This window comes from Streptomyces sp. JH34, from assembly GCF_029428875.1.
Classification (GTDB): domain Bacteria; phylum Actinomycetota; class Actinomycetes; order Streptomycetales; family Streptomycetaceae; genus Streptomyces.
In genome coordinates this window covers 4,047,647-4,272,562 of sequence record NZ_JAJSOO010000001.1, presented here as the reverse complement: position 1 = coordinate 4,272,562, position 224,916 = coordinate 4,047,647, and the positions used below count along the sequence as shown (strand labels likewise).

212 protein-coding genes, 2 tRNA genes, 3 rRNA genes and 7 pseudogenes (2 of these 224 only partly in view) are annotated in these 224,916 nt (G+C 70.6%); 96 read left to right on the top strand and 128 right to left on the bottom strand.

Annotated elements, in window-relative coordinates; translation table 11 throughout:
- From LWJ43_RS19130 to LWJ43_RS19115, 4 genes are all read left to right on the top strand, one after another.
- On the top strand, window positions 1-293 hold the final stretch of the coding sequence (locus LWJ43_RS19130) for a ribose-phosphate diphosphokinase (RefSeq protein WP_014155809.1). Its footprint begins 685 nt before the window's first position; only the last 293 of its 978 coding nucleotides appear in the window; the start codon falls outside the window, past its left edge; its stop codon occupies window positions 291-293.
- A gap of 232 nt (window positions 294-525) precedes the next feature.
- The gene (locus LWJ43_RS19125; RefSeq protein WP_277333451.1) at window positions 526-1,113 is read left to right on the top strand and encodes a 50S ribosomal protein L25/general stress protein Ctc; all 588 of its coding nucleotides are present in this window, start codon (window positions 526-528) and stop codon (window positions 1,111-1,113) included.
- A 124-nt stretch (window positions 1,114-1,237) separates the two neighbouring features.
- Window positions 1,238-1,831, top strand: a complete 594-nt coding sequence (gene pth / locus LWJ43_RS19120) for an aminoacyl-tRNA hydrolase (protein WP_277333450.1) — start codon at window positions 1,238-1,240, stop codon at window positions 1,829-1,831.
- 74 nt (window positions 1,832-1,905) lie between these two features.
- Entirely contained in the window at window positions 1,906-2,376 is a 471-nt protein-coding gene (locus tag LWJ43_RS19115; RefSeq protein WP_277333449.1) for a hypothetical protein, read from the top strand.
- Window positions 2,377-2,410: 34 nt separating this feature from the next.
- Here LWJ43_RS19115 and ppc read toward each other — a convergent pair whose 3' ends face one another.
- A complete protein-coding gene (ppc, locus tag LWJ43_RS19110; protein WP_277333448.1) occupies window positions 2,411-5,140 on the bottom strand; it encodes a phosphoenolpyruvate carboxylase in 2,730 nt (909 codons plus the stop codon).
- A gap of 328 nt (window positions 5,141-5,468) precedes the next feature.
- On the opposite strand from ppc, the gene LWJ43_RS19105 reads away from it, so the two are divergent.
- The 3 genes from LWJ43_RS19105 to LWJ43_RS19095 all read left to right on the top strand — a co-directional run bounded on the left by LWJ43_RS19105 (window position 5,469) and on the right by LWJ43_RS19095 (window position 7,844).
- Window positions 5,469-6,455, top strand: coding sequence for an acyl-CoA desaturase (locus tag LWJ43_RS19105; protein ID WP_277333447.1), 987 nt, complete (start codon window positions 5,469-5,471; stop codon window positions 6,453-6,455).
- On the top strand, window positions 6,452-7,138 hold the full coding sequence (locus tag LWJ43_RS19100) for a TetR/AcrR family transcriptional regulator (RefSeq protein WP_277333446.1): 687 nt from the start codon (window positions 6,452-6,454) through the stop codon (window positions 7,136-7,138). The genes LWJ43_RS19105 and LWJ43_RS19100 overlap by 4 nt, the downstream gene beginning before the upstream one ends.
- Window positions 7,139-7,241: 103 nt before the next feature.
- Window positions 7,242-7,844 (top strand): Uma2 family endonuclease, encoded by a 603-nt coding sequence (locus LWJ43_RS19095; protein ID WP_277335932.1) that lies wholly within the window; start codon window positions 7,242-7,244, stop codon window positions 7,842-7,844.
- A 17-nt stretch (window positions 7,845-7,861) separates the two neighbouring features.
- Here the strand turns inward: LWJ43_RS19095 and LWJ43_RS19090 are convergent, their stop codons facing one another.
- Window positions 7,862-8,659 (bottom strand): trans-aconitate 2-methyltransferase, encoded by a 798-nt coding sequence (locus LWJ43_RS19090; RefSeq protein ID WP_277333445.1) that lies wholly within the window; start codon window positions 8,657-8,659, stop codon window positions 7,862-7,864.
- An 87-nt stretch (window positions 8,660-8,746) separates the two neighbouring features.
- Here LWJ43_RS19090 and LWJ43_RS19085 point away from each other — a divergent pair, with 87 nt between their 5' ends.
- On the top strand, window positions 8,747-9,244 hold the full coding sequence (locus tag LWJ43_RS19085) for a MarR family winged helix-turn-helix transcriptional regulator (protein WP_014155800.1): 498 nt from the start codon (window positions 8,747-8,749) through the stop codon (window positions 9,242-9,244).
- Here LWJ43_RS19085 and LWJ43_RS19080 read toward each other — a convergent pair.
- Complete coding sequence (locus LWJ43_RS19080; protein WP_277333444.1) at window positions 9,203-10,009, bottom strand: response regulator transcription factor; 807 nt, start codon at window positions 10,007-10,009, stop codon at window positions 9,203-9,205. The genes LWJ43_RS19085 and LWJ43_RS19080 overlap by 42 nt on opposite strands.
- Window positions 10,010-10,279: 270 nt before the next feature.
- On the opposite strand from LWJ43_RS19080, the pseudogene LWJ43_RS19075 reads away from it, so the two are divergent.
- A pseudogene (locus LWJ43_RS19075) lies at window positions 10,280-10,717 on the top strand (GNAT family N-acetyltransferase); the annotation flags it as partial.
- On the opposite strand, the gene galK reads toward LWJ43_RS19075, so the two are convergent.
- From galK to galT, 3 genes are read right to left on the bottom strand one after another with little or no spacing between them, the layout of a single operon-like run.
- Window positions 10,707-11,882: a galactokinase gene (galK, locus tag LWJ43_RS19070; RefSeq protein ID WP_277333443.1), complete on the bottom strand. Its 1,176-nt coding sequence runs from the start codon at window positions 11,880-11,882 to the stop codon at window positions 10,707-10,709. The pseudogene LWJ43_RS19075 and the gene galK overlap by 11 nt on opposite strands.
- Complete coding sequence (gene galE, locus LWJ43_RS19065) at window positions 11,879-12,859, bottom strand: UDP-glucose 4-epimerase GalE (protein ID WP_277333442.1); 981 nt, start codon at window positions 12,857-12,859, stop codon at window positions 11,879-11,881. Before galE ends, galK begins: the two co-directional genes overlap by 4 nt.
- Complete coding sequence (gene galT, locus LWJ43_RS19060; protein WP_277333441.1) at window positions 12,856-13,899, bottom strand: galactose-1-phosphate uridylyltransferase; 1,044 nt, start codon at window positions 13,897-13,899, stop codon at window positions 12,856-12,858. The genes galE and galT overlap by 4 nt, the downstream gene beginning before the upstream one ends.
- Before the next feature lie 238 nt (window positions 13,900-14,137).
- On the opposite strand from galT, the gene LWJ43_RS19055 reads away from it, so the two are divergent.
- Entirely contained in the window at window positions 14,138-15,808 is a 1,671-nt protein-coding gene (locus LWJ43_RS19055) for a sodium:solute symporter family protein (RefSeq protein WP_277333440.1), read from the top strand.
- A 15-nt stretch (window positions 15,809-15,823) separates the two neighbouring features.
- Window positions 15,824-16,111 carry a hypothetical protein gene (locus LWJ43_RS19050; protein ID WP_277333439.1) on the top strand — a complete coding sequence of 96 codons (288 nt, stop codon included), beginning with the start codon at window positions 15,824-15,826 and terminating at the stop codon, window positions 16,109-16,111.
- Between the two features lie 36 nt (window positions 16,112-16,147).
- Here LWJ43_RS19050 and LWJ43_RS19045 read toward each other — a convergent pair whose 3' ends face one another.
- The 5 genes from LWJ43_RS19045 to LWJ43_RS19025 all read right to left on the bottom strand — a co-directional run bounded on the left by LWJ43_RS19045 (window position 16,148) and on the right by LWJ43_RS19025 (window position 24,881).
- A complete protein-coding gene (locus tag LWJ43_RS19045; protein ID WP_277333438.1) occupies window positions 16,148-16,843 on the bottom strand; it encodes a helix-turn-helix transcriptional regulator in 696 nt (231 codons plus the stop codon).
- Between the two features lie 245 nt (window positions 16,844-17,088).
- The gene (locus LWJ43_RS19040) at window positions 17,089-19,011 is read right to left on the bottom strand and encodes an outer membrane protein assembly factor BamB family protein (RefSeq protein WP_277333437.1); all 1,923 of its coding nucleotides are present in this window, start codon (window positions 19,009-19,011) and stop codon (window positions 17,089-17,091) included.
- A gap of 58 nt (window positions 19,012-19,069) precedes the next feature.
- Window positions 19,070-20,917, bottom strand: coding sequence for an outer membrane protein assembly factor BamB family protein (locus LWJ43_RS19035; RefSeq protein WP_277333436.1), 1,848 nt, complete (start codon window positions 20,915-20,917; stop codon window positions 19,070-19,072).
- 336 nt (window positions 20,918-21,253) lie between these two features.
- Window positions 21,254-22,963, bottom strand: a complete 1,710-nt coding sequence (locus tag LWJ43_RS19030; RefSeq protein ID WP_277333435.1) for an outer membrane protein assembly factor BamB family protein — start codon at window positions 22,961-22,963, stop codon at window positions 21,254-21,256.
- A 100-nt stretch (window positions 22,964-23,063) separates the two neighbouring features.
- Window positions 23,064-24,881: an ABC-F family ATP-binding cassette domain-containing protein gene (locus LWJ43_RS19025; protein ID WP_277333434.1), complete on the bottom strand. Its 1,818-nt coding sequence runs from the start codon at window positions 24,879-24,881 to the stop codon at window positions 23,064-23,066.
- Between the two features lie 147 nt (window positions 24,882-25,028).
- On the opposite strand from LWJ43_RS19025, the gene LWJ43_RS19020 reads away from it, so the two are divergent.
- The 3 genes from LWJ43_RS19020 to LWJ43_RS19010 all read left to right on the top strand — a co-directional run bounded on the left by LWJ43_RS19020 (window position 25,029) and on the right by LWJ43_RS19010 (window position 26,287).
- Window positions 25,029-25,679 (top strand): lipoprotein, encoded by a 651-nt coding sequence (locus LWJ43_RS19020; RefSeq protein WP_277333433.1) that lies wholly within the window; start codon window positions 25,029-25,031, stop codon window positions 25,677-25,679.
- Between the two features lie 99 nt (window positions 25,680-25,778).
- On the top strand, window positions 25,779-26,030 hold the full coding sequence (locus LWJ43_RS19015; protein ID WP_277333432.1) for a type II toxin-antitoxin system Phd/YefM family antitoxin: 252 nt from the start codon (window positions 25,779-25,781) through the stop codon (window positions 26,028-26,030).
- A complete protein-coding gene (locus LWJ43_RS19010) occupies window positions 26,027-26,287 on the top strand; it encodes a Txe/YoeB family addiction module toxin (protein ID WP_277333431.1) in 261 nt (86 codons plus the stop codon). Before LWJ43_RS19015 ends, LWJ43_RS19010 begins: the two co-directional genes overlap by 4 nt.
- A 162-nt stretch (window positions 26,288-26,449) precedes the next feature.
- On the opposite strand, the gene LWJ43_RS19005 is transcribed toward LWJ43_RS19010, so the two are convergent.
- From LWJ43_RS19005 to rsmI, 6 genes are all read right to left on the bottom strand, one after another.
- A complete protein-coding gene (locus tag LWJ43_RS19005) occupies window positions 26,450-27,349 on the bottom strand; it encodes a 4-(cytidine 5'-diphospho)-2-C-methyl-D-erythritol kinase (RefSeq protein WP_277333430.1) in 900 nt (299 codons plus the stop codon).
- Window positions 27,346-28,218 carry a 16S rRNA (adenine(1518)-N(6)/adenine(1519)-N(6))-dimethyltransferase RsmA gene (gene rsmA / locus LWJ43_RS19000; RefSeq protein ID WP_277333429.1) on the bottom strand — a complete coding sequence of 291 codons (873 nt, stop codon included), beginning with the start codon at window positions 28,216-28,218 and terminating at the stop codon, window positions 27,346-27,348. The genes LWJ43_RS19005 and rsmA overlap by 4 nt, the downstream gene beginning before the upstream one ends.
- 9 nt (window positions 28,219-28,227) lie before the next feature.
- Window positions 28,228-28,734 (bottom strand): ubiquitin-like domain-containing protein, encoded by a 507-nt coding sequence (locus LWJ43_RS33095; RefSeq protein WP_462100893.1) that lies wholly within the window; start codon window positions 28,732-28,734, stop codon window positions 28,228-28,230.
- Window positions 28,735-28,920: 186 nt separating this feature from the next.
- Window positions 28,921-29,787: a TatD family hydrolase gene (locus LWJ43_RS18990; RefSeq protein ID WP_277333428.1), complete on the bottom strand. Its 867-nt coding sequence runs from the start codon at window positions 29,785-29,787 to the stop codon at window positions 28,921-28,923.
- 32 nt (window positions 29,788-29,819) lie between these two features.
- A complete protein-coding gene (locus LWJ43_RS18985) occupies window positions 29,820-30,212 on the bottom strand; it encodes a hypothetical protein (RefSeq protein WP_277333427.1) in 393 nt (130 codons plus the stop codon).
- A 172-nt stretch (window positions 30,213-30,384) separates the two neighbouring features.
- Window positions 30,385-31,281, bottom strand: coding sequence for a 16S rRNA (cytidine(1402)-2'-O)-methyltransferase (rsmI, locus tag LWJ43_RS18980; RefSeq protein ID WP_277333426.1), 897 nt, complete (start codon window positions 31,279-31,281; stop codon window positions 30,385-30,387).
- A 53-nt stretch (window positions 31,282-31,334) separates the two neighbouring features.
- On the opposite strand from rsmI, the gene LWJ43_RS18975 reads away from it, so the two are divergent.
- The 4 genes from LWJ43_RS18975 to LWJ43_RS18960 all read left to right on the top strand — a co-directional run bounded on the left by LWJ43_RS18975 (window position 31,335) and on the right by LWJ43_RS18960 (window position 36,506).
- Window positions 31,335-33,104: a dolichyl-phosphate-mannose--protein mannosyltransferase gene (locus LWJ43_RS18975; protein ID WP_277333425.1), complete on the top strand. Its 1,770-nt coding sequence runs from the start codon at window positions 31,335-31,337 to the stop codon at window positions 33,102-33,104.
- A gap of 285 nt (window positions 33,105-33,389) precedes the next feature.
- Window positions 33,390-35,024, top strand: a complete 1,635-nt coding sequence (locus tag LWJ43_RS18970) for a penicillin-binding transpeptidase domain-containing protein (protein ID WP_277333424.1) — start codon at window positions 33,390-33,392, stop codon at window positions 35,022-35,024.
- 124 nt (window positions 35,025-35,148) lie between these two features.
- Window positions 35,149-35,658, top strand: a complete 510-nt coding sequence (locus tag LWJ43_RS18965; RefSeq protein WP_277333423.1) for a YbaK/EbsC family protein — start codon at window positions 35,149-35,151, stop codon at window positions 35,656-35,658.
- Entirely contained in the window at window positions 35,655-36,506 is an 852-nt protein-coding gene (locus LWJ43_RS18960; protein ID WP_277333422.1) for a DMT family transporter, read from the top strand. Before LWJ43_RS18965 ends, LWJ43_RS18960 begins: the two co-directional genes overlap by 4 nt.
- 85 nt (window positions 36,507-36,591) lie before the next feature.
- Here LWJ43_RS18960 and LWJ43_RS18955 read toward each other — a convergent pair whose 3' ends face one another.
- The 6 genes from LWJ43_RS18955 to LWJ43_RS18930 form a co-directional block, all read right to left on the bottom strand.
- Window positions 36,592-37,080: a GNAT family N-acetyltransferase gene (locus LWJ43_RS18955; RefSeq protein WP_277333421.1), complete on the bottom strand. Its 489-nt coding sequence runs from the start codon at window positions 37,078-37,080 to the stop codon at window positions 36,592-36,594.
- A gap of 33 nt (window positions 37,081-37,113) precedes the next feature.
- Window positions 37,114-37,911, bottom strand: a complete 798-nt coding sequence (locus tag LWJ43_RS18950) for an SDR family NAD(P)-dependent oxidoreductase (protein ID WP_277333420.1) — start codon at window positions 37,909-37,911, stop codon at window positions 37,114-37,116.
- Entirely contained in the window at window positions 37,908-39,068 is a 1,161-nt protein-coding gene (locus tag LWJ43_RS18945) for a serine hydrolase domain-containing protein (RefSeq protein ID WP_277335931.1), read from the bottom strand. The genes LWJ43_RS18950 and LWJ43_RS18945 overlap by 4 nt, the downstream gene beginning before the upstream one ends.
- Window positions 39,069-39,145: 77 nt before the next feature.
- On the bottom strand, window positions 39,146-39,916 hold the full coding sequence (locus LWJ43_RS18940; protein ID WP_277333419.1) for an energy-coupling factor ABC transporter ATP-binding protein: 771 nt from the start codon (window positions 39,914-39,916) through the stop codon (window positions 39,146-39,148).
- Window positions 39,913-40,674, bottom strand: coding sequence for a cobalt ECF transporter T component CbiQ (cbiQ, locus tag LWJ43_RS18935; RefSeq protein ID WP_277333418.1), 762 nt, complete (start codon window positions 40,672-40,674; stop codon window positions 39,913-39,915). The genes LWJ43_RS18940 and cbiQ overlap by 4 nt, the downstream gene beginning before the upstream one ends.
- 1 nt (window position 40,675) lies before the next feature.
- On the bottom strand, window positions 40,676-41,731 hold the full coding sequence (locus tag LWJ43_RS18930; protein ID WP_277333417.1) for an energy-coupling factor ABC transporter permease: 1,056 nt from the start codon (window positions 41,729-41,731) through the stop codon (window positions 40,676-40,678).
- A 178-nt stretch (window positions 41,732-41,909) separates the two neighbouring features.
- Here LWJ43_RS18930 and LWJ43_RS18925 point away from each other — a divergent pair, with 178 nt between their 5' ends.
- A complete protein-coding gene (locus tag LWJ43_RS18925) occupies window positions 41,910-42,287 on the top strand; it encodes an SsgA family sporulation/cell division regulator (RefSeq protein WP_277333416.1) in 378 nt (125 codons plus the stop codon).
- A 151-nt stretch (window positions 42,288-42,438) separates the two neighbouring features.
- Here the strand turns inward: LWJ43_RS18925 and LWJ43_RS18920 are convergent, their stop codons facing one another.
- Together LWJ43_RS18920 and LWJ43_RS18915 are read right to left on the bottom strand one after the other, a co-directional pair.
- Window positions 42,439-44,652, bottom strand: coding sequence for an MMPL family transporter (locus LWJ43_RS18920; protein WP_277333415.1), 2,214 nt, complete (start codon window positions 44,650-44,652; stop codon window positions 42,439-42,441).
- A 189-nt stretch (window positions 44,653-44,841) separates the two neighbouring features.
- On the bottom strand, window positions 44,842-45,414 hold the full coding sequence (locus LWJ43_RS18915; RefSeq protein WP_277333414.1) for a TetR/AcrR family transcriptional regulator: 573 nt from the start codon (window positions 45,412-45,414) through the stop codon (window positions 44,842-44,844).
- Between the two features lie 178 nt (window positions 45,415-45,592).
- Here LWJ43_RS18915 and LWJ43_RS18910 point away from each other — a divergent pair, with 178 nt between their 5' ends.
- A complete protein-coding gene (locus LWJ43_RS18910; RefSeq protein WP_277333413.1) occupies window positions 45,593-49,078 on the top strand; it encodes a S41 family peptidase in 3,486 nt (1,161 codons plus the stop codon).
- Window positions 49,079-49,190: 112 nt separating this feature from the next.
- On the opposite strand, the gene LWJ43_RS18905 is transcribed toward LWJ43_RS18910, so the two are convergent.
- The 4 genes from LWJ43_RS18905 to LWJ43_RS18890 all read right to left on the bottom strand — a co-directional run bounded on the left by LWJ43_RS18905 (window position 49,191) and on the right by LWJ43_RS18890 (window position 52,844).
- Complete coding sequence (locus tag LWJ43_RS18905; protein WP_277333412.1) at window positions 49,191-49,400, bottom strand: hypothetical protein; 210 nt, start codon at window positions 49,398-49,400, stop codon at window positions 49,191-49,193.
- An 86-nt stretch (window positions 49,401-49,486) separates the two neighbouring features.
- The gene (locus LWJ43_RS18900) at window positions 49,487-50,371 is read right to left on the bottom strand and encodes an SDR family oxidoreductase (protein ID WP_277333411.1); all 885 of its coding nucleotides are present in this window, start codon (window positions 50,369-50,371) and stop codon (window positions 49,487-49,489) included.
- Window positions 50,368-51,324: an alpha/beta fold hydrolase gene (locus tag LWJ43_RS18895; protein ID WP_277333410.1), complete on the bottom strand. Its 957-nt coding sequence runs from the start codon at window positions 51,322-51,324 to the stop codon at window positions 50,368-50,370. The genes LWJ43_RS18900 and LWJ43_RS18895 overlap by 4 nt, the downstream gene beginning before the upstream one ends.
- The gene (locus LWJ43_RS18890) at window positions 51,321-52,844 is read right to left on the bottom strand and encodes a flavin-containing monooxygenase (protein ID WP_277333409.1); all 1,524 of its coding nucleotides are present in this window, start codon (window positions 52,842-52,844) and stop codon (window positions 51,321-51,323) included. The genes LWJ43_RS18895 and LWJ43_RS18890 overlap by 4 nt, the downstream gene beginning before the upstream one ends.
- A 166-nt stretch (window positions 52,845-53,010) precedes the next feature.
- Between LWJ43_RS18890 and LWJ43_RS18885 the strand changes: the two genes are divergently transcribed.
- Window positions 53,011-53,652: a MerR family transcriptional regulator gene (locus LWJ43_RS18885; RefSeq protein WP_277335930.1), complete on the top strand. Its 642-nt coding sequence runs from the start codon at window positions 53,011-53,013 to the stop codon at window positions 53,650-53,652.
- Between the two features lie 29 nt (window positions 53,653-53,681).
- Here LWJ43_RS18885 and LWJ43_RS18880 read toward each other — a convergent pair whose 3' ends face one another.
- Both LWJ43_RS18880 and LWJ43_RS18875 read right to left on the bottom strand, forming a co-directional pair.
- Complete coding sequence (locus LWJ43_RS18880) at window positions 53,682-54,062, bottom strand: antibiotic biosynthesis monooxygenase family protein (RefSeq protein WP_277333408.1); 381 nt, start codon at window positions 54,060-54,062, stop codon at window positions 53,682-53,684.
- Between the two features lie 91 nt (window positions 54,063-54,153).
- Window positions 54,154-54,972: an exodeoxyribonuclease III gene (locus LWJ43_RS18875; RefSeq protein WP_277333407.1), complete on the bottom strand. Its 819-nt coding sequence runs from the start codon at window positions 54,970-54,972 to the stop codon at window positions 54,154-54,156.
- A 50-nt stretch (window positions 54,973-55,022) separates the two neighbouring features.
- Between LWJ43_RS18875 and LWJ43_RS18870 the strand changes: the two are divergent.
- Window positions 55,023-55,509 (top strand): annotated as a pseudogene (locus LWJ43_RS18870) (GNAT family N-acetyltransferase).
- A gap of 19 nt (window positions 55,510-55,528) precedes the next feature.
- Here LWJ43_RS18870 and LWJ43_RS18865 read toward each other — a convergent pair.
- The 3 genes from LWJ43_RS18865 to LWJ43_RS18855 all read right to left on the bottom strand — a co-directional run bounded on the left by LWJ43_RS18865 (window position 55,529) and on the right by LWJ43_RS18855 (window position 58,551).
- A complete protein-coding gene (locus LWJ43_RS18865) occupies window positions 55,529-56,314 on the bottom strand; it encodes an SAM-dependent methyltransferase (protein WP_277333406.1) in 786 nt (261 codons plus the stop codon).
- Between the two features lie 270 nt (window positions 56,315-56,584).
- Window positions 56,585-57,565, bottom strand: coding sequence for a MarR family transcriptional regulator (locus LWJ43_RS18860; RefSeq protein ID WP_277333405.1), 981 nt, complete (start codon window positions 57,563-57,565; stop codon window positions 56,585-56,587).
- Between the two features lie 407 nt (window positions 57,566-57,972).
- A complete protein-coding gene (locus tag LWJ43_RS18855; RefSeq protein WP_277333404.1) occupies window positions 57,973-58,551 on the bottom strand; it encodes a TetR/AcrR family transcriptional regulator in 579 nt (192 codons plus the stop codon).
- A 90-nt stretch (window positions 58,552-58,641) separates the two neighbouring features.
- Between LWJ43_RS18855 and LWJ43_RS18850 the strand changes: the two genes are divergently transcribed.
- Window positions 58,642-59,088: a DUF1772 domain-containing protein gene (locus LWJ43_RS18850; protein WP_277333403.1), complete on the top strand. Its 447-nt coding sequence runs from the start codon at window positions 58,642-58,644 to the stop codon at window positions 59,086-59,088.
- Between the two features lie 106 nt (window positions 59,089-59,194).
- On the opposite strand, the gene LWJ43_RS18845 is transcribed toward LWJ43_RS18850, so the two are convergent.
- Both LWJ43_RS18845 and LWJ43_RS18840 read right to left on the bottom strand, forming a co-directional pair.
- Window positions 59,195-60,058 carry an alpha/beta fold hydrolase gene (locus LWJ43_RS18845; RefSeq protein WP_277333402.1) on the bottom strand — a complete coding sequence of 288 codons (864 nt, stop codon included), beginning with the start codon at window positions 60,056-60,058 and terminating at the stop codon, window positions 59,195-59,197.
- A gap of 405 nt (window positions 60,059-60,463) precedes the next feature.
- Window positions 60,464-61,093 carry a hypothetical protein gene (locus LWJ43_RS18840; RefSeq protein WP_277333401.1) on the bottom strand — a complete coding sequence of 210 codons (630 nt, stop codon included), beginning with the start codon at window positions 61,091-61,093 and terminating at the stop codon, window positions 60,464-60,466.
- Window positions 61,094-61,278: 185 nt separating this feature from the next.
- On the opposite strand from LWJ43_RS18840, the gene LWJ43_RS18835 reads away from it, so the two are divergent.
- Window positions 61,279-61,647: a hypothetical protein gene (locus LWJ43_RS18835; protein WP_277333400.1), complete on the top strand. Its 369-nt coding sequence runs from the start codon at window positions 61,279-61,281 to the stop codon at window positions 61,645-61,647.
- A 217-nt stretch (window positions 61,648-61,864) separates the two neighbouring features.
- Here LWJ43_RS18835 and LWJ43_RS18830 read toward each other — a convergent pair.
- From LWJ43_RS18830 to galU, 7 genes are all read right to left on the bottom strand, one after another.
- Window positions 61,865-61,938 (bottom strand) — tRNA-Ala (locus LWJ43_RS18830).
- A gap of 255 nt (window positions 61,939-62,193) precedes the next feature.
- Window positions 62,194-63,300, bottom strand: coding sequence for a divisome protein SepX/GlpR (gene sepX / locus LWJ43_RS18825; RefSeq protein ID WP_462100892.1), 1,107 nt, complete (start codon window positions 63,298-63,300; stop codon window positions 62,194-62,196).
- A 157-nt stretch (window positions 63,301-63,457) separates the two neighbouring features.
- Entirely contained in the window at window positions 63,458-64,087 is a 630-nt protein-coding gene (locus tag LWJ43_RS18820; RefSeq protein ID WP_277333398.1) for a GNAT family N-acetyltransferase, read from the bottom strand.
- Window positions 64,088-64,104: 17 nt separating this feature from the next.
- Window positions 64,105-64,629: a MogA/MoaB family molybdenum cofactor biosynthesis protein gene (locus tag LWJ43_RS18815; RefSeq protein WP_277333397.1), complete on the bottom strand. Its 525-nt coding sequence runs from the start codon at window positions 64,627-64,629 to the stop codon at window positions 64,105-64,107.
- Window positions 64,626-65,126 (bottom strand): cyclic pyranopterin monophosphate synthase MoaC, encoded by a 501-nt coding sequence (gene moaC / locus LWJ43_RS18810; protein ID WP_277333396.1) that lies wholly within the window; start codon window positions 65,124-65,126, stop codon window positions 64,626-64,628. The genes LWJ43_RS18815 and moaC overlap by 4 nt, the downstream gene beginning before the upstream one ends.
- Before the next feature lie 126 nt (window positions 65,127-65,252).
- Window positions 65,253-66,563 carry a molybdotransferase-like divisome protein Glp gene (gene glp / locus LWJ43_RS18805; protein ID WP_277333395.1) on the bottom strand — a complete coding sequence of 437 codons (1,311 nt, stop codon included), beginning with the start codon at window positions 66,561-66,563 and terminating at the stop codon, window positions 65,253-65,255.
- Window positions 66,564-66,567: 4 nt separating this feature from the next.
- A complete protein-coding gene (galU, locus tag LWJ43_RS18800; RefSeq protein ID WP_277333394.1) occupies window positions 66,568-67,470 on the bottom strand; it encodes a UTP--glucose-1-phosphate uridylyltransferase GalU in 903 nt (300 codons plus the stop codon).
- A 124-nt stretch (window positions 67,471-67,594) separates the two neighbouring features.
- Between galU and LWJ43_RS18795 the strand changes: the two genes are divergently transcribed.
- Window positions 67,595-68,185, top strand: a complete 591-nt coding sequence (locus LWJ43_RS18795) for a 5-formyltetrahydrofolate cyclo-ligase (protein WP_277333393.1) — start codon at window positions 67,595-67,597, stop codon at window positions 68,183-68,185.
- On the opposite strand, the gene LWJ43_RS18790 is transcribed toward LWJ43_RS18795, so the two are convergent.
- Window positions 68,172-70,916 (bottom strand): penicillin acylase family protein, encoded by a 2,745-nt coding sequence (locus LWJ43_RS18790; protein WP_277333392.1) that lies wholly within the window; start codon window positions 70,914-70,916, stop codon window positions 68,172-68,174. The genes LWJ43_RS18795 and LWJ43_RS18790 overlap by 14 nt on opposite strands.
- A 278-nt stretch (window positions 70,917-71,194) precedes the next feature.
- Between LWJ43_RS18790 and LWJ43_RS18785 the strand changes: the two genes are divergently transcribed.
- The 6 genes and pseudogenes from LWJ43_RS18785 to LWJ43_RS18760 all read left to right on the top strand — a co-directional run.
- Window positions 71,195-72,748 carry a potassium/proton antiporter gene (locus tag LWJ43_RS18785; protein ID WP_277333391.1) on the top strand — a complete coding sequence of 518 codons (1,554 nt, stop codon included), beginning with the start codon at window positions 71,195-71,197 and terminating at the stop codon, window positions 72,746-72,748.
- Window positions 72,749-73,100: 352 nt separating this feature from the next.
- Window positions 73,101-74,381, top strand: a complete 1,281-nt coding sequence (locus LWJ43_RS18780) for an MFS transporter (protein ID WP_277333390.1) — start codon at window positions 73,101-73,103, stop codon at window positions 74,379-74,381.
- Between the two features lie 66 nt (window positions 74,382-74,447).
- Window positions 74,448-74,789 (top strand): FmdB family zinc ribbon protein, encoded by a 342-nt coding sequence (locus LWJ43_RS18775; protein ID WP_277333389.1) that lies wholly within the window; start codon window positions 74,448-74,450, stop codon window positions 74,787-74,789.
- A gap of 89 nt (window positions 74,790-74,878) precedes the next feature.
- Window positions 74,879-75,727 carry an S-methyl-5'-thioadenosine phosphorylase gene (locus LWJ43_RS18770; protein WP_277333388.1) on the top strand — a complete coding sequence of 283 codons (849 nt, stop codon included), beginning with the start codon at window positions 74,879-74,881 and terminating at the stop codon, window positions 75,725-75,727.
- A 400-nt stretch (window positions 75,728-76,127) separates the two neighbouring features.
- Window positions 76,128-76,685: an RcpC/CpaB family pilus assembly protein gene (locus LWJ43_RS18765; protein ID WP_277333387.1), complete on the top strand. Its 558-nt coding sequence runs from the start codon at window positions 76,128-76,130 to the stop codon at window positions 76,683-76,685.
- Window positions 76,686-76,839: 154 nt separating this feature from the next.
- Window positions 76,840-76,989: pseudogene (locus LWJ43_RS18760) on the top strand (large conductance mechanosensitive channel protein MscL); the annotation flags it as partial.
- A 14-nt stretch (window positions 76,990-77,003) separates the two neighbouring features.
- Here the strand turns inward: LWJ43_RS18760 and LWJ43_RS18755 are convergent.
- Genes LWJ43_RS18755 through LWJ43_RS18730 form a run of 6 tightly spaced genes read right to left on the bottom strand, consistent with a single transcriptional unit; the run spans window position 77,004 to window position 82,419 of the window.
- Complete coding sequence (locus tag LWJ43_RS18755; RefSeq protein ID WP_277333386.1) at window positions 77,004-77,231, bottom strand: hypothetical protein; 228 nt, start codon at window positions 77,229-77,231, stop codon at window positions 77,004-77,006.
- 21 nt (window positions 77,232-77,252) lie between these two features.
- Entirely contained in the window at window positions 77,253-77,657 is a 405-nt protein-coding gene (locus LWJ43_RS18750) for a hypothetical protein (protein WP_277333385.1), read from the bottom strand.
- The gene (locus LWJ43_RS18745; protein WP_277333384.1) at window positions 77,654-78,343 is read right to left on the bottom strand and encodes a QcrA and Rieske domain-containing protein; all 690 of its coding nucleotides are present in this window, start codon (window positions 78,341-78,343) and stop codon (window positions 77,654-77,656) included. The genes LWJ43_RS18750 and LWJ43_RS18745 overlap by 4 nt, the downstream gene beginning before the upstream one ends.
- Window positions 78,340-78,942, bottom strand: coding sequence for a 4Fe-4S dicluster domain-containing protein (locus LWJ43_RS18740; RefSeq protein WP_277333383.1), 603 nt, complete (start codon window positions 78,940-78,942; stop codon window positions 78,340-78,342). The genes LWJ43_RS18745 and LWJ43_RS18740 overlap by 4 nt, the downstream gene beginning before the upstream one ends.
- 7 nt (window positions 78,943-78,949) lie before the next feature.
- Complete coding sequence (locus LWJ43_RS18735) at window positions 78,950-81,274, bottom strand: molybdopterin oxidoreductase family protein (protein ID WP_277333382.1); 2,325 nt, start codon at window positions 81,272-81,274, stop codon at window positions 78,950-78,952.
- On the bottom strand, window positions 81,271-82,419 hold the full coding sequence (locus tag LWJ43_RS18730; RefSeq protein WP_277333381.1) for an MFS transporter: 1,149 nt from the start codon (window positions 82,417-82,419) through the stop codon (window positions 81,271-81,273). Before LWJ43_RS18730 ends, LWJ43_RS18735 begins: the two co-directional genes overlap by 4 nt.
- A gap of 179 nt (window positions 82,420-82,598) precedes the next feature.
- Here LWJ43_RS18730 and LWJ43_RS18725 point away from each other — a divergent pair, with 179 nt between their 5' ends.
- From LWJ43_RS18725 to LWJ43_RS18715, 3 genes are all read left to right on the top strand, one after another.
- Window positions 82,599-83,696: a P1 family peptidase gene (locus tag LWJ43_RS18725; RefSeq protein WP_277333380.1), complete on the top strand. Its 1,098-nt coding sequence runs from the start codon at window positions 82,599-82,601 to the stop codon at window positions 83,694-83,696.
- Between the two features lie 187 nt (window positions 83,697-83,883).
- Window positions 83,884-84,630, top strand: a complete 747-nt coding sequence (locus LWJ43_RS18720; protein ID WP_277333379.1) for a DUF6227 family protein — start codon at window positions 83,884-83,886, stop codon at window positions 84,628-84,630.
- Between the two features lie 87 nt (window positions 84,631-84,717).
- Window positions 84,718-85,707 carry a helix-turn-helix transcriptional regulator gene (locus tag LWJ43_RS18715; RefSeq protein WP_277333378.1) on the top strand — a complete coding sequence of 330 codons (990 nt, stop codon included), beginning with the start codon at window positions 84,718-84,720 and terminating at the stop codon, window positions 85,705-85,707.
- Between the two features lie 114 nt (window positions 85,708-85,821).
- On the opposite strand, the gene LWJ43_RS18710 is transcribed toward LWJ43_RS18715, so the two are convergent.
- Window positions 85,822-86,823, bottom strand: a complete 1,002-nt coding sequence (locus LWJ43_RS18710) for a sigma-70 family RNA polymerase sigma factor (protein ID WP_277333377.1) — start codon at window positions 86,821-86,823, stop codon at window positions 85,822-85,824.
- Between the two features lie 147 nt (window positions 86,824-86,970).
- Here LWJ43_RS18710 and LWJ43_RS18705 point away from each other — a divergent pair, with 147 nt between their 5' ends.
- Window positions 86,971-87,552 carry a GNAT family N-acetyltransferase gene (locus tag LWJ43_RS18705; RefSeq protein WP_277333376.1) on the top strand — a complete coding sequence of 194 codons (582 nt, stop codon included), beginning with the start codon at window positions 86,971-86,973 and terminating at the stop codon, window positions 87,550-87,552.
- Here the strand turns inward: LWJ43_RS18705 and LWJ43_RS18700 are convergent.
- Window positions 87,500-88,282, bottom strand: a complete 783-nt coding sequence (locus LWJ43_RS18700) for a dioxygenase family protein (RefSeq protein ID WP_277333375.1) — start codon at window positions 88,280-88,282, stop codon at window positions 87,500-87,502. The two genes, LWJ43_RS18705 and LWJ43_RS18700, sit on opposite strands and share 53 nt — an antisense overlap.
- Window positions 88,283-88,465: 183 nt before the next feature.
- Between LWJ43_RS18700 and LWJ43_RS18695 the strand changes: the two genes are divergently transcribed.
- Window positions 88,466-88,978 carry a MarR family winged helix-turn-helix transcriptional regulator gene (locus tag LWJ43_RS18695; protein WP_277333374.1) on the top strand — a complete coding sequence of 171 codons (513 nt, stop codon included), beginning with the start codon at window positions 88,466-88,468 and terminating at the stop codon, window positions 88,976-88,978.
- Window positions 88,979-89,077: 99 nt separating this feature from the next.
- On the opposite strand, the gene LWJ43_RS18690 is transcribed toward LWJ43_RS18695, so the two are convergent.
- A complete protein-coding gene (locus LWJ43_RS18690; protein WP_277333373.1) occupies window positions 89,078-90,598 on the bottom strand; it encodes an MFS transporter in 1,521 nt (506 codons plus the stop codon).
- Between the two features lie 194 nt (window positions 90,599-90,792).
- Window positions 90,793-91,455, bottom strand: coding sequence for a TetR/AcrR family transcriptional regulator (locus tag LWJ43_RS18685; protein WP_277335929.1), 663 nt, complete (start codon window positions 91,453-91,455; stop codon window positions 90,793-90,795).
- A gap of 262 nt (window positions 91,456-91,717) precedes the next feature.
- Between LWJ43_RS18685 and LWJ43_RS18680 the strand changes: the two genes are divergently transcribed.
- Complete coding sequence (locus tag LWJ43_RS18680; RefSeq protein ID WP_277333372.1) at window positions 91,718-92,995, top strand: M6 family metalloprotease domain-containing protein; 1,278 nt, start codon at window positions 91,718-91,720, stop codon at window positions 92,993-92,995.
- On the opposite strand, the gene LWJ43_RS18675 is transcribed toward LWJ43_RS18680, so the two are convergent.
- On the bottom strand, window positions 92,982-94,859 hold the full coding sequence (locus LWJ43_RS18675; RefSeq protein WP_277333371.1) for a class I adenylate-forming enzyme family protein: 1,878 nt from the start codon (window positions 94,857-94,859) through the stop codon (window positions 92,982-92,984). The two genes, LWJ43_RS18680 and LWJ43_RS18675, sit on opposite strands and share 14 nt — an antisense overlap.
- Before the next feature lie 330 nt (window positions 94,860-95,189).
- On the opposite strand from LWJ43_RS18675, the gene LWJ43_RS18670 reads away from it, so the two are divergent.
- Window positions 95,190-95,262 (top strand) — tRNA-Arg (locus tag LWJ43_RS18670).
- Window positions 95,263-95,817: 555 nt separating this feature from the next.
- Window positions 95,818-96,384, top strand: coding sequence for a Uma2 family endonuclease (locus LWJ43_RS18665; RefSeq protein ID WP_277333370.1), 567 nt, complete (start codon window positions 95,818-95,820; stop codon window positions 96,382-96,384).
- Between the two features lie 214 nt (window positions 96,385-96,598).
- Here the strand turns inward: LWJ43_RS18665 and LWJ43_RS18660 are convergent, their stop codons facing one another.
- Together LWJ43_RS18660 and LWJ43_RS18655 are read right to left on the bottom strand one after the other, a co-directional pair.
- The gene (locus LWJ43_RS18660) at window positions 96,599-97,033 is read right to left on the bottom strand and encodes a hypothetical protein (RefSeq protein WP_277333369.1); all 435 of its coding nucleotides are present in this window, start codon (window positions 97,031-97,033) and stop codon (window positions 96,599-96,601) included.
- A 268-nt stretch (window positions 97,034-97,301) separates the two neighbouring features.
- Window positions 97,302-98,414: a helix-turn-helix transcriptional regulator gene (locus tag LWJ43_RS18655; RefSeq protein ID WP_277333368.1), complete on the bottom strand. Its 1,113-nt coding sequence runs from the start codon at window positions 98,412-98,414 to the stop codon at window positions 97,302-97,304.
- Between the two features lie 186 nt (window positions 98,415-98,600).
- On the opposite strand from LWJ43_RS18655, the gene LWJ43_RS18650 reads away from it, so the two are divergent.
- Together LWJ43_RS18650 and LWJ43_RS18645 are read left to right on the top strand one after the other, a co-directional pair.
- Entirely contained in the window at window positions 98,601-99,023 is a 423-nt protein-coding gene (locus tag LWJ43_RS18650) for a VOC family protein (RefSeq protein WP_277333367.1), read from the top strand.
- A gap of 266 nt (window positions 99,024-99,289) precedes the next feature.
- The gene (locus LWJ43_RS18645; protein ID WP_277333366.1) at window positions 99,290-100,420 is read left to right on the top strand and encodes a winged helix DNA-binding domain-containing protein; all 1,131 of its coding nucleotides are present in this window, start codon (window positions 99,290-99,292) and stop codon (window positions 100,418-100,420) included.
- Window positions 100,421-100,439: 19 nt separating this feature from the next.
- On the opposite strand, the gene LWJ43_RS18640 is transcribed toward LWJ43_RS18645, so the two are convergent.
- Window positions 100,440-101,399 (bottom strand): aminoglycoside phosphotransferase family protein, encoded by a 960-nt coding sequence (locus tag LWJ43_RS18640; RefSeq protein WP_277333365.1) that lies wholly within the window; start codon window positions 101,397-101,399, stop codon window positions 100,440-100,442.
- Window positions 101,400-101,484: 85 nt separating this feature from the next.
- Between LWJ43_RS18640 and LWJ43_RS18635 the strand changes: the two genes are divergently transcribed.
- The gene (locus LWJ43_RS18635; protein ID WP_277335928.1) at window positions 101,485-102,234 is read left to right on the top strand and encodes an ATP-grasp domain-containing protein; all 750 of its coding nucleotides are present in this window, start codon (window positions 101,485-101,487) and stop codon (window positions 102,232-102,234) included.
- Window positions 102,235-102,258: 24 nt separating this feature from the next.
- Here LWJ43_RS18635 and LWJ43_RS18630 read toward each other — a convergent pair.
- The 3 genes and pseudogenes from LWJ43_RS18630 to LWJ43_RS18620 form a co-directional block, all read right to left on the bottom strand.
- A pseudogene (locus LWJ43_RS18630) lies at window positions 102,259-102,447 on the bottom strand (adhesin); the annotation flags it as partial.
- A 57-nt stretch (window positions 102,448-102,504) separates the two neighbouring features.
- Complete coding sequence (locus LWJ43_RS18625) at window positions 102,505-104,337, bottom strand: DUF2339 domain-containing protein (protein ID WP_277333364.1); 1,833 nt, start codon at window positions 104,335-104,337, stop codon at window positions 102,505-102,507.
- A 216-nt stretch (window positions 104,338-104,553) separates the two neighbouring features.
- Window positions 104,554-107,199: a D-alanyl-D-alanine carboxypeptidase gene (locus LWJ43_RS18620; RefSeq protein WP_277333363.1), complete on the bottom strand. Its 2,646-nt coding sequence runs from the start codon at window positions 107,197-107,199 to the stop codon at window positions 104,554-104,556.
- A 195-nt stretch (window positions 107,200-107,394) separates the two neighbouring features.
- On the opposite strand from LWJ43_RS18620, the gene LWJ43_RS18615 reads away from it, so the two are divergent.
- From LWJ43_RS18615 to LWJ43_RS18600, 4 genes are all read left to right on the top strand, one after another.
- A complete protein-coding gene (locus tag LWJ43_RS18615; RefSeq protein WP_277333362.1) occupies window positions 107,395-108,114 on the top strand; it encodes a GOLPH3/VPS74 family protein in 720 nt (239 codons plus the stop codon).
- A 237-nt stretch (window positions 108,115-108,351) separates the two neighbouring features.
- Window positions 108,352-109,209, top strand: coding sequence for a helix-turn-helix domain-containing protein (locus LWJ43_RS18610; protein WP_277333361.1), 858 nt, complete (start codon window positions 108,352-108,354; stop codon window positions 109,207-109,209).
- 290 nt (window positions 109,210-109,499) lie between these two features.
- Window positions 109,500-109,706: a DUF397 domain-containing protein gene (locus LWJ43_RS18605; protein ID WP_014155679.1), complete on the top strand. Its 207-nt coding sequence runs from the start codon at window positions 109,500-109,502 to the stop codon at window positions 109,704-109,706.
- Between the two features lie 548 nt (window positions 109,707-110,254).
- Window positions 110,255-111,838 carry a sodium:solute symporter family protein gene (locus tag LWJ43_RS18600; RefSeq protein WP_277333360.1) on the top strand — a complete coding sequence of 528 codons (1,584 nt, stop codon included), beginning with the start codon at window positions 110,255-110,257 and terminating at the stop codon, window positions 111,836-111,838.
- 82 nt (window positions 111,839-111,920) lie between these two features.
- On the opposite strand, the gene LWJ43_RS18595 is transcribed toward LWJ43_RS18600, so the two are convergent.
- The 3 genes from LWJ43_RS18595 to LWJ43_RS18585 form a co-directional block, all read right to left on the bottom strand.
- Window positions 111,921-113,036, bottom strand: a complete 1,116-nt coding sequence (locus LWJ43_RS18595; RefSeq protein WP_277333359.1) for an ADP-ribosylglycohydrolase family protein — start codon at window positions 113,034-113,036, stop codon at window positions 111,921-111,923.
- A 254-nt stretch (window positions 113,037-113,290) separates the two neighbouring features.
- Complete coding sequence (locus LWJ43_RS18590) at window positions 113,291-113,764, bottom strand: carboxymuconolactone decarboxylase family protein (protein WP_277335927.1); 474 nt, start codon at window positions 113,762-113,764, stop codon at window positions 113,291-113,293.
- Window positions 113,765-113,856: 92 nt separating this feature from the next.
- Window positions 113,857-114,138: a hypothetical protein gene (locus tag LWJ43_RS18585; protein ID WP_277333358.1), complete on the bottom strand. Its 282-nt coding sequence runs from the start codon at window positions 114,136-114,138 to the stop codon at window positions 113,857-113,859.
- Window positions 114,139-114,159: 21 nt separating this feature from the next.
- Here LWJ43_RS18585 and LWJ43_RS18580 point away from each other — a divergent pair, with 21 nt between their 5' ends.
- Together LWJ43_RS18580 and LWJ43_RS18575 are read left to right on the top strand one after the other, a co-directional pair.
- The gene (locus tag LWJ43_RS18580; RefSeq protein ID WP_277333357.1) at window positions 114,160-114,420 is read left to right on the top strand and encodes a Scr1 family TA system antitoxin-like transcriptional regulator; all 261 of its coding nucleotides are present in this window, start codon (window positions 114,160-114,162) and stop codon (window positions 114,418-114,420) included.
- Window positions 114,417-114,635 (top strand): DUF397 domain-containing protein, encoded by a 219-nt coding sequence (locus LWJ43_RS18575; RefSeq protein ID WP_277333356.1) that lies wholly within the window; start codon window positions 114,417-114,419, stop codon window positions 114,633-114,635. Before LWJ43_RS18580 ends, LWJ43_RS18575 begins: the two co-directional genes overlap by 4 nt.
- Here LWJ43_RS18575 and LWJ43_RS18570 read toward each other — a convergent pair.
- Entirely contained in the window at window positions 114,608-115,714 is a 1,107-nt protein-coding gene (locus LWJ43_RS18570; protein ID WP_277333355.1) for an alkene reductase, read from the bottom strand. The two genes, LWJ43_RS18575 and LWJ43_RS18570, sit on opposite strands and share 28 nt — an antisense overlap.
- Before the next feature lie 58 nt (window positions 115,715-115,772).
- On the opposite strand from LWJ43_RS18570, the gene LWJ43_RS18565 reads away from it, so the two are divergent.
- Window positions 115,773-116,147 carry a MerR family transcriptional regulator gene (locus tag LWJ43_RS18565; RefSeq protein WP_277333354.1) on the top strand — a complete coding sequence of 125 codons (375 nt, stop codon included), beginning with the start codon at window positions 115,773-115,775 and terminating at the stop codon, window positions 116,145-116,147.
- 20 nt (window positions 116,148-116,167) lie between these two features.
- Here the strand turns inward: LWJ43_RS18565 and LWJ43_RS18560 are convergent, their stop codons facing one another.
- A complete protein-coding gene (locus LWJ43_RS18560; RefSeq protein WP_277333353.1) occupies window positions 116,168-118,744 on the bottom strand; it encodes a bifunctional FO biosynthesis protein CofGH in 2,577 nt (858 codons plus the stop codon).
- A 120-nt stretch (window positions 118,745-118,864) separates the two neighbouring features.
- Here LWJ43_RS18560 and LWJ43_RS18555 point away from each other — a divergent pair, with 120 nt between their 5' ends.
- On the top strand, window positions 118,865-119,635 hold the full coding sequence (locus LWJ43_RS18555) for an HAD family hydrolase (RefSeq protein WP_277335926.1): 771 nt from the start codon (window positions 118,865-118,867) through the stop codon (window positions 119,633-119,635).
- Window positions 119,636-119,638: 3 nt separating this feature from the next.
- Here the strand turns inward: LWJ43_RS18555 and LWJ43_RS18550 are convergent, their stop codons facing one another.
- Window positions 119,639-120,397, bottom strand: coding sequence for a FadR/GntR family transcriptional regulator (locus LWJ43_RS18550; protein WP_277333352.1), 759 nt, complete (start codon window positions 120,395-120,397; stop codon window positions 119,639-119,641).
- 243 nt (window positions 120,398-120,640) lie between these two features.
- Between LWJ43_RS18550 and LWJ43_RS18545 the strand changes: the two genes are divergently transcribed.
- Genes LWJ43_RS18545 through LWJ43_RS18520 form a run of 6 tightly spaced genes read left to right on the top strand, consistent with a single transcriptional unit; the run spans window position 120,641 to window position 126,728 of the window.
- A complete protein-coding gene (locus LWJ43_RS18545; protein WP_277333351.1) occupies window positions 120,641-122,002 on the top strand; it encodes an MFS transporter in 1,362 nt (453 codons plus the stop codon).
- On the top strand, window positions 122,002-123,738 hold the full coding sequence (locus LWJ43_RS18540; protein WP_277333350.1) for a dihydroxyacetone kinase family protein: 1,737 nt from the start codon (window positions 122,002-122,004) through the stop codon (window positions 123,736-123,738). Before LWJ43_RS18545 ends, LWJ43_RS18540 begins: the two co-directional genes overlap by 1 nt.
- The gene (locus LWJ43_RS18535; RefSeq protein WP_277333349.1) at window positions 123,738-124,256 is read left to right on the top strand and encodes a ribose-5-phosphate isomerase; all 519 of its coding nucleotides are present in this window, start codon (window positions 123,738-123,740) and stop codon (window positions 124,254-124,256) included. The genes LWJ43_RS18540 and LWJ43_RS18535 overlap by 1 nt, the downstream gene beginning before the upstream one ends.
- Window positions 124,256-125,077, top strand: a complete 822-nt coding sequence (locus LWJ43_RS18530) for a triose-phosphate isomerase family protein (protein ID WP_277333348.1) — start codon at window positions 124,256-124,258, stop codon at window positions 125,075-125,077. Before LWJ43_RS18535 ends, LWJ43_RS18530 begins: the two co-directional genes overlap by 1 nt.
- Window positions 125,062-125,859, top strand: coding sequence for a sugar phosphate isomerase/epimerase family protein (locus LWJ43_RS18525; RefSeq protein WP_277333347.1), 798 nt, complete (start codon window positions 125,062-125,064; stop codon window positions 125,857-125,859). Before LWJ43_RS18530 ends, LWJ43_RS18525 begins: the two co-directional genes overlap by 16 nt.
- Window positions 125,859-126,728, top strand: a complete 870-nt coding sequence (locus tag LWJ43_RS18520) for a phosphogluconate dehydrogenase C-terminal domain-containing protein (protein ID WP_277333346.1) — start codon at window positions 125,859-125,861, stop codon at window positions 126,726-126,728. The genes LWJ43_RS18525 and LWJ43_RS18520 overlap by 1 nt, the downstream gene beginning before the upstream one ends.
- Window positions 126,729-126,828: 100 nt before the next feature.
- Here the strand turns inward: LWJ43_RS18520 and LWJ43_RS18515 are convergent, their stop codons facing one another.
- The gene (locus tag LWJ43_RS18515; RefSeq protein WP_277333345.1) at window positions 126,829-127,215 is read right to left on the bottom strand and encodes a TetR/AcrR family transcriptional regulator C-terminal domain-containing protein; all 387 of its coding nucleotides are present in this window, start codon (window positions 127,213-127,215) and stop codon (window positions 126,829-126,831) included.
- Between LWJ43_RS18515 and LWJ43_RS18510 the strand changes: the two genes are divergently transcribed.
- Together LWJ43_RS18510 and LWJ43_RS18505 are read left to right on the top strand one after the other, a co-directional pair.
- The gene (locus LWJ43_RS18510; protein ID WP_277336073.1) at window positions 127,147-127,479 is read left to right on the top strand and encodes an aromatic-ring hydroxylase C-terminal domain-containing protein; all 333 of its coding nucleotides are present in this window, start codon (window positions 127,147-127,149) and stop codon (window positions 127,477-127,479) included. The two genes, LWJ43_RS18515 and LWJ43_RS18510, sit on opposite strands and share 69 nt — an antisense overlap.
- 52 nt (window positions 127,480-127,531) lie before the next feature.
- Complete coding sequence (locus LWJ43_RS18505; protein ID WP_277333344.1) at window positions 127,532-128,692, top strand: hypothetical protein; 1,161 nt, start codon at window positions 127,532-127,534, stop codon at window positions 128,690-128,692.
- Window positions 128,693-128,750: 58 nt separating this feature from the next.
- On the opposite strand, the gene LWJ43_RS18500 is transcribed toward LWJ43_RS18505, so the two are convergent.
- The 4 genes from LWJ43_RS18500 to LWJ43_RS18485 form a co-directional block, all read right to left on the bottom strand.
- Entirely contained in the window at window positions 128,751-130,235 is a 1,485-nt protein-coding gene (locus LWJ43_RS18500) for a peptidoglycan D,D-transpeptidase FtsI family protein (protein ID WP_277333343.1), read from the bottom strand.
- Between the two features lie 135 nt (window positions 130,236-130,370).
- Window positions 130,371-131,216, bottom strand: coding sequence for an LLM class F420-dependent oxidoreductase (locus LWJ43_RS18495; RefSeq protein ID WP_277333342.1), 846 nt, complete (start codon window positions 131,214-131,216; stop codon window positions 130,371-130,373).
- Between the two features lie 125 nt (window positions 131,217-131,341).
- The gene (locus LWJ43_RS18490; protein ID WP_277333341.1) at window positions 131,342-133,282 is read right to left on the bottom strand and encodes an AMP-dependent synthetase/ligase; all 1,941 of its coding nucleotides are present in this window, start codon (window positions 133,280-133,282) and stop codon (window positions 131,342-131,344) included.
- 116 nt (window positions 133,283-133,398) lie between these two features.
- Complete coding sequence (locus LWJ43_RS18485) at window positions 133,399-134,676, bottom strand: acetyl-CoA C-acetyltransferase (protein WP_277333340.1); 1,278 nt, start codon at window positions 134,674-134,676, stop codon at window positions 133,399-133,401.
- 74 nt (window positions 134,677-134,750) lie between these two features.
- Between LWJ43_RS18485 and LWJ43_RS18480 the strand changes: the two genes are divergently transcribed.
- Window positions 134,751-136,073, top strand: a complete 1,323-nt coding sequence (locus LWJ43_RS18480) for a 3-oxoacyl-ACP reductase (protein WP_277333339.1) — start codon at window positions 134,751-134,753, stop codon at window positions 136,071-136,073.
- Between the two features lie 2 nt (window positions 136,074-136,075).
- Window positions 136,076-136,927 carry a MaoC family dehydratase gene (locus LWJ43_RS18475; protein ID WP_277333338.1) on the top strand — a complete coding sequence of 284 codons (852 nt, stop codon included), beginning with the start codon at window positions 136,076-136,078 and terminating at the stop codon, window positions 136,925-136,927.
- A 33-nt stretch (window positions 136,928-136,960) separates the two neighbouring features.
- Here the strand turns inward: LWJ43_RS18475 and LWJ43_RS18470 are convergent, their stop codons facing one another.
- Window positions 136,961-137,581 (bottom strand): TetR/AcrR family transcriptional regulator, encoded by a 621-nt coding sequence (locus LWJ43_RS18470; protein ID WP_277335925.1) that lies wholly within the window; start codon window positions 137,579-137,581, stop codon window positions 136,961-136,963.
- Between the two features lie 238 nt (window positions 137,582-137,819).
- Here LWJ43_RS18470 and LWJ43_RS18465 point away from each other — a divergent pair, with 238 nt between their 5' ends.
- Window positions 137,820-139,028, top strand: a complete 1,209-nt coding sequence (locus LWJ43_RS18465) for an alpha/beta hydrolase family protein (protein ID WP_277333337.1) — start codon at window positions 137,820-137,822, stop codon at window positions 139,026-139,028.
- On the opposite strand, the gene LWJ43_RS18460 is transcribed toward LWJ43_RS18465, so the two are convergent.
- The 3 genes from LWJ43_RS18460 to LWJ43_RS18450 form a co-directional block, all read right to left on the bottom strand.
- A complete protein-coding gene (locus LWJ43_RS18460) occupies window positions 139,015-140,169 on the bottom strand; it encodes a methyltransferase domain-containing protein (protein WP_277333336.1) in 1,155 nt (384 codons plus the stop codon). The genes LWJ43_RS18465 and LWJ43_RS18460 overlap by 14 nt on opposite strands.
- Window positions 140,166-140,291 carry a hypothetical protein gene (locus LWJ43_RS18455; RefSeq protein ID WP_277333335.1) on the bottom strand — a complete coding sequence of 42 codons (126 nt, stop codon included), beginning with the start codon at window positions 140,289-140,291 and terminating at the stop codon, window positions 140,166-140,168. Before LWJ43_RS18455 ends, LWJ43_RS18460 begins: the two co-directional genes overlap by 4 nt.
- Before the next feature lie 176 nt (window positions 140,292-140,467).
- Complete coding sequence (locus tag LWJ43_RS18450) at window positions 140,468-140,638, bottom strand: hypothetical protein (protein WP_277336072.1); 171 nt, start codon at window positions 140,636-140,638, stop codon at window positions 140,468-140,470.
- Window positions 140,639-140,762: 124 nt separating this feature from the next.
- On the opposite strand from LWJ43_RS18450, the gene LWJ43_RS18445 reads away from it, so the two are divergent.
- Both LWJ43_RS18445 and LWJ43_RS18440 read left to right on the top strand, forming a co-directional pair.
- Complete coding sequence (locus tag LWJ43_RS18445; protein WP_277333334.1) at window positions 140,763-141,881, top strand: helix-turn-helix domain-containing protein; 1,119 nt, start codon at window positions 140,763-140,765, stop codon at window positions 141,879-141,881.
- A gap of 12 nt (window positions 141,882-141,893) precedes the next feature.
- Window positions 141,894-142,475 carry an HD domain-containing protein gene (locus LWJ43_RS18440; RefSeq protein WP_277333333.1) on the top strand — a complete coding sequence of 194 codons (582 nt, stop codon included), beginning with the start codon at window positions 141,894-141,896 and terminating at the stop codon, window positions 142,473-142,475.
- A gap of 76 nt (window positions 142,476-142,551) precedes the next feature.
- Here the strand turns inward: LWJ43_RS18440 and LWJ43_RS18435 are convergent, their stop codons facing one another.
- From LWJ43_RS18435 to LWJ43_RS18415, 5 genes are all read right to left on the bottom strand, one after another.
- On the bottom strand, window positions 142,552-143,901 hold the full coding sequence (locus LWJ43_RS18435; RefSeq protein WP_277333332.1) for a dicarboxylate/amino acid:cation symporter: 1,350 nt from the start codon (window positions 143,899-143,901) through the stop codon (window positions 142,552-142,554).
- A 393-nt stretch (window positions 143,902-144,294) separates the two neighbouring features.
- Window positions 144,295-144,591 (bottom strand): DUF4229 domain-containing protein, encoded by a 297-nt coding sequence (locus LWJ43_RS18430; RefSeq protein ID WP_277333331.1) that lies wholly within the window; start codon window positions 144,589-144,591, stop codon window positions 144,295-144,297.
- Between the two features lie 113 nt (window positions 144,592-144,704).
- The gene (locus LWJ43_RS18425; RefSeq protein WP_277333330.1) at window positions 144,705-145,232 is read right to left on the bottom strand and encodes a GNAT family N-acetyltransferase; all 528 of its coding nucleotides are present in this window, start codon (window positions 145,230-145,232) and stop codon (window positions 144,705-144,707) included.
- A 153-nt stretch (window positions 145,233-145,385) separates the two neighbouring features.
- Complete coding sequence (gene mqnE, locus LWJ43_RS18420; protein ID WP_277333329.1) at window positions 145,386-146,549, bottom strand: aminofutalosine synthase MqnE; 1,164 nt, start codon at window positions 146,547-146,549, stop codon at window positions 145,386-145,388.
- Window positions 146,550-146,639: 90 nt separating this feature from the next.
- Entirely contained in the window at window positions 146,640-147,095 is a 456-nt protein-coding gene (locus LWJ43_RS18415) for an Lrp/AsnC family transcriptional regulator (RefSeq protein ID WP_277333328.1), read from the bottom strand.
- A 132-nt stretch (window positions 147,096-147,227) separates the two neighbouring features.
- On the opposite strand from LWJ43_RS18415, the gene LWJ43_RS18410 reads away from it, so the two are divergent.
- On the top strand, window positions 147,228-147,365 hold the full coding sequence (locus LWJ43_RS18410) for a hypothetical protein (RefSeq protein ID WP_277333327.1): 138 nt from the start codon (window positions 147,228-147,230) through the stop codon (window positions 147,363-147,365).
- A 10-nt stretch (window positions 147,366-147,375) separates the two neighbouring features.
- Here the strand turns inward: LWJ43_RS18410 and LWJ43_RS18405 are convergent, their stop codons facing one another.
- Window positions 147,376-148,041: a UbiX family flavin prenyltransferase gene (locus LWJ43_RS18405; protein WP_277335924.1), complete on the bottom strand. Its 666-nt coding sequence runs from the start codon at window positions 148,039-148,041 to the stop codon at window positions 147,376-147,378.
- Between the two features lie 112 nt (window positions 148,042-148,153).
- Between LWJ43_RS18405 and LWJ43_RS18400 the strand changes: the two genes are divergently transcribed.
- Entirely contained in the window at window positions 148,154-148,759 is a 606-nt protein-coding gene (locus tag LWJ43_RS18400; RefSeq protein WP_277333326.1) for a rhomboid family intramembrane serine protease, read from the top strand.
- Here the strand turns inward: LWJ43_RS18400 and mqnP are convergent.
- Together mqnP and LWJ43_RS18390 are read right to left on the bottom strand one after the other, a co-directional pair.
- Entirely contained in the window at window positions 148,749-149,660 is a 912-nt protein-coding gene (mqnP, locus tag LWJ43_RS18395; RefSeq protein ID WP_277333325.1) for a menaquinone biosynthesis prenyltransferase MqnP, read from the bottom strand. The two genes, LWJ43_RS18400 and mqnP, sit on opposite strands and share 11 nt — an antisense overlap.
- A complete protein-coding gene (locus LWJ43_RS18390) occupies window positions 149,657-151,114 on the bottom strand; it encodes a menaquinone biosynthesis decarboxylase (protein WP_277333324.1) in 1,458 nt (485 codons plus the stop codon). The genes mqnP and LWJ43_RS18390 overlap by 4 nt, the downstream gene beginning before the upstream one ends.
- Before the next feature lie 89 nt (window positions 151,115-151,203).
- On the opposite strand from LWJ43_RS18390, the gene LWJ43_RS18385 reads away from it, so the two are divergent.
- Complete coding sequence (locus tag LWJ43_RS18385) at window positions 151,204-151,611, top strand: PLD nuclease N-terminal domain-containing protein (protein ID WP_277333323.1); 408 nt, start codon at window positions 151,204-151,206, stop codon at window positions 151,609-151,611.
- Window positions 151,612-151,648: 37 nt separating this feature from the next.
- On the opposite strand, the gene LWJ43_RS18380 is transcribed toward LWJ43_RS18385, so the two are convergent.
- Complete coding sequence (locus tag LWJ43_RS18380) at window positions 151,649-152,089, bottom strand: MarR family winged helix-turn-helix transcriptional regulator (protein ID WP_277333322.1); 441 nt, start codon at window positions 152,087-152,089, stop codon at window positions 151,649-151,651.
- Between the two features lie 176 nt (window positions 152,090-152,265).
- On the opposite strand from LWJ43_RS18380, the gene LWJ43_RS18375 reads away from it, so the two are divergent.
- Both LWJ43_RS18375 and LWJ43_RS18370 read left to right on the top strand, forming a co-directional pair.
- Window positions 152,266-152,961, top strand: coding sequence for a type 1 glutamine amidotransferase domain-containing protein (locus tag LWJ43_RS18375; protein ID WP_277333321.1), 696 nt, complete (start codon window positions 152,266-152,268; stop codon window positions 152,959-152,961).
- Window positions 152,958-154,283, top strand: a complete 1,326-nt coding sequence (locus tag LWJ43_RS18370; RefSeq protein ID WP_277333320.1) for an aldehyde dehydrogenase family protein — start codon at window positions 152,958-152,960, stop codon at window positions 154,281-154,283. The genes LWJ43_RS18375 and LWJ43_RS18370 overlap by 4 nt, the downstream gene beginning before the upstream one ends.
- A gap of 67 nt (window positions 154,284-154,350) precedes the next feature.
- Here the strand turns inward: LWJ43_RS18370 and ccsB are convergent, their stop codons facing one another.
- From ccsB to hemL, 7 genes are all read right to left on the bottom strand, one after another.
- Window positions 154,351-155,430 carry a c-type cytochrome biogenesis protein CcsB gene (gene ccsB / locus LWJ43_RS18365; RefSeq protein WP_277333319.1) on the bottom strand — a complete coding sequence of 360 codons (1,080 nt, stop codon included), beginning with the start codon at window positions 155,428-155,430 and terminating at the stop codon, window positions 154,351-154,353.
- Window positions 155,427-157,127: a cytochrome c biogenesis protein ResB gene (gene resB, locus LWJ43_RS18360; RefSeq protein ID WP_277333318.1), complete on the bottom strand. Its 1,701-nt coding sequence runs from the start codon at window positions 157,125-157,127 to the stop codon at window positions 155,427-155,429. The genes ccsB and resB overlap by 4 nt, the downstream gene beginning before the upstream one ends.
- Before the next feature lie 4 nt (window positions 157,128-157,131).
- Window positions 157,132-157,905: a cytochrome c biogenesis CcdA family protein gene (locus LWJ43_RS18355; RefSeq protein WP_277333317.1), complete on the bottom strand. Its 774-nt coding sequence runs from the start codon at window positions 157,903-157,905 to the stop codon at window positions 157,132-157,134.
- Window positions 157,902-158,507, bottom strand: a complete 606-nt coding sequence (locus LWJ43_RS18350; RefSeq protein WP_277333316.1) for a TlpA family protein disulfide reductase — start codon at window positions 158,505-158,507, stop codon at window positions 157,902-157,904. Before LWJ43_RS18350 ends, LWJ43_RS18355 begins: the two co-directional genes overlap by 4 nt.
- A 67-nt stretch (window positions 158,508-158,574) precedes the next feature.
- Window positions 158,575-159,831, bottom strand: a complete 1,257-nt coding sequence (locus LWJ43_RS18345; protein ID WP_277333315.1) for a polysaccharide deacetylase family protein — start codon at window positions 159,829-159,831, stop codon at window positions 158,575-158,577.
- Window positions 159,832-160,050: 219 nt separating this feature from the next.
- Window positions 160,051-160,758 carry a histidine phosphatase family protein gene (locus LWJ43_RS18340; protein WP_277333314.1) on the bottom strand — a complete coding sequence of 236 codons (708 nt, stop codon included), beginning with the start codon at window positions 160,756-160,758 and terminating at the stop codon, window positions 160,051-160,053.
- Window positions 160,755-161,978, bottom strand: a complete 1,224-nt coding sequence (gene hemL, locus LWJ43_RS18335; RefSeq protein ID WP_277335923.1) for a glutamate-1-semialdehyde 2,1-aminomutase — start codon at window positions 161,976-161,978, stop codon at window positions 160,755-160,757. Before hemL ends, LWJ43_RS18340 begins: the two co-directional genes overlap by 4 nt.
- A 377-nt stretch (window positions 161,979-162,355) precedes the next feature.
- Between hemL and LWJ43_RS18330 the strand changes: the two genes are divergently transcribed.
- The 3 genes from LWJ43_RS18330 (at window position 162,356) to LWJ43_RS18320 (ending at window position 163,969) form a co-directional block, all read left to right on the top strand.
- Entirely contained in the window at window positions 162,356-162,952 is a 597-nt protein-coding gene (locus LWJ43_RS18330; protein ID WP_277333313.1) for a hypothetical protein, read from the top strand.
- A 95-nt stretch (window positions 162,953-163,047) separates the two neighbouring features.
- A complete protein-coding gene (locus tag LWJ43_RS18325; RefSeq protein WP_277333312.1) occupies window positions 163,048-163,401 on the top strand; it encodes an STAS domain-containing protein in 354 nt (117 codons plus the stop codon).
- Between the two features lie 172 nt (window positions 163,402-163,573).
- Window positions 163,574-163,969 (top strand): ATP-binding protein, encoded by a 396-nt coding sequence (locus LWJ43_RS18320; RefSeq protein ID WP_277333311.1) that lies wholly within the window; start codon window positions 163,574-163,576, stop codon window positions 163,967-163,969.
- 91 nt (window positions 163,970-164,060) lie between these two features.
- Here LWJ43_RS18320 and LWJ43_RS33090 read toward each other — a convergent pair.
- Window positions 164,061-164,240: pseudogene (locus LWJ43_RS33090) on the bottom strand (hypothetical protein); the annotation flags it as partial.
- A gap of 68 nt (window positions 164,241-164,308) precedes the next feature.
- Here LWJ43_RS33090 and LWJ43_RS18315 point away from each other — a divergent pair.
- Window positions 164,309-164,704, top strand: coding sequence for an STAS domain-containing protein (locus tag LWJ43_RS18315; RefSeq protein WP_277333310.1), 396 nt, complete (start codon window positions 164,309-164,311; stop codon window positions 164,702-164,704).
- Window positions 164,705-164,716: 12 nt separating this feature from the next.
- Here LWJ43_RS18315 and LWJ43_RS18310 read toward each other — a convergent pair whose 3' ends face one another.
- The 4 genes from LWJ43_RS18310 to LWJ43_RS18295 form a co-directional block, all read right to left on the bottom strand.
- Window positions 164,717-165,151 (bottom strand): STAS domain-containing protein, encoded by a 435-nt coding sequence (locus LWJ43_RS18310; protein ID WP_277333309.1) that lies wholly within the window; start codon window positions 165,149-165,151, stop codon window positions 164,717-164,719.
- Window positions 165,111-166,241, bottom strand: coding sequence for a cobalamin B12-binding domain-containing protein (locus LWJ43_RS18305; protein WP_277333308.1), 1,131 nt, complete (start codon window positions 166,239-166,241; stop codon window positions 165,111-165,113). Before LWJ43_RS18305 ends, LWJ43_RS18310 begins: the two co-directional genes overlap by 41 nt.
- Entirely contained in the window at window positions 166,238-167,905 is a 1,668-nt protein-coding gene (locus tag LWJ43_RS18300; RefSeq protein WP_277333307.1) for a SpoIIE family protein phosphatase, read from the bottom strand. The genes LWJ43_RS18305 and LWJ43_RS18300 overlap by 4 nt, the downstream gene beginning before the upstream one ends.
- A gap of 294 nt (window positions 167,906-168,199) precedes the next feature.
- The gene (locus tag LWJ43_RS18295) at window positions 168,200-169,702 is read right to left on the bottom strand and encodes a SulP family inorganic anion transporter (protein ID WP_277333306.1); all 1,503 of its coding nucleotides are present in this window, start codon (window positions 169,700-169,702) and stop codon (window positions 168,200-168,202) included.
- Between the two features lie 329 nt (window positions 169,703-170,031).
- On the opposite strand from LWJ43_RS18295, the gene LWJ43_RS18290 reads away from it, so the two are divergent.
- The 3 genes and pseudogenes from LWJ43_RS18290 to LWJ43_RS18280 all read left to right on the top strand — a co-directional run.
- Window positions 170,032-170,451: a MerR family transcriptional regulator gene (locus LWJ43_RS18290; RefSeq protein ID WP_277333305.1), complete on the top strand. Its 420-nt coding sequence runs from the start codon at window positions 170,032-170,034 to the stop codon at window positions 170,449-170,451.
- A gap of 150 nt (window positions 170,452-170,601) precedes the next feature.
- Window positions 170,602-171,438, top strand: coding sequence for a helix-turn-helix domain-containing protein (locus LWJ43_RS18285; protein ID WP_277333304.1), 837 nt, complete (start codon window positions 170,602-170,604; stop codon window positions 171,436-171,438).
- 149 nt (window positions 171,439-171,587) lie between these two features.
- Window positions 171,588-172,316: pseudogene (locus tag LWJ43_RS18280) on the top strand (Mut7-C RNAse domain-containing protein); the annotation flags it as partial.
- 67 nt (window positions 172,317-172,383) lie between these two features.
- On the opposite strand, the gene LWJ43_RS18275 reads toward LWJ43_RS18280, so the two are convergent.
- Entirely contained in the window at window positions 172,384-172,881 is a 498-nt protein-coding gene (locus LWJ43_RS18275; RefSeq protein WP_277333303.1) for a hypothetical protein, read from the bottom strand.
- Between the two features lie 206 nt (window positions 172,882-173,087).
- Here LWJ43_RS18275 and LWJ43_RS18270 point away from each other — a divergent pair, with 206 nt between their 5' ends.
- Together LWJ43_RS18270 and LWJ43_RS18265 are read left to right on the top strand one after the other, a co-directional pair.
- Entirely contained in the window at window positions 173,088-173,423 is a 336-nt protein-coding gene (locus LWJ43_RS18270; RefSeq protein ID WP_147958930.1) for a YnfA family protein, read from the top strand.
- Between the two features lie 62 nt (window positions 173,424-173,485).
- Window positions 173,486-174,244: an SDR family NAD(P)-dependent oxidoreductase gene (locus LWJ43_RS18265; protein ID WP_277333302.1), complete on the top strand. Its 759-nt coding sequence runs from the start codon at window positions 173,486-173,488 to the stop codon at window positions 174,242-174,244.
- A 93-nt stretch (window positions 174,245-174,337) separates the two neighbouring features.
- On the opposite strand, the gene LWJ43_RS18260 is transcribed toward LWJ43_RS18265, so the two are convergent.
- Window positions 174,338-175,531 (bottom strand): RtcB family protein, encoded by a 1,194-nt coding sequence (locus LWJ43_RS18260; RefSeq protein ID WP_277333301.1) that lies wholly within the window; start codon window positions 175,529-175,531, stop codon window positions 174,338-174,340.
- Between the two features lie 172 nt (window positions 175,532-175,703).
- Between LWJ43_RS18260 and LWJ43_RS18255 the strand changes: the two genes are divergently transcribed.
- From LWJ43_RS18255 to LWJ43_RS18245, 3 genes are all read left to right on the top strand, one after another.
- Window positions 175,704-176,522, top strand: coding sequence for a DUF3558 domain-containing protein (locus LWJ43_RS18255; protein WP_277333300.1), 819 nt, complete (start codon window positions 175,704-175,706; stop codon window positions 176,520-176,522).
- 175 nt (window positions 176,523-176,697) lie between these two features.
- Window positions 176,698-177,507 (top strand): DUF3558 domain-containing protein, encoded by an 810-nt coding sequence (locus tag LWJ43_RS18250; RefSeq protein WP_277333299.1) that lies wholly within the window; start codon window positions 176,698-176,700, stop codon window positions 177,505-177,507.
- A 181-nt stretch (window positions 177,508-177,688) separates the two neighbouring features.
- Entirely contained in the window at window positions 177,689-179,080 is a 1,392-nt protein-coding gene (locus LWJ43_RS18245; protein WP_277333298.1) for a DUF2637 domain-containing protein, read from the top strand.
- A 66-nt stretch (window positions 179,081-179,146) separates the two neighbouring features.
- Here LWJ43_RS18245 and lysS read toward each other — a convergent pair whose 3' ends face one another.
- Window positions 179,147-180,904 carry a lysine--tRNA ligase gene (lysS, locus tag LWJ43_RS18240; RefSeq protein WP_277333297.1) on the bottom strand — a complete coding sequence of 586 codons (1,758 nt, stop codon included), beginning with the start codon at window positions 180,902-180,904 and terminating at the stop codon, window positions 179,147-179,149.
- 144 nt (window positions 180,905-181,048) lie between these two features.
- Between lysS and argS the strand changes: the two genes are divergently transcribed.
- The gene (gene argS / locus LWJ43_RS18235) at window positions 181,049-182,818 is read left to right on the top strand and encodes an arginine--tRNA ligase (protein WP_277333296.1); all 1,770 of its coding nucleotides are present in this window, start codon (window positions 181,049-181,051) and stop codon (window positions 182,816-182,818) included.
- A gap of 82 nt (window positions 182,819-182,900) precedes the next feature.
- Here the strand turns inward: argS and LWJ43_RS18230 are convergent, their stop codons facing one another.
- Window positions 182,901-183,386 (bottom strand): carboxymuconolactone decarboxylase family protein, encoded by a 486-nt coding sequence (locus LWJ43_RS18230; RefSeq protein ID WP_277333295.1) that lies wholly within the window; start codon window positions 183,384-183,386, stop codon window positions 182,901-182,903.
- 141 nt (window positions 183,387-183,527) lie between these two features.
- Window positions 183,528-185,018: a transcriptional regulator gene (locus tag LWJ43_RS18225; protein ID WP_277333294.1), complete on the bottom strand. Its 1,491-nt coding sequence runs from the start codon at window positions 185,016-185,018 to the stop codon at window positions 183,528-183,530.
- A 394-nt stretch (window positions 185,019-185,412) separates the two neighbouring features.
- Between LWJ43_RS18225 and LWJ43_RS18220 the strand changes: the two genes are divergently transcribed.
- The 7 genes from LWJ43_RS18220 (at window position 185,413) to LWJ43_RS18190 (ending at window position 191,803) form a co-directional block, all read left to right on the top strand.
- On the top strand, window positions 185,413-186,141 hold the full coding sequence (locus tag LWJ43_RS18220; protein ID WP_277333293.1) for a DUF4232 domain-containing protein: 729 nt from the start codon (window positions 185,413-185,415) through the stop codon (window positions 186,139-186,141).
- Window positions 186,142-186,457: 316 nt separating this feature from the next.
- On the top strand, window positions 186,458-187,126 hold the full coding sequence (locus tag LWJ43_RS18215) for a DUF4097 family beta strand repeat-containing protein (protein WP_277333292.1): 669 nt from the start codon (window positions 186,458-186,460) through the stop codon (window positions 187,124-187,126).
- A gap of 26 nt (window positions 187,127-187,152) precedes the next feature.
- A complete protein-coding gene (locus LWJ43_RS18210; protein WP_277333291.1) occupies window positions 187,153-188,115 on the top strand; it encodes an ATP-binding cassette domain-containing protein in 963 nt (320 codons plus the stop codon).
- Window positions 188,112-188,888, top strand: coding sequence for an ABC transporter permease (locus tag LWJ43_RS18205; protein WP_277333290.1), 777 nt, complete (start codon window positions 188,112-188,114; stop codon window positions 188,886-188,888). The genes LWJ43_RS18210 and LWJ43_RS18205 overlap by 4 nt, the downstream gene beginning before the upstream one ends.
- A 268-nt stretch (window positions 188,889-189,156) precedes the next feature.
- Complete coding sequence (locus LWJ43_RS18200) at window positions 189,157-189,996, top strand: CPBP family intramembrane glutamic endopeptidase (protein WP_277333289.1); 840 nt, start codon at window positions 189,157-189,159, stop codon at window positions 189,994-189,996.
- Window positions 189,993-191,147, top strand: coding sequence for a sensor histidine kinase (locus LWJ43_RS18195; RefSeq protein ID WP_277333288.1), 1,155 nt, complete (start codon window positions 189,993-189,995; stop codon window positions 191,145-191,147). Before LWJ43_RS18200 ends, LWJ43_RS18195 begins: the two co-directional genes overlap by 4 nt.
- On the top strand, window positions 191,144-191,803 hold the full coding sequence (locus tag LWJ43_RS18190; protein ID WP_277333287.1) for a response regulator: 660 nt from the start codon (window positions 191,144-191,146) through the stop codon (window positions 191,801-191,803). Before LWJ43_RS18195 ends, LWJ43_RS18190 begins: the two co-directional genes overlap by 4 nt.
- Before the next feature lie 4 nt (window positions 191,804-191,807).
- Here LWJ43_RS18190 and LWJ43_RS18185 read toward each other — a convergent pair whose 3' ends face one another.
- Window positions 191,808-192,209: an ATP-binding protein gene (locus LWJ43_RS18185; protein ID WP_277333286.1), complete on the bottom strand. Its 402-nt coding sequence runs from the start codon at window positions 192,207-192,209 to the stop codon at window positions 191,808-191,810.
- A gap of 113 nt (window positions 192,210-192,322) precedes the next feature.
- Here LWJ43_RS18185 and LWJ43_RS18180 point away from each other — a divergent pair, with 113 nt between their 5' ends.
- Together LWJ43_RS18180 and LWJ43_RS18175 are read left to right on the top strand one after the other, a co-directional pair.
- Window positions 192,323-193,147 carry a helix-turn-helix domain-containing protein gene (locus LWJ43_RS18180; RefSeq protein WP_277333285.1) on the top strand — a complete coding sequence of 275 codons (825 nt, stop codon included), beginning with the start codon at window positions 192,323-192,325 and terminating at the stop codon, window positions 193,145-193,147.
- Window positions 193,144-193,326 carry a DUF397 domain-containing protein gene (locus LWJ43_RS18175; RefSeq protein ID WP_277333284.1) on the top strand — a complete coding sequence of 61 codons (183 nt, stop codon included), beginning with the start codon at window positions 193,144-193,146 and terminating at the stop codon, window positions 193,324-193,326. The genes LWJ43_RS18180 and LWJ43_RS18175 overlap by 4 nt, the downstream gene beginning before the upstream one ends.
- A 16-nt stretch (window positions 193,327-193,342) precedes the next feature.
- Here the strand turns inward: LWJ43_RS18175 and LWJ43_RS18170 are convergent, their stop codons facing one another.
- The gene (locus LWJ43_RS18170) at window positions 193,343-194,311 is read right to left on the bottom strand and encodes a MarR family transcriptional regulator (protein ID WP_277333283.1); all 969 of its coding nucleotides are present in this window, start codon (window positions 194,309-194,311) and stop codon (window positions 193,343-193,345) included.
- Window positions 194,312-194,755: 444 nt separating this feature from the next.
- On the bottom strand, window positions 194,756-195,751 hold the full coding sequence (gene hemB / locus LWJ43_RS18165; protein ID WP_277333282.1) for a porphobilinogen synthase: 996 nt from the start codon (window positions 195,749-195,751) through the stop codon (window positions 194,756-194,758).
- Window positions 195,752-195,893: 142 nt separating this feature from the next.
- Between hemB and LWJ43_RS18160 the strand changes: the two genes are divergently transcribed.
- Window positions 195,894-196,631: a class I SAM-dependent DNA methyltransferase gene (locus LWJ43_RS18160; protein ID WP_277333281.1), complete on the top strand. Its 738-nt coding sequence runs from the start codon at window positions 195,894-195,896 to the stop codon at window positions 196,629-196,631.
- 99 nt (window positions 196,632-196,730) lie between these two features.
- Here the strand turns inward: LWJ43_RS18160 and LWJ43_RS18155 are convergent, their stop codons facing one another.
- The 5 genes from LWJ43_RS18155 to LWJ43_RS18135 form a co-directional block, all read right to left on the bottom strand.
- Window positions 196,731-198,398, bottom strand: a complete 1,668-nt coding sequence (locus tag LWJ43_RS18155; RefSeq protein WP_277333280.1) for a bifunctional uroporphyrinogen-III C-methyltransferase/uroporphyrinogen-III synthase — start codon at window positions 198,396-198,398, stop codon at window positions 196,731-196,733.
- Window positions 198,395-199,381, bottom strand: a complete 987-nt coding sequence (gene hemC, locus LWJ43_RS18150; protein WP_277333279.1) for a hydroxymethylbilane synthase — start codon at window positions 199,379-199,381, stop codon at window positions 198,395-198,397. Before hemC ends, LWJ43_RS18155 begins: the two co-directional genes overlap by 4 nt.
- Window positions 199,378-200,877 (bottom strand): glutamyl-tRNA reductase, encoded by a 1,500-nt coding sequence (locus LWJ43_RS18145; protein ID WP_277333278.1) that lies wholly within the window; start codon window positions 200,875-200,877, stop codon window positions 199,378-199,380. Before LWJ43_RS18145 ends, hemC begins: the two co-directional genes overlap by 4 nt.
- Complete coding sequence (locus LWJ43_RS18140) at window positions 200,874-201,659, bottom strand: redox-sensing transcriptional repressor Rex (RefSeq protein WP_277333277.1); 786 nt, start codon at window positions 201,657-201,659, stop codon at window positions 200,874-200,876. The genes LWJ43_RS18145 and LWJ43_RS18140 overlap by 4 nt, the downstream gene beginning before the upstream one ends.
- A 285-nt stretch (window positions 201,660-201,944) precedes the next feature.
- On the bottom strand, window positions 201,945-202,220 hold the full coding sequence (locus LWJ43_RS18135) for a glutaredoxin family protein (protein ID WP_277333276.1): 276 nt from the start codon (window positions 202,218-202,220) through the stop codon (window positions 201,945-201,947).
- 144 nt (window positions 202,221-202,364) lie between these two features.
- Here LWJ43_RS18135 and LWJ43_RS18130 point away from each other — a divergent pair, with 144 nt between their 5' ends.
- The 3 genes from LWJ43_RS18130 to LWJ43_RS18120 all read left to right on the top strand — a co-directional run bounded on the left by LWJ43_RS18130 (window position 202,365) and on the right by LWJ43_RS18120 (window position 205,906).
- Entirely contained in the window at window positions 202,365-203,306 is a 942-nt protein-coding gene (locus LWJ43_RS18130; protein ID WP_277333275.1) for an HAD family hydrolase, read from the top strand.
- Between the two features lie 408 nt (window positions 203,307-203,714).
- Window positions 203,715-204,500: an ECF subfamily RNA polymerase sigma factor, BldN family gene (locus LWJ43_RS18125; protein WP_277333274.1), complete on the top strand. Its 786-nt coding sequence runs from the start codon at window positions 203,715-203,717 to the stop codon at window positions 204,498-204,500.
- Between the two features lie 209 nt (window positions 204,501-204,709).
- Window positions 204,710-205,906: a DUF5667 domain-containing protein gene (locus LWJ43_RS18120; protein WP_277333273.1), complete on the top strand. Its 1,197-nt coding sequence runs from the start codon at window positions 204,710-204,712 to the stop codon at window positions 205,904-205,906.
- Window positions 205,907-206,008: 102 nt separating this feature from the next.
- Here the strand turns inward: LWJ43_RS18120 and LWJ43_RS18115 are convergent, their stop codons facing one another.
- From LWJ43_RS18115 to LWJ43_RS18060, 12 genes and pseudogenes are all read right to left on the bottom strand, one after another.
- The gene (locus LWJ43_RS18115) at window positions 206,009-207,058 is read right to left on the bottom strand and encodes a lysophospholipid acyltransferase family protein (protein WP_277333272.1); all 1,050 of its coding nucleotides are present in this window, start codon (window positions 207,056-207,058) and stop codon (window positions 206,009-206,011) included.
- 16 nt (window positions 207,059-207,074) lie between these two features.
- Complete coding sequence (locus tag LWJ43_RS18110; protein WP_277335922.1) at window positions 207,075-208,145, bottom strand: NAD-dependent epimerase/dehydratase family protein; 1,071 nt, start codon at window positions 208,143-208,145, stop codon at window positions 207,075-207,077.
- Window positions 208,146-208,370: 225 nt separating this feature from the next.
- Window positions 208,371-208,469 (bottom strand): 30S ribosomal protein bS22, encoded by a 99-nt coding sequence (locus tag LWJ43_RS18105; protein WP_003948845.1) that lies wholly within the window; start codon window positions 208,467-208,469, stop codon window positions 208,371-208,373.
- A gap of 110 nt (window positions 208,470-208,579) precedes the next feature.
- Complete coding sequence (locus LWJ43_RS18100) at window positions 208,580-208,792, bottom strand: helix-turn-helix domain-containing protein (protein WP_277333271.1); 213 nt, start codon at window positions 208,790-208,792, stop codon at window positions 208,580-208,582.
- Between the two features lie 128 nt (window positions 208,793-208,920).
- Window positions 208,921-209,737: pseudogene (locus LWJ43_RS18095) on the bottom strand (phosphatase).
- A 77-nt stretch (window positions 209,738-209,814) separates the two neighbouring features.
- Window positions 209,815-210,987 (bottom strand): acetoin utilization protein AcuC, encoded by a 1,173-nt coding sequence (locus tag LWJ43_RS18090; RefSeq protein ID WP_277333270.1) that lies wholly within the window; start codon window positions 210,985-210,987, stop codon window positions 209,815-209,817.
- Window positions 210,956-212,158 carry an MFS transporter gene (locus LWJ43_RS18085; RefSeq protein WP_277333269.1) on the bottom strand — a complete coding sequence of 401 codons (1,203 nt, stop codon included), beginning with the start codon at window positions 212,156-212,158 and terminating at the stop codon, window positions 210,956-210,958. The genes LWJ43_RS18090 and LWJ43_RS18085 overlap by 32 nt, the downstream gene beginning before the upstream one ends.
- Window positions 212,159-212,200: 42 nt before the next feature.
- Window positions 212,201-212,848: an HAD family hydrolase gene (locus tag LWJ43_RS18080; protein WP_277333268.1), complete on the bottom strand. Its 648-nt coding sequence runs from the start codon at window positions 212,846-212,848 to the stop codon at window positions 212,201-212,203.
- A gap of 72 nt (window positions 212,849-212,920) precedes the next feature.
- A 5S ribosomal RNA gene (rrf, locus tag LWJ43_RS18075) occupies window positions 212,921-213,037 on the bottom strand.
- A gap of 79 nt (window positions 213,038-213,116) precedes the next feature.
- A 23S ribosomal RNA gene (locus tag LWJ43_RS18070) occupies window positions 213,117-216,241 on the bottom strand.
- Window positions 216,242-216,541: 300 nt separating this feature from the next.
- Window positions 216,542-218,067: ribosomal RNA gene (locus LWJ43_RS18065) — 16S ribosomal RNA — on the bottom strand.
- The 16S, 23S and 5S rRNA genes sit together here, the layout of an rRNA operon.
- Window positions 218,068-218,738: 671 nt before the next feature.
- Window positions 218,739-219,734 carry a GlxA family transcriptional regulator gene (locus LWJ43_RS18060; protein WP_277333267.1) on the bottom strand — a complete coding sequence of 332 codons (996 nt, stop codon included), beginning with the start codon at window positions 219,732-219,734 and terminating at the stop codon, window positions 218,739-218,741.
- Window positions 219,735-219,808: 74 nt separating this feature from the next.
- Here LWJ43_RS18060 and LWJ43_RS18055 point away from each other — a divergent pair, with 74 nt between their 5' ends.
- The gene (locus LWJ43_RS18055; RefSeq protein ID WP_277333266.1) at window positions 219,809-220,393 is read left to right on the top strand and encodes a cysteine hydrolase family protein; all 585 of its coding nucleotides are present in this window, start codon (window positions 219,809-219,811) and stop codon (window positions 220,391-220,393) included.
- Between the two features lie 4 nt (window positions 220,394-220,397).
- Here the strand turns inward: LWJ43_RS18055 and proC are convergent, their stop codons facing one another.
- From proC to LWJ43_RS18025, 6 genes are all read right to left on the bottom strand, one after another.
- Complete coding sequence (gene proC, locus LWJ43_RS18050) at window positions 220,398-221,207, bottom strand: pyrroline-5-carboxylate reductase (RefSeq protein WP_277333265.1); 810 nt, start codon at window positions 221,205-221,207, stop codon at window positions 220,398-220,400.
- Between the two features lie 59 nt (window positions 221,208-221,266).
- Window positions 221,267-222,025 carry an ABC transporter permease gene (locus LWJ43_RS18045; RefSeq protein ID WP_277333264.1) on the bottom strand — a complete coding sequence of 253 codons (759 nt, stop codon included), beginning with the start codon at window positions 222,023-222,025 and terminating at the stop codon, window positions 221,267-221,269.
- On the bottom strand, window positions 222,022-222,846 hold the full coding sequence (locus LWJ43_RS18040) for an ABC transporter ATP-binding protein (protein ID WP_277333263.1): 825 nt from the start codon (window positions 222,844-222,846) through the stop codon (window positions 222,022-222,024). Before LWJ43_RS18040 ends, LWJ43_RS18045 begins: the two co-directional genes overlap by 4 nt.
- Before the next feature lie 63 nt (window positions 222,847-222,909).
- Entirely contained in the window at window positions 222,910-223,680 is a 771-nt protein-coding gene (locus LWJ43_RS18035; protein ID WP_277333262.1) for a class I SAM-dependent methyltransferase, read from the bottom strand.
- A 53-nt stretch (window positions 223,681-223,733) separates the two neighbouring features.
- Window positions 223,734-224,282 (bottom strand): hypothetical protein, encoded by a 549-nt coding sequence (locus LWJ43_RS18030; protein ID WP_277333261.1) that lies wholly within the window; start codon window positions 224,280-224,282, stop codon window positions 223,734-223,736.
- A gap of 34 nt (window positions 224,283-224,316) precedes the next feature.
- Window positions 224,317-224,652 carry an SH3 domain-containing protein gene (locus LWJ43_RS18025; protein ID WP_277333260.1) on the bottom strand — a complete coding sequence of 112 codons (336 nt, stop codon included), beginning with the start codon at window positions 224,650-224,652 and terminating at the stop codon, window positions 224,317-224,319.
- A 123-nt stretch (window positions 224,653-224,775) separates the two neighbouring features.
- On the opposite strand from LWJ43_RS18025, the gene LWJ43_RS18020 reads away from it, so the two are divergent.
- Window positions 224,776-224,916 carry the start of a protein kinase domain-containing protein gene (locus LWJ43_RS18020; RefSeq protein ID WP_277335921.1) on the top strand. 2,031 nt of this gene lie beyond the right edge of the window, so 141 of the gene's 2,172 nt are visible here — the first part of the coding sequence; its start codon is at window positions 224,776-224,778; its stop codon lies off the right edge, out of view.

The following is a 224,916-nucleotide window of genomic DNA, read 5'->3' as shown; positions in this document are numbered from 1 at the left end:
ACGACATGATCGACACGGGTGGCACGATCTGCGCCGCCGCGGACGCCCTGTTCGCGCACGGTGCCGAGGACGTCATAGTGACGGCGACGCACGGGGTGCTATCCGGCCCGGCCGCGGACCGGCTGAAGAACTCGAAGGTGAGCGAGTTCGTGTTCACGGACACGCTGCCGACGCCGGGTGAGCTGGAGATCGACAAGATCACGGTGCTCTCGATCGCTCCGACGATCGCGCGTGCGGTGCGTGAGGTGTTCGAGGACGGTTCGGTGACGAGCCTCTTCGAGGAGCAGGGCTGATCACCTTCGGGTGACCTCTTTCCGGAGCGTGGCCTCCGGACGACCGCCTGCGGGTGATCGACTTTGGGTGCGGCCTCCCCGCCGGGTAGACTCAGTGAGTTGCTCGGCGAGGGAGGCCGTTCTCATGCGTGGTCATGGGAATCGGTGGTCCGTTATCGACGCGCTCTTCGTAGCAGGCCTGTCGTGGGCCGGGTGACCATCGGTTTTTTCGTCACCTTACGAGGAGTGCAGCATGGCTGAGATCAAGCTCGACGCAACGGTCCGTACGGAGTTCGGCAAGGGCGCTGCCCGTCGTACCCGTCGCGCCAACCTGGTTCCCGGGGTCGTCTACGGCCACGGTGCTGAGCCGGTCCACATCAACCTGCCGGGCCACGAGCTGCTTCTCGCTCTGCGTACCGCCAACGTCCTGATCGGTCTGGAGATCGACGGCAAGGACGCCCTGGTGATCCCGAAGGCCGTGCAGCGCAACGCCATCAAGGGCAACATCGAGCACGTCGACCTGCTGACCGTGAAGCGCGGCGAGAAGGTCAACGTCGAGATCGCGGTGCACGCCGAGGGCGACCTGGCGCCGGGTGCCAACCTGCTGGAGTACGTGCAGAACACCCTGCTCGTCGAGGCCGAGGCCACCCACATCCCCGAGTCGGTCACGGTCTCCGTCGCCGGTCTGGACGCGGGTGACTCGATCGTCGCCAAGGACATCACGCTGCCCAAGGGCGCCGTGCTGGCCGGTGACGAGGACGCCATCGTGCTGCAGGTCGTCGCCGCGCAGGCCGAGGAGTCCGCGGGCGAGGGCACCGAGACCGAAGGTGCCGAGGCCTGAGCCTCGCCCCACCTGCTTGACTGACGGGGTGGCGGTTCCCTTCCGGGGGTTCCGCCGCCCCGTTTCCCTGTATCGACCGGTATGTACGCACGGTATGTACGCACTGCGAGGAGACCGAGTTCTGATGTCCGACGCCACCGACCCCTGGCTGATCGTGGGCCTCGGCAATCCGGGTCCCGACTACGCGGCGAACCGTCACAACGTGGGCTTCATGGTGGCCGATCTGCTGGCGGAGCGGATGGGCGGGAAGTTCAAGCGGGCGCAGAAGGCGCAGGCGCAGGTGCTGGAGGGGCGGATCGGTCCGCCCGGGCCGCTGAGCCGTCGTGTGGTGCTGGCGAAGCCGATGTCGTACATGAATCTGTCGGGTGGTCCGGTGACGGCTCTGCGGGACTTCTACAAGGTGCCGACGGACCATGTGGTGGCGGTGCACGACGAGCTGGACGTCGATTTCGGGATGCTGCGGCTGAAGCTCGGCGGCGGTGACAACGGGCACAACGGGCTGAAGTCGATGACGAAGGCGATGGGTCCGGACTATCACCGGGTGCGGTTCGGGATCGGCCGGCCGCCGGGACGGATGCAGGTCGCGGACTTCGTGCTGAAGGATTTCTCGTCCGGGGAGCGCAAGGAGCTCGCGTATCTGGTGGACCGGTCGGCGGATGCGGTGGAGTCGTTGCTGGCGGAGGGCCTGGAGCGGGCTCAGTCCGCGTACAACTCCTGACATTCCCGTTGCTTCCCGGGTGTTTTCCGGCCGCAGGTTGACGACGGCAGGGCTCTGCCCAAGGATCTGCCCCCATGAAGCGGAGTTCCTCGCACCGGCTGCTGGCCCATGGCCGTACGTTCGCCGCGGGCTGTGTCGTCCTGTTGTTGCTCGCCGCGGGCGTGTGGTCGTCGTGGGACACCGCGCACCACATCGTTCTGGCGAAGGGCCGTGAGCACGGGACGATGGTGGTGACGTCGTGCGGTGAGGACACCTGCACGGGGTCGTTCTCGCCGAACGCCGATTCGCCGGACCGGACCTCGGTGACCGTGGAGCGGTCGGTCGCGGCGAGGAAGGGGGATCGATTCCCCGTCGTGGTGAAGCCCGGAACCGGGGACGTGGTGCGTACGGGGACGCCGGGGTTCCTGCATTCCTGGGTGCCGTTGGGCGGTGCGCTGGTGCTGGCCGCCCTGGTGATCGGCGGCGGTATGCGGCTGACGCGGACGGCGTGGTGGGCGGGGATCGCGGGTGCGGTCCTGCTGACGGCGACGTTCGTCGCCCTCTGACAGGACCGCACCCGCGCGGTCGTCCCGAGTGGGGTCAGCCGGTGTTGCGGAGGCCGGCGGCGACGCCGTTGACGGTGAGCAGCAGGGCGCGGGCGAGGAGCGGGTCCGCTTCCTCGCCGCGTTCGGCGGCCTGGCGCTGGCGGGCGAGCAGGGACACCTGGAGGTAGGAGATCGGGTCCAGGTAGGCGTCGCGGATGGCGAAGGTCTGCTGGAGCACCGGGTTGCTGTCGAGGAGTTCCTTGCCGCCGGTGACCTTGAGGACTTCCTGCACGGTGAGTGCGTGTTCGGCCTGGATGACGTCGAAGACGTGCTTGAGCTCGTCGGGGACGAGTGTGTCGACGTAGTGGCCGGCGATGCGCAGATCGGTCTTGGCGAGGGTCATCTCGACGTTGGAGAGGAAGTTCTGGAAGAAGTGCCACTGTTCGTGCATTTCGTCCAGGACGGTGTCGAGTCCGGCTTCGCGCAGTGCCTTGAGTCCGGAGCCGACGCCGAACCAGCCGGGGACGATCTGCCGTGACTGGGTCCAGCCGAAGACCCACGGGATGGCGCGGAGGCCGTCGAGCGAGACACCCGAGCCGGGGCGGCGGGAGGGCCGGGAGCCCAGGTGCAGGTCGGCGAGCTGGTCGACCGGGGTGGAGGCGAGGAAGTACGCGGGCAGGTCCGGGTCCTCGACGAGCTTGCGGTAGGCGTCGTGGGCGGCGTCGGAGACGGTGTCCATGGCCGCGTCCCAGCGGGCCAGTGCTTCGTCGGACTGGCGGGGTGCGGTGTGGAGCGCCGAGGCCTGGAGGGTGGCCGCGACGGTCAGCTCCAGGTTCTCCCGGGCGAGGGCGGGGATGAGGTACTTGTCGGAGATGACCTCGCCCTGCTCGGTCACCTTGATCTCGCCCTCGAGGGTGCCCCAGGGCTGCGCGAGGATCGCGTCGTGCGAGGGGCCGCCGCCTCGGCCGACGGTGCCGCCGCGGCCGTGGAAGAGGCGCAGGCGTACGCCGTAGCGGTGGGCCACGTCGCGGAGCCGGCGCTGGGCGCGGTGGATCTCCCACTGGGAGGTGGTGATGCCGCCGAACTTGGAGGAGTCGGAGTAGCCGAGCATGACCTCCTGGACGTCGCCGCGGAGCGATACGAGACGTCGGTAGGAGGGGTCGGCGAGCATCTCGTCGAGGATGACGTCGGCGGCCTTGAGCTCGTCGGTGGTCTCCAGGAGCGGCACGATGCCGATCTTGGCCCAGCCGCCGTGGAGGTCGATGAGTCCGGCCTCGCGGGCGAGGACGGCGGCGGCGAAGACGTCGTCGGCGCCCTGGCACATCGAGATGATGTAGGACTCGATGACTTCGGGGCCGAAGCGCTCGAAGGCCTGGCTGATGGTGTGGAAGACGCCGAGGGTCTTCTCGCCCGCGGCGTCCAGCGGGGCCGGGGTGGGGGCGAGGGGGCGGCGGGAGCGGAGTTCCTTGGCGAGGAGCTTCTGCCGGTAGTCGCGGGGCATGTCGGTGTAGCGCCAGGACTCCTCGCCGAGGCGGTCGAAGAGCTGGCCGAGCGCGTGGTGGTGGGCGTCGGCGTGTTCGCGGACGTCCATGGTGGCGAGCTGGAGGCCGAACGCGGTGAGCGTGCGGATGGTGCGGTCCATGCGGCCGTCGGCGAAGAGTCCGCCGCGGTGTGCGCGCAGGGAGGTCTGGATGAGCGCGAGGTCGGCGATGAGTTCGGCGGTGCCGAGGTAGTCGCAGCCGGGGCGGTGGGGGGTGCCGGAGGCGAGGCGTTCGCGGGTGTTGACGAGCTTCTGGCGGACGCAGGTGGCCTTGAGCCGGTAGGGCTCCTCGGCGTTCAGCCGCTTGTAGCGGGGGCTGATCTCGGGGAGGCGTTCCAGGTCGGTCTGGAGCGAGGTGAGGAGCTCGTCGGTGGCTCCGGTGTAGCGGATGGAGTTGGAGAGCAGTCCGCGCAGCTGGTCGACGAGTTCGAGGGCGTCGGTGATGCCGTGCTCGTGCTGGAGGATGAGCACGTCCCAGGTGACGGTGGGCGTGACGTTGGGGTTGCCGTCGCGGTCGCCTCCGATCCAGGTGCCGAAGGTCAGCGGGCGGGTGCCGGCGGGCAGTTCGACGCCGACGCGCTCCAGCTCTGCGGCCAGGTCCTCCAGGACGTCGCCCACGGCGTTGGCGTGGAGTTCGTCGAGGTAGTAGATGGCGTTGCGCGCCTCGTCGGCGGGCTCCGGGCGGACGACGCGGAGTTCGTCGGTCTGCCAGATGAGGTCGATGTTCTCGGCCAGCCGGATGTCCTGGCGTCGGCGGTCGGCCTCGATGACCGGGGTTTCGAGGAGTTCGGCGATGCGGCGGAGCTTGTTGAGTACGGAGCGCCGTGCGGCCTCGGTGGGGTGTGCGGTGAAGACGGGCCGGACGTTGAGGTTCTTGACCGTCTCGCGCAGGTGGTCGGGGTCGGCGTCCTTGAGGCGGTCGGCGGTGCGGGCGAGGAGCCCGCCCTCGGCGGACCGGCGGTCGCGCATCTCGTGGGCGCGGTGGACCTGCTCGGTGACGTTGGCGAGGTGGAAGTAGGTGGAGAAGGCGCGCACGAGCTGTGCGGCGGTCTCCAGGTCCGTGTCGCCGAGGAGCTCGGCCGCTGCCTCGCCGTCCTCGCGGGTCAGGGCGCGGACGCGTTCGACGAGGTCGAGGAGTTCCTGGCCCTCCTGGCGTACGAGGGTCTCGCCCAGCAGGTCTCCGAGGCGGCGGATGTCGGCCCGCAGTTCGGTGTTGGCGGCAGGGGTCTGGTCGGCACTGCTCACAGTGTGCGGCTCCTTGCAGTGGTTGAGCACGTCTGTCAGGGGAGGCCGGGGCGCTCGCGGTGCTGACGGGGCACCCCGGGTGTGCAGAGTGCGGACCGCGCTGTCCGACGCACCCAGGATAGGTGTCCGGCCGTCCGGCGTGCTCGCTGCCCTGCGGGGTGGCCCGGATCGGGGCGCCCGAAGGGTGGGGTGCCTCGCCGCACAAGGGTGGTCGCGGCGGTGGTCTCGTGTCGTGAGCCTCTTCGCTGCCATACTTACGTTTCCGTAGGTTACGGAAGCGTAGCCCACTCATACCGTCATATTTCCTCACCTCACAGGGGACTCCCCAATGCCCACCAGCCCCGAAGTGATCGACGACGGCCTGCCCGCGGCGGCAGGCGGCCCAGCAGCCCCCTCGGCCACGCTGGGCGGCGACAAGAAGCGTTCGGTCGAGCAGATCGCGCTGCTGCTGTTCATCGTGGTGCCGTTCGCGGCCCTGGTCGCGGCGGTGCCGCTGGCCTGGGGCCGCGGTGTCAGCTGGCTCGACCTGGGTCTTCTGGTGGTCATGTACTACTGGGGCTGCCACGGCGTGACGATCGGGTTCCACCGCTACTTCACGCACGGCTCGTTCAAGGCGAACCGTGCGCTGCGCGTCACCCTGGCCGTCGCGGGTTCGATGGCGGTGGAGGGCCCGCTGGTGCGCTGGGTGGCCGACCACCGCAAGCACCACCGCTTCTCCGACGCCGAGGGCGACCCGCACTCGCCGTGGCGGTTCGGCGAGAACCTCCCGGCGCTGATGAAGGGCCTGTGGTGGGCCCACATCGGCTGGATGTTCAACGAGGAGCAGACGCCGCAGCAGAAGTACGCCCCCGACCTGGTCAGGGACCCGGCGATCCGCGCGATCTCGCGTCACTTCCTCAGCTTCACGGTCCTCTCACTGGCGATCCCTCCCCTGGTCGGCGGCCTGGTCACCATGTCGTGGTGGGGTGCGTTCACCGCCTTCTTCTGGGGTTCCCTGGTCCGTGTCGCGCTGCTGCACCACGTGACGTGGTCGATCAACTCGATCTGTCACGCGGTCGGCAAGCGGCCCTTCAAGTCACGTGACCGCTCCGGGAACGTGTGGTGGCTGGCCGTGCTCTCGTGCGGCGAGTCCTGGCACAACCTGCACCACGCGGACCCGACGAGCGCGCGTCATGGAGTGATGAGGGGGCAGATCGATTCCAGCGCCCGGCTGATCCGCTGGTTCGAGAAGCTGGGCTGGGCGCACGACGTCCGGTGGCCCGACGCCTCACGTATCGCCTCCCGGCGCAAGCCCGCGGCCGCCGACCCGGCATGATTGACGACGTGGCGACCGACGGAAGCACAAGCGGCGAGAAGAGCGTGCCTGCCCCCACCCGACGGGTCCGGCGGGTCCGCATGACGGGCAAGGAGCGCCGCGAGCAACTCCTGGACATCGGGCGCGCCCTGTTCGCCGACAAGGGCTTCGAGGGCACCTCGGTGGAGGAGATCGCGGCGCGCGCCGGAGTCTCCAAGCCGGTGGTGTACGAGCACTTCGGCGGCAAGGAGGGCCTGTACGCCGTCGTGGTCGACCGCGAGATGCGCCAGCTGCTGGACCTGGTGACGGGCGCGCTCACCGCGGGGCATCCGCGTGAGCTGCTGGAGCAGGCCGCGTTCGCGCTGCTCGACTACATCGACACGTACACCGACGGTTTCCGGATCCTCGTCCGCGACTCCCCGGTCGCACAGTCCACGGGCACCTTCGCGTCGCTGATCAGCGACATCGCCACGCAGGTCGAGGACATCCTGGGCCTGGAGTTCAAGGCCCGGGGCTTCGACCCGAAGCTGGCCCCGCTGTACGCCCAGGCCCTGGTCGGGATGGTGGCGCTGACCGGCCAGTGGTGGCTGGACGTACGGAAGCCGAAGAAGGCCGAGGTCGCCGCCCATCTCGTGAATCTGGCGTGGCACGGGCTGGAGAACCTGGAGTCGAAGCCTCGGCTGATAGGCCACCGTAAGAACTGAGCCCGGTCGCGGTGCGCACGCGATCACTCGTTGTGATGACGCGGCCGCGGACCGGACCCTACTGTGGTGGAGCAGGACCAGAATCCCGTCCATGGGAGGAATCATGACCGCCGAGCCGATCGCCGGGCACAGCAGCCGCTGGCCGGTGCCCCCGCAGGACGGATACACCGTGGACGACCTGTTCACGCTGCCCGATCTCCCGCCGCACACGGAATTGCTCGACGGGAGCCTGGTTTTTGTGAGTCCGCAGCGCATCTTTCACAGCCGGATGATCGACCTGCTGACGTACGGGTTGCGCAGCAGTGCGCCACGCGACTTGAAGATCGTCAGGGAGATGACCGTCGTCCTCGACCGGCGCAACGCCCCCGAGCCGGATGTCTGCGTCGTGCGGGCCGAGGCGGTCACGGGGCGGGAGCTGACCCGTTTCGAGGCGGCCGACGTGCTCCTCGCCGTCGAGGTGGTCTCCCCCGACTCCGAGGCCCGTGACCGTGACACCAAGCCGCAGAAGTACGCCGCGGCGGGCATCTTGAACTTCTGGCTGGTCGAGATGGCCGGGAGCGACCGGCATCCGGTGGTGCGGGTCTACGAGCTGGACCCCGTGAACAAGGCGTACGCCCTGACGGGCATCCACCACGACCGGCTGAAGACCGGGGTCCCGTTCCCCGTCGACCTCGACATCTCGCCGGAGGCGCTCGACGCGCTCTGAGCGCGCGGCGGCCGAGGTCACCCGGCGGTGCGGGTGACGGCGAAGATCCGGCGGAACGGGAACACCGTGCCGTGCGGGCCCGCCGGGTAGGCGGTGCGCAGCAGGTCGCGGTACTCGGCGAGGAAGGCGTCGCGGGCCTCGGGGTCGTCGGCGAGGGCGTCGAGGAGGGGGCGCAGGCCGGTGCCCTTGACCCAGTCGAGGACGGGGTCCTCGCCCTTCAGGAGGTGCAGGTAGGTGGTCTCCCAGACGTCGGCGGTGCGTCCGGGCGCGGTGAGCTGCTCCAGGTAGTGCGCCGGGGTGTGTACGGCGTCTGCGTGGCGCAGGAGGCCGGCGAGGCGGTCGTGCCAGCGGGGGGATTCGGCGAGTTCCCGCATGAGGGTGTGGCTGGGGGCGTCGAAGTTGCCGGGGACCTGGAAGGCGAGGGTGCCGCCGGGGGTGAGCGCGTCCAGCCAGTGGGGGAAGCGGGCGGTGTGGCCGGGGACCCACTGGAGGAGGGCGTTGGAGACGATGAGGTCGTAGGTCTCGGTGGGCGTCCAGGTGCCGGCGTCGGCCTCGGCGAAGTCGAGGAGGGGGCCTGCGTGGGTGCGGGCCCGTTCGAGCATGTGGGGTGAGCTGTCGTATCCCGTGATGCGGGCGGCGGGCCAGCGGTCACCGAGGAGCGTGGTGACGTTCCCGGCGCCGCAGCCGAGGTCGGCGATGCGGGGGGCCGGTTCGTGGGGCAGGGGCCCGATGTGGGCCAGGAGGTCGCGGAAGGGCCGGGTGCGGTGGTCGGCGTGGCGGAGGTACTGCTGGGGGTCCCAGGTCGGTGCGGTCATGGGCCAGAATCATCACGAGTATCTCTTGATGTCAAGACACTTGAATTCAAGAGACTTCATGTCGAGGGACCCTCTACACTGATCGACATGGAGGACGAGGTCGACCGACTGGTCGCTGCATGGCGCCGCGAGCGCCCTGACCTCGACGTGGAACCACTCGAGGTCCTGAGCCGCGTCTCCCGCCTGGCCCGGCACCTGGACAGGGCCCGCAGGATCGCCTTCGCCGAGCACCAGCTGGAGCCCTGGGAATTCGACGTCCTGACGTCGCTGCGCCGCGCCGGAGCGCCGTACCAGCTCTCCCCCGGCCAGTTGCTCACGCAGACGCTGGTCACCTCGGGCACGATGACCAACCGCATCGACCGTCTGACGAAGAAGAACCTGGTTGAACGGCTGCCCGACCCGAACGACCGCCGCGGCGTCCTGGTCCGGCTGACCGACCTGGGCCGCGACAAGGCCGACCAGTCGCTGGCCGGGCTGCTCGACCAGGAGCGCGCCATCCTGGGCGAGCTCTCCCGCCGGCAGCGGGCCGAACTCGCCGGACTGCTACGCCAGCTGACCGCCCCGTTCGACAACGTCCCCGGTTAGCGAGGCGGGGCCCACCCCGGCCCGACGGGCCAGCGCCACGGCGGCCAGGGTCGAGTGCACGCCCAGCTTCCCCAGCACGTTCTGCATGTGCGTGCGCACCGTGTGCGGCGACAGGAACAGCCGCTCCGCGACCGCCTTGCGGCCCAGACCCGCCACCATGCAGCGCAGGACCTCACGCTCGCGGGGCGTCAGCGACTCGACGAGCTGCTCGCTCTCGGTGCGGTGCTTGCGCGCCGCCGTCAGCTCCCGCAGGACACCCGTCAGCAGGGCGGCCGGCAGATGCGTCTCGTCGCGCAGCACACCCCGTATGACGGTCAGCAGACGCTGCAGCGAACAGTCCTTGGCCACCCAGCCCGACGCCCCGGCCTGCAGGGCGGCCGCGGCCCTGCGCGGATCGTCCCTCTCGGCGAGCACCACCGTCCGGATGTGCGGCTGCCCCGAACGCACCCCGGCCACCAGCGAGATGCCGTCGACGAGGCCGGCCACGGGGCCGACGGCCGGTGCGCCGTCCGGAGCGCCGCGCGGCGCGGGAACGGTACGGGCGCCGGAAGGGGCGAGGACACCCAGATCGGCGTCGACCAGCATCACGTCGTAGCGGCGTCCCTCCGCGGCCGCACGCTCCAGACACCGCAGCGCGGCCGGGCCGCTGCCCGCGGCGGACACGTCGACGTCCGGTTCGGCCGCGAGCGCGGCGGCGAGGGACTCGGCAAAGATGCGGTGGTCGTCGACCACCAGAACCCGGATACGCGCCACAGACACCCCCATGCTGTGTGAACTCCTGGGGCACCCCGTGCGTGACCGGCCCCGGCGGGGACGGACCGCGGCGGACACGACCCCCGGAGCGCTCCGGTGAACCGCCGGCGCACGGCCGCCGCCGTGTGCCGGCCGCCACCCGCCCCGGGCGTCGTGTCCGACTGTCTCGTCCCCTGAAACGGCACCGGCCCCCACCGGTGCTGAGCATCAGCGTACGGCGGGCGGTGGGCGCCGGAAGGGGATTCGCGGAACTGACCACCCATCGTGTTTAGGGTGTTGTTCATGTTCCGTCTTGAGACCGAAGTGGACAAGGAACGTCGTATTCTGCTGGGCCGTCGACTGCACGCCGACAACTGGGACGGTTCACCGGAGCTGCGCGCCCTGCACTCCACCTCCGCCGGGCACGAAGTCCCGCTGGACGTCTGGCTCCTGGACGACGCGGGCGGGCTGGCCGGCGGCCTGAGCGGACGGACCTGGGCGTACTGGCTCCATGTGGACCTGCTCTGGGTCGACGGCCGCCACCGCGGGCTCGGCCTCGGCGCGCGGCTGCTCGCCGAGGCGGAGCGCCTCGCCCGCGAGGACCGGGCCTGTACCCGCTCCCGGCTGGAGACCTGGGGGTTCCAGGCCCCGGACTTCTACCGGAAGCAGGGGTACGAGGTGGTCGGCGAGGTGGAGGACTACCCGCCCGGCGTCGCGGAGTTCATCCTGGTCAAGCAGCTGGAGCGACCCGCCGGGCCCCGGCGGAGGGAACCGCGGGGAAGACTCCTGGGGCGGCGTGACCGGCCGCGCCGAAGGCCTCCGTGACGGCCTTGGCGACGGTGTCGGCCATGGCCTCCTCCACGAGTACGACCGCCGAGCCGCCGAAGCCGCCCCCGGTCATCCGTGCCCCGAGCGCCCCGGCCGCGTTCGCCGCGGAGACCACGAGGTCCAGTTCCGGGCAGGAGACCCGCAGGTCGTCGCGCAGCGATGCGTGCCCCTCGTTGAGGACCGGGCCCGCCGCGCGCACGTCGCCCCCGTCGAGCAGGGCGATGACCTGCTCCACCCGGTGGTTGTCGCTCACCACGTGGCGGACGTAACGCACGACCGACTCGTCCTCGCCGGCCGCCACGAGTGTCTCCAGGGCCGTTCCCAGGTCCTCGTACGGAAGGTCGCGCAGCATGTCGATGCCGAGTGCCCGGGCCCCCGCCTCGCAGCCGGCCCGGCGCTCCGCGTACGCGCCGTCGCCGAGGGCGTGCTTGACCCGGGTGTCGACGACGAGCAGCCGCAGCCCGTGCGCGGCGAGGTCGAAGGGGACCTGGCGCTGGGTGAGGTCGCGGGTGTCGAGGTACAGGGCGTGGCCCTCGGTGCAGCACGCCGAGGCCATCTGGTCCATGACGCCGCAGGGAACGCCGACGAAGTCGTTCTCGGCGCGCTGGCCGAGCACGGCGACCTCCGGGGCGCTGAGCCCCAGCTCGAAGAGGTCGTTCAAAGCGAGCGCGGTGACGACCTCCAGGGCGGCCGAGGAGGAGAGGCCGGCGCCGACGGGCACGGTGGAGGTGAGCTGGATGTCCGCGCCGGTGACCTGGTGGCCGGCCTCGCGGAGCGCCCAGACGACACCCGCGGGGTAGGCGGCCCAGCCGTGGCCGGAGTGCGGGGCGAGCTCGTCCACGCGCAGGGAGACGACCCCGCCCGGTACGTCGGTGGAGTGCAGGCGCAGCTGTCCGTCCGTGCGGCGGGCGACGGCCGCGCGGGCGTGGTGCGGGAGGGCGAGCGGCATGACGAAGCCGCCGTTGAAGTCGGTGTACTCACCGATCAGGTTCACCCGCCCGGGTGCCGCCCATATCCCCTCGGGGGCGGCCCCGTACAGCTCGGTGAAGGAGGCGGTCAGCTCGGCGTTGTCGGTCATGGTGCGGTGGGTTCCTCTCGGCGGGCGAACGTCCACGCGTCGGCGACGATGGCGGCCAGGTCGGCGCGCGACGGCTGCCAGCCGAGCCGCTTCCTGGCGGAGGCGGCGGAGGCGACGAGGACGGCCGGGTCGCCCCCGCGCCGGGGTGCGGCGGTCTCGGGGACAGGGTGGCCGGTGACCTGGCGGACGGTCTCGATGACCTCGCGCACGGAGAAGCCGTTGCCGTTGCCGAGGTTGCAGATGAGGTGCTCGCCGGCGGTGGCCGCCTCCAGGGCGAGCAGGTGGGCCTCGGCGAGGTCGGCGACGTGGATGTAGTCGCGTACGCAGGTGCCGTCCGGGGTCGGGTAGTCGTCGCCGTAGACGGAGATCGACTCGCGCTGCCCGAGGGCGACCTGGAGGACCAGGGGGATGAGGTGCGACTCGGGGCTGTGGCGCTCGCCGCAGCTGCCGTAGGCGCCGGCGACGTTGAAGTACCGCAGGGAGACGGCGGCCAGTCCGTGGGCGGTCGCCTCGCCGCTGATCATGTGGTCGACGGCGAGCTTGGAGGCGCCGTAGGGGCTGGTGGGGGCGGTGGGGTCGGTCTCCGTGATGGGGCTGGAGACCGGCTCGCCGTAGGTCGCGGCGGTGGAGGAGAACACCAGGGTCCGCACGCCCGCGTCGCGCATGGCGGCGAGCAGGGCGGTGGTGCCGCCGACGTTGTTGACCCAGTACTTCTCGGGGTCGGCGACGGACTCTCCGACCTGGGAGAACGCGGCGAAGTGCAGCACGCCGTCGTAGGACGCGTCCAGCCACTCGGCGGCGTCCTGGATACGGCCCTCGATGAACTCGGCGCCCTCGGGGACGCCCTCACGGAAGCCGGTCGACAGGTCGTCGAGGACGGTCACGCGGTGACCGGCCTCCAGCAGGTGTGCGGCGACGACGCTGCCGACGTATCCCGCGCCACCCGTCACCAGGTACTTCTTGGCGGTGTTGCTCACTCGCTCGCTACCTCTCGCAGTCGCTGGGCCGCGGCCTCCGGCGGCACGTCGTTGATGAACACTCCCATGCCGGACTCGGAGCCCGCGAGGAACTTCAGCTTGCCGGTGGTCCGCCTGATGGTGAACAACTCGAGGTGCAGCGCGAACTCCTCACGGCCGGGCACCCTGAAGGGGGCCTGGTGCCACGCGGAGATGTACGGGGTCGGCGGCTGGCCGGGGCCGAAGATCCGGTCGAATCGCCTCAAGAGTTCCAGATAGACCTGTGGAAACTCCGTGCGCGCGGCCTCGTCGAGTTCCCGCAGGTCGGGGACGCGGCGGCGCGGGTGGAGGTGGACCTCGTAGGGCCAGTGCGCGGCGTACGGCACGAAGGCGACCCAGTGCTCGGTCTCCAGGACCACGCGTTCCCCGTCGGCCAGTTCCCGGGCGACGACGTCGTCGAAGAGGTTCCGGCCGGTCCCGGCGCGGTGGGTCTCCATCGAGCGGAGCATCTGCTCGGTTCGCGGGGTGACGAAGGGGTAGCCGTAGATCTGTCCGTGCGGGTGGCCGAGGGTGACGCCGATCTCGGCGCCCCGGTTCTCGAAGCAGAACACCTGGGCGACCTGCGGGAGCTCGGCGAGGTCGGCCGTCCGGTCGGTCCAGGCCTCCAGGACCAGGGCCGCCTGGTCCTCGGTGAGGCCGGCGAAAGACACGTCGTGGTCGGAGGTGAAGCAGACGACCTCGCAGCGGCCGGAGTCACCGGCGAGGGAGGGGAAGCGGTTCTCGAAGACGGCGACGTCGTAGTCCGTGTCGGGGATCTCGCTCTGACGGCCCTCGCGTGAGGGGCAGAGCGGGCACTCGTCGGCCGGCGGGTGGTAGGTGCGTCCCTGCCGGTGCGAGGCGATGGCCACCGAGTCGCCGAGCAGGGGGTCGCGGCGGATCTCCGAGGACGTCGAGACGGCATCCAGCGGCCGGGGGTCGACGGCGTCGCGGACGGTGTCGTCCGCGGAGTCGTAGTAGATCAGCTCGCGGCCGTCGGCGAGGGTCGTAACCGTCTTCTTCACCAGGCTCCTCCATGTGAGGCCCTCTAAACAGAACCGCACATAACAAATCACAAGTAAACACAGCGCGTCAATGCCACTGAGTCCTGTGGGGAGCTCGCACCCACAGTCGGCCAGATCAGGACATTTCAACTCGCCCGATCACGATCAAACAAAGAACGCCACTGGAACTGTTCAGTTTCTGAACACAAAGGCGTAGGTTCCCTCGGGTTCAGTTCGCGCAACGAAGCGAGTACCCCCCATGCAATATCTGGCCGAAGGGCTCCGGCTCCCCACGAACGGGCTCGATTACACAATTCTGGCGATCTACTTCGTCGTGGTGCTCGGCATCGGCTTCGCCGCCCGGGCCAGCGTGAAGACGAGCCTCGACTTCTTCCTCTCCGGACGTTCGCTGCCCGCCTGGGTGACCGGCCTGGCCTTCGTCGCGGCGAATCTCGGTGCCACCGAGATCCTCGGCATGGCAGCCACGGGCGCGCAGTACGGCGTCGCGGTCGTGCACTGGTACTGGATCGGCGCCATCCCCGCCATGGTCTTCCTCGGCCTGGTGATGATGCCCTTCTACTACCGGTCGAAGGTCCGCTCCGTGCCGGAGTTCCTGCTCCAGCGCTTCGACAGGTCGGCGCACCTGCTGAGTTCCATACTCTTCGCCTTCGCGGCGATCCTGATCGCGGGCGTGAACCTCTACGCCCTGTCGATCGTCGTGGAGGCGCTGCTGGGCTGGGAGCGCTGGGTCGCGATCGTCGTCGCCGGCGTGTTCGTCCTGCTCTACATCACGATCGGCGGACTCTCCTCCGCGATCTACAACGAGGTGCTGCAGTTCTTCGTCATCCTCGCCGCGCTGATCCCCCTCACCATCCTGGGCCTCAAGCGCGTCGGCGGCTGGGACGGCCTCAGCGGCTCGCTGGAGAAGCAGCACGGCGCGGACTTCATGTCCGCCTGGGGCGGTACCGGCATCGGTGACGCCAACCCGCTCGGGGCGAACTGGCTGACGATCATCCTCGGCCTCGGCTTCGTGCTCTCCTTCGGCTACTGGACCACCAACTTCGCCGAGGTGCAGCGCGCCCTGTCCGCGAAGAACCTCTCGGCCGCCAAGCGCACCCCGCTGATCGCCGCCTTCCCGAAGATCTTCATCGTCTTCGCGGTGATGATCCCGGGCCTGGTCGCCGCCGTCGTCGTCCCGAACATCGGGTCGAAGGAATCCGGCCTCACGTACAACGACGCCATCCCGCTGCTGATGCGGGAACTGCTCCCCAACGGCGTGCTCGGTATCGCGGTGACCGGTCTGCTGGCCGCGTTCATGGCCGGTATGGCGGCCAACGTGTCGTCGTTCAACACGGTGTTCACCACGGACATCTGGCAGCGGTACGTGAAGAAGGACCAGTCCGACGAGTACTACCTGCGCTTCGGCCGGTTGATCACCGCGGTGGGTGTGCTGGCCTCGATCGGCACGGCGTTCATCGCCGCCAGCTTCTCCAACATCATGACGTACCTGCAGACGCTGTTCTCGTTCTTCAACGTCCCGATGTTCGTCGTCTTCATCATCGGCATGTTCTGGAAGCGCGCCTCGATGAAGTCGGGTGTCTGGGGCCTCGTCGCGGGTACCACGGCCGCGATGGTGAACTACTTCGTCTTCTACGAGCAGGGCATCATCGACATCCCGTCCGACCAGGGCGCCAACTTCGTCTCCGCCATCGTCGGATTCGTGGCCGGCGCGGTCGTCATGGTCGCCGTCACCCTGTTCACCGCGCCCAAGCCCGACGCCGAACTGGCCGGTCTGGTCTACGGGACGGAGTCCCCGGACGCCGACGAGGCTCCGGAGGAGGGCGACAGCGCCTGGTACCGCAAGCCCGCACTGCTCGGCTGGGGCGCCATCGTCCTCGCCGCCCTCTGCTACCTGCCCTACTCGCTCTGATCGGAGGCACTCACCATGTCCGACCTGCACAAGGAAGTCTCCGAACTGGAGCGCACGTCCGCGACCGCGGCCAGGCTCTTCGACATCCGGCGGATCATCGGCGGTCTCTTCGTGGTCTACGGAGTGATCGTCACCATCGCCGGCATCGACCCGTCCGAAGCCGACCTGAAGAAGGCCGAGGGCGTCCACATCAACCTGTGGACCGGCCTGGCCATGCTGGCGCTCGGGCTCTTCTTCCTGATCTGGATGAAGCTGCGCCCGGTCCAGGTACCCCAGGAGACCCCCGGCACGCCGGAGAGCTGACCGGCACCGCCCCGCGGGGGCCGGACGATCACGCGTTCACGCGAGGCCGTCCGGCCCCCGCGGTGTTCCCGCCGCCGCCCGGTCGAGCAGCCCCGTACGCGCGGCGAGTGCGGCGGCCTCCAGCCGGGAGCCGACGCCCAGCTTCATCAGCACCCGCTGCACATGCGTGCGCGCGGTGCTCGGCGCGATTCCCATGCGGGCCGCGATCAGCCGCGTGTCATCCCCTTCGGCGACCCTGACCAGCACCTCGACCTCACGCGGGGTCAGCATCCGCAGCAGCCGCTGCCCTTCGTCGTCCGGCTGGACCGCCGGATGCAGCAACTCGGCGAACGCGCCCCGCAACAGCTGCGGGGCGACCGCGACATCTCCCGCGCGGGCCTTGATCATGGCCCGCTCCACGCCCTCTATGCGTTCGTCGTGGCGGACGTACCCGGCCGCTCCCGCGGCGAAGGCGGCGGCGATCCCGCGCGGGCTCGGAACCGGGCCGAGCACCACCACGGCCACCTGGGGACGCTCCCGTCCGATCCTCGTGATCGGGTCGAACGCCCCGGGTTCGGCGGGCGCGGCCGTGCCGAACAGGCAGACCTCCGGCGCCCTGCTGACGACCAGTTCCGCGGCCCCGGACGTCGGCGCGGCCGCCGCGAGCACCCGGTGTCCGCGCAATTTCAGTGCCGAGGCGAGTGCCTCGGCGAGCAGACGGTGGTCATCGACCACCATGAGCCGCACGCCCATCGGAAAAGCCCCCATGTGTACAGCGCTGTACCGCTGCGTAACCCTGAACAGGCCCCCCGGCCCCTCTGACCCGGCAAGCTACACGCTTGTTCGACGCCACGCGCCCATTACCGGGCAGGAGCCCCCCGGAATGCCGAATTCTGCGTCGTTCAGGACCGGATGCGCGTCGGAAAACGACCGGCCCTGCCGGTCGGTGATCAACCGGCAGGGCCGTTGCGGAAGGCCCGGGAGGCGGGCCGGGCGGGTCAGCCGGTCCTGAAGGAGACGACGAGGTACTGCTTGTCGTCCAGCGAACTGGACTTGCTGGGCTCACTGACCATCTTCTCGGAGATGAACAGCCGCCCCTTCTCGTAGATGAACTCGGCGTAGTCCACGGAGAAGCTGGTCTCCGCGTCGCGCACCGTCTCGTCGTCCGGGTTGACCATCAGCACGGTCTCCTTGAACGTGGAGCCGTCGATGGACACGATCTGGCCGCCCTTGTCGTACGGCGGCCGCTTGTACGCGATGACGTTGGAACCGTCCATGCGCAGCGGGGTCAGCGTGTAGCGGTCACCCGCGTCCGCCCTGCCGCCGACGAGCTTGCCGGTGGTGAGGTCGAAGGCGACGATCTCGTTGGTGTCGCCGTACTCGCCGCCGCCCTCGTGCTCCTCGGTCGGCACGTAGATCCGGTTGTTGCCGACGGCCACGGAGCCGCACTGCTCGACCTCGGTGGAGCCGCACTCCGCGGCGTACTTGTCCGCGTCGGCCGAGATCCGGACAATGAGCTTGCCGGTGGCCGCGTCGATGGAGAAGAAGTCCGAGATGCTGCTGCCGTCACCGGCGGTGTCACCGACATCGGCCGCCACGACGAGCGGCTTGGTGGAGACGATGCTCGCGTACTCGACGCCGGGCGGCATGGCGTAGGAGAAGAGCGGCGCGCCGGTGGACGGGTCGAGCGCCTGGATGGTCAGCTGCGGGTCGTCGTAGCTGCCGCACTTGCGGACCACGGCGAGGGCCTCGCCACCGCCGTAACCCATGTCGTAGCAGTTGTTGGTGTCGGTCTTGGGCTTCCAGAGCTCGGCGCCGTCGGCGAGGTTGAACGCGGCGCCGCCGCTGGTGCCGCCCGCGGCGACGGTGGTGCCGCTGAGCGTGACCTCGCCGAACCTGACGGGCTCGTCACCGCTGGACGGCGACGTGACGGACTTGCTCCACATGAGCTTGCCGGTGGCGAGGTCGAGTGCTCCGACCTGGTTGCAGGAGGGGTACTTGTCCGCGGCGCTCGGCTTGCCCTCCTGGAACGCGATGGCCGTCTTGTAGTCCTTGCTCATGTGCCGAGACGCGGCGCAGACCTGACCCTTGAGCGGGATGGACCAGATCTTGGTGCCCTTGTCGAGGTCGTAACCGACGACCTCGTAGACGCCGGTCTTCACGTAGACCTTGTCCGTGGCCCAGGACCCGTCGACGGCCGTGGTGTCGGTGACCTTCGGGTGGGGCAGCTTGAAGCCGACCTCGGCCTTGGTGTCGGACGGGGCCTTCTCCGTGCCGCCGGCCAGGCCGTCGCCCTCGCCGCCCTTGCCCTCGCCGCCGTTCGTGCCGGCCGAGGTCACGTCGTCCTGCTTGCCGCCTTCGTCACCGCTGCTGGATGCGTAGAAGACTCCGCCGCCGACGATCAGTACGACGGCGACGGCCGCGGCGACGATGATCTGCATCTGGGTGGTGAACTTCTTGCCGCCGCCGGGCTGCTGGGGTGCGCCGTACTGCGGCTGCATCGGTGCGGTCGGGTAGCCGTGCACCTGCTGCGGGGACATGCCGGGCTGTCCGGGCGGCGGCCCCTGCGGGAAGCCGTAGCCGGGCTGGGTCGGCGGCTGGCCTGGGGGCGGCCCCTGCGGGAAGCCGTAGCCGGGCTGGGTCGGCGGCTGGCCTGGGGGCGGGGCCTGGGGGTACCCGTACGCCGGGGTCTGCGGGGTCCCGTAACCACCTGCCGGCGGGGGCGGCGGAGAGCCGTATCCACCGGCGGGCGGGGGCGGCGGGCTGCCGTAGCCGCCTGCGGGCGGGGTGGGCGGCGCGGCCGGGGGCTGCTTGGCGAGCGGGTCGGCGGGCGGCGGGGTGGGTGCGCCGAATCCGCCGGGCGGCGGGTCCTGCGGGGGGCCGAATCCGCCCTGGGGCGGTTCGTTGGGCGGCTGGGTCATGGCGTACGTACCTCTGCGGAGTCGGAGGAGGAAGGGCTGCGGTTGCCGTGGTCGGCCGTCACTTGCCGAAAGCCATCATGGTCGTCTGCTCCTTCTCCTCCTCGTCGTTGCTCGCGCTGACGCGGTCGCTGACGATGAAGGAACGGCCGCCCGCGTAGGTGATCTTCGACGAGAAGAAGTTCTCGATCCGGGTCGTCGAGTCCGGGTGCTGCAGGAGCACCTTGGGCGCGCCTCCGGTGGGCGCGATCGTCGCGATCGCCCCGCCCTTGTCGTACGAGGGCTCCACGTAGACCAGGACGTTGCCGCCCTCCATGCGCAGCGGCTTCATGGTGCGCTCGGCGGGGGCCGCGGACTTCCACTTGGTCTTGCCGGTGTTCAGGTCGAACGCGATGACCTTGTTGGTGCGGCCGGTGCCGCTGGTGTCGTCCTCGGTCATCATGTAGAAGGTGTTGGCGTCGGCGGCCACCCCGCTGCAGCCTTCGAGCTTCTCCCCGAAGACCGCGAAGTCGTGTCCGCACTCGACGGAGAGTTTGTCCCCCTTGTCACTGATCAGCTGGGACCTGAGCGTCCCGTTCTCCTTGAGCGCGAGGATGCCCCACTTCTTCTTCTCCCGCTGGGTCAGCGAGACGACGAGAGGGTTCACCGAGTAGACCTTGTCGATCTCCCAGCCCCGCTCGGGCTGGTACGACCACTTGGCCTTCCCCGTGGCCGGGTCGATCTCCTGGACCTGGTGCTGGGGGTTGTTCACGTCGTCGGTGCGGCAGCTGGCGGCGGCGATGAGCTTGGGACCACCGGCGAAGGCGAACGGCTTGCAGTTGCCCGACGGGTTGCCGAAGAGCTCCTTGCCGTCGCTGACCCGGTAGGCGTTGGAGTTGCTCGTGCGGCCCACGGTCACGGTGTCACCGCTGATCGCCAGACCGATGTCGGTCAGCAGGTCCCAGGTGCCGTTCTTCTTGACCGACGTCTTCCAGCCGGCCTTGCCGGTGTTGAGGTCGATCATCTGCAGATCGGCGCAGTCGGCCCTGTCCGTGGTGCCGTTCATCACGCCGATGACGATCTTGCCGTCGGCCGTGGGGTTCCCGGGCGCCGCGCACATGTCGGCGGGCAGCGGCAGGCTCCACTTCTGCTTGCCGTCAGCCATCGAGTAGCCGTTGACGGAGCGGTACATGCCCTTGACGATCGTGTCACCGACGATCCACGGGCCGAACACCTCCTTGCCGTTGCGCGGCAGGTCGACGTCGTTCTTCGCCAGCCAGAGGACCTTCGCCTCGCCCTCCTTGCGCCCGGCGTTGAGGTCGTCGTCCGTCTCACGGCCGTCACCCTTGCCGTCGCCCTGGTCGACCTCGGCCGACCCGCTCGGGTCCACGGGGGCGCTGCTGGACTTGGAGACGGGGTCCTTCTTGTCGTCGTCGCCGCTCGTGACGAGGAAGACGCCGCCGCCGACGACGAGGAGCGCGGCGAGCGCCGCACCGATGATGACGGCGGGCTTGCCCTTGAAGGGGCCGCCGCCGGAGCCACCGGGCGCGGGAGCGCCGGGGTACTGCTGCTGCGGGTAGCCGTAGCCGGGCTGCTGGCCGTACGCGCCGGGCTGCTGGCCGTAGGGTCCGGGCTGCTGGGCGTACGGACCGGGCTGCTGGGCGTACGGCCCGGACGGGGCGCCGTACGGACCGGGCTGCTGGGCGTACGGACCGGGGGCCGCCTGGCCGGGCGCCTGGGGGTAGCCGTAACCCGGCTGCGCCCCGGGCGCCTGCGGTGCCCCGGCGGGCGGTGTCTGCGGAGGGGTGGGCGGCGCCTGCGGCGGAACCGGCGGCGGTGACTGCGGCTGGGACGGCTGGGGAGTGCCCTGCGGTTCCTGCGGAGCCCCGAAGCCCCCCTGCGGCGGTTGCTGGCTGGGCGGCTGGGTCATCAGCACGTCCCCCTTCGTGCGGTTCCGGTGCCCGTTCCGGTCTCCCCCGCGATTCCGCTGGGCTCAGAGGATCAGGTGCAAGAAATCTCTGAATTCCCCCCGGAAAGGAGCGAATCGGGCATGGCTTCCGCGGCGTTACGACAGTCGAGCGGGGCTTCTTTGTACCACCCGCACCACACCCGGAACGGTTCGGTCCACCCCCTGTTCCCAAGGGAGAACCGGGCTGTGATGCCGTCGTTACGCGCCTGTCGTGAGCAGGAGGAGGCGCCTGCCCCCCATGCTCCGTCAACTGCACGCGCACGAGGCGGGTTTCGCGGGAACCGCGCAGTCACACGCTCACTCGCCGAAGACCAGCACGGCGGTGGCCGCCTTCTCCTCCTCGTCCTCGTCCAGACTGATACGCCGAGGAAGCAGGTAGGAACGGCCGTCGCGGTAGACGACTTTCGGCGCGAAGAGCGAACTCTCCGTCCCGGCCGCCGAGGCCGGGTGCTTCAACAGCGTGGCGTACGTTCCGGTCGACGGCTCCAGCGTGCCGATCTCACCGCCCTCGCGGTACAGGGCCTCCAGGTGGACCAGCACCTTCCCGTCCTCCGTACGCAGCGGGAAGAGGAGGCGGCCGGCCGGTGCGGGCGACCTCCACACCGACTTGCCGGTGGCCAGGTCGAACGCGACGACCGCGTTCGTCCGGGCTCCCGAGCCCGTCGCGGGGAGGGCCGAGAGGTAGAACCTCTCGGCGTCCGCCGCGACCCCGGCGCAGCCGTCCAGGTTGCCGCCCGTCCCCACGGATTCCCCACCGCAACGAACGCCGTATCCCCCGGCGCCGCCCACCATCTGCGAGCGGTAGGTCCCGTCGTCGTTCAGGACGACGACGGTCGACTTCTCCGGCTGCTGGACCGAGATGACGAGCGGGCTCACGGAGTAGACGTGCGCGACCGACCAGCCGGGCTGCAGCTCGTACGTCCACTTCGGCGCTCCGGTGACCGGATCGACCTCCTGGACCTGCTGACGGACGGGATCGGACGGCTCCGCCTGACAGGTCACGGCCGCGATCATCCGGTCGCCGCCGGTGAAGGCGAAGGGCTGACAGGCACCTTCACGCCTGCCGAACAGTTCCTCTCCGTCGCTGACCCTGAAGGCGTTCGAGGCGGTGTTGCGCCCGAAGGTCACCGTGTCCCCGCTGATCGACATGGCGACGTTCGACAGGCCGTCCTGTATCGCCGCCCTGTCGACCGTCTTCCTCCAGCCCGCCTTGCCGGTGCGCAGGTCGATCATCTGCAGGACGGAACAGGACGCCTCCTTCTCCGAGACGTTGTCCTCGATGCCGACGACGACCTTGCCGTCGGCGGTGGCGGCGGAGGGCGAGGCGCACAGGTCCGTGGGCAGCCGCAGGCTCCACTTCTCGGCCCCGCCGGTGATCGCGTAACCGGTCACCTTGCGGTACATGCCCTTGGCGACGATGCCGCCGGCGAACCAGGGGCCGTGCGTCTCCTCCCCGTATTCGGGGAGGTCGACGCCGTTCTCCGCCAGCCACGCGACCTTCGCCTCGCCCGGCTTGCGCCCGGCGTCGAGTTCGGCGGCGGTCGGTCCGGCGACGCCCTTGTCGTCGTCCTTGCCGTCTTCCGTGTCCTCGGTGGGCGAGGCGCCCCGCTCACCGCCGTCGCCGCTCGGCCCGGCGACGGGCTTCTTCCCGTCTCCGCCGTCCCCCGTGGCCAGCCAGACGCCGCCACCGGCCAGCAGCAGCACGGCGAGTACGGCGCCGACGACCATGCCGGTCCTGCCCGTGAGGCGTCCACCACCGCCACCCGTGCCGGCCGGGCCGCCCGGCATCGGCACGGTCGGCGGCTGTGCCGGGTACCCCTGTCCGGGCTGTGCCGGGTATCCGTATCCGGGCTGTGCCGGATACGGGTGACCGGACTGCGGACCGAACGGCTGCGTGTACGGGCCCGGCTGCGTGTACGGGCCCGGCTGCCGGGGCGGGTAGCCGTACCCCGGCGCCGGCGGGGGATCGTACGGTGCCCCGAAGCCCTCCGGTGGCGGCTGGGTCATCGTCGTGTCCCCCTTGGCATGCTCCGCAGGGCCACGCCGACCCGGGCGGTCCTGCTTTCCACCACCCGTCCTGGCCCCTCCGGCCGGGCCGGGCCGCCCGTCAGGCGTCCTCGGCAAGCTCCAGCCAGCGCATCTCCAACACGTCCCGCTCCGTGACCAGTTCACGCAGCTCGGCGTCGAGCTTGGCGACCTTCTCGAAGTCGGTGGCGTTGTCGGCGATCTGCGCGTGCAGCGAGGTCTCCTTCGTCGACATCTTCTCGAGCTGCCGCTCGACCTTCTGCAGCTCCTTCTTCGCGGCGCGCGCCGCCTGCGGCGAGACGGTCTCGACCGGTGCCGCCTTGGGCGCGGAGGAGCCGGCGAAGGACGCGGGCGTCGCCGTCGCCTCCATGCGCTGCCGGCGTTCGATGTACTCGTCGATGCCGCGCGGCAGCATCCGCAGCGCGCGGTCGCCGAGGAGCGCCATCACCTTGTCCGTGGTCCGCTCGATGAAGAACCGGTCGTGGGAGATCACGATCATCGACCCGGGCCAGCCGTCGAGGAGGTCCTCGAGCTGGGTCAGCGTCTCGATGTCCAGGTCGTTGGTGGGCTCGTCGAGGAAGAGGACGTTGGGCTCGTCCATCAGCAGACGCAGGATCTGCAGACGGCGCCGCTCACCACCGGACAGGTCGCCGACCGGGGTCCACTGCTTCTCCTTGGCGAAGCCGAACTGCTCGCAGAGCTGTCCGGCCGTCATCTCCCGGCCCTTGCCGAGATCGACGCGGTCGCGCACCTGCTGGACGGCTTCGAGCACCCGAAGGTTCGGGTTGAGTTCCGCGACCTCCTGGGAGAGGTAGGCGAGCTTGACCGTCTTGCCGACGACGACCTTCCCGTCGGCGGGCTGCACGTCGCCCTGGCTGCGGGACGCCTCGGCGAGCGCGCGCAGCAGCGAGGTCTTGCCCGCGCCGTTCACGCCGACCAGGCCGATGCGGTCACCGGGGCCGAGCTGCCAGGTGAGGTGGGTGAGCAGGGTCTTGGGACCGGCCTGGACGGTCACGTCCTCCAGGTCGAAGACGGTCTTGCCGAGCCGCGCGTTGGCGAACTTCATCAGCTCGCTCGTGTCGCGCGGGGGCGGCACGTCGGCGATCAGTTCGTTGGCGGCCTCGATGCGGTAGCGCGGCTTGGACGTACGGGCGGGAGCGCCGCGCCGCAGCCAGGCCAGCTCCTTGCGCATCAGGTTCTGCCGCTTGGACTCCTCGGTCGCGGCGATCCGCTCCCGCTCGGCCCGGGCGAACACGTAGTCGCTGTAGCCGCCCTCGTACTCGTGGACCGAGCCGCGCTGGACGTCCCACATACGGGTGCAGACCTGGTCCAGGAACCACCGGTCGTGGGTGACGCAGACGAGCGCGGAGCGCCGGGCCCGCAGGTGTCCGGCGAGCCAGGAGATGCCCTCGACGTCGAGGTGGTTGGTGGGCTCGTCGAGCACGATCAGGTCCGGCTCGCCGATCAGCAGCTTCGCGAGGGCGATCCGGCGCCGCTCACCACCGGAGAGCGGGGCGATGACGGTGTCCAGGCCGTGCTCGAAGCCGGGGAGGGCGAGGCCGCCGAAGAGCCCGGTCAGCACGTCGCGGATCTTGGCGCTGCCCGCCCACTCGTGGTCCGCGAGGTCGCCGATCACCTCGTGCCGGATGGTGGCCTCCGGGTCCAGCGAGTCGTGCTGGGTGAGGACGCCGAGGCGCAGCCCGCCGTTGTGGGTGACCCGGCCGGTGTCCGCCTCCTCCAGCTTGGCGAGCATCCGGATGAGCGTCGTCTTGCCGTCGCCGTTACGGCCGACGACGCCGATCCGGTCGCCCTCGGACACCCCGAGGGATACACCGTCGAGCAGGGCACGGGTGCCGTACACCTTGCTGACCTGCTCGACATTGACCAGATTGACGGCCATTTCACTCCTGCCTCGGGGATCCCTGCGTCGGGGACCGCTCGACGTCCCAGAGTAGTCGCCGCGCGGGGTGCGATAGCGTGCGGCGATCGATCATGGGACGTAACCCCAGGTCGGAGCGGTTCGGATCATCTCTGGGGTGGGGACTTCATGATGCGCGGGACGGTACGGGCACTGATTCCGGCGGTCGCGGCGGCCTTGGCGCTCGCCGGCTGTTCGTCGTCCGACGGCGGCACGGACACGGGCGTGGACCCCGGTGGGAACGCGGCCGGCTCCCCTGCGGCGGCCGCGACGGGCGCCGCCCCGGAGAAGGGCGCCACCATCGGCGGGAAGGGCTCGGCCTGCGAACTGCCGGTGACGTTCGACCTCGCGGTGGACTGGAAGCCGGAAGCCGTGGAGGTGGAGCCCGGGTCCGAGTTCGCGGAACTGGGGCAGCAGGGCTCGGCCACGATGGTCTGCGAGATCGACGCCAAGCCGGCCGGGAACATCGGCTACATCCGTGTGTGGCAGGGCGAGGGTTCCGGCACCGCCCCGCGCGCCGCACTGGAGGACTTCCTGGCCGGCGCCCCGAACGCGGCCGAGGCCTCCTACGAGGAGACCGAGGCCGGGCTGGTGCCGGCCTCGGAGGTCACCTACACGGTGCGCTCCGAGCTGATGGACGAGGACAAGCCTGAGCGTGCCTTCGCGGTCGCCACCCCGGACGGCCCGATCGTGGTGCACCTGGGCGGGCTGGACTCCACGGAGCACGAGGAGATGCTCCCGGCGTACGAGCTGGCGAGGAAGACACTGAAGCTGGGCTGAGGATCTGCGGGTGTCGGCCGGACATCTGGCCCCTCACCGGGGACCACAAGTACACTTTCCTGTACGTACAGATTTCCGTACGTTCCGAGGAGGCCTGCTGTGCGCACGATGACCTACACCGAATCACGGGCCAAGTACGCCGAGACGCTGAACGCTGTCGTCAACGACCGCGAAGAAGTGATAGTGACGCGCGCCGGTCACGAACCCGTGGTGATCGTGGCACTCGACGAGTACGAGTCCATGAAGGAAACTGCTTACCTCTATCGCAGCCCCGAGAACGCGCGCCGCGTCCTTGCTGCCATCGATGACCTCGAGAACGGTGGCGGGACTGTTCAGGAGCTTCTCGAATGAAGCTTGTCTGGCACGAAAGCGCGTGGGCGGACTACGTGTGGTGGCAGACCCAGGACCGGAAGGTTCTCAAGCGGATCAACGCCCTGGTCCAAAACATCGTCCGGAACGGAAACGAAGGCATCGGCAAACCGGAGCCTCTGCGGCACGGTTTCCACGGTTACTGGTCGCGCCGGATCAGTGACGAACACCGGCTCGTCTACCGCGTGGCCGAGGACGAGGTACGTCTCGTCTCGTGCCGTTACCACTACGGCCGCTGAGCGGTATCCCACCGGTCCCCGCCTCCGCGCCGCTCGACCGGAACCCGGCCGCGGAGTGCCATGGCGACGGCGGTCGGGGTCGCTCCCCAGCGCGTACGGTCGCGCCGCGCCCCGGAAGGGCGTCAGCGCGACCGTACTCAGTTTCCGGATGAGTACCGGCGGTCAGACGACGGTGGCCCCCGGGGCGGGCGACGGCGCGACCCGCGCGCTGCGGCACGTGCCCGACGCCAGCAGGGCGTCGGCGACCCTGCGCGCCGACTCCTCGTCGGCGGTCAGGAACGCCGTGGTCGGCCCGGAACCCGAGACCAGTGCGGCCAGGGCGCCCGCGGCGGTGCCCGCCGCGAGGGTGTCGGCGAGCGAGGGGCGCAGGGAGAGGGCGGCGGCCTGGAGGTCGTTGCCGAGGGCGTCCGCGAGCGCGGTGGCGTCCCCCTTGCGCAGGGCGGTCAGGAGCGCGGGCGACGCGGCCGGCTCGGGGACGTCGGTGCCGGCGGTCAGGCGGTCGAACTCGCCGTACACGGCCGGGGTGGAGAGTCCGCCGTCGGCGACGGCGAAGACCCAGTGGAAGGTGCCGCCGACCTCGACGGCGGTCAGCCGCTCGCCCCGGCCGACACCGAGCGCCGCCCCGCCGACCAGGCTGAACGGCACGTCGCTGCCCAGTTCGGCGCAGATCTCCAGGAGTTCCTCCCGGCTCGCGCCGGTGCCCCACAGGGTGTCGCAGGCCAGCAGGGCGGCGGCGCCGTCGGCGCTGCCGCCGGCCATGCCACCGGCGACGGGAATGTCCTTGGTGATGTGGATGTGCACATCGGGGGCGACGCCGTGCCGGGCGGCCAGGGCGATCGCGGCGCGGGCCGCCAGGTTCGTGGCGTCCAGCGGCACCTGATCGGCGTCCGGTCCGGAGCAGGTGACGCGCAGGGCGTCGGCCGGGGTGACGGTGACCTCGTCGTAGAGGCCGACGGCGAGGAAGACGTTGGCCAGGTCGTGGAAGCCGTCGGGGCGGGGGGCGCCCACCGCGAGCTGCGCGTTGACCTTGGCGGGTACGCGGACGGTGACGCTGCGGGTCATGCGGACGGCTCCGGCTTGTTCTCGGCGATGGCGGCGAACTCCTCGACGGTGAGCGCCTCACCACGCGCCTGCGGCGAGATCCCGGCGGCGGTGAGGGCGGCCTCGGCGGCGGGCGCGGAGCCCGCCCAGCCCGACAGTGCCGCGCGCAGCGTCTTGCGGCGCTGGGCGAAGGCGGCGTCCACGACGGCGAAGACCTCGGTCCTGCTCGCGGTCGTGCGGATGGGTTCCGTACGCCGGACCAGGGACACCAGCCCGGAGTCGACGTTGGGCGCGGGCCAGAACACCGTGCGGCCGATCGATCCGGCGCGCTTGACGTCGGCGTACCAGTTGGCCTTGACCGACGGGACGCCGTAGACCTTGTTGCCGGGGCGTGCGGCCAGCCGGTCGGCGACCTCGGCCTGCACCATCACGAGCGTCCGCTCGATGCTGGGGAACCGCTCCAGCATGGTGAGCAGCACCGGCACGGCGACGTTGTACGGCAGGTTGGCGACGAGTGCGGTCGGCGCCGGGCCCGGCAGCTCGGTGACGAGCATCGCGTCCGAGTGGACCAGGGCGAAGCGCTCGGCGCGCCCCGGCAGCCGGGCGGCGACCGTGGCCGGCAGGGCGCCGGCGAGCACGTCGTCGATCTCCACGGCGACGACCCGGTCGGCGGCCTCCAGCAGGGCCAGGGTCAGCGAGCCCAGGCCGGGCCCGACCTCGACCACCACGTCGTCGGGCCGCACCTCTGCGGTCCGTACGATCCTGCGGACCGTGTTGGCGTCGATGACGAAGTTCTGGCCGCGCTGCTTGGTGGGGCGTACGCCCAGCGCTGCGGCCAGCTCGCGGATGTCTGCGGGGCCCAGGAGGGCGTCGGGCTCAGTGGTGCTCACCCGTTAAGCCTACGGCCGCCGCGGGACCCAGGGGGCACGGCCCGGTACGGGTCCGAAGCCGCGTGTCTCACGCCGGACGACGATCTCGTCGCCGTCGTCGAGCCCCGTGGCGGGGGCGGGGGCGACGGTGTCCCGGGCGCCGACCGTGACGCCCTCCGCGTCGAGGAGCTCCCCGACGTCGTCGGCGAAGGTGTGCAGGGTGTGCGAGGTCCCGTCGACGCTGACGCGGACGGCCTTGTCCTGGGCGAGGAACGCGACGGTCCCGCCGGCCAGGACGGCGACGACCAGGGCGCGCGGGACGATCCGCCGCAGGCTCTCCGGGGCACCGCGGTGCCGCGCGGCCGCCCGGTGCCCGGCGGGTTCCCGGCGCGGGGCGGGGAGCCGGGCCGGCAGCGGGGTGTCCACGACGGTGGGGTCGTGGACCTGCGGCGGGCCCGGCCGCAGCCGCGCGACGATCGTCCGCTCCTCGTGGAGGGAGCGCGGCGGAGCCGCGGGCGGGGCGGGAATCCGCGCCACGGCCCGCGTCGTGCGCCGACTGCCGCGCGGCGCGCGGTGACTGCCCTGCGAATGGCCCACGACGCTCCAGACGTTCCGGCCCTGCCCACCCCGTTGCGCGGGCACGATAGCCGAGGCTCCGTCACCGTCCAAAGTCGTACGATTACCGCATGTGTCGGACGGACCGCACACGGGCCGGCGAGGGCGTCAGAAGTCGAACGCCCGCGCGGTGTTGTCGTAGACGGCGGCGGCCAGGGTGTCCTCGTCGGTGTTCCGCACCTCGGCCATGGCGCGGAGCGTGACCGGGATCAGGTAGGGCGCGTTGGGCCGGCCGCGGTACGGCGCGGGGGTGAGGAAGGGGGCGTCCGTCTCGACGAGCACGAGCTCGGCGGGGACGACGGCCAGCGCGTCGCGCAGCGGCTGCGCGTTCTTGAAGGTGACGTTGCCGGCGAAGGACATGAAGTAGCCCGCCGCCGCGCAGGTCCGGGCCATCTCGGCGTCTCCCGAGTAGCAGTGGAAGACGGTCCGCTCCGGGGCGCCCGCGTCGGCGAGGACGCGCAGCACGTCCGCGTGGGCCTCCCGGTCGTGAATGACCAGGGCCTTGCCGTGCCGCTTGGCGATCTCGATGTGCGCCCGGAAGGACTCCTCCTGGGCGGCGACGCCCTCGGGGCCCGTACGGAAGAAGTCCAGGCCGGTCTCGCCGACCGCGCGTACGTGGGCGAGGGCGGCCAGGGCGTCGATCTCGGCGAGCGCCTCGTCGAGTGCCGCCTTCCCGCCGGGCTCGCGCGCGCCCTGGCGGGCGGTGCCCTCGGGGTCGCCGTGCACGATGCGGGGCGCCTCGTTGGGGTGCAGGGCGACGGAGGCGTGGACGGACGGGTGGGCGGCGGCGGTCTCGGCGGCCCAGTGCGAGCCCTTCACGTCGCAGCCCACCTGGACGACGGTGGTGACGTTGACCGCCGCGGCGCGGGCCAGGCCCTCCTCGACGGTTCCGTCCTGCATGTCCAGGTGGGTGTGCGAATCGGCGACCGGAACCCTGAGGGGTTCGGGGAGCGGCGGGGCTTCGGTACGGCTCATGCCCCCGACTCTACGAGGGCATGAGCTTCCTCTCACCGCCGGTGGAAGGGACGCAGCAGGTCGGACAGGTGCCAGTGGTGCGCCTCGGGCCCGGGGGCGCGCACCGCCGCGACGGCCATCTCCTCCGCCGCCGGCTCCTCGACGGGCTTCTTCCCGGGTACGGTCTGCGGGGGCCGGAGCAACTGCTGGACCGTGGACACCCGACCGGCCCGCATGATCCGGACGACATGGCCGCCGCACCTCGCGCAGGTGGGGGTGGACAGCGGTGAGGGCACGGGCTGCCCGTCCGCCTTGTAGACCACGAAGGCGTTGCCCGAGCCGTCGACGTGGTGCTCTATCTCGTAGGCCTGTTCCCAGCCGTAACCGCACCGCATGCAGGCGAAGGCGTACGCCTCGTGCACGGTGGGTGCTGCGATCTCACTCATGCCCGCTCCTCTTGTCCGATGGAGAAGCACTCCGGACAAGCACTCCGGATGGTGCGTTCCACCCTCAAGTGGACGCCCTCACCGGCGACGGAGCACCAGGTCTGCCGAGTGTTGGAACGCTTTTGGCCTATCCGTGGCCGAAGGGCCCGGTTCGCGGCTCGGGCTTTACATTTCAGGCTAGTCCCTTGCCCTGATCCTGGCCGGTCCGAGCCGCGTTCTTTGCCGCGACCACCGCATCGAAGACCTCCCGCTTGGGCAGCCCCGCCTCGGCGGCGACCGCCGCGATGGCCTCCTTGCGCCGCTCCCCCGCCTCCTCGCGCACCTGCACCCTGCGTACCAGCTCGGCGGCGTCGAGTCCTTCGTTCCCGGAGTCCGTGGCGCCCTCGACGACGACGGTGATCTCGCCGCGAACGCCCTCGGCCGCCCAGACGGCCAGATCGCCCAGGGGGCCGCGCTTGACCTCCTCGTACGTCTTGGTCAGTTCCCGGCACACGGCGGCCCTGCGGTCGGCGCCGAACACCTCGGCCATGGCGGCCAGGGTGTCGTCCAGCCGGTGCGGGGCCTCGAAGAACACCATCGTGCGGCGCTCGTCGGCGACCTCGCGCAGCTTCCCGAGCCGTTCGCCCGCCTTGCGCGGCAGGAAGCCCTCGAAGCAGAAGCGGTCCACGGGCAGGGCGGACAGCGCGAGCGCGGTCAGCACGGCCGAGGGGCCCGGCACGGCGGTCACCTTGATGTCCTGCTCCACGGCGGCGGCGACGAGCCGGTAGCCGGGGTCGGAGACCGACGGCATGCCCGCGTCGGTGACGAGCAGGACGCGCGCCCCGCCGGCCAGCGCCTCCACGAGCTCGGGCGTGCGCGCGGACTCGTTGCCCTCGAAGTAGGACACGACACGCCCCGTCGTGTGGATGCCCAGCGCCTGGGTGAGCCTGCGCAGCCGCCGGGTGTCCTCGGCGGCCACGACGTCGGCCGTCTCCAGCTCGGCGGCGAGCCGTGGCGGGGCGTCCGCCACGTCGCCGATGGGGGTCCCTGCGAGTACGAGCGTTCCAGTCGTTCCAGTCACATCGGCCATCCTCCCAGCACGGGCGGCACCACTCGCACAGATGCGTTCCCTACGATGGCGCGGTGACGAGTACTGCGCCCGAAGCCCAGCAGGGCAACGACGCCGGGGACCACGCCGGCGACCAGCCGCCTTCCTGGCAGCAGCGGCTGCGCCGCTTCGGCCATTCCCCACGGCCGGAGACGGGGCTGCGCGAGCGCCTGGACCCGCCCTACACGCGCCCGGGCGGCCAGTTCTGGAACGTGCTCGCGGTGCCCCCGACCCTCGCCGGACACCTGGTGCGCTGGTCCGCCTGGGGCGGTCCGCTGCTGGTGGCGCTGGTGGCCGGGGTGCTGCGGTTCTGGAACCTGGGCAGTCCGAAGGCGGTGATATTCGACGAGACGTACTACGCCAAGGACGCCTGGGCCCTGGTCAACCAGGGGTACGAGGGTTCCTGGCCCAAGGACGTCGACAAGCTGATCCTGAAGGACCCGTCCTCGGTGGACATCCCGGTGGACCCGGGCTACGTCGTCCATCCGCCGGTCGGCAAGTGGATCATCGGGTTCGGTGAGCAGCTGTTCGGCTTCACGCCGTTCGGCTGGCGCTTCATGGTGGCGCTGCTCGGGACGCTCTCGGTTCTGATGCTGTGCCGCATCGGCCGCCGGCTGTTCCGCTCGACCTTCCTGGGCTGCCTGGCGGGGACCCTGCTGGCCGTGGACGGGCTGCACTTCGTGATGAGCCGCACCGCGCTGCTCGACCTGGTGCTGATGTTCTTCGTCCTCGCGGCCTTCGGCTGCCTCCTCGTCGACCGTGACCGGTCCCGCCGGAAGCTGGCCGCGGCGCTCCCGGTCGACGAGGACGGGATCCTGCGCCCGGACGCCCATATCGCCGAAACGCTCCGGCTGGGGTGGCGCCCGTGGCGGATCACGGCCGGCCTGATGCTCGGTCTGGCCTTCGCCACGAAGTGGAACGGGCTCTACATCCTGGCCGCGTTCGGCGTGATGGCGGTGCTCTGGGACGTCGGCGCGAGGCGCACGGCGGGCGCGGTGCAGCCGTACCGGGCCGTGGCCCTCAAGGACCTGCTGCCCGCGTTCGTCTCCACCGTGCCGGTCGCCATCGGCACGTACCTGGTCTCGTGGACCGGCTGGATCGTCACGGACAAGGGGTACTACCGCAACTGGGCGGCCACCGGGGGCAAGGGCGGCAGCTGGACCTGGCTGCCGGACTGGCTGCGCAGCCTGTGGCACTACGAGTACCAGGTCTACGAGTTCCACGTCGGCCTCACCTCCGGCCACACCTACCAGTCCAATCCGTGGAGCTGGATCGTGCTGGGCCGCCCCGTCTCGTACTTCTACGAGGAGCAGACGGGCTGTCTCACGTCCGGGACCGGCAAGTGCGCCCGCGAGGTCCTGGCACTCGGGACGCCGATGCTGTGGTGGGCGGCCTGCGTGGCGCTGCTGTACGTCCTGTGGCGCTGGTTCTTCCGCCGCGACTGGCGGGCGGGCGCGATCGCCTGCGGGGTGGCGGCGGGCTGGGTGCCCTGGTTCTTCTACCAGGAGCGGACGATCTTCCTCTTCTACGCGGTCGTGTTCGTGCCGTTCCTGTGCCTGGCGGTCACGATGATGATCGGCGCCCTCATCGGCCCGGCGGTCGGCACGGGCACCCGGCACGGCCCGGGGACGGGCAGGAGCGCCGACCCGACGGGTGAGCGCAGACGCACTCTGGGCACGATCGCGGCGGGTGTCCTGGTGCTGCTGATCGTCTGGAACTTCGTCTACTTCTGGCCCTTGTACACGGGCACGTCGATCCCGGACGGCTCCTGGCGCGACCGGATGTGGCTGGACACCTGGGTGTAGGACGGCGGTCGCGGAGACACGCGGAACAGCCCACTGCCCGTTCGCGGACCACTGCCGAGTGGTCCGTGGACGGGCAGTGGGCTGTGGTCGTGGAGGGGTCCGGCACCCCGCCGGCTCACCCGCCCGGCGTGGCCGGAACCTGACGCAGTGAACGGAAAGCGCTCTCTCGGGGGTGCGTCGCGGTCCGGTAACAACCGTCACAGGGCCCACCCGTGTCCCGTACAGTGCCGAAGAAATGCTCCCTTGAACACGTTCAAGAGAGCTCACGGGGAGGGGATCGCGCACATGCGCAGTGGAGTCAAGGTCGCGATGGTCGGCGGGGTGTTCGTGCTGGTGGCCGGGGGGCTCGGCTACGGCGTGTACGAGGTGGTGCTGGGGGGTGGCGGGACGGGGGACACGCAGACCGCCTCCGCGTCCTCGGAGGTGAGGACCGGGCCGCCGGGCAAGGAGGAGATCCAGGAGACCGCCAAGGGCTTCCTCGAGGCCTGGGCGTCCGGCGACGCCACGGCCGCGGCACTCCTCACGAACAACGAGGCAGTCGCCGAGCCGCTGCTGGCCGGCTACGCCTCGGACGCCCACGTCACGAAGGCGGTGATCACACCGGGTCCCGCCGTCGGCACGAAGGTGCCGTACACGGTGAAGGCCACGGTGTCGTACGAGGGGAGGACCAAGCCCTGGTCGTACTCCTCGGAGCTGACCGTGGTGCGCGGCCTGACCAGCGGCAAGGCGCTCGTCGACTGGCAGCCCACGGTGATCCATCCGCAGCTGACCGAAGGCGCGGTGCTGAGGACCGGCGAGTCGTCGACGGCCGCGATCGAGGCCGTCGACCACGACGGCAAGGTGCTCGACAAGGAGAAGTACCCGTCGCTGGGGCCGATCCTGGACAGCCTGCGCGAGAAGTACGGGGACAGCACCGGCGGTTCCCCGGGCGTCGAGACCTGGATCGAGCCCGCGGGCGGCTCCGCGGCGAACACCACGCTGCTGACGCTCGCCGAAGGGAAGCCCGGAAAGCTGCAGACCACGCTCGACGCGGACGCCCAGGCGGCGGCCGAGAAGGCGGTCAAACAGTTCAGCGGGGCCTCCGTGGTGGCCGTGAGGCCGTCCACCGGATCCATCCGCGCCGTCGCGAACAACCCGGCGACCGGGTTCAACGCGGCGATGCAGGGCAAGCAGGCGCCCGGCTCCACGCTGAAGATCGTCACCGCCGCGATGCTCCTGGAGAAGGGCCTGGTCACGGCGAACGGACCGACGGAGTGCCCCAAGGAAGTCCTGTACCAGGGCCGTACGTTCCACAACCTGGACCACTTCGAGCTTCCGCCCACCGACCCGTTCGTCACCAGCTTCGCCCGCTCCTGCAACACCGCCCTCATCAAGCTGATCGACGACACCGAGGACGACTCCGCGCTGCCCGCGGAGGCCCGCGACGTCTTCGGGATCGGGCTCGACTGGAAGACCGGCATCACGTCCTTCGACGGCAGCGTGCCCGAAGAGACCGGCGGTGAGGCGGCGGCCCAGTACATAGGTCAGGGCACCGTCCAGATGAACGCGCTCAACATCGCGTCGATCACCGCGACCGCCCGGACCGGCACGTTCCACCAGCCGGTGATCGTCCCCCAGGACCTGGACGACCGGCAGCTCGCGACCGCGTCCCGCTCCCTGTCGCCGAACGTCACCCGACAGCTGAACGACATGATGCGGGCCACCGCCTCCTGGGGCACCGGCAAGACGGCCATGGCCTCGGTCGGCGGTGACAAGGGCGCCAAGACGGGCTCGGCCGAGGTCGACGGACAGGGCACGTCCAACAGCTGGTTCACCGGCTTCAGCGACGACCTCGCGGCGGCGGCGGTCGTCCAGTCCGGCGGCCACGGCGGGGACGCGGCGGGCCCGGTGGTGGCGGCGGTGCTGCGCGCGGGGTCGTGACCCACGGACGCGGGGTCGGGCGGACGCGAGAGCACCGGGCGGGCGGGGCGGTCCGGGTGACGATCGACGCGACCGCCGAAAACGCTGTGGTCCGCCGCGGATCCGGTTCAGTAGCGTGCGGGACATGAGCACTTCCGACACCACCCCCGCCACGACCACCTCCGAAGCCCACCCCCGGTTCGCCGAAGCGCTGCGGGAACTGGGCCTCGACGTCGAGGTGCGCCGCTTCCCCGACGCCACCCGCACCGCCGTCGAGGCCGCCGCGGCGATCGGTTGCGGACTCGGCCAGATCGTCAAGTCCCTGATCTTCGAGGCGGACGGCGTGCCCGTCCTGGTCCTGATGGACGGCTCCTCACGGGTGGACCTCGAACTCGTACGCGACGAGCTGGGTGCCGTGAAGGTCGAGCGGGCCCGGGCCGGCCTGGTCCGCGAGACCACCGGTTACGCGATCGGCGGCGTGCCGCCCTTCGGCCACCGCACGAAGACCCGGGTGCTGGCCGACCGGGGGCTGCTCGGCCACGCCGAGGTGTGGGCGGCGGCCGGCCATCCGCACGCCGTCTTCCGGATGTCTCCCACCGCCCTGGTCGATCTCGCGGGCGGCACCCTCGTGGACGTGCGTGAGCGGACCGCGTGACCCCGCTGGTGGCGGCGGCCGTCCTGGCCGCCGCGATCACACACGCGAGCTGGAACGCCATCGCGCACGCCATACGTGACCAGTTGCTCTCCTTCACCCTGATCTCGGGCGGCGGGGCGCTGATCGGAGCGGTACTGGTCTGCCTCGCGCCGCTCCCCGCGGCCGGCGCCTGGCCGTATCTGTTCGCGTCGGCGGTCCTGCACGTGGCGTACATGCTGCTGCTGATGCGCTCGTTCACCCTGGGCGACTTCGGTCAGATGTACCCGATCGCCCGGGGCACGGCCCCGCTCGTCGTGACGGTGCTGGCGGCCGCCTTCGTCGGTGAGGTCCCGGACGGCTGGGCGACTGCGGGCGTGGCCGTGGCCTCGGCCGGACTCGTCGGGCTCGCGCTGTGGGGCATCCGCGGCTCCGGCAGCCGGCCTCACCGGACGGCGGTCCTGGCGGCCCTCGCGACGGGGCTGGCCATCGCCGGGTACACCACGGTCGACGGGGTCGGGGTACGTGCCGCGGGGACACCGGTCGGCTACATCGGCTGGCTGATGACGGTGCAGGGCCTCGCCGTCCCCGCGTACGCCTACGCGCGCAGGCGGGGCGAACTCCTGTCTCGGCTACGCCCGTTCGTCGCACGGGGGCTGCTGGGTGCCGCCCTGTCGGTCGCGGCCTACGGTCTCGTCCTGTGGGCCCAGACGAAGGCCCCGCTCGCCCCGGTCGCCGCGCTGCGGGAGTCCTCGATCATCGTGGGTGCCGCGATAGGGACGCTGTTCTTCAAGGAGCGCTTCGGGGCTCCGCGGATCGCGGCTGCCGGACTGATGGTGGTGGGTATCGGACTGATGCTGCACACGAGTTGAGCGGGAGGTCTCCGGACGTGCCCGGCCGTTCCTCGGAACGGTGCGGTCCGCGAACAGCTCGGCCGTCCCCTGATCCCTCGCTCCGTCATCCGCGCACGACGGCGGAGGCGGGCGCCTCCGCGACCACCTCGTCGTCCTCGGCCTCACCCGTCGGCCGGAACCCCAGCGAGGTCCAGAGCGCCGCCGCGGCCGTGTTGCCCGGGGCGTACGACAGCCGGATCACCTCGCAGCCGTCGCGGCCCGCCAGCCACTGGGCGAGCGTGCGCGCGGCGGCCCGCCCGATTCCCGTGCCCTGCTCGGGCCCGTCGATCAGCATCCCGCCGATCCAGTACGAACCGTCCTCGTCCCGGGCCCACATCACGTGGCCGCGCGGGACGTCCCCGGCGTGGACGGCGAGTGAGTGCCAGGTGTCCTCGCGCGAGGTGAGGAGGAGATAGCGGGCCGCGAGCGCGGGAGCGAAGTCACGCTGGTCGTCGAGCGGCGCGACGTCCGCGACCGCACGCCAGGTGTCGTCGGTGACCTCGCGCAGGGTGACGGGGCGGCCGGTCCGGTCGGTGTAGCCGTGGTCGATCACCGAGGGAGGGTAGAGCGCGGGCCGGCGCCCCCGCTACCGGGTTTCGGAGTCGCCCGTCATCGCCCTGCGGAAGCCCGTGTTGACGGCGAGGAGGCCGCCGTCGACCCGCAGAGTGGTGCCGGTGATCCACTGCGCGTCCCGGGAGGCGAGGAAGGCGACGGCGGACGCGATGTCGTCCGGTTCGCCGATCCGGCCGAGGGGGTAGAGGGCGCTCGCCCGTTCCAGTTCCGCGTCGCGGCCCGCCCACGCGTCCGTACGGATCGTGCCGGGGGCGACGAGGTTGACGCGGACGCCGCGCGGCCCCGCGTGGCCGGCGAGTGTGCGGGTCAGGCTGGCCAGGCCCGCCTTCGCGGCGCTGTAGGCGTGCCCGCCGAAGTCCTGTTCGCCGTTGACCGAGCCGATGTTGACGACGGCGCCCCGGCCGGAGGCGACCAGGTGCGGCAGCGCCGCACGGGAGCAGCGGTAGGGGCCGTTCAGGGTGATGTCGAGGGTGCGGGCCCAGGGTTCGTCGGCCTCGTCCTCGAAGAGCGGGGCGTCGTCGTGGTTGGCGTAGGCGTTGTTGACCAGGACGTCGAGCCGGCCGAAGGCGGCGACCGCGTGGGCCACCGCCGCGTCCACCGCCGCCCGGTCGCCCACGTCGCAGGCCAGGGATTCGGCGGTGCCACCCGTTTCGCGTATCGCGGCCGCCGTGCGCCCGGCGCGTCCGGCGTCCAGGTCGGTGACCAGGACGGCCGCGCCCTCGGAGGCCAGCCGGCGGGCGGTGGCCGCCCCGATGCCCTGGCCCGCGCCGGTGAGGAGCGCGGCGTACCCGTCGAAGCGAGGAGGAGTCATAGCGCCGACCGTACTGCCCTGACCAGGGCCTGGGCGCGGGGATCCGCGGTGACCCCCTTCTGCAGACCGTTCGTCACGTAGCCGAGCGCGATGCCCGATTCGGGGTCGGCGAAGCCCAGCGAACCCCCGCGGCCCGGATGCCCGAACGAGCCCGGGCCCAGCAGCGGTGCGGACGGACCGTGCAGCATGTAGCCCAGCCCGAAACGGGTGTTGACGACGAGGACGCGGTCCGGCCCCGCGGACTCCTCGGTGCGGGCCAGGGTGAGGGTGGCGGGGGCGAACAGCCGCTGCCCGTCGACCACGCCGATCATCGCGGCGTAGCAGCGGGCGAGCCCGCGCGCGGTGGCGACGCCGTTGGACGCGGGGAGTTCGGCCGCGCGGTAGCCCGGGTCGTTCTCGTCCGGGAAGGGGTCGATCGCCCCGAAGGCGCGCCGGGTGAGCGAGGCCGGGTCCCGGTAGGCGTCGACGACGGACCGCTTGGGGCGCATCCGCAGGGCGCCGCTGCCCTCGGCGGGCGGGGGCTCGACGGGGCCGATCCGCCCGATCCGGTGCGCCTCGTCCTCGGGGAGCCCGAACCAGAAGTCCAGGCCGAGCGGGCGCGCGATCTCCTCGGCGATCCAGCGGCCGATGGTCCGCCCGGTGACCCGGCGGACCAGTTCACCGATGAGCCAGCTGTAGGTCTGGGCGTGGTACCCGTGGTCGGTGCCGGGCTCCCACTGGGGCCGCTGGGCGGCGACCGCCCGTGGCCCCGACACCTGGTCGGCGGCCTCCTCGGGCGTCAGCGTCGTGTCGAGGGCGGCCACTCCGGACCGGTGGGCGAGGAGGTGGCGCACGAGGACGCGCTCCTTGCCGTTCGCCTTGAACTCCGGCCAGTACGTGCCGACGGGGGCGTCGAGGTCCACCTGCCCGCGCTGGTGCAGCAGCAGCGGCACGGCGGCGGCGACGCCCTTGCCGGCCGAGCGGACGATCTGCACGGTGTCCACGGCCCAGGGTTCGACGCCGTCGACGTCTCGCGTCCCGGCCCACAGGTCCACGACTTTCCGGCCGTGGCGGTAGAGCGCGACGGCGGCCCCCCGTTCGCCGCGCTGTTCGAAGTTACGGACGAAAGCGTCCCGTACCGCCTCGAATCCCGGCGCCACCGTGCCTCGTACGTCCACGCCTGCTCCCGCGCTCCCGCTCATCCCCCCATGGTGCATCGCGTCCCAGGTGGAACGGGTGGCGGGTCACCATCTGTTCACGGACGCGGAACCGACACGGAACGCGGGTCGAAGCCGAAGGGCAGCTCCAGCCGGTGCTCGCGCATGAGCGCGTCGTCGCACAGCAGGTCCTGCGTCCGGTCGTCGGCGGCGATCACCCCGTCGCTGAGGATGACGGCGCGCGGGCACAGTTCGAGGGCGTACGGCAGGTCGTGGGTGACCATCAGCACGGTGACGTCCAGGGACCGCAGGATGTCGGCGAGTTCACGCCGGGAGGCCGGGTCCAGGTTGGAGGAGGGCTCGTCCAGGACGAGGATCTCCGGCTCCATGGCCAGGACGGTGGCGACGGCGACGCGGCGGCGCTGGCCGAAGGAGAGGTGGTGCGGGGGGCGCGCCGCGTACTCCGCCATGCCGACCCGCTCCAGGGCGGTCATGACCCGCTGTTCCAGTTCGGGTCCGCGCAGTCCGGCCGAGGCCGGGCCGAAGGCGACGTCCTCGCGGACGCTCGGCATGAAGAGCTGGTCGTCGGGGTCCTGGAAGACGATGCCGACGCGGCGCCTGATCTCCGCCAGGTTCCTCTTCTCCACGGGGAGCCCGGCGACCCGGACGGTTCCGGCGCCCGCGTCGAGGATGCCGTTGAGGTGGAGGACGAGGGTGGTCTTGCCCGCGCCGTTCGGACCGAGGAGCGCCACGCGTTCACCGCGGGCCACGGTCAGGTCGACGCCGAAGAGGGCCTGGTGGCCGTCGGGGTAGGCGTAGGCGAGGCCGCTGACCTCGAGGGACGGCGCGGGGGCGGTGGGCAGGCTCATACGGTCCATCCCAGCAGACGGATGACGAGGGCGAGCACGGGGAGTGCCGCGGCGTGCGCCCACTGGGTCCGGGTGGCGGTGACCTCGTCGATCACCGGCATGGTGCCGGTGTAGCCGCGGCTGACCATCGCGAGGTGGACGCGTTCGCCCCGCTCGTAGGACCGGATGAACAGGGCGCCCGCCGTCTTGGCGAGGACGCCCCAGTGGCGTACGCCTCTCGCCTCGAAGCCGCGGGAGCGCCGGGCGATCGACATCCGGCGCAGTTCGTCGCTGATCACGTCGCCGTAGCGGATCATGAAGGACGCGATCTGGACGAGCAGGGGCGGCATCCGCAGCCGCTGCAGGCCGAGCAGCAGGGAGCGCAGCTCGGTGGTGGAGGCCAGGACGACCGACGCGGCGACGCCGAGGGTCCCCTTGGCGAGGACGTTCCAGGCGCCCCAGAGCCCGGGGACGCTGACGGACACGCCGAGGAGTTCGGTCTGCTCACCGGGGACGACGAACGGCATGAGCAGCGCGAACGCGACGAACGGCACCTCGATCAGCAGGCGCTTCAGCAGGAACCCGAGCGGGATCCGGGCGACGGCGGCGACTGCGGCGAGGAGCGCCGCGTACAGCGCGAAGGCCCACACGGCCTCGCGCGGGGTGGAGACGACCACCACGACGAAGCAGAGGACGGCGGCGAGCTTGCAGTGCGGGGGGAGGTCGTGGACCGGCGAGTGTCCGTGCCGGTAGAGCTTGTGTGCGTGGCCGGCGCCCATGTCAGACGGACTCGGTGGTGCGGGTGGTGGGCTCCTCGGGCGTACGGCGACGGCGTACCGCCCAGAAGACGCCACTGCCGACGACGACGGTGACGCCCACGCCGATCACTCCGGCGAGGCCCCCGGAGAGGCGGGCGTCGGTGACGTCCTTGACGCCGTAGTCGGCGAGCGGGGAGTCGGCGGCGCCGTGTTCCTGGACCTTCTCGTCGATGCCCTTGTCGGCGGCGACCTTCTCCAGGCCGTCGGGGTTCGCGGAGGCGTAGTAGGAGACGAAGCCCGCGAGGACGAGCGCGGCGGCCAGACCGGTGAGCCAGACCTTGCGCGTGGAGCGGGCCGCGGCGGGCGCGGGCGTGGGGGCGGTGGCCGGCGCGTCGACGAGTTCGCCGTCGATCCGGAGCTTGAGCGGGGTGCCGATACCGCGGGCACCGTGCACCAGGTCGGGACGCACCGCGATCACGGCGCCGACGGTCAGGGCGGTGATCGCCGCCTCCCCGACACCGATCAGGACGTGGACGCCGGTCATCGCGGTGAGGACCTTGCCGATGGGGACGTCGGTGGTACCGCCGACGGCGTAGATCGCCGTGAACGCGACGGCGGCGGCCGGCACGGAGACCAGCGCGGCCACGAAGGCCGCGGCTGTCGTCGAGCGGCGGGTACGGGGCAGCACACGCGTCAGCCCGCGGAAGACGGCGTAGGCGACGACGGTGGTGACGACTCCCATGACCGTGATGTTCACGCCCAGCGCGGTCAGGCCGCCGTCGGCGAAGAGGAGGCCCTGCATCAGCAGGACGACGGCTATGCAGAGCACCCCGGTGTACGGGCCGACCAGGATCGCCGCCAGCGCCCCGCCCAGGAGGTGGCCGCTGGTACCCGCCGCGACGGGGAAGTTCAGCATCTGCACGGCGAAGATGAACGCGGCGACGAGCCCGGCCAGCGGTGCGGTCCGCTGGTCCAGTTCACGTCGGGCCCCGCGGAGCCCGACGGCGACCGCGCCGGCTGCGACGACACCCGCCACGGCGGAGACGGGTGCGTTGATGAAACCGTCGGGTACATGCATGGAGTGGCTCCGCTTTCGGGCGTTACTGCTGGCGGGGTCGGAAAACGCTCCATGATAGTGCCTTCTTGCAAATGGTTCGCAAGAACGCAGTACTCACAACTGACCTCGCACCCGAAATGCCCAAACGGGAATATATGGGACATTAGGGAGAGAGATTTTCACACAGGAGGAGCCGGCCATGTCCCTCGTGATCCAAGAGCACGCCCGAGCCCGGCTCGTCACCGACGGCCCCGATCCCCGCCTGGTCCCCGTCGAACTGCGACACGACCCCGAGGATCCGGGGACCGTCCGGGTCCGGCTCCCCGGAGGTGTCGACCGGACCTTCGCCCTCGACCTCCTGGAACGCGGCCTGCGCTCCCCCGCCACCCGCGGCGACATAGACATATGGCCGTGCGGCCGGGCCCAGCTGGTCCTCGAACTGCACTCGGCCGACGGAGTCGCCGTCTTCCAGTTCGACAAGGCGCCCTTCATCCGCTTCCTGTCGCGGATCCGTGCGGGGACGGCGAAGCGCCCGGCGGCCGTCGAGGCCACCAAGGCCCCCGCCACCCGCGTCTGAGCGTGCCGGAGCCCCCGTGCCGTGCGCACGGGGGCTCTCTGCAGCCCCGGTCCCCCGTCCCCACAGGTAACCGGTGCTCCGGGGCCGCGTCCTGCTCGGCCGCTCATCCGCCCGGAAGCGGCCCCGGGGTTCGTGCGGCGCGCGCCGCGGATCAGACGCGGGCCGGCTCCCGCTTCCCGCCGCCCTCGGACGGGCCGTCGGAGAGCTCCTTGCGCAGGCCCTCACCCTCGACGTCCACGTTGGGCAGGACGCGGTCCAGCCGGCGCGGCAGCCACCAGGCGCGCCTGCCGAGCAGGGCGAGCACCGCCGGGACGACGGCCATCCGCACGACGAAGGCGTCGAAGAAGACGGCGATGGCCAGCGAGAAACCGATCATCTTGATCATCTGCTCGGAGGAGCCGATGAAGCCGGCGAAGACGGCCATCATGATCACGGCGGCCGCCGTGACCACCCGCGCCCCGTGCTTGAAGCCGGTGACGATCGCCTGGCCGGGAGTCTCCCCGTGGACATACGCCTCACGCATCCGCGTGACCAGGAAGACCTCGTAGTCCATCGCGAGACCGAAGACCACGCCGACCATGAAGATCGGCATCATGCTCATGATCGGCCCCGTCTGCTCGACCCCGAAGAGCGACCCGAGCCAGCCCCACTGGAATACCGCGACGACGGCGCCCAGCGCGGCGACCACCGAGAGCAGGAAGCCGAGGGCCGCCTTCAGCGGGACGAGGACCGAGCGGAAGACCACCATCAGCAGCAGGAACGCCAGACCGACGACGAGCGCCAGGTAGGGCAGCAGGGCGCTGTTCATCTTCTCGGAGAAGTCGATGTTCATCGCCGTGGCACCGGTGACCAGCACTTCGGCGCCGGTGTCGTCCTTGATCTGCGGACCCGCGTCACGGATCGCGTGGACGACGTCCTCGGTCTGGGTGGAGCTCGGCCGGTCCTGCGGGATGACCGTGATGGTCGCCGCGTCGCCGGCCTTGTTGAAGGCGGCCGGGGTGACGGCGGCGACGTGGCCGATGCCCTCGATCTCCTGCGAGACGCGGTCGGCCGCGGCCTTGCCGTCCGAAGCGCCCTTCGTGTCGACGACGACGAGCAGCGGACCGTTGAACCCGGGGCCGAAGCCGTCGGACAGCATGTCGTACGCCTGGCGCTGCGTGGTCGACTTCGGCTGGGCACCGTCGTCCGGCAGACCCATCTCCAGCGAGGCGGCCGGTACGGCGATGGCGCCGAGACCGAGGACGCCGACCAGCAGCACCCACACCGGCCTGCGCAGCACGAACCGCGCCCAGCGGGTGCCCATGTTCGGCTTCGCCTCGGGCTTGTTCTCCGCCTCTGCGGCCTTGCGCGCCTTGCGCCCCATGACCCGCTTGCCCGCGAAGCCCAGCATCGCCGGGACGAGGGTGAGCGCGATGAGGACGGCGATCGCGACCGTACCGGCTGCGGCGAAGCCCATCTTCGACAGCATCGGGATGTTGACGACGGCGAGGCCCACCAGGGCGATGACGACGGTCAGGCCGGCGAAGACGACGGCGGAGCCGGCCGTGCCGACGGCCCGGCCCGCGGCCTCCTCACGCTCCCTGCCCTCGGCCAGCTCGGCGCGGTAGCGGGAGACGATGAAGAGCGCGTAGTCGATACCGACCGCGAGGCCGATCATCATCGCGAGCGTGGACGTCGTGGATCCGAGGTCCAGCACGTTCGCCAGGGCGGTGATCGTGGACACACCGATCCCGACCCCGATCAGGGCGGTCAGCAGCGGCAGCCCGGCCGCGATCAGCGACCCGAAGGTGACCACCAGCACCACGGCGGCGACGGCGACGCCGATGATCTCGGTGGCTCCGGTCTCCGGCATCGCCTGGAGCGCGTCGCCGCCGATCTCCACCTTCATGCCGCTGCTCCGCGCGTCATGACCGGCGTCCTCCAGCGCCTCCCGCGTCCCGTCGGTCAGCTCCATCGAGCTGACCTTGTAGGAGACGGAGATGTAGGCGGTGGAACCGTCCTTGCTGACCGCGTTCGCCGCGAAGGGGTCGGCGACCGAGGCGATCTGGTCCGAGCCGGACTTCAGGTCGCCGACGATGTCCTGGATCTCGGCCTTGTTGGCCGCCGAGGTCACCTTCCCGCCCTCGGGCGCCTCGAAGACGACCCGGGCTGTCGCACCGTCGGCGCTGCCCCCCGGGAAGCGCTCGTCGAGCAGGTCGAAGGCCCGCTGGGCCTCCGTACCGGGGATCGAGAAGGAGCTGGAGGTGGGGGTGGACGCGGAGACCGCGCCGAATCCGGCGAGCGCCAGCAGCGCGACCCAGATGAGGGCGACGTAACGGCGGCGCCGGAAGGCGATCCGCCCCAGTTTGTACAGGAATGTGGCCACGGAGGGTGTACTCCCGGTCAGGTCGTGGAGTGGAAGAGGGCGTGAGGAACCAGCCCGACGACGAGAGCGGCGTGTCAGGTGGAGCGTCGGGGAGTCAGGTCGTACGGGACGTCGTACGGAGGGTCGTACGAAAGGTCGTACGGAGGGTCGTGCGAACGGTCGTGCGGACGGGAACGGAGAGCGAGGACGTCAGACGCCGAGGGCGGGGAACACCACGGCTTCCGCATAGTCGAGGAGGAACGTCTGGTCGACGGCGCGGCCGTCGACCAGCTCACGAGCGGCGAAGGCACCGATCATCATGTGCGGGACGTAGGACAGCGCCGGATTGTCCGGACGCACCTCGCCCCGGTCCACGGCGCGCCCGATCATCAGCCCGAGACCGGTGAGTTCCGGCTCGATCATCAGCTCACGCAGCGCCTGCAGGAGGTCGGGATTGCTGTGGACCGCCTGACCGAGCCCCCGCATCAGCGCGGAGTTCTTCTCCATCTGGCAGTCGTCGGTCTGCCGGAGCGCGGCATGGAAGTCACCACGCAGCGAACCGGTGTCGATCTCGCCGAGCTGCATCGGCTTGTTGTGCCGCAGCGCCTTCACGACGAGTTCGGCCTTGCCCCCCCACTGGCGGTAGAGAGTGGCCTTGCTGGAACGGGTACGGGCGGCAACGGCGTCCATGGTCAGGGCTTCGTAGCCGACCTCGCCGAGCAGATCGAGCACGGCGGCGTACAGCTCACCCTCGCGCTCGGGTGTGAGCCGGCTGCGTGCCATGTGTCGACCTCCTCTTGAGTTGCGCCTGGTGGATGGTACGTCAGCCGAAGATCAACTAACGGAACGAAACTGTTTCGTACACTTTGAAGGTACTCCCTCCGCGAGCGAAACGAGACAGTTTCGCTTGTGTCCTGCACCACAAGTTGCCGCGGGCCCTTCGCGCGGAAAGCATTGGAGGGTGAGTGACGACGTCGCGTATCTCCGTTTCCCGCACCTCCACAAGGACTTGCTCTGCTTCGCGGCGGAGGACGACCTATGGGTCTCCCCTCTCGCCCCGGCAGGACAGCGGCCCGGCCGGGCGTGGCGGCTGACCGTCGACCGGACCCGGGTCGGCCATCCGCGCTTCTCGCCCGACGGCAGCCGCATCGCCTACACGACCTGGCGCACCCTCGATCCAGAGATCCACCTCGTCCCCGTCGAGGGCGGGCCCGCCCGCAGACTCACCTACTGGGGATCGACCGACGCGCGGGTCTGCGGCTGGAGCCCCGACCCGGGGGACTCCTCGCAGATCCTCGCCGTCTCCTCGCACAACCAGCCGTTCTCCTACTTCTCGTGGGCGTACAGCGTCCCCACCGACGGCAGCCCGGGCGGCAAGCTCCCCTGGGGGCCCGTCTCCGACATCGCGGTGGCCGACATCGACGGCGAGCGGCGCACCCTGCTGCTGACCGGGAAGCCGCCGCACGAGCCGGCGGCCTGGAAGCGGTACCGGGGCGGCGCCATGGGCCGGCTGTGGCTGCACGGCGAACGGCTGCTGCCGGACATCGGCGGCCACCTGGACGCGCCCATGTTCGTCGGGCGCCGGATCGCCTTCCTCTCCGACCACGAGGGCGTCGGCAACCTGTACTCCTGCCGGATGGACGGCAGCGACCTGCGCCGGCACACGGACCACGACGCGTTCTACGCCCGGCACGCCTCCAGCGACGGCCGCCGGGTCGTCTACCAGTGCGGTGGCGACCTGTGGCTGGTCGAGGACCTGGAGTCGCCGGACGCGGTCCCGCGGAAGCTGGAGGTGCGGCTCGGCGGCCCGCGGACCGGCCGGCGCACGTACCAGGTGCCGGCGTCCAACCACGTCGACTCCCTGTCCGTCGACGAGACGGGCCGGGCGAGCGCCGTCTCCGTGCGCGGCAGCCTGTACTGGCTCACCCACCGCGACGGCCCGGCCCGCACCATCGCCGACACCCCGGGGGTGCGGGTCCGGCTGCCGGAGATGCTGGGCAGCAGCGGACGGGTCGCGTACGTCACCGACGCCGAGGGCGACGACGCGGTCGAGATCGCCTACCTGCCCCGGGCCAGCGGCGACCGCCCGCCCCGACGGCTGGCCGCCGGACGGCTGGGCCGGGTCCACGAGATCGTCTCCGACCCGGAGGGCGAGCGGCTGGCGATCGCGTCGAACGACGGCCGGCTGCTCCTGCTGGACACCACCGAGGACGAGGTCGAGCCGGCCGTGGACCTCCTGGGCCCCGACGGGGACGCCGCCGAAGCGTCCTCCGCGCCGCCGGAAGGACCGGACGAGGGTGTGGCCCCGCCGAGGACCGTCGCCCCGCTGGAGGCCCTCACCCGGGCGGACAACTCCGACGACGGGTCTCCCGACGACGGCGCCCCGGACGGCGTGACATCCGACGACGGGCCTCCGGACGACGGTCTCACCGAGCTCATCCGCTCCGTGAACGGCCCGGTCCGCGACCTGGCGTTCTCCCCGGACGGCCACTGGCTGACCTGGTCGCACCCAGGCGTCGGCCGCTCGTTGCGGCAGATCAAACTCGCCCGGATCACCGGCCCCGGCGCCCCGGTGACAGTGGACGTCACCAACGGCCGCTTCGAGGACGAGAACCCCGTCTTCACGGGCGACGGCCGCTATCTCGCGTTCCTGTCCTGGCGCGGCTTCGACCCGGTGTACGACGTCCACACCGGCGACCTCTCCTTCCCGCTGGGCTGCCGCCCGTACCTGGTCCCCCTCTCCTCGGCCACCCCCTCCCCCTTCGCCCTGCTCCCGGACGGGCGGCCCGCGGCGGGCGGCCTGGACCCGGTGGACGTCCCCGAGGGCCCGGTCGAAGGACCGACGGTCATCGTGGAGTTCGAAGGGCTGGAGAGCAGGGTGACCCCGTTCCCGGTGTCCGCGTCGAAGTACTCGGCGCTCCAGCCGGTCAGCGGCGGCGGTCTCGTCTGGCTGCGATGGCCGATCTCCGGCGCCCTCGGCGAGACGTTCGCGAACCCGGCGGACATGTCGGGCCGCCCCACACTGGAGCACTTCAACATCGCCAAGGCCCGCAGGACCGAACTGGTGGCCCACCTCGACTGGTTCGCGGTCAGCGGGGACTCCACCCGGCTGGTCGTCATGGACGACGGCGAACTGCGCGCGGTGCCGTCCAACGAGACCGGCGACAACGACACGACGGTCTTCCTCGATCTGCGCCGCGTCCTGCACGACGTCGACCCGGCTGCCGAGTGGCGCCAGGCGTACGGGGAGGCGGGACGGATCATCCGGTCCTACTTCTGGGAACCGGACATGTGCGGCATCGACTGGGACGGCGTGCTGGACCAGTACCGGCCCCTGGTCGAACGGGTCTCCTCCCCCGAGGAGTTCGCCGACCTGCTGCGTGAGGTGCTCGGGGAACTCGGCACCTCCCACGCGTACGTCTCCCCCTCCCGCCGCAACGAGGGTCCGCCGCACTACCAGCGGGCGATCGGGCTGCTCGGCGCCAACCTCGTGTGCAGGGAGGGCGAGTGGATGGTGCGGCGCATCCTGCCCGGCGACTCCTCGGACTCCAAGGCACGTTCGCCGCTCGCCGGTGCGGGCGTCCGTGAGGGGGCCGTCCTCACCCATGTCGACGGCCGGCCGGTCGACCCGGTCGCGGGGCCGTACCCGCTGCTGACGGCGGCGGGCGGCACCACGGTGGAGCTGACGTTCCGCCCGGCCGGAAGCGAGCACGGCGGCCGGTCACGCCGTATCGCGATCGTCCCCCTGGTCGACGAGCGCCCGCTGCGCTACCAGGACTGGGTGGCCAAACGGCGAGAGGTCGTACGGGAGTTGAGCCAAGGCAAGTGCGGCTACCTGCACATCCCCGACATGGGGGGCTCCGGCTGGGCGCAGTTCAACCGCGACCTGCGGCTGGAGGTGTCGCGCCCGGCCCTGATCGTGGACGTGCGGGGCAACGCGGGAGGTCACATCAGCGAGCTGGTCGTCGAGAAGCTGACCCGCACCATCCTCGGCTGGGACCTGACCCGCAACGCCCAGGCGGTCTCGTACGCCTCCAACGCGCCCCGGGGGCCGGTCGTCGCCCTCGCGGACGAGGCGACGTCCTCCGACGGGGACATGATCACGGCCGCGTTCCGGCTGCTGGAGCTGGGCCCGGTGGTGGGCCAGCGCACCTGGGGCGGGGTGGTCGGGATGACCGGACGGCACCGGCTCGGCGACGGCACGGTGATCACCGTGCCGATGAACGCGGCCTGGTTCGACACGTACGGCTGGTCCGTCGAGAACCACGGTGTCGAGCCCGACCTTGAGGCGCTGCGCACCCCGCTCGACTGGGCCGAGGGCCGCCACGCCGTGCTGGACGACGCCGTCAGGGTGGCCCTGGACCTCCTGGCCGCCCACCCGGCCGCCACCCCGCCCACGTACGACACCGCCCCGGACCTGCGCAGGCCCCCGCTCCCCCCGAGGTGACCTGCCGGGCCTGCCCTCCGGGGCAGGCCCGGCCGGCCCGGGGCACGCGGAAGGGGCGTACCCGGCAACCGGGTACGCCCCAACAGACCGCGACAGCTAGGCGCGTCGGCCGTCAGCGCTCGGAGCGCTCACGAGCCTGCTCACCGGCGTCGCGCGCCCGGTCCCGCGCCTCGGGCCGACGGCCCTGCGCCTGGTCCTGGGCACGGTCCGGGCGGCCGGCGGAGCGCTCGCGCGCCTCGGGCCGCTTGCCGCCGGCCTTCTGCTGCTTGGCCTGGTCGGCGAGCTCCTGCGCCTTGTCCTTGAACTGGTCTGCGATACCCATGCTGTTCACTCCTATGTGGGTGCGTGGGGTCGGCCCCGGTGGGACCTCGCTCAGACTTACACACCAGGACATTCACCGCATTTCGATCATCCGCCCCGCACGCGCTCCTTCTGGTCGGCCTGTCCCCCGGCCCCCACGAGCCCCTTTCCGACGCCGTCGAGCCGGGACCCGAACCGCTTCATCTCGCGCTGCCCCACGGTCCCTGTCAGCGCCGGCAGGTACCCCCGGATCGACTGCATCCCGCGCAGCCACCACTGGGCGTAGACGTGCGCGGAGCGCCGTTCGACACCCGCCACGATCCGGTCGACCGCCGGGCCCAGGGGGTAGGTGCGGTTCGTCGGCCACGGCAACCGCTGCCTCAACTCCCGCATGACGTCGTCCTCGTCGGCACCGCGCACCATGTCGGTGTCGGTCCAGGACAGATACCCGACCCCGACCTTCACGCCCCGGTGGCCGACCTCGCCGCGCAGACAGTGGGCGAACGCCTCCACCCCGGACTTGGACGCGCAGTACGCGCTCATCATCGGCGCCGGGGTGATCGCGGCCAGCGACGCTATCTGCAGGAAGTAGCCACGGCTCTCCATCAGCACCGGCAGGAACGCCCGCGCCGTGACCGCGCCGCCTATCAGGTTCACCTCGATGACCCGCCGCCACGCCTCCGGGTCGGAGTCCACGAGCGGGCCCCCGGTGGCGACACCCGCGTTGGCCACGACGACGTCGACCTTGCCGAAGCGGGCCTTGACCTCCTCGGCGACCCGGCTCATCGCCACGTGGTCGGTGACGTCCGCGTGCCAGTGGTCGCTCTCGGAGTGCAGCCGCTCCGAGACCTTCTTCAGCTCGTCCGGCTCCAGGCCGACCAGCGCCAGCGTGGCACCCCGCGCCGAGAGTTTGCGCGCCAGCAGCTCGCCCACTCCCCGCGCCGCGCCCGTGACGACGACGACCTGGCCTTCGAGACTCCGCCTGCCGCTCATGCGACCTCCTCCTCGCCCACGGCTTCCGCCGCGCTGCCCGCACCTTCAAGAGTGACGTACGCGGCCACCAGCTCGCGGAGCTTCGCGGTGACCACCTCGGGCGCCTCGACCGGTGTCATGTGCCCCATGCCCGCCAGTTCGGTGAGCCCGAGGCTGTGCGGCAGCGCCGCCTCGACGGCCCTCGCGTGCACCGGCGGGGTCAGCCGGTCCTCCGTGCCCGCGATCACCGCGGTGGGCAGCCGCAGCTCACGCAGCCGCGCCTCCAGGTCGAGCTCCGCGAGCACGTGCCCCCAGGCGACGCGTGCCCCGCGGGGACACGCATGCACGATCCTGGCACAGATATCCACGCGTTCCGGGGCAGAACCACGTCCCATCGTGGCGTACTTGAAGATCATCTTCGAAGCCGCGTTGACCGGCCCGAGCGGCGCACGCGCACCGAGGACCGCGGCGGTCATCCGGGTACGCAGGGCGCCGGCCCGCAGCGGGAGCACCAGCGACTCGGCCGTCAGACGCGAGCTGCCGGTGCTGCACAGCAGCACGGCCGCCCCGTGCTCCCGCACGGCGTCGCGGCCGGCCGCCGCCATCAGCGTCATACCGCCCATGGAGTGCCCGCCGAGCACCGCCTTCCGCCCCGGTTCGAGCGTGGCCCTCAGGACCGCTTCGAGGTCGTCGGCCAGTGCGCGCGTGCTGTACCCGCCGGGGCCGGCCTCGGGGCTGCGCCCGTGGCCCCGCTGGTCGTAGACGACGACCCGGTGGTCCACCGCCAGGTCACGCACCTGCGCGTCCCAGAAGCGGGTGTTGCAGGTCCAGCCGTGGGCCAGGACCACCGCGGGCGCGTCCTCGGGCCCGTGCACTTCGACGTGGATGCGCGCCCCGTCGGCCGAGACGACGCTCAGCTCGCGTACGGGCACGGGTGCGGACACGCTGTCCGCCGTCTGCGTCAGCCGGCTCATCGTGCGGCCTCCTCTGTCACGGCCTGCGCCGCGGTTCGGCTGGTGGCGGGCGGACGGACGACCTCGTACTCACCGAGGTCGACCGATCGGGTGGCGCGCCGGAACTCGGCCGTCGTACCCGGCCAGACCGTGGTGTTCCGGCCGTTGGCGTCGAGGTACCAGCTGGTGCAGCCCCCGGTGTTCCAGACGGTCCGCTTCATCCGGTCCTGGACCCGCCGGTTCCAGGCGCCGACCGCGGAGGGCCTCGCGTCGAGCGCCGCGCGGCCCCCCAGGACGTCCAGCTGGCGCATGTAGTCGGCCATGTAGTTCAGCTGGGACTCGATCATGAGGATCATGGAGGAGTTCCCGAGCCCCGTGTTGGGGCCGATGATCGTCATCCAGTTGGGGAAGCCCGCGGCGGTGGCGCCCCGCAGCGCCTGCATCTCGTCCTTCCAGGACTCGGCGAGGGTGATGCCGTCGGCGCCGACGACCCGGCTGGCGATCGGCATGTCCGTGACGTGGAAGCCGGTGCCGAGGATGATCACGTCGGCCTCGGTCTCCGAGCCGTCCGACCCGATCAGGGTCGATCCCCGCACCTCGGACAGACCGGAGTCGACCACGTCGACATTGGGCTGCGCGAGCGCCGGGTAGTAGGCGTTGGAGAGGAGGATGCGCTTGCAGCCGATGCGGTACGAGGGGGTCAGCTTGGCCCTCAGCGCGGGATCCTTGACGGCCCGCGCCATGTTGGACTTGGCTATCGACTCCACGAGCCCCAGCTGGTTGGGGTGCTTGGTGAAGGCACCGACCTGCAACTCCCTGATGCCCCACAGGAGTCCGCGGCGCGCGGTGGCCGTGAAGGGCAGGGCCCGGTGCAGCCACTTCTCGGCTCCGCTGATGGCCCGGTCCATGCGGGGCATCACCCAGGGCGGGGTCCGCTGGAAGAGGGTGAGCCGGCCCGCCTTCGGCTGGATCTCCGGGACGATCTGGATCGCGGAGGCACCGGTGCCGATCACGGCGACGCGCTTGCCGCTCAGGTCGTAGTCGTGGTCCCACTGCGCGGAGTGGAAGACCTTGCCCGGGAAGTCGGCCAGCCCCGGGATGTCCGGCAGCTTCGGGTCGGAGAGCGGGCCGGTGGCGGACACGACAGCGTCGGCGGTGATCGTGTTGCCGTCGGCCGTCTCGATCACCCAGTGCAGCTCGTCGTTGTCCCAGCGCATGACGGTGACTTCGTGGTCGAGCCTGATGTGCGGGCGCAGCCCGAAGGTGTCGGCCACGTGCTCCAGGTAGGCGCGGATGTGCTGCTGCCCGGAGAAGGTGCGCGGCCAGTCGGGGTTGGGCGCGAACGAGAACGAGTACAGGTGGGACGGTACGTCGCAGGCGCAGCCCGGGTAGCTGTTGTCGCGCCAGGTGCCGCCGACGGCACCGGCGCGTTCGAGGACCAGGAAGTCGGTGATGCCTTCGCGGCGGAGCCGGACTGCGGCTCCCAGGCCCCCGAATCCGGATCCGATCACCGCCACTCGTACGTGCTCGTGCTGGGCCATGCTGCCGCCTCCCCGCGGTACGTGCGACTCTGCCAGCAATCACTGGCATGGTTGGGAGGTTAGAGCAGCTCCGTACCGATGGGTAGGGGGCGGGACGAGGAAAGTTACCGGCGGTACAACATAGGGTGCGAGAGTGGCTGAAGGACGCGAGCACCGCGAGTACCGCATGGAGGAGCTGGCCGAGGAGGCCGGCATCACCGTGCGCACCCTGCGCTTCTACCGGGAGCGCGGCCTCATCCAGCCCCCCCGCCGCGAGGGCCGCATCGCCTGGTACGACGACCACCACCTGGCCCGGCTGCGCACCATCACGGGGCTGCTGGAGCGGGGCCACACCCTCAACGGCATCGCCGACCTCGCCGCCACCTTCGACAGCGGCCGGGACGTCGCCGAGGTGCTGGGCCTGGGCGAACCCACCGAGGAGACCCCGGTCAGGCTCACGCCCGAGCAACTCGCCGACTACTTCAAGGACCAGGCCACGGCGGAGAACCTCGCCGCCTCCATGGAGCTCGGCTACCTCGGCATCGACGGCGACGAGATCGTCCACATCAGCCGGCGCCTCCTGGAGGCCTCGTCCCAACTGGTGCGGGCCGGCGTCCCGCTCGACGCCGTGCTCTCCTCGGGCCGCCAGGTCCGCGAGCACGCCGAAGCCCTGGCCGACCTCTTCGTACGCGTCCTGCGCACCCACACCGCGCACGGCGAGCCCGACCAGCTCCGCACGCTCGCACACGCGGTGGTGGACGCCGAGCTCTCGATGGCACTGGACCGCAGACTGCGCGAGGACAAGGCCGCGGACGAGCCCCGGGACTGACGGGCCGGAGTCGCGGGGGACGAGTCCCCTCAGCCCTCCACAGGCCCTTGTGGCACCGGGGGCCGCACGAACCCGTGACTCCGCTCCACCTTCGCCACGTGCAGCGTGTAGCTCTCGTACCACTCGGCCCGCCCGCGCTTCTGCGCCTCGCGGTGCCCTGCGTCGGTCCGCCACGCCGCGAGGGCGTCGGCGTCACGGAAGTACCCGACGGTGATGCCCAGCCCGCCGGGGGTCTGCGCGTGATCCATCCCCAGATACCCGGGGATGCCCTTCACCAGCTCCTCCATGCGCGAGGCGGTCTCGCCGTAGCCGTCCTGGCCCGGAGTCCGGACCGCGGTGAAGACAGCCACGTAGTAGGGCGGTTCATGGGCTCCGACGGGCGCGACGGGCTCGGGCGAGTGATCGCTCATGGCATCACCGTAGAGCGGGAGCGCCCGGCGACGCACCGACTTCACGGACTTCACCGGCCGGGGCGGACACCGCGCCACGCCGGCCGACGCGTCACGGGCGTTCGTAGGTGACCGTCACCGGCGCGTGGTCGCTCCACCGCTCGCCGTGCGTGGCGGCGCGCTCCACCCACGCCTTCACCGCGCGGGCGGCCAGGCCGGGGGTCGCCACCTGGTAGTCGATCCTCCAGCCGGCGTCGTTGTCGAAGGCCCGGCCCCGGTAGGACCACCAGGAGTAGGGGCCCTCCTGTTCCGGATGCAGGGCGCGGACCACGTCCACGTACGCCGCCTCGTCGAACACTCGGGTCAGCCACTCCCTCTCCTCGGGGAGGAAGCCGGAGTTCTTCTTGTTGGACTTCCAGTTCTTGAGGTCGGCCTCACGGTGGGCGATGTTCCAGTCGCCGCACACCACCACCTCGCGCCCCTCGGCGGCCGCCCGCGCCCTCAGCCCCTGGAGGTAGGGGAGGAAGGCCGCCATGAAGCGCTCCTTCTCCTCCTGCCTCTCCGTGCCCACCTCACCGGAGGGCAGGTAGAGGCTGGCGACCGTCACTCCCGGGAGATCCACCTCGACGTAGCGGCCGGAGGTGTCGAATTCCTCACTCCCCGGCACCTCGAACCCGCCGAACCCGATCTGCACGCGCTCCGGCGCGCGCCGCGTGAGGATGCCCACGCCCGCGCGCCCCTTGGCGGCGGCCGGCGCGTACACGGCGTGCCAACCCTCGGGCTCACGCACCTCCTCGGGCAGCTGCTGCGCTTCGGCGCGGACTTCCTGGAGGCAGACCACCTCGGCCTCGGTCCGCCCCAGCCACTCGACGAAACCCTTCTTCGCGGCGGCACGGATCCCGTTCACGTTCACGGTGGTAACAGTCAGCATCCAGGTACAGTACCTACGCGGGGCGTACGCATACATGTACCATCATTCGCATGAATATCCAGCCGCGGCCGTTCGATCACCCCGACGCCGTGAAACTCAACGACTTGGTGCAGCTCGAGTACGCCGAGCGCTACGGCGACGAGGGCGACGTCACCCCGCTCGACGCCACCATGTTCGACCCGCCGCACGGGCTGTACCTGCTCGCTTACGACGAGCAGGACCGCCCGCTGGCCACCGGCGGAGCGCAGCCAGGAGCGGAACGCGGAGGGGTACTCCGACGGCGACGCCGAGATCAAGCGCATGTTCGTGATCGCCGAGGGCCGTGGCCAGGGCCTCGCGCGCCGCATCCTCGCCGCCCTGGAGGCCGACGCGCGCGCCGCCGGCCGCACGCGCATGGTCCTGGAGACCGGGGACCAGCAGCCCGAGGCGATCGCGCTGTACACGTCGAGCGGCTACACGGTCTGCGAGAAGTTCGGCCACTACCGCACGTACGACAGCAGCATCTGCATGGCCAAGCCGCTGGTCGAGCCCTCCTGAGACGACTGCCCGCGACCGCCTAACGCACCCGCGCCACCCCGACGTAGAACCCGCTCCGCCCGTACACCGGCGCGGGCTCCTCCTGGTACCACTCGGGCGCGGTGACCAGCCCCGGCTCGACGAGGTCCAGCCCCTCGAAGAACGGCTCGACCTCCTCACGTGTGCGCATGCGCAACGCGATAGCGCCCTTCCTGTACGCGGACTCCGTCTCCCGCTTCAGTTCCGGGTGCTGATCGGCGGTGCCGTGCGAGAGGACCAGGTAACTCCCCGGGGGCAGCGCCTCGACCAGGGTGCGGCTGATGCCGTACGGGTCCTGCTCGTCGGGCAGGAAGTGCATCAGCGCGATGAGGGACAGCGCGACGGGCCTGCTGAAGTCCAGCAGCTCCGCGGCACGTTCGAGGATCGCCTCCGGCTTGCGCACGTCCGCGTGGATGTAGTCGGTGGCGCCCTCGGGGCTGCTCACCAGCAGCGCCTCCGCGTGGCGCAGCACGATCGGGTCGTTGTCCGCGTAGACGACCCTGGCGTGTGGCGTGACGGCCTGGACGACCTGGTGGAGGTTGGGCGCGGTGGGGATGCCGGTCCCGATGTCCAGGAACTGGTCGATACCCCGCCCGGCGAGCCAGGCTGACGCCCGGTGCATGAACGCCCGGTTCCGCGCCGCGTTCGCTCTCGCCTCGGCGGGCAGCTTCTCCGCGACCTCCTGGTCGACCGGGTAGTTGTCCTTCCCGCCGAGCAGCCAGTCGTAGACCCGTGCCGGGTGCGGCTTGCTGGTGTCGACAGGGGAGCTGGGTGTACCGGCTGTCACAGGGCGCCCTCCATGCGGAACCACGAACACCCGACCCGCGCCCGACCTGCGCGACCCTCAACAGCGGTCACCAGGAGGGCGGGTGAGCGAGGACGGCCCAGGTTACCGCCTGGTCGCCCTGGCGGCCTCCGACTCCCCGCGCAGGCCGCCACCCCACCTCCGTGTTCATCCGCGACCCCGAGTACACGGAGGGCGGGTCCTGGCGGTCGGACAGGGGTAGTGCGCGGCGTTCGTACGATGACGGCGCGAGGCCGAACCCTGCGGACCGCCTCAGGGCATCCGGAGCTTCTCGCGGAGGGTGCGCATGTGGGCCTCGATGTCCCGCTCGACGACCGGTCCGTCCGGCGTCGCGGCCGTCCCCTCCGGGGTCTGGCGGCAGGCGCGGCAGAGGCCGTCGGGCAGGGCTTCGGCCGGTCCGGGGCGCCCGCATTCCGTGCATTCGACCAGGAGGGTGCGGACGGACGCGGCCGGAGCGGCGACGGCCTCCGGCAGTCGCGCCGGAACCTTGTCGGTGAGGCGGCGACGGACGAAGCCGACCGGCGAACCGACCCGGTCGGGCAGTCCGGAGGCCAGGGCCCGGGTGACGTACTCGGCGTCCACGCCACGCTCCAACCAGGCCGCCGCCAGGCCCTCCAGGACTGCGCAGTCGGCGGCGGAGAGCGCCAGACGCGGTTCCACACGCCCGAGTCGGGCCAGGGCCAGGTACGCCGGGGACGGCCCCTCGGCGGCAGCGGCGACCGGAGCTTCAGGGATGCGCTGCCGGGGAACGGCGGGCGTTGCACTGTCCGGCTCCGTGGGCGCCGCCTCCACGGTGGCCTGTCCGACGGCGGCCTGTCCGGGAGTCCCGTCGGCGTCCGACGCGAGCTGCGCCGCCCACCACTCGTTGTCGCGGGCGGTGCGGGACCAGAAGGTGAGGGTGACCCAGCGGCTCTGCCCGAGGCTCTCCACGCGGCAGCGCACATGACGGAGGTGCCCGGCCACGGCCAGCCGCCTGAGCGCGGTACCGATGGCCATCTGGCCGTACAGCGGAAGGTCCTTGGCCAGGGACTTGATGTCCATGGCGGCCCCGTCGGGCAGGTGGTCGACGTAACCGGCGATGTACCGCTCCCGCTCAGGCAGCAGGGCGAAGTCAGCGGGACCGGAAGGGCGTTGACCGGGCGCGGAACGCTTGCCGTAGCCGGTGCGGGCCTGGCGGTAGGGGCGCGAGGGTGCGGGTGCGTGCGGGGCGGAGCTAAGGTGCTGGGCAGCCACGAGATCGTCTTTCTTGGTTGCGATCTTGAGGTCAGACCCCGGCCGGTGCTGCTAACACCGCGTCGGGGTCGACGCGTTGTGGGCACCGTAAGCAGTCGCGACGCTGCGCCGCAACTCGGTCACGATTAGTCATACTTGCTGGCCGTGACGGGGCGGGGAGGGTGGGGAGGTTTCCTCAACCCCCTTCTTCCACCCCCCGGATGAACAACAGGGCTCGACCCCCGGACCTCGGATCCCGGCCCCCGAGGCCCGAAGCTCAAGCGCCGGACGGGGGACCGCTCATGACCCCTCGAACGAGTGATGCGGCGATTCCGGAGCTCAAGCCCCGAGCTTCGGGACCCGAGCTTCGGGACCCGCGCTCCGGGACCCGCGCTCCGGGACCCGCGCTCCGGGACCCGCGCTTCTCGTCAGAACGCGGCGAGGCGGTCCACCAGCAGGCCCACTCTGACCTCGGTGTGCTCCGGCGGGAGCCGGCCCGCCCGGGTCAAGGTGACCAGCCCGTGCAGGGCCGCCCAGAACGTCTCGGTGAACAGCCCAGGATGGACGCCGTCGCCCGCGACTTCGCCGAGGGTCTCCAGCAGGGCGGCGAAGGCGTCTTTCAAGGGCTCCGGGGTGTCCTCCCGTGCGTACGCGAGACCGCCGTCGAGCTGGAAGATGGCGTCGTAGACCGCCGGATTGCGTGCGGCGAAGTCGAGGTAGGCGCGAGCGAGGGCGGTGACCCGGGCGCGAGGCCCGTCCGCGGCGGAGGTCGCGGCCCGCACCGCCGCGGCCATCTCTGTGGCACCTTCCAGGGCGACCGCGCCGATGATCTCGCGTTTGCCCCGGAAATGGCTGTAGAGGACGGGCTGGCTGTATTCGATGCGCTCGGCGAGCCGACGGGTGGTGACCGCGTCCCAGCCCTGCTGCTCGGCGAGTTCGCGGGCCGTGGCCACGATGAGGCGCTCGCGGCCCGCCCGCTCACGCTCCTTGCGTTCCTGGACTGACATACTGCGACCCTAGCACCGCTAGACAATCGAGCGGCAGCAGGACTAGCGTTGCTTCGTCAGCTAGCAACGCTAGATTCCAGGAGGCTCGGCATGCTCGACGCACTTGAGGTCTTCACCGTCGTGGTCGTCGGTGTGATGGTGGGGGTGGAGTTCTCCGTCGCCTTCGTCATGAAGCGCATCTTCGACGCACTGCCCGGCGACGGCGGCCAACTCGGCCGCGCTCACGGAGGCCGGATGCTCGGCGCCGTGATGCCGTTCTGGTACATCGGCTCGCTCGTCCTCGTCGCGGTCCGGGCCGTCGCGGGGTGGCACCACGACGGCACCGGCCTCACCGTCACCGCCGGCGTGCTGCTGATCGTCAGCGTGATCATGTCGGTCCTGCTGCTCGTCCCGATCAACAACAGGGCCAAGACGTGGACCCCGGAGAACCGGCCCGAGGACTGGAAGGAGCAGATGAACCGCTGGGACCGCTTCCACTACGTCCGCGTCGCCGTCATCGTCGCCGCCTTCACCCTGCTGGTCGCCGCCGTCGCCTGAGCCTGCGGGCCGGCACCCGTCGATCACCGGCCGACAGGTGCCCTGGGCGTGACGCGCGGCTTCTGCAGCACGGACCACGGACGCCCATCCGCGCCGAGTCCGCAGGTCAGGAGTCTGCGGGCAGGAGCGCGGCGATCTCACCCAGAACCCGGGCCGCCGGCGCCGGCTCGACCAGCCACTTCAGGTGGCTGCTGGTGAGCGTCCGGACGTCGTAGGGGTTCTCAGGCGTCAGCGCGTCGCCCTCGCGGATCATCCGGTCCTGCATGGCGAGCGGCACGCTGGTGTCCTCGGTCAGCCGGACGTACGACTTGGGGATCCGCCCCCAAGTGTGGGCCTCCGCCCGGTCGTCGGGTGTGCTGGCGTCGAGGTTCTCGTCGGGCTGGAAGGTGTTGAGGAGGGCCATGAACTCCTCGTCCGTCCCGTCGGAGAGGAACGCCGCCTTGAAGGCCGTGAGGACGCCAGGGTCCGCGGTGCGGAAGTTCGAACGCAGCAGCCCGAGCTCGACAGGATTCCCGACCATCGCCGAGGCCAGCCCCTTGGCGTCGACCGTGGCCATCTCCGGCTCGGCGTAGTAGGCGCCGACGTCGAGGTCGACGGGGCACCAGGCGGAGACGTAGACGAGGCGGTCGATCAGGTCGGGCCGCTGATTGGCCGCGACGGTGGCCGTCATGCCGCCGCGGCTGTGTGAGACGAGGACGACGGGCCCGTTCCGCTTGGCCCGCTCCAGTATCCCGATGAGGTACGCGGCGTTGTCGGCGAGCGTGACGCCCTTGATGGCCCCGGGCGCGGTAGCGAGCCCTTCGAGGTCCTGAGGTGCCTGGTAGGCGCGCGAGTACGTGGCCGCGAACCCGTGCCCCGGAAGGTCGACGGCGACGGAGCGGTGCCCGAGGAGGCCGAGTTCGGCTTGGAGCGGCGCGAAGGAGAAGGAGTTCGCGAAAGCGCCGTGAACCAGTACGAACGTAGGTTGCATCTGTCTGCTCACTTTCTGGCCTCTGCGATGTCGGCGACACGCGCGTCCCCGGTTTCCAGCGACGCGAACCACCGCACGGCCGAGGCAGGGGGACAAGTGTCAAGCACGGTGTTCCGAGGGCGGCTCAGGGCGAGCAGCCCGGCATCCGATCCGATGCCTGACAGTACTCAGCGAAATATCATCCGCACTACTCGGACGAGTCCTTCCGCTTGTGCATTTCGCAGAGGGGCGGCGGTCGTGGGGAAGGGGCCGGCGCTGTTCACGACGGCCGCCGCACGACGGGACCCGTACAGGCCCGGCACGACCACGGCCTCGGGCCGGAGTCCCGTCCGGTCGCAGTCAATTGCTGGATCGTCATCACGGTCCGACTGCCAGTGGTGACAGGAGCTCGCCGTCGCGAAGAGCTCAGACCCCCACCAACCAAAGAACCAACCTGATCAGTACGAGCACGTTGAGCACCATCCCGGCTTCGAGTAGGTGCCCGCGTACGCGTTGTCGGAGAAGGCGGATACCGCGCCACACCCCGTACGCGGCCATGCCGGCTGACGCGAGCAGAATGACGACCTGCAAGGGCCGTCCCGCCCCGTTATGCGTCGCAACGGAGATGACGACGTAGGCCAGGATCATCTGGGGAAGCCCCAGAAGCCATATCTTCCGCACCTCGGCAGCGTCTGGCGTGACCTGGGCCTGAGCCGCAGTCGGCATGCCGGACGGGAAAGCCGGCGGGGGGCCCGCAGCGGCGCCCTGTCGGGTGGCGGACTGCGCCGGTGGGCCGGAACGCAGACGGAGGACTCTGAACATCAGATCGGCGAAGTCCGGGTCCGCCCGCAATTCGTCGGCCAGCACGGAGGCCACGATGCTCGCTGATCCCTCGCCGGGCTGCTCGTGCAGCCTGGCCAACGCGGAAGCCCCCAGAGTGCTTCTTCCAAGCCGGCCCGAGACCAGTTCCTGTACCGCTGACCTCTGCTCGACCGGGACCGGCGCGTTTCCGGTCAGCACCCGCACCGCCGCCGCGGCTAACTCCGAAGCGTGCATTCCCCGTCCTTCCCCCGCACGTCAGTAGGTGCTGAGAGCCTATGGGAGTCTGTGCACTGACGAACAGGCCACGGAAACACGCGCGGCAGGACTGAGTTGGGCGATTGATCTTCGTTGGCACGAAGCAACCAGCCGTCATGCGACGGCGATCGGCCAAGCTTCCGTGTCACGGGACAAGGGGCGACGTGCCGGAGAAGACATCCCTGCGGATCGAATCCGTCGACTCCGTGACGCCGGGCGTCACCGGCCCGGGGGACGACACGGCCGTGTGTGTGGTCCGCTGTGTCGGGGGGACGGCACGGTTGGGCATGGTGTTCCGACACCCGGATTCCGCAGCCGGCCCGGAGACGTCCGCACCACGTTTCGTACTGACCGCCATCGAGTGCTACGGCAAACAGGTCGAGCGACTGGACACCGTCCACTCCGGCAGGGTCGCGCTCACCGGAGCCGGAGCGGAGACACTGGCGAAGCGCGATGTCCTGGACTCGGCACCGTCACCCGCCGGCGTTCCCCCGCAGGACGATGATCCCCCCTGCCCCGATCCGGGAGCCTGACGGCCCGCGCGCCGGACATCGTGGTCCCAGCGCCTGGGAGGGCCCGCTGCCGGATCGGATGCACGGGCCCTCAGCACGCGACAGCCTCGCGATACATCGAGCAGAGCGCTGCAGACCGTGCCGAAGGCTGTTCAACGTCTTCTGACTGTGCTCCCACGACAGAGAAACGACGAGATCCCGCCCGATCTTTCGATCGGGCGGGATCTCGTGTGTGCGGTGGACCTGTGGGGATTTGAACCCCAGACCCCCTCGATGCGAACGAGGTGCGCTACCAGACTGCGCCACAGGCCCTTGCAACGAGTGAAACTCTAGCACCCCGACGGGGGTGCTCGGAAATCCGTATCCCGGCAGGTCACCGAGCCTGGCTCTCGCGCTTCTCCGGCGGGAAGTACCGAAGTCGCCCGGGCTCGTCAGGCTGCCGTACGAGCCGAAGCCGGTCAGGATCGCGGAACGCCGCCACCGGGACCGGAGCGGGGCTCGCGGCCGTCACAGCCGTCGTAGCGGCGGCGTCACGCAGGGATCCAGGACACTCGCGGTGGGGCCGGCTCACTCGTTGGCCGCGCGCGGCCTGTCCTCGTCGTCGTACTGGTCGAAGAGGGGTGTCCGGCCGCGGTCGCGGGTGCGCTTGGGCGGGATGCCGCGGCGGCGCGGGGCGGGGTCGGCGTCGCGCGTGTCGGAGTCCTGGGTGTCATGGCTGCCCGTCCGGGTGGGCTCGGCATGGCTGGACCGGGCCGCGCTCCACGTCTCCGGGTCGCCGACCTCCACCCCGCCCCTGGTGCGCGGGGCGACGGGGGCGGTGACGTAGGTGGGGAGCGGCACCGGGACGGGCTCCCAGCTGTCGCCCTGGGCCGGTCCGCGTTCGCGCTGCTGGTCCACCCACTCCGCGTGGTCCGTCTGCTCGACCAGGGCGCGGCGGCCGGCCTCCTGAGGGGAGACCACGGGGGCAGGTGCGGGCGCCCCTCCGGGCTCCTCGTCGGGCTCGGCGGGAGCCGAGGACGCGGGCTGGTGCCTGCGTGTACGGCTCTCGCGCAGCCGCTGAGCGGCAACCTCGGCGCGTCGCCGGTCCATGGTGAAGACGAACCGGCGGCGCTCCTGACCGCGCAGATGCACGATGTACGTGCTCAGGAGCACGGCGGGAACGGCCGGTGCCCAGAGGAAGCGGAGTCCGCCCACCGCCGCGACGACCGCGCCGAGCGTGAAGGCCATGAAGAGCATCGTGGTCGTACGCCGTCGGCGCGCCAGGACCTGCGAACGGCGTCGCCGCTCGCGCTCGGATTCCGCACCGGAGGGGCGTCGGCGCCGGGCCTCGGCCGGCGGGCGGTCCTGCTCGTCCCGGTCGGGTACCGGGTCGTGCAACCGTGCTTCCGTATGTGCCGGTGGCGCGGAAAAGGCCCGGACGTCGACGGACTCCATTCGGTCCGTGACGGCATCCGGGTCCACGTCGCCAGGCGCCTCCTCGGCATCCCGCTCCCGCAGCTCCTTGGCGTAACGGCGCTCCATGGCCGCCCGTCCGGACAGCAGCCGGATGGCGGTGCTGAAGCGTTCCGTCGGACGGGCTTCATTGAGTTCGTCCTGCCTGCGGAGCCACATCGGCACCAAGTAGGCGGCCCATGCACCGACGATGACTGCGTAGATGAGGCCGCTGCTGCTCACGCTCACACCGTAGAGGGGTTTGCACGGCAGCATCCGCCAATTGGCCCGGTGTGTCGCACGATCAGGCTCATATGACGGACTTTTTTTGCGATTGTTCGGGTCAACAGCCGACGAAAGTGCGGCCGATTACCATCGCGGATCGATCAAATTCGAACACTTATTTTATTTCTCCGGGTGTCCGGGGCGTGCCCGGCGCATCGGGCCGCACCCTGCGCCAACGCCGTAGCAGCCCGTCCGGCACCTCCTCCGCGGTGAGGGCGAAGATCAGGTGGTCCCGCCACGCGCCGTCGATGTGCAGATAGCGTGGACGCAGTCCCTCCGCACGGAATCCGAGTTTCTCCACGACCCGCCGGCTGGGGCCGTTCTCGGGCCGAATGCACACCTCGATCCGGTGCAGTCCGACGTCGCGGAAACAGTGGTCGACGGCGAGCGCGACCGCGGTCGGCATGACACCCCGGCCCGCCACGCTCCGGTCGACCCAGTAGCCGACATGGCCCGAGCACATCGAGCCCCAGGTGATGCCGGCCACCGTCAACTGCCCCACGAGGCGGCCCTCGTACTCGATGGCGAACGGCAGCATCCGGCCTGCGTTCGCCTCGGCGCGCAGGTGCCGGATCATCTGCCGGTAGGTGGGGCGCCGGGCCACCGGGGCGCCGGGAGCGGGCGGCGGGACGGTCGCCTCCCAGGGACGCAGCCAGTCGCGGTTACGCCGGTTGACCTCGCGCCACACGTTCTGGTCGCGCAGCTTTATCGGGCGGAGGGTGACCACGCCGTCGGTCAGGATCACCGGCCAGGTCCGGACGTTCAGCTCGGGCTCCCCGGTCGGGGGTGGTCGCCGCCGCGTAGCTGGTCGACGGCGTGCACCAGAAGCCTGCTCAGGACCGCGAGCCCGTCGCGTACGCCGCCGGTCGAGCCGGGCAGGTTCACGACGAGGGTGCGGTCCGCGAGGCCCGCGAGGCCGCGGGAGAGCGCGGCGGTGGGGACCTTGTCGCGGCCCTCGGCGCGGATCGCCTCGGCGATGCCCGGGATCTCACGGTCCAGCACACGCCGGGTGGCCTCGGGTGTGGCGTCGGTGGGCGAGATCCCCGTGCCGCCGGTGGTGACGATCACGTCGTAGCCCGCCGCCACGCCGGCCCGCAGGGCGGCCTCCACCGGGTCGCCGTCCGGCACGATCTGCGGGCCGTCGACGGCGAACCCGAGACCGGTGAGGGCCTCGGAGATGAGCGGGCCTCCCTTGTCGGCGTAGACACCGGCCGAGGCGCGGTTGGAGGCGGTCACGACGAGGGCGCGGTACCTGCCTGTGGCAGGGGCGCTGCCGGGCGCGGTCATGCGTCCGCCCCCTCCGGTGCCGGGCGCCGGTACTCGCCGGACTTGCCGCCGGACTTCGCCTCGACCCGCACGTCCGTGATCACCGCGCTCTTGTCGACCGCCTTGATCATGTCGATCACCGTGAGCGCGGCGACCGACACCGCGGTCAGGGCCTCCATCTCGACCCCCGTGCGGTCCGTGGTCTTCACGGTGGCCCAGATCTCCACCGCGTCGTCGGCGACGCTCAGGTCGACCTTCACACCGGAGACGGCCAGCGGGTGACAGAGCGGGATCAGGTCGGGGGTGCGCTTGGCACCCATGATCCCGGCGATGCGCGCGGTGGCGAGCGCGTCCCCCTTCGGGACGCCCTCGCCCCTGAGGAGTTCGACGACACGCGGTGACACGAGGACCCGGCCGCTCGCCCGGGCGACACGCGTGGTGACGTCCTTCTCCGACACGTCGACCATGCGGGCGGCGCCCGCCTCGTCGATGTGCGTCAGCCTGTTCTGCGTACTCAACTCACTCCGCCTAGCGGTAGGGCGCCGGTTGCCCGCCCGTCCCGCGCCGAGGGGCGGAGCGAGGGGCCCGGGGAGCTTCCCCCGGTAAGGCACAGCGCCAGACACCGTACCGCCACCGCGCGGAAGTCAGCGGAGGAGGATCACCTCGGCGTCCGTGCCGGGCTCGGCGGAGGTGACGTCCTCGGGCAGCACGATCAGCGCGTCCGCCTGCGCGAGGGCGGCGATCAGATGCGAGCCGGGTCCTCCGACCGGGGTCACGGTGCCCGCCTCGGCGTCATAGGTCCCACGCAGGAACTGACGCTTGCCGGCCGGCGAGGAGAGCGTCTTCCCGGTGCTCAGCGTGGCGCGGACCGACGGGCGGTGGACGTCCTCGAGACCCATCAGCGTCAGGATCGCCGGACGGACGAACAGCTCGAAGGAGACGTACGAGGAGACCGGGTTGCCGGGCAGTGCCAGCAGCGGCGTGTGGTCGGGGCCGATCGAGCCGAAGCCCTGCGGCTTGCCCGGCTGCATGGCGAGCTTGCGGAAGTCCACGCCCCCTCCCGCCTCGTCCTCGTCGCCCACGGAGGACAGGGCCTCCTTGACCACGTCGTACGCACCGACGCTCACACCGCCCGTGGTGACGACGATGTCGGCGCGGATCAGCTGGTCCTCGATCGTGGCCCGCAGCGTCTCGGCGTCGTCCGCGACCGCCGGCACGCGGTAGGCGATGGCTCCCGCGTCCCTGGCGGCGGCCGTCAGCGCGAAGCTGTTGGAGTCGTAGATCCGGCCGGCGGTCAGCTCCTCGCCCGGCTGCGCCAGCTCGCTGCCGGTGGACAGCACGACGACGCGCGGGCGGGGCCGCACCCGCACCGTCGAGCGGCCGATCGCGGCGAGCAGGCCGATCTGCGGCGGGCCCACGACCGTACCCGCGCGCAGCGCCAGGTCACCGGGGCTCACGTCGCTGCCCTTGGCCCGGACATGGGCGCGGGGCTTCACGGGGCGGTGGACGCGGACCTCGCCGCTCGCCCCCTCCGGGGCGTCGCTGTGGGCCCGCATGGTGTCGGCCGGGCCGCCGCCCGTGCCGCCGTCGGTCCACTCGACCGGGACGACGGCCTCGGCACCCGCCGGCAGCGGGGCGCCGGTCATGATCCGGGCGGCCTCGCCGGGACCGACCGACCGGCCGCCGGGCAGGCCCCCGTCGCCCGCCGCGACGTCACCGATGACGGTGAGGACGGCGGGGAACTCCTCGCTGGCGCCCTCGACGTCGGAGATCCGGACGGCGTACCCGTCCATCGAGCTGTTGTCGAAGGGCGGCAGGGCCACCTGCACCACGACGTCCTCGACCAGGACACATCCCTGGGCGTCGGGCAGTTGCAGCTCGATGGGTTCGAGCGGCTTCACCGCGGCGAGGATGTCGTCCAGGTGCTCGTCCACCGACCAGATCGTGCTGCTCAAACTGTTACAACTCCTCGGTGACGTAACTGCGCAGCCAGGTCCGGAAGTCCGGGCCCAGGTCCTCACGTTCGCACGCGAGCCTGACAATGGCACGCAGGTAGTCGCCGCGGTCACCGGTGTCATAGCGGCGGCCCTTGAAGACGACACCGTGCACCGGGCCGCCGATCTTCTCGTCCTCGGCCAGCAGTTGGAGGGCGTCGGTGAGCTGGATCTCGCCGCCGCGGCCGGGCTCGGTCCGTCGCAGTATGTCGAAGACCGCGGGGTCCAGGACGTAGCGGCCGATGACGGCGAGGTTGCTGGGCGCCTCCGCCGGGTCGGGCTTCTCGACGAGCCCGGTGACCCGGACGACGTCGGCGTCGGTGGTCGCATCGGTGGCGGCGCAGCCGTACATGTGGATCTGTGCGGGGTCGACCTCCATCAGCGCGACGACGCTGCCGCCCTCGCGCTCCTGGATCTCGACCATCCGGGCGAGGAGGGGGTCGCGCGGGTCGATGAGGTCGTCGCCGAGGAGGACGGCGAACGGCTGGTCGCCCACGTGCGGCGCGGCGCAGAGGACCGCGTGGCCGAGACCACGCGGGTCGCCCTGGCGCACGTAGTGCATGGTGGCCAGGTCGCTCGACTCCTGGACCCTGGAGAGACGTTCGGCGTCCCCCTTGCGGGTCAGCGCGGACTCCAGCTCGTAGTTCCGGTCGAAGTGGTCCTCGAGGGGACGCTTGTTCCTGCCGGTGATCATCAGCACGTCGGAGAGACCGGCCGCGACGGCTTCCTCGACGACATACTGGATCGCGGGCTTGTCGACGACCGGCAGCATCTCTTTGGGAGTGGCCTTGGTGGCCGGCAGGAACCGGGTGCCGAGGCCTGCGGCTGGGATGACAGCTTTGCTGATCCTGGGGGGCGGCTGAGTCATGCGCCGAACTCTAACGCGTACATATGGGCGGAAGATGAGCGTCCGGTTAACTTCGTTCTCATACATCCACATAAGCGAGCCATGCGAGCACCCGTTGAACCCTGACATGCCGTTGAATTCCGACATGCCCCTGAAGGCTGACCTGCGGCGTGAACTGCTCGCCGCGCGAAGGCTCCTCACCCAGGATGACGTCGGAAGGACCGCATCGGTTCTGTCCGCCGCCGCCCAGAATCTTCCCGAGCTGACCGGTGCCCGGACCGTGGCGGCCTATGTGTCCGTGGGGCGCGAACCGGGCACGCACGCGCTGCTGGACGCGCTGCGGGCGCGAGGGGTCCGCGTGCTCCTGCCGGTGCTCATGGAGGACAACGACCTGGACTGGGCCGTGTTCGAGGGCGCGGAGCACCTCGTGCCGGCCGGACGGGGCCTGCTTGAGCCGGACGGCACGCGTCTCGGGCCGCAGGCGGTCCTGGACGCGGACGCCGTGCTGCTGCCGGGGCTGGCCGTGGACGGACGCGGGATGCGCCTGGGAAGGGGCGGGGGCAGCTACGACCGGGTACTGGCCCGGCTCTCCTCGGCCGGGGCGCACCCCGCCCTGATCGTCCTGCTGTACGACGACGAGGTGGTCGCGCGGGTCCCTGAGGAACCGCACGACCACCCCGTGGACGCCGTGGTCACGCCGGCCGGAGCCCGGCGCTTCCCGTCTAGGGCTTCTTGAGCGTCAGGGTGTCGACGGTGGACTTCTTCACCGCGTCCTCCCCGAAGGACCAGTCGAGCAGCTCACCGTCGACCCACTTGTCGGTCTGGTCGGTGTAGTGCGCGCTGAACGCGTGCCCCGAGGCGCCGGTGAGATTGATCCACCGGGACTTGTCCCAGTCACCCACGTTGACGACCATCCGCATCGAGGGGACCCAGACGACCTCGTAGCCGCCCGCCGCGTTCCAGCCGGTGGCGTTGACCGCCGCCTCGCCGCCGCCGAGGTCCCAGGGACCCCGGTTCAGGGCCCGCTGCAGGAGGTCCGGGCCCTCCTTGCCCAGCGTCTGGTTACGCAGGGACAGCTGGTGCAGCCGGCCCCAGCTCCAGGTGCTCATGTCCTTGCCGAGCTCGGCGGTCAGCTCCCAGCGCGCGTCCTCCATGGCACGGGCGAAGAGCTCGTCACGGCTGTCGATCGCCTCTTCGCGGCCCTTGGCCGGGACCTTCCACCACTCGTTGTCCTGGTCGTCGAGGATGCTCTCGACGACCTCGTACCAGCGGTCGCCGCCGTCGGGCTGCGCCGCGTCCGGGGCGCGCTGACCGCATTCGCGTACGAGCTTGTCCTGGTCGTCCACCGGTCCGGTGCCCGCGACGGGCTGCACGTAGATGCAGTCGCCCTTGGCCCGCATCTCCTTGGGGAGCTTGCTGCCGAAGGCCAGCTTGAGGATGTTGCGCCAGACGCCGTTGAAGTAGGCGGCGGCGGCCGAGTCGGACTCCTGGGTGTAGTCCCAGCCCTCCAGCAGCTTCTGGGCCTCGCGGACGCTCTTGTCCGAGATACCGATCTTCTTCAGCTCGGGCACCAGCTTCGCGGCGATCGCGCTCTGGTTGTCCATCTGCATCGTCTGCATGTCGTCGGTCGAGATCTTCTCGCCGCCGTCGATCTTCTTCTGTATCAGGTCGTTGATCCGCTGACTGCGGGCGCCGTAGCCCCAGTCCTTGGTGAGCATGTGCTCGTAACCGTCACCGATGACCGCCTGGTTGGCGGTGACGATGTAACCGCGCTCCGGGTCGTACTCGTACGGCAGCTCGTCGAACGGGACGGGGTCCTTCTCCCACCCGTACTTCGGGTTCCAGCCGGGGCTCGGCATCGTGCCGTCGCCCTGCGTGCGGACCGGGATCTTCCCCGGTGCCTGGTAGCCGATGTGGCCCTTGGTGTCGGCGTAGATCAGGTTCTGCGAGGGCACCTCGAAGTTCGCGGCCGCCTTGCGGAAAGTCGTGAAGTCCTTGGCCCGGTTCAGCTGGAAGACGGCGTCCATGGACTTGCCGGGTTCCAGCGCCGTCCACTTCAGGGCGATCCCGTACCCGTCGCCGCGGTCGGGCGCGTTGCTGGTGACGGGGGCCTTCTTGCCGACCTTCGACAGCTCGTCGCTGCGGTCGGACACCAGCGGACCGTTGTTGGTCTCGCGGACGGTGATCTTCCGGCTCCTGCCGCCCGCGACCTTGATCGTCTCCTCGCGGGTGACGAAGGGCTCGGTCTTGCCGTCGTACTGGTAGCCGTCGGCCGAGACCTTCTCCAGGAAGAGGTCGGTGACGTCGGCCCCGAGGTTCGTGAAGCCCCAGGAGATGTCCTGGTTGTGACCGATGATCACACCGGGCATCCCGGAGAACGTGTACCCGGCCGTGTCGTACCGGCAGGACTCCGAGACCTGACGGCAGTGCAGCCCCATCTGGTACCAGAGCGAGGGGAGCTGCGGCGCCAGGTGCGGGTCGTTGGCCAGGAGCGGCTTGGCGGTCGTCGTGTGGTCGCCGGAGACGACCCAGGAGTTCGACCCGATGCCGTTGCCGTTGGGGCCGAGCAGCGCCGGGATCTTGTCCAGGCTGTCGGAGAGCGCGGAGAGCTGGGTGTTCAGGCCCTCGGTCGCGCCCTCGACGGTCTGGGAACCGGTGCCGTCCGACGGCTCGGCCTCGGGGTCGAACTTTCCGGTGGCCGGGGAGACCGCACCCCGGTCGACGATCGGCTTGTTCTTCTCGAACGGATAGTCCGGGTAGAGGTCCTGGATCTGCTCCGTGCTGAGCCTGCTGGTCATCAGCGAGCGGTCGATCTCGTCCTGCATGTTGCCGCGCAGGTCCCAGGCCATCGCCTTCAGCCAGGCGACCGAGTCGACCGGAGTCCACTCGGTGGGCTTGTAGTCGTTGGTCAGGCCGAGTGCCGCGTACTCGACTGAGATGTCCGCGCCGTCCTTGCCGTCCAGATACGCGTTCACCCCCTCCGCGTACGACTGGAGGTTCTTCTTGGTGTCCTCGTCCAGGACGTCGTCGTACTCCTTCTGCGCGACCTTGCGCCAGCCCAGCGTGCGCAGGAAGGCGTCGGTCTCGACCTGGCCGGAGCCGAACATCTCGGAGAGCCGTCCGGACGTCATGTGACGGCGGACGTCCATCTCCCAGAAGCGGTCCTGGGCCTGGACGTACCCCTGGGCGCGGAAGAGGTCGCTGTCGGTGTCCGCGTAGATCTGCGGGATCCCGTAGTCGTCGCGTTTGACGTCGACGTCCGCGGAGAGGCCCTTGAGGTCGATCGACCCGGTGGTCTGCGGGTAGGAGGCCCGGACCGTGGAGACGGACCAGTACGCGCCGTACCCGACACCCGCGACAAGCGCCAGCACCAGGACGATCACGAACAGGCGGGCGCGTCGCCCCTTCTTCCGGCCGGTCTTCTTCGCATCGGAAGACCCGGAAGGGGCGGTTGTGTTGGCGGGCATCGCTGTCCTTAGAGGGGCAGGGTGGTCCTGGGAGTGCAGGAGCAACCATAGGCGCCCCGCGGAAGCCACTCGGACGCGGTATGGGGATGCATCCATTTGCGCACCGGTTCGCACGAACACTCGAAGGCGTCAAGAAAACGTTAAAGATTAGGTAAGGTAACGAAGTACTGGCCGCCGGAGGCCGATCCGGAAGGCGTACGCAGGGAAGGAAACGGACCCTGACTGTCCACGCGCTCAACGAACTTCTGCTCGTCTGCTCAGTCGTCCTGCTGGTCGCCGTGGCGGCCGTACGCATTTCGTCCCGCAGCGGGCTCCCCAGCCTGCTCCTGTACCTCGGCATCGGTATCGCCATGGGGCAGGACGGCATCTTCGACGTCAAGTTCGACAACGCCGAGCTGACCCAGGTGATCGGCTACGCCGCCCTGGTCGTCATCCTGGCCGAGGGCGGTCTGGGCACGAAGTGGAAGGAAGTGAAGCCCGCTCTCCCGGCGGCGGCGGTCCTGTCGACCGTCGGTGTGGGCATCAGCGTGGGCGTCACCGCGAGCGCGGCGCACTACCTCGTCGGCCTCGACTGGCGGCAGGCCCTGATCATCGGCGCCGTCGTCTCCTCCACCGACGCCGCGGCCGTCTTCTCCGTCCTGCGCAAGGTCCCGCTCCCCTCCCGGATCACGGGCGTCCTGGAGGCCGAGTCCGGCTTCAACGACGCCCCAGTGGTCATCCTGGTGGTGGCCTTCTCCGCCGTCGGCCCGGTGGAGCACTGGTACGTGCTCGTCGGCGAGATAGCCCTGGAACTGGCCATCGGCGCGGCGATCGGCCTGGCGGTGGGCTGGCTCGGCGCCTACGGCATCCGGCACGTGGCGCTGCCCGCGTCCGGGCTCTACCCCATCGCGGTCATGGCCATCGCGGTGTCCGCGTACGCGGCCGGCGCCATGGCCCACGGCAGTGGGTTCCTGGCCGTCTACCTGGCCGCGATGGTCCTCGGCAACTCCAAGCTTCCGCACTGGCCCGCCACCCGCGGCTTCGCCGACGGGCTCGGCTGGCTGGCGCAGATCGGCATGTTCGTCCTGCTCGGCCTGCTGGTCACCCCGCACGACCTGATCGACGACTTCTGGCCCGCCGTGGTCGTGGGGCTGGTCCTCACCGCCGTCGCCCGGCCGCTGTCGGTCTTCATCAGCCTCGCGCCCTTCCGCCTGCCCAAGCGGGAGATGTCCCTCATGTCCTGGGCCGGGCTGCGCGGCGCCGTCCCCATCATCCTGGCGACCATCCCGATGGTGTCCGGGATCGAGGGCAGCACCCGGGTCTTCAACATCGTCTTCGTGCTCGTCGTCGTCTACACGCTCATCCAGGGACCGACACTGCCCTGGCTGGCCAAGGCCCTGAAGATCTCCGAGGACCCGTCCGAGACGGCGGACCTCGGCATCGAGTCGGCTCCCCTGGAGCGGCTCCGCGGTCATCTGCTCTCCGTGGCGGTCCCCGGCAAGTCCAAGATGCACGGCGTGGAGGTGGCGGAACTCCGGCTGCCCGCCGGGGCCGCGGTCACACTCGTCGTGCGGGACGGTACGAGCTTCGTCCCGGCGCCCTCGACCGTGCTTCGGCGCGGGGACGAACTGCTGGTCGTCGCGACCGACCCGGTGCGCGACGCCACGGAGGCCCGGCTGCGGGCGGTCGGCGAGGGCGGCAAGCTGGCCGGCTGGCTCGGGACAAGCGGGGCCGGGCGGCAGGAGAGCGCCACGGCGGACGTGCCGCACCTCGCGAAACTGGCCAGGAAGCTGAGCAGGGGCGGCGAGGACCACGCGGGGGACAAGGCGGGCGGCAGGCGGGCCCACCACTGACGGACGACGGTGGGCCGAGGTCGTACGGCCTGACGGTGGGCCTGCCTGCACGCTGCCCGGTGGGCCTGCGAGGGTGCGCACAATCGCAGGCCCACCGGATCCGGAACCTGTAACATGAAGGACTGGATCTCATGATCCACACGATTCGAACCTGATCGACCAACTCTGTCTGATGCAGAGCTGGCGCGACCGTATGGCGGTCGTGGCGTCCTCTCGCCCCTGGAGCGAGCCGCCCGGCATCTACCGCAGTCCCGCGCGAAGAGGACAGCTCTCGGCATTCCCCGCACGCCTTCCGCACCCCGGTGCGGCGCGCCCGGGGACACGGCTACCAGGCAGCGGAAAGGCATGGACCGTGGCGTCCACGGTCTCCGACCGCCCCGGTTACGGGCAGTTGCTGCGCACCCCGGGTGCGTGGACCTTCCTCCTTCCGGGCTTCGCCGCCCGGCAGCCCTTCGCGATGCTGACCATCGGCATCGTGCTCCTCGTCCAGCACACCACCGGCTCGTACGGCAGCGCGGGCGCCGTGGCCGCCGTCTCCGGCGTCTCCATGGCCCTGTTCGCGCCGCAGAGCGGCAGGCTCGCCGACCGGTTCGGCCAGCGCGCCGTGCTGGTGCCCGGCGTCGTGGTGCACGCGGTGGCCGTCGGCACGCTCACCGTGCTCGCCCTGGCGGACGCGCCCCTGTGGGCGCTGTTCCTGGCGGCGGTGCCCACCGGCGCGTCCATCCCGCAGGTCGGGCCCATGGTGCGGGCCCGCTGGGCGGCCCTGCTGGGCGCTGCCCCGGGGCGCCCCGCCTCCCCGTTGATGGCCACGGCCACCGCCTTCGAGTCCGTGACGGACGAGTTCACCTTCGTCATCGGCCCCGTGCTCGCGACGGCGCTGTGCACCGGCGTGCACCCGGCGGCCGGACTGATCGCCGAGGCGGCGCTGACGCTGCTGGGCGGCGTGCTGTTCGCCGCCCGGCGCTCCACCCAGCCCGCACCCAACGGCGCCCCCACGGCCGCCGAGCCGCACCGGTCGGCGCTCTCCGTGCCCGGGGTGAGGGTCCTCGCGGTCACGTTCCTGGGCATCGGTTCCGTCTTCGGCGGCATGCAGGTCTCCCTGACGGCGTTCTCCGAGGAGATCGGCCGGCCCGGCGTGAACGGGCTCCTGTACGGGGTCTTCGCGGCCGGCAACATGCTGGCCGGCATCGCCTGCGGTGCCATCGCGTGGAAGAGCAGCCCGCGCCGCCGGCTGGTCGTCGGCTACGTGGCCCTGACGCTGACCGCGTCCGGTCTGTGGGCCGTGCACTCCGTACCGCTGCTGGCGGGACTCGGCCTGCTGGTCGGTCTGTGCATCGCTCCGGCGCTGATCAGCGGCTACACCCTGGTCGAGGCGCTGGTGCCCGCGTCCGCGAGGACCGAGGCCTTCACCTGGCTGACCGGGGCGGTGGCACTCGGCCAGGCGGCGGCCGTCACGGTGGCCGGACAGCTCGCCGACGCCCACGGCGCGAGCACCGGATTCGTGGTCCCGCTGGCGGGCACGGCACTGGCTCTGGCGACCCTGCTGGCCCTGCGTTCACGGCTGACGCCGCGGTCCGGGGGCCGGACGGTGGCACGTGGGATCGGTCACCGTGAGCCGGTCACGGTGGACTGATCGCTCGGAATACGTCAGTATGGAGCGTCGTTAGCACTCATTGAGTGAGAGTGCCAGGAGGAGCAAGTGCCGACCTATCAGTACCAGTGCACCGAATGCGGCGAGGGCCTCGAAGCGGTGCAGAAGTTCACCGATGATGCCCTGACCGTGTGCCCGAACTGCGAGGGACGCCTCAAGAAGGTGTTCTCGGCCGTCGGCATCGTCTTCAAGGGGTCCGGTTTCTACCGGAACGACAGCCGCGGCTCCTCGTCGAGCAGCACGCCGGCCACGTCGTCGTCCTCCAAGACGTCCGACTCGTCCACCGGGTCGACCTCGTCGAAGACGGACGCCAAGCCGGCCGCTTCCGCATCGTCCTCGGCCTCGTCCTCGGCTTCCACGTCGTCGTCGAGCGGCACCTCGGCCGCCTGAGGCCGTCCTCGGACACCACACGTTCCACCGGGACCCCGCTGATCGACTCGGCGGGGTCCCGGTCGTGCGCGCCCGGTTAGTGTGACCGCATGGCGAACGCAGAATCGGGTACAGCGGAGATCGGTGTCATCGGCGGATCGGGTTTCTACTCCTTCCTCGACGACGTGACCGAGGTCGAGGTCGACACCCCGTACGGGGCACCGAGCGACTCCCTCTTCCTGGGTGAACTCGGGGGCCGCCGGGTGGCTTTCCTCCCGCGCCACGGCCGCGGCCACCACCTGCCCCCGCACCGGATCAACTACCGCGCCAACCTCTGGGCGCTGCGTTCCGTCGGCGTGCGCCAGGTGCTCGGCCCCTGCGCGGTCGGCGGTCTGCGTCCGGAGTACGGTCCGGGCACCCTGCTCGTGCCGGACCAGATGGTCGACCGCACCAAGGCCCGCACCCAGACGTTCTACGACGGTGAGCCCCGGTCCGACGGGGCCCGGCCGAACGTGGTGCACCTCGGCTTCGCCGACCCGTACTGCCACGAGGGACGCAAGGCGGCTCTGCATGCGGCGCGCGGACGCGACTGGGAACCGGTTGACGGCGGAACCCTCGTCGTGGTCGAGGGCCCGCGCTTCTCGACCCGCGCGGAGTCGCGCTGGCACGCCGCGATGGGCTGGTCGGTCGTCGGGATGACGGGCCACCCGGAGGCGGTGCTCGCCCGCGAACTGAACCTCTGCTACACGACGCTGACGCTGGTGACGGACCTCGACGCGGGGGCCGAGGCCGGCGAGGGCGTCAACCACGCGGAGGTGCTGGAGGTGTTCGCGGCCAACGTGGACCGGCTGCGGTCGGTGCTCTTCGACACGGTCGCCGCCCTCCCCGCCGACGAGGACCGCGACTGCGTCTGCGCGCACGCGCTGGACGGGATCGACACGGGGATCGACCTGCCGTAGGCCCCGGATCGACACGGGGATCGACCTGCCGAAGGCGCCGGCTCGACACGGGGGCAGTCCTGCCGAAGGCGCCGGCTCGACACGGGGGCAGTCCTGCCGAAGGCGCCGGCCCGACACGGGGGCCGTCCTGCCGAAGGCGCCGGCCCGGAGACCGGCCCGTGGGGTGCTGAACGGGTCCCCTCCCGTACGGGTGACCACGTTGTCCACACCCTGTGGCTTGTCCACAGGCGTCGGCGGCATTTCCGAGCAGGGTGGATCGTGAGGGGAGTCCGGCGGGTCGGCCCGCCTGACTCCCCTCACGTCGTCCTCGGGCGATTCCTCGCGGTCGTTCGCGATCTCCCGCGCGATCTCCCGCGCGGGATGTGCCTGCGGACGGCCCTCACGGCAGGTGGTGCTGGTCATGTTCCCTTCGGTGCCCGATACGCGTCCCGCGCCTCCCGCCCCGAGCGGCGTCCCGTCCTTCGGGCCCCTTCGGGTGCGGGGCGGCGGCGGCCGGCGGTTCCGGCGGGCGTTGCGCGGACAACGCCGCGCGCTGGCCGCCGGGTTCGCGCTGGCTTCCGCCGTGCTCGCGGTCTCGGGGTCGGGTGGCGAGAAGGGAGCGCTCGCCGCCGGAGCCGCGCCACCGGGCTCCGAGCGGCGAGCGGTCCGGCTGGTGTCGGCCCCGGTGCGGATCGCCGACGCGGCGACGGTCGGGCTGCTGCGGCCCGGTGACCGCGTCGATGTGATCGCTGCGGCCGACGGGGACGCGGAGGCCAAGGTGGTCGCGCGCGATGTCCGGGTGGCGGACGTACCGCGCGGTGCGGGCGACGGGGAGGCCCCTTTCCCGGAAGCCGGCGGCCTGGCGGGCGCCGCGAGCGGCGCCCTGGTGGTCCTGTCCGTCGAGCGGGACACCGCGGCGGCGCTGACCGGTGCCGGCGCCTCGGGTCGGCTCGCCGTGGCGGTGTCCCATGCCGAATAGGACCTCGCGGTGGGAGCCCTCGATGCCGAATGGAACAGACGTCGCGTCAACTCACCCGTCTCAGGTACCGGATTGGACAATGTGGCGCTCCGACGCCTTGTGTGGCCGGGCAGTTCGCTCCCTCCACGGCACGCGCAGCGGAAGGCCCACCTGCTTGATGGTGCTGCCGATGGCGAAGTACCTCGCCAGGCGGGCGGCGGCCCATGCGGCGAAGGAGGGTGTCCGGGAGACGCTGGAGGTGAGCGAGCTGGAGGTGCTGAAGGGGATCCGGGACGCGCTGGTCGCGCAGCGGGGCCTGGCGTAGGAGGCCTGCGGCTGTCAGATGTGGTGGGGCGGCTTCTCCTCGAGGAACCGCGCCAGGTCGGCCGCACCGCCGCCGGAAGGAGCCCGCTCGCCCCACCCCTGGTCCGTATCGTCCGAGGACTGCCTGTCCAGCGGATCGTCGAAGATCAGGGCCGGGGGCCTCGGCCTGGGCTCCTGGGTCGGCCGCTGCTGCGGCTGCGACGGCTTCGATTCTCGCGGTCCGGGGGCGGGGGCGGTACTCATACCTCCAGGGTACGGCCGGGCTCAGCGGTCCTTCGGATCGAGCAGCCACAGCCCCAGCACCACCAGGAACGACAGGCACAGGAATCCGGCCCCCCACCAGGCGGTGCCGGTGTCGCCCTCCATCCAGACGTTCACGACCTCCGTCAGCGCCCACAGCTGGCCGATGACGACGCTCAGGGCCAGCACCAGCCGGGCCGTCAGCTTCGCGGAGCGCTCGGGTTCCTGCTCCGAACCCGCCCCGGGGCCCGGACCGGTGTGGCGCACCCGGGGGTCGGCGTATCCACTGGTGGAGCGGATCTGGGGGTAGCGCTCGTGCAAGGGGCGGTTCAGCTCGGGGCGGGCGCTGCCCGGGTGGTAGTCGGGGTGGAGGGTTCCGGAGGAGTCGGGGGGACGCGGTGGCTCGATCGGGTCCAGGGGTTCGGTCATGGCCGCCTCCCCGTGGTCGTGTCGTCGGAGGAAGCAGGCGCGGGGGGTGCCTCCGCGCCGCCTCCGGTGCCGGGGCAGCCGATCCGGGCGGCGAGATCGGGGCGGTCCTGGCCGAGCTGGCGGCACAGTCCCTCCTCGACGCTCTCCCCCGAGCGGGTGGTGCCGACGGCCCAGATGCTGCCGTCGTCGAGCTCGGTCATCACCACCTTCGGCAGCCCGCGGGGAGGCGGGCCCGCGGTGACCTCACCGGTGCGTGCGTCGAAGACGCCCTCGTGACAGGGGCAGTAGAGCTCGCCCTCCGTCCCGCGGTCCTTCCGCCAGAGCACGGCGCAGGCCAGGTGGGTGCAGACAGCGGAGTAGCCGACGAGTGTGCCGTCGTCCATCCGCACGGCGACCGCCCGGTCCTCGTCGCCGGGGTAACGGAAGGCGAGGGACTCCCCCGGCAGCAGCTGCGCGGCGATCCGCTTGGGGGCCGGCGCCTTTCCGTCCTCGGTCTCGCCGTGCCGGTGGAGGATGCCGCCCGCCACGGCCAGACCACCCACGGCGAGACCGCCGGAGACGGTGGCGACGATCCGGAGGTAGTCGCGCCGGGTGGTCAGCGAGTCGGCGCCGATCCTGTCGTGCAGGGCTTCACGGGAGTCGTTCCCGGCACCGTTGTCCGGGCCCGGCTGTTCGGTGACGCTCATCGGCGGACGTCCTTCCCGTTGACCTCGACGACGGGAAGTCCGCCGGGCACCGGCCACCGGACCCGTTCCGCGGGCACGACCATGGCCACGCCGGTGCGGACCTCGCTCTCGCCGAACACGAACGTGTCGGCGACCTGCACACCGGGGCGTTCCGCCTGGAGCTCCTCGAGGGTGCCGTAGTAGAGCGCGCCGGTCGGGCAGACGGTGGCGCACATGGGGGCCAGCCCGTAGGCGGTGCGGTCGTAGCAGAGGTTGCACTTCATCTGCAGCTTCGCCTGGAGGTCGATCTTCGGTACGCCGAAGGGGCAGGCGTTCACGCAGTTCGCACAGCCGATGCAGCGGCTGGTGTCGGCCTGCTGCACGACACCGTCGGCGGTGACCAGGATCGCGTCGGCCGGGCAGACCTCCGCGCACGGGGCCACGGGGTCCTCGCAGTGCATGCAGACCGTGGGGAGGGAGGCGACGGACGAGCCCTCGTCGGTGTAGTCGAGGTGGATCATCGACTTGCCGCGGTGCGAGTCGCATTCCCGGCACGCGGAGACACAGGCCTGACAGCCGATGCAGCGCCCCGGGTCGATGAAGATCGTTCGGCCCATCATCCGGGCATCAGCTCCTTTCCGAGGTGCCGCGGCCCTGCGGGGCGGTGGGCGGCAACGGGTCGGTGCGGGAGACCTGGGTCTCGGGGTAGGCGACGTGGCCGGGTGCGACCGGCGGCGCGGGCACCTCGTCGATCTCCGCCGCGTGCTCGATGCGGCAGGCGCAGACCTTGTACTCGGGGATCTTGGAGCGCGGGTCGAGGGCGTCGATGGTCAGGGCGTTGGCCGCGGTCGGGACGGGCCAGTGGTAGGGGATGAACACCGTGTCGGGCCGGATCGCCTCCGTCACCAGGGCGGGGAAGACCTCGCTGCCGCGCCGGGTGACGACTCGCACGGGTTCACCGTTGCGGAATCCGTGCGCGGGGTGGATCTCGGCCCAGGGCCGGGGGGTCTGCTCGACGAGGGCGCCCAGTCGGCGGGTCTGGTTGCCGGAGAGGAAGTGGGCGACGGTGCGTCCGGTGGTCAGCGTCAGGGGGTGCGCGTCGTCGTACGGGTCGGCCGGGGGGTGCCACTCGACGACCTGCATGTGGATCTTGCCGTCCGCGTGGTAGGTCGTGCCGTCCTCGAACAGCCGGGGGGTGCCGGGGTGGTCGGTGGACGGGCAGGGCCAGGAGATCCCGCCGGTCTCCTCGAGGCGCTCGTAGGTGATGCCGGAGTAGTCGATGATCGTGCCCGCGGAGGCCCTGCGCAGCTCGTCGAAGACCTCGCGGGAGCTGCCGAACGCGAATTTGTCCCCGGCTCCGAGGCGGCGGGCGATCTCACACATCACCCAGGTGTCGGTCCGCACTCCGGCCGGCGGTTCCTGCGCCTTGTTGTGCTTGACGACCCGGGCCTCGGCGTTGGCCATCACCCCTTCGTCCTCGGCCCAGATGGTGACGGGGAAGACGACGTGCGCGTTCGCGGCGGTCTCGGAGAGGAAGAAGTCGAACTGGGCGTGGAACTCGGTGGTGTCGTACCCCTCCTTGACCACGGCGTAGTTGGGGAGCGAGACGAAGGGGTTGTTGCAGATGCCGATCAGGCCGCGGATCTCCCGGCGCTGCATCTGCCAGACCATTTCCATCATCGAGGTCCCGGCGGCCGGGAGCTCGGACTCCTCGATGCCCCAGATCTCGCAGATCTGCCGCCGGTGCTCCTCGTTGAGGATGGAGCGCCCGCCGGGAAGGAGGTCGGCCTTCTGGCCGTGCTCGCGGCCCCCCTGGCCGTTGCCCTGGCCCGTGAGAGTGCCGTAGCCGGCGCCCGGCTTGCCGATGTGGCCGGTGGCGGTACACAGGTTGATCACGCTGAGACAGTTCTCCACGCCCTGTGTGTGGTGTTCGATGCCCCGGGCGTGGAAGGCCATGGCCTTGGGTGCGCGGGCGAAGGCGCGGGCGACCTGGACGATCTGCTCCGCGGGCACCCCGCAGATCTCGGCGGCCCGGGACGGGGGGTACTGGGCGACCTCGGCCTTGACCTCCTCCCAGCCGGTGGCGTGGGCCGCGAGGTAGGCCTCGTCGGTGAGGCCCTCCTCGATCACCACGTTCAGCACGGAGTTGAAGAAGGCGGAGTCGGTGCCCGACTTGAGCGCGACGTGGATGTCGGCGGTCCGCGCGACCGCCGTCTCGCGCGGGTCGACCACGATCAGTGTGGCGCCGCGGTCCCGGGCTCCCCAGACGTACTGCGTCAGCACCGGGAAGCACTCGCCGACGTTGGCTCCGGCGAGCAGGAGGCAGTCGGTGAGCAGGATGTCGGCGAAGGGGTTGCCGGCCCGGTCGATGTTGAAGGCCAGCTTGTTGGCACCGGCGGCGCTCACCATGCAGAGCCGGCCGTTGTAGTCGACGTGCCTGGTCCTCAGCGCGACCCGGGCGAACTTCCCGACCAGATAGGTCTTCTCCGAGAAGAGGCTCGCCCCGCCGAGTACACCGAAGGCGTCCCGCCCGTGTGCCTGCTGGATGCGTTTGATCTCCGAGACGGTGAAGTCGAGGGCCTCGTCCCAAGAGACCTCCCGCAGGTCCTCGTCGCGGGAACGCCGCATGAGCGGTGCGGTGAGCCGGTCCGGGTGGTTGACCTGCTGGTAGGCGTTGATGCCCTTGGGACAGAGCCGCATGCGGTTGATGTCGTGGTTACGGGGCTCCACGCCGAAGACCTTGCCGCCGTGGTCCACGCGGAGGTACATCCCGCACTGGACGCCGCAGAAGCAGCAGTGCGTCGGCACGAGCGTCTCGCCGTTCTGGTCGGCGTGCCAGCGGTCGGCCGGGATGCCGCCCGCGTCCCGGAAGCCGCGGGTGCCGGGCGGAGCGAGCGAGGGGTCGAGGGGGACGGCCGTACGGCCGTCGGCTGCGCGTGGGTCCGCGGTCACTTGAAGCCCTTCTTGACCTGGGTGAGGTAGGCGTTGCCGCGCAGCACCCGCTTGCAGCGCGGGCAGTACTCGGTCCATGCGTCGAAACCGAGTTCGAGGTCCCGCATGGTGCCGCGCAGGTTCTCGACGTACGGGCCGGTGTCGATGGCCTCACCGCAGCGGCGGCAGGGGAAGACCTCGTCGTCCTGGCGGTCGGTGTACTTGAAGAGCTGCATGCCGACCGCCGCCGGGCGCTGCACGATGTGGAAGAACTTCCCGAACGGGATGTAGATGAGGGTGAAGACCACCGAGACCATGTGGAGGATCGCCAGGAACTCGTAGCCTCCGCCGTGCAGGAAGATCGAGGAGAAGGTGAGCAGCAGGCCCGTCACCGAGATGATGATCAGGGCGAGCAGCGGCACCATGTCGTAGGCGAACCGCTGTCCGGTGATGGCCCCGCGGTCCTTCATGCGGCGCCAGAGGAAGTACGAGGCGCCGGGGATGACCAGGACCGCGGCGATGTCCAGGCCGTGGAACATCACCCAGCCGAGGAAGTTCAGCGAGTCGAAGCCGAGGATCTTGATGCCCCAGACGCGCATCTCGTAGCCGGGTCCCGAGCCGCTGCCGGAGGTGAAGGTGAACCACCCCCAGGTCAGCGGGAAGGTGATCAGCGCGGCGAGTACGCAGCCCCAGAAGATCAGCTGGTGGGCGGCCCAGCGCGCGTGGGAGCGGGCTCCGAGGAATTTCTGGAAGCCCAGGTAGGTGGCGGTCATCTTCGGCAGCGCGGCGGGCGTCCTGCGGAAGTTCTCGGCCGAGAACAGGCTGCTCCAGCCTTTCCTGAAGAGCCGTCGGGCGCCGGGTGCGGAGACCCAGACCGTGTAGCGGTGGGCGACGCCGAAGGCGAGGAAGACGGTGGCGACGGCGTACGGCAGGAGTGCCGAGTCGAAGTCGTGCAGCAGGCGGCTGCCGAACACGATCGCGAGGACCAGCAGGCCGGACACGACGGCACCGGCCAGAGTCGCGCGCCCCGAGACGGATCGGGGAAGGTGCCGGGCGGCCCTCGCGACGGCGGAGGGGCCCTGGCCGGGCGGTCCGCCGGAGGTGCCGGTGCGGGTACCGGGCTCGGACTGCTCGGCTGCGGCGGGCGGTTCTGGTGGCTCGGTCACCCGGCCACCGTAGGACCGGAACACGCGTTTGATCCCGTTTGAGTACCCCGATGGTGTGGCCGCGTCGCCCAGGTGGCCCGCGTCCCGGCGGCCCGCTGCCCTTGGCCGCCTCCCCGGCCGGCGCCTGTACGTTCACCGGTACACGGCACCCCCGCCTCCCGCACCATGAGGAGTTCGTCATGACCGAGGAACAGTCCGGCGCCGGCCCGCTGGACGCACTGACGGACGTGTCCGGGATCCGCGTCGGGCACGCCCGGGTGCGGGGCGAGGGTGCCTTGAGCGGCACCACGGTCGTCCTCGCTCCCGAGGGCGGGGCCGTGGCCGCGGTCGACGTGCGCGGGGGCGGCCCCGGCACCAGGGAGACGGACGCGCTGGATCCGCGCAATCTGGTGCAGCGGATCGACGCGGTCGTCCTGACCGGCGGCAGCGCGTTCGGACTCGACGCCGCGTCCGGCGTGATGGCCTGGCTCGAGGAGCAGGGGCGTGGCGTCCGGGTCGGCCCGGATCCCTTCCAGGTGGTGCCCGTCGTCCCGGCGGCCTGCCTCTTCGACCTGGGCCGGGGAGGCGACTGGGGGGCCCGCCCCGACGCGTCGACGGGCCGCGCCGCAGTGGAGGCCGCAGCCGCCTCCGAGCCGGGTGCACGGGTCGCCGAGGGCACGGTGGGTGCGGGCACAGGGGCGGTGGCGGGGCAGATCAAGGGCGGGGTGGGCACCGCGAGCGTCCGCCTGCCCTCCGGGACCACGGTCGCCGCACTGGTCGTCGTCAACGCCGCGGGTTCCGTCGTCGACCCACGGACCGGAGTGCTGTACGGGGAGTACGGCGTGGGCGAGCCACCCGTGCGTCCGGCGCCCCCGGTGCACGAGGCCGCACGCCGGCGGCTGGCGGAGATCCGGGACGCCCGGGCCCGGAGCACGGGGAGCGAGAGCCACCACGGCGGCCCCCAGGGGAACGGCGTCCTCAACACGACCATCGCCGTCGTCGCCACCGACGCCGCCCTCCTGAGGGCCCAGGCGCAGAAGCTCGCGGGCACGGCGCACGACGGGCTGGCGCGCGCCGTACGGCCCGTGCACCTCCTCACCGACGGGGACACCGTCTTCGCCCTCTCCACCGGCCGGCTGCCGTTGCCCGCGGAACCCGTCCCCGCGCTCAACGACATCCTGGCGGCGGGGGCCGACGCCCTGGCCCGTGCCGTCGTGAAGGCCGCCAGGGCGGCCCGCGGGGCCGACGGCCCCGGAGGCACGTTCCCCTCGTACAGCGACCTCTACGGCGCGTCCTGAGAAGGCCGGGAAACCCTTGTACGGGACTGAGGGCGGGCAGCCGGATCTCGCGCGCGTCGCCGCCGGAGGACCGGGAACTTTCCGCGTGCGCCGTACGTTTTTTGCGAACCCCGGTCACGATGTCAGACCCAGGGACTACGTTATGCACGCATCAAGTAACACGCGGCAACGGCCTGGAGACAGCACCTTGAGCGATCCGTACGAGACAACCGAGCAGCACCTCGAGCGACTCCTGCGATGCGCCCTCAACTCCTTCGACCTCTCCGACACCACGGTCGACCGGCTCGGGACGGCCCTGGCGCACAGCAGCGCCCTGCACTCGTCCCACCACAGCGCCGTGCTGCACCGCGAGACCTACCGGCACAGCTACCTGCTCTCGGACGGCACCACGCTCACCCTGTGGGAGCTGGTGCACGGAGGCGGCAGGGACGTCCCGGCCCCCCGCCGCCACGAGCTGTACGACGACGAGGGCGACGCCCAGCTCGCCGCCTCCCGCCTCGCCGGCAGCCACTGGGACACACCCGCCCTGGGTGACGACAGCCTGCGGGACGACCTGGAGGCGCTCACGCTGCTCATGAGCGTCCCCCCGGCCCCCCTGCCCCGTGTCTACGCCCCGGACAATTCGGCGGACCACGCCCGCCGGGTCCTGCGCCGCGCGGAGAACGGCGACCGTCCGGGCGCCGCGACGGCCGGCCGGCTGCGGGCGGCCTTCGCCCACCACATCACCCAGGTCTTCGGCCGCCAGTACCGCGTCGACGGGCGGGACGCCGGTTTCACGCTCTACGAGCACGCCTTCCTCCTGCTGGACGGCAGCGAGACGAGCCTGTGGGAGGTCGAGCACACGGCCACACCCGACGGCCGCCACATGTGCGAGGTCTACGACGACGAGCGGTCCGCGCGCCTGGCCATGGAGGACCGCACCCGGATCTGCTGAAGCCGTCCGGTCCCGGCATCCCGCACCGGGCGACGGATTTCCCCATCAGGCCGGATCCTGACCTGATGGGGCGGCATCCTGGGACCCATGACGGACACCCCGGCACGGCTCCTGCGTCTGCTGTCGCTCCTCCAGACCCCGAGGGAGTGGCCGGGCAGCGAACTGGCGGGGCGCCTCGAGGTCAGTCCGCGCACCATCCGCCGCGACATCGACCGGCTCAGGGACCTCGGCTATCCGGTCGAGGCCTCGCGCGGCTCGGTCGGCGGCTACCGGCTGGTCGCGGGCACCGCCATGCCGCCACTCCTCCTGGACGACGAGGAGGCGGTGGCCATCGCGGTGGGGCTGCGGGCGGGAGCCGGGCACGCCATCGAAGGGGTCGACGAGGCGTCCGTGAGAGCCCTGGCCAAGCTGGAGCAGGTCCTGCCGGCCCGGCTGCGGCACCGCGTCTCCTCCCTGCAGAACGCCACCGTGCCCCTCACCCGCGGCGACGGCGCGACCATCGACCCGCGGACGCTCACGGTGATCGCCTCGGCCGTCACCGCGCGCGAACGGCTGCGCTTCGGCTACCTGGCCAGGGACGGGGTCGCGTCGAAGCGGCAGGCCGAGCCGTATCGGCTGGTGAGCACGGGCAGCCGCTGGTATCTGGTCGCCTACGACCTGGACCGCGAGGACTGGCGCACCTTCCGGGTGGACCGCATCAGTGAGCCGTTCGCCACCGGGTCCCGCTTCGACCCGCGCGAGCTGCCCGCCGGGGACGAGGACGGCGCGGAGCTCCTCGCCCGGTCGATGTCCCGGCTTCAGCCGGAGCTGACCGTCGACGTGCGGTTCGAGGCGCCGGCCGACGTCGTGGCGGCCCGGCTGCCGGCGGAACTCGGCACGATCGAGCCGAGCGGTGAACACGGCTGCCGGCTCCGCACGAACTCCCGGAGCTCCGTGGAGTGGGTGGCCCTGCGGCTCGCCCTGGTGGGCTGCGCGTTCGAGGCGTACGGACCGCCGGAGCTGGTGGAGCACCTCGGCGTCCTGGGTGCCCGTCTCTCGCGCGCCGCGGCACGGCCTCCGGCGGCGGGCCGGACATGAATGAGCCCCGGCGCCGGGGGGGGTGGGCGCCGGGACTCAGCTCAGGGGACCGGAAGGAGACCGGTCGTCGGGCCGGTGCGAACCGGCTTGACGGTGAGATTACGGGTTATCGGCTCACGCCGCAGCGTCAAAGCCCGTGTCGTGAGCCATTCGCTTCAATTCGAGCAACGCGTGCTTCTCGATCTGCCTGATCCGCTCCCGGGTCAGACCGTGCTGCTTGCCCACCTCGGTGAGGGTCCGCTCGCGGCCGTCCTCGATCCCGTAACGCATCTTGATGATGGAGGCGGTCCGGTTGTCGAGCTTGCCGATCAGGTCCTCGAGCTCCTCACTCCGCAGCAGCGTCATCACGGACTGCTCGGGCGACACGGCGGAGGTGTCTTCCAGGAGGTCCCCGAACTGGGTGTCGCCGTCGTCGTCCACGGACATGTTCAGGCTGACCGGGTCACGGGCCCAGTCCAGGACGTTGCCCACACGCTCCTGGGTGGAGTCCAGCTCGGCGGCGATCTCAGCGTGCTCCGGGTCGCGCCCGTGCTCACGGTTGAACTCGCGCTGCACCCGCCTGATCCTGCCGAGCTCCTCGACGAGGTGGACGGGGAGCCGGATCGTGCGGGACTGGTCGGCGATGGAACGCGTGATGGCCTGCCTGATCCACCAGGTGGCGTACGTCGAGAACTTGAAGCCCTTGGCGTAGTCGAACTTCTCGACCGCGCGCACCAGGCCCGCGTTGCCCTCCTGGATCAGGTCGAGCAGGGGCAGGCCCGCCCTCGGGTAGCGCCTGGCCACGGCAACGACGAGTCGGAGGTTGGAACGGATGAATATGTCCTTGGCGCGCTCGCTCTCGGCGACCAGCGCCTCCAGCTCCTCACGCTTCGCCCCACCGGCGTCGCTCTCCACGACACCGTCGAGTATCTGCTGGGCGTAGACGCCCGCCTCGATCGTCTGGGAGAGCTCTACCTCCTTGGCTGCGTCGAGCAGCGGTGTGCGAGCGATCTCGTCCAGGTACATGCCGACCAGGTCGCGATCGGCGATCTCCCCGCCCACGGCGCGAACACTGCTTGCCCGGTCGGTCCCGCCGGTGCTGGCGGACGAACGACGAGCGACGGCACGGGTTGCCATGCGAGCTCCCTTGCTGAGTAGGTCGCGACACCCTCCCGGGTGCCCTGCATCCGATGGAAACAACGACTGGAATCCGGACAGAATTCCCACGGGGACCATTCACTTTCGGGATCATGCAGTACCCTGTCGCCTCCAACGGGAGGACAGATGGTGCAGATACCCACAGAGCTCCAGGTCAGACCCGGAGTGGAGGCCGATCTGGAGGCCCTCACGGACATCTACAACCATTACGTCCGTGAGACCGCGCTCACATTCGACACGGTGACGTTCACCCCGCAGGAGCGACTGCCCTGGCTGCGCTCCCACCCGCAAGACGGCCCCCATCGGCTTCTGGTTGCTCTGGACCCTGGTACCCGGGACGACGCACCACATGTCCTCGGGTATGCCACCAGCAGCCCGTACCGCCCCAAGGCGGCGTACAGCACCTCGGTCGAGGTGAGCGTGTACTGCGCGCCGGGCACCACGGGCCGCGGCGTCGGCACGCTTCTCTACAAGGCCCTCTTCGAGGCTCTCGCCGACGAGGACCTCCACCGCGCCTACGCCGCGATCGCCCTGCCCAACGAGGCGTCGGTCCGGCTGCACGACGCCTTCGGCTTCCGCCTCGTCGGGACGTACGAGGAGGTGGGCCGCAAGTTCGGCCGCTACCGGGACGTCTCCTGGTACGAGAAGCCGCTGCTCAGCCGAACTGCACCGAGCGCTTCGCCAGCCCCATCCAGAAGCCGTCGATGACACTGCGCCCCTGATCGAGCTCGGCCTCGGCCGCGCCGAGCGTGACGAACAGCGGCGCGAAGTGCTCCGTGCGCGGGTGGGCCAGCCTGCCGGCCGGTGAGGCGTGCTCGAAGTCCAGCAGGGAGTCGACGTCCTGCGCCTGGAGCGCCCGGTGCCCCCAGTCGTCGAACTCGGCGGACCAGCCGGGGGTGCCACCGCCGGCGTGCCGCAGCGCCGCCAGGTTGTGCGTGAAGAAGCCGCTGCCGACGATCAGCACACCCTCGTCCCGCAGCGGGGCGAGCTTGCGGCCGATGGCCATCAGCTTCTGCGGGTCGAGCGTCGGCATCGAGATCTGCAGGACGGGGATGTCGGCGCCCGGGAACATCTCGACCAGCGGCACGTACGCCCCGTGGTCGAGACCGCGGTCGGGGATGTCCTGGACCGGGGTCCCGGCTCCGCGCAGCAGCTTGCGGACGTCGTCCGCGAGCTTCGGGGCTCCCGGAGCGGCGTACTGGACCTGGTAGTAGTGCTCGGGGAAGCCCCAGAAGTCGTAGACCAGCGGCACGGGCTGGACGGCACCGAGGGCGAGCGGGGCCTCCTCCCAGTGCGCGGAGACCATCAGGATCGCCTTGGGGCGGGGCAGCCCGGCCGACCAGGCGGCCAGCTCGCCGGGCCACACCGGGTCGTCGGCGAGCGGCGGCGCACCGTGCGAGAGGTAGAGGGCGGGCATACGTTCCGCGGTGACTGTCATGACACTCCCATTCCTCTGCCGATCAAGGTATGTGTGTTCTCTACAGGTACCGGGAACGGGCATCCGCGCGAGCACCTGGGATTCGGCGGATCGGCTCTTCGGACCCGAATCTTTGAATCTTCAAGTTCCAACTACCGGAGACCTTAGCTCTATCTAGTTCAACTTTCAAGAAAAGGTCGTACAGTGGAGTACATGACCACGGCATCACCCGGTGGGCCCCGGTGGCTCACCGACGAAGAGCAGAGCGTGTGGCGCGCGTACCTCCATGCCACCACGCTCATGGAGGACCACCTCGACCGCCAGTTGCAGCGCGACGCCGGCATGCCGCACACCTACTACGGCCTGCTGGTCAACCTCTCCCAGGCCCCCCGGCGCCGGAAGCGCATGACGGAGCTGGCCAAGGACGCCAAGATCACCCGGTCCCGTCTCTCGCACGCCGTCGCACGACTGGAGAAGAACGGCTGGGTCCGCCGCGAGGAGTGTCCCTCCGACAAGCGCGGCCAGAACGCCGTCCTCACCGACGAGGGCTACGACATGCTGGCGCGGTCCGCACCGGGACACGTCGAGGCCGTGCGCCAGGCGATGTTCGCCCGGCTCAGCCCTCAGCAGGTCGAGAGCCTCGGCGAGATCATGCAGGTCATCGCCACCGGCCTGCAGCCGGAGGGCACGGACGCGGATCTGCCCTGGCTCCGCTGAGCGGAGCCAGGGCAGACATGCCGGGACCGGCATCGAAGGCAGTCAGGCGTCACGCCCGGCGGCCCGGCGCCGGACCGGTCCCCCGGTCCGGCGCACCGTTCAGTGGGCGACGACCGGGATCTTGAACTCGTCCTCGACGCCGTCCGCCAGGTCCCCCGAGCCGGATGCCGAACCGGTGCCCGGACGTCCGGTGTTGATCAGCGTCACCGCGATCGCCGAGGCGACGACCAGGATGCCGACCGCCCACCAGATGGCCGAGGCGAAGCCGGTCACCATGGCCTGCAGCTGAAGCAGCTTCGGGTCGGACGCACCGGCCGCGTGGTCGGCGATGTACGCGGTGGTGGCACCGGCGGCGATGGTGTTGAGCAGCGCCGTACCGATGGCACCGCCGACCTGCTGCGAGGTGTTCACCATCGCGGAGGCCACACCCGCGTCACGCGGCTCGATACCGTGCGTGGCCAGCGACATCGCCGGCATGAACGCCGTTCCCATGCCCAGGCCCAGCAGCAGCTGGCCCGGCAGGATGACGGCCGCGTAGGAGGTGTCGATGTCCAGCTGGGTCAGCAGCAGCATGCCGATGGCCGCCACCAGGAAACCGGGGCCCATCAGCAGCCGCGGCGGGACCCGGGTCATCAGCCGCGCGCCGATCTGGGTGGAACCGGTGATCATGCCCGCGATCATCGGCAGGAACGCGAAACCGGTCTTGACCGGCGTGTACCCCTTGACCACCTGCAGGTAGTAGGTGAGGAAGAGGAAGAGCCCGAACATCGCGATGATGGCGAGCCCCAGCGACAGGTAGACCCCACCGCGGTTGCGCTCGGTCAGGACACGCAGCGGCAGCAGCGGGGACTTCACCCGCGACTCGGTGACGACGAAGGCCATCAGCAGTGCACCGGCGGCGATGAACATGCCGATGGTCAGCGAGTCCGACCAGCCGGCAGACTCGGCGCGGGTGAAGCCGTAGACCAGGGCCACCAGGCCCAGCGTGGACAGGACGACGCCGGGGATGTCGAGCGGGGAGCGGTTGCGGCTTCCGGCCGGCTCCCGGATGACGAAGTACGCACCCGCGGCGGCGAGCACGGCGAACGGGATGTTGACGAAGAAGGTCCAGCGCCAGTTCAGGTACTCGGTGAGGAAGCCGCCCAGGATCAGGCCGACCGCGCCACCGCCACCGGCGATGGCCCCGTAGATACCGAAGGCCTTGGCGCGCTCCTTGGCGTCGGTGAACATCACCGCGAGCAGCGAGAGCGCGGCCGGTGCGAGCAGGGCCCCGAAGACACCCTGCAGGGCGCGCGAGCCGAACATCATGGCCTGGCCGGTGGCGGCACCACCGAGCGCGGAGGCCAGGGCGAAGCCGATCAGGCCGACCAGGAAGGTCCGCTTACGGCCCCAGAGGTCGGCGATGCGTCCACCGAAGAGCAGCAGCCCGCCGAACGCGAGCGCGTACGCGGTGATCACCCACTGCTTGTTGCCGTCGGATATGCCCAGGTCGGTCTGGGCCGACGGCAGGGCGATGTTCACGATGGTCGCGTCGAGCACGACCATCAGCTGGGCGAGGGCGATGAACGCCAGCGCTTTCCAGCGACTGGGATCCGGAAGGGTGCCGGCTGTTTTCGACATGGGAGTAGCCACCTAGGGACACGAGAAGTTGCGAATTCGGCGGACGGGACGCGGACGGACCCGTGTACGGAGCCGAGAAAGGGCGGGCTGAACCGGCGGCCGGACCCCTGTGTCAGGGCCGGGCCGGATTCATGGGGCGGGTGCTGGCCGCAGGGGGCCGTGGGTCTGTGGGTCGGTTCTCCGGTGCGCGGGCGTCAGGACCCCGCGCGCAGGTCCTCCAAGGTCGCCGCCGATCCGGGCAGCTCGGAGCGGGCCGGGAATTCCAGGCCGTCCAGGAAGAGCTGCAGATGACGGTGGGTGAACCGGTCGATGTCCAGGCAGGCGACGCCGGGCAGCGGCCGGGTGAGCTGGGAGAGGGCGACGAGCACGTCACCGACGGCGATGTCGGTGCGCAGCCTCCCTGCGGACATGGCTCGCTCGACGAGCCCTTCGACGGCCTCTTCGAGGCGACGCCGCTCGCTGAGCAGGTCGGGATGGTCGGTGTCGAAACCGCCGGCCAGCATCGGGCACAGGGCGCCGATCCGTTCGTCGGCCGCCGCGTGCACGAAGCGGCTGAGCGCGGCGAAGGGGTCGGACTCGGCCGCGACGGCCTCTTCCAACCGGTCGGTGGTACGGGATGTGACGGCGAGGACGACCTCGTGGATCAGGGCCGCCCGGTCGGGGAAGTTCCGGTAGAGCGTGGCGTTGCCGACCCCGGCCCTGCGTGCGACCTCGTCGAGCGGCACGTCCGGCCCGAACTCGACGAACATCTCACGCGCGGCCACCACGATCCGCTCCCGGTTGCGCAGCGCGTCGGCCCGCGGGCGGGGCGTACGGCGCCGAGCGGCACAGGTGACGGTTTCGTCGACGGACTTCACGGACACGGCCCTTCCCTCCGGTGCGTGCGGCCCTCCGGCGCAACCGGGGACCGTGTCCCCGGTTAGCTGGGGACACAGGTGCAAACGGGGAGAGCGTCCCCGGTTATTTCACCGAACCGTGTGACCTGAGCCACAAACGGGAGTGAGCAGAAATACCCTCCTTCGGCGCACCCAGCGAGCGGTCCCCCACGACCCGGCTCAGGCTGATCGCGTGAGCGCAGCCCGGGGCCGGCCGGCTGCCGCGGACCGAAGGCGACGCCCTATGCAGCAGCCACGCCACCGGACACGCGGACATCGCCGCCCCCTCGCCCTCGCAGGGGCTACGGCCCTGGTCATCGCGACGACGGCATCGGCCAGCACCACCCTCCCGGTCGCCAGCCGGGCGTCCGCCGGACCGGTGGCCACACCGCGGGGCACCGGTCTCGCACCGTGCCGGATACCCACGGCCATGGGCGTGCAGATGTCGGAGGGAATACCGACACCACCGGGCTACGCGCGCTCCACCGGCCGGATCAGAGCCCTGAACCTGATGATCGACTTCCCCGACGCGGAGGCGAAGGAACCGGCGGCGGACCGGCTCGCGGAATTCTTCCCGCAGACCTCCGACTGGTTCCGCACCAGCTCCTACGGCCGGCTCACCTATCTGCCCGAGGCGCCCGTGAAGGACTGGCTCCGGATGCCGCTGCCGTTCTCCGAGTACGGGATAGAACGCGGCTCACCGTACGAACCGGGCTACCGCAAGATGGTCAAGGACCTCGTGACCGTCGCCGACCCGAAGGTCGACTTCTCCGAGTACGACCTGGTCAACGTGCTGGTCACCCCCAACGCAGGGCCCTCCGCGCTGGACACCGTCCTGTCCGTGACCTTCTCCGGCAACGACGACGCGCCCTTCGCCGACGGCGTCCCGCTCTCCAACACCTCCTTCGTCTACAGCCGGCAGGACGACGGCTCGGGCTCCTACGCGGAGACCGGCTACCGGGTGCTCCCCCACGAGAACGGCCACGTCTTCGGGCTGCCCGACCTCTACACGATGGAGGGCGGCGGCTCCGTGGGGCACTGGGACATCATGTCCGAGGACTGGGGGGCCAACAACGACCTCCTGGGCTGGCACAAGTGGAAGCTCGGCTGGCTGGACAGCGACCAGGTCAACTGCGCGGCCATGCCCGGCACCAGCGACCACGTCCTGGAACCGCTGGCCACGACAGGGGGCCCGAAGCTGGTCTTCGTACCGGTGAGCGCGCAGTCCGGCTACGCGGTGGAGGTACGGACCACGGAGGGCAACGACGAGGCCGTCTGCCGGCCCGGCGTCCTCATCTACAAGGTGAGTTCCGACGTGGACACCGGACAGGGGCCCGTCGCCGTCGAGGACAGTACCGAGGACAGCGGCGGATGCACCCGCCGGCCGAACGTCCACACCGAGCTCTCCGACGCCCCGTTCGAACCCGGCGAGACGTTCACCGACCGGGCCGACGGCATACGGATATCCGTGCTGGAGAAATCCCCCGACGGAAACTACCGGATACGGATCACCCGTCCGTGAGCCCTGCGCCCCTGCTGGGCCGCTCCTGACCGGCCGCAGGCCCTCCCCCTTCCCCTTCGCCCGCCCGCTCCTGACCTGCCGCAGGTCCTTCCCCTTCGACGGGCCGCTCCTGACCTGCCGCAGGTCCTTCCCCTTCGACGGGCCGCTGCAGAAGCGTGCCGCGCAGCTCCCTCTTGAGAATCTTCCCCGCCGCGTTCCGGGGCAGCGGCTCCCGTGTCACCAGCACATGAGCAGGCACCTTGAACGCTGCCAGCGTCCGGCCCACGTGGGCCCGCAGTGCCTCCGCCGTCGCGACGGCACCCGGGCGCACCCGGACGACCGCCGCGACCTCCTCCCCCAGCACGGGATGCGGGACACCGAGCACCGCGGCGTCCTCGACGTCGGGATGGTCGTGCAGCGCGGCCTCGACCTCCACGCAGTACACGTTCTCGCCGCCCCGGATCACCATGTCCTTGATCCGGTCGACGACGTACACCCGCCCGTCCCGGACGACGGCGAGATCCCCCGTACGGAACCAGCCGCCGGCGAACGCCCCGGCGGTCGCCGCCTCGTCGCACCAGTAGCCACGGACCAGGGACTGGCCGCGCAACCACAGCTCACCGGCCTCGCCGTCGGGAAGCGCCTCGCCCGCGGGACCGGCGATCCGCACCTCGGTGACCGGCGTCGGAGTGCCCACGGAGTCCGGATGAGCCCGGTACGCGGCACCGAAGTTGGCCAGCACCCCGCCACTGGTCTCGGTCAGCCCGTAGCCGTTGCGCGGCTCGATCCGCTCGCCGTGCCGGGCCGTGAGCCGCGCGACCAGGTCCGGCGGAGCCGCCGCCCCGCCGGTGTTGAGCCCCTTCAGGCTCTCCAGACCGTCGCCGGCGCGCTCCGCCGCAGCGAGCAGCTCCAGCGCGGTGGCCGGGACGCCCGCGTAGTGGGTGACCCCGTGCCGCCGGATCAGCCGCAGTGCCTCTCCGGCGTCCCACTTCGGCATCAGGACGAGGGTGCCGCCCGTCGACATCGCCGCGTACAGACTGGTGAACGCCGCGACGTGGAAGAACGGGAACGTCATCAGAGTGACCGGGGCGGGCCCCTGCCCGGGGATGACCCCACGGCACAGCGCGGAGACCGCCGCCTGGTAGCGCGGATTGAGTGCCGCGCCCGCCTGCGCGAGATGGGCGGCCACCGCCCCCTTGGGCCGCCCCGTCGTGCCGGAGGTGTAGATGATCGTGGCATCGTCCTCGGGCCGGACCTCCACCTCGGGCGGCGCCGCCGACGGATCGGGCTCGGGGAGGTCCGCGTACCGCTCAGCACCGGCCGGGACCTCTCCCGCGTCGCGGAAGACGACGAGGCGTGCCCCTGCCCTGTGGCTCCACCCGGCCACCTTCGGCAACTGCTCCGCGTCGACCAGCAGCACGGCCGGCTCGCAGTCGTCGAGGGCGTGGCCGAACTCCCCCTCGGTCCACCACGTGTTGAGAGGGACAGCGACGAGCCCGGCCAGCTGCACCGCCCAGAACGCGATCTGCCACTCGGGGTGATTACGCATCGCCACGACGGCCCGGTCCCCGGGGCGGAGCCCGTACGCGTCGGTGAGCCGCCGGGCCAGCGCGGAGGCGGCCGCGAAGAACTCACCGTACGAGCAGGTGCGTTCCCCCGAGACGAGGAACGGCTGGTCGCCGAACGCCCAGGTGGTCTCGACGAACTCACGCAGGGTGCGGGGGCCGTTCGCGTAGACGAGCGGCCCGTGCTCGGCGCGCACCACGGCGAACGGAGCACCCGGGGCGGTCAGCGACGCCTCGATACGGGCGCGATCCTCCTCGGTACGGTCGCGGCCCTCCGGGTCCTTCGGGTCGGGCGAACGGCTGGGATCGGTGTGCGGCACGAACGGCCTCTCCACGTGCTGGCTCAGCGGCCCGGCGACGCTATGCCCGCACCTGGGCCCCGTCAAGGAGCCCACGCGGCGGCTCGCACCATTCCGGCGGCATCGGCATCCGCCCGCCCCTGTGCCCAGCCTCATCGATGGCGGAGCACAGGCCGGGCCGCCCCACCCGCGACGACACCTATAACCCTCCGGGCCCCGAGCGGCCACCCGCTACACTGTCACCGGTGAGGCGGCCGTCATCGGCCGCACCACGACGACACTGCTGGGATCCAGCTGTCCGAGACCACGGCGATTGCCCGGTCCTCGGACACACGGCCCGGCAGTATCCCGGCCTTCGTAGCTCAGGGGATAGAGCACCGCTCTCCTAAAGCGGGTGTCGCAGGTTCGAATCCTGCCGGGGGCACAACGCGTTACCGCTCTGACCTGGGGTTTCTCCCCTGGGGAAGGGCTCTACTCGGCCTCGGACTTCTCGTCCGGGGCCGTTTGCGTGAGCGGACGGAGAGTTGACCTCCCGAGTTTCTCCAAACGGATCAGCATCATTCGACTCAGACTCCGGCTGGGCTTCTCCCTGTTGTCGGGCTGAGCCTCCTTGTTGGGCGGAGCCTCCGCTTCAGAAGCGGTGTTCCCCGCCGGGAGAACGCGTGCGCGGTACGAGCCGGGCCGCAGCCTCGGCTATCGCCGGGTCGGCCTCGGGAAACAGGCTCGTGTACGTGTCGGCCCGTGATGGTGATCGAGGAGTGGCAAGCATCTCCTGGATGTCCTTCAGGTCGGCTTCACGTCGCCGTTCCGAGCCCCTGGCGGTGAGTCCACCATGCTGGTTCCTCAGCGTCGTGGACTCGCAAATCGAAGGCCGGCCGACGGGGAGGGGCGTGAGCGGGATCAGCTCGCTGGGCAGCTGGCAGACAGTACGCTGAATCAAGCGGGATCAGGCCCGCCGCATAGTGTCGGGAGGTGCTTCGTGACGGCCGAGATGGTGGCCCCGGCGTGGATGCATGAGCAGATCACGGTGAAGGAGTACGAGTCCTGGTCCGAGGAACAGTGCACCGGCATCGAGATCGTGGACGGAATGATCACAGTGAGTCCGAGTGCGTCCAAACGGCACAACCGGCTGGCCCGGATTCTGGCGAACGCCCTGGATGCCGCTGCGGGCCCGGACTGGAACGCCGACACGGACTTCGACGTCCGGCTTCAGGATGTCCCTCTCACCAATCGCCGCCCGGATGTCGTTGTGTACCGCGCAGACACGATCGACATCACGCCCACCCGACCTGAGCACGTGCTGCTGGTCGCGGAGGTGGTGTCGCCAGGCTCGGAGACCACCGACCGGATCGTGAAGGTCGACCAGTACGCCAAGGCAGGCATCGGCTTCTACTGGCGAATCGAGCAGGCCGCGACGGGCGTACCTCTCGTGTACACCTACGTTCTTGACCCCGCAACGAAGACCTACCGGGACGGAGACGTGTTCACCGGCGTCCTCAAGGTAGCGGCCCCCTTCCCGGTGGAGATCGACCTCGGCCAGATCTGACCCACGCGCCGCCAGCCAGCAGCGCGTGAGCGATGCGTGAGCGGACAGCCCGATACAGGACAGCATGAGCCGGACCAAGGGGCTCGCCGCGCGGTTCTGACGCAGGTTCGAATCCTGCCGGGGGCACAGCCAGAAGGGCCAGTTCGGAGGCTTGATCCTCTCGAGCTGGCCCTTCTGCGTGGTCACGTCGCGTGCGAAAGCCTGTCGGTGACTGTCATCCTGCCAGGGGCAGAGCCGCCGTTATCGCGTTCCGTTCCTTCCGCCCGAGCAGCGGGAACACGATCTTCAGGCCCTGCTCGCGGTCCGGCGAGGAAACGACGAAGGACGAGTTGAGCACGCGCTCCTTGACCTCTGTGCGCACCAGGCCGATGCGGGGAATCGTCATCAGGTGCTCCTCCGGCCGGGCGAACGTCGGATTGGCGCGGAAGATGAAGATACGGCGGCCGGTCATCGCCAGGTACATGGGGGTCGGCACCGGAACCATGGCCATTCCGCCGCCGCTCATGATCGCCGAGGCGACCGCGAACGCCGCGGTACGGCGCACGGACACCGACTTCAGGTTGACGATGCTCGCCACCTCGACCTGCTCCCCAGGTTCGAGCATGGGATCAACGGCGGCCAGCAGCAATCGACGACGCTTCCCGTTCACGGGGTACTCCTGCACGTTCGGTCTCGACCGGCGGGATGTTCCCGCCCGGGATGCGACAGTCCGGCGTCGGACGGCGTCGCAGGAGGTCGTAGTCCGAGGAACAGCCGCGGGCCGGACTCCCTCGCGAGATCCGGTCGGCGTGAGCTGTCGGCACACTTTGCCATACGGTCCCCGGTCGACGGCGCACGGGAAGCCATTTCAACTAGAAGCTGTTCAGGACATTCCCACGGCACTGATCGGGGTTCGAACGGGGCGGCAACGTCCGAAATCACTGGGTGAGCGCAGAGGTGGAGGCCGCGGCGGCCGCGTAACGGGCGGCCAGTTCGGCGAAGGCTTCGGTCAGTTCCGGGGGGCCGATGACGTGGATCGTCGTCCCGAAGTGGCCGAGCGTGGCTGCGAGGCCGGTCCACGACCAGGAGCCGAGCGTGAGACGGCAGCGTTCGGGGCCGAGTTCCTCGACGATTCCTTCCTGTGCGTAGGGGGCGACGTCTTCTGCGGGGAGGTCGAGGACGACCTGCCCGCGGCAGGGCCACTCGGCGCTCGAACCGTCCGTCCCACGGAATCGGCCGGTGACGAACTCGGCCACGTCCCCGCCCGGGAGCTCGCGTGGAGTGAAGCGGGGGCCGGTTGGGGTGCGGGGACGCAGGCGGTCGACGCGGAAGGTCCGCCAGTCCTCGCGGTCGAGATCCCAGGCCAGCAGGTACCAGTGGCCGCGCCAGGTGACGAGGTGGTGCGGCTGCGTCCGGCGGGGTCGCCCGGTGCGGACGGCAGGACCCACGTCAACCGTGGCGTCGGCGCGGGCCGCGGTGTCGGGGCGGGCCGTGGCATCGGCGCGGGCCGTGGTGTCGTTGCCCGCCGCGGTGTCGTCGCCCGCCGTGGTGTCGTTGCCGTAGTCGAACCGCAGCTCCTCGCGGGCGCGGATGACGCGGCCCAACTCCACGAGGACCCGCGTGTCCACCGGGGAGGCGCCGCTGTCGCCCGGTGTCCGTACGGCGGTCACCTGCAGCATGTCGATGCGCCGGCGCAGGCGCGGCGGCATGACCTGGCGGACCGTGGCCAGGGCACGTGCGGCGTCCTCGCCGATCGTGCCGTTGCCCGCCGCGGACTGGAGGGCCAGGGCCAGGGCGACGGCCTGTCCGTCGTCGAACAGCAGCGGGGGCAGTTGGGAGCCGGCGTCCAGGCGGTAGCCACCGGAGGGCCCCTTGAAGGCGCGGATCGGGTAGCCCAGTTCACGTAGCCGGTCGATGTCGCGGCGCACCGTGCGCGGGGTGATGTCGAGCCGGTCGGCGAGGTCGTCACCGGACCAGTCGCGGTGCGCCTGGAGCAGCGACAGCAGCGAAAGCAGCCGTGAGGACGTCTTCTGCAGGGCCATGGTCACCATTCTGTCGTAGTGGAGGACACAACCTGTCCTCTACCGGTGGAAGAGTGAAGAACGAGACCGCCGGGGAGCCACAGCCCCGGGGGTCGACGAGGCCGCCGCCCACGTGGCCTCACCGTTGCGGCGGTACGCCTCAACGAACACAGCAGGCGAACACAGCAGGCGAACACAGCCGGCAAGGAGAAGATCATGTCCGTCACGACAACCACCCACCTGAACTTCCGGGGCGACGCACGTGCGGCGCTGGAGCACTACCGGTCCGTCTTCGGCGGGCGCGTCACCGCCGTCACGTACAAGGACACGGGCGGCGTGCGGGACGAGAACGAGGCGGACTGGCTGGTGTGGGGCGAGGTGGTGGGCGATGACGGCTTCCACGTCATGGCCTACGACGTGCCCTCGTCGCTGCCCTGGGACCAGGGCAGCCGGCCGTTCTTCGTCTCCGTGCGCGGCGACGAGAAGGACGAGATCAGCGCCCTGTGGCAGAGACTGGCAGCGGGCTCGACGGTGGTCCAGCCCCTGGCGTCATCGCAGTGGGCACCGCTGTACGGCATGCTCACCGACCGCTTCGGCGTGACCTGGGTCCTGGACGTGGCAGCCCCGTACAACGGCTGACCCTCCCCCTAGGAACACAGGAACGGCCGGGGCGCGTGGCGTGGCGTGGCGTGACGGGCAGGCCGCAGGCGTCAGGCAGTACGCGCGCCCGGCGACCGGCCACACCCCCACGCGACCGGCCACGCCCCACGCCCCACACGGCACGCCCCGCCCCCACGCGGCACGCGGTCCGGCAGAAGCGAATCGAGAGGGAGACAGTCACCGTGCCGAAGCGACAGCTCGAGCGTGCCGGCACCGGGCCGAGCGCCCCAGGGCGTCCCGGACCCGTGACCGTACTCGGGCCACGTGCCCTCAACCGCGCCACCCTGGCCCGCCAGCACCTCCTCGACCGGACCACCGCGCCGGTCGGGGAGGTGGTGGCGCACCTCTGCGGCATGCAGGCCCAGGAACCCCAGGAGCCCTTCACCGGCCTGTGGTCGAGGGTGCACGCCTTCAGACCCGTGTTGCTCGACCGGGCGCTGACGGACCGGCATGTCGTGCGCACCCACCTGATGCGCCGCACCATCCATCTGGTCACGGACGACGACGCGCTCGCCTGGCGGGCCCGTCACGACACCATGCTGCGCCAGCGGGTGCTCGCCACCTACCGGCGCGAGCTCGCCGGCATCGACCTCGACGAACTCGCCGCGGCCGGGCGGACGGTCATGGCCGACCACCGGCCCCGCACCATGGCGGAACTCGTCGACGCCGTGCGGGACCGCTGGCCCGGCCCGCCCCGCCGCGCCTTGGGGGAACTCCTCGTCGCCGCCCTCGTCCCGATGGCCCAACTGCCCCCGCGCGGCCTGTGGCAGACGAGGAGCGGTGTACGGAACCTGCCCCTGACCGCCTGGCTCGGACGGGACTTCACCCCGCTGCCCAAGGGCGAGGAGGGCCAAGAGGTCCACGTGGGCGACGATCCGGTCGGACAGCAGTTGGTGCGCCGCTACCTCGCCGCCTACGGGCCCGCCGCCACCGCCGACATCCGCGCATGGAGCGGTGTGGCGGGTCTCCCCGCCGCGGTCCGGGCCCTCCGGGACGAGCTGGTCACCTTCCGGGACGAGCGCGGCCGGGTGCTGCTCGACCTGCCGGACGCGCCCCGCCCGTCTCCGGACACACCCGCCCCCGTCCGGTTCCTCCCGGCCTTCGACAACGCGATCCTCGGCTACCAGGACCGCAGCCGCATCATCGACGACGCCCACCTCGGGCTGTCCGTCGCGGGCCTGCTCGCCGTGCTCGTCGACGGGCGCGTCGCCGCCACCTGGACGACGGACGACCGGAAGCTCCTCGTCGGGCCCCTGCGCCCCCTCACCGCCCGGGAGCAGGAAGCCGTCAGGGAAGAGGGCCATGGCCTGGCCGCCTTCCTGGACCAGGGAATCGACCGGGTGGACATCTCGGCCGTCCGAGCCGCCATCGGCTGAGCGACGGCCGGGGCGGCGGTCACCCCGCGCGGCCGGCCGACCCCGACCCTGCGCCTGCCCCTGCCCCTGACCCTGACCCCGCCTCCGCCTCCGCCTCCGCCTCCGCCTCCGCCTCCGCCAGGATCTCGCCGATCACCTGACCTGCGGTCGACGCCATCACCGGATTCGACGTCCGGTAGTACGAGAGCTCGATGAGCGCGACCGAAAGGGCCCAGCCCCGTGCCCGTGCCCGTGCCCACGTCGCCGGGTCCGCACCCACCCGCGTACGGAAGATCCGCCTCGGCTCGGCCGACAGCAGGTACCAGCCCGCGATCAGGTCGACCGCGGGGTCGGAAAGCCCCATGCAGCCGAAGTCGATGACCGCGCCGAGCCGGCCGCCCGAGACCAGGACGTTGCCGGGCTGCAGGTCTCCGTGGACCCACACGGGCGGGCCCTGCGGAGCTGGGGCGCGCAGGGCGTCGGACCATGCGGTGGCCGCCGTCGCCGTGTCGATGACGCCGTCGAGCGCGTCGATCGCGGCCCGGGTGGCGGGGTCCCGTGCGGTCAGGGGCTCACTGCGGTAGGCGGGCGGGCCGTCCGTGGTGTCGACGCGGCGCAGCGCGAGGACGAACTCCGCGATGTCCTCGGCGAACTCGGCGCTCCCCGAGCAGGCGGCCGGGTTGTCCCCGCCGATCCAGCGGCAGACCGACCAGGACCACGGGTAGCCCTCGGCGGGGCTCCCCTCGGCCAGCGGGGCGGGGACGGGGACGGGAAGCTCCCGTGCGAGGCGGGGAAGCCAGCGGCGCTCCGTCGCCACGTCCCGCGAACCACCCTCGGCGCGGGGCAGCCGCACGGCCAGGTCCGCCCCCAGCCGGTAGATGGCGTTGACTGTCCCGTGGGAGCCGACCCGTTCGACGGGAAGGCCTGCCCAGGCGGGGAACTGCGCGGCGAGCAGGCGCTGTACGAGCGCCGCGTCGGTGGTCGTCCCTTCGGCGTGCATCCGGCCCATGCAAGCCGAACCGGCACCGGTTGTCGAGCGAAATCCGGTGGGCCGCAGGTGCTCCGCTGCGGCAGGATCCATGTCCATGTGCCTCGTGCTCCCGCCCCGTCTCACCGCCTCCGCGCGGACCCTTCGCGACACCGCCCGGCGGCGCGGTCTGCGCACCGTGCAGCTGCCGGACGGTGTGGTGCCCGGCGAACTGCGCGACGGGGACGCGCATCTGCACGCCGGCCCCTCCTTCGCCGACGCCGTGGCGCCCGCGCTGGGCATCGCGCCGCTGGAGGCTCCCGCCGACTGGCTGGCCCGGCTGCCCGTCACCTTCGTACGGCGCGAGATCCGGGCCGTGCCCCTCCGCGAGGCATACGCGCTGCGCCGCCCGGTCTTCGCCAAGTCCCCGAACGACAAGAGCATCCCGGCACTGGTGTACGCCGACGGCTCCCGGCTGCCCGGCCCGGACGCGGTCGATCCGGAGACGGTGGTACTGGTGAGCGACGTCACCGTCTTCGACGCGGAGTACCGGCTGTTTCTGCTCGACGGGCAGGTACACACCGGCAGCCGGTACGCCATGTCGGGACGGCTGGACATGGCTCCGCTGACCGCCTCGGCATGTGCCTTCGGCTCGGAGCTGCTCGCCGCGGCCGGGCACACCCTTCCGTCCGCGATCGTCGTCGACGTCGGGACCACGGACGCGGGGCAGTGGGCGGTGGTGGAGGCAAATGCCGCCTGGGCGAGCGGCTGTTACGACTCCGACCCGGACCGAGCGCTGGACGTCGTGCTCAGGGCCGCCGGGCCGGCCGCACGCCTGACGGAACGGGACACCGCGTTCGTCCGGTGACCGTGGCGCGGCACGGCGGGCCGGTCAGCGGCAGGCGGCCTTCAGCTGTGTCGCGGCGTGGTGCGCGCCCACCAGTTCCGCATCACCCCGGTCCCTGCCCCGGTCGACCAGCTGCACGGCGAAGGTGTCCCCCTTGACCGGGTAGCTCCGTACGTCGACCGCGGTGCCCCGGTGGTCGGTCTGGCGCACGGCGAAGGCGGTGCACGCCGAGTCCCGCCTCATGGCAGCACACCATGCCAGTGCCGTACCCCCGGAGGGAGGCTTCCCGCACTATTGGCGCAGTTCCTCAGGGCACGGCGTGCCGGGTTGCAGCTGGTACGGCGCCGCCAGGCGGTAGACCCCCGCGCGCGGTGCGAGGAGCTCGGTCCACTCGTCGCCGTCGCCGTCCTCCTCCACCTTGATCAGGCAGCCGTGGGCGTTGGTGAAGTTCTTCGGAGCCTCGCTGTCGTCGGCCGACCGCTTCTTGGACTCCTCCGTCTCCTGCGGGCGCTCCACGCTCCTGCCCTCGTCGTCCACGACGGCGAGCCACCGGGAGTACGGGATCCGGATCAGGACGCGGCCCGCCGTCTGCACGTGGATCGTCAGTTCGCCGTCGCCGGCCCTCTCCACGGTCGCGGGCGGGTCAGCGAGCGGCACCGGGTCTTCGACACGGAACAGCTTCCAGTTGGCGTCGCTCCAGACCGCCTTCAGGTACGGCAGCCCCTCCTCGACGAGCGCCGCCTCCTGCTCGCCCCCGGAGTCGGGCTTCCCGGTCGGCAGCACCACGTAGTGGACGGCCCAGCGGTCCAGCCACTCGCGGTAGTTCACGGCGTCGAGGGTGTCGTCGTAGAACAGCGGGTTGCGCTTCATGTCGGCCTGCCGGTTCCAGCCGCGGGCCAGATTGACGTACGGCGCGAGCGCGGAGGCCTCGCGGTGGCTGCTGGCGGGGACCACCTCGACCCTGCCGCGCTCAGCCCCGACCTTCTGCAGCTGGTTGACCAGCGGGGCCAGTTCACGGGTCCAGGACGCGGCGGGGGCGGTGCGGACGATGTCGTCGACGCCCTTGAAGCCGATCCAGATGTTCAGCCCGGCGAAGACGACGACCAGCGCGTACCAGCGCCGGGTGCGCGGCGCCGTGTACGGGAGCGCGGCCAGCAGGACCACCCCGGCGAACAGCATCGCCATCCGCGACACGTTCGAGCCGATCTGCGAGTCGACCACGTACGTCAGCAGCGTCCCGGCGCCGTAGACCGCGGCGGCCGTCCGCACGGTGTGCCAGTCCCTGGGCACCAGGAAGAAGACGAACACCGAGTACAGGAAGGGCAGCGACAGGGTTCCGAGCGACATCGGCTGGGTGCCCGAGAACGGGAACAGCCACGCGGAGAGGACCACCACCGCGACGGGCGCCAGGCCCAGCGCGTACGCCCCGGGGCGCCGCTTGTGCAGGAAGAGGGCCGCGGCGACCACACCGAGGAAGAGCCCGGCGACCGGGCTCCCCGCCGTCGCGAGCCCGGCCAGGGGCGCGGCGACGACGGCCTTCGCCCACCGCTTGTAGCGCCAGCGGTGGGGCCAGCAGAAGACCGCGGCGACCGCACCGAGCGCGAACATCATGCCGAGACCGAACGTCACCCGGCCGGACAGGGCGTTGCACAGGTACGCGAAGACCCCGGCGAGCGCACACGCGAGGGGGTTACGGACGGCGGGCACCCGCACCAGGATCAGGGCGGTGAGCGCCGACGACACCGTGCCGGCGACCATCATCGTCGTACGGACGCCGAGCACCGACATCAGATACGGCGACACCACGCTGTACGAGACCGGGTGCATGCCCCCGTACCAGGCGAGGTTGTACGCGGTGCCCGGGTGGCGGCCGACGAACTCGGCCCAGGCGTCCTGGGCGGCGATGTCGCCGCCGCTGTTCGCGAAGAAGAAGAACCAGAGAAGGTGCACCGCGGCGGCGACCGCGGTCGTCAGCAGCACCGGGTGACGCCGGAGACGGCTGCGGATCGAGACGTCGGGGCCGCCGCCGTCCCCTCCGGCCGGCTGGGCCGGGATACGCACGGACGTGCTGCCGGCGGAAGGCGGCGGGCCGGTGTTCGCCCGTGTCGGCTCAGCGGTGGTCACTGCGACTCTCCCCGTCCTCGCCCGGGCCTGCCGAACCGTCCTTGTACTGCAGGGGCCTCATCCGTCGTACCGGGAGGGACGCGTCCCGGCGCCCGCCCGTTGCTTTCGGGACGCTAGCACGCGGCATTTTCTCCGCGCTGCCCCATCGGCGGACAGCCCCGTCCCCCCGCGACGGCCTGCCCCTGCCCCCGCGCGAGGGGGACAGGGGCAGATCGCTCAGCTGATGCGGGTGAGCTTGTCCCCGAAGCCGGGTTCCGTCATCTCGCTCTGGAGGGCCACGGGGGCGGAGACCTTTCCGGTGCCGGTACCCACCGTCACCTCACCGACGACCGTGCCCGCCTTCGCCACGTGGGCGGGGATCTTCCCGCCGTCCGTCAGCTTCAGGTCGACCTCGAGCCCGCCCCAGCCGACGGCCTTCAGGTCCTTGGTCGCGACCACGGGGGTGCGGCGGCCGAAGCCGTTGTCCACGTAGCCGACGACCTGGCCCTTCTTGACGACGGTGGCGGAGTCGACGCCGTCCTGGGCGGTCTGGATCAGAGCCAGGCTGCTCTGCAGGGCGCGCTGCAGCTTGGCGTCCAGGGTCCCGTCGACATCGGCGCCCATGACCGCGCCGATGATCCGCCGGGACTTGCCGTCGATGATCGTCTCCGCGGTCCAGACGAGGTTGCCGCCCGCGGGGGTCGACGAGCCGGTCTTGATACCGCTCACGCCCGGTTCCAGCAGGATGTTGTTGTTGTTGTAGATCGTCTTGTCGATGCCCGGGATCTTGGCCTGCGGCATGTTGACGATCTTCCGGAAGACGTCGTTCTGCATGACCGCCTTGGCCAGCTTGAGCTGGTCGGCCGGGGTGGACCGGGTGGTCGACTCGAGACCGCTCGGGTCCGTGTAGACCGAGTTCGTCATCCCGAGGTCCTTCGCCGCCGCGTTCATCTTCTCGACGAACGCCTTCTCCGTGGTGGCGTCCCACCGTGCGAGCAGCCGGGCCACGTTGTTGCCGGAGGGGATCATCAGGAGCTGGAGCATCTGACGCTCCGTGTACTTCTGCCCCTCCTTGATCGGCGCGGTCGACTCGTCCGGCCGGTCGGCCTCCTCGCCGGCCTTCGCGTCGACCTCGATCTGATCCCCGTCCTCCTTGCCGGTGATGGGGTGGCCCTGGAGGATCACGTACGCCGTCATGATCTTCGCGACGCTCGCGACCGGCGCGGACTTCTCCTTGCCGTACGTGCCGATGGTGCCGACGCCCTCGACCTCGACGGCGCCCTGGCCCTCCTCCGGCCACGGCATGTCCAGCTTCTCGCCGCCGAAGGTGTACGTGGGATCGGCGGACAGCGTCAGCGCGGGGTCCGGAAGCGGGCGCACGGCCTGCGCGATCGCAAAGACGACCAGGAGGAGCAGGACCAGCGGCGTCCAGATCTTGACCCGCCGGACCGCGGTGCGGACCGGGGTCTCCGGGGGCGGCGGGGTGTTCGTGAGCTCCGCGAGCAGGTCGAGCGGCGGCCTGGGCGGCATGGGCTGCTGCCGGGTCCGCTCGGCCTCGGGGAGACCTGCACCGGGAGCGCCGGGCGTGCCGGGGGCCGCCGCGACGTCAGGCGTGACCGTGGGGCCGACGACGGCCGCGGGACGCACGTCGTCCGAGCGCAGCGGCACGAACTTGCTGGTCCGCTCCGCGGGGGCCTCGGGAGCCTCGGAGGTACCGGCGACCTTGGCAGCCCAGGAGGGCTTCCGCTCGGCCTCCTTCTCCTTCGGAGGCAGCTTCAGCGCGGTCGTCGGCTGGTCGAGCTGTTCGGCCCGCGGCGCCTTGAAGACGGCGGTCGGATGATCGATTCCTCGCCCGTCGGACGCGGCCTCCGACTCCTTGGCCGGTTCCTTCCCTGGCCCCTTGGCCGGTTCCTCGGCCGGCTTCTTGGCCGGCTTCTTGGCCGGTTCCTGGCCCGGTGAGGACTCCCCGCGGGTCCTCGGGACCCGGGGAGCGGCGTCGGACGCGGGGGCGGCCGCGTCGGCTTCGGCTTCGGCTTCGACTTCGGCTTCGGCCTTGGTGTCCGCCTCGGCTTCGGTGGCGGTCGTGGTGGTGCCGGTGTCCGTGGATGCCTTCGTGCCGCCGGACGGCTTGGTGTCCGCGGATGCCTCGGCGTCGGCGGACGGCTTGGTACGCGTGGACGGTTCGGCGCCGGCCCCGGTCGCCTTGTCCGCGTTCCCGGAATCGCCGTCCTGAGCTGCGCCTTCCTCGTCGGGCCCGGCCACCCACGCGGCGACGGCGGCACGCAGCCGCGCGTCCGTCGGCTTCGATCCGGCGTCCGTTCCCGACTCGGGCCCGGCGCCGGGAGCGGTCTCGGAAGCGGTCCCTGAAGCCCCCTCGGAGACCTCCTCGCGCTCGGCGCCGTCGGCAGGCCCGGAGCCCGATGCACCGGCCTCGGGCCGCTCGTCGGCCTCCGCCTCAGGTTCCGCCTCCGCCTCCGCCTCAGACCCGGCTTCGGCTTCGGCCTCGGCGCCGGGATCGGCCTCCGGCTCCGGCCCCGCCGCGTCCGCACCAGGCGCCTTCGGGGCCTCCCCGGCCGCGCCGTCCTCCTCGGCGGCCGCCTCGGCCGTCTCCGAGGGCGTGGAGGCCCTTGCCGGGCCCTCTGCGGCCTCCGAGGACGCGGACGCACCCTCGGGCGCGTCGGCCCTCGCGGACGGCGGCAGACGGAAGACAGCCGTCTCGCTGTCCTTCCCGGCCTGCGCGGCCCCGTCCGCCGTCTTCCCGACCGCCGTGTTCCCGTCCGCCTCAGCGGCCGGTTCGCGGAACACGGCGAGACGCGGATCGCGTTCCTCAGCCGTCCCCGACGACTTCCGCTGATCCGACTTGCCGGGGGACTCGCCCGCCACCGATACCTCCTGAAGAGCCGCGGGGTCACGCCCGCACTGTGTCCGAACCATCTACCAGTGTCCTGTGTGAACCCCTGGCCGAGCCGCTAGACGAGAACGACATACCTAACGGTTCCCTTACAAAGCACCCAGGCACCCTCGACAGACCAATGTGAGAGGGGTCACCCTGTCACTCATCCACGCGGGGAGGCATGGATGGGCAGGAGCCGCAGAACAATTCCGGAGGAGCTTCTGCTGCTCGCTCTGGACCCGACCACGGGTACCACAGCGCAGCCGCAGTCGCTCGACCTCGGCCTGGCCGGGGCACAGCTAGTGGAGCTGGCTCTGGCAGGACGGATAGCCCCTGACGGGGATCGTATCGCCGTGGTGATGCCACGGCCGACAGGAGATCCGACTCTGGACTCCGCACTGGAACTGCTGCGCCGTCGTGGCAGTCCGGTTCGGGCGGTCCACTGGATCGGCGGACCCCGGCTGGGGCTTCGCCAGATCTACCTCGCTCATCTGGAGCGGTGCGGCATGGTTCATGCCGTGGCGGGCCAGATGTGCGGAGTGCTGCCGACGACTCGCTACCAGGCGACGCAGACGGCAATCAGCCGGGACATCAGAGCCCGGCTGGACAGCGCGATCCGCACCGGCGTACCACCGGACCCGCGGACCGCGGCGCTCGCCGCACTGGCCCACGCGGTCGGACTCGGCAAGCACCTGTACCCCGGGAACGAGGGGCGCTCGTCGCGCTCCCGGCTCCGGGACCTGATCAGACACGACCCGATGGGCGGACTCGTGGCGCATGCCGTGATGGACGTCCAGAACGGTGTGGCCGTCCAGCCGCGCCGCAATCAGCAGGCGGCAGGCGTGCCGTTGCAGCCGCAAGCGCAAGCGCGCCGCGGCAGCATGGCGCACACCTCCGTCCACTGACAGCACGACCGCGCGGACACTTGCGCGGGCACCGAATACCGCCGTACCGACGTCCCCATGACCCGGTCCGGGAGCCGCACCAGGCGCGGGGCAGCCGGATCCACCGGCTGCCCCGCGCTCTTGCGTGCCGCCGGTGCGTGTGACGATTTCCCAGCGCGCCCGGGCGCCCGGGTGGCAATCTGCTGAGCAGCAGACACACACAGCTACAAGAGCTGCATAGCCGGAGGTGCCGTTCCCGTGCCGACCAACGTCAATCCCACCGTCAGGCGACGCCGGTTGGGTCAGGAATTGCGCCGTCTCCGCGAGATCAAGGGGATGACGGCCGAGGAGGTGGCGGAGAGGCTGCTGGTCTCCCAGTCGAAGATCAGCCGCCTGGAGAACGGCCGCCGGTCCATCAGCCAGCGCGACGTACGCGACCTCTGCGGCGTGTACGAGGTCGAGGACCACCGCGTCGTCGACTCCTTGATGCAGATGGCCAAGGACTCCCGCCAGCAGGGCTGGTGGCACGCCTTCGGCGACATCCCGTACAGCGTGTACATCGGGCTGGAGACCGATGCCGAGTCCCTCCGGGTGTACGAACCCCAGATCGTCCCGGGGCTGCTGCAGACCAGGGGCTACGCGGAGGCACTGATCAGCGGCGCACTGCCCGAGGCCCCGCCGTCCGACATCGAGAAGCGGGTGAACGTCCGCGCCCGCCGCCAGGACCGCGTCAACTCCCCCGAGCACCCCCTGCGCCTGTGGGCCGTGATCGACGAGTCCGCCCTGCGCCGGCTCGTGGGTGGCAAGCAGGTCATGCTCCAACAGCTCGAGCACCTCATCGAGCAGTCCCAGCTGCCGCACGTGACCGTGCAGGTGCTGCCCTTCGACATGGGCGCCCACCCCGGCATCAACGGCCAGTACGCGGTTCTGGAGTTCCCGGACGCCGCGGACTCCAGCGTCGTGTACATCGAGGGGGTCACCAGCGACCTCTACCTGGAGAAGGCGAACGACGTGCAGCGCTACAGCGTCATGTACGAGCACCTGCGGGCCCAGGCGCTGAACGTCGACCAGACCCGCGCGTTCATCGGCGACATCGCCAAGAACTACACCCGCTGACAGCCCGTCGGCACCCGCCGGCAGCTCATGGGTGCCCGGTCGACTCCCTCCGGGCACCCAGCGGAACGGAACAGTCCGACAAGGGCTGATCTGCGGGGAATGCCGCGAAGCAAGCGAGGGCGGAGCGGGAAGATACACCGCCCCCACCTTGCGAGGGAAGACCCGCACGGAATATGCCATCCGGTCGAGTGAACGGCTCCACCACCAAGCGATGTTGGCGAGTAGCGTCGATCACGCCAACAGGAACGAAGTTGGTGCCACTCACATCAACTCTCTGAACCGGAGTGAACATGGCCATTCTTCAGGGTGCTACGGAAAACTGGACGAAGTCGTCGTACTCCGGCGGCAACGGGGCGTGCGTCGAGGTGAAGTCTCCCGTGACGCAGGCCATCGCCGTGCGCGACTCGAAGGCGCCCGAAGGCCCCTCGCTCTCCTTCGTGTCCGGAGCGTGGAACACCTTCGTGCGCGACGTCGCCTCGGGCTCGATCAACGCCTGACGCATACGTCCGCACTCGGGCGCCGCGCTGCGCCCGGTCGCCGCGCACGACCGCCAGTAGCCCTCTCGACCGGCCCGCCGTCCTGGCCGAGGGGGCTCGGCCCGCCACCGGACCCAGCGCCACCCACCCGACGTACGCACAGATCACGACCTCAGCGATCGACACCGCCGGCGCGCTCGGCGCCCTCGGTGCGTCAATCACGTCGTGCAGCTTTCCCCTTTCTCCGGCCGCACGGGACCCGCATCCCGTGCGGCCGTTCTGCGTTCTCGGGCGTTCGTGCCTTGGGTCGAACTCTGCACAGCCTGACGAAGTGCTCGCTCATCGTGTGGCCGTGGTCACGTTCACGACAACGCCCCGCAAGGTCAAGAACACGTAAAATCGTTCGGCTTGCTGATCCGCGTTCACATCCCTGACCGTGAAAACCTTGACCGTTGACCCGGACAGGCGGTTCAATCCCCCAAGTCCCCGTTCCCGCACGGGGATCCCGCTGAACGGCCGTACTGACGAAGTGCGTACCCGTTCACAAGGCGGACCCCTGGAGGGGGCACATGAACAGTCTCGACTGGGCCGTGCTCATCGGCTACTTCGGTGTGATGGTCGCGATCGGACTCTGGTCGCACAAGCGCGTGGACAACGTCAGCGACTTCTTCACGGCCGGCGGCAAGATGCCGTGGTGGCTGTCGGGCATCTCGCACCACATGTCCGGTTACAGCGCGGTGATGTTCACCGGCTACGCGGGAATCGCGTACCAGTACGGCGTCACGTCCTTCGTGACCTGGTCGCTGCCGATCGCGATCGGTATCGGTATCGGTGCGAAGCTCTTCGCTCCCCGGCTCAACCGGCTGCGTTCGCGGCTGCACGTCGCCTCGCCGCTCGAATACCTGAAGAACCGCTACAACATCCCGACCCAGCAGGCCCTGGCCTGGTCCGGGCTGCTGCTGAAGATCGTGGACGTCGGCGCCAAGTGGGCGGCCATCGCCACCCTGCTCTCCGTCTTCACCGGCATCACCCTGACCCAGGGCATCTTCATCACGGGCGCCATCACCGCCGTGTACTGCACGGTCGGCGGGCTGTGGGCCGACGCGCTCACGGAGCTCGGACAGTTCATCATCCAGCTCTTCGCAGGTCTCGCCATGCTGTTCATCGCCATGAGCAAGCTCGGCGGCTTCAGTTCGCTGTGGACGGTCTGGGACAAGCTGCCCGAGGGCCACACGAGCCCGACGGCCGGCCCGTACACGGTGACGTTCCTCCTCGCGTACCTCTTCATCAAGACCTTCGAGTACAACGGCGGCATGTGGAACCAGGCCCAGCGCTACATGGCCACGGACTCCGCCCGCTCCGCCACCCGTTCGGCCCGGCTCTCCGCCGTGCTGTGGCTGGTCTGGCCGACGGTGCTCTTCTTCCCGATGTGGGTCGCGCCGCTGCTCGTCGAGGCCAAGAAGCCCGACGCGTCGGACAGTTACGCCCTGATGACCGAGCAGCTGCTGCCGCACGGCCTGCTGGGCCTGGTCGTCGTCGGCTTCTTCTCGCACACGATGGCCATGTGCTCCTCCGACGCCAACGCCATCTCGGCGGTCTTCACCCGGGACATCGCACCGGTCCTCTCGAAGTCGGCCCGCACCTGGAGCGACCGCAGCGGTCTGCTGGCCGCGCGGCTGTCCACCCTCGCCTTCCTCGGGCTCTCGATGGCCCTGGCGACCCAGATCAACTCGCCGACGTTCAAGGACATCATCTCGGTCGTCATCAAGTGGGTGGCCGGGCTCATGGGCCCGATAGCCATCCCGTTCATGCTGGGCCTGTTGCGCAGGTTCCGCCGGTCCGGGCCCACCGCGGCGCTCACCAGCTGGGCGGCCGGGCTGCTCGCCTTCTACCTCACCAACTACAACTTCGACGGTTCGGTGAAGACGGACGTCGCCCTGCAGTACCAGGTGGCACTGCCTCTGGCGATCTCCCTCGTGCTCTACATCGCGATCGGGTTCATCAAGCCCGAGGACACCCCGGAGCGCGACGCGCTGATCGCGCAGATCAACTCGGACGACGGCGGCCCTGCGGGTGGGGCCGCGGCAGCCGGCGTCCCGGCGCAGAAGGCCGGCCCCGGGAGCACGGGGGTCGTGGAGGGCGTGAAGGACTGACCCGCCGCGCACGTGGGGGCCACACGGGCGGTGGGCGGACGCGGCGGCGTCCGCCCATCCCCGCCCTCCCACCCGCTTCCGCTCAGTCCCGGGGATAGCGGGCCAACCAGCCCGGCGCAGCCGCGCTCGGACTGTGCAGGGCGGGCCCCTGGGTCATCTCCATCGCGAAGTCGTCGGAGAGCTCGAGGAGGGTCGAGCGCCCCTCCAGTTCCGCCAGCCAGGCCGGCGGAAGCGCCGTCTCGCCGTGCAGCGCCCCGAGAATGGCCCCGCAGACGGCCCCCGTGGCCGCGGACGGCCCGGAGTGGTTCACGGCGAGTCGCAGACCGTGCCGCATGTCCTCGCCGACCAGCGCGCAGTACAGCGCCACGGCGAGCACCTCCTCGGCGGAGTCGGTGTCGCCGAGCGCCTCGATGAGGGCGGGCCCGGGGATCCCCTGACGCACGGAGCCGAGCGCCTGCCTCAACGCGTCGGTGACCTGCTCGCCGCCCGGCCGTTCGGCGAGCAGCGCCAGAGTGCGCTGGACCGAGCCGTCCAGGGTCTCCCCGCGAGCCAGTCCGTGCACCATCACGGCGAGCGCTCCGGCCGCGAGCTGGGCGGTGGCGTGGCCGTGGGTGTGGGCGGCGCACTCGACCGCCAGTTGGAGGACGAGCTGGGGCTCCCAGCCGACGAGCAGCCCGAAGGGTGCGGAGCGGGTGAGCGCGGCCGAGTCCCGTGCCGCCGGGTTCTTGGGCACGGCGAGCGTGCCCATCGTCGTGTCGCCGAAGCCGGCCAGGCACTCCCTGGTGGGGGCGCGGCGGGTGTACAGCCACTCCTCCCTGGCCAGCCAGCCGTTGTCCTTGCGGCGTTCGTCGGGCCCCCAGGCGCTCTGGGTGGCCGCCCAGCGCAGATGGGCGCGGTGGACGTCGGTGGGCGGGTGCCAGGCGCCGGTGTCGCGGCGGACCTGGGCCCGGATCAGTCCGTCGACGGTGAAGAGCGTGAGCTGGGTGACGGCGGTGACGGCGCCGCGTCTGCCGTGCACGGGAACGAAGTCGGCCACGCCGTCCGCACCGTGGGCGGCCCGTATCGCCTCCAGGGTGAGCCCCGAGACTCCCGCTCCGAGCGCGTCCCCGATGGCCCCGCCGAGCATGGCCCCGCGGACTCGGCCCCGGAAATCCTGTTGCTGGGCACGGCCCCAGACGGCTGTGGCTCCTGTGCTCACCGTGCCCCTTTTCCTTCGGCCTACAGTGCGACTGCGCAAGCACTGTAATCGAACAGGAACGGTGGGTTCATAGCCGGAACGCTATGTACGGACTAGCCCGGCGGAGCACTTTTGAACGGCATTCCTCACGTTTTCCGGGACCATTTCCCCGCATGTATCCCGGACCGAATTCCCTGGCTCCGGCCCGTCCCGGACACGGACTCGCCGCCGTGTCCGCCGGAACCGCGGCAGCGGCCCCGTCGGCGGACGGCCCGTCAGCCGAACTGACCGGGCTGGTAGTCACCGGCCGGCTGCCGGGTCATGACGTTCAGCCGGTTGTACGCGTTGATCACTGCGATCAGGGCCACCAGGGCGAGGAGCTGGTCCTCGTCGTAGTGCTCGGCGGCGTCGGCCCATGCCTCGTCCGTGACCCCGCCCGCCGCGTCCGCCGTGCGCGTGCCCTGCTCCGTCAGCTCCAGGGCGGCGCGCTCGGCGTCGGTGAACACCGTGGCCTCCCGCCACGCCGCGATCATGTTCAGGCGCAGCGTGGTCTCACCGGCCTTGGCGGCTTCCTTGGTGTGCATGTCGAGGCAGAATCCGCAGCCGTTGATCTGACTGGCGCGGATCTTCACGAGTTCCTGCGTGGCCGCCGGAACAGCCGACTTGCTGACCGCCATACCCGCCGAATTGATGTGCTTCAGGAACGTGGCCGCGAACGGGTTTCCGAAGACGTTCAGACGCGCTTCCATCATGAGCTCCTATGCGTTGCTGCCGGGCTGGTTACACCCTCATGACGGAACGGTCCCGACCGGACGTGACATGAACGCGTGTGATCCACGTCTCAGGCGGGCGCGCTCCGTTCCCGGCACCGCGCGACCCGCAGCGCGTCCCTGAGCGACTCGGCCGTCCGCGTCAGGGCGAAGCGCACCGCCGACTCCCCCGCCGCGGCATCCGCCGGCACCGCCTCCGCCCCGGCCGGCACGACGGCACCGGACGCGACCAACTCGGCTTCCACCTCGTCGGCCAGGCGCGACATCCTGCTGTCGGCGTCGTCCGTACTCAGGTAGCAGGGCTTCCCCTCAGGGGAGTTCCAAGGGAGCAGGCGGAGAGAGGAATCGGTCACGGGGCGCCTCGCGGGGGTTCGGTGTCTTCCATCGGGTGGTACTCACCTTTCGTATCCCGATGGTCACCCTCCGCCCGTAGTCTCGGAAGAGGCGCCCGGTTGCCGGGGCACAGGACCAGTCCCGTCGCCTACGTCGAGGGCAACGGGTTCGGCGAGTTGATCGACGACGCTGGCAAGATCACGGACTATCGGCTGTCCTACGATCGCATTCGAGATCTGGCGCTTTCTCCGTCAGACTCGCTGGCATTCGTCCAGGGCGTCTCGAAGGAGCACTCATCATGATTCCTGCGCTCGACCTCTCCGCCACGACGTGGCGCAAGTCCAGCTACAGCGATGGCGGTGGCACCAACTGCCTCGAGGTCGCCGACGGCTTCCCGGGGCTCGTGCCCGTCCGCGACAGCAAGACCCCTGACGCTCCCTGCCTCGTCATCGCCGCGCCCGCATGGACCGCCTTCGTCGCCCACGTGGCTCACCCCACGGCGTCGAGCGTCGGATAGTCCGTGTAGCCCGTCTCCCCGCCCACGTACATCATGTACGCGTCCCGGACCTGGTTCACCGGGGCGCCCGCGCGCATCCGGCGGATCAGGTCGGGGTTGGCCAGGAAGGGGCGGCCGAGCGCGATCACGTCCGCTCCGGCGGCCAGCAGCCGCTCGCCGTGGGCGATGCCGCCGTCGTCGGGGATGCGGTCCTTCGGCAGTACGGGGTTGGCCATCAGCGTGCCCGGCCAGTCCTTCCGGATCCGCTGGAAGACAGGGTCCTCCGGGTCGGCGTATCCCACGTGCAGATAGGCCAGGCCGCTTCCCGCCAGGGCCCCGAGGAGCGCGGGGTAGATCTCCTCGGTGTCGCCCTCCTCCATGCCGTTGACCGTGCTCCACGGCGAGACGCGCAGGCCCACCCGCTCGGGCCCGATCGCCGCCGCCACCGCTTCGGTCACCTCCACGACGAAGCGGATGCGGTGGGCCACGGGCCCGCCGTAGGCGTCGGTCCGCCGGTTGGTCCCCTGGCCCAGGAACTGGTGGAGCAGATGACCATTGGCGCTGTGCACCTCGACGCCCTCGAAGCCCGCCTCGACCGCGTTGCGGGCGGCGGCTGCGAAGTCGGCGACAGTGGACGCGATGTCCTCCCCGGTCATCTCGCGGGGCACGACCGAGGGCACGCGCCCGGCCGAGGTGTGGATCGTCTCCGGCAGTGCGATCGGCGAGGGAGCGACGGGCGTCAGTCCGCTGGTGTCGGGGTGGCCGGCGCGCCCGCCGTGCTGGATCTGGAGGAACATCCGCCCGCCCTCCGCACGGACCGCGTCGGTGACCCGCCGCCATCCGGCGATGTGGGCCGGGCTGTGGATCGCCGTGATGTTCGGGTACGTCTGGCCCACGGCGTTCGGCGTGGACGCCTCGGCGATGATCAGCCCCGCCGTGGCGCGCTGGGCGTAGTAGGTGGCCATGAGCGGGGTCGGTACCCCCTCGGGGGTGGCCCGGTTCCGGGTCAGCGGAGCCATCACGAGGCGGTGGGGAAGGGTGAGGGGGCCGAGGGCGACGGGCTCGAAGAGCTTGTGCGGGGAAGCGGATGCGTTCGTCATGCCGGAACGGTAAGAATTGACACCGGTGTCAGGTTCAAGTCCCGGAAGCGAGGCATTCATGCGGATCGGCGAGCTGGCCCGGCGTACGGGCGTCAGTGAACGCTCCCTGCGCTACTACGAGACCCAGGGAATCCTGAGGGCAGACCGTACGCCCGGCGGCCACCGTGATTACCCGGAGGGCGCCGTCGACCGCGTCATCCGCATCCAGGAGTTCTACGCCGCCGGGCTGTGCAGCTCCAAGATCGCCGAGCTGCTGCCCTGTGTACGCGACACGGACGGCGGCCCCTCCGCGATCGCCACCCCGCGCCTGGTGGGCGACCTGACCCTGGAGCGGGACCGTATCGACCGCAAGATCGACGAACTGCGCCGCTCCCGGGAGGTGCTGGACGACGTGATCGCCACGGCGGCGGGCGGGAGCCCGGAGGGGGACTGAGCCGAGGGCGGGAGACGAACTCACCCCTCCAGCACCGGCAGCAGTTCCGGCAGGTGGCCGTCCGAGGCCGTCGCGGCCGTGACGCGCTCCTGGGGGACCTCGCCGTACAGCGTCGTGCGCGGCTTCGCCGGGCGGCCGGCCAGGTCGGCGATGGCGACGAGGTCCTGGATCGAGCGGTACGAGCCGTAGCTGGAGCCCGCCATGCGGGAGATGGTCTCCTCCATCAAGGTCCCGCCGAGGTCGTTCGCGCCCGAGCGCAGCATCTCGGCGGCGCCCTCCGCACCGAGCTTCACCCAGCTGGTCTGGATGTTGGTGATGTGCGGGTGGAGCAGGAGACGCGCCATCGCGGTGACGGCCCGGTTGTCCCGGTCGGTGGGTCCGGGACGGGCGATGCCCGCCAGGTAGACCGGGGCGTTGGTGTGGATGAAGGGGAGGGTGACGAACTCCGTGAAGCCGCCGGTCTCCTGCTGGAGGCGGGCCAGCGTCCTGAAGTGGCCGAGCCAGTGGCGCGGCTGGTCGACATGGCCGTACATCATCGTGGACGAGGAGCGCAGGCCCGTCTCGTGCGCCGTCCGGATGACGTCCAGCCAGTCGGCCGTCGGCAGCTTGCCCTTGGTGAGGATCCAGCGGACCTCGTCGTCGAGGATCTCCGCCGCCGTGCCGGGGATCGAGTCGAGCCCCGCCTCCTTGGCCGCGGTCAGCCAGTCGCGGATGGACATGCCGGTGCGGGTCGCGCCGTTGACGACCTCCATCGGCGAGAAGGCGTGGACGTGCATGCCGGGCACCCGCTCCTTCACCGCGCGGGCGATGTCGAAGTACGCGGTGCCGGGCAGGTCCGGGTGGATGCCGCCCTGCATGCAGACCTCGACCGCGCCGACGTCCCAGGCCTGCGCCGCACGGTCGGCGACCTGGTCCAGGGAGAGGGTGTAGGCGTCGGCGTCCGTACGCCGCTGGGCGAAGGCGCAGAAACGGCAGCCGGTGTAGCAGACGTTGGTGAAGTTGATGTTCCTGGTGACGATGTAGGTGACGTCGTCACCGACCACGTCGCGGCGCAGGGTGTCCGCGATCCGGCACAGCTCGTCCAGTGCGGGCCCGTCCGCGTGGAGCAGGGCGAGTGCCTGGTCGTCGGTGAGCTTCGTGGGGTCGTCGGCGGCCTGGCCGAGGGCCTGGCGTACGTCGGTGTCGATCCGGGAGGGGACCATGCCCGGGGCGGCGGCCTCCCGCAGGGCCTCCCAGTCGCCGTAGACCTCGTCGAAGTCGTCGCGCCGGTCGCCGGTGCGGCCCTCGGTGTCGATGGTGCGGTGCAGATCGGTGCGGCCGGAGGCGTTGAAGCCCTGGTCGGGCTCCTGCCAGGGCAGCCCGGCCGGGATCACGCCCTCCTTGGCGAGGCCCGTCTCCGGGTCGGCGAGGGCCCGCACGTGCGGGAGGAGCCGCGGGTCGAGCCAGGGTTCACCGCGCTGGATGAACTCCGGGTAGATGGTGAGGCGTTCCCGGAGCTGGAAGCCCGACTCGGCCGTGCGTGCGGCCAGTTCGTCGATGTGCGGCCAGGGGCGCTCGGGGTTCACATGGTCCGGGGTGAGGGGCGAGACGCCGCCCCAGTCGTCGATGCCGGCGCCGATCAGCAGGGCGTACTCGGCGTCGACGAGGTTCGGCGGGGCCTGGATGCGGGCCGAGGGGCCGAGGATGTGGCGGGCGACGGCGACGGCGGCGGCCAGTTCCTCCAGCTCGGCGTCCGGCATCCCGCGCATCGCGGTGTCCGGCTTGGCACGGAAGTTCTGGACGATGACTTCCTGGATGCCGTGGTAGGCGCGCGCCGTCCTGCGCAGCTCGAAGAGGGAATCGGCACGCTCCTCGTAGGACTCGCCGATCCCGATCAGGATGCCGGTGGTGAACGGCACGTTGGACCGGCCCGCGTCCTCCAGCACCCGCAGCCGGACGGCCGGCTCCTTGTCCGGGGACCCGTGGTGGGGGCCGCCCTTCTCCGACCACAGCCGGGTCGCCGTCGTCTCCAGCATCATGCCCATGGAGGGGGCGACCGGCTTCAGCCTCTGCAGATCGGTCCACGTCATCACACCGGGGTTCAGGTGCGGGAGCAGCCCCGTCTCCTCCAGCACCCGGACGGCCATGGCCCGCACATACGCCAGGGTGTCGTCGTACCCCTCGGCCTCCAGCCATTCCCGCGCATCGGGCCAGCGGTCCTCCGGCCGGTCGCCGAGCGTGAACAGGGCCTCCTTGCAGCCCATTTCGGCGCCCCTGCGGGCGATGTCGAGGACCTCGTCCGGCGACAGGAACATCCCGTGCCCCGCCCTGCGGAGCTTCCCCGGCACCGTGACGAAGGTGCAGTAGTGGCAGGTGTCACGGCAGAGCCGGGTGAGCGGGATGAAGACCTTGCGGGAGTAGGTGATCACCCCGGGGCGGCCCACCGCGTCGAGGCCGGCGTCCCGGACCCGGGCGGCGGACGCGGCGAGGTCGGTCAGGTCCTCCCCCCGCGCCTGGAGCAGTACCGCGGCCTCGGCCACGTCGAGGGCGACACCGTCGCGGGCCCGCCGGAGGGCGCGCCGCATGGCGTTGGTCGTGGGGCGCTGAGGATCGGTCATGATCCGAGCATACGAGCGTGCCATCCCTTTCGGACCAGGGCCCATGTCGTGCGTAAGCACCCCTCCGACACTGGCGCCTTGACCGTTATGCCCTGCTTGCCCCCTAGGCTCGGAGGGGTGATGAAAACGATCGTCTTCGACACCGGCGAAACCCTCGTCCGCGACGACCGCCACTGGGCCTCGTGGGCCGACTGGCTCGGGGTACCGCCGCACACGGTCAGCGCGCTGGTCGGCGCCGCCGTCGCCCAGGGCCGCGACCGCACCGACGCGTTGCTGGTCCTGCGCCCCGGCATGGACGTCGGCGAGGCCCGCCACGCCCGCGCGGCGGCCGGACGCGGTGAGTACCTGGACGAGACGGACCTCTATCCCGACGTCCGGCCCGCCCTGGCCGAACTGCGCGCGCTCGGACTGCGGATCGTCGTCGCGGGCGACGGGTCGGCCCGGGCCGGGGAACTGCTGCGGGGCCTCGACCTGCCGGCCGACCTGGTCGTCACCACGGAGGAGTGGGGCGCGGCCAAACCGGACGTGGAGTTCTTCGCCCGCGTGCTGGAGGTGTCGGGCGCCGAGCCGGAGGCCACCCTGTACGTGGGTGATCACCCCGCGGACGATCTCTTCCCCGCGAAGTCCTCGGGGCTGCGGACGGCGCACATCCGCCGCGGCCCGTTCGGGCATTGGTGGGCGGACCACCCCGACGTCGTGGAGACGGCGGACTGGCGGATCAGCGCACTGACCGAGCTGCCGGCGCTGCTGGGCGGAGCCGGGCGGCGGAAGGTGTTCGCCACCCCGTCCGCACGGCCGGCACCGGCCGCGGGGTCCACACCTCCCCCGGAGGATTCCGCCCCGGAGGCGGCGGCTGAGGAGCCCGCGCCTCCCGGGCAGTCGCGGTCCTGAGCGCTACACGCCCTTGTCCGCCTGTTCGTCGCCCGCACGCAGGGAGAGCCTCAGCCGGTCGCTCGCGAGCCTCATGTGCTCGGCCATCGCGGCGTCCGCACCCTCCGGGTCGCCCGCCCGGATCGCGTCGAGCACGGCCCCGTGCTCGTGCAGCGTCCCGCTGACGGTTCCCTCGATGTCCCCCGCCCGCTCCATCCACACCTGGAGCAGAGCCCGGATGGAGTGCAGGATGTCGCTGAGCACCGTGTTGCGGGCGATGTTCGCGGTCTCCAGGTGGAAGGCGATGTCGGCGTCGATGAACGCCTTGACGTCCGTCCCCGCCTCCCGCATCCGCTCCAGATGCTTCTCGAGCCTCTCGACGTCCGCCTCGGACGCACGGTCCGCGGCCAGCCGCGCCGACATGCCCTCCATGAAGGTGCGGACCTCGACCAGGTCCTGCGTGCGGCGCTGACCGAGCATCAGGCCCCAGTTGATGGCCCGCGGGAGGAACTCCGAGGTCCCCTCGCGGACGTACGAGCCCGAGCCCGGCCTGATCTCGATGATGCCGAGGACGTCCAGCGCGGACAGCGCCCCGCGGACGCTGGAGCGCGCGACGCCGAGGGCGTCGGCGAGCTGGCGCTCGGCGGGCAGGCGCGTACCCGGCTTCAGGTTTCCCTCGGACAGGTGATCAAGGAGCCGCTTGGCCACCTCACTGACCGAGGACTCCCGTACGACGGGGCGCAGAAGTGACGTGAAATCGGGCGCTTCGGGCTGCGTGGACACGCTGACCAGTACATCAGACGGGGCGGTGGAACCCCGGAGCGGGCGGACGATAACGCGCTCATCGGTCCAGGAGAAGAGCTCAGGGGAGCGACCTACGTCACTTTGGTAAATTGGTGACCAATTTAGGATCCAGGGCTAGCTTGGAGTTGTTCACCGGCCGGAAACACAACCTTCCACGGTTCGCCTTCGCCTGCCGGAGTAGACACAGAACCGGACAAAGCGGTCCGCAAGCGAGGAGTCTCCATGGGCGCCACTGCGCATTCAGCGATCGAGAGATCAGCGATCAAGAAGGTCTCGGTCCGGCTCGTCCCCTTCGTGGCCCTGATGTTCTTCGTGAACTACCTGGACCGGACGGCCGTCTCCTTCGCGGAACCCAACGGCATGGGGCAGGACCTCGCCCTCACCGCGGCGCAGTTCGGCTTCGCCTCCGGCGTCTTCTTCATCGGTTACATCATTCTCGAAGTGCCCAGCAACATGGCACTGCACAAGTTCGGCGCCCGGCGCTGGCTGGCCCGGATCATGGTGTCCTGGGGTGTCGTCGCCCTCCTCTTCACCTGGGTGCAGAACAGCGAGCAGCTGTACACGCTCCGCTTCCTGCTCGGTGTCGCCGAGGCCGGGTTCTTCCCCGGCGCGATCCTCTTCCTGAGCCAGTGGGTGCCCTCCCGGCACCGTACGAAGGTGCTCGGCCTCTTCTACCTGGCGCAGCCCCTGACCACCGTCATCGGCGCCCCGCTGGCCGGCTGGTTCATCAACCAGCACGGGGTCTTCGGCCTCGAGGGCTGGCGCGTCATGTTCCTCGGGGTGTCCGTCCCGGCGATCCTGCTGGGTGTCGTCGCCTGGTTCTACCTGATCGACAAGCCGGCCGACGCGAAGTGGCTGACCCGCGACGAGAAGGAATGGCTGACCGCGGAGCTCGCCGCCGAGAACGCCGGCAAGACCGGCGCGGACGACAGGACCGGCCACGGCAAGGAGGCCCTGAAGGCGGCCTTCACCAACGGCCGCGTCTGGACCCTCGCCCTCATCTACTTCGGCTTCATCTACGGCCTGTACGCCCTCGCCTTCTTCCTGCCGACGATCATCAACGGCTTCCAGGAGCAGTTCGGCACGACGTTCAGCGTGATGGACAAGGCACTGATCACGGCCATTCCGTACCTCCCGGCCGCGATCGTCCTCTACTTCTGGTCCCGTCACGCCACCCGGCACGGTGTCCACACCTGGCACATCGCGGGACCGGCGGTCGTCGGCGGGGTCTCCATCCCCCTCGCCCTCTACATGGGTTCACCGGCCGCCACGGTCGCGGTCATCACCGTCACCGCCTGTGCGATCTTCGCGGCACTGCCGGTCTTCTGGTCCGTCCCCTCGCAGTTCCTGACCGGCGCGGCAGCCGCCGCCGGTATCGCCCTGATCAACACCGCGGGCAACGTGGCCGGCTTCGCCGCCGGATACGTGACCGGCTGGCTGAAGGACTTCAGCGGTGCCTACCACCTGCCGCTGTTCCTCGTCGGGGCTTTCATGCTCATGTCCGCCGCGCTGATGCTGTGGCTCGCCAAGCGGTCCGAGGACCACGGCGCGCACCACGGCCGCCCCCTCGCAGAGGTTCGCTGATGACCCGCCTGTCCAACGACCCCGCCGCCTTCGCCGACGAGGCGCTCGAAGGCTTCGTCGCCGCCCACCCGCGCAGGGTCCGCCAGGTCCCCGGCGGGGTGGTCCGGGCCACCCGCACCGCCCCCGGCCAGGTCGCCGTGGTGGTGGGCGGAGGCTCCGGGCACTACCCGGCCTTCTCCGGGCTGGTCGGCCAGGGCCTCGCGCACGGCGCGGCGGTCGGCAACGTCTTCGCCTCGCCCTCCGCCCACCAGGTGCGCCAGGTCGCCCGGGCCGCCGAGACCGGCGGCGGGGTCCTCCTCGCCTACGGGAACTACGCCGGTGACGTCCTGCACTTCGGCCAGGCCGCCGAGCGGCTGACCGCCGAGGGCATACCCACCCGCACGCTCGGCGTCACGGACGACATGTCCAGCGCCTCGCCCGCCGAGGCCCACAAGCGACGCGGTGTCGCCGGGGACCTGGTCGTCTTCAAGACGGCCGCGGCGGCGGCCGAGGCCGGGCAGCCGCTGGACGAAGTGACCCGGATCGCGGAGCTGGCGAACGCCCGCACCCGCTCCTTCGGTGTCGCGTTCTCCGGCTGCACGCTGCCGGGCGCCGACCACCCGCTCTTCACGGTGCCCGAGGGCCGCATGGCCGTCGGCCTCGGCATCCACGGTGAGCCCGGCATGGGCGAGCGGCCCGTGCCGACCGCCGACGAGGCCGCCGAACTCCTGGTCTCCACCGTCCTCGGTGAACTCCCCGAGGGCGTCGGTTCGCCGAAGGGTCAGCGGGCCGCGGTGATCCTCAACGGCCTCGGCTCGGTGAAGTACGAGGAGCTGTTCGTCGTCTACCGCCGGGTCGCCCAGCTCCTCGCCGAGGCCGGCGTCGAGGCCGTGGACCCCGAGGTCGGCGAGCTCGTCACCAGCTTCGACATGGCCGGGGTCTCGCTGACCCTGTGCTGGCTCAGCGACGAGCTGGAGCCGCTGTGGACGGCCCCGGCCGACGCCCCCGCCTACCGCAAGGGCACCGTCGAAGCGGCGGACCCCTTCGTCCCGGACGTGTCCGCGGAGACGGCCGAGGACACCGTCCCGCCCGCCACCGACGACTCCCGCGAGGCGGCCCGCACGGCCCTCGCCGCCCTCCGCGTCCTCAAGGACACCGTCGACGTCCACGCCGAGGAGCTCGGCCGGATCGACGCGGTCGCCGGTGACGGCGACCACGGCATCGGCATGCAGCGCGGCTCCACCGGCGCCTACGAGGCGGCGGTACGTGCCGAAGCCCTCGGCGCCGGCGCAGAAACGCTTCTGCACTGGGCCGCAGACGCCTGGGCCGACCGGGCCGGTGGCACCTCAGGCGCCCTGTGGGGCGTCATCCTCCGGGCCGTCGGCACCGCGCTCGGCGACACCGCACGGCCCACGGCCGCCGAGGTCGCCTCCGGCGTCGCGCAGGCGTCGGCGGGCGTGATGGCGCTGGGCAAGGCGGAGGTCGGCGACAAGACGATGGTCGACGTCCTCGTCCCCTTCTCCTACGCGCTCACCGCCGCCACCCGGGCCGGACAGCCCCTGGCCACCGCCTGGGACGCGGCCGCGCACTCCGCGTCCGCCGCCGCCGAGGCCACCGCCGACCTGCTCCCCCGGATGGGCCGCGCCCGCCCGCACGCCGAGAAGAGCCTCGGCACCCCGGACGCCGGAGCCCACTCGCTCGCCCTGATCGTCCGTGCCGTGCACGGCGTGTTCGCACCGACCCTGGAGAACCACTGATGTCCGACAAGCCGTCCGAGAAGCCGTCCGAGAAGCTCCGCGTCGTCGTCGGCTCCGACGACGCCGGCCACGCCTACAAGGAAGCCCTCAGGAAGGACCTGGAGGCCAGCGGTCTCGTCGCCACCGTCACCGATGTGGGGGTCGACGCGGACGGGCACACCGCCTACCCGAAGGTCGCCATCGCCGCCGCCGAGATGATCGCCCGGGGCGAGGCCGACCGCGCCCTGCTGGTCTGCGGCACGGGCCTCGGGGTGGCCATCGCCGCGAACAAGGTCAAGGGGATCCGGGCCGTCACCGCCCACGACTCCTTCTCCGTCGAGCGCGCGGTCCTCTCCAACAACGCCCAGGTCCTCACCTTCGGCCAGCGCGTCGTCGGACTGGAGCTCGCCCGCCGACTGGCCTCCGAGTGGCTGACGTACCGCTTCGACGAGGCGTCGGCGTCCGCCGCCAAGGTCGCGCTGATGGACGACTACGAGAACAAGAACGACCACGAGAACCAGCAGGAAGCCGCAGCCTGATGCCCGCCGCGCAGAACACCGCGCCGAACGCCGCGCACCACCCCCGGGTCACGATCGGGGTGAGCCTGAAGATGTACTTCGGCCACCACGAGACCCTCAACTGGGCCCGCAGCATCGCGTCCCTCGCCGCCCGGCACCCCGCCGTCACCGGCGGCACGGCCGAGCTGTTCGTGCTGCCCGCCTTCCCCGCGCTCGTCCCGGTCACCGGGATCCTGGCCGGTACGGAGGTGCGCACCGGGGCGCAGGACCTGGCGACCGAGGACCGCGGTCCGTACACCGGCGAGGTCAGCGGCGCCCACCTGCACGAGATCGGTGCCCGCTACGCCGAGGTCGGCCACGCGGAGCGCCGCCGGCTCTTCGGCGAGGGCGACACGGTCGTCGCCGCCAAGACGGCCGCGGCCCTGCGCAACGGGCTGACCCCGGTGCTCTGCGTCGGCGAACTCGACCAGGTCGCCCCCTCCGAGGCGGCCGCCCGCACGGTCGTCGAGGCCGAACGCATCCTGGCCACGGCGTCCCAGGAGGGCCCCCTCGCCCCGGTCGTCCTCGCGTACGAACCGCAGTGGGCCATCGGAGCACCCCGGCCCGCCTCCCCCGACCACATCCGCGCGGTCTGCGAGGCCCTCAACGCCTGGCTCGCCACCCAGCCCGCCCTGGCCGGCAGCCGCGTGATCTACGGCGGAAGCGCGGGCCCCGGACTGCTCACCGAGCTGGGCACGGGTGTCGACGGGCTGTTCCTCGGCCGCTTCGCACACGACCCGGCAGCGGTGGGACGCATCCTCGACGAGACGCTGGAAGGGACCCTCGCATGTCCTACGGCCTGAGCACCTACGCCTTCTTCTGGCGCGTCTCCGACCGGGCCCCCCGCCCCCTCACCCTCGACGAGATGCTCGCGCAGACCCGGGAGATGGGCGGCGAGGTCTTCCAGATCTGCGACTACCCGCCGATCGAGACGTACGACGACGAGCAGCTTGACGCCCTGCGCACCACGGCGGCCGGGCACGGCATCACGCTGGAGCTGGGCACCAGGGGCGTACGCACCGAGCACCTCGCCGCCCACCTCCGCATCGCGCGGCGCCTGGGGGTCACCCTGGTGCGCTCGATGCTGAACACCGCGGACCACCGGCCGACCGTCGCGGAGGCCACCGCGCTCCTGCGCGAGGCGGTCCCCGCCTACGCGGCGGCGGGTGTCACCCTCGGCCTGGAGACCTACGAACAGGTCTCCACCGACGACCTGCTGGCCGTCGTGCGGGGCGTGGACAGCCCGCACCTGGGTGTCGTCCTCGACCCGGGCAACAGCGTCGCCCGGCTGGAACGCCCGGTGGACGTCGTCGAGGCCACCGCCCCCCACGTGGTGAACATCCACGTCAAGGACTTCTCGTTCTCCCGCCGTGACGGCTGGGTCGGCTTCACCTTCGCCGGCTGCCCTCTCGGCGAGGGCCTCCTCGACTACGGCCACATGACCGCAACGGTCCGGCCGGACGAGCGGGGCATCAACCAGATCGTGGAGCACTGGCTCCCCTGGCAGGGCGATTTCGAGGAGACCGCCCGCCTGGAGGACCAGTGGACCCGGCACAGCATCAACACCCTTCTGAGGAGCAAGTAATGGCCACCGGATCCAGGACCGTCGCCGTCATCGGGGCCGCAGGCAAGATGGGCCGGCGCGTCTCCGACAACCTGGTGAAGAGCGACTTCACCACCCTCTTCGCCGAGAACTCCCCCAAGGGCCAGGAGCTCGTCCGTGAGCTGGGCCGCGAGCTGACGGACGGCGCCGACGCCGCCGCGCAGGCCGACGTCGTGATCCTCGCCGTCCCGGACGTCGTCCTCGGCACCGTCTCCGAGCAGCTCGTCCCGGTCATGAAGCCCGGCGCGATCCTGCTGACCCTGGACCCGGCCGCCGCGTACGCCGGTCTGCTGACCCGCCGCGCGGACGTGCACAACGCCGTGGCGCACCCCTGCCACCCGTCGGTGTTCCTGGAGCGCACGACGAAGGAGGAGTGGGCGGACACCTTCGGCGGCATCGCCGCCCCGCAGGAGGTCGTCGCCTCCTTCGAGCCCGCCGCCGAGGCCGCCGACCCGGCCGCCCAGGAGCTCGCCGAGGCCGTCATCTCCACCATGTACGCCCCGGTCGTCGAGGTGCACTGGGTGACCGTCAAGCAGCTCGCTGTCCTGGAGCCGACGCTCGTCGAGACGATCGCCTGCATGGTCGGCGCCCTGCTGACCGAGGCCCTCCACGAGACCGTCCACACCGTGGGCGTCCCCGAGAAGGCCGCCCGCGCCATGCTCCTCGGCCACACACAGGTCGCGCTGGCCAACACCCTCAAGGGCTCCAACCCGTTCTCCGACGCGTGCCTGATCGCGATGGACTACGGGCGCGAGTCGATCGTCCGCGACGACTGGAAGAACGTCTTCAAGGACGACGAGCTCGACAAGGTCATCACGCGGATGCTCAAGATCAAGGAGATCAAGCGCTGACCCGGTCCTGACCACCGGCGCCACCGCTCAGGTCCCTGCGGAACCGGGCCGGGCTCTCCATCAGGGGTGGAGGGCCCGGCCCTTCGCACGTCCTCCCGCCTCACACCCCGAGGATGCGGGAGATCCCGTAGTCGAAGCGTTCGTCGAAGGAGGCGTCCTCGAAGTGCTCGGCGGCCCGGGACAGTGACGGGTACTGCCCTTCCCCCAGCCGCCGGGCGAACGCCGCGCCCCTCGCGTCCGGAAGCGCCTGCTCCTCCTGCGCCAGCCCGAGGGTGAAGTAGACCAGGGCCCAGGCCGTCCAGACCGCCTCCCGGTCCCGCAGTCCGCCGGCCGGCAGCGCCTCGACCACCAGCTCGGCGAAGCGGAGCGTGGCGGGCTCGGCGGCGTACGTGCCGGCCACGATCCTGGCCCCGTCCCGGTGAGCGAGCAGGGCCCGGCGATAGCGGTGGAACAGCTCGCGGACGCGCGGCTCCCACGGCTCGGGCACCCCCTGACGGGCCGCCGTGCGCCCAACCTCGAACTCGCGGACGGGACCGACCTGTTCACCGCCCTCCGCCCCGGCCGGTACGTCCGCCTCGGCTTCGCCGGCACCCCCGCGCCGACGCCCGGAGTCATCACCCGAGCCGCGTCCCGGCCCGGCACCCGCCCCGCCTGGTCCACCGTGCACGCCGCGCTCATCCGCCCGGACGGGCACGTCGCGTGGGCGGCCGACGACCCGGACCGTGATCCAGGCGTGATCACCAGCCCGTAACCTCCCTCCGGTCAGGGGGACCACGGGTGAACGGGCAAGCGGGGGACAGCACATGAGTTACGGACGCGCGGCGGTACCGGCCCTGGCCGGAGGGCTGCTTCTCACGGCGCTCCTGTTCTGGGCGGGGGCGAGCGTGGACGCGCTGCACCTCCAGGGCACGGCCCGGGTGCTCGGCGGCAAGGCGGTCGCCGACCTGGAGTACTGGCTCAACCCCTGGTCGTACGATCCACCGGAATCGGTCCGGCTGGGCACCGTGGCGCAGGGCGGGGCCGGCTCCCGTTACCCCGCCCTGCACGGGACCGCGATGCAGATCCGGTTCGCCGCGGTCTTCGTGTTCTTCGTCCCGGGGGCACTGCTCCTCGTCCGCAGGCTGCCTCCGGTGAACCGCCGGCTGCCGGCCACGCTGGCGGCGGTGTGGGCCTGGGGCGTCGTGGCCGGGACCCTGGCGGTCACCGTCTCGGCTCCGTGGGTGATCGCCTCGCAGGGGCACGGCAGTTACCGCTTCCTGCCGCAGCTGGCGGGCATGATGTCCGCCGGACGGCAGATCCTCGTGTTCCTCGCGGCGGTCGCCGCGGTGGTGACCGTGCTGACCGCCCGGATCACCGCCAAGGGCGCCGGCGACCTGCCCCGGGCGGTCGTCCCGGCGCGCGCCGCCCGGGTGGCGGCCACCATGGGGACCCTGGTCGTGGCGGTGTCCCTGGTCGTCCTCTCGTACCAGCCGGTCGCCGCGCGCATCCAGACCGTCTCCCCGTCGGGGGGCCTGCTCTCCGAACCCGGCGACTTCCTGCGCCAGTGGCTGCTGCTCGGCGGCTGGGCCGGTCCCGCGGGCACGCCGGTCGGTGACTGGCTGCTGTACCGCGCCGCCGACGGGCTGCTGCTCGTCGTGGTGTGGTGCGCGCTGCGATGGCTCCCCGGCCTGCTGACCCGTGCCACGGTGACGGCGACGGCGGCCGGGGCGGTCTGCGCGACCGTCATCGGGCTGCTGGCGGGCCAGCTGCTGCGGATCGTGCTGGACTCGACGGGCCTGGCCATGCTCTACGGACCGGTGCACGTGATGTCGGCCCTCGGTACCGGCGTCCCCGCCGCCCTGTTCGTCGGCTCGGTGGCAGGTGTCGTCGCGGCCCTGACCCTGCGGTGGGCGGGCGGCCGCGTGCAGGACGCCGGCACCTCCGTGGCACCGCCCCCGGTTCCGGAACACCCCGCCGCCGTATGACACGACCGCCCGCCCGGCGATGCGCCGGGCGGGCGGTCGGGGGACGGTTCCGGGACCTCTACTTCCCGAGCACCGCCTTCATCACGTTCCTGGCGATCGGACCGCCGAGGCCACCGCCGGAGATGTCCGAGCGGGAGATGTCCATCGCGGTCGGGTCGATGAACACCGCGACCGCCACCGACTGGCCGTCGGCCTTCTTGCCGTACGAGACGAACCAGCCGTACGGGACTTCCTTCGTCACGTCGTTACCGCGCTGGGCCGTACCCGTCTTGCCGCCCACCGTCACACCGTCGATCAGGGCGCGCTTCGCGCTGCCCTCCTTGGCGGTGAACTCCATCATCTCCTGGATCTTCTTGGCGGTCTCCTCCGAGACCGCCTCGCTCTTGAGCTGCGGCTCGTGCTCCTCCAGGGTCGAGAGGTCGGGCCCCCTCAGCTCCTCCACGATGTAGGGCTGCATCAGCTTGCCGTTGTTGGCGAGGGCCGCCGTGACCATCGCCATCTGCATCGGGGTGCTCGTGAGGCTGCCCTGGCCCATGCCGGTGAGGGCGGTACCGGGCTTGTCGAGCTTTTCGGGATAGAGGCTCTTCGTGGCGAGCATGTCGCCGAAGGCGTCGGAGTAGACGTCCTCGTTGAAGCCGAACTTCTCGGCCGTCTCACGCATCCCCTGGTCGCCCACCTTCAGAGCGGCGTCCAGGAAGACGTTGTTGCAGGAGTACTGCATGGCCGTCTTCATCGACGCCTTGTTGCACGTCGCGTCGCCGGCCTCACTGCTGATCGTCCTACTCGACAGCGGCAGCGGGTACGGGGAGACGGCGTCAGTCGGCGCGTCGACGTCGTCGATCACCCCGTGCTCCAGGGCCGCGGCCGCCGTCAGGATCTTGAAGGTCGAGCCGGGCGGGAAGGTCTCGCGCAGCGGGCGGTTGGCCAGCGGCTTGCCCTTGTCGTCGATGAGGGCCTGGAACTTGTCGCCCTCCTTGAAGGAGTTGCCGGCGAAGACCGAGGGGTCGTACGAGGGGGTCGAGACCATGGCGAGGACCTTGCCGGTCGACGGTTCGAGGGCGACGACCGCACCCCGCGCGTCGAGGTCGCTCAGCCCCTTGTAGGCAGCCTTCTGCGCCTTCGGGACGATGGTGGTGACCACATCGCCACCACGCCGCTGCTTACCGGTGAGGATGTCCTTCGCGTGGCGGAAGGCGAAGCGCTCGTCCTGGCCGCTGAGGATGCTGTCGTACGTCTTCTCCAGGAGGGACATGCCCTGGGCCTGTGAGGCGTAGCCGGTGACGGGGGCGTACATCGGCCCCTGCTTGAAGGTGCGCTGGTACTTGAAGTCGGTCCCCTCGACCACCTTCGACCCGGTGACCGCCTCGCCGCCCACGATGATGTCGCCGCGCGGGGTGGCGAACTGGGTGATCTTGACCCGGCGGTTGTGCTCGTGGGTTGCCAGCTCCTCGCTCTTGGCGTACTGGAGCCAGTTGGTGCGTATCAGTAGAGCCAGCATCAACAGCCCACAGAAGATGGCTATGTGCCGCAACGGCCTGTTCATCGTGCTCCCGCTCCCAGGCAGCCGAGCACACACGCACACGGGCCGCACCATCGATGTCCGGAGGTGATAGATGCGATTTTAGCGTCGGTGGTTGCACCGGAGGATCACGGCCGCCGGTAACCAGCCACCGTGTGCTCACAGATACGCCGCATACGCGTCCAGCGCGCGCAGGACCTCCGCCTCCTCGGCCGGGGGAAGCTGCAGGACGACCTCCTCGACGCCGAGGTCCGCGTAGTACTCCAGCTTCCCCGGCGCGGGCCGGACGGCGTACGGCACCACCTGGAGGTGCTCCGGGTCGCGCCCCGCCTCCTCCCACGCCTTGCGCAGCTTCGGCACGGACTCCGACAGGCCGCGCCCGCCGATCGGCAGCCAGCCGTCCGCCTCCCGCGCGATCCGCTCGAAGAGCTTCGGGCCCGCCGCCCCGCCGATCAGGGTGCGCGGGCCGCTCACCGGTCCGCGCGGCTTCCGCACCGGCTTCGGATAGGCGTGGCTCGCCCGGACCGATCCGAACTCCCCCTCGTACGAGGTCGGTTCCTCCGCCCACAGGGCGCGCATCAGGGCCAGCCGTTCGCTGCCGAGCGCACGCCGGGTCGACCACTCCACACCGTGGTCGGCGGCCTCCTCGACGTTCCACCCGTAACCGATGCCGAGCGTGAACCGGCCGCCGGAGAGGTGGTCGAGCGTGGCGGCCTGCTTCGCCAGGTCGATGGGGTCGTGCTGGGCGATCAGTGTGATGCCGGTACCGAGGGCCAGCCGCTCGGTGACGGCCGCGGCCTGCCCGAGGGCGACGAAGGGGTCGAGTGTGCGGCCGTACTCGGGCGGCAGCTCGCCGCCCGCGGGGTACGGGGTGTCCCGGCTGACGGGGATGTGGGTGTGCTCGGGCAGGTAGAGCCCGGCGAATCCGCGCTGCTCCAGCTCGCGCGCGACCCGGACCGGTGTGATCGTCTCGTCGGTGAGGAAGATCGTTGTGGCGATCCGCATGCGGGGCTCCTCGGTCGTCGTCCGTGACGGGTCCACGGTATGCGGTGGAGCGCGCGGCCGTGCCCGGCGCGCGAAGACCGGTGCCCGGTCGTGGCCGCGGCCACGACCGGGCCCACCTCGGACGGTCAGCTCCTCGCCCCCGGCGCCCCGGACTGCTTGCGGTACAGCTCCTCGATCTCCGCGTCGAAGTCCCGCGTGATCGCGTCCCGCTTCAGCTTCAGCGACGGGGTGAGGTGTCCGCTCTCCTCGGTGAAGTCCGTCGGCAGGATCGTGAACTTGCGGATGGACTCGGCGCGGGAGACCAGCCGGTTGGCCTCGTCGACCGCGCGCTGCAGCGCGCCGCGCAGCTCCTCGTCGTGGACGAGCTCACGCAGGGGGACGTCCTCCTTCTTCCGCATCCGGCGCCAGTGGGTGAGGCCGTCCGGCTCCAGGGTGATCAGCGCGCTGATGAACGACCGGTTGTCCCCGACCACCATGCACTGGCTGACCAGCGGGTGGGCGCGCAGCCAGTCCTCGAGCGGGGCGGGCGTGACGTTCTTGCCGCCGGACGTGATGATGATGTCCTTCTTGCGGCCCGTGATCGTGAGGTAGCCGTCCTCGTCCAGGGCTCCCAGGTCGCCCGTCGGGAACCAGCCGCCCTCGACGTCCGGTGCGGCCTCGCCGCGCTCGGTGTCCCAGTAACCCCGGAACACCTGGCCGCCACTGAGCAGGACCTCCCCGTCGTCCGCGATCCGCACCGCGGTGCCGGGCAGCGGCCAGCCGACCGTGCCGAGGCGGGGCTTGAGGGGCGGGGTGACCGTGGCGGCGGCCGTGGTCTCGGTCAGGCCGTAGCCCTCGAAGATCTGGATGCCCGCCCCCGCGTAGAACGCGGCGAGGCGGTGCCCCAGCGGGGAGCCCCCGCAGATCGCGTACCGGACCTGGCCGCCCAGCGCGGCACGGATGCGCCGGTAGACCAGCGGGTCGTAGAGGGCACGGGCGGCGCGGAGCCCGAGGCCGGGGCCGGGGCCCGTGCCGTGTTCCGCGGCCTCGACGGCCTCCCCGTAGCGCTGGGCGATGCGGGCCGCACGGTCGAAGGACGAGGCACGGCCCATCTTCTCGGCCGTGGCCCGGCCGGTGTTGTAGACCTTCTCCAGGACGTACGGGATGGCCAGCAGGAACGACGGCTTGAAGCCCGCCAGGTCATCGAGCAGGTCCTCGGTCCGGATCGACGGCGCGTGCCCGAGCCGGACCCGGGCGCGCATGCAGCCGATCGCCACCATCCGGCCGAAGACATGGGAGAGCGGGAGGAAGAGCAGGGTGGACGCCGGGTACTTCGACACCGACTTGAAGACGGGGTGGAGCAGCTCGATCGCGTTGTCGACCTCGGCGAAGAAGTTGCCGTGGGTCAGGGCGCAGCCCTTGGGCCGGCCCGTGGTGCCCGAGGTGTAGATGAGGGTGGCGGGGCTGCCGGGTTCGAGGGCGGCCCGGCGGGCGGCGACGACCGCGTCCGGTATGTCCTTGCCGAGCGTCTTCAGCCGGCCCATGGCACCGGTGTCGAACTGCCAGAGATGGGTGAGGTCACCGAGCTGCTGCCGCTCCTGGCTGACCAGCCGGCCCTGCTCCTTCGTCTCCACCGCGCAGGCGACGGCCCCTGAGTCCTGGAGGATCCAGCGCGTCTGGAAGGCCGAGGACGTGGGATAGACGGGCACGGTGACCAGCCCGGCGGCCCAGGAGGCGAAGTCGAGCAGCGTCCACTCGTAGGTCGTACGGGCCATGATCGCGATCCGGTCACCGATCCCGAGTCCTTCCGCGATCAGGCCCTTGGCGACGGCCTGGACCTCCGCGGCGAATTCGGCGGCGGTCACGTCCTGCCAGGTGCCGTCCGCCTGCTTACGGCTGAGGACCGCCTCGGACGGAGCCTCCCGGGCGTTGTCGAAGGGGATCTCGGCGAGCGAGCCGCTGCGCACGACGGGTGCGAGCGGTGGCACGGAGACTTCGCGTACGGTCCCGTCGGCCCCCCTGACCATGGTCGGCTCGACCAGGACGGGAACGGCGGGCGCGGCGGATTCGGCGGCGGGCGTGGACACGAGCGGCTCCTCGACATGGGGTCCTGCGCCGGGCCCGTCCCTGGGGCCCGGCGCCGGGGCGGCTGCTGGGTGCGCGGGTTCGTTCACGTGCGGATGCGGCCGGAGGCCGGCAGGGGTCAGGGGCGTTCCAGGATGGCGGTCACCCCCTGGCCGCCCGCGGCGCAGACCGAGATCAGGCCGCGGCCGGGGGCGTCCCGCTCCGCGAGGAGCTTGGCCAGGGTCGCCACGATCCGCGCGCCCGTCGCGGCGAAGGGGTGCCCGGTGGCGAGGGACGATCCGGCCACGTTCAGCCTGGCCCTGTCGACGGGGGCGAGGCCCTGCTCCTCCCAGGAGGCGAGGGTCGCGAGGACCTGGGAGGCGAAGGCCTCGTGGATCTCGAAGAGGTCGAAGTCCGCGGTCGTCAGCCCGGCACGCTCCAGCATGCGCGGCACCGCGTGGGCGGGGGCCATCAGCAGCCCGTCCTCGCCGTCCACGTAGTCCACGGCCGCCGTCTCGTACAGCGACAGGTAGGCCAGCGGCTCCAAGCCGCGCGCCTCGGCCCACTCCTCGCTCGCCAGGAGCACGGTGGCGGCGCCGTCGGTGAGCGGGGTCGAGTTGCCCGCGGTCATCGTGGCGTCGGGGTGGCCGGCGCCGAACACCGGCTTCAGCGTGGCGAGTTTCTCCACCGTGGAGCCGGGGCGCAGGTTCTGGTCGCGTTCCAGGCCGAGGTACGGGACGACGAGGTCGTCGAGGAAGCCGCGTTCGTAGGCCGCGGCGAGACGCTGGTGGCTGGTGGCCGCCAGCAGGTCCTGGTCCTCGCGGGCCACTCCCCACTTCCGGGCGGTGACCGCGGCGTGCTCACCCATCGAAAGGCCGGTGCGGGGCTCGGCGTTGCGCGGGATGTCCGGGACGAGGTGGCTGGGGCGTACGGCGGCCAGCGCCTTGATCCGGGCACCCGTCGACCGGGCGCGGCGGGCCTCCAGCAGGATCCTGCGGAGTCTGTCGTTGACTCCGAGGGGCGCGTCGCTCGTGGTGTCCGCGCCGCCCGCGATCGCGGAGTCGACCGCACCGAGGGCGATCTTGTTGGCCGCGGCGACGACGGCCTGCAGACCGGTGCCGCACGCCTGCTGGATGTCGTAGGCGGGGGTACGCGGGTCCAGGGCGGAGCCCAGGACGGTCTCGCGGGCCAGATTGAAGTCCCGGCTGTGCTTGAGGACCGCGCCGGCCACGAACTCTCCGACCTGCTGCCCTCGCAGGCCGAAGCGCTCGACGAGTCCGTCCAGTGCGGCGGTGAGCATGTCCTGGTTGGACGCCCGCGCGTACGGGCCGTCGGAGCGGGCGAACGGAATGCGACTGCCGCCGACGACCGCGACCCTGCGCGGCTGCGGAAGTGCGAGGGGGATCAACTCGACCAACTCATCTCGACAACTCCTGACCCTTGAGTAACCTTACTCTGGAGTAAATCTACGACCGAGCAGGAGTCCAGACAATGGCCGACCGCTATCTGCACTTCACCGGCACCGCCCCCGGCCGCTTCCTGACCCGCAGGCTCGGCCTGCCGCAGCCCGCGCCGCTCCGCCGCTGGACACTGGAAACCCCCTCCCTCGAGGGGCCGTTGCTCCACCTCACCGCAGGTGACTCCGCCCACTCGGACACGCTCGGCCCGGTGCTCGCCGCGACCGGCCTGAAGGTCACCGCACAGGCCGAACGCCCCGCCGCCGTCGTCCTGGACGCCACCGGCATCACCACGGCCGCCGGTCTCGCCGCCGTGCACGCCGCCCTCCACCCCGTCGTACGGTCGCTCGCCGGCGGTGGCCGTGTCGTCGTCCTCGGCACCACTCCGTCCGCCGACGACCACCACCAGGCGGCGGCCCAGCAGGCACTCGAAGGGTTCGTACGCTCGCTCGGCAAGGAGATCGGCCGGGGAGCCACCGCGCAGCTGCTGCGGCTCGCCCCCGGGGCGGACGCCGCCTCGGCCGAGTCCACGCTCCGCTTCCTGCTGTCCCCCCGCTCCGCCTACGTCAGCGGCCAGGTCGTCCAGCTCACCGCCGACGCGCCCGGCGAGGTCGCCGACTGGGCGGCACCCCTGTACGGGCGCACCGCACTGGTCACCGGCGCGGCACGCGGCATCGGGGCGTCCGTCGCCTCCGTCCTCGCCCGGGACGGCGCCCGGGTGATCTGCCTGGACGTCCCGCAGGCCCAGGAGGAACTCGTGCGCACCGCCGACCGCCTGGGCGCCACCGCCCTGCCGTTGGACATCACCGCACCCGACGCCGCCGGCCTGATCGCCGCGGCCGTCCCCGACGGCCTGGACGTCCTCGTCCACAACGCCGGCATCACCCGCGACCGCCGGCTCGCCAACATGCCGGCCGACCGCTGGGCCTCGGTCATCGACGTCAACCTGGACAGCGTCCTGCGCACGACGGACGCGCTCCTGGAGACGGGCACGGTCAACCGCGGCGGCCGGATCGTCGCCACCGCGTCCATCGCCGGGATCGCGGGCAACAACGGCCAGACCAACTACGCGGCCAGCAAGGCCGGCATCATCGGCCTGGTCCGGTCCCTGGCACCGCGCGCCGCGGCGGACCACGGCGTCACCGTCAACGCCGTCGCGCCCGGCTTCATCGAGACGAAGATGACGGCGGCCGTCCCCCTCTTCATCCGGGAGGCCGGACGCCGGATGAACTCGCTTTCGCAGGGCGGGCTCCCGGTCGACGTCGCCGAGACCACCGCCTGGTTCGCCCAGCCCGCCTCCGGCGCCGTCAACGGGCAGGTCGTGCGGGTCTGCGGCCAGAGCCTGCTGGGGGCCTGACCATGACCGGCCTGAGTCTGTCCCTCGTCCGCGGAGCCGTCACCTCCCCGTTCAAGCGGGCGGGGCGGCCCGACGCCGCGCTGCCCGCCGGCCGCGAGGTGCTCCCACCCGGACGCGTCGCCCCCGGCCCGCTCGCCGCGTACAGCAGGGTCTGCGGCTTCGCCGAGTCGGGCCCGCTGCCGCCCACCTACCCGCACGTGCTGGGCTTCCCGGCCGCGATGCGGCTGATGACGGCCCGCGACTTCCCGCTGCCGGTCCTGGGACTGGTGCACACCTGGATCGAGATCACCGCACACCGGGCCCTGCACCCCACGGACGAGCTCGAACTCACCGTGTACGCGGACGGTCTGACGCCCCACCGCCGTGGCACCGAGGTCACGATGGTGACCGAGGCGCGGCTCGCGGGCGATCTCGTCTGGGAGTCCCGCAGCGGCTACCTGTCGCGGCACGCGACCGCGACCGCTACCGCGACCGCCGGCGCGGCGACCGGACCCTCGCCGGCTCCCGGAGAACTGCCCGCCGTGGCCGAGTGGCGGCTGCCCGCCGACCTGGGCCGCCGGTACGGGGCCGCCTCGGGCGACCGTAACCCCATCCACCTGCACCCCGTGACGGCACGCCTCTTCGGCTTCCCCCGGCACATCGCGCACGGCATGTGGACCGTCGCGCGCTGCCTGGCGGAGGCCGGGAGCGGGACCGGAGCGGGCGGACCGGGCCGTATCCGCACCGTGCGGGCGGACTTCAGGGCCCCCGTCCCGCTGCCCTCCACCGTCACCTACGCCGCCGACGGCTCCGACTTCCAGGTGCGGGCCGGCAGCCGCGTCCACCTCACCGGCAGCGTGACCCGGGAGGGATGAACGCTCCGGCGCGGCCCGGGAGGGACGAACCCTCTACTCCCCCCGGGACTGCCAGCCGCGCCCGTGCATGAGGTTCTCCAGCCCCGCCCAGGAGAAGTTCATCAAGGTGGTGGCGGCCTCCTTGGCCGAGACGCCGGGAGTGACGTTCGCCCATCCGGCGAGCGCCTCCGCCGCCCCCACCAGCGCCTGTGCCAGGCCCGCCACATCCCGGTCGGGCAGCGCGCGATCACGGTGCGCCTCACGCGCCGCCGCACCGATCAGACCCGTCACGAACGCAACGATCTCCTCGCGCAGCGCCCCCACCTCGCCGACGAACGGCTCCCCGTGCGAGCTGGCCTGCTGGTGCAGCACCGCCCAGCCGTCCGGGTTCTCCGCCGTGTGCGTGAAGAACGCCCGCAGCCCGGACCACAGTTGCCGGTCGGCCGGAATCCCCGGCTCCACCGCCGCCTGCACGGCTTCCACCAGCGCTTTCGACTCACGGCGGATGCAGGCGGTGAAGAGCTCCTCCTTGGAATTCAGATACAGGTACACCAAGGGCTTGGAGACACCGGCCAGTTCGGCGATCTCGTCCATCGAAGCGGCCCGGTAACCACGCTGCGCGAACGTCCGCACGGCCGCGTCCATCATCTGCTGCTCACGCACCGCGCGCGGCATCCGTTTGCTCTTCACTGCACTCACGTCAGACATCCCTCCCGCCCCCACTGCGCTGCTCCCGGGTAAGAGTACGGCGCGGCCCTACGGCCCGCCGTACGGAAGGGAGACGGCGAGGCCCGCCCCGGCCGGGAGTCGTCCAGAAGGACCATCGAGCGGCGCTTCCTACATCCCTGGCCCCTCACCGGATCACACCTCAGGCCGACGCGTTCGCCCGAGTCCGCCGTCTAGTGTCCCGAGCATGACGATCAGACCACGCGTAGCCACTGTGGCCGCTGCCTCCCTCACCGCCTTGGTCCTCCTGGCCCCGGCCGGCACCGCCCACGCGTTATCGGGCCCCGCGAGGGCATCCGCTCCGACCGCGACCGTCGCCGCACTCGGACTGCCCCGCCCCACCGGCCCGTACTCCGTCGGCGCCGAGGTACTGCACCTCGTCGACCACAGCCGCACCGACCCCTGGGTCCCCGCGGCGGGGGCCCGGGAGCTGATGGTGTCGCTCCACCACCCCGCCCGCCCCGGCGGCGCGGGCGCCCCCGCCCCGTACATGAGCACGGAGGAAGCGCGGCTGATGCTGGTGCAACGCGGGCTGGAGGACGTCGTGCCCGCCACCGCCGTCAGCTCCGCCACCACCCATGCCCGCCTGGACGCCCGCCCCGCCCCGGGCCGGTTCCCCCTGGTACTGCTCTCCCCCGGCTTCGGTACGCCGCGCGCCACCCTGACCTCCCTCGCCGAGGACCTGGCGAGCCGGGGCTATGTGGTGGCGAGCGTGGACCACGCGTACGAATCCACCGGGACCTCCTTCCCGGGCGGGCGGGTACTGACCTGCGCCGCCTGCGACGCGGACAACGCCACACCGGACGAGGCAGCGGCACGGGCTCTGCGGAAGAGGGTTTCCACCGGACGGGCGGCCGACCTCGCCTTCGTACTCGACCGGCTGACCGGCAACCGTCCCGCCTGGGACCACGCCCGCATGATCGACCCACGCCGGGTCGCGGCAGCCGGCCATTCCATCGGCGGCAGCGCGGCCGCCTCCACGATGCTCGCCGACTCCCGCGTGGACGCCGGGATCAACATGGACGGCACCTTCTTCGAGGAGATCCCGGCCACCGGCCTGGACGGCCGCCCGTTCATGATGCTCGGCACCGACGCCCGCCACAGCCCCGGCACCTTGGACACCTCCTGGAACGACGGCTGGAAGCGACTGGACGGCTGGAAGCGCTGGCTGACCGTCAAGGGCTCAGGGCACTTCACCTTCACCGACACCCCGTATCTGGCCGAGCAGGCGGGCCTCCCGGTGGACCCCACGGCCCCCCTCTCCGGCGCCCGCTCGACGGGGATCACCCGGGCCTACGTCGCCGCCTTCCTCGACCGGCACCTGAAGGGCCGGCATCAGCGGCTTCTGGACGGCCCGACGCCGGGCAACCCCGAGGTGGTCTTCAACAACCCCTGACACGCTGCGGGGCCCGTCCGTTCCCGGCCTGTCCGTTCCCGGGCCGGACGGGCTCGATCACCGCGTGCGGATCACGGAGCCAGACGCGCTGCCCCCGGTCGGTCACGGTCAGCCCGAACTGTTCGTGGCCGGGCCGCCCGAGGGCCTCGTACTCCAGCCAGGTCTGCTCGACGTCCTCCCAGAGGAGCCCGGGGCCGTACTGCCGGACGTCCCCTCCGGTCTCGGCCGTAGCAGCGGCCCCGTCCGCGCGGGTCACCCACACCTGGGCGCCGTCGGCGGTCTGCTGGTGGGTGAGGCGTACGCCGGGAAGCCGGGCCCCGGCGTACAGCGCGAACCCGAGCGTGAGGAGCCGGGCCGGGTCCACGCCCGCGGCGCGAGCCCGGCCCCCCGCTCCGTCGACCTGATGCGGGCCCGCACGATGGGCCCGCATGGGCATGTACGACGCACCACCGCAGAAGGGCCCGAACGCGGTGCCGTCCTCCTGGACATCGAGCCGGACCAAGGCACCGGACCAGAAGTCCCGCGCGAGCGGGGCGACGACGATCCCACCCGTCCTGACCTGCCGGACGAGGGCGTGCGGGACGTACCGGAGAGCGCAGGTCGCGATCAGCCGGTCCACCGGCCCCGTACCGGGCCACGGCTGCTCGCCGTCCCCGACACGCAGCTGGGGCCGGTACCCCGCGCCCGTCAGGAACTCCGCCGCCTGCCGCGCGACGACGGGGTCCAGCTCGATGCTGTGGACCCGCTCGTCACCGAGCCGCTCGGAGAGCAGCGCGGCCACGTACCCGGTGCCGGTACCGATCTCCAGCACACGGTGCCCGTCCTCGACCTGGAGCAGCCCGAGCATCCGGGCCACCATCGACGGCTGGCTGTTCGACGAGGTCGCGACACCCGGCCCGCCCTCGGCCCCGTCGTCGAGCTGGGTCACGACCGGCTCGTCGCTGTTGACCAGGTCCAGCCAGTGGTCCGTCCCGACGACCGGCTCACACCGGTCGGGGAGCTGCCGCCAGACGTCCGCCGGGATGAACAGGCTGCGCGGCACGGCGTCGAAGACCCGCCGCCAGCGGGCACTGAGCAGCCCGCGATCGGCGAGATCCTGCACCAGGTCCGGGTAGGTGCGGACGGTGTGCGCCGCGTTCATGGGCGCGGGGTGTAGGTGGGGCCGCTGCCGTCCGGGGACGGAGGGGTGGGCGGCGGCGTCCAGGGCTTGTCGGAGGGTGCGCCGCCGTGCTTGCCGTCGTCGGCCTGCTGTGTGGTGGTCATCGTGTCTCTCCTTCGCTGGGGGTGAGCCCGGCCGGTTGCGGAACGGCCGCCCGGCCGGATTCATGGGGTGTGGCAGGGAGAGGCGCAGCGGCGCACTTCGATGGGGCGGTCCTTCGTCGGTGCATCGGGGCGCCGGAGCTCCCGGGCCCGGGACATCCACTGTGGTGGCGTCGACCTCACGGCAGCTGCGCTTCCGGTGACGTGTGCTCGCAGCGCGGACAAGCGCAGTCCGGCAGGACGGAGGAGAGCGCGGGCTGCGCCAGAGGCACGACCACGCCCTCCTCGTGAACCACCTGGATCCTGCCGTCACGGTGCACCTCGTACACCTTGATCGTCATCGTCACCACGACACCTACCCTTACTCTGAGTTGCCGGTCGTCACTGCATCCACGACGGTAGGCCGCGGAAGCCTCCGCTTGAACTGACTGTGGGTACGGGTGCCGACTGCGGAGAAGGGGCAAGGGGGACGCGATGGGAACCGGCTCGCACACCACCCTGACCAGCGGTCAGGGAACGGTGCGCAGAAACCGCGGCGGATCGGTGTCCGGGTACGTATTCCGTCTGATCCGCGAGCAGTTGGGTCACACCCAGGACACCCTCGCCGAGCGGTTCCGGATCTCGCCCGACACGATTGCGGGCTGGGAGTCGGGTCGTCGGCCCCTGACCGCCGTGCCTGTGGGGCAGATGCTCGTGTACCGCCACCAGCTCCTGCATCTGGGCAGCGCACCCTCCCTGCTTCTGTCCCTGGAGCGGGCCATGGAAGCGGACGTACTCCTGGCCGGCACCTTGGACGAGGATGTCCCCGCCGAGCACAGCCCCCTCGGCACATGGGTCATGCAGCGTGCCTTGGTCGAGTTCCTGTCCTGGCCGCTCAACGGTGTCACCCCGACGCCGTTGCGGACCTTGCCCGAACCGCCGCGACCACGCCGGGGCCCGGTGCCGCGCGGACCGGAGCTCCTTGCCGACGACCGGCGACGCTTCTTCTCCCGCATGCGCCGGTCCGCAGAACAGGCTCGCGGCAGGGAGCGCTTCCTCCTGCGCCGTCAGACCCTCTACCTGGCCGGGTACGACGACGCGCCCGACACCTCCGACTGGCTGGCCCACCAGCAGCAGACCGCGCGTCCGGACGGCTGGCTCGCAGGTTGGCTCAACTCCCGCTCCGTCGCTGCCGTCGCCGCCAGGCAGGGGGACCAGGATCGGATGGGGCACTTCATCAGCACAAGCCTCGCCGACGACGACGCGGGTGAAGCGGCCAACCTGAACTACTGGGCCTACTGGATCGGCGAGGCACCGCACATCCAGCTGTCCGACGACTTCATCGCCGGTCCGGACACCGGCCCGTGGCAGGGCGACAGGCTCATGCGCCACCTCACGCGTGGCCTGATCCCGCAGCACGGATTCTTCGACCTCAACGTCCACACCCTCTGGACCCTCGTCGCAGCCCGCCCGAACCTGTTGCGCCCGGGCATCCCGGCCGGTCGCGACCTACGCCAGGCGCTCCCTGTGATGTTGGATGGCCGGGAGTTGTCGACGCGCGCGCGCCGAGAACTGGAAGGCATCCGGTACGCGATCCGCCTCGCAGAGGCGTGAGAGGAGACGGGCGTGGCTGACGACCTGTCCGCAGTGGGACGCTTCTTGTACGAGGTCGGCACGCTCAAGCACACCCGCCGAACAGGATGGTGGATGGCCGGGGTCAGCGACCCGGAGAGCGTGGCCGAGCACTCGTGGCGCACCTCGTTGATCGCGTCGATCATCGCCGAACTGGAGGGCGCCGACCCTGCGCGGGCCGCATTCCTCGCGGTGTGGCACGACACCCAGGAGACTCGCACCGGGGACGTCAATCACCTGGGGAAGAAGTACGCACCCGCAGGCGACCCGCAGGAGGTCACCGCCGATCAGACGGCGGGCATGCCCGAGGTCCTGGCCTCCGCCATCCGTCGTCTGGTCGCCGAGTACGAGGCCAAGGAGTCACCGGAGGCGGTGTGCGCGCGGGACGCCGACAAGCTGGAGTGCATGCTCCAGGGCATCGAGTACAAGGCGCAGGGCCACGAGAACGCTCAGCGTTGGATCGACAACAGCAAGGCCCGCCTCGTCACGGAAACCGGAAAGCGGCTGGCGGACGAACTCCTCCAGCAGGGCACGCTCGACTGGCTTCGTACCGCCCTCGGAGAGACCAGCACCTGACCCGGACGCATGAAACCGCCCTGCCCCCGGCCGGAGCCGGGGGCAGGGCGGTTCTTCGCGCGGGGCGCGGGTGCCGTCAGGCCGCGACGGGGACGCCCTTCAGCTCCGCGTCACGCGCCTCGGGCTCGTCGACCGGGGAGGACGACGCCGAGTTGTACGCGTCGTGGTCGAGGATCTTCTCCCGGGCCGCCACGATGACCGGGACCAGAGCCTGTCCCGCCACGTTCGTCGCGGTCCGCATCATGTCCAGGATCGGGTCGATGGCGAGGAGCAGGCCCACGCCCTCCAGCGGGAGGCCCAGGGTCGACAGGGTCAGGGTCAGCATGACCGTGGCGCCGGTGAGGCCGGCGGTGGCCGCCGAGCCGATGACCGAGACGAACGCGATCAGGATGTAGTCACCGATGCCCAGCTGGACGTCGAAGATCTGCGCGATGAAGATCGCCGCCAGCGCCGGGTAGATCGCGGCGCAGCCGTCCATCTTGGTCGTGGCGCCGAACGGGACGGCGAAGGAGGCGTACTCCTTCGGGACGCCGAGGCGCTCGGTGACCTTCTGGGTGACGGGCATCGTGCCGACGGACGAGCGGGAGACGAAGGCCAGCTGGATCGCGGGCCAGGCGCCCTTGAAGAACTGGAGCGGGCTGACCTTGGCGACCGTCGCGAGCAGCAGCGGGTAGACGCCGAACATCACCAGGGCGCAGCCGATGTAGACGTCGGCGGTGAACGTCGCGTACTTGCCGATCAGGTCCCAGCCGTAGTCGGCGATCGCGTAGCCGATGAGGCCGACGGTGCCGATGGGGGCGAGGCGGATGACCCACCACAGGGCCTTCTGGAGGAGCTCGAGGACCGACTCGCTGAGGGCGAGGATCGGCTTGGCCTTCTCGCCGAGCTTGAGCGCGGCGATACCGGCGACGGCGGCCATGAAGACGATCTGCAGGACGTTCAGCTCGGTGAAGGGCGTGATGACGTCCGTGGGGATGATGCCGGTGAGGAAGTCGAGCCAGGAGCCCGCGTTCTCGGGCTTGGCGCCGTCCTTCGGGGTGAGGCCGGTGCCGGCGCCCGGGTTGGTGACCAGACCGATCGCGAGGCCGATGGCGACGGCGATCAGCGAGGTGATCATGAACCAGAGCAGCGTGCGGGTGGCGAGCCTGGCGGCGTTGTTGACCTTGCGCAGGTTGGTGATCGACACCAGGATCGCGAAGAAGACGAGGGGCGCGACGGCCAGCTTCAGCAGCTGGACGAAGATGTGGCCGACCTGGTCGAGCGTGGTGTAGAGCCAGCCGATCTCGTAGCTGCGGGTGATCCAGCCGAGCAGCACACCGAGGACCAGACCGGCGACGATCTGTATCCAGAACGGGATGCTGGGCAGACGGAAACCTGAGCCTGACGGCTTGCCGGTTTCGGCGGGGGACGCGGAATTCGCGGACACGGACACACTCCAGATGTGACGCATCGGGACGTACGAGCACAGACGTACGGTCGTGCGGTCGAACAGGGGACGGGGGTGCGGCGCCCGCGTCAGGGGCGGCGCCGCTGCATGATGCCGGTTCAGACGTTGCGGCAACAGACCGCGGACATACAGCGGCAGAGATCGACGTGCAGGCGCACCACGAGCGGGACGCCCAAGGCGTGACGGGGGCGCACTGCGGTAATCATGTCGAATACGTTAACACCGCAACTTTGAGAACCTCAAAGGTCCACTTCTTGATCAACTTTGACCGTGGGCGGCTCCGGACATGCCGAAGCCCCGGTACGGGAGCTGCTGCTCCGGTCCGGGGCTTCGTCCGTGCGCGTTCCGGGTGTGAGGAACCTTACGCGGCGCCTACCGCGTGACGCTGTCCTCGCGGGCGCGGTTCGCCTCGAGCCTGGCCTTGGTCCGGTCCACCGAGGAGACGATCTGCTCGGACATCTCGTCGCGCTGCTTGCGGAGCAGGATGAAGCTGAGGGGTGCGGAGAGCAGGAGGCCGAGGAGGAGGACCCAGACGACGTTCGAGCCGCCGACACCCGAGGGCAGCACACCGAAGTGGACCGCGACACCCGCGACGAAGAAGCAGCCGACGAAAATCAGCAGCCGCATGGCGGTGTACCGGATCGTTGCGCTCGGCTTGGCAGCGGGCACGGCTGGCCTTCTCTCTACGTCCGACGTTCCTGCGGTCGCGCAGTCAGGGGTCCTGCCCGACCAGTGAAGCATGCCCCGAATTCGATCAGTTCGCAGGGGTTGCCCGGGCGCCGCTACCGGAAGAGCGGCAGCAGCATGATGACGTCGTCGCGGTAGTCGTCCTCGGCGACCCGGATGGCGTCCGGGACCCGGCCCACCTCCTTGTATCCGCAGGAGGCGTAGAAGCGGTCGGCGCCGGTGCCGCCGCGGCAGGTGAGGCGGACGGCGCCGATGCCGTCGAGTCCGCGGGCCGCGTCGGCGACGGCCGCCATCAGCTCACGCCCGAAGCCCTTGCCCTGGTGGCGCGGGTGGACCATCACCGTGTAGACGCCGATCCAGTGCCGCATGAGCCGGTGGGTGTTATGGGTGAGGAAGGCGGTGGCGGCGACCGTGCCGTCCTCGTCCCGTCCGACCACCAGGTGGGTGCGGCCCTCGGCCATCGCCGCGAGGTGCTTGACCAGTTCCGGCCTGACGTCGTCGGCGGTGACGGGGGCCACGAAGCCCACGGCTCCGCCGGCGTTGGTGACGTCGGCCCAGAGCGCGGTGATGCCGTCCCGCAGGGTCCGGTCGAACGCGGGATCCACTTCAAATGTAAGCGCCATCCAAGCACGTTAACCATTACGCGTCGCGCCGTTCAAACCGTGTCCACCACGCGAGAAAGCCCCGGCCGGGGGGAGACGGTGGGCCGGGGCTTTCGTACGGCGGACGTCCGGGCGCCCGCGACGGGCGCGGGGCGTCGGGCGGGGGGTGGGACCTCAGACGCGCATCGGCTGCGGCGTCTCGCGCCGCTCGGCGTCCGGCCCCGGGTACTCACGCAGGATCTCGTACCGGGTGTTGCGCTCCACGGGCCGGAAGCCCGCGTCCCGGATGAGGTCCAGCAGGTCCTCGCGGCCGAGCTTGTTCGGGGTGCCGTAGTCGTCGGCGTCATGCGTGATCTTGTACTCGACGACCGAACCGTCCATGTCGTCGGCGCCGTGCTGGAGCGCGAGCTGCGCGGTCTGCACGCCGTGCATCACCCAGAAGACCTTGACGTGCGGGACGTTGTCGAAGAGCAGCCGCGAGACCGCGAAGGTCTTGAGCGCCTCGGCGCCGGTCGCCATGGACGTCCGGGCCTGCAGGGTGTTGCGGACCTTGCCGTCCTTCATGTCGACGAAGTCGTGCTGGTAGCGCAGCGGGATGAAGACCTGGAAACCACCGGTCTCGTCCTGCATCTCCCGCAGCCGCAGCACGTGGTCGACGCGGTGACGGGGCTCCTCGATGTGCCCGTACAGCATCGTCGCCGGGGTCTTGAGACCCTTCTCGTGCGCGAGGCGGTGGATGCGCGACCAGTCCTCCCAGTGGGTGTTGTGGTCGACGATGTGCTGGCGGACCTCCCAGTCGAAGATCTCCGCGCCGCCGCCGGTCAGCGACTCCAGACCGGCCTCGATCAGCTCGTCGAGGATCTCGGAGGCCGAGAGCCCCGAGATCGTCTCGAAGTGGTGGATCTCCGTCGCCGTGAAGGCCTTGAGCGCGACCTCCGGCAGGGCTTCCTTGAGCGCGCTGAGCGAGCGCGGGTAGTAGCGCCACGGCAGGGTGGGGTGCAGCCCGTTGACGATGTGCAGCTCGGTGAGGTTCTCGCCCTGCATCGCCTTCGCGAGGCGGACGGCCTCCTCGATGCGCATCGTGTACGCGTCCTTCTCGCCCGGCTTGCGCTGGAACGAGCAGTACGCGCAGGACGCGGTGCACACGTTCGTCATGTTGAGGTGGCGGTTGACGTTGAAGTGGACGACGTCGCCGTTCTTCCTCGTGCGCACCTCGTGGGCCAGCCCGCCGAGCCATGCCAGGTCGTCGGACTCGTAGAGCGCGATCCCGTCCTCGCGGGTCAGCCGCTCGCCGGCCCGGACCTTCTGCTCCAGCTCGCGCTTGAGTCCCGCGTCCACCAGGGCGCCTCCATATCCTCTGTCCAGCCGTTCCGGCAGCCCACGGTACTCCCCCGCCGTTCGGGCGCGCGGACCCCCACCCACTCGGCGTCACACCTCTTCGGGAAGCTCTCCGACCCGGTTCTCCCACTTGGTGGAGAGGACGACCGTGGTACGGGTCCGGGAGACCCCCTTGGTGCCGCTGAGCCGGCGGATCGTCTTCTCCAGGCCGTCCACGTCCCCGACGCGGACCTTGAGCATGAACGAGTCGTCGCCCGCGATGAACCAGCAGTCCTCGATCTCCGCGAGGTCCTTCAGCCGGTGCGCCACGTCCTCGTGGTCGGCGGCGTCGGAGAGCGAGATGCCGATCAGCGCGGTGACGCCCAGCCCCAGCGACGCGGAGTCGACGGTCGCGCGGTAACCGGTGATGACCCCGGCGGTTTCCAGCCGGTTGATGCGGTCGGTGACGCTGGGCCCGGAGAGCCCTACGAGCCGTCCCAGCTCGGCGTACGAGGCCCTGCCGTTCTCTCTGAGGGCCTGGATGAGCTGCCTGTCCACCGCGTCCATATGACTGAAACCTTCCATTGTTCAGCAGTACCGCGAGTTTACGTGTAGAATCCAAGGCGTGGCAGGGTCAAGCCCTGCAAATCTTTCCCATCATCCAAGAAACGCTTTCGAATCTTCAGGAGTGAAGTCACCGTGTACTCGATCGAGATGGCCTACGCCCGAATGCGCGAGCTGCAGGACCTGGCCAACCGCTCGCGTGCCCACCAGCCCGCCGCGGCCCACCGGGTCGACCGCACCCGCGCCCCGGGTGCGAACGGGAAGAAGCGCTGACCCCACCGGCTCAGCCCCGGGAGGCTCCACCGAGCTCCCCCTCCCACCGGCGGTACAACTGGTGCGGCACATCCGCCGCGTCCAGCACCCGCCCGGCGACGAAGTCCACCAGGTCCTGGATGTGCGTCGCCCCCGCGTAGAACCCCGGAGAGGCGGGCAGCACGACCGCGCCCGCCTCGTCCAGCGCCACCATCTGCTTGAGCGTCGAACCGCTGAGCGGAGTCTCACGGACGGCGACGACCAGCTTCCGCCGCTCCTTCAGCGTCACGCTCGCGGCACGCTGCAGCAGGTCCTTCGAGAGCCCGAGCGCCACCCCGGCCACACACGCCGTGGACGCCGGGACGATCAGCATCCCCTTGGCCGGATAGGACCCCGAGGACGGCCCGGCCGCCAGGTCCCCCGCCGCCCAGTGGCGTACGTCGCCGATGTCCGGCCGGAAGGTGTCCGGCTTCCCGTCGGCGCCCCGCGCCAGCCAGCTCCGCAGGTCCTCCTGCCAGTGGGCGTCGCGGAAGGAGATCCCCGTCTCGTCCAGGAGCGTCAGCCGCGAGGCGCGGCTGACCACGAGATCGACGCTCTCCCCCGCGGCCAGCAGTCCGCGCAGCACCGAAGCCGCGAAGGGTGTACCCGATGCGCCCGACACCCCGACAATCCAAGGCCTGCGCTGCTGTTCACTCATCGAAGTCCCGGCTCTCACGCCACCGAGCCTATCCGGCACCCCGCCTCAGGAACCGAGCCAGGGGCTCCGGACGTTGCAACGGTGTGGGAACAGACATCGACAGGGGGTGACCATGCCGGGCGCACGCACGAGCGCGACCGCGCGGGCCGTCACGGCCGGCGTCGTCATGCTCGCCTGGATCGCGCTGCTGTGGCTGCTGGAAGGCATCGACACGGCGACGGACCACTCCCTCGACACCTACGGCATCAGTCCGCGTGAGCCCGCGGAGCTGGCCGACATCGTGCCGTCGGCGTTCCTGCACAGCGGCTGGGAACACGTGGCGTCCAACAGCGTCCCGCTGCTGGTGCTGGGCTTCATCGCCGCACTGGGCGGCGCGGGCAGGTTCGCCGCCGTCGTCCTGGTGGTGATCGTGACGTCCGGCCTCGGCGTCTGGCTGACCGCGCCCGCGAACACCGTGACGCTCGGCGCGTCCGGCGTGGTCTTCGGGCTCTTCGGCTATCTGCTGGTCCGCGGCTTCGTGGACCGGCGCCCGCTGGACATCGTCGTCGGCGTGGTCATCGCCGCGGTCTACGGCTCGCTTCTCTGGGGCGTGCTGCCGACCGACTCCGGCATCAGCTGGCAGGGCCATCTCTTCGGCCTCATAGGCGGGGTGGTGGCGGCGTTCGTCCTCCGCCGCCCCCGCCGCCCCCAGGAGCCGCGCGGCTACGTCACGGTGTGAGGCCGCGCACCAACAGATCGAGCAGGGCGCACGCGAAGAGCGCGATCCCGATGAAGCCGTTGACCGAGAAGAACGCCCGGTTCAGCCGGGACAGGTCGTGCGGCCGCACGACCCGGTGCTCGTACACGAAGGCCACGGCGACGATCACCATGCCGATCCAGTAGAAGATCTCCGCGTCCGTCGCCAGCCCGAACCACACCAGCAGCCCGGTCGTCACCACGTGGCAGACCCGCGCGCCCCAGAGCGCGGCGGGGATGCCGAAGCGGGCAGGGAAGGAGAGCACTCCGTGGGCGCGGTCGGCCCGCACGTCCTGGCAGGCGAAGATCAGGTCGAAGCCGCCGATCCAGATGCCGACGGCGAGCCCCAGGATCACCGCGTCCCACGACCAGCTGCCGGTCACGGCAAGCCAGGCACCGATCGGGCCGATGGCCTGGGCGAGGCCCAGGATCGCGTGCGGGAAGTTCGTGAACCGCTTGCCGTACGGGTAGACGACCATCGGCACGACGGCCACCGGTGCCAGCACCAGGCAGAGGGGGTTCAGCAGGGCGGCGGCGCCGAGGAAGAAGGCGAGGGCCACGATCGCGCCGGTCCACGCGGACCTGACCGTGACGGCGCCCGTCACGAGCTCCCGGCCCTCCGTGCGCGGGTTCCGGGCGTCGATCTCCCGGTCGATGATCCGGTTGGCGGCCATCGCGAACGTACGCAGCCCGACCATCGCGATGGTCACCAGCAGCAGCGTGCCCCAGTGGATGTTCCCGTCCAGCTGGAACATCGCGGTCAGCGCGGCGATGTAGGCGAAGGGCAGCGCGAAGACCGAGTGCTCGATCATCACCAGCCGCAGGAACGCGCGGGACTTGCCGCGCGGCTGCGGGACAGCCGCCGCCGAGGCCGATGCACTCACAGGCCGTACTCCTTCCACCGGCGGTCGACCTTCGCCGCCGTCTCCGGGTCGGACTCGACCATCTCCGGCCAGCCCCCGTCCCGCGTGTACCCCTCCTCGGGCAGCTTGCGCGTCGCGTCGATGCCCGCCTTGCCACCCCAGAACTGCTGGTAGGAGGCGTGGTCGAGATGGTCGACCGGCCCTTCGGTGACCGTCAGGTCCCGTGCGTAGTCGGTGTTCCCGAGCGCCCGCCAGGCGACCTCGTGCAGATCGTGGACGTCGCAGTCGGAGTCCACGACCACGATCAGCTTGGTCAGCGACATCATGTGCGCCCCCCAGATGGCGCTCATGACCTTCTGGGCGTGCTTCGGGTACTTCTTGTCGATCGAGACGATCGCGCAGTTGTGGAAGCCGCCCGCCTCCGGCAGGTGGTAGTCCACGATGTCCGGGACGATGATCTTGAGCAGGGGCAGGAAGAACCGCTCGGTCGCCCGTCCCAGCGGGCCGTCCTCGGTGGGAGGCCGCCCCACGACGATCGACTGGAGCAGCGGACGCTTCCGCATCGTCACGCAGTCGATCTTCAGCGCGGGGAAGGGTTCCTGCGGCGTGTAGAAGCCGGTGTGGTCGCCGAACGGCCCCTCGGGCAGCATCTCGCCCGGTTCCAGCCAGCCCTCGATGACGACCTCCGCCTGCGCCGGGACCTGGAGCGGGACGGTCTTGCAGTCGACCATCTCGATCCGCTTGCCCTGGACGAAGCCGGCGAAGAGGTACTCGTCGATGTCCCCCGGCAGCGGCGCCGTGGAGGCGTAGGTGACCGCGGGCGGGGCCCCGAACGCGATGGCGACGGGCAGCTTCTCGCCCCGCCTGGCGGCGACCTGGTAGTGGTTGCGGCTGTCCTTGTGGATCTGCCAGTGCATCCCGATGGTGCGCCGGTCATGGCGCTGGAGCCGGTAGAGCCCGAGGTTGCGGATCCCCGTCTCCGGGTCCTTGGTGTGCGTGAGGCCCAGGTTGAAGAAGGATCCGCCGTCCTCGGGCCAGGTGAAGAGCGCGGGCAGCTGGTCGAGGTCCACGTCGTCGCCGGTCAGGACGACCTCCTGGACGGGGGCGCTGTCGGACTTCACCTTCTTCGGCGGCAGGTGGGTCACCGCCCCGAGCTTCCCGAACGCCTCCCGGATCCCGACGAACCCCTGTGGCAGCTCCGGCTTGAGCAGGCCGCCGATCTTGTCGCTGATCTCCGCGTAGGACTTCAGGCCGAGCGCCTTGAGCAGCCGCCGGTCGGTCCCGAAGACGTTCATGGCCAGGGGCATGGACGCCCCCTTGACGTTCTCGAAGAGCAGCGCGGGACCGCCCGCCTTGTTCACCCGGTCGACGATCTCGCCGACCTCCAGATACGGGTCGACCTCGGCCTTGATGCGCTTGAGATCGCCCTCGCGCTCCAGAGCACGGAGCAGGGAGCGAAGATCGTCGTAAGCCATACGGTCAAGTATCGGACACCGGCTACCCTGGGCCCGTCACCGGGGGCGGTCCATGCGCCCCGTCACCTCACCTCGGGGGATCTTCCACGATGTTCAGGGCCCTGATCTACATCCTGCCGCTGGCGCTGACGATCTTCGCGTTCATCGACTGCCTGAACACACCTGAGGACGAGGCGAAGCACCTGCCGAAGATCGCCTGGGTCTTCATCATCCTGCTGTTCTGGATCGTCGGGCCGATCGTCTGGCTCGCCGCGGGCAAGATGCGCCACGCCCCCCAGGGCGGCCGCACTCCTTCGGAGTGGCACCGCAACCACCGCAACACCTGGGTGGCGCCCGACGACAACCCGGACTTCCTGAAGTCGCTGAAGGACGAGAACAAGAAGGACGAGTCGCTCCTCAAGGACTGGGAGGCGGACCTGCGCCGGCGCGAGGACGAGATCAAGCGCCGGGAGAGCGGCACGGGTCCCGAGGACCCGACCCCGCCGACGGCCTCATGACGTCCCTCCCGTGAGGGGCGTCCGCATGAGGGGTTCCTCATGAGGACAGCAGTCGCCCCAGGCGCTCCAGCAGGGGCAGCAGCGCCGTGCGCTCCTCGGGGGTGAGCGCCTCCAGGGCGCCGTGCACCACGCGCATCTCGGCGCGGATCCGGTGCGCCGTCTCGGTGCCCTCCGCCGTGCGGGCGGCCACCTTGGAGCGGCGGTCGCCGGGCGCCGGGGTACGCGTCACCAGGCCTCGGGCCTCCATGCGGCCGATGAGACCGGTGGCGTTGGAGGCGTCGCACACCAGATGACTGGCCAGCGCGCTCATGGGCATGGGCTCATTGAGGGCGATCAGCGCCCGGGCCTGGGAGGTGCTGAGGCCGTGACGGCCGGCGACGGCGGTGAGGTCGTCGTGATGGCCGCGGACGACGACTGCGAGGGGTTCCAGCAGTTCGTCCGGAGTAGGGACGGCGCGGGGTGCGGGTTCCGTCGTCATGGTCGGTCATCCTTCGGTCGGTACGCGTGGTCCGGAGGCCCGGACTCTGTCCGCCACGCACCCGCATTCATTTGACATGCTCAACTTTAACCCGTTACATGAACGGTATTGCTTGAGCATATCAAGCTTCGCGTTCCGCGCGTTTTCCGCACAGCGTCTCGTAGGGAGCACCCCCCATGCCCTCCGTACTCTTCGTCCTCACCGGTGCCGACCACTGGACCCTCAACGACGGCACCGCCCATCCCACCGGTTTCTGGGCCGAGGAACTCGCCGCCCCGCACCGCGTCTTCACCCAGGCCGGCTTCGACATCACCGTCGCCACCCCCGGCGGTGTGGCCCCCACGGTCGACGCCGCCAGCCTGGCCGCCGAGGCGAACGGAGGCCAGGAGCAGGCCGACGCCGTGGCCTCGTACCTCGCCTCGATCGACGAGACGCTGCGCATCCCCGCCCGGCTCGAGGACATCGTGCCCACGTCCTACGACATCGTCTTCTACCCCGGCGGCCACGGCCCCATGGAGGACCTGGCCGTCAGCGAGGTCTCCGGCAGGCTGCTGACCTCGGCCCTGGACTCCGGCACCCACGTCGCCGTCCTGTGCCACGCGCCCGCCGCCCTGCTGCCCGCCCGCCGCGAGGACGGCAGCTGGCCGTTCGCCGGCTACCGCATGACCGGCTTCAGCAACGCCGAGGAGACCCAGGCCGGCCTCGCCGCCAAGGCGCCGTGGCTGCTGGAGAACCGTCTCGTCGAGCTCGGCGCCGACTACGCCGCGGCCGAGCCGTGGGCGGTGCACACCGTGCACGACCGCAACCTGCACACCGGTCAGAACCCTGCCTCCTCCGAGCAGCTGGCCCGCGAGATCGTAGCGGCCCTGTGAGCGCCGCGGAGACCGTGCGGGAAGCCCCGGCCGACGTCGTCGCCCGGCTCCGTGCCACCTTCCGCACCGGCCGCACCAAGGACCTGGCCTGGCGCACCACCCAGCTGACGCGGCTGCGCGCGCTGCTCACCGAGCGCGGGGACGAACTGGCCGAGGCGCTCCGGGCCGACCTCGGCAAGAGCCGCAAGGAGGCCTACCGGACCGAGATCGACTTCACTATCCGGGAGATCGACCACACCCTCGAGCGTCTGGAGGGGTGGCTGGAGCCCGAGCCCGCCCCCGTACCGGCGGTCCTCGGCGGCGCCACCGCCCACACCGTGCAGGACCCGCTCGGCGTCGTCCTCGTCATCGCCCCGTGGAACTACCCGGTGCAGCTGCTGCTCGCTCCCGTCGTGGGCGCGCTGGCCGCGGGCAACACGGTCGTCGCCAAGCCCAGTGAACTGGCGGCCGCGACCTCCGCCGCCGTGGCCCGGCTGGTGCCGCTGTATCTGGACACGGACGCCGTCGCCGTCGTGGAGGGCGCGGTCCCGGAGACCACCGCGCTGCTCGCCGAGCGCTTCGACCACATCTTCTACACCGGCAACGGCACGGTCGGCCGGATCGTCATGACCGCCGCGGCGAAGCACCTCACGCCCGTCACCCTCGAACTGGGCGGCAAGTCGCCGGTGTTCGTGGACCGCGACACGGACCTGAAGACGGTGGCCGCCCGGCTGGCCTCCGGGAAGTTCCTCAACGCCGGCCAGACGTGCGTCGCCCCCGACTACGTCCTGACCGATCCGGAGACCGCACCGGCCCTGGCGGACGCCCTCGCGGCGGCGGTCGAGGGACTGTTCGGCGAGGACGCGTCCACCAGTCCGGAGTACGGCCGGATCGTGAACGAGCGCCACTTCGACCGGCTGGTCGGGCTCCTGGACTCCGGCCGCACGGTGACGGGCGGGGCCCACGACCGGGAGGGGAAGTACATCGCCCCGACGGTGCTCGCCGATGTCTCCCCGGACTCCCCCGTGATGGGCGAGGAGATCTTCGGACCGGTGCTGCCGATCCTCACGGTGGACGGGCTCGACGAGGCCATCGGCTTCATCAACGACCGTGACAAGCCGCTGGCCCTGTACGCGTTCACCCAGGACCCGGCCGTGCGGGAACGGCTGCTGACCGAGACCTCCTCGGGCGGCGTGGGCATGGGCCTGCCCCTCGCCCATCTGACCGTCTCGGACCTGCCCTTCGGCGGGGTCGGCGAGAGCGGCATGGGCAACTACCACGGGCGGTACTCCCTGGAGACGTTCAGCCACCGCAAGGCGGTCCTGGACACCCCGCTCGGCTGAGAGCACGTACGACGGGAGGGCGCGACCAGCGATGGTCGCGCCCTCCCGTCGTACGCGGGTGTACCGGTCAGACCCCTGCGTAGGAGTGCTTGCCGGTGACGAAGATGTTCACGCCGTAGTAGTTGAAGAGCCAGCAGCCGAAGGCGACCAGCGCCAGGTAGGCGGCCTTGCGGCCCTTCCAGCCGGCCGTCGCACGGGCGTGCAGGTAGGCGGCGTACGCGACCCAGGTGATGAAGGACCAGACCTCCTTGGGGTCCCAGCCCCAGTAACGGCCCCACGCGTCGCCCGCCCAGATCGCGCCCGCGATGATCGTGAACGTCCACAGCGGGAAGACGGCCGCGTTGATGCGGTACGAGAAGGTGTCCAGGCTCTTGGCGGCCGGCAGCCGCTCCATGACGGAGGTCGCGAACTTCCCGGGCGTCCCGCCGTTGGCCAGCTTGTTCTCGTAGCTGTCGCGGAACAGGTAGAGCAGCGTGCCGACGGCACCCAGGTAGAAGACCGCGCCGCAGATGATGGCGGTGGAGACGTGGATCCACAGCCAGTAGGAGTGCAGCGCCGGGACCAGCTGGTCGCTGTCGGTGTACAGCGTGGTGGTCGCGATGCCGAGGTCCAGCAGGACCGTGGTGACCAGCAGCAGACCGATCCAGCGGACGTTCTTCCTCAGCGCGAGCAGGAGCAGGTACGCGCCCACGGCCACCGTGGAGAAGGTGATCGAGAACTCGTACATGTTGCCCCAGGGGGCCCGCTGCACCGACAGGGCACGGGCGACGACTCCGCCCGCCTGGACGGCGAAGGCGACGACGGTCAGCGAGACCGCGATCCGCCCCCAAAGGTCGCCCTTGAAGGTGCCGCCGGCCGCACCGGGGCCGTCCGGGACGTCACGGGATCCGGCGGCGGAGCGCGTGACGACCTGGGGGCGCTCCAGCACGGCGGTGCCACCCTGTTGCGCGGCCTGCACCTTCACCGCCGGACCGGTTGCCGAGTCCTTCTTGAGCGCGGCGGCCGTGCGGCCGACCTTGCTCCGGCTGCCGAACACCCACTCGGCGATGTGCGCGAAGAAGGCCAGGGTGTAGACGGCCATCGACGAATAGATCAGCGTGTTGCTGACGTTCGCCAGATTCTCGTTGGTTGCGGCGGCGAGATTCACTTCTCAGCCCCTTCGGCAGGTTCTTCGGAGAGTTGTTCGGGACGGTGGTCGGGATCGGGTCCGGACGCGGTCGGCGCCACGGTGTGGAGCGCGACCGCGAGGTCGGTCAGCTCCTCGGGGAGCTTCGCGGACTCGCTGCGTCCCAGGCCCGCCATCTCGACGACGGTGACACCGTCCGTCCCCCGCACGGCCCGCACCCACACCCGGCGGCGCTGGATGAAGAGCGATCCGGCGAGGCCGATGATGGCGGCGACGGCGCCGGTGAGCGCCCATCCGCTGGCGGGCTGACGCGTGATCTGGAAGCTGGCCCACTCCTCGACGCTCTCGAAGGTGATCGACCCCGCGCCGTCGGGGAGCTTCATGGTCTCCCCAGGGCGCAGCCGCTTCTTCAGCTTGTCCCCGTTGCTGTCCTTGAATTCCTTCATGTCGGACGTGTCGAGCTGGTAGACGTTCTGCGGCAGACCCGAGTCCACGCCGAGGCTGCCGTAGTAGCCGTTGAGCGCGAGGACCGGGTAGTCGAGACCGGGGTACTGCGAGAACATCGTGCCCTGGCCGTCACCGGCGAACGTCGGCACGAAGAACGCCTGGAAGCCCAGCTGGGACTTCTTGCCGCTCTTGTCCTTGTAGCCGTCCATCACCTTGATCGCGCCGGTCGAGGTGACGTTGTTGTCGATGGGCAGCAGGGGCACCGCGCTCCGGTAGACCTCCTTGCCCTCGCCGTCCTTGACCGAGATGACCGGGGCGTAGCCGTGCGCGTTGAGGTAGACCTTCGTGCCGTCGACGACGAGCGGCTTGTTGACCTCGATGACCTTCTTCTTCGTCTCCCCGTCCGCGCCCTCCGCGTACGTCACCCGTGCCTCGTAGGTGCGGGGCGTGCCGCGCTGGGGGCCGTTGCGCTCGTACGTGCCGACGAAGTCCTTCAGGTCGAAGCTGAAGGGGGTGAGATCGTCGTCGTCGAAGAGCGAACCGGACTTGAAGTCGTCGTACTGGGTGATGGTGTTGGCGAACCCGTCGCCCTCGACGACCAGCTTGCCGCCCTCGGACTTGAAGAGCTGCCCGCCGGCGAACGCGACCAGCATGACGATCAGCGCGACGTGGAAGAGCAGGTTCCCGGTCTCGCGGAGATAGCCCTTCTCGCTCGCGACCGCGTCAGCGACGACGTGCGAGCGGAAGCGCCGCTTGCGCAGGATCGAGAGGGCTGCCTCGCGCACCTGCTCGGGCTCGGCGTCGGTGCGCCAGGTGGTGTACGCCGGCAGCCGGGTCAGCTTCTTCGGCGCGCCCGGTGGGCGGCCACGCAGCTGCCCGACGAACTGCCAGGTGCGCGGGACGATGCAGCCGATCAGCGAGACGAACAGCAGGATGTAGATCGCGGAGAACCACACCGAGCTGTAGACGTCGAAGAACTGCAGCTTCTCGTAGACCGGACTGACGGTGGTGTGGGCCTCCTTGAAGGTCTGCACCTTCAGTTCGTCCACGCTGTTCTGCGGGATCAGCGAGCCGGGGATGGCACCGAGCGACAGCAGGAAGAGCAGGATCAGCGCGACCCGCATCGAGGTGAGCTGCCGCCAGAACCACCGGGCCCAGCCGATGACGCCCATCGAGGGCAGGGAGGCGGCGGACTCCTCGCGCGGGGCGGTGGAGAGCTGTTCCCCGGCCTGGCCGAGGTCGCGCTCGTCCGTGGTGTTCGTGTTGCTCATGGACTCAGATCCCCACAGTGAAGCCGTTGGACCAGACCTGCATCTCCTGGATGAGCATGTCCCACGCGCCCGTCAGCAGGAGGATGCCGGTCACGATCATCATGCCGCCGCCGATGCGCATGACCCATGCGTAATGGCGTTTGACCCAGCCGAACGCGCCGAGCGCCCGGCGGAAGGCGATCGCCGCCAGGACGAAGGGGACGCCGAGCCCCAGGCAGTACGCCACCGACAGGATCGCCCCGCGCCCGGCCGTCGCCTGGTCGAAGGCGAGCGCGTTGACGGAGGCGAGCGTGGGGCCGAGGCAGGGCGTCCAGCCGATCCCGAAGAGCGCTCCGAGCAGCGGCGCTCCCGCCAGCCCTGTCACCGGCCGCTTGTGGATGCGGAACTCGCGCTGCGTCATCCAGGGCAGGAGCCCCATGAAGAAGATCCCCATGAGGATCATCAGCGCGCCGAGGACCTTGGAGAGCGTCCCGCTGTACTCCTGGAGCGTCTGGCCGAAGAAGCCGAAGAGCGCGCCGCCGGACACGAACACGGCGGTGAAGCCGAGGACGAAGAGTGCGGCGCCGGCGACGGTCCTGCCCCTGCGGCGTTCGGCGAGGTCGGCGCCGCTGACCCCGGTGACGTAGCTGAGGTAGCCGGGCACGAGCGGCAGGACGCACGGCGAGAAGAAGGAGACGAGCCCTCCGAGCAGGGCGATGGGCAGCGCCACTATGAGGGCCCCGCCGGCCACCGTCTCGTTTCCGCCGGTGGTCGCGGCCAGCTGGAGGACGGCGGTCACTTCTCGGCGACCAGCGGGTCGATCATCTCGCGCAGCTTCGTGGCGTCGAGCGCCGCGAGGGAGCGGGCGGCGAGCTTCCCCTCGCGGTCGACGACCACGGTCGACGGGATGGCCTTCGGGTTCAGCGTGCCCTTGGGGAAGCGCAGGAGCTGCTTGCCCGTCGGGTCGTAGAGGCTCGGGTAGGTGACCCCGAAGTCCTCCTCGAAGCTGACCGCGAGGGACTTCTGGGGGTCGCGGGTGTTGACGCCGACGAACTGGACGCCCTGGTCCTTCATCTCCTCGGAGACCTTCACGAAGTGCTTGGCCTCCGCGCGGCAGGGGCCGCACCACGATCCCCAGAAGTTCAGGACGACGATCTTGCCCTTGTAGTCGGCGATGTCGAGGTCGGTGCCGTCCAGGGTCGCGCCCGCGAGCTTCGGCGCGGCGGTGCGTTCGCCCTTGGCGACGGTGGAGATCCCGCCACTGCCGGTGACGAAGTTCGTGTTGCCGCCACCGCCCGCCCGGTTGCCGTCCCCACTGCATGCGGACAGGGTCAGGGCACCGGCCACAGCGGTGGCGGCGAGCAGGGTGAAGCGGCGTCGGAGTGCGCGGCCAGAGCTCATGTGAAAAGTTTCGCATGGCAGTTCCAGGGATCTTGGGCACCCCCCTCGGTGCCCGTAAAGCCCCTTGTCAGGACTGTTTGAAGAAGGCGTTCCAGCCACCCTCGGGGGCCTGTCCGACCTGGAGCGAACGAAGCTTCGCGAGCACCGCCGGGTCCTGTACGTCGAGCCAGTCGACGAACTGCCGGAAGGAGACGAGGCGCACATCGGGCTTGCCCGAGATGTGTTTGAGCGCGTCCTCCACGGCGTCCATGTAGATGCCGCCGTTCCACTCCTCGAAGTGGTTTCCGATGTAGAAGGGCGCGCGGTTCGTCTCGTAGGCGCGGTCGAATCCGGCGATGTACGCCTGGGCGGCCTGGGTGCGCCACCCGGGATAGCGGGACGGCATGCCCTTGGTCGAATTCTTCGACTGGTTGGCGAGGATGTTGTAGTCCATGGAGAGGACCTCGAAGGAGTGCCCGGGGAACGGAATGCCCTGCAGCGGGAGGTCCCAGACGCCCTGACGCCTCTCGGGCCACATCTGGCTGCCGCCCGGCGAACTCGCGTCGTAGCGCCAGCCCAGCTGCTTCGCGGTGGGCAGGAGGTTGTCCTGGCCGAGCAGACAGGGCGTACGGCCTCCGACCAGTTCCTTGCGGTAGTCGAAGGGCAGCGGGTCGACGTCCTCCCAGCCGGTGTTCGTGCGCCATCCGGTGACGAACGACACGGCCTGGTCGATCTCGCTCCGCCATTGCGCGGGCGTCCAGTCGCCGACCGATCCGGAGCCGCCGCAGAAATGCCCGTTGAAATGGGTGCCGATCTCGTGACCGTCGAGCCAGGCCTGGCGGACGTACTTCAGTGTCTGCTTGACGTGGTCGTCGGTGAGATAACCGATGTCGGAGGCGCCGCGGGGGTTGTTGGGCGGCCGGTAGAGGGACTTCTTCGACTCGGGCAGCACATAGAGCCCCGAGAGGAAGAAGGTCATCGCCGCGTCGTGTTCCTGGGCGAGTTCGAGAAAGCGCGGGAAGAGACCGTTGCCGACTTCGCCCGCCCCGTCCCAGGAAAAGATCACGAACTGCGGCGGCGTCTGGCCGGGCTCCAGCACAACGGGGGCGGCGGGCTGATTGGGCTGCTTTCCGGTGTCCGCCGTGGAACCGTCACCGATCAGCCTGACGTGCTTCTCGGGTGGGCCGCCGCCGTTCCCGGGCGTCGCCTTGCCACCGTTGCCACGCTTCTCGGGTTCCGGCCGTCCGCCGTCCGATGACCCGAGGGAGCCGCAGCCGGTCATCGAGAGTGCGGCTGCGGCTCCGAGTCCGGCCCCGAGCAGGCCCCTTCGGTTGATTTCACGCATTGCGTCCCCATCTGCGGTCGTATTACCTCAATGCCATACAAACTGGCGATGGCTTAGATGAGGAAACCAACACGGAGGTTCCGCCGATAATCACAAAAGTTGTTACGTGAACACACCCTTACAGGTGCTGCACACCGCACACAGACGGACGCCGCGCACGGACCCCGGAGTAGGGGCCCGGTGCGCGGCGTACGGTCCCGGTGCGCGGCACGGGAGCGGCTACGCGCCGAACGCCTTGGACTTCCCCTTCACGGGCTTCGCTCCCGCGAGCAGGTGCGCGGGCACCAGGTCCCGGGCGGGCTCGGTGTACCCGACGGACACGATCTTGTCCCCCTGGTACGTGAAGGTCGTGAGCGAGGCCAGGGTGCACTCCCGCTTGCGCGGGTCGTGCCACAGCCTGCGCCGCTCCACGAAGCTCCGCACGATCCAGATGGGCAACTGGTGGCTGACGCAGACCGCCTCGTGCCCGCGCGCGGCGTCACGCGCCGCGTCCAGCGCGCCCATCATCCGCACGACCTGCTCGACGTACGGCTCGCCCCAGGACGGCTTGAAGGGGTTGGTGAGGTGCTTCCAGTTCTCGGGCTTGCGCAGTGCGCCGTCGCCGACCCCGAAGGTCTTGCCCTCGAAGACGTTGGCGGCCTCGATGAGGCGCTCGTCGGTGGCCAGTTCCACGCCGTGCGACGTGGCGATCGGCGTGGCGGTCTCCTGGGCGCGCTCCAGCGGGGAGGCCACGACATGCGTGATGTCGCGCTTCTCGAGGTGCTCGGCCACCCGGTCCGCCATCCGGCGGCCGAGCTCGGACAGGCTGTAACCGGCGCGGCGCCCGTAGAGCACGCCCTCCGGGTTGTGCACCTCGCCGTGGCGCATCAGGTGGACGACGGTGATGTCCTTCGCCCCGTCCTCGCTGTTCCCGCTGTGCGTGCTCATGCGACGGCCTCCGATGCGGCGCGGGCGGCGGCGGGCAGCGCCGCGGCGACCCGCTCCAGCGCCCGCGCGTCGTGGGCGGTGGAGACGAACCAGGACTCGAAGGCGGACGGCGGCAGGTACACGCCCTGCTCCAGCATCGAGTGGAAGAACGCGGTGAAGCGGAAGGCCTCCTGCTTCTTCGCGCCCTCGTAGTCGCGTACGGGCTCGTCGGTGAAGAAGACGGAGAACATGTTGCTCGCCGCCGACACCGTGTGTGCGACGCCCTCCTTGCTGAAGGCCTCCCCGACGAGGGAGCGCAGCTCCGCGGAGACCGCGTCGACCTTCGCGTACGCCGCGTCGTCGAGCAGCCGCAGTTGGGCGAGGCCGGCGGCGGTGGCGACCGGGTTCCCGGAGAGGGTGCCCGCCTGGTAGACCGGCCCGGCCGGGGCCAGGTGCGCCATCACGTCGGCGCGGCCGCCGAACGCGGCGGCCGGGAAGCCTCCGCCCATGACCTTGCCGAAGGTCATCAGGTCAGGCCGCACCCCGTCGATGCCGTACCAGCCGGCCTTGGACGTACGGAATCCGGTCATCACCTCGTCGGAGATGTACAGCGCGCCGTCGGCCGCGCAGATCTCCTTCAGCCCTGCGTTGAAACCGTCCAGCGGCGGCACGACGCCCATGTTGCCCGGCGACGCCTCGGTGATCACACAGGCGATCTCACCCGGCTGCGCGGCGAACGCCGCGCGCACGGCCTCCAGGTCGTTGTACGGGAGCACGATCGTGTCGCCCGCCTGCGCCCCGGTCACCCCGGGCGTGTCGGGGAGTCCGAAGGTGGCGACCCCGGAACCGGCGGCGGCCAGCAGCGCGTCGACGTGACCGTGGTAACAGCCGGCGAACTTCACGACCTTGGCGCGTCCGGTGAATCCACGCGCGAGACGGATCGCGGACATGGTCGCCTCGGTGCCCGACGACACCAGCCGCACCTGCTCCACGGGCTCGATCCGGGCCACGATCTCCTCGGCGAGCGCGACCTCGCCCTCACCCGGCGTACCGAACGAGGTACCCCGGGCCACCGCCTCCTGCACGGCCGCGGTGACCTCGGGGTGCGCGTGGCCGAGGATCATCGGCCCCCACGAACACACGAGGTCGACGTACTCGCGGCCGTCGGCGTCAGTGAGGTACGGACCCGTGCCGGACACCATGAACCGGGGCGTACCGCCCACGGCGCGGAAGGCGCGCACGGGAGAGTTCACGCCGCCGGGCGTCACCTGGGACGCGCGGTCGAACAGCGTCTGTGAAACTGGGGCTTCGTATGAATACGCCACTTTGGTCCTGATCTGCGATTCGGTGTTCGGGGGGCCCGGCCGGGAATTCCGGCCCGCCGGTGAGCAGGGAGCGCGCTCTCCCCGTATGAGGCTCGTACAACGAAAGGGCGTCAGTCTCCTCGCGTCTGCAAAACTGGGGCGTCACAGGGAAAGCTCACACATGCCATGGTGTCAGAGGCGTGGACGGTCTTGCGGACAGGTGTTTCACCGCACGCCCGTGGGGGAGGTCACTGACGATGATCGGGTTGCGCGGCGGGGCTGTGTCTCCTAAGAAGTAGTCGGGTGGATGAGATATGCATCGCGGTGGCGGAGTGGGTGAAGGGACCGACGACCTGGGGCCCGAGCCTGCCCGACGAGGGCGGCACCGGCGCAAGGCCGAACGCGAGGCCGAGCGCGCACGGGACGCACCGGCGGGTGGCGTCGACGGTCCGGGGATCAGGAGCAGTGGAAGGGTGGGGGTGACCTACAAGTACTTCGGTGCCCCCGACGGGGCCACCGCCGCACGTGTGCCCATTTCCATGCGCCCCGAGGAACTGGGGGGCGACGAGCTGGGCATGGGCGGCATGTTCAGCAAGATCAAGCCGGAGACGGTGGCGGCCATGGTCCTCACCGGCATACAGGGCATACCCCTGCACAAGGTGCCGCCGCTGGAGCTGGTCGTTCTCCACCCCGACTACGCGGTGGTCAAGCTGCCGATGACGGTGGTCGACCCCCTGCGCGACGTCGGCGAGGAGTCGGTCGGCGCGGCGGCCTTCATCTGGTCCACGGTCCCCGACCGCGGCGGCCCGCGTGACGCCTTCAACGTCTACCAGCTGCTCCACGAATGGCAGGACTTCTCCCACCGGCTGCACGACGCGGGACACCAGGCGTACTGCCTGGTGTGGCCCTGACGCGGCAGCGCGTCCTCGTCGCGACCGGCGGCCGCACGGACGTGGTGCCGGGTCCGCGCTCCACCCCGGTCCGGCGGTGTAGGAACATATGACACATGACAGCGGATGAACTGCATGTGGTCGTGGAGACCACGGACGACGGTGCCGTCCTGATCCGTGTCAGGGGAACCCTGGACGGGTGGTCGGCCCCTTCCGCGCTCGTCGACGCGCTGGAGGAGGCCGCCGGGAGCGGTGGCCGGCTCACCGTGGCCGACCTGTCCCGGCTCGAGTTCGCCGACTCGACGGCGCTCCACGCCCTGCTGAACGCGCATCGGCGCCACGCCGGGGCCGGAGTGGCACTGGTGCTGGCCGGACCGCTCGACACCGGCGTGCGCAGGCTCTTCGAGGTCTCGGGCACGCTCGGCGCCTTCACGTTCGCCGACACGGTGGAAGCGGCACTGCGATGCTGACCGCCCGCGGGCCGCGCCGTCCACGGACCGGCTCCCGGACAGGGAGTGTGGTCCGGGCCCGACCGGGCAGGCGCAGAGGGCGATGAACGGGGAACGAGAAGTACTGAGGGACGGCGCGAGTCCTGCCGACGGGGCGGAGGAGGCCGTCAGCCCACCTGCTCCGAAGGAGCCGATGGGCGCCTTCCCCGCGCCCGGCGTGCCACGGAACGCGGCCGCCGCACGGGACATGGTCACCCGGCTCCTGGAGGCGGAGTTCTGTTCGCTCGGCGGAGAGGGACCCGCCGACGTCGTGGTGGCCGACGCCCTGCTGGTGACCTCCGAGCTCGTGACCAACGCGGTCAGGCACGGCGGCGGTCTCACCGGGTTCACCGCGGAGATCACCGACGACGGTCTCCTCCTCACGGTCGCCGACGCCAGTACACACGCGCCGGTCACCGCCGAACGCGATCCGGCCGCCGCCTCCATCGGCGGGTACGGCTGGCTCCTGGTACGCCGCCTGGCGAGGCGGGTGTCCATCACGTACCTCCCCGGCGGTAAGCACATCGTGGCGCTGGTCGCCCTCGCCTGAGCGCCGGGCCACGCGCTCGCGCCCCTCGGAAGGACGGGCTACCGCAGTCGTCCGCGCTCGTCGACGGACACCGGAGGCGTGGACAGGCGTGCACGCGCACCAGGTGCGCGAACGGCGGCCGCGCGGACGGGAGGGCGAAGCCGGCCGGCGCCGCGTTCCTCCGGGCCGCCGCCTGCCCTCCGCGGGACTCCTTCGTCCAGGTCGTCCGGATCCACTGGACGGTGATCTCCGCAGTCTCCCCTGCCCCTCGCCGAGGAGAGACTGTACGTATCGCGCGGCACCCGCGTGGACCGGCGGGTGTCCGCAGCGGCGGACGTGAACGGTTGGCATAATCCCTGCATGGTCCGCGAGCCTCTCGACAACTCCGCGCCGGCAGGCCCGCCCGTGGTGGCGGCCGAGGGCGAGGTCAACGGTTACTGGGTAGTCCGTGCGCAGGGCGATCTCGACAGCGACACCATCGACCCGCTGTTCATCGCCCTGTGGCAGGCCGTGCCCGGGCACCAGGTCGTCGTACTGGACGCGTCCGCGGTCACCTTCGCGGACTCGTCGTTCCTCAGCCTGCTCATCGAGGTGCACCGGAGGACCGAGCTGCGCGTCGCCGCACCGGGCGCGGTCCTGACCCGGCTCCTGCGGACCGCGGGCGTCGACCGGGTGATCAGGAGCTACCCCACACTCGACGCCGCCCTCGGCGAACCGCCGCGCGGCTCCTCGACGCCGCCCGTTCCTTCCGGCTGACGCGAGACCGCCTCAGCCGGAAGGAACGGGCGGCGGCACCGTCCGGTACCGGTCGCCGGCCGGCGGCGGTCCGTCCTGCGCACGCTCACGCTCACGCTCACCCCGGTCATCGGCACCGTCGAGGACGAAGAGGTGCCGGATCCCCGTGACCTCCAGGGTCCTGCGGAAGAAGTCGGGCGCGTTCCGCAGCTGCAGCACGACACCGCGCGACGTCGTGTCGCGGTGGATCTGCAGAAGGGCGGAGACCCCGCTCGAGTCGCACACGCGCAGCCCGGAGCAGTCCAGGACGAGCGCCTGCGGGGCGGGTTCGGCCGCGAGGCATGCCTGGGCACGCTCCACCAGCTGCTCACTGGTGTCGTAGTCCAGGTCACCGACGAGACCCAGTCGTACGGCACCCGGACCGGCTTCAACTTCCAGGGTGAAGGGCGGACAGGGCAGATCGGTCATCCGAGGCTCCGGGGTTGTGGCCGACGGCTGCGAGGTGGGCGTCCAGGGTGGTACGCGCCGCACCGAGCAGCCGGGTGGATCGGGGGAAGTCCTTGAGCTCGGCCCCCAGGACGTCGAGGACCGGCCGCAGGGAGACGGCCGGAACCTGCCGGGCCTCCAGGATGCCCGCGGTCCAGCCCAGGAAGCCGGTGAAGAGCTCGTCGTCGTCCATGTAGAGGGCCACACCGAGGTATTCGACGATGTGGGAGATGTCCTGTGCGGTGTGCTCGCGCTGCTGCTCCGTGTAGGCCGTGGCCGCGGGGAAGCGGCTCTCCAGCTGTGCCAGCACCTCCCGCACGAGCTGCGGCCGGCTGCGGACGACGAGGGTGTACTCCTGGTCGCCCAGGTGCGGCAGATCGTCTATCTGCTGCCTTCCGGCGGCCGGCACGGGCACCGCGATCCCCTCAGCGATCCGGCGCGCGGCAGCGCGGGCGTCGGGCGCCCAGGCGTCGGCGCCCAGGCGGAGCGCGTACCGCCCGTCGGGCCCGAACGCCGCCCCGCCCGCGAGTACGGGCACTCCGACGGCCTGGCAGGCGGTGACGGCCGCGTGCGCGGCGGGCAGCCGGGTGGGGATCGAGGAGGACAGCGCGACCACGTCCGCGCCGTTGTTGTGCAGGTGTCCGATGAGGTGCGGTGTGGGCACCTGGGCCCCGAGGAAGTCGACCTGCCACCCGCGCAGCGTGAGGACCTCGGCCAGCAGACGGGCCGGCAGCACGTGCCATTCCTGGTCGACACAGGCCACGGTGACGCGGCCCAGACGCGGGGTGGTGCGTGCGGCCGGGTGGTGGGCGAGGGCGGCGATGACCCGCTCGGCGATGGCACTCGCCGCGTGTTCCTGCGCCACGCTGAGGCGGTTGGCCGCCCACTCGGTGCCGACCCGCGCCTGTACCGGGGCGATGACGTCCAGCAGCGCGGTCTCGGCGTCGATCCCGGCGTCCAGCGCGGTGAAGAGCACCGCGGCGGCGGCGTGTTCGTCCCGGCCGGTCACCGCGGCCCACAACTGTTCCTGGAGACCGTTCACGTCGGGTGCGGCAAGGATGTCTGTACTCATTGCGTGTACCTGCCCCGGGTGTGGCCGTTCACCGCGCTCAGGTGGGTGGTCGGCGGAGCGGTGATCGCGACGAGCGCCATGTCGTCGTGCCGGCCGTCGTGGAGCCACTGGGACGCGAGCATCTGCACACGCTCGACCACGGCCGTGCCCGGCATGCCCGCGCACTCCCGCATGGCCCGCATCAGCCGCTCCTCACCGAACAGTTCGTCGCCGAGGGGCCCGCCGCGGGCCTCGGTGACGCCGTCCGTGTAGAGCAGGCACGTCTCGCCCGGGAGCAGTTCGGTCTCCACGGTGCGGGCCTCGATGTGGGGCAGCGCCCCCACCAGGGTCCCGCGGGTGTCGATCTCCTCCACCCGGCCGTCGTTCCGGATCACCAGGGGGGCGGGGTGGCCCGCCGAGGTGAGGCGCAGACGCACCCGGTTCTCCTCGCGCCGGACCGAGGCCAGCACGAGCGTCGCGAAGCGGGTGTGGTGCGAGTTGAGCAGCGCCCCGTTGAGCAGCCGCAGCATGGCCTCGTGGTCGCCCGCCATCGGTGTCAGCGCCTGGAGCGTGTTGCGGATCTTGCCGGTGAGCACGGCCGCGTCCAGGCCCTTGCCGCACACGTCCCCGAGGACCGCCAGGGACGCGTCCTCGGGGGTGCTGCCCGGGTGGACGTCGTAGAAGTCGCCGCCGACCCGGTCCCGCGCCGCCGCGGGCTGGTAGCCGCCGGCGAACTCGACTCCGTTGACCCGGTCCAGCCGGGGCGGCAGCAGGTCGCGCATGAGGGTCCGCGTTATGTCGCTCTGCTCGGCGTACAGCCGCGCGGCGGACAGGGCGGCACCGGCCCGCGCCGCGAACAGCCGGGCGAAGATCTCCTCGTTCTCGTTGAACTCGGTGGAATCCGTGCCGCGCAGCAGCACCAGGACACCCGCCGGTACACCGTGGCCCGGCAGCGGGGTGACGGCGGCCGACCCGACGGTGCCGCCGAAGCCCTCGGGGATGAGCCAGTCCGGCAGGAAGGCCGGGTCGATCCACCGGGAGGGTACGGGCGGGAAGCCCTGCAGCGCCTCGCTCAGGCCGGGCACCAGGGCGGTGTCCGCGATCACCGTGCGGCGGACCGCCGCACCGCCCTCGACGGCGTACGTCATGGGCAGTTTTCGTCCCGCGGCGGGCACGATGACGATCGCGGCCTCGGCGAGGTACCGGGAGGCGAGCTGAGCGGTGACGAGCATGCAGCGGTCGGTGTTCAGCGACGCCAGGAGGACGTTCGAGGCCTCCGCCAGGAAGGCGGTGCGCTCCCGCTCCGTGGCCAGCTCCTCCTCGACGAGCCGCCGGTCGGTGTCGTCGGCCAGCCACCACACCACCTCACCGTCGCCGTACGGGGCCGGGTGCGCCTCGAAGCTCCGTGCGCCGATCCGCCCGCGGAAGGCGGCATGGGCGTCACCCCCGGGGCGGCCGGTGGGGTTCGTCGTCTCCTCGTGGGCACGTGCCAGCCAGGACGGCGCGGCATCCGACAGTGCGACGCCCGGAGTGACGCCTCCCAGGAGCGAAGCGGCTGCCGGGTTGAGATCGCGGACCGTTCCTGTCCGGTCCACGACGATCACTGCGTACGGGGCCGGGCCCCACAGGTCGGAGGCGGACCGTTGCTGAGTTTTCGTGGCGATGTGTTCCTTCAGAGGAGCCATGAGGGGGGACCCGCCCGAGGCGAGCCGCACCACCTTCCAACTGGACGAAAAGTACTTTCCCTTCGGCAACCATTGCCCAGTCGGGGCACGAATGGCAACCCGCCCGTCCACGCCGGGACGACGGCGGAACGGCGTGTGCGCCATCTCTCCCGAAGAGCTTCACGCCAGGCACACGGATCGCATGAAATGCCTGATATCGTCCGCCCCGCCCCGTCCCCGTCGGACCTCTTCCCCGCGCGGCCCGGTCACACCGGCGCCCGCTCCGGACATCCCGGCGCAGGGTCACGGGGTGCGTCAGGAGCCACCGGCGAGCCGGCCGCTGAGGGAGCCGTGGAGGTCGGCACTCCGCTCGTTGAGACCGATGATCTCGACGCTCTTCCCCCGCTGTTCGTACTTCGTGGTGATGGCGTCCAGCGTCGCGACCGAGGAGGCGTCCCAGATGTGTGCCGAGGTCAGGTCGATGACGACCGACCGGGGATCGGCGGCGTAGTCGAAGCGTCCGACGAGGTCGTTGGACGAGGCGAAGAAGAGTTCCCCGAAGACGGAGTAGACGATCCGGCCCCCGTCCGCGTCGGTGACGGACGTGACATCGGCGAGGTGGGCGACCCGCCTGGCGAATATGACCATCGCGGTGACCGAGCCGACGACGACACCGACGGCGAGGTTCTCGGTGGCGACGACACAGACCACCGTGACGACCATCACCACGATCTCGCCGGCCGGCATCCGCCTGAGCGTCCCCGGTGCGATCGAATGCCAGTCGAAGGTCGCGAAACACACCATGACCATCACCGCGACGAGGGCCGCCATCGGGATACGGGAGACGAGCGGCCCGAACGCGATGCACAGCACCATCAGGAAGACGCCCGCGAAGAACGTGGAAAGCCGCGTACGGGCACCGGAGACCTTCACGTTGATCATGGTCTGGCCGATCATCGCGCAGCCGCCCATGCCGCCGAGGAAGCCGGTCACGATGTTGGCGACGCCCTGGCCGATCGACTCGCGGGTCTTGCTGGAGTGGGTGTCGGTGATCTCGTCGACCAGCTTCGCCGTCATCAGCGACTCCATCAGGCCGACCAGCGCCATGGCCAGCGCGTAGGGGGCGACGGTCGTCAGGGTGTCCAGGGTGAAGGGCACGTCGGGCAGGCCGGGCACCGGCAGGGACGAGGGCAGCTCGCCCTTGTCGCCGACCGTCGGCACCGCGATGCCGGCGGCGACGGTGATCGCCGTGAGGATGACGATGGAGACCAGCGGGGCCGGGACCGCCCTGGTGATCCGCGGGAACAGCACCATCAGGACCAGCCCGCCGACGACCAGCGGATACACCGGCCAGGGGACGTCGCTCAGCTCGGGGACCTGCCCCATGAAGACCAGGATCGCCAGCGCGTTGACGAAGCCGACCATCACGCTGCGGGGCACGAACCTCATCAGCCTGGCGACACCGAGCGCGCCGAGTACGACCTGGAAGACCCCGCCCAGGATGACGCCCGCGATCAGGTAGCCGAATCCGTGCTCCCGGTTGAGCGGGGCGATGACGAGGGCGACCGCGCCGGTCGCGGCGGAGATCATCGCGGGCCTGCCGCCGACGACGGAGATGACGACGGCCATCGTGAAGGCGGCGAACAGACCGACGGCGGGGTCCACCCCGGCGATGATCGAGAACGAGATCGCCTCGGGGATCAGTGCGAGCCCCACGACGAGACCGGCCAGGACCTCCGTGCGGAAGACCTTCGGGGACAGCCAGGACGGCCGGAAGCCACGCAGCCGGCCGGCCGGGGACAGTACGGATGCAGGCAAGGGAGACGTGACCTGTCGTTGCTCGGGCAGGCCCGGCGGACCGGGACGTGCACAGGACGCGGAGGCCGGAGGGCTTCCCGCGGTTCGTCCGCGACCGCGGACGAGTACTTCGGGGCGGAGCGCACCGCTGCCGCCGGGCTCACGGAGAGCGGCCGTGCGGACGGCACGGGCTCGGCCGGAACGCGCCGGACCCCCTTCGCACGGGGCGCCGGATCGCGCCGGAGGCGTCGTCGGCCCCGGGTACCTGGCGCCGTGCAACTCTACCCTAACGTTAGGGTAGGGATCGGAACGCCGTCCTCCCCTGGTCGCGGCGGGAGTCGAGAGGGCACATGGTCACCGTGAGCAGCGAGCACATGCAGATCGGCGAGGTCGCCGCGCGCACCGAGCTGTCACTGCGCACGATCCGGCACTACGAGGAGACCGGGCTCGTGACACCCTCGGCCCGCTCCCGCGGCGGGTTCCGGCTGTACACCGAGGCCGACGTGGCACGGCTGATGGTCGTCCGCCGGATGAAGCCCCTCGGCTTCAGCCTGGACGAGATGCGGGACCTGCTCGAGGCGGTCGACCGTCTCGACGAAGGTGGGGAAGCGGCGCCGGACGAGCGCGACGAACTCCTGGAGCGGGTGCGCGCGTACGAACGGTCCGCGAGCGAGCAGGTCGCCAAGCTGCGGGTCCAGCTGGCGAGGGCGGAGGAGTTCGCCCTGACCCTGCGCACCCGCCTGGACCGGAGCGGGCCGCCGCAGGGGTGACCACCACGGCCACCGCCGCCGGGGCGCACCTCGCGCTCGGCCGGGCGCCCACTCACGCGCACACCACCGGGGCGGAGAGCTACGCCCGCCCGGCACGGCGTGTCGAAGAAACACGCCAGGGGCGGCACCCGTGCGACCTAGGATCCGACCATGGCCGGACCTGGACGAGAGACGCGGGGCATCGTCGACGCCCCCGACCTGTTCACCCGCGTGCGCTTCCGTCTTCGTGACCCCGCACCGGCTCTGCGGCGGCACCTGGAGCACTACTGGCTGATCGACTGGGACCTGTCGGAGCCCTACACCTCACGCGTGGTGCCGCACCCGAGCGTCCACCTGGTCTTCGAACGGATGGAGTCGGGCAGCGAGGTCCAGCGCGCGGGCTCCGCCGAGGTCTACGGCGTCGTGCAGGGGCTCTTCAGCCAGCGGCTGGAGGGCAGGGGGCGGGTGTGCGGGGTGAAGTTCCGGCCCGGCGCCTTCCGGCAGTTCGCCCCGCGGCTGCCCGTCTCGGAGTGGACCGGGCGCCGGATCCCCGCCGACGAGGTGCTCGCCGCGCCCGGGAACGTTCCCTCCGCCTCGGCGACCGTGCCGGCCGTGCTCGATCCGGCCGACGAGGACGCCCGGGTCGCGGCTCTGGACTCGTACGTACTCTCCCTCCTTCCGCAGCCGGACCCGCAGGCGGCACTCGCGACCGAACTCGCCGAGCTCGTGCGCACGGACCGCTCGTTGCTGCGGGTGGACGCCCTCGCCCGGGCGGGCGGACTCTCCGTGCGCTCGCTGCAACGGCTGTTCTCCACCTGTGTGGGGGTCGGGCCCAAGTGGGTCATCCTCCGCCACCGCATCCACGAGGCCCTGCAACGCGCCGGATCGGACCCGGATCCCGACTGGGCGCGGCTCGCCGCCGATCTCGGCTACAGCGACCAGGCGCACCTGGTGCGGGACTTCACCGCCACGGTGGGTGTCCCCCCGGCGGCCTTCGCGCAGCGCTGACGCCTGCCCGGCCGCCCGCCTGCCCCAGGGCTCCGGCCCCCGCGCCGGTCCCCCGCGCCGGTCCCCCGGACCGGCCCTCGCGCGTCGGCCGTCGCCCGTCAGCGGGAAACCTCTCGCTGCCGCGCCCGGCCCGATGGCATCCTGACCAGGTGAACGGACCCGAGATCACCCTCGAAGTAGCCCCGGAACTGCGGCTCTTCGTCGCCCATGACCGCCGCCGCGGACGCACGGCCGTCACCACGGACGGCTCATCGACCCTCGGACATGTCGTGGAGTCCCTGGGCATCCCGCTCACCGAGGCCGGGCAACTCCTCGTCGACGGAAGCCCCGTGCCGGTGTCCCACATCCCCGGCGCGGGCGAACTGGTCGAGGTCCGGGCGGTGCGGCGCCCCCAGCAGGTCCCCGGCGCGCCACTGCGCTTCCTGCTCGACGTCCATCTGGGCACGCTCGCCCGGCGGTTGCGCCTCCTGGGCGTCGACGCCGCGTACGAGAGCGAGGACATCGGCGACCCCGCGCTGGCCGCCCTCTCGGCCGAGCAGCGGCGCGTCATGCTCTCCCGCGACCGGGGGCTGCTCCGCCGCAGGGAGATCTGGGCGGGGGCCTACGTCTACAGCGACCGGCCGGACGATCAGCTCCGGGACGTGCTGGGCCGCTTCGCCCCCGTGCTCGCTCCGTGGACACGCTGCACGGCCTGCAACGGGGAGCTGACAGCGGCCGACAAGGAATCGGTGAGCTCTCAGCTGGAGCAGGGCACGCAGGCGTCCTACGACGTGTTCGCGCAGTGCGCCGCCTGTGGACGGGTGTACTGGCGGGGCGCCCACCACGCCCGGCTGGAAGCCGTCGTGGAGGACGCCGTACGCGAGTTCGGCGGGTCGGGGGGACCGGACGCCGACCGCCTGGGACGGCGCGGGCGGACCGGGCTGACGGGCGCGGGCGGACGGCGCCTCAGAAGACGTACGCGTCACCCGTGGAAAGCACCAGCACCTCATGCGTGTCGTTGCGCCGGTTCCGGTCGCTGGCACCGCCGTTCCACACGGTGTCCACCCGCACCGCGACCTCGGCCGGCCGTCCCGTCAGACGCAGCCCGAGAGCGGTGCGGCGCGCCTCCCCGGACACGCCCAGCGGGCCGGTCCCGCACAGCACCGTCCGGCTGCCGCTGCGCAGGCAGCCCTGGGGCAACAGCTGTCCGACGGCGAGCGGGGCGGAGAAGCGCAGTCGCACCGTCGCGTCGGCGAGCGGCGACGGCCCCCGGTTCCCCGTCCGCAGCCGGACCTCGATCCGCTCCTCCCGGAGCGAGACGCGGCCGTGATGGGCCACGTCGGCCTCCGGGGCGAACCCCCTGGGTGCCGGCTCGGCCACGGCGGACAGCCCCGGACCCAGCACCACGACCACCGCGACCGCCGCGACGGCGGCCACCTTCCGGACTCCTCGCGTCACTCGCATGCGCGGAACATACCGATGACCGGCAATCGCCCCTGCTCGATGACGGGTTCGCCACGCTCCCCCACCCGCACGGCCCACCGTCACCGCCGGAACCGTTCGCCGGCCCTCTCCCGCGGACGCCGCCGCACGGACACCGCCCCGGGCCCGGGTCGTCCTACCGGTTCCCTCCCACCGGTGGCCGCGCACCCTCATGACACGCTGGGCCCATGCTCGTCGCCCGCTCCATCGCACTCTTCGTCGTAGCCGCGCTCTTCGAGATCGGAGGTGCCTGGCTCGTCTGGCAGGGCGTACGCGAGCACCGGGGATGGATCTGGATCGGAGCGGGCGTCATCGCTCTCGGGGCCTACGGATTCGTGGCCACGCTCCAGCCGGACGGTGACTTCGGCCGCATCCTCGCGGCGTACGGCGGGGTGTTCGTCGCCGGTTCGATCGCCTGGGGCATGGTCGCCGACGGTTACCGCCCGGACCGCTGGGACGTGACCGGCGCGCTGATCTGCCTGGCCGGCATGGCTTTGATCATGTACGCCCCCCGAAACCACTGAGCCCGCCCCCGGAGCGCCCGCCTATCCTGGCCCCGTACCGATCAGCTGTCCGAGGAGTTCGCATGGCCGCCACCCCCATCGCCGTCATCACCGGCGCGAGCAGCGGCATCGGTGCCGCGACCGCCAGGCAGCTGGCCGCCGCCGGATACCGCGTGGTGCTCACCGCACGCCGCAAGGACCGCATCGAGACACTGGCCGCCGAGCTCACCGAGGCCGGGCACAAGGCGACGGCGTACGCCCTGGACGTCACCGACCGCGCGGCGGTCGACGAGTTCGCCACGGCGTTCCGCTCCCTGGCCGTCCTCGTCAACAACGCGGGCGGCGCACTGGGCGCCGACCCCGTCGCCACGGGCGATCCGGCCGACTGGCGCCAGATGTACGAGACCAACGTCATCGGCACGCTCAACGTCACCCAGGCCCTGCTCCCCGCCCTGACCGCGAGCGGGGACGGCACCGTCGTGATCCTCTCCTCGACGGCCGGCCTCTCCACCTACGAGGGCGGCGGCGGTTACGTCGCCGCCAAGCACGGCGAGCACGTGCTGGCGGAGACCCTCCGCCTGGAGATCGTCGGAACCCCGGTCCGCGTGATCGAGGTCGCGCCCGGCATGGTCAAGACCGACGAGTTCGCCACCACCCGCTTCCGCGGCGACACGGAGAAGGCCGCCAAGATCTACGCGGGCGTCGACGCCCCGCTCTCCGCCGACGACGTGGCCGACACGATCACCTGGGCCGTCACCCGCCCCAGCCACGTCAACATCGACCTCCTGGTGGTCCGGCCCCGCGCCCAGGCCTCCAACTCCAAGGTCCACCGCACGCTCTGAGGCCGACGGCCGAGGCGAGCCCCGGACCCCCGCCGCAGGGGTCCGGGGCCTGACCTCCGGACGGTGCCCGCCGTCCGGGTGAGGCGACCGGCCTCAGCCCTTCACGCACACGACCTGCTTGAGCTTCGCGACGACCTCGACCAGATCCCGCTGCTGATCGATGACCTGCTCGATCGGCTTGTACGCCGCCGGGATCTCGTCCACCACGCCGGAGTCCTTGCGGCACTCCACGCCCCGCGTCTGGTCCTCCAGGTCCTGCGTCGAGAACCTCCGCTTCGCCGCGTTCCTGCTCATCCGCCGGCCCGCGCCGTGCGAGGCGGAGTTGAACGACTTCGCGTTCCCCAGCCCCTTCACGATGTACGAGCCGGTCCCCATGGAACCGGGGATGATCCCGAACTCCCCCGAGCCGGCGCGGATCGCTCCCTTCCGGGTGACCAGCAGGTCCATGCCGTCGTACCGCTCCTCCGACACGTAGTTGTGGTGGCAGGAGATGACCGGCTCGAACATGACCCGGGCCTTCTTGAACTCCTTCCGGACCACGTCCTGGAAGAGCCCCATCATGATCGAACGGTTGTACTTCGCGTACTCCTGGGCCCAGAACAGGTCGTTGCGGTAGGCCGCCATCTGCGGGGTGTCCGCGATGAAGACCGCCAGGTCACGGTCGACGAGGCCCTGGTTGTGCGGAAGCTTCTGGGCCTGCCCGATGTGGAAGTCGGCGAGCTCCTTGCCGATGTTCCGGGAGCCGGAGTGCAGCATCAGCCACACCGATCCCGCCTCGTCGAGGCAGAACTCGATGAAGTGGTTCCCGCTCCCGAGCGTCCCCATCTGCTTGGTGGCCCGGTCCTGCCGGAACTTGACCGCGTCGGCGATCCCGTCGAACCGCGACCAGAAGTCGTCCCAGCCGGAGGTCGGGAAGCCGTGGAGCTTCCCCGGGTCGACGGTGGTGTCGTGCATCCCCCGGCCCACCGGAATCGCCTGCTCGATCTTCGACCGGAGCCGCGAGAGGTCTCCCGGCAGGTCGTTGGCCGTGAGCGACGTCTTCACTGCCGACATCCCGCAGCCGATGTCCACGCCCACCGCTGCCGGGCAGACCGCGCCGTGCATCGCGATCACCGAACCGACGGTCGCTCCCTTGCCGAAGTGGACGTCCGGCATGACGGCGAGACCCTTGATCCAGGGCAGCGTGGACACGTTCCGCAACTGCTGCATCGCGACGTCCTCGACCGACGCCGGATCCGCCCACATACGGATGGGAACCTGCGCACCCGGTACCTCTACATATGACATAACCCCTCGATTCCCCCGAAAAAGACTGAAAGCGCAAAACCGGTGCCGAGGTCGGCATAAAGGTCGGCCGACCGGCATTCACAGCGGCGCGTGCGATACACATTGTGTCCATCGGCCGCCATCGAGCGGCAACCCGTTTTCGTACCGAAGGGAGCCTGGGACCGTGCGACACATGGCGTACGTACCCGGCGTCGCGCTTCTCGCAGCGCTCGTCGCCGGCTGCAGCGCCGGCTCCGACGCCGACGACCCCGCCGCCGACAGCAAGCCCGGCAGCCCGACGGTCACGGCCGCGCCTCCCGGGAAGTACCGGACGCTGCCCGAATCCTGCCGTGCCGTACCGCGTTCCACCCTCCGGGACCTGCTGCCGGGCACCGCCACGCTGCCCGGGGAGCAGCAGGACAAGGTGTACGAGGGCACCGCCACCGTCACCTACGACACGGACCGCAAGGTCGGCTGCCGCTGGAAGTCGGACGCCCAGGACGCCTCCCGGAACCTGTCCATCGACTTCGAGCGCGTCGTGTCGTACGACCCCGCGGTGAGCGACGACGACCGCGCCCGGGACGTGTACGCGAAGAAGCAGGAGGCTGCCGCGCTCCCCGCTCCGTCCGGCGTCACCCCCAGCGAGACGCCCGGCGGACCGGCCTCCAAGCCGGCCGGCGGCACGCCGTCCGGCTCCCCGAGCGGCTCCTCCTCCGCCACGCCCTCCGCCGCCCCGTCCGGCAGCAGCACGGGCACCGGCCCGGACGCGGATCTCCGGCCGCGGCTGCTCGACGGACTCGGGGACGCCGCGTACCTGGACGATGAGCTCACCCGGGCGGGTTCCACCGCCCAGCACCGCACCGTGAGCGTGGTATTCCGCACATCGAACGTCATCGTGACCGTCCAGTACACCGAGCAGCCGGCCCGCGTCACCGAGGTGCCCGACAGCAGGGAACTGCAGGAGAAGGCCCAGGCCCTGGCGCGGAATCTGGCCGACACCCTCAGCGACTGAACGGACCGCGGCGGTCCCCCGAGGGGTGCCACGGCTCCCTCCGGGGGATCCGCACGAAGGCGGCATCCGGTCGCGGTCCGTCGTACCGTGGCCCCCGACCGACGTACCGCCCGACCGACTCACCGCCCGACCGCCCGCACGACCGACACCGCCGTGCCGTCCGAGTGAAGGAACCATGCACCGATCAGCCCCGCGACTGTCCCGCATACTCGCCTGCGCCGCCGTCCCGGTGATGCTCGTCGTCGCCGGCTGCTCGTCGGACTCCGGCGACGCGAAGGACTCGGGCTCGGGCGCCTCGAACTCCCCGAGCGCGAAGAAGACCGAGCCCACCGTCGAGCCCGCGAAGTTCACCGAACTGCCCGACGCCTGCGCGTCGCTCGGCAAGAAGACGATCGAGGACCTGGTCCCGAAGGCGAAGAACAAGGGCGGCACGACAGGCAAGTCCAGCGACACCGCGACCCGCGGCGGCTGCTCCTGGAACGGCCTCGACGACAACGGCGTCAAGGGCTCCCAGTACCGCTGGCTCGACGTCGGCTACACCCGCTTCGACTCGGACCAGTCCCTGGGCAGCGGCGCCAAGCGCGCGACGGACGAGTACACGAAGCAGGTCGCGAAGGCCCAGGCGACCGAGGGCGCCGAGAAGGCGGCCGCCAAGCCCGCGACCGGTCTCGGCGAGCAGGCCACCTCCGTGACCTACGGCCTCACGAAGTCCAAGGAGGACTTCGAGTACGCGACGGTGGTCGCCCGCACCGGCAACGTCGTCGTCAGCGTCACCTACAACGGGGCCGGGTTCGCGGGCGCCAAGACGCCTGCCGCCGCCGACATCCTGAAGGGCGCGCAGAAGGCCGCCAAGGAGGCCGTCGCCGCGGTCGGCGCCACCGGCGACACGGAGAAGTCCTCGGCCACGCCGTCCTCCAAGGCGCCGGCCTCGCCGTCGTCCAAGGCATCGGCATCGTCCTCGGCCAAGGCCGACGACAAGTCGTGATCTGACCTCGGGCGGAACGCGAACACTCCTGCCCACAGGCGCCTCACCGAAGCCCGGTGCTCCCACGAGCACCGGGCTTCGGCCCCTCCCCACGCAGCACGCCCGGCGGGCATGTGCCAGGCTGTGCCCGCGCCGGGTGCCGAACTGGACCCGGTCCATCGAAGTCGGGAGGGGATCGCGGGTGGCCGCAATGCAGCTGACACGCACACACCGCGTGCTCATCGGGGTGGTCGTCGCCGGCGCCGTGCTCATCGCCGCGATCGGTTTCGCGGGCTCGTACGCCGCCGTGCGCGAACTCGCGGAGGAAAAGGGCTTCGGCGAGTTCTCGGTGGTCTTCCCGATCGGCATCGACGCGGGCATCTGCGTCCTGCTCGCACTGGACCTGCTGCTGACGTGGATGCGCATCCCGTTCCCGCTGCTGCGTCAGACCGCGTGGCTGCTGACCGCGGCGACGATCGCCTTCAACGGCGCGGCGGCCTGGCCCGACCCGCTGGGCACCGGGATGCACGCGGTGATCCCGATCCTGTTCGTCGTCGCCGTGGAGGCCGCACGGCACGCCGTGGGCCGGATCGCGGACATCACGGCCGACAAGCACATGGAGGGTGTCCGCCTCACCCGCTGGCTGCTCTCCCCCGTCCCCACCTTCAAGCTGTGGCGCCGGATGAAGCTGTGGGAGCTGCGCAGTTACGAGCAGGTCATCAAGCTCGAACAGGACCGGCTGATCTACCAGGCCCGCCTCCAGGCGCGCTTCGGCCGCAACTGGCGCCGCAAGGCGCCCGTCGAGTCGATGATGCCGCTGCGCCTGGCGAAGTACGGCGTCCCGCTCGCCGAGACCGCCCCCGCCGGCCTCGCCGCGGCGGGCATCGAGCCGGCCCTGCTGCCGCCGGTCCCGGCAGCCGTGGAGTCCGGGCAGCACCCCCAACTCCCCTACGCCCCGCAGCCCCAGGGCGAGCAGGAGCACGCCCCCCGGCAGGACCGGCCCCACCGGTACCAGCAGGACGAGTACGACCGGCAGGACGAGTACGAACAGCAGGACCGCTTCGTCCAGCAGGACGAGTTCGAGCAGCAGTACCCGCAGGAGGGCCCCGGCTCGCACAACAGCCCGTGGTTCGCGGCGCCCAAGGACGAGGCGTACGAAGGCGGGTACGACCCCGAGTACGACGAGGGCACGGACTCCAGCCCCGTGATGGTCCCCTCGGGCGTCCCCGGCCGGACCCGCCCGCTCGGCAACGTGGGCACGATCGGAGCGTTCCCGCACCCCCGAGCCGCGGAGCCCGAGCAGGGGCAGCCGCACGAGCAGCCGGAGAACCAGCGGCAGACGGAGCCGGTGCAGCAGGAGGCCGGCCAGGCCGAATGGGCACAGACCGAGATCGAGTTCGGCGAGATCGCGTACGACGTGTTCACGGAGTACACGCATCAGCACCAGGACTACCCGAGCGCCGAGGTGCTCGACATCCACCTCTCGGACGGTCACAACGTCCGCCACCCGCACAGCGCCGCTCTGCTGCGCAAGCTGCTGCCCGGCTTCAAGCAGCGCTTCGACAACGAGATGGCCGCCGACCACATCGCGTAGAGCGGAAACGGACAGACGAAACGGGCGGGCCGCTGAGCGGCCCGCCCGTTCTCACTTCAGGAGCGACTACGCGCCGAGCAGCGTCCGCACCCGGTCCGCCCCGACCGCGAGGAGGAGCGTGGGCAGGCGCGGCCCGGTGTCACGGCCGACGAGCAGCCGGTACAGCAGCGCGAAGAAGGAGCGCTGGGCCACCTTCAGCTCCGGCGTCGGCTTGGCGTCCGGCGCCAGGCCCTCCAGCACCTTCGGTACGCCGTAGACGAGCGTGGTCAGCCCGTCCAGCGACCAGTGCGTGTCGAGCCCTTCCAGCAGCAGCCGCAGCGACTCGCGGCCCTGCTCGTCCAGGGAGCCGAGCAGTTCCTTGTCCGGCTCGTCGCGCACGATGGTGCGGGCCTCGGCGGGCACCTGGGTGGTGATCCAGCTCTCGGCACGGTCGAGGCGGGGCCGTGCCTCGTCGAGCGAGGTCAGCGGGCTCGAGGGGTCGAGCTCGCTGAGGATGCGCAGCGTCTGGTCCTCCGCGCCCGCGGTGATGTCGGCGACCGACGCGAGCGTGCGGTACGGCAGCGGGTGGGGGGTGCTGGGCAGCTCCCCGGCGGCCGTGCCGACGGCCCGGGCGTAGGCGGCGGCGTCGGCGGGGAGCACCGTGCCGTCGGCGACCTTGCGGGCCAGCGAGTCCCACTCGTCGTAGAGCCGCTGGATCTCCTGGTCGAAGGCGATCTTGAAGGACTGGTTCGGCCTGCGGCGCGCGTACAGCCAGCGCAGCAGCGGCGCCTCCATGATCTTCAGCGCGTCGGCCGGGGTCGGCACGCCGCCCTTGCTGGAGGACATCTTCGCCATGCCGGAGATCCCGACGAACGCGTACATCGGCCCGATCGGCTGGACACCGTCGAAGATCTCGCGCACGATCTGGCCGCCGACGACGAACGAGGAGCCCGGCGAGGAGTGGTCCACGCCGCTGGGCTCGAAGATCACGCCCTCGTAGGCCCAGCGCATCGGCCAGTCGACCTTCCAGACCAGCTTGCCGCGGTTGAACTCGTTCAGCCGGACCGTCTCGGCGAAACCGCAGGCCGAGCACGTGTAGTTCAGCTCGGTCGTGTCGTCGTCGTAGGAGGTGACGACGGTGAGGTCCTTCTCGCAGTTGCCGCAGTACGGCTTGTACGGGAAGTAGCCGGCGGAGCCGGAGCTGCCGTCGTCCTCGTCCGCCGCGCCCGAACCCTCCGCGGCCTCCAGCTCTGCCTCGTCGGCCTTCTTCTGCTGCGGCTTCTTGCCCTTCGCGCCCGCAGCGCCGTCCTTCTTGGTGCGGTAGCGGTCCAGGACGGCGTCGATGTCGGCGCGGTGCCTCATCGCGTGCAGGATCTGCTCGCGGTAGGTGCCCGCGAGGTACTGCTCGGTCTGGCTGATCCCGTCGTACTCGACGCCCAGCTCGTCCAGCGCCTCGGTCATGGCGGCCTTGAAGTGCTCGGCCCAGTTCGGGTACGCCGACCCGGCCGGGGCGGGCACCGACGTCAGCGGCTTGCCGATGTGCGCCTGCCAGGAGTCGTCGACGCCCTCGACGCCGTTCGGCACCTTGCGGTAGCGGTCGTAGTCGTCCCAGGAGATCAGGTGGCGCACGGTGTGACCGCGGCGGCGGATCTCGTCGGCGACGAGGTGCGGGGTCATGACCTCGCGGAGGTTGCCCAGGTGGATCGGGCCCGACGGGGAGAGGCCGGACGCGACGACGACCGGTTTGCCAGGCGCACGTCGCTCCGATTCGGCGATGACATCGTCCGCGAAGCGGGAGACCCAGTCGGTCTCGGTGCTGCTCTGACTCGAAGCCACGGTCGGCACGTCCTTCTCTCGTGTAGGACTCGTAGGGGACGCCCACTAGGGGCACCCCCATTCTCCCAGGTACCGACCGCAGCGCGAAAACGGCTTTACGCCCCGTGGGATACTGGGGTGATCCCTTGTCCTCTACCGAAACGGCAGCCGCTCATGGCTTCGGTCCCTTCCCTCGCTTCCACGCTCCAGCAGCAGCTCGCGGACGCCCTGACGGCAGCACTGCCGGAAGCAGGCACCGCGGACCCGCTGCTGCGACGAAGCGACCGGGCCGACTTCCAGGCCAACGGGATCCTCGCGCTCGCCAAGAAGCTCAAGGGAAACCCGCGCGAGCTGGCCTCCCAGGTCACGGCGGCCCTCCCGGCCGGTGACCTGATCAAGGACATCGAGGTGTCCGGCCCCGGCTTCCTGAACATCACGCTCACCGACCGGGCGATCATCGGCACGCTCGCCGCGCGGGCCGCCGACGGCGACCGGCTCGGCGTCCCGCCGAAGTCCACGCCGGGCACGACCGTGATCGACTACGCCCAGCCGAACGTGGCCAAGGAGATGCACGTCGGCCACCTGCGGTCCGCGGTCATCGGGGACGCGATGGTCCAGATCCTCGAGTTCACCGGCGAGAACGTCGTCCGGCGCCACCACATCGGCGACTGGGGCACCCAGTTCGGCATGCTCATCCAGTACCTCTTCGAGCACCCGGACGAGCTGAAGCACGAGGGCGACAAGGCGGACGGCGAAGCCGCGATGTCGTCGCTGAACCGCGTCTACAAGGCGTCGCGGGTCCTGTTCGACTCCGACGAGGAGTTCAAGGCCCGCTCCCGTGACCGCGTCGTGGCCCTCCAGGCCGGTGAGCCGGAGACGCTCGCGCACTGGCAGCGCTTCGTCGACGAGTCGAAGATCTACTTCTACTCGGTCTTCGACAAGCTCGACATGGAGATCGCCGACCCCGACATCGTCGGCGAGTCGGGCTACAACGACATGCTCGAGGAGACCTGCCGGATCCTGGAGGAGACGGGCGTCGCCGTCCGCTCCGAGGGCGCGCTCTGCGTGTTCTTCGACGACGTGAAGGGCCCGGACGGCAACCCGGTCCCGCTGATCGTCAAGAAGACCAACGGCGGCTACGGCTACGCGGCCACCGACCTCTCCGCGATCCGCGACCGGGTGCAGGACCTCAAGGCCGACACCCTCCTCTACGTCGTCGACGCCCGGCAGTCCCTGCACTTCAAGATGGTCTTCGAGACGGCCCGCCGCGCCGGCTGGCTGAACGACGGCGTCAAGGCGCACCAGCTGGCCTTCGGCACCGTCCTCGGCAAGGACGGCAAGCCGTTCAAGACCCGTGAGGGCACCACCGTCCGGCTGGAGGACCTGCTGGACGAGGCCGTCGAGCGGGCCACCGCCGTGGTCCGGGAGAAGGCCGAGAAGGTGGGCCTGACCGAGGAGGAGATCGTCGAGAACGGCCGGTACGTCGGCGTCGGCGCCGTGAAGTACGCCGACCTGTCGACCTCCGCCGTGCGGGACTACAAGTTCGACCTGGACCAGATGGTGTCGCTGAACGGCGACACGTCGGTGTACCTCCAGTACGCCTACGCCCGGATCCGCTCCATCCTGCGCAAGGCGGGCGACGCGAAGCCCGCCGCGCACCCGGAGCTGGAGCTGGCCCCGGCGGAGCGTGCGCTCGGCCTGCACCTGGACCAGTTCGGCGCGGTCCTGGAGGAGGTGGCCGAGGGGTACGAGCCCCACAAGCTGGCCGCGTACCTCTACCAGCTGGCCTCGCACCTCACCACGTTCTACGACCAGTGCCAGGTGCTGAGCGACGAGAATCCGGCGGAGGTCGTCGAGAACCGGCTGTTCCTCGTCGAGCTCACCGCCCGCACCCTGCACCAGGGCATGAAGCTGCTCGGCATCAGGACGCCCGAGCGCCTCTGATCACCCACGGCGCCGGGCCGGGGACAGCAGCACGGATCGCCCGTGCGGGACCACGTCCCGCACGGGCGATGCCGTTCCGCGTTCAGCCGAGCGCGTCCGCGAACATGCCCGCCTCGTACGAACCACCCCGCTGGTGCAGGATGACGGCCAGCCGGTTGGCCGCGTTGATCAGGGCGACCAGCGAGACCAGCGCCACGGTCTGGTCGTCGTCGTAGTGCTCGCGCACCAGGTCCCAGGTCTCGTCGGACACCCCCTGGTGGGCGTCGGCGAGCCGGGTGCCCTCCTCCGCGAGCGCCAGCGCGGCCTGCTCCGCCTCGGTGAAGACGGTGGACTCACGCCACGCGGCGACCAGATGGAGCCGGACCGCGCTCTCGCCCGCGGCCGCCGCCTCCTTGACGTGCATGTCGATGCAGTGCCCGCAGCCGTTGATCTGGCTGGCACGCAGCGAGACCAGCTCCTGCGTGGACTTCGGCAGCGCCGACTGCTGGATCACCAGGCCCGCGCCCGCGAACCGCTTGACGAACCTGAGGCCGGTCTCGTTCTCGAAGATGTCGAACCGTGCGTCCATGACGTCGTCCTCACTGTGGTGTCGCTGTTGCACTGGACGAACACCAGACGTCGGCGCCCCGCCCCGTGTGACAGTCCCGCCGCGTGACGTACGCCACCCCGCGCGGCTGTCACGGAACGGCGACGCGCCCCGGCACCGCCGTCAGTTCTCCGCGGGCACCCACTGGGCCGTGTCCGCGCGGTAGTAGTACTCCGGCCGGGCCGTGAGGCTGCTCGTCCGGAACGGCTCGCCCCCGTCGTCGATGCGCAGGGTTCCGCTCCTGCCGCCGCTGGTCCACTCCAGCTCCAGGTACCAGGTCACGTCGTGGCCCTCCACGTGCGCGTCGAGGTGGAACACCTCGACGTCGGTGGAGCTCACCCGGTACGGGAAGTCCTTCGCGGGGACGACCTCGCCGGCGTCCTCCCCGGGGACGGGCTTCGAACGTGGCCGGCTGTCGTCCAGGTCGATGTCGAAGGTCTGCGGCGTGACGCCTCCTCCGCAGCCGTTCCCCATCGAGTACGCGGACCGGGCGAGCGCCGCGTTGCGCCCCAGCACCCGGACGTGCAGTCCGTTCAGCACGACGGCCTCGCCCGAGCTCCCCTGGAGGGTGAGTTCGAGCTTCATGTCACCCCCGTCCACACCGCCGAGGGCCCGCGCCCACCCCCGGGTGTCCTGGGGTGCGGGCGGCGGCGGCACGTCGTCGGGTTCCTGGTCGAGCAGGTAGTACTGCCCGCAGGGCGACTCCCAGTTGTAGGAGCTGATCGTGGCGTGCACGGGCACGCCACCACCGCTCCGCTGCCCGCCCGAGGACGGCGAGGGGCCGGCGGGGGCGCTGCTCCCCCCGGCCGATGGGGAAGCGGTGCCGCCGGGCGTCGCCGACGGCCCGGCGCTCGCGCTCTCCTTCGCGCTCGCGCTCGCACTCGCCCGACCGGTGGGAACGACCGGAGCGTGGCTGGGCGCCGCGTCGGTGCGCCCGCGGTCGGAGGACTCGTCGTCACCGAGGCCGCGGATGGCGAAGGCCGCGGGGACGGTGAGGGCCACGACCGCGACCGCGGTGAGCAGGACACGCAGCTTCCGGTTGGTGCGGCGGCGGGGAGCGGGCACCGCGTCGGGGCGGCGCCTGTCGGGCGTCACATCCTCCGGCTCCGCTCCGGCGCTCGGCTCCGCTCCGGCGCTCGGCTCCGCTTCGGCGCTCGGTTCCGCTTCGGCCCGTGGTTCCGCTCCGGCGCTCGGCTCCGCTCCGGCCCGTGCTTCCGCTTCGGTGCCGGCCCGGGGTGCGGAGCTGTCGGGACCGGCCTGCTCGGGCTCGGAGGTGACGGCCCCCGGATCCGCGGGATCCGGAGCAACGCCGTCCTGCACGTGGGACGGGGCAGCGACCCCGCCGGCTTCCGGCTTCCGCGCGCCCCGCCGCTTCGCCTCGTCGGCGAGGATCCACCTCCGGTGCAGTGCCACCAGTTCGTCGGAGGACGCCCGGCAGACCCTCGCGAAGCGTTCGACCGGCGCGTAGTCATGGGGAACGGCGTCGCCGTTGCAGTAGCGGTGCACGGTCGAGGTGCTCATGTGCAGCTTCTGGGCGAGCGCCCCGTAGCTGAGACCGGACCGCTCCTTCAGCCCCCTGAGCAGCGCCGCGAAGTCCTGGATCTCTGTGCCCACCCCGACCGTTCCCCTTCCGTTCCTTCCCGGGAAGGCATTCCAGGGAAGTGATGTCCGCGCAGGTCAGAGTAGGTAAAGGCGTTCCAGCGTCCCGCATGCCCCGGCAACCGTTGCGACGGAAATTCGGAGCTGGAAAGGATGTGGACACACCGCGGCGTTCCCCGCGACCCGTACGTCCCACCCTTACCCGTCCCGGGAGCCGCTGTGCGTACTCGACCTGAACTCAGCCTGACCGACGTGGTCGCCACAGGAGTGCTGATCGTCTGCATCGCAGTCGTCGTCGCGCTCCTGTGACGCCTCTGATCATGCGTCACCGACCAGTACACCCGCCCGCACCTCAGGGCGCCAAACGGCGCCCCGGGCACTCATCATCTCGAACGGGGAGAACCGTCTCATGCGCAACCTTCGCTTCCGCCGCGCCGCCCGCACCTCCGCCCTCGGCACCGCCGCGCTGATCGCGGCCCTGTCCCTGACGGCCTGCCAGGACGGCGGCCAGGCGGCCGCCGCCGCGTCCACCACCGCTCCCGACACGTCGAGCACCCAGCCGAAGGGCGGCACCGAAGCTCCGGCACCGCAGGGCGGCGCAGCATCCGGTTCGGATTCCGCTTCCGACCCCGGCAAGACCTCCGGCGCCGGTTCGACGAAGGCCGACCCCGCCTCGGACAAGCAGCAGGGCGACGCGAAGGACACCGGCCCTGTCACCCGCGCGTGCGACGGCGGCAACACCAAGGTGACGCTCACGCCCGTGCCCCGGCCCCTCAACCACATGCTGCTCACCGTGACCAACACCGGCTCGGAGGCCTGCAACGCCTACTACTACCCCTTCCTGAGGTTCGGTGAGGCGCAGTCCACCCCGCCGGTGATCGAGGAGAGCAAGCCGCAGGCCGTCGTCACCGTCCTGCCGGGAGAGTCCGCGTACGCCGGCGTCATGACGTCCTCCGCCGACGGGAGCGGCTCGGGCGGCTACTCCACCAAGAAGGTGGCCGTGAGCTTCCAGGGCCGCGAGGGGAGCGGGTCCACCGGTCCGTCCGCGAACGCGTCCCTCAGCAAGGCCGTCTACGTCGACAGCACGCTGACGGTCACCTACTGGCAGACCGACATGGACGACGCCCTCATGCACTGACCTCGCCACACACCGGCCCGTCACGACGGGCGGAGCTCCTGAACGGGCGTGACACCGCGGAACCGGTGTCACGCCCGTTCGTCGTGCCCGGGCCGACGCACCCCCGCAGATGACCCGCGAGACCCCGACGAAGCGTTCACCTCCATGCCGTTGCAACGCAACGCGTCGAGGCTGTTGCATTACCTTCCAATTCGTTGCAACAAAAACAACGCATTAACCTGCAATGACAAGGTTTTGACGCAACAAGCTTGTTGCCGCATCACGGAATGCAACGTAGCGTTTCCATCATCAGAAACACGAAACCAGGGAGCGCACGATGCAGAACTTCGACACCCCCACCGCCGTCCAGGCAGTGCTCGACATCCCCGCGGGGCGCATCCAGTTCATCGCCGCCGACCGCACCGACACCACGGTCGAGGTCCGCCCCGCCAACCCCTCCAGGAGCCGCGACGTGAGGACGGCCGAGCAGACCGAGGTCACCTACGCCGACGGACTCCTGCACATCAAGGCCCCCGAGGCGAAGAACCGGCTCCTGGGCAACTCCGGATCCGTCGAGGTGACCGTCCAGCTGCCCGCCGGCTCCCGCGTCGACGCCAAGTCCGGCGCCGCCGAGTTCCGGGGCGTCGGCCGGCTCGGGGACGTCGCCTTCGACGGCGGCCACGGCTCGGTCAAGCTCGACGAGGCCGCGAGTGCCCGCCTCACCGGTCTCGACGCCCACATCACGGTCGGCCGGCTCAACGGTCACGGCGACATCAGCACCCAGCGGGGCGACGTGAAGATCACCGAGGCCGTACACGGTCAGCTCACGCTGAACACCCAGCAGGGCGACATCACCGTCGGCGCCGCCCGCGGTGTATCCGCCTCGCTGGACGCCGGAACCGACTACGGCCGGATCGACAACGCGCTCAGGAACACCGACGGCACACCCGGCCTGACCATCAAGGCGACCACCTCCCAGGGCGACATCACCGCCCGCAGCCTCTGACCCCCATCCCCCGAAGGAGCACCGGCATGACGAACCTGGCCATCGCGGCGAACGGGCTGCGCAAGTCCTACGGCGACAAGAACGTCCTGGACGGCATCGACCTCGCCGTCCCGCAGGGAACGGTCTTCTCCCTCCTCGGACCGAACGGCGCCGGCAAGACCACCGCCGTCAAGATCCTCTCCACTCTCATCTCACCCGGCCCCGGGTCCGGTGAGATCCGGGTCGGAGGCCACGACCTCGCCACCGACCCACAGGCCGCACGGGCGGCGATCGGTGTGACCGGGCAGTTCTCCGCCGTGGACGGGCTGATCACCGGCGAGGAGAACATGCTCCTCATGGCCGACCTGCACCACCTGCCCAAGGCCGAGGGACGGCGGGTCACCGCCGAACTCCTGGAACGCCTCGACCTCACCGACGCCGCGAAGAGACCCGCCTCCGGCTACTCCGGCGGTATGAAACGCCGCCTCGACATCGCCATGACCCTGGTCGGCGACCCCCGCATCATCTTCCTCGACGAACCCACCACCGGCCTCGACCCCCGCAGCCGCCACAACATGTGGGGCATCATCCGCGAACTCGTCTGCACCGGCGTCACCGTCTTCCTCACCACCCAGTACCTCGAGGAGGCGGACCAACTCGCCGACCGCATCGCCGTCCTGAACAACGGCCGCATCGCCGCCGAGGGCACCGCCGACGAACTCAAACGCCTCATCCCCGGCGGCCACGTCCGCCTCCGCTTCACCGACCCCACCACCTACCGGCACGCAGCCGCCACCCTGACCGACGCCGCCCCCGACGACGAGGCCCTCACCCTCCAACTCCCCAGCGACGGCAGCCAACGCGACCTGCGCACCATCCTCGACCGCCTCGACACCGCCGGCATCGAGGCCGACGAACTCACCGTCCACACCCCCGACCTCGACGACGTCTTCTTCGCCCTGACCGGATCCACCACCGTCCCCGCCCAGACCAAGGAGACCGTCCGATGAGCAACCTCTCCCTCGCCGTGCGCGACGCCGACACGATGCTGCGCCGCAACCTCCTGCACGCCCGTCGCTACCCCTCCCTGACGCTGAACCTCCTGCTCACCCCGGTCATGCTCCTGCTGCTCTTCGTCTACGTCTTCGGCGACACCATGAGTGGCGGCGCGGGCCGCTCCGAGTACATCGCCTACATCGTCCCCGGCATCCTGCTGATGACGATCGGCTCCACCACCATCGGCACCGCCGTCTCCGTGTCCACCGACATGAACGAGGGCATCATCGCCCGCTTCCGCACCATGGCGATCCACCGGAGCTCCATCCTGTTCGGGCACGTCGTCGGCAGCGTGCTGCAGACGATGACCAGCGTGGTCCTCGTCGGCGCGATCGGCGTGGCCATGGGCTTCCGCTCCACGGACGCCACCGTCCTGGACTGGCTGGCGGCGTTCGGGCTGCTCGCCCTGTTCGCCCTGGCCTTCACCTGGATCGCGGTCGGCATGGGTCTGGTCAGCCCCAACGCCGAGGCCGCCAGCAACAACGCCATGCCGCTCATCCTGCTGCCGCTCATCTCCAGCGCCTTCGTCCCGCTGGACTCCATGCCCGGCTGGTTCCAGCCGATCGCCGAGTACCAGCCCTTCACCCCCGCCATCGAAACCCTCCGCGGCCTGCTCCTCGGCACGGACATCGGCAACAACTGGTGGATCGCCCTCGCTTGGTGCCTCGGCCTCACCGTCCTCGGCTACCGCTGGTCGAAGGCACAGTTCAACAGCGACCCGAAGTAACCCGCATGACAGCGCGGGCCACCCCCGTCGAGGCACTCCCGGGCCGCGGCCGGTTCGGGGGACGTGGGACGGCGATTCCTGCGAGAGAACATGCGGGCGGCCCTCCCCGCAACCGGTTCCGTACTCAACCGCATTGATCACCCGCGACGCCTGTCCCCCGAGCGAGCTACGCGCAGGTGTCCACCGTGAGGTGACGATCGCGGAGCGCCTGATCCGTAGCGTTCGAGGCACCGCGGCACCCCGGCCGCGGACCGGTGAAGGAGCGTTCATGAGATTCGTCTGGCAACTGCTGGCCGCCGTGCTGGTCGCCATGATCGGCGGCCAGGCCGTCGGCGCCGTCGAGGACAGTCCGTGGCTCCAACTCGTCCTGGGGCTCCTGACAGCCGTGGCCGCCGTACTCGTCTACGGATGGGTGGTGCGCAGGACGGAGCACCGCCCGTCCACCGAGGTGGCCCGCGAGGGTGCCGAGGCCGCGTTCGGCCGGGGGCTGCTGATCGGCGTCGCGATGTTCGGCGCCGTCATCACGAACATCTACTTCAACGCGCACTACGAGATAAACGGCCTGGGCTCCCCGAGTGGCGCGGTCGGGCTGATCGGCTTCATGGCGGCCGCCGCCGTGACCGAGGAAGTGATGTTCCGTGGCGTGCTGTTCCGGATCATCGAGGAGCGCACCGGCACCTGGATCGCGCTGACGCTGACCGGCGTACTGTTCGGCGCCTCGCACCTGCTGAACCCCAACGCCGACCTGTGGGGCGCGATCGCCATCGCGATCGAGGCAGGCGGAATGCTCGCCGCCGCCTACGCCGCGACCCGCAACCTGTGGGTGCCGATCGGCCTGCACTTCGGCTGGAACTTCGCGGCGGCCGGCATCTTCAGCACCGAGGTCTCCGGCAACGACACCCCGCAGGGACTGCTGGACACCGTCACATCCGGCCCGGCATGGGTCACCGGCGGCGACTTCGGTCCGGAGGGAAGCGTCTACTCGGTGCTGTTCGGAGTCCTGATCACCGCCGCGTTCCTGTGGCTGGCACACCGCCGCGGCAACCTGGTGCCCCGCCGCCGCGGCACCGGCAAGGCCACCGCCGCCACCACTACACTCCCCCGATGACCGGACTCCCGCGGATCCTGGAACGGTGGCGCCGGCCGGACGCCGCACTCTGGTACGCCCCCCTGGCCCTGCTGCTGTTCGCCGCCTCGTTCCTGCCGGGGTTCCGCAGCAACGGTACGGAGCTGGGCGGCCTGCCGGACCGCCCCTTCGACGCCCTGGCCGTCGCGGCGATCGCCCTCCAGTCCCTCCCGCTCGCAGGGCGCCGGCGGTGGCCGGTCATCTGCTTCACCGCGGTGTCGCTCGGCTTCGCCCTCGACCAGCTCCGCGGCTACCACACCCTCGCGGGCACCGCGCTGCCCATCGCGCTGATCAGCGTGGCGTCCCTCGTGGAGCACCACCGGCGGGCCGTCGCGACCGCCTTCACCGTGGCCTACGTCCCGCTGGCGGTCGCACTCCACCGGATCGGCCCGGGCGAGCCGCCGAGCGAGTTCGTGACGTTCTACCTGGCCGTGGCACTCGCCTGGGGCGTCGGGGTGTGGCTTCGCAACAACCGGGCCGCGGAGGCCGAGCGCCGCCGCCGCGTCGCCGAGGACACCCGCACCGCCGAACGGGCGCGCATCGCCCGCGAGCTCCACGACGTCGTGACCCACCACGTGACGGCGATGGTCGTACAGGCCGAGGCGGCACGCTATCTGACCGCCGCACCCGACCGCCTCGACCAGAGCCTGACCGCCGTCACGGACACCGGACGACGGGCCATCACGGACCTGCGCCACCTGCTCGACCTGCTCAACCCCGACCACGGCACCCCGGCCGCACCGCCGCCCGCCGGCGAACTCCTCACCCTCGTCGAACAGACGCGGCGGGCGGGGCAGCCGGTGGAGTTCACGGAGGAAGGCACACCCGCCGCGTCGGCCGGCAGCGCCGACCTGGTCGCCTACCGGGTCGTGCAGGAAACCCTGACCAACGCCCTCAAGTACGCTCATGGCAGCACCACATCGGTCCGGGTGCGCCACTGCGAGCAGGAGATAACCGTGGAGGTCAGCACGGACGGCTCCAGCTCGAAGGCCTCACCCACGGGCGGGAGCGGCCGAGGGCTGACCGGTCTCCGCGAGCGCGTCGACGTGCTGGGCGGCGACTTCAGCGCGGGCCGGCAACCGGACGGCGGCTTCGTCGTCCGGGTCCGCATACCCGCCGGGAGCCCCGCGTGACCGATCCGATCCGTGTCCTGATCTGCGACGACCAGGTACTGATCCGCACCGGGCTGGCGACGATCATCGACGCACAGCCCGACCTCGAGGTCGCCGGCGAGTGCGGGGACGGCCGGACCGGGGTCGACCTCGCCGGGAAAGTGCGCCCGGACGTCGTGGTCATGGACATCCGCATGCCGGTGCTCGACGGCATCGCGGCCACCCGCCTGCTGGCCGGCGCCGGAGTGCCCCACCCCGTCAAGGTGCTCGTGGTGACGACGTTCAACCTGGACGAGTACGTCTACGAGGCGCTGCGCGCCGGCGCGAGCGGATTCCTCCTCAAGGACGCCCCGCCGGACCGGCTGCTCCACGGCATCCGGACCGTGGCCGCCGGCGCGGCGCTCCTGGACCCCGACGTGACACGCCAGCTGGTCGGCCGGTACGCCGCCCGGATCCGGCCCACCGAGGACAAGAGCGCCGACATCCCGCTGACCCCCCGCGAGCTGGAGGTCCTGCGCCTCATCGCGGACGGCCTCTCCAACAACGAGATCGCCGCCTCCCTCGTGATCAGCAGGGAGACGGTCAAGACCTTCGTCTCACGCATCCTCACCAAACTCGGGCTCCGCGACCGCGTCCAGGCGGTCGTCTACGCCTACCGCCAGGGCCTGGTGTCCTGAACCATCAGGGCTTCGTGAACGCGCACCACACGAGCTTCCCCGGGTCCCGCTCTCCCACGCCCCACCGATCGGCGAGCGCGTCGACGAGCAACAGCCCACGCCCCGACTCACCTTCCGGCCGCCGCACCGCAGGCACCCCACCCCCGCTGTCGTGCACCTCCACGGTCAGCGCGCGTCCCTCCGCCTCCAGTCGCAGCCGGACCAGATACCCGCGCCCCGGCGGCACCCCGTGCAGCAGCGCGTTGGTCGCCAGCTCACTCACGCACACCAGCACGTCGTCGAGCCTCGCCCCGAACCCCCAGTCGGTCACGGCCTCGCGCGTGAACTCCCGTACCGCAGCGACCGAGCGGCGTTCACGCCGGCAGAAGCGCTCACGGAGCAGCGAGAGTTGCATCGTCTCATTCATGAGACGAGCGTCACTCTCTGTTCCTATCGTTCAGCAGTAGGTGAGCACGTACAGATCTCTTGTACGGGTCGCCGACGTGTGAAGTACGCACCAGGGCGGGGAGGCCGCACCGTATGCACCCCAGGAATCGGCAGCGCAGGAACGCGTCCGCCATGAAACTCGTCGGCAAGCTGGTCGGCCTGTTCCGCGCCACGGCGGACCTGACCCAGGCCCAGCTCGCGGACCGGGCAGCCGTACAGGTGGAGACGATCGCCTCCATCGAACAGGGCCGCCGCGCACTGCTGCCCGACCTGGCCCGACGCCTGGACGCGCTGCTGGACACGAAGGGGGCGCTGGAGACGGCGGTGGACAACATGCCGGAGGTGGACCTGATCCCGGCTTGGGCGGAGCAGTACATGGATCTGGAGCGGGAGGCGTTCGTCCTGTCGTTCTTCGCGAATCAAGTCCTGCCCGGCCTGCTACAGACGGAGAACTACGCCCGAGCCGTCTTCACCAGCAGAGTTCCGGCCTTCAGCGAAGAGGAGATCAGCGGCCTGGTCGCAACCCGGCTGCAACGTCAGGAGCTGCTGCACCGGAAGACACCTCCCACCATCAGCTTCGTGCTCTCCGAAGCCATCGTGACCGCCCAGCTCGGCGGGCCGGAGGTGCACCTGGAGACGCTGCGCCATCTCCGTGGTTGCGCTGAACTGCCGGGCATCGCGCTACAGGTCATCCCGCTCAGTCGTCGGTCACACGCCGCTCTCGACGGGCCCTTCATCCTGCTCGAAACGCCGGACTACCAGCACCTCGCGTACACGGAAACCCAGCGCGGCAGCCAACTGATCGCCGATCCGGACGAGGTCAGCATCCTCTCCCAGAGGTATGCGATGCTGCGGACGCAGGCTCTAGACACCGAGGACACCAGGAGCCTGCTGGACCAGCTCCTAGGAGACACATGAGCACCGAACTCAACTGGCGCAAGTCCAGCTACAGCGGCAGCGACGGCGGCGAGTGCATCGAAGTCGCCGCACACCCCGCCGCCGTCCACGTCCGCGACTCCAAGAACCCCGAGGGCCCCACCGTCACCGTGGCCCCCACCGCCTGGTCGGCCTTCGCCGCGTTCGCGGCCCGGAGCTGACCGGACGGGCAGGCGTTCAGGGGGCTTTGAGCAGATCGCGAAGCTCGGCGACGTAGGTACGCACGTCCCGTTCGGCAGGCAGTTCGGCGGGGACCTCCGGCACCCCCTCATCCGGCTGCCTACAGACGCGGCAGAGGCCATCAGGAAGGGCCTCCGCGCGGCCGGGCACGCCGCACTTGGTGCACTCCATCATCACCCGCCGGACCGGCGTACCAGGTGCGGGCGGCACCGGGGTGACGGACACCTGGGGCGGGATCTTGCCCGTGAGACGGCGGCGGACGAGGCCGACCGGCGAGTCGACCCGGGCGGGAAGCCCGGCGACGAGGGCCCGGACGAGGTAGTCGGCGTCCACTCCGCGCGTGAACCACTCGGCGGCCAGCGGCTCCAGGACCGCACAGTCGGCGGCGGAGAGCGCCAGCCGGGCATCAACGCGGCCGAGCTGCGCCAAGGCCGCGTAAGCGGGTGAGTGCCCTTCTGTGACCGGCTCCGGTTCCTGCGCCCTCTGCTCGGGCACGACCGGGGCTGCGGCAGGGGCAACAGGGGCAACGACCGCCACAGGCTCGGGCACGGCTGCCCGCTGGACCTCGGCAGCCATCAACGCACCCCACCACTCGTTGTCGCGCGCTGTGCGGGACCAGAACGTGCGGAAGACCCAGCGCACTTGCCCGCCCTCACCGGTCACCAGGCAGCGCACACGGCGCAGATACCCGGCGACGGACAGGGCTTTGAGGGCCGAGCCGACCGCCTGCTGACCGTAGAGCGGCAACTGCTTCGCCAGCCCCTTGACGTCCATGGCCGCGCCCTCGGGAAGGTGGTCGATGAACCCGGCGATGTTCCGCTCCCGCAGCGGCAGCAGCATGAAGTCATCGGCGCAGCGCGGCTGTTGGTCCGGCGCGGATCGCTTGCCGTAGCCGGGACCGGCCATCGGATACGGGCGCGAGGAGGCGGGGGCGCTCGGGGCGGAGCTAAGGTGCTGGATAGCCACGGGATCGCTCTTCTCGATCTTGGGGTGAGACCCCGGCCTGGTGTTGCTAGCACCGCGTCGGGGTCGTTCTGTTTTCCGCACCGTAAGCAGTCGCCACACTCCGCTGCAAGTCGGTCACGATTAGTCATACTTGCTGATCGTGACGGGTCAGGGAGGTCGGGGAGGTTTACCCAAACCCTCTTCTACCTACCGGGTAAAGAAGGCGCTCGGATCCCGAAGCCCGTATCCCGCCGCCCGGGTCCCGAAGCTCAAGCATCGGGCCCGCGCTACCGGAAACGTCCCCCGGAAGAGTGACCACACCCCTCCCGAAGCTCGCCCCTCGAACCCCGGCGCCCGAACCCCGAGCTTCGGGCACCGGGGTTCACGCCATCGCCTCCGCGTCCGTGACAGCCGGAAGCGGGCCACGACCTCTCGTGACCCGCCTCCAAGACTCCGTGCCCGGCGTCAGCGCCCCAGCTTCCGCGCGACCTCCGTCGCCCAGTACGTCAGGATCATCCGCGCACCCGCGCGCCGGATGCCCGTCAGGCTCTCCAGGATCGCCGCGTCCCGGTCGATCCAGCCCTTCTCCGCGGCGGCCTCGATCATGGCGTACTCACCGCTGATCTGGTACGCCGCGACCGGCACGTCCACCGCGTCGGCGACCTTGGCGAGGATGTCCAGGTAGGGCCCGGCGGGCTTGACCATGACCATGTCGGCGCCCTCCTCCAGGTCCAGCGCCAGCTCGCGCAGTGACTCCCGGATGTTCGCCGGGTCCTGCTGGTACGTCTTGCGGTCCCCTTGGAGCGAGGAGCCGACGGCCTCGCGGAACGGACCGTAGAACGCCGAGGAGTACTTCGCGGTGTAGGCGAGGATCGACACGTCCTCGTGGCCCGTCTGGTCCAGCGCGTCGCGGATCACGCCGACCTGGCCGTCCATCATGCCGCTGGGGCCCACCACATGGGCGCCCGCGTCGGCCTGGACCTGGGCCATCTCGGCGTACCGCTCCAGTGTGGCGTCGTTGTCCACACGCCCGTCCTCGGTCAGCACCCCGCAGTGGCCGTGGTCGGTGTACTCGTCCAGACAGAGGTCGGACATGATCACCAGGTCGTCCCCGACCTCTTCCCGCACCGCCCGCAGACCGACCTGGAGAATGCCGTCCGGGTCGGTCCCCGCCGTGCCCCGCGCGTCCTTCTTCTCGTCCAGCGGGACGCCGAAGAGCATGATCCCCGAGACACCGGCCTCAACCGCGTCGACGGCGGCCTTCCGCAGCGTGTCCAGGGTGTGCTGCTGGACACCCGGCATGGCCGAGATGGCGACCGGGGCGTCGATGCCCTCGCGCACGAACGCGGGCAGGATCAGGTTCGCCGGGTCGAGCCGGGTCTCGGCGACCATGCGCCGCATGACGGGGGTCGTCCGCAGCCGGCGGGGCCGCGAGCCGGGGAAGTTTCCGTAATCGGTCATCCTTCGAGACTAGACCCGTACACATCACCGGTTTACCGACAGCCCAGCCGGAAAAAACAAGGCCGGGTCCGACCGCCCTGACACGGCACCGGACGGAAAACACGTCGACAGCACCCCCGGGAACCCGGCAGAGTGCCCGCCCGTGACGAGCAGCGAACTGTGGGACCACGCGACCGCCGACCGCTACGACACCGAAGAGGCGCCGAGATCCACCGCCGCCTTCCTCGGACCGACCCTCGACTTCCTCGCCGGACTCGCCGGTGACGGACGGGCCCTGGAGTTCGCCATCGGGACCGGCCGCGTCGGCGTCCCGCTCCGTGAACGCGGCGTACCCGTGACCGGTATCGAACTCTCCGAGCACATGGCAGCCGTACTACGACGCAAGATCGACCAGGACCGGCTCCCGGTCACCGTCGGGGACATGGCCACCACCATCGTCCCCGGCACGTTCTCGCTGGTCTACGTCGTCTACAACACCATCTCGAACCTGCTCACCCAGGACGAGCAGGTCGAGTGCTTCCGCAACGCCGCGCGCCACCTGGAACCCGGCGGCCGGTTCGTCGTCGAGCTCGGTGTGCCACCGCTGCGGCTCCTGCCACCCACTCAGACCGCGGTGCCGTTCGACGTCTCCGAGCGGCACCTCGGCTTCGACACCTTCGACCTGGTCGAGCAGCTCCTCGTCTCGCACCACTTCACCCGCGAGGAAGACGGCGGCTACCGCCGTGGCAGCTGCCGCCAGCGGTACGCCTGGCCGGCGGAACTCGACCTCATGGCGAAGATCGCCGGGCTCCAGCTGGAACGCCGGGTCGCCGACTGGGAGGGGACACCGTTCACCCAGGACTCCGGCGGCCACATCTCGGTGTGGCGCAAGCCGGTCTGAGGCCGGAGGACCCCGGAACCGCCCGCGCGCGGGTACGCGAAGGGCCCGGCCGCTTCCCCCGAGGAAGCGACCGGGCCCACGAATCCGCTGCCCGCCGGATCAGGTCGTCGTCCGGCGACGCCGCGCACCAGGACGCCGCTCGCTCGGCCGGGTCACCGGGTCACCGGCCTCCTTGGCCGCGTCCCGGCGCTGCGCGCCGAAGTCCGCCAGCGCCTGGGCCAGCTTGTGGACCGACGGCTCCGGGGACAGGACGTCGACCCGCAGGCCGTGCTCCTCCGCGGTCTTCGCCGTGGCCGGGCCGATGCAGGCGATCACCGTCACGTTGTGCGGCTTGCCCGCGATACCGACCAGGTTGCGGACGGTCGAGGACGAGGTGAAGAGCACCGCGTCGAAACCGCCGCCCTTGATCGCCTCGCGGGTGTCGGCCGGCGGCGGCGAGGCGCGGACCGTGCGGTACGCGGTGACGTCGTCGACCTCCCAGCCCAGCTCGATGAGCCCGGCCACCAGGGTCTCCGTGGCGATGTCGGCACGCGGCAGGAACACCCGGTCGATCGGGTCGAAGACCGGGTCGTACGGCGGCCAGTCCTCCAGCAGACCCGCCGCCGACTGCTCACCCGACGGCACCAGATCCGGCTTCACGCCGAAGTCGATCAGCGCGGCACCGGTCTGCTCGCCGACGGCCGCGACCTTGATCCCGGCGAAGGCACGGGCGTCGAGCCCGTACTCCTCGAACTTCTCCCGCACGGCCTTCACCGCGTTCACCGAGGTGAACGCGATCCACTCGTAGCGGCCCGTGACCAGACCCTTGACCGCGCGCTCCATCTGCTGGGGCGTGCGCGGCGGCTCGACGGCGATCGTCGGGACCTCGTGCGGCACGGCACCGTAGGACCGCAGCTGGTCGGAGAGCGAAGCCGACTGCTCCTTCGTACGCGGCACGAGCACCTTCCAGCCGAACAGCGGCTTGGACTCGAACCACGCGAGCTGGTCGCGCTGAGCGGCGGAGCTCCGCTCCCCGACCACGGCTATGACGGGCAGGTGCCCGTCCGGCGACGGGAGGACCTTGGCCTGCTTCAGGACCTGGGCGATCGTCCCGAGGGTCGCCGTCCAGGTGCGCTGGCGGGTCGTCGTACCGGCGATCGTGACCGTGAGCGGGGTGTCGGGCTTCCGCCCGGCCGAGACCAGCTCACCCGCGGCCGCGGCGACCGAGTCGAGCGACGCGGACACGACGGCCGTCGCGTCACTCGCGCCGACCTCGGACCAGCAGCGGTCCGAAGCCGTCCGCGCGTCGACGAAGCGCACGTCGGCGCCCTGCGCGTCACGCAGCGGCACACCGGCGTACGCGGGTACACCGACCGCGTTCGCGATGCCGGGCACGACCTCGAAAGGCACGCCCGCGGCAGCGCAGGCGAGCATCTCGGCACCCGTGTTGCCGTCCAGGCCGGGGTCGCCCGTGACGGCACGCACCACCCGCCTGCCGCCCTTCGCTGCCTCCATGACAAGATTGGTGGCATCCCTGAGGACGGGTACTCCAGCGGGTGTTGACGCCATGTCAACAACCGTCATCTCAGGCGTGCTTACCCCTGCCCGCGCGTGGCAGCGAACGACGTCGAGGACGTCCGGTTCGGCTACAAGGACGTCCGCGCTCGCAAGCGCCTCGACGGCGCGCAGCGTCAGCAGTCCGGGGTCGCCGGGACCGGCGCCGAGGAAGGTGACATGCCCTGAGGACAGGACAGGGAAGTCGGATACGACAGGGCCGGTGGGGCTCAAAGTGCTCGCTCCCCCATAAGACCGGCCGCACCCTTGGCGAGCATCTCGGCCGCGAGCTCGCGACCGAGGGCCGCCGCGTCGTCGTGCGACGTGGGGACGGGACCGGTGATGGACAGCTGCACCAGGGAAGTACCGTCGGTTGAACCGACGACACCGCGCAGGCGCAGTTCGTTGACAACCTGCCCTTCGGCCAGGAGGTCGGCCAGCGCACCTACAGGTGCGGAACAGCCGGCCTCCAGGGCGTTGAGCAGGGCGCGCTCGGCGGTCACGGCGACCCGGGTGTACGGGTCGTCGAGCTCGGCGAGAGCTGCGGCGAGGTCAGCGCTGCTTTCAGCGCATTCGACCGCCAGTGCTCCCTGGCCGGGAGCGGGCAGGACGGTGTCGACCGGCAGGAAGTCGGTGACCTCGTCCGTGCGTCCGAGGCGGCTGAGCCCGGCGGCGGCGAGTACCACCGCGTCCAGCTCCCCGCTTCGTACAAAACCGATGCGCGTATCGACGTTGCCGCGGATCGCGACGGTCTCTATCTCGAGGCCGTGCGAGCGGGCGTACGCGTTGAGCTGCGCCATGCGGCGCGGCGAACCGGTGCCGATGCGGGCACCGGGCGGCAGCTGCTCGAAGGTCAGCCCGTCCCGCGCCACCAGTGCGTCGCGCGGGTCCTCGCGCTGCGGCACGGCGGCGAGGACGAGGCCCTCGGGCTGCGTGGTCGGCAGGTCCTTGAGCGAGTGGACGGCGAAGTCCACCTCGCCGCTCAGCAGCGCCTCGCGCAGCGCGGCGACGAACACACCGGTCCCGCCGATCTGCGCCAGGTGCTCCCGGGAGACGTCCCCGTACGTGGTGATCTCGACGAGCTCGACGGCACGCCCGGTCACCTCACGGACCGCGTCGGCGACCATGCCGGACTGCGCCATGGCGAGCTTGCTGCGCCGGGTGCCTAGCCGGAGGGGTGTGGTGCTCTCCCCGCCCAGGGGTGAGTAGTCGGTCATGACCGCCCTCGATTCGGGTCGTTCAGGTCTGCCCGTGAGACGGCGGCCACCGTCTGCGGGTCGAGGTCGAAGAGTTCCCGCAGCGCATCGGCGTATCCGGCACCGCCGGGCTCGCTCGCGAGCTGCTTGACCCGCACGGTGGGCGCGTGCAGGAGTTTGTCGACGACGCGGCGCACGGTCTGCGTGATCTCGGCGCGCTGCTTCTCGTCCAGGTCGGGGAGGCGTCCGTCGAGCCGCGCGATCTCGCCGGCCACCACATCGGCGGCCATGGTGCGCAGGGCGACGACGGTCGGGGTGATGTGCGCGGCACGCTGCGCGGCTCCGAAGGCGGCGACCTCGTCGGCGACGATGGTGCGCACCTGGTCCACATCGGCGGCCATCGGGGCGTCCGCGGACGCCTCGGCGAGCGACTCGATGTCGACGAGGCGCACACCGGCGACGCGGTGGGCCGCTCCGTCGATGTCACGCGGCATCGCGAGGTCGAGCAGGTGGAGCCGGGCCGGTCCGGTGGCCACGGGCCGGGCGGGCGTCCGGCGCACGGCCCGGTCCTGCGCGGCAGCGGTGGCGGTGGCGGATCCGTTCTCCACCCACGCCGCGTGCTGGTCCAGCTCGTCGGGCAGCGCGGCGGCGGGAGCCTCGGGCGCCTGCGCCGCACTGTCGAAGTCGGCGCCGAGCGCGGCGGCGACGGCCTCGGCCGTCAGGACGAGGCCCGTCGCGCCGGTACAGGACACGACGACATCGGCACGTGTCAATTCGTCCGCGACCCCGGTCATCTCCACGGCCCGCGCCGTCGGGACACCTGCCTGGCCGAGGATCTCCGCGAGCCGGTCGGCACGGGCCCGGGTCCGGTTGGCGACGACGATCTCGGCGACGCCCGCACGGGCCAGGGTGGCGGCGGCGAGCGAGGACATCGAGCCCGCGCCGATCACCAGCGCGCGCTTCCCGGCCGCCCACCCGGTGACGTCGGCGCCGTCCGCCAGCTGCTCGAGACCGAAGGTGACCAGCGACTGGCCGGCCCGGTCGATCCCGGTCTCGCTGTGGGCGCGCTTGCCGACCCGCAGGGCCTGCTGGAAGAGGTCGTTCAGCAGACGCCCCGCGGTGTGGAGCTCCTGCCCCACCGCCAGCGCGTCCTTGATCTGGCCGAGGATCTGGCCCTCGCCGACGACCATCGAGTCCAGCCCGCACGCCACCGAGAAGAGGTGGTGGACGGCCCGGTCCTCGTAGTGCACATAAAGATAGGGAGTGAGCTCGTCCAGCCCGACCCCGCTGTGCTGCGCGAGCAGGGTGGACAGCTCGGCGACACCCGCGTGGAACTTGTCCACGTCCGCGTACAGCTCGATGCGGTTGCAGGTGGCCAGGACGGCGGCCTCGGTCGCGGGCTCCGCGGCGAGGGTGTCCTGAAGCAGCTTCGTCCGGGCATCGGCGGCCAGAGCCGCCCGCTCCAGCACGGAGACGGGGGCACTGCGGTGACTCAGCCCTACGACCAGGAGACTCATGCCGGCATCACGGCGGGCATGTCCCCGTCAGGTCCCTTGCGGCCGGCGGGCGTCGCACGCATCGGCGGCGCCTCGTCGGTGTCGGAGTCCACGGCCGCCCTGCCGTCGGCGGCGGCCTCCTCGCCGGCCTTGCGCTGCTCGTGGAAGGCGAGGATCTGCAGCTCGATCGAGAGGTCGACCTTGCGCACGTCGACACCGTCGGGCACGGAGAGCACCGTCGGCGCGAAGTTCAGGATGGAGGTGACACCCGCGGCGACGAGCCGGTCGCATACCTGCTGCGCCGCGCCGGGCGGGGTGGTGATGACACCGATGGACACACCGTTGTCGCTGATGATCCGGTCCAGGTCGTCGGTGTGCTGCACCGCGATCCCGGCCACCGGCGTCCCCGCCATCGCGGGATCTGCGTCGATCAGGGCCGCGACCCGGAAACCACGCGAGGCGAACCCGCCGTAGTTGGCGAGGGCGGCGCCGAGATTACCGATGCCGACGATCGCGACGGGCCAGTCCTGGGTGAGCCCGAGCTCGCGGGAGATCTGGTAGACGAGATACTCGACGTCGTACCCGACACCACGCGTGCCGTAGGAGCCCAGGTAGCTGAAGTCCTTGCGCAGCTTGGCGGAATTGACCCCCGCCGCCGCGGCGAGCTCCTCGGAGGAGACCGTCGGGACCGAGCGCTCGGAGAGCGCCGTCAGCGCTCGGAGATACAGCGGAAGTCGGGCGACGGTGGCCTCGGGAATTCCTCGGCTACGGGTCGCCGGTCGGTGAGTTCGGCCAGTTGCCACGGTGCTCCTGCGGGATGAGCGGGGCTGCAGGCGGCCGGATGTCCTATGACCGCCCCGTCCACTGCAGGCTATGTCTTTGTGAACGCGTGCACAAAGATAGTGTCCGTTTTGTCTGGTCAAAGTGACCGGGGTCACGCATATTCCCTGCGCGATCCCGGAACCAGGGACGTCACCGGCCCGTTGCAGGCCCGAAGGGGGCAAGACCGTACACACTCCTCATGTCCACGCCCCCGAGACCACTCAAAACGCCCACGATGTTAACCGGGATTCGCCGAGGAAGCCCCCTCACGCACGCAAGGCCGTGCGCAGCCGCGCCGGGTCCACCCGCCAGAAGGTGTGCTGCTCGCCGTCGATCAGGACCACCGGGATCTGCTCCCAGTACTCCTGGTGCAGCGCCTCGTCCCGCGTGATGTCCTTCTCCACCCAGGACGCGCCGGTCTCCTCGCAGACCGCGCTCACCACCAGCCGCGCGTCGTCACAGAGGTGACAACCGGGCTTCCCGACGAGGGTCACCACCCGGTCCGCGGGCTTCTTCTTCGTACGACGCAGCAGAGCACTCATACCTTCATTCTGCGCCTCCCGCCGAACCCGAACGGGCCTGGCGGGTGCGCGGAATCACCCGTTTAACGCCCCGGTTCCGGAGAGTTCACACCGCCGCATCCCGCCGGGTCGGGAAGAGACGGACCGAATGGCTATGCTCACGGCATGGCCGCTCTTGGATGGCTCACCCCCCGCAGGCGCCCCGCCACGGCACGCAGCGTGCTCGCAGGCGAGGCCGCAGCCGAGGCCGCGCAGAAGGCGGCGCTCGCGACCGGCACGGAAGAGCTGCCGGCCACCGCCGAAGAGGCCCTGGAACCCCCGTTCCCGGTGGCCGGGGACACCCGCGCCGCCGCCTTCTTCGACCTCGACAACACCGTCATGCAGGGCGCCGCGATCTTCCACTTCGGGCGCGGCCTGTACAAGCGGAAGTTCTTCGAGCGCCGCGAACTGACCCGGTTCGCCTGGCAGCAGGCCTGGTTCAGGCTGGCCGGCGTCGAGGACCCGGAGCACATGCAGGACGCGCGTGACAGCGCCCTCTCCATCGTCAAGGGCCACCGCGTCTCCGAGCTGATGTCCATCGGCGAGGAGATCTACGACGAGTACATGGCCGACCGCATCTGGCCCGGCACCCGCGCCCTGGCCCAGGCCCACCTCGACGCGGGCCAGAGGGTCTGGCTGGTCACCGCCGCCCCCGTGGAGACCGCGACGATCATCGCCCGGCGCCTGGGCCTCACCGGCGCCCTGGGCACCGTCGCCGAGTCGGTCGACGGCGTCTACACGGGCCGGCTGGTCGGCGAACCCCTGCACGGCCCGGCGAAGGCCGAGGCGGTACGCGCCCTCGCGGCGGCCGAGGGCCTGGACCTGGAGCGCTGCGCGGCGTACAGCGACTCGCACAACGACATCCCGATGCTGTCCCTGGTCGGCCACCCGTACGCGATCAACCCGGACTCCAAACTGCGCAAACACGCCCGCTCGCTGGACTGGCGGCTGCGCGACTACCGCACCGGCCGCAAGGCCGCCAAGGTCGGCATCCCCGCCGCGGCGGGCGTCGGCGCCCTGGCCGGAGGCACGGCCGCGGCCGTCGCGCTCCACCGCCGCCGCCGCTGACCCCTCCCCCGGCCCCTCCCCCGCACACACCGTGGCTCCGTACGGCACCTCCGTACGGAGCCCCGGCGCGTGCGGAGCGGCGCGCCCGGAGACGTACACCCGACCGAGAGCGGAACACCGGGCGGTACACCCGTCGCTCCGGCCAGTCGCGTTGCGTTCCGACGACCACAACCCGTCGTCACCACTTGCAGATCTCGAAGGCATTCGATCAATAACTGTTCACGATATGCCACTTGATCCGTCACTTAGAGGTTACGGAAGCGACGTAATCGGTGATTTGAGCAACTGGGTGTAGCAACGCCTGTACGAAGCGTTATTCTCCTCAGACGCACAAGGAGCCCGCCACCCGCTACCACGAGTGACGGTTCTCGAACTGCACGTGATGGAAGCTCTGCCTCTGGGAGTCCCGTGTACCCACACGTCGGGGTTGACACCTCGGGCCTGGCTACGCTCCGCGCAACGGTCCTCGACCTCTTGCGCGGCTTCGTCCCCACCGCGTACGCCGTCCCCCAATTTGCCACCCCTGTACCTGCCGGCCCTTGCTACGCCCTGGCCGAACGCAGCGCGGCCGTCGGAAGACGCGGCAACCGCGCCGCCACGACTGCCGCGTCGTCGGCTCCGGTCCGCCGGCCCACAGCCGACAGCGACAGCGCGCGCATGATGGATCTCGTCGAGCGCGCGCAGGCCGGCGAGGCCGAGGCCTTCGGCCGCCTGTACGACCAGTACAGCGACACCGTGTACCGGTACATCTACTACCGCGTGGGAGGCAAGGCGACGGCGGAGGACCTCACCAGCGAGACGTTCCTGCGCGCACTCCGCCGCATCTCCACCTTCACCTGGCAGGGCCGCGACTTCGGCGCCTGGCTGGTCACGATCGCTCGGAACCTGGTCGCCGACCACTTCAAATCCAGTCGTTTCCGACTGGAAGTGACCACCGGCGAAATGCTCGACGCCAACGAGGTCGCACGGAGCCCGGAGGACTCCGTCCTGGAGTCCCTCTCCAACGCCGCGCTCCTGCAAGCCGTCCGACGACTGAACCCGCAGCAGCAGGAGTGCGTGACCCTGCGGTTCCTGCAGGGGCTCTCGGTCGCCGAGACCGCCCGGGTCATGGGGAAGAACGAGGGTGCGATCAAAACCTTGCAGTACCGAGCCGTGCGCACGCTCGCACGACTTCTGCCGGACGACGCCCGCTGACGTCACCATCCGTGACGTGTTCGTGACACACCGATCGGATCATCCTCAGTCCGTAACCCAACTGCCGCGCCACTCGTTGTGCCGGATGCAGGCCCCCTGTCGCCACACCTGACCGTTTCCACTCGCTCGATCGTGTGGAAACGTCTCCGGTGGGCAACCTTCCGGAACCTCAGGGGAGTCGACCGTCATGACGAGAGGAGGTGCCGCCAGTGATCGCAAACGTTTCGGCACACCGGCGGGCGAACGCCTTCGCCCAGGCCCTGGAGGAGCAGTCCCCCAAGGGTGCGGCGGCCGTGCAGCCCGAGGACCCGGCCGAACCGGCCGACCACGGACCGCTGTTGGCCCTGGCGAACGGCCTCGGCGAGCTACCGGAGCCGGAATTCGATCCCGAGGTCAAAGTGGTGCAGCGAGCCCAGCTCGTCGCGGCCATGGAGACCATGTTCGCCGAAGGTGGTGCGTCCACGGGCCCTACCGTGCCCGAACAACGGAGCAAGGGAGCCCACCGGGCGTCCCCGATCCGGAGGCTCCGTCCCCGCTCCCGCTGGGCGAAGGGCCTCACCGCGGGCGGGCTCACGGTCGGTGTGGCCGCGGGAGCGTTCGGCGGAGTGGCCGCTGCCAGTTCCGACGCCCTGCCGGGTGACTCCCTCTACCCGCTCAAGCGGGGCATGGAGGACATCAGCCGCGGCATGGCCAGCAACGACGCCGACCGGGGCGAGGCCTACCTCGACCAGGCGTCGACCCGTCTCAACGAAGCCCGCCGGCTGATGGAACGAGGCCGCTCGGGCTCGATGGACCACGAGTCGATCGGTGAGGTCAGACGCGCCCTCGACGGCATGACGCACGACGCCACCGAGGGCCACCGCCTGCTCCACACCGCGTACGAGCGCGACGGCGCCATCGGACCCATCCAGACGCTGGACTCCTTCTCCCGCTCGCACCGCGCGACCTGGAGCAGCCTCCGCGACCGGCTGCCCGTCCAGCTGACCGACATCAGCGACAAGGTCAGCTCCGTCTTCGAGGCCATGGACCAGGAAGTCGCCCCCCTGAAGTCCCTGCTGCCCCGCGCACCGGGTACGGAGAGGGGCACACCGCCCACCGGCTCCGCACCGGAGGACCGCGGTTCGTCCCCCGCGGACCGCGAGGCTCCCGAGTCCTCCGCGGCCCCGGACGACAGCGCGTCCACGAGCACCTCCCCGGAGCCCTCCGGCTCCGACAGCGACCCGGCCGAAGGGCTGCTCGACGGCGGCACGGACGGCCTCCTGGAAGACCTCCCGACGGACGGCACCACCCCGTCGTCACCGGGCGGCACATCCGGCACCACCCCCTCGCCGGACGTCACCCTGCCGCCGCTCCTCCCGGGCCTGCTGCCTGGACTGGGCATCGACAGCGAGGACGTCGAGCCGTAGGGGCCGACGCATGAGGGAGGGGCGGCCCGGACCGGGCCGCCCCTCCTCTCCATGTCGTCGGCCCCTACGGCTCGACACCTCGGGCCACGCCCCGGCGCGCTCTCAGAAGAAGACCGACCGGCGCTGCACCAGCAGCTTGTAGAGCGTGTGCTGGATCTGCTCCCGCACCTGGTCCGTCAGGTTGAACATCAGCATCGGGTCCTCCGCCGCCTCCGGCGGATACCCGTCCGTGGGAATCGGCTCCCCGAACTGGATCGTCCACTTCGTCGGCAGCGGCAGCGCGCCCAGCGGCCCCAGCCACGGGAACGTCGGCGTGATCGGGAAGTACGGCACACCCAGGACCCGCGCCAGCGTCTTGGAGTTGCCGATCATCGGGTAGATCTCCTCCGCCCCGACGATCGAGCACGGCACGATCGGCACCCCGGCCCGCAGCGCCGTCGAGACGAACCCGCCCCGCCCGAATCGCTGCAGCTTGTACCGCTCCCCGAACGGCTTCCCGATGCCCTTGAAGCCCTCCGGCATCACCCCGACGACCTCGCCGCCCTGCAGCAGCCGCTCCGCGTCCTCCGCGCACGCGAGGGTGTGCCCGGCCTTCCTCGCCAGCTCGTTGACCACGGGGAGCATGAAGACGAGGTCGGCCGCGAGGAGTCGCAGATGCCGCTCGGCCGGGTGGTTGTCGTGGACCGCGACCTGGAGCATCAGCCCGTCCAGCGGCAGTGTCCCGGAGTGGTTGGCCACGACGAGCGCCCCGCCGTCGGACGGGATGTTCTCGATGCCCTTCACCTCGACGCGGAAGTACTTGTCCGCGAGCGGACGCAGCATCGACATGAGGACCTGGTCGGTCAGCTCCTTGTCGTAGCCGAACTCGTCGACGTCGTAATCGCCCGTGAGCCGCCGCCGCAGGAAAGCGAGCCCGCCCGCGATCCGCCTGTCCCAGCCACTCACCGGACCCTCCTCGCCGCCCTGAGGGACGGCACCGGCGGCCTCGGCGGCCCCTTCCGGCACCTGACCGCCCGGCAGGGCGCTCACGGGCGCAGCACCGGCCGACGCCGGCGTGTGGGCCCGGCCGCCGCCCGGCAGCACGCCTCTGCGCCGCGCCGCGCCGGAACGCGACCGGTCGTCGTCGAAGGGAATGACCTTGGCGTCCGCCATCGTCGGTCGCGCTCCTCTACCTGGCGCCGTGAGTCGAATGTGTCGTACCGGCCTGTGCCCCGCCGAGCGGCAGCCCCGCGAGTCTCCCGACCGCTCTGCCCACCCGCTCGGGAGGCAGCAGCCCCGGTCCCCGGCTCCGCGCGAACTCCGCGAAGGTCTCGGCCGTGGTGAACCTCGGCCGGAACCCCAGCGTCTCGCGCATCTGCACCGTCGAGACGACCCTGCCGTGGGTGAGCAGCCGGATCTGTTCCGGCGAGAAGTCCGTCATGCCGATCGTACGGAGCGCCGTCCCCACCCAGGTGACGGCCGGCAGCAGCACCGGCACGGTCGGCCGTCCCAGCCGGCGCGAGCACTGCGACAGCAGCAGCACACCGTCGCCCGCGATGTTGAACGTGCCGCTGTTCAGGGTCCCGCGCCGGGGTTCACGGGCGGCGATCTCCAGCACGTCGACGACGTCGTCCTCGTGGACGAACTGCAGCCGGGGGTCGTACCCGAGGACAGTCGGCAGGACCGGCAGCGTCAGGTAGTCGGCGAGCGGCGAGTCCGGCTCGGGGCCCAGGATGTTCGCGAACCTCAGCACGCACACCGCCACGTCCGGCCTGCGGCGGGCGAACCCGCGGACGTACCCCTCGACCTCCACCGCGTCCTTGGCGAAGCCTCCGCTGGGAAGGGACTTGGGCGACGTCGTCTCGGTGAAGACCGCGGGGTCCCGGGGCGCGGAGCCGTACACGTTCGTACTGGACTTGACCACGAGGCGCTGGACCGCCGGGGACTTCTGGCAGGCGCCCAGCAGCTGCATCGTGCCGATGACGTTGGTCTCCTTGACCGTCGTCCGGCCTCCCGCACCGAGCGCCTTCGCCGAGACGTCCAGATGGACGACCGTGTCGACGGAATGCTCGGCGAGGACCCTGGCGATGGCCGACTGCCGGATGTCCGCCAGGACGAACTCCGCGTCGCCCAGCTGGTGCCCGGGCGTGACCGCGTCCAGGGCGATCACCCGGTCCACACCGGGATCTCGCTGGATGCGCCGCACGAAACGGCCTCCCAGCTGACGGGCCGCACCTGTGACGAGCACGATCTTCCCCAAGATCAGCGCCTTCCGTCGATCGTTCACCGAACGGGGTCTTCCCCTGGCCGTCACCGTAGTCGCTGGATGTTGCCCTGTGATGACCCCGGGCGGGCTTTACCGAACCGATGGCCCGAATACCACCGGATCCGCCGCACAACCGGAGCCCGGCACACGGCCCGGCAACGCACCGAGGCCCTCCCGCCAGGACGGCGGAAGGGCCTCGGACTCACGAACTGCGTTCGCCTACTTCTTGTTGCGACGCTGAACGCGCGTGCGCTTGAGCAGCTTGCGGTGCTTCTTCTTGGCCATCCGCTTACGCCGCTTCTTGATAACAGAGCCCACGACTACCCTCGCTCACTTCTTCTTCACTGGTGCGGGGCGTCTGGGCCCACACGACCTACGTCGGCCTAGCCTACCCGCCACCGGGTGAGGGACGTAATCCGAGGGCTGTCTCAGGCCGACTCCACCCCCACGAAGGACTCGCGAAGGTACTCGTGAACCGCTTGCTCCGGGACCCGGAAGGACCTTCCCACCCTGATCGCCGGCAGATGACCGTTGTGCACCAAGCGGTACACGGTCATCTTCGACACCCTCATGACCGAGGCGACTTCCGCCACGGTCAGAAACCTGACCTCGTTGAGAGGCCTCTCACTGTCAGCAGCCATGACCCACCTGTACCTTCCGCACGCGACGCGCACCGGCTTCCCCTCCGGTGACTCTTCGTCGTTGTGCGCTCACTCCCCAGATTAGGGGCGGGTGATGCGAGTGGGGAAGAGGTGAGCGAATCGACCGCCTACCGTGACAGACACGCTCTATTGAGCACATACCGAGCCAGCGGCCGGTAGTGGTCCGCCCGCACCCCGTCATCGAGCGGAACGGCGACGGACACCCGCCCCTCCGCCTCACCCACGAACAGCGCGGGATCGTCCGTATCCGCCAGCCCGATGGCCTCGATACCCAGCTGACCTGCACCGCAGACCCAGCCGTGGTCCCCGACCACCAGCTCCGGAAGCGGCCCCCCCGGCCTTCACGGCCTCCTCCAGCACCGCCCGCACCGGCAGCGGCGAATGCGTGTGTGCGCCGGTCGCACTGCCCGGAACCCGCACGCCCGGTTCGCGCACCAGCGCGACACCTCGTACGTAGTCGAGACGGTACGTACGTACGCCGAATCGGGTCGTCATGTCGACACATCGGCCCTGCGCCGGGGTGAGTACCCTGCAGCCGGCCGCCGACAAGGCGTCTGCCAGACCTGCGTAGAACCCGAGGAGCCGATGCGGATGCCCGGTGCCGAACAGCACCGGAACCCGTCTCTCCGCAGCCCTCGCGAGGCACCGGGCGAAAGCCTCCAGAGCGGCCAGGGTCCGCTCCGGATCGATCACGTCCAGGCCTGACACATGATCAGGGTCGTCCGACACCCCGCACTTGTCGGACATCAGCCGCAACAGGTCGCGCTCACTCCAGGCACGGTCCGGATCGAGTCCGAGCAGCACACGAGGATCCCTCGCCGCGAACAGCCGATAACTCCGCAGGCTGGTCTCCCGCGGCGTGGCCACGGGCCCCGCGAGCCGCGCCGCCAGCAGATGAGCGCGCAGCGCTCCGGTGCTCAACACCCTCCCGATGCTCCCGCACCCGGCGCGCCCCGGGGCCGGAACCCGGATACCGCCCCACCGTTGGCGTAAGCCCCGCCTCAGGCCAGCAGTCCCCGCAGCGGGAAGGCGGACCGCCGGGTCGCCAGCACCGCCTGGTCCAGCCGGTCCGCGGGGTCGTACCCGTCCTCCCACGGCTTCCACGACGGCGTACGTCCGTCGGTCATCCGGGCGGGTCCCAACTGACGTGTGCGGGCGTAGACCTCGGCCCGCCACGACTCCGGAACGACCGACTCGGGGTCCACCGGCGCATGGGCGGCGATCCCCACGAGATGCGTCCAGGAACGCGGCACCACGTCCACCACCGCGTAACCCCCTCCGCCCAGCGCCACCCAGCGCCCGTCCTCGGCGCAAGCATGAGCGAGCTCATGACATGCCGTCATGACGGAACGCTGGGCGTCCAGCGACACCGCGAGATGCGCCAGCGGGTCCTCGAAATGCGTATCGGCCCCGTGCTGGGTCACCAGCACCTGCGGCCGGAAGTCCTCCAACAGCTCCGGCACCACCGCGTGGAACGCCCGCAGCCACCCGGCGTCACCCGTACCCGCCGGCAGGGCCACGTTCACGGCCCCGCCCTCCCCCGCCCCGGCACCGGTCTCCTCCGGCCACCCGGTCTGCGGGAACAGCGTCCGCGGATGCTCGTGCAGCGACACGGTCAGCACCCGCGGGTCCTCCCAGAACGCCGCCTGCACCCCGTCCCCGTGGTGGACGTCCACATCGACGTACGCCACCCGCTCCGCACCGAGTTCCAGCAGCCGGGCGATGGCGAGAGCCGGGTCGTTGTACACGCAGAAACCGGAGGCCGCCCCGGGCATCGCATGGTGCAGCCCACCCGTGAAGTTCACCGCATGCCGGCTCTCACCCCGCCACACCGCCTCCGCGGCCCCCACGGAGAGCCCGGCGATGAGCGCGGACGCGTCGTGCATCCCCGCGAAGGCGGGATCGTCGACCGTCCCGAGCCCGTATGCCTGGTCGGCGGACCCCGGATCCACGGATGCGGACCGGACCGCCGTCACGTAGTCCTCACGGTGCACGAGCCGCAGAGTCGAGTCCCCGGCGGTCTTCGCCGACCGCACATCCACCGAGCCGTCCAGCCCGAACGCCCGCACCAGGCCCATCGTCAGGGCGAGTCTGACCGGATCCATGGGGTGACTGGACCCGAAGTCGTATCCCGTTACTGCCTCATCCCACATCAGCTGCGCGCGCCCGCTCATGCCCGCCACCGTATAGGGCGGGTTCCGCGCCGAACGACCGGGCGTACACGAGCGTCGCCAGGACAAGCACCATGGGCACGAGCATCGCGCCGCGGTAACTCCACGCGTCCCCCAGCGCCCCCACGAGCGGCGAGCCCACGAGGAAACCCACGTAGTTGAAGACGTTCAGCCGGGCCACCGCCACATCACTGGCCCCGGGGAAAATCCGCCCCGCGGCGGCGAAGGTCTGCGGCACGATCACACAGAGCCCCAGCCCCAGCAGCGTGAAGCCGAGCATCCCCCACCAGGCCCCGGGCGCCACAGCCACCACCCCGAAGCCCACAGCGGCCAGCACACTCCCGCCCCGCACCACCGCGACCGCCCCGAACCGGCGCACCCCCAGGTCACCGACCGCCCGCCCCAGCAGGGTCGTCACCATGTAGACGTTGTACGGAACCGTCGCCAGTTGCTCCGAACTGCCCAGGACGTCCTGCAGGTACTTCGCACTCCAGTTGGAGACCGTCGAGTCCCCTATGTACGCGAAGGCCATCACCAGGCAGAGCGGCAGAAGCAGCCTGAACGGCACGCCCGGACCCCGGTCCTGGCCGGCCGCCACCACCGCCCCGGCAGCCTTCCCCTCCGCGTACCAACGGCTCCCGACCAGAGCCGCGGGCAGCAGGACGACCACCGCCGGCAGATAGGACACGAGCAGCGACAGGTCCCAGTGCGCTCCCGCCCACGCCATCGACGCCCCGGCGATGCCTCCCAGGCTGAACGCGGCGTGGAAACCGAGCATGATGCTGCGCCCGTACGCCCGCTGGAGGCTGACGCCCATCATGTTCATCGAGGCGTCCAGCGCCCCGACCGCCAGCCCGAAGACGCCGAGCGCGACAGCCACCTGCCAGACCTCGGTGCCGGCGCCCACACCGAGCAGGGCCAGCATCACGACGGGCTGCGCCCACCTGAGCACGACCCCGGGCCTCACCCGCGCGACCACTTTCTCGCTGACCACACTGGCGACCCCCGCCAGGACAGGAACGGCGGCCAGGAAGACGGGCAGCAGTCCGTCGGATATCCCGTACCGGTCCTGGATGGCGGGGATGCGCGTCACGAGGAGCGCAAAGGTCACCCCTTGCACCAGGAAGCTCAGAGCGAGCGAGGCTCTGCCGTACCGCAACCGCGCATCCGTCATGGCCGCGAGCGTAGAGCCCGGATCTACCCCTGGGTAGACGGATCAGGCGAGGAGTTCGGGCAGCTGCCTCATGTCGGAGAAGTGCCCCGTGACCCCGCTGAGCCGGTCCGCCGGCATCATCGAGGTGAAGCCGTACACGTCCATCCCCGCGGCGCGGGCCGCCTCGACGCCCAGCGGGCTGTCCTCGATCACGACACACCGTTCGGGGGCGACACCCATCCGTTCGGCGGCGTGGAGGAACAGGTCCGGGGCCGGCTTGCCCTGCCCGACGTCCTCGGAGCTGAAGATCCACTCCTCCTCGAACCACTGGTCGAGGCCGGTGTTCCGGTGCCCCGCCGCGATCTTCTGGTGACTTCCGGACGAGGCCACGCAGTACGCGACACCGTCGGCGACGAGCGAGCCCAGCAGCTCGTCGACTCCCTCGACCGCGGCCAGCTGCTCCTGCTGGAACGCGGTGAGGGTGCGCCGGTGGAGCTCCTCGTCGAAGTCCTCGGGCAGTTTCTCGCCGGTCCGCTCCTCCACGAGGTCGTGGACCCGGTGGATGGCGGCCCCCATGAAGTCACGGAGGGACTCCTCGTACGAGGTGGGGTGGCCGAGCTCGGTGAGGTAGCCGGCCAGGACGGTGTTGGAGATCGGTTCACTGTCGACGAGCACGCCGTCGTTGTCGAAGATGACCAGTTCGTAGCGCATGGTCCGACCCTAGACGCTCAGAACGCAGAAAAGCCCCGTGCCACAAGGGCACGGGGCTTTCCCGGAATAATTGTTCGGCGGCGTCCTACTCTCCCACAGGGTCCCCCCTGCAGTACCATCGGCGCTGAAAGGCTTAGCTTCCGGGTTCGGAATGTAACCGGGCGTTTCCCTAACGCAATGACCACCGAAACACTATGAAATTAACCAACACCGGGCAAAAACACGGCCGTTCGTTATTTCAGAACTAACACAGTGGACGCGAGCAACTGAGGACAAGCCCTCGGCCTATTAGTACCAGTCAGCTCCACCCGTTACCGGGCTTCCACATCTGGCCTATCAACCCAGTCGTCTACTGGGAGCCTTAACCACTCAAGGTGGTGGGAATACTCATCTCGAAGCAGGCTTCCCGCTTAGATGCTTTCAGCGGTTATCCTTTCCGAACGTAGCCAACCAGCCATGCCCTTGGCAGGACAACTGGCACACCAGAGGTTCGTCCGTCCCGGTCCTCTCGTACTAGGGACAGCCCTTCTCAATATTCCTACGCGCACAGCGGATAGGGACCGAACTGTCTCACGACGTTCTAAACCCAGCTCGCGTACCGCTTTAATGGGCGAACAGCCCAACCCTTGGGACCGACTCCAGCCCCAGGATGCGACGAGCCGACATCGAGGTGCCAAACCATCCCGTCGATATGGACTCTTGGGGAAGATCAGCCTGTTATCCCCGGGGTACCTTTTATCCGTTGAGCGACAGCGCTTCCACAAGCCACTGCCGGATCACTAGTCCCGACTTTCGTCCCTGCTCGACCCGTCGGTCTCACAGTCAAGCTCCCTTGTGCACTTACACTCAACACCTGATTGCCAACCAGGCTGAGGGAACCTTTGGGCGCCTCCGTTACTCTTTAGGAGGCAACCGCCCCAGTTAAACTACCCATCAGACACTGTCCCTGATCCGGATCACGGACCCAGGTTAGACATCCAGCACGACCAGAGTGGTATTTCAACGGCGACTCCACAACCACTGGCGTGGCTGTTTCAAAGTCTCCCACCTATCCTACACAAGCCGAACCGAACACCAATATCAAACTATAGTAAAGGTCCCGGGGTCTTTCCGTCCTGCTGCGCGAAACGAGCATCTTTACTCGTAGTGCAATTTCACCGGGCCTATGGTTGAGACAGTCGAGAAGTCGTTACGCCATTCGTGCAGGTCGGAACTTACCCGACAAGGAATTTCGCTACCTTAGGATGGTTATAGTTACCACCGCCGTTTACTGGCGCTTAAGTTCTCAGCTTCGCCGACCCGAAAGTCAGCTAACCGGTCCCCTTAACGTTCCAGCACCGGGCAGGCGTCAGTCCGTATACATCGCCTTACGGCTTCGCACGGACCTGTGTTTTTAGTAAACAGTCGCTTCTCGCTGGTCTCTGCGGCCACCCCCAGCTCAGGAAGCAAGTTCCCTCACCAGTGATGGCCCCCCTTCTCCCGAAGTTACGGGGGCATTTTGCCGAGTTCCTTAACCATAGTTCACCCGAACGCCTCGGTATTCTCTACCTGACTACCTGAGTCGGTTTAGGGTACGGGCCGCCATGAAACTCGCTAGAGGCTTTTCTCGACAGCATAGGATCATCCACTTCACCACAATCGGCTCGGCATCAGGTCTCAGCCTTAATGTGTGACGGATTTGCCTACCACACGGCCTACACCCTTACCCCGGGACAACCACCGCCCGGGCTGGACTACCTTCCTGCGTCACCCCATCGCTTACCTAGTACAAGTCTGGTTCGTCGGCTCCACCACTACCCTCAACTCCGAAGAGATCGGGCCGGCTTCACGGACTTAGCATCGCCTGATTCAGTATTGGGCGTTTCAAAGCGGGTACCGGAATATCAACCGGTTGTCCATCGACTACGCCTGTCGGCCTCGCCTTAGGTCCCGACTTACCCTGGGCAGATCAGCTTGACCCAGGAACCCTTAGTCAATCGGCGCACACGTTTCTCACGTGTGTATCGCTACTCATGCCTGCATTCTCACTCGTGAACCGTCCACAACTCGCTTCCGCGGCTGCTTCACCCGGCACACGACGCTCCCCTACCCATCCACACAGGCGTTGGCCCTATATGTGTGAATGACACGACTTCGGCGGTACGCTTGAGCCCCGCTACATTGTCGGCGCGGAATCACTTGACCAGTGAGCTATTACGCACTCTTTCAAGGGTGGCTGCTTCTAAGCCAACCTCCTGGTTGTCTCTGCGACTCCACATCCTTTCCCACTTAGCGTACGCTTAGGGGCCTTAGTCGATGCTCTGGGCTGTTTCCCTCTCGACCATGGAGCTTATCCCCCACAGTCTCACTGCCGTGCTCTCACTTACCGGCATTCGGAGTTTGGCTAAGGTCAGTAACCCGGTAGGGCCCATCGCCTATCCAGTGCTCTACCTCCGGCAAGAAACACACGACGCTGCACCTAAATGCATTTCGGGGAGAACCAGCTATCACGGAGTTTGATTGGCCTTTCACCCCTAACCACAGGTCATCCCCCAGGTTTTCAACCCTGGTGGGTTCGGTCCTCCACGAAGTCTTACCTCCGCTTCAACCTGCCCATGGCTAGATCACTCCGCTTCGGGTCTAGAGCGTGCAACTCAATCGCCCTATTCGGACTCGCTTTCGCTACGGCTTCCCCACACGGGTTAACCTCGCTACACACCGCTAACTCGCAGGCTCATTCTTCAAAAGGCACGCAGTCACGACTGCATGTGCAAGCACATACAGCGACGCTCCCACGGCTTGTAGGCACACGGTTTCAGGTACTATTTCACTCCGCTCCCGCGGTACTTTTCACCATTCCCTCACGGTACTATCCGCTATCGGTCACCAGGGAATATTTAGGCTTAGCGGGTGGTCCCGCCAGATTCACACGGGATTTCTCGGGCCCCGTGCTACTTGGGTGTCTCTCAAACGAGCCGTTGATGTTTCAGCTACGGGGGTCTTACCCTCTACGCCGGACCTTTCGCATGTCCTTCGCCTACATCAACGGTTTCTGACTCGCCTCACAGCCGGCAGACTGTGAAAAAGAGATCCCACAACCCCGCATGCGCAACCCCTGCCGGGTATCACACGCATACGGTTTGGCCTGATCCAGTTTCGCTCGCCACTACTCCCGGAATCACGGTTGTTTTCTCTTCCTGAGGGTACTGAGATGTTTCACTTCCCCTCGTTCCCTCCACACTGCCTATGTGTTCAGCAGCGGGTGACAGCCCATGACGGCTGCCGGGTTTCCCCATTCGGAAACCCCCGGATCAAAGCTTGGTTGACAGCTCCCCGGGGACTATCGTGGCCTCCCACGTCCTTCATCGGTTCCTGGTGCCAAGGCATCCACCGTGCGCCCTTAAAAACTTGGCCACAGATGCTCGCGTCCACTGTGCAGTTCTCAAACAACGACCAGCCACCCATCACCCCACCCTTACAGGTGAGTGCACTGGGGCCGGCAACCGAAGGCGACCATAACCGGCCGTACCTTCAGATACCCAACAGCGTGCCCGACCCGACCGATCCCTCACCACGTTCCACGCCGAAGCAGTACTAGCAATGAGTTACCTGTCGTGCCGAATAGTCAACGTTCCACCCTTGAGCAACCACCGTCGAACATTTGCCGACGAAATGGCCTCTGGACTCCCCGAAGAGAATCTAGATGCTCCTTAGAAAGGAGGTGATCCAGCCGCACCTTCCGGTACGGCTACCTTGTTACGACTTCGTCCCAATCGCCAGTCCCACCTTCGACAGCTCCCTCCCACAAGGGGTTGGGCCACCGGCTTCGGGTGTTACCGACTTTCGTGACGTGACGGGCGGTGTGTACAAGGCCCGGGAACGTATTCACCGCAGCAATGCTGATCTGCGATTACTAGCAACTCCGACTTCATGGGGTCGAGTTGCAGACCCCAATCCGAACTGAGACCGGCTTTTTGAGATTCGCTCCGCCTCGCGGCATCGCAGCTCATTGTACCGGCCATTGTAGCACGTGTGCAGCCCAAGACATAAGGGGCATGATGACTTGACGTCGTCCCCACCTTCCTCCGAGTTGACCCCGGCAGTCTCCTGTGAGTCCCCATCACCCCGAAGGGCATGCTGGCAACACAGAACAAGGGTTGCGCTCGTTGCGGGACTTAACCCAACATCTCACGACACGAGCTGACGACAGCCATGCACCACCTGTATACCGACCACAAGGGGGGCACCATCTCTGATGCTTTCCGGTATATGTCAAGCCTTGGTAAGGTTCTTCGCGTTGCGTCGAATTAAGCCACATGCTCCGCTGCTTGTGCGGGCCCCCGTCAATTCCTTTGAGTTTTAGCCTTGCGGCCGTACTCCCCAGGCGGGGAACTTAATGCGTTAGCTGCGGCACCGACGACGTGGAATGTCGCCAACACCTAGTTCCCAACGTTTACGGCGTGGACTACCAGGGTATCTAATCCTGTTCGCTCCCCACGCTTTCGCTCCTCAGCGTCAGTAATGGCCCAGAGATCCGCCTTCGCCACCGGTGTTCCTCCTGATATCTGCGCATTTCACCGCTACACCAGGAATTCCGATCTCCCCTACCACACTCTAGCTAGCCCGTATCGAATGCAGACTCGGGGTTAAGCCCCGAGCTTTCACATCCGACGTGACAAGCCGCCTACGAGCTCTTTACGCCCAATAATTCCGGACAACGCTCGCACCCTACGTATTACCGCGGCTGCTGGCACGTAGTTAGCCGGTGCTTCTTCTGCAGGTACCGTCACTTGCGCTTCTTCCCTGCTGAAAGAGGTTTACAACCCGAAGGCCGTCATCCCTCACGCGGCGTCGCTGCATCAGGCTTTCGCCCATTGTGCAATATTCCCCACTGCTGCCTCCCGTAGGAGTCTGGGCCGTGTCTCAGTCCCAGTGTGGCCGGTCGCCCTCTCAGGCCGGCTACCCGTCGTCGCCTTGGTAGGCCATTACCCCACCAACAAGCTGATAGGCCGCGGGCTCATCCTTCACCGCCGGAGCTTTTAACCCCGCCCCATGAGGGACAGAGTGTTATCCGGTATTAGACCCCGTTTCCAGGGCTTGTCCCAGAGTGAAGGGCAGATTGCCCACGTGTTACTCACCCGTTCGCCACTAATCCACCCCGAAGGGCTTCATCGTTCGACTTGCATGTGTTAAGCACGCCGCCAGCGTTCGTCCTGAGCCAGGATCAAACTCTCCGTGAATGTTTTCCCGTAATCGGGATCACAACACGAGAGCGGAACAACCAGGTCGGAATATGACCGGTTGTTCACAGCGTCCTCGCTGTTGTTGCCTACCCGACCCGAAGATCGTGCAGGACTTTTCAAAGGAACCACCAACCTGCGTGATGCAGGCCGGGGTATCAACATATCTGGCGTTGACTTTTGGCACGCTGTTGAGTTCTCAAGGAACGGACGCTTCCTTCGGTCCCGTTTCACCGGGGCCCTCCGGGCGCTTCCCTTCGTTCTTGCGTTTCCGACTCTATCAGACTCTTTCGTGTCCGATTCCCGGCCGAAGCGGGTTACTGCTCGGCGGTTAATTTACCACCGTGCTTTCCAGTTCTTCGCTTTCGCGTTTCCCTTTCCGGCGAGTCCGACTCTATCAGATCCTTTCGGGCCTGATTCCCAGTCAGCGGGGTTCGTCTTCTCGACCCTTGGGCCGTTCCGACGAGTGAGACTTTAGCGGAATCCCCGGCCCCGACGCTAATCGGGTCACCTTCGAACGCTGATTCCTCATTTCGCACGTGCGCACGTAAAAACACACGACAGACGTCGTTCGTTTTCGTGGTCACTGCGGAATGGCTGTCCGGGGACCGACCGGGGTCGGCGCTCACGTCGGACAACTCGGAGCACACTACGGATCTGTGTCGGGCGTGTCAACCCCCCTCTGGCGTGCCCCTGTCGTGGAACGCCAGCCTGTAGTCGCGCGGGCTGGTGGCCAGGTGCGTCGCGAAGTGCTGGCGCATCGTGACCTCGCTGCCGAAGCCCGCCCGGCGGGCCACCTCGGGGACGGCCAGGTCGGTCCTCTCCAGCAGCTTCTGGGCTGCGGCGATGCGTTGGGTGATCAGCCATCGCATCGGCGTCGTACCGGTGGTGGCCTGGAAACGGCGGGCGAAGGTCCGGGGGGCCATGCCGGCCCGGGCGGCGAGGCCGGCCACCGTGTGGGGTTCCGCCAGACGGGTCAGCGCGTGGGCCCGTGCTTCCGCCAGGGCGTCCGCGTCACGGTCGGCGCGCGGTGTGGGGTGCTCGATGAACTGCGCCTGGGTCCCGGTGCGGAACGGTGCCGTGACCATCGAACGCGCGATCGTCGCCGCCGCCTCCGCCCCATGGGTCGTCCGCACCAGGTGCAGGCAGAGGTCGATGCCGGCCGCGGTACCGGCCGAGGTCCAGATGTTGTCCTCGTGGAGGAAGAGGGCGTCCCGTATCACGGTGACCCGTGGATGCCGCTCCTTGAGCAGTTCGGTGAGGTTCCAGTGGGTGACGGCCCTGCGGCCGTCCAGGAGTCCGGCCTGGGCGAGGGTGAATGCACCGCCGCAGAGCGCGGCAAGGGGCGTGCCGCGGGTATGCGCGGCACGCAGCGCGTCGAGCACCGGTTCGGGGGCGGGCGTCAGGTGGTCGTCGAGCCCGGGAACCACGATCAGGTCCGCGCGGTCGAGCCAGGCAAGTGTCCGGTCCGGTGTGAGGGACAGACCGCCCCGGAGCTGGAGGGGGCCCGGTTCGCCCGCCACCCGTCGCAGTTCGAAGGGGGGCACGCCGCGGTCGGTGCGGTCCACTCCCCAGACCTCCGTGATGACCGAGACGTCGAAGGCGCGGACGCCGGGGAACGCCACCAGGGCCACACGGGCGGGGCGGGGCTCGGTAGGCACGGTCATGGTGGCAGTAAAGCATCGGGCGATGACTTTTCCGCGTCTGGGAACGGGGCCCCGACGGGAGGAGGGTGGTGGGCATGGAGATCGCGGAGAACGCAGCGCTGGTGGTCGTCGATGTGCAGCAGGGGTTCGAGGAGGAGGCGTACTGGGGGCCGCGTGACAATCCGGAGGCCGACGGGAACATCGCGGAACTGATCGACGCCTGGCAGACGAGCGGCCGGCCCGTCGTCTTCGTGCGGCACGACTCGCGCAAGCCGGATTCGCCCCTGAGGGAGGGGTACGCGGGGAACGCGTTCAAGGGCTACGTCGAGGAGCGCAGGGGGAAGGGGACCGGGCCGGAGCTGTTCCTGACGAAGACGGTGAACTCCGCCTTCTACGGCACTCCCGATCTGGACGCCTGGCTGCGGGAGGCCGGGGTGCGGCAGATCGTGGTGGCGGGGATCCAGACCAATATGTGCGCGGAGACGACGGCCCGCATGGGCGGCAATCTCGGCTACGAGGTGTTCTTCGCGCTCGACGCGACGTACACATTCGACGCGGTCGGCCCGTGGGGCTGGAAGCTGAGTGCTCGGGAGCTGTCGCGCGCCACCGCCGTGACCCTGCACGGCGGTGGGTTCGCGCGGGTGGTGCGCAGCGAGGAGCTGGTGGCCGCGGCGCGGTAGCCGGTCAGCCGTTGCCGGTGGCCAGCTCGCGGCTGCGGTCGCGGGCGGCTTCGAGGGCCGCGATGAGGGCGGCCCTCACTCCGTGGTTCTCCAGCTCCCGGATGGCGCTGATGGTCGTGCCGGCGGGGCTGGTGACGGCCTCGCGGAGCTTGACCGGGTGTTCGCCGCTGTCCCGCAGCATCACCGCGGCCCCGATGGCGGCCTGCACGATCAGGTCGTGGGCCTGGGCGCGGGGCAGGCCGAGCAGGATGCCCGCGTCGGTCATCGCCTCGACGAGGAAGTAGAAGTACGCGGGTCCGGAGCCGGAGAGCGCGGTGGCCGCGTCCTGCTGGGACTCGGGGACCCGGAGCGTCTTTCCGACGCCGCCGAAGATCGACTCCGCGTGGTCGAGGTGCGCGGCGGTGGCGTGGCTGCCCGCGGAGATGACGGACATGCCCTCGTCCACCAGGACGGGGGTGTTCGGCATGACGCGTACGACCGGGGTGCCGGCGGGCAGGTTGTCCTCGATGAAGGCGGTGGTGATGCCGGCGGCGGCACTGATGACGAGGCGGTCGGCGGTGACGTGGGGGGCGAGCTCGTCGAGGAGCCTGCCCATGTCCTGGGGCTTGACCGCGAGGATGAGGATGTCGGCGCTTTTGGCGGCCTCGGCGTTGGTGACGGCCTCGACGCCGTAGCGGGTGCGGAGCTTCTCGGCGCGCTCGGCGCGGCGGGTGGTCACCAGCAGGTCGCTCGCCCGCCAGCCGGCCCTGATCATGCCGCTGAGCAGGGCCTCGCCGATCTTTCCTGTACCGAGGACTGCGACTGTCTGGGTCATGCGGTTCATCCTCCGGGGGCGGTGCGCGGTAGGTGGTCCGCCATCCTCGCACCGTGCCGTCAGCTGGTGCGGCGGCGGAGGGTGGCCGCCCCCAGGCAGAGGACGAGCAGCGCGCAGCCGGCGACGATCAGGACGTCGCGGTAGAAGTCGGCGGTGGCGTCGGTGTGGGTGAGGACCTGGTTCATCCCGTCGACGGCGTAGGACATCGGCAGGACGTCGGAGATGGTCTCGAGTACGGGGTGCATCCGGTCGCGCGGTGTGAACAGTCCGCACAGCAGCAGCTGCGGGAAGATCACTGCGGGCATGAACTGGACCGCCTGGAACTCCGAGGCGGCGAAGGCCGAGACGAACAGGCCGAGCGCCGTGCCGAGGAGAGCGTCGAGCAGGGCGACCAGGAGCAGCAGCCAGGGGGACCCGACGACGTCGAGTCCGAGGACCCAGACGGACATCGCGGTGGCCAGGAGGGACTGGGCGACCGCGACGGCGCCGAAGGCCAGCGCGTATCCGGCGATCAGGTCGCCCTTTCCGAGGGGCAGGGCGAGGAGGCGCTCCAGGGTGCCGGAGGTCCGTTCACGGAGGGTGGCGATCGAGGTCACCAGGAACATCGTGATCAGCGGGAAGATGCCGAGCAGCGAGGCGCCGATGGCGTCGAAGGTGCCGGGGCCGGCGTCGAAGACGTAGCGCAGGAGCGTGATCATCAGGACCGGGACGACGAGCAGCAGCGCGACGGTGCGGGGATCGTGGCGGAGCTGGCGCAGGACGCGTCCGGCGGTGGCGAGGGCCCGGGCCGGGGAGAGCGCGGGGGTGTCGGTGCTCATCGGGTCGTCTCCTGGCGAGGGGTGGCTCGGTCCGTGGTGGCCCGGTGTCCGGTCGTCCCGTCCGCGGCGGCCTCGTCGACGAGGCGGAGAAAGGCCTCCTCCACGGTGGCGGAGCCGGTACGGGTGCGGAGCGCGTCGGGGGTGTCGTCGGCGAGGAGGGTGCCCTCGCGCATGAGCAGCAGTCGGTGGCAGCGTTCGGCCTCGTCCATGACGTGGGAGGAGACGAGGATCGTGGTGCCCCGGTCGGCGGCGAGGGAGTGGAAGAGGTCCCACAGGTCGCGGCGCAGCACGGGGTCGAGGCCGACGGTCGGCTCGTCGAGGACCAGGAGTTCGGGGGTGCCGAGCAGGGCCACTGCGAGGGAGACGCGGCTGAGCTGCCCTCCGGAGAGGTTGCCGGCGAGGGCGTCGGCGTGGCGGGTCAGGTCGACGTCGCCGATCGCCCGCGTGACGGCCTCCTCCCGGGCTTCACGGTGGCCGCGCCCCGGTCGCAGGACCGCCGCGAAGTAGTCGAGGTTCTGCCGCACGGTGAGGTCCGTGTAGACGGACGGTGCCTGGGTGACGTAGCCGACGCGTGCTCTCAGGGAGGGGTGGCCCGCGGGGCGGCCGAGGACGTCGAGCGTTCCCGAGACCTTGGCCTGGGTTCCGACGACGGCACGCATGAGCGTGGACTTCCCGCAGCCGGACGGTCCGAGGAGGCCGGTGATCCGGCCCGGCTCGACGGTGAAGCCGAGGCCGTCCAGGACGGCGCGGTCTCCTCGTACGACGGTGAGGGCGCGCGCCTCGACGGCCCCCGCGTGCTCAGCCCGCGGAGAATTCATCATGTGATGAATATGGGCCGTGCCGGAGGGCCGCGTCAAGGGAGGTGGCGCGCCCGACCCGGGTGGTCAGCTGATCAGCAGGGCGAGCTCGGCCACGTAACGCTCCTCGACCATGTCGTCGGGGAACACGGCGGCCAGATGTCGGCGTTCCTCGCCCAGGAACCGGCGGGTGGACTCCGCACCCGGCCCGCCGCGCACCAGGAAGGCGGAGTGGCTGGAGAGGTTGGCGAGGTGGGTGTCGACCGGCACGGTCCGGGACCACGTCAGCAGCCGCTGCGCGAACTCACCGCCGGACAGCCGCGGGAGGTTGCGCGAGCCGGTGACGCCCGGGGTGCCGTGCGCGCTCTCCTCCGCGCCGAAGTGGCGCCGCAGGCGGGCGTCCTGGTCGGCGATCCAGGGGACGGAGTGGTCGGCGACGTTCCACCAGAGCGCCAGCGCACCGCCCGGACGCAGGACGCGGAGGGCCTCGGGGAGCGCCAGGGCCGGGTCGGTCCAGTGCCAGGACTGCGCGTAGGTGATCAGATCGGCCGAGCCGGTGGCCAGGGGGAGGCGGTTGCCGTCGCCCCGGACGACGGGCACCGACGGCAGTGTCCGGTGCAGCTCGTCCGCCATGCCGGGGCCCGGTTCCACGGCGGTGACACGGGAACCGCGGTCGTGCAGCAACCGCGTGGCGATGCCCGTTCCGGCACCGACGTCGACCACGCGGGCACCGTTCAGTGGGCGGGCGGCCAGCTCCTCGACGGTGTCGAGGAGCGCGGGCGGGTAGCCGGGGCGGGCCGCCGCGTACAGGGCGGCGGAGGCGTCGAAGGAGAGGGCGCGGGGCGCGGATGCGGACATCGGTTCATCGTGCCCGCGTCCTGCCGGGCGCGAGCCGTGTTCGCGCCCCCGCTCTACCCGCGCCCGGAGCGCTTCGCCTTGCCGCCCTTGCGGGCAGCGGGGTTGCCGGTCCGGGACGAGCGGCGCTTCACGTACCGGGCGAGCGCGGTCTCGTACTCCTCGCGCCGCAGTCCCTCGCCCGGTGCCTCCCGCAGCGAGCGGATGAAGTAGGCGAGGAGCGAGCCGATGAAGCCGATCGACTTGAGGCCGCGCAGCCTGTCCTCGTGGGCCGGGTCGGCGGGGCGGCGGGTGAAGCCCTCCCAGGTCTTGCGGAAGGCGATCGCGCTGCACACCGCGAACATCAGCACGACCAGCATGCCGACCAGGCCGCCGACCTCGGCGATCTCCAGTCCCTGGTAGGCGAAGCGCAGCACGAAGCACGCGGCGACCGCGGCGACGAGCGAGCCGACGGTGGCACCCACGCGCCGCAGCCCGTACCCGCCGTCGTGGTCGACCCAGGTCGTACCGAAGAAACGGAGGGCTTCGGGCTGCGGCCCCGGCGTGGAGCCGCCCGTGGGTGCGGCCGGGGACGTCGTTCCGGAGGCTTCGCTCTTCTCGCTCACGGAACCGATTATCCCCACACGCGCGGCGGCTCCGTCAGTCGCAGCGCGTAGCGACGTAGCCGTCACTGCCCGTCTTGACGTAGGCGTCCGACACGAACTGCCCGTTGGCGATGTTGTCCCAGAGGTTCGACGTGCCGTACGGGCCGGACACCCACTCCCCCGGCTTCTGGCAGTACACCGGAACGCTCATCCCGTACGGCAGGGTCCTGACGATCCCGTACTGCGTGCCGGGCCCCCTGCGGACGTTGACCCGGTAGCCGGGCGCGATCGGGTAGACGAAGGCGTCCGCGGCGAGCGTCGTCGCCTCCGCCGTGCCGACCGCCTCGGTGTCCGTCGTGGCTGTGCCGGCGCTGTTCTCTTCAACACCCATGAGGGCCTCCCCCGTTGAAAGCAATGCGTGTGACGCGCAGGCTAACAAGCCACCCTCTTGTCGCACGCACCATCGACTAGGCTCCGTGCGTCGCGCTTGCGCACGAACACACGGGGGTGGGCGATGCCGCCGCTGCGAGGGACCGGATCACATCCGGAAGCGGAGCATCCTGAGTACGCCGGGCAGTACAGGCTCCAGGCATGCCTCGGAGCGGGCGGCATGGGTGTCGTACACCTGGCGCGCTCCGCCTCCGGGCTGCAGCTC

Coding starts and splice junctions, on each gene's coding strand:
- LWJ43_RS18540 (WP_277333350.1), top strand. CDS start 122,002: ATGACCCGCCTGTCCAACGACCCCGCCGCCTTCGCCGACGAGGCGCTC.
- LWJ43_RS19095 (WP_277335932.1), top strand. CDS start 7,242: ATGACCGCCGAGCCGATCGCCGGGCACAGCAGCCGCTGGCCGGTGCCC.
- LWJ43_RS18990 (WP_277333428.1), bottom strand. CDS start 29,787: ATGAGCCGTACCGAAGCCCCGCCGCTCCCCGAACCCCTCAGGGTTCCG.
- LWJ43_RS18230 (WP_277333295.1), bottom strand. CDS start 183,386: ATGGACGCACGGTTCGACATCTTCGAGAACGAGACCGGCCTCAGGTTC.
- LWJ43_RS18815 (WP_277333397.1), bottom strand. CDS start 64,629: ATGACCGCGCCCGGCAGCGCCCCTGCCACAGGCAGGTACCGCGCCCTC.
- LWJ43_RS18765 (WP_277333387.1), top strand. CDS start 76,128: ATGTTCCCTTCGGTGCCCGATACGCGTCCCGCGCCTCCCGCCCCGAGC.
- LWJ43_RS19055 (WP_277333440.1), top strand. CDS start 14,138: ATGCAATATCTGGCCGAAGGGCTCCGGCTCCCCACGAACGGGCTCGAT.
- LWJ43_RS18590 (WP_277335927.1), bottom strand. CDS start 113,764: ATGGAAGCGCGTCTGAACGTCTTCGGAAACCCGTTCGCGGCCACGTTC.
- LWJ43_RS19040 (WP_277333437.1), bottom strand. CDS start 19,011: ATGACCCAGCCGCCCAACGAACCGCCCCAGGGCGGATTCGGCCCCCCG.
- LWJ43_RS18655 (WP_277333368.1), bottom strand. CDS start 98,414: ATGGTGACCATGGCCCTGCAGAAGACGTCCTCACGGCTGCTTTCGCTG.
- galK (WP_277333443.1), bottom strand. CDS start 11,882: ATGACCGACAACGCCGAGCTGACCGCCTCCTTCACCGAGCTGTACGGG.
- LWJ43_RS19020 (WP_277333433.1), top strand. CDS start 25,029: ATGATGCGCGGGACGGTACGGGCACTGATTCCGGCGGTCGCGGCGGCC.
- LWJ43_RS18285 (WP_277333304.1), top strand. CDS start 170,602: ATGGCCGGACCTGGACGAGAGACGCGGGGCATCGTCGACGCCCCCGAC.
- LWJ43_RS18930 (WP_277333417.1), bottom strand. CDS start 41,731: ATGCATGTACCCGACGGTTTCATCAACGCACCCGTCTCCGCCGTGGCG.
- LWJ43_RS19115 (WP_277333449.1), top strand. CDS start 1,906: ATGAAGCGGAGTTCCTCGCACCGGCTGCTGGCCCATGGCCGTACGTTC.
- LWJ43_RS18795 (WP_277333393.1), top strand. CDS start 67,595: ATGCCCCTGAAGGCTGACCTGCGGCGTGAACTGCTCGCCGCGCGAAGG.
- LWJ43_RS18250 (WP_277333299.1), top strand. CDS start 176,698: ATGCACCGATCAGCCCCGCGACTGTCCCGCATACTCGCCTGCGCCGCC.
- LWJ43_RS18940 (WP_277333419.1), bottom strand. CDS start 39,916: ATGAGCCTGCCCACCGCCCCCGCGCCGTCCCTCGAGGTCAGCGGCCTC.
- LWJ43_RS18330 (WP_277333313.1), top strand. CDS start 162,356: ATGCATCGCGGTGGCGGAGTGGGTGAAGGGACCGACGACCTGGGGCCC.
- LWJ43_RS18350 (WP_277333316.1), bottom strand. CDS start 158,507: ATGAGCTCTGGCCGCGCACTCCGACGCCGCTTCACCCTGCTCGCCGCC.
- LWJ43_RS18855 (WP_277333404.1), bottom strand. CDS start 58,551: ATGTCAGTCCAGGAACGCAAGGAGCGTGAGCGGGCGGGCCGCGAGCGC.
- LWJ43_RS18260 (WP_277333301.1), bottom strand. CDS start 175,531: ATGTCATATGTAGAGGTACCGGGTGCGCAGGTTCCCATCCGTATGTGG.
- LWJ43_RS18640 (WP_277333365.1), bottom strand. CDS start 101,399: ATGCACGCCGAAGGGACGACCACCGACGCGGCGCTCGTACAGCGCCTG.
- LWJ43_RS18745 (WP_277333384.1), bottom strand. CDS start 78,343: ATGAGCGTCACCGAACAGCCGGGCCCGGACAACGGTGCCGGGAACGAC.
- LWJ43_RS18650 (WP_277333367.1), top strand. CDS start 98,601: ATGTCCGTCACGACAACCACCCACCTGAACTTCCGGGGCGACGCACGT.
- LWJ43_RS19125 (WP_277333451.1), top strand. CDS start 526: ATGGCTGAGATCAAGCTCGACGCAACGGTCCGTACGGAGTTCGGCAAG.
- LWJ43_RS18965 (WP_277333423.1), top strand. CDS start 35,149: ATGAGCACTTCCGACACCACCCCCGCCACGACCACCTCCGAAGCCCAC.
- LWJ43_RS18555 (WP_277335926.1), top strand. CDS start 118,865: ATGAAAACGATCGTCTTCGACACCGGCGAAACCCTCGTCCGCGACGAC.
- LWJ43_RS18205 (WP_277333290.1), top strand. CDS start 188,112: ATGAGCAACCTCTCCCTCGCCGTGCGCGACGCCGACACGATGCTGCGC.
- LWJ43_RS18495 (WP_277333342.1), bottom strand. CDS start 131,216: ATGCGGATCGCCACAACGATCTTCCTCACCGACGAGACGATCACACCG.
- LWJ43_RS18390 (WP_277333324.1), bottom strand. CDS start 151,114: ATGGCTTACGACGATCTTCGCTCCCTGCTCCGTGCTCTGGAGCGCGAG.
- LWJ43_RS18560 (WP_277333353.1), bottom strand. CDS start 118,744: ATGACCGATCCTCAGCGCCCCACGACCAACGCCATGCGGCGCGCCCTC.
- LWJ43_RS18175 (WP_277333284.1), top strand. CDS start 193,144: ATGAGCACCGAACTCAACTGGCGCAAGTCCAGCTACAGCGGCAGCGAC.
- LWJ43_RS18900 (WP_277333411.1), bottom strand. CDS start 50,371: ATGAGCGGCAGGCGGAGTCTCGAAGGCCAGGTCGTCGTCGTCACGGGC.
- LWJ43_RS18890 (WP_277333409.1), bottom strand. CDS start 52,844: ATGGCCCAGCACGAGCACGTACGAGTGGCGGTGATCGGATCCGGATTC.
- LWJ43_RS18545 (WP_277333351.1), top strand. CDS start 120,641: ATGGGCGCCACTGCGCATTCAGCGATCGAGAGATCAGCGATCAAGAAG.
- LWJ43_RS18635 (WP_277335928.1), top strand. CDS start 101,485: ATGTGCCTCGTGCTCCCGCCCCGTCTCACCGCCTCCGCGCGGACCCTT.
- LWJ43_RS18600 (WP_277333360.1), top strand. CDS start 110,255: ATGAACAGTCTCGACTGGGCCGTGCTCATCGGCTACTTCGGTGTGATG.
- cbiQ (WP_277333418.1), bottom strand. CDS start 40,674: ATGGGCGCCGGCCACGCACACAAGCTCTACCGGCACGGACACTCGCCG.
- LWJ43_RS18465 (WP_277333337.1), top strand. CDS start 137,820: ATGACGATCAGACCACGCGTAGCCACTGTGGCCGCTGCCTCCCTCACC.
- LWJ43_RS19010 (WP_277333431.1), top strand. CDS start 26,027: ATGAAGCTTGTCTGGCACGAAAGCGCGTGGGCGGACTACGTGTGGTGG.
- LWJ43_RS18210 (WP_277333291.1), top strand. CDS start 187,153: ATGACGAACCTGGCCATCGCGGCGAACGGGCTGCGCAAGTCCTACGGC.
- LWJ43_RS18040 (WP_277333263.1), bottom strand. CDS start 222,846: ATGATGAATTCTCCGCGGGCTGAGCACGCGGGGGCCGTCGAGGCGCGC.
- LWJ43_RS18530 (WP_277333348.1), top strand. CDS start 124,256: ATGCCCGCCGCGCAGAACACCGCGCCGAACGCCGCGCACCACCCCCGG.
- LWJ43_RS18215 (WP_277333292.1), top strand. CDS start 186,458: ATGCAGAACTTCGACACCCCCACCGCCGTCCAGGCAGTGCTCGACATC.
- LWJ43_RS18200 (WP_277333289.1), top strand. CDS start 189,157: ATGAGATTCGTCTGGCAACTGCTGGCCGCCGTGCTGGTCGCCATGATC.
- LWJ43_RS19050 (WP_277333439.1), top strand. CDS start 15,824: ATGTCCGACCTGCACAAGGAAGTCTCCGAACTGGAGCGCACGTCCGCG.
- resB (WP_277333318.1), bottom strand. CDS start 157,127: ATGAGCAACACGAACACCACGGACGAGCGCGACCTCGGCCAGGCCGGG.
- argS (WP_277333296.1), top strand. CDS start 181,049: ATGGCTTCGGTCCCTTCCCTCGCTTCCACGCTCCAGCAGCAGCTCGCG.
- LWJ43_RS18060 (WP_277333267.1), bottom strand. CDS start 219,734: ATGACCGTGCCTACCGAGCCCCGCCCCGCCCGTGTGGCCCTGGTGGCG.
- LWJ43_RS19045 (WP_277333438.1), bottom strand. CDS start 16,843: ATGGGCGTGCGGCTCATGGTGGTCGATGACCACCGTCTGCTCGCCGAG.
- LWJ43_RS18770 (WP_277333388.1), top strand. CDS start 74,879: ATGGCGAACGCAGAATCGGGTACAGCGGAGATCGGTGTCATCGGCGGA.
- LWJ43_RS18570 (WP_277333355.1), bottom strand. CDS start 115,714: ATGACGAACGCATCCGCTTCCCCGCACAAGCTCTTCGAGCCCGTCGCC.
- LWJ43_RS18690 (WP_277333373.1), bottom strand. CDS start 90,598: ATGTCGAAAACAGCCGGCACCCTTCCGGATCCCAGTCGCTGGAAAGCG.
- LWJ43_RS19030 (WP_277333435.1), bottom strand. CDS start 22,963: ATGACCCAGCCGCCACCGGAGGGCTTCGGGGCACCGTACGATCCCCCG.
- LWJ43_RS18220 (WP_277333293.1), top strand. CDS start 185,413: ATGCGCAACCTTCGCTTCCGCCGCGCCGCCCGCACCTCCGCCCTCGGC.
- LWJ43_RS19105 (WP_277333447.1), top strand. CDS start 5,469: ATGCCCACCAGCCCCGAAGTGATCGACGACGGCCTGCCCGCGGCGGCA.
- LWJ43_RS18740 (WP_277333383.1), bottom strand. CDS start 78,942: ATGATGGGCCGAACGATCTTCATCGACCCGGGGCGCTGCATCGGCTGT.
- LWJ43_RS18575 (WP_277333356.1), top strand. CDS start 114,417: ATGATTCCTGCGCTCGACCTCTCCGCCACGACGTGGCGCAAGTCCAGC.
- LWJ43_RS18375 (WP_277333321.1), top strand. CDS start 152,266: ATGCCCTCCGTACTCTTCGTCCTCACCGGTGCCGACCACTGGACCCTC.
- LWJ43_RS18840 (WP_277333401.1), bottom strand. CDS start 61,093: ATGCACGCTTCGGAGTTAGCCGCGGCGGCGGTGCGGGTGCTGACCGGA.
- LWJ43_RS18925 (WP_277333416.1), top strand. CDS start 41,910: ATGTCCCTCGTGATCCAAGAGCACGCCCGAGCCCGGCTCGTCACCGAC.
- LWJ43_RS19100 (WP_277333446.1), top strand. CDS start 6,452: ATGATTGACGACGTGGCGACCGACGGAAGCACAAGCGGCGAGAAGAGC.
- LWJ43_RS18115 (WP_277333272.1), bottom strand. CDS start 207,058: ATGGCGGACGCCAAGGTCATTCCCTTCGACGACGACCGGTCGCGTTCC.
- LWJ43_RS18880 (WP_277333408.1), bottom strand. CDS start 54,062: ATGAGCGATCACTCGCCCGAGCCCGTCGCGCCCGTCGGAGCCCATGAA.
- LWJ43_RS18985 (WP_277333427.1), bottom strand. CDS start 30,212: ATGAGTGAGATCGCAGCACCCACCGTGCACGAGGCGTACGCCTTCGCC.
- LWJ43_RS18400 (WP_277333326.1), top strand. CDS start 148,154: ATGCCGGGCGCACGCACGAGCGCGACCGCGCGGGCCGTCACGGCCGGC.
- LWJ43_RS18255 (WP_277333300.1), top strand. CDS start 175,704: ATGGCGTACGTACCCGGCGTCGCGCTTCTCGCAGCGCTCGTCGCCGGC.
- LWJ43_RS18710 (WP_277333377.1), bottom strand. CDS start 86,823: ATGGCAACCCGTGCCGTCGCTCGTCGTTCGTCCGCCAGCACCGGCGGG.
- LWJ43_RS18080 (WP_277333268.1), bottom strand. CDS start 212,848: ATGCGCTACGAACTGGTCATCTTCGACAACGACGGCGTGCTCGTCGAC.
- LWJ43_RS18025 (WP_277333260.1), bottom strand. CDS start 224,652: ATGGGTGTTGAAGAGAACAGCGCCGGCACAGCCACGACGGACACCGAG.
- LWJ43_RS18470 (WP_277335925.1), bottom strand. CDS start 137,581: ATGCCGCGCGCGGTGCGTGAGCAGCAGATGATGGACGCGGCCGTGCGG.
- LWJ43_RS18950 (WP_277333420.1), bottom strand. CDS start 37,911: ATGACTCCTCCTCGCTTCGACGGGTACGCCGCGCTCCTCACCGGCGCG.
- LWJ43_RS19025 (WP_277333434.1), bottom strand. CDS start 24,881: ATGGCCGTCAATCTGGTCAATGTCGAGCAGGTCAGCAAGGTGTACGGC.
- LWJ43_RS18320 (WP_277333311.1), top strand. CDS start 163,574: ATGGGCGCCTTCCCCGCGCCCGGCGTGCCACGGAACGCGGCCGCCGCA.
- LWJ43_RS18310 (WP_277333309.1), bottom strand. CDS start 165,151: ATGACCGATCTGCCCTGTCCGCCCTTCACCCTGGAAGTTGAAGCCGGT.
- LWJ43_RS18520 (WP_277333346.1), top strand. CDS start 125,859: ATGGCCACCGGATCCAGGACCGTCGCCGTCATCGGGGCCGCAGGCAAG.
- LWJ43_RS18915 (WP_277333414.1), bottom strand. CDS start 45,414: ATGGCACGCAGCCGGCTCACACCCGAGCGCGAGGGTGAGCTGTACGCC.
- LWJ43_RS18615 (WP_277333362.1), top strand. CDS start 107,395: ATGGGCAGGAGCCGCAGAACAATTCCGGAGGAGCTTCTGCTGCTCGCT.
- LWJ43_RS18525 (WP_277333347.1), top strand. CDS start 125,062: ATGTCCTACGGCCTGAGCACCTACGCCTTCTTCTGGCGCGTCTCCGAC.
- LWJ43_RS19085 (WP_014155800.1), top strand. CDS start 8,747: ATGGAGGACGAGGTCGACCGACTGGTCGCTGCATGGCGCCGCGAGCGC.
- LWJ43_RS18705 (WP_277333376.1), top strand. CDS start 86,971: ATGGTGCAGATACCCACAGAGCTCCAGGTCAGACCCGGAGTGGAGGCC.
- LWJ43_RS18340 (WP_277333314.1), bottom strand. CDS start 160,758: ATGAGCACGCACAGCGGGAACAGCGAGGACGGGGCGAAGGACATCACC.
- LWJ43_RS18715 (WP_277333378.1), top strand. CDS start 84,718: ATGACGGACACCCCGGCACGGCTCCTGCGTCTGCTGTCGCTCCTCCAG.
- LWJ43_RS19035 (WP_277333436.1), bottom strand. CDS start 20,917: ATGACCCAGCCGCCCAGCCAGCAACCGCCGCAGGGGGGCTTCGGGGCT.
- LWJ43_RS19005 (WP_277333430.1), bottom strand. CDS start 27,349: ATGACCCGCAGCGTCACCGTCCGCGTACCCGCCAAGGTCAACGCGCAG.
- LWJ43_RS18680 (WP_277333372.1), top strand. CDS start 91,718: ATGCAGCAGCCACGCCACCGGACACGCGGACATCGCCGCCCCCTCGCC.
- LWJ43_RS18380 (WP_277333322.1), bottom strand. CDS start 152,089: ATGACGACGGAACCCGCACCCCGCGCCGTCCCTACTCCGGACGAACTG.
- LWJ43_RS18405 (WP_277335924.1), bottom strand. CDS start 148,041: ATGAGTGAACAGCAGCGCAGGCCTTGGATTGTCGGGGTGTCGGGCGCA.
- LWJ43_RS18270 (WP_147958930.1), top strand. CDS start 173,088: ATGCTCGTCGCCCGCTCCATCGCACTCTTCGTCGTAGCCGCGCTCTTC.
- LWJ43_RS18445 (WP_277333334.1), top strand. CDS start 140,763: ATGGGAACCGGCTCGCACACCACCCTGACCAGCGGTCAGGGAACGGTG.
- LWJ43_RS18145 (WP_277333278.1), bottom strand. CDS start 200,877: ATGAGTCTCCTGGTCGTAGGGCTGAGTCACCGCAGTGCCCCCGTCTCC.
- LWJ43_RS18415 (WP_277333328.1), bottom strand. CDS start 147,095: ATGGACGCGGTGGACAGGCAGCTCATCCAGGCCCTCAGAGAGAACGGC.
- LWJ43_RS18090 (WP_277333270.1), bottom strand. CDS start 210,987: ATGAGCGGGCGCGCGCAGCTGATGTGGGATGAGGCAGTAACGGGATAC.
- LWJ43_RS19080 (WP_277333444.1), bottom strand. CDS start 10,009: ATGGGGGTGTCTGTGGCGCGTATCCGGGTTCTGGTGGTCGACGACCAC.
- LWJ43_RS19090 (WP_277333445.1), bottom strand. CDS start 8,659: ATGACCGCACCGACCTGGGACCCCCAGCAGTACCTCCGCCACGCCGAC.
- LWJ43_RS18265 (WP_277333302.1), top strand. CDS start 173,486: ATGGCCGCCACCCCCATCGCCGTCATCACCGGCGCGAGCAGCGGCATC.
- LWJ43_RS18845 (WP_277333402.1), bottom strand. CDS start 60,058: ATGCAACCTACGTTCGTACTGGTTCACGGCGCTTTCGCGAACTCCTTC.
- LWJ43_RS18725 (WP_277333380.1), top strand. CDS start 82,599: ATGACCGAGGAACAGTCCGGCGCCGGCCCGCTGGACGCACTGACGGAC.
- LWJ43_RS18135 (WP_277333276.1), bottom strand. CDS start 202,220: ATGAGTGCTCTGCTGCGTCGTACGAAGAAGAAGCCCGCGGACCGGGTG.
- LWJ43_RS18850 (WP_277333403.1), top strand. CDS start 58,642: ATGCTCGACGCACTTGAGGTCTTCACCGTCGTGGTCGTCGGTGTGATG.
- LWJ43_RS18535 (WP_277333349.1), top strand. CDS start 123,738: ATGTCCGACAAGCCGTCCGAGAAGCCGTCCGAGAAGCTCCGCGTCGTC.
- LWJ43_RS18305 (WP_277333308.1), bottom strand. CDS start 166,241: ATGAGTACAGACATCCTTGCCGCACCCGACGTGAACGGTCTCCAGGAA.
- LWJ43_RS18345 (WP_277333315.1), bottom strand. CDS start 159,831: ATGCGTGAAATCAACCGAAGGGGCCTGCTCGGGGCCGGACTCGGAGCC.
- LWJ43_RS18130 (WP_277333275.1), top strand. CDS start 202,365: ATGGCCGCTCTTGGATGGCTCACCCCCCGCAGGCGCCCCGCCACGGCA.
- LWJ43_RS18875 (WP_277333407.1), bottom strand. CDS start 54,972: ATGCTGACTGTTACCACCGTGAACGTGAACGGGATCCGTGCCGCCGCG.
- LWJ43_RS18045 (WP_277333264.1), bottom strand. CDS start 222,025: ATGAGCACCGACACCCCCGCGCTCTCCCCGGCCCGGGCCCTCGCCACC.
- LWJ43_RS18195 (WP_277333288.1), top strand. CDS start 189,993: ATGACCGGACTCCCGCGGATCCTGGAACGGTGGCGCCGGCCGGACGCC.
- LWJ43_RS18700 (WP_277333375.1), bottom strand. CDS start 88,282: ATGACAGTCACCGCGGAACGTATGCCCGCCCTCTACCTCTCGCACGGT.
- hemB (WP_277333282.1), bottom strand. CDS start 195,751: ATGACCGATTACGGAAACTTCCCCGGCTCGCGGCCCCGCCGGCTGCGG.
- LWJ43_RS18460 (WP_277333336.1), bottom strand. CDS start 140,169: ATGAACGCGGCGCACACCGTCCGCACCTACCCGGACCTGGTGCAGGAT.
- LWJ43_RS18275 (WP_277333303.1), bottom strand. CDS start 172,881: ATGCGAGTGACGCGAGGAGTCCGGAAGGTGGCCGCCGTCGCGGCGGTC.
- LWJ43_RS18750 (WP_277333385.1), bottom strand. CDS start 77,657: ATGACCGAACCCCTGGACCCGATCGAGCCACCGCGTCCCCCCGACTCC.
- LWJ43_RS18505 (WP_277333344.1), top strand. CDS start 127,532: ATGAGTTACGGACGCGCGGCGGTACCGGCCCTGGCCGGAGGGCTGCTT.
- LWJ43_RS18480 (WP_277333339.1), top strand. CDS start 134,751: ATGGCCGACCGCTATCTGCACTTCACCGGCACCGCCCCCGGCCGCTTC.
- LWJ43_RS18895 (WP_277333410.1), bottom strand. CDS start 51,324: ATGAGCCGGCTGACGCAGACGGCGGACAGCGTGTCCGCACCCGTGCCC.
- LWJ43_RS18790 (WP_277333392.1), bottom strand. CDS start 70,916: ATGCCCGCCAACACAACCGCCCCTTCCGGGTCTTCCGATGCGAAGAAG.
- LWJ43_RS18970 (WP_277333424.1), top strand. CDS start 33,390: ATGCGCAGTGGAGTCAAGGTCGCGATGGTCGGCGGGGTGTTCGTGCTG.
- LWJ43_RS18085 (WP_277333269.1), bottom strand. CDS start 212,158: ATGACGGATGCGCGGTTGCGGTACGGCAGAGCCTCGCTCGCTCTGAGC.
- LWJ43_RS18605 (WP_014155679.1), top strand. CDS start 109,500: ATGGCCATTCTTCAGGGTGCTACGGAAAACTGGACGAAGTCGTCGTAC.
- proC (WP_277333265.1), bottom strand. CDS start 221,207: ATGACCCAGACAGTCGCAGTCCTCGGTACAGGAAAGATCGGCGAGGCC.
- LWJ43_RS18300 (WP_277333307.1), bottom strand. CDS start 167,905: ATGGCTCCTCTGAAGGAACACATCGCCACGAAAACTCAGCAACGGTCC.
- LWJ43_RS18100 (WP_277333271.1), bottom strand. CDS start 208,792: ATGGCTGCTGACAGTGAGAGGCCTCTCAACGAGGTCAGGTTTCTGACC.
- LWJ43_RS18290 (WP_277333305.1), top strand. CDS start 170,032: ATGGTCACCGTGAGCAGCGAGCACATGCAGATCGGCGAGGTCGCCGCG.
- rsmI (WP_277333426.1), bottom strand. CDS start 31,281: ATGGCCGATGTGACTGGAACGACTGGAACGCTCGTACTCGCAGGGACC.
- LWJ43_RS18325 (WP_277333312.1), top strand. CDS start 163,048: ATGACAGCGGATGAACTGCATGTGGTCGTGGAGACCACGGACGACGGT.
- LWJ43_RS18455 (WP_277333335.1), bottom strand. CDS start 140,291: ATGACCACCACACAGCAGGCCGACGACGGCAAGCACGGCGGCGCACCC.
- LWJ43_RS18565 (WP_277333354.1), top strand. CDS start 115,773: ATGCGGATCGGCGAGCTGGCCCGGCGTACGGGCGTCAGTGAACGCTCC.
- LWJ43_RS18315 (WP_277333310.1), top strand. CDS start 164,309: ATGGTCCGCGAGCCTCTCGACAACTCCGCGCCGGCAGGCCCGCCCGTG.
- LWJ43_RS18475 (WP_277333338.1), top strand. CDS start 136,076: ATGACCGGCCTGAGTCTGTCCCTCGTCCGCGGAGCCGTCACCTCCCCG.
- LWJ43_RS18185 (WP_277333286.1), bottom strand. CDS start 192,209: ATGAATGAGACGATGCAACTCTCGCTGCTCCGTGAGCGCTTCTGCCGG.
- LWJ43_RS18055 (WP_277333266.1), top strand. CDS start 219,809: ATGGAGATCGCGGAGAACGCAGCGCTGGTGGTCGTCGATGTGCAGCAG.
- pth (WP_277333450.1), top strand. CDS start 1,238: ATGTCCGACGCCACCGACCCCTGGCTGATCGTGGGCCTCGGCAATCCG.
- LWJ43_RS18035 (WP_277333262.1), bottom strand. CDS start 223,680: ATGTCCGCATCCGCGCCCCGCGCCCTCTCCTTCGACGCCTCCGCCGCC.
- hemC (WP_277333279.1), bottom strand. CDS start 199,381: ATGACCGACTACTCACCCCTGGGCGGGGAGAGCACCACACCCCTCCGG.
- LWJ43_RS18180 (WP_277333285.1), top strand. CDS start 192,323: ATGCACCCCAGGAATCGGCAGCGCAGGAACGCGTCCGCCATGAAACTC.
- LWJ43_RS18885 (WP_277335930.1), top strand. CDS start 53,011: ATGGAGGAGCTGGCCGAGGAGGCCGGCATCACCGTGCGCACCCTGCGC.
- LWJ43_RS18755 (WP_277333386.1), bottom strand. CDS start 77,231: ATGAGTACCGCCCCCGCCCCCGGACCGCGAGAATCGAAGCCGTCGCAG.
- LWJ43_RS18905 (WP_277333412.1), bottom strand. CDS start 49,400: ATGGGTATCGCAGACCAGTTCAAGGACAAGGCGCAGGAGCTCGCCGAC.
- LWJ43_RS18385 (WP_277333323.1), top strand. CDS start 151,204: ATGTTCAGGGCCCTGATCTACATCCTGCCGCTGGCGCTGACGATCTTC.
- LWJ43_RS18500 (WP_277333343.1), bottom strand. CDS start 130,235: ATGAACAGGCCGTTGCGGCACATAGCCATCTTCTGTGGGCTGTTGATG.
- LWJ43_RS18425 (WP_277333330.1), bottom strand. CDS start 145,232: ATGGCGCTTACATTTGAAGTGGATCCCGCGTTCGACCGGACCCTGCGG.
- galU (WP_277333394.1), bottom strand. CDS start 67,470: ATGACTCAGCCGCCCCCCAGGATCAGCAAAGCTGTCATCCCAGCCGCA.